Here is a 227023-nt window from a genome sequence, read left to right on the forward strand (position 1 = left end):
TCGTCGTCAACACGCGGTCGTCTTCCAGGCCGCGAATATTGATGCTGCCGCTGGTGCGGTCGAAGCCGACGCCGACCTCAGTACTGCGGCCGAGGTCCTCGATACGGGTGATCTGATTGTCGTCGATCTCCTGAGCTGTCGTCTCGGTGGTCGTCGGCGAGTCGGCGAGCACATCTTTCGACGCTTTCCCCTTGACCACGATCGGCTTCAGCTCCGTTCCGCGATCGCTCTTCGCCGCCGCTTCGCCCGAGGTCGTATCATTTTGATTTGCCGTCTGCGCATAAGAGGCCGTGCCGAGCCCAAAGGCCAGAAACGCCGTGCATGCCAAGAGAACCGAGCGGGATCGCCGGACAACCATAACCATTCCTTTCGAATTGCTTCACCGGGCTGGCTGGTTGGTGCTTCTGACGCACGCAAGGGGCTGGCTGGGTTCATTTTAGTTAACGAAGCGGAGCAATTTCCGCCTTCTTTCTGCCGCATAAAAAACATGACTATAATTGTCAATATATTCAGCCAGAATAATCATGAATAAAATTATCATGTTTTAAGGCAAACCAATAAAGTTGCTGAATTGCAACGAAATCGCTGTATCGAGCGTTTCTCCCGGCGTTGCTATTAGAAATGGGTGAAATACTTGATGCTATTCCGGATCATCTCCGTCACCACCGCCGTCGCCATGTTGACGGCCGCCTCCCTCCCCGAGACCGGCCCGATGCCGCAGCCCAAGCCGGATAGCGAACAAACCCAGGCGCCCAGCGACCTGCCGATACCGGCTCAAAAACCGGAGGCCTCCGAGACTGAACCGCCCAGCGATCTTCCGGTGCCGGCACCGAAACCAGAGGCTTCCGAGACCGAACCACCCGCCAAGGAAATGCAGGGGCCGCCAAAGCCACCGCTGACCATCGCAGCGGAATCGGACGAAGAGCATCAGGCCTGTCTTGGAGAATTGAGTGCCATGGGTGCGGTATTCAAGGACATTCCCCGCATCGATGATGGCAACGGCTGCGGCATCGACAAGCCGATTGCCCTCTCCGAACCATTGCCGGGCATCAAGATGAAACCGGAAGGCACACTGCGCTGCGAGGCCGCCCTGGCACTAGCCCACTGGATGAAGGAAAGCGTGATCCCCGCCGCCGCAATCGCGCTGAAGGACAATGGCCGGATTACAGAGATCAACCAGGCCTCGACCTATATCTGCCGCCTGCGCAACAACGCCACCACCGGCAAGATTTCGGAACATGCACGCGGCAATGCCATCGACATTGCCAGCTTCACCTTCGAAAACGGCAAGATCGTCGGCATCGAGCCTCGCCACGAAGACCCGACGCTGACAGGTGCGTTCCAGCGCAGCGCCAGCGCCTCCGCCTGCCTTTACTTCAGAACCGTCCTCGACCCGGACAGCGATGCCGCGCACGAGACGCATTTCCATCTGGACGTGCTGAAAAGGAACGGCGAGTTCAGATATTGCCACTAAATCTCAGACTTGAGCCGGCCGCGGATTCGCAGACGCAGTTGCACTGGAATCAGAACTTAAAACAATCCCTCGATATACCCCTGATCATTGAGGAAAATCCGTTCTGCTGCCGGTGATTTCGGCAGGCCCGGCATCGTCATGATCTCGCCGGTGATAACGACGACGAAGCCGGCGCCGGCGGAGAGACGCACTTCGCGGACGGGCACAATATGACCTTCCGGCGCGCCGCGGACGTTCGGGTCCGTGGAGAAGGAATATTGCGTCTTCGCCATACAGACGGGCAGATGGCCGTAGCCCTGATCCTCCCAGGAGCGCAGTTGGTCGCGCACGGCCTTGTCGGCGGTCACCTCGCCGGCGTGATAGATCTTCGAGGCGACGATCTCGATCTTTTCAAGCAGGGAGAGATTGTCGGGATAGAGGGGCTGGAATTTCGCCTGGCCGGATTCGGCAAGCTCGACCACCTTATAGGCAAGCTCTTCGATCCCCGCCGATCCCTCGGCCCAGTGGCGGCAGAGGATAGCCTCGGCGCCGAGACGCGCCACATAATTCTTCAGCGCCTCGATCTCCGCATCCGTATCCGAGATGAAGTGATTGATGGCAACAACGACCGGCACGCCGAATTTGCGGACATTGGCGACGTGCCGGCCGAGATTGGCGCAGCCCTTCACCAGGGCTGCGACATTCTCCTGCCCGAGATCGTCCCTCTTCACACCGCCATTCATCTTCAGTGCCCTTACCGTCGCGACGATAACGGCAGCATCCGGAGAAAGGCCGGCCTTACGGCACTTGATGTCGAAGAATTTTTCTGCGCCGAGATCAGCGCCAAAGCCTGCTTCGGTGACGACATAGTCGCAGAGCTTCAGCGCCGTGCGTGTGGCGATCACCGAATTGCAGCCATGGGCGATATTGGCGAAAGGGCCGCCATGCACTAAGGCCGGATTGTTCTCCAGCGTCTGCACCAGGTTCGGCTGCATCGCGTCCTTGAGCAGTACCGCCATTGCCCCATCCGCCTTGAGGTCGCGGGCATAGACCGGCGTACGGTCGCGGCGGTAACCGATGATGATGTTGCCGAGCCGCTTTTCCAGGTCCGTCAGATCGGAAGCCAGGCAGAGGATCGCCATGACTTCTGAGGCGACGGTGATATCGAAACCGCTCTCGCGCGGGAAACCATTGGCGACGCCACCAAGCGAGGTGACGACATCGCGCAGAGCCCGGTCGTTCATGTCCATGGCGCGGCGCCAGGTGATGCGTCGGACATCGATATTCTGTTCGTTGCCCCAATAGATATGATTGTCGATCAGCGCCGCCAAAAGATTGTGCGCCGCAGTGACGGCGTGGAAATCGCCGGTGAAATGCAGGTTGATGTCTTCCATGGGAATGACCTGCGCATAGCCGCCGCCCGCCGCGCCGCCCTTCACGCCGAAGCAAGGTCCGAGCGAGGCCTCACGCACGCAGACGATCGCCTTCTTGCCGATACGGTTGAGGCCGTCGCCGAGGCCAACGGTCGTCGTCGTCTTCCCCTCGCCGGCCGGCGTCGGATTGATGGCGGTGACGAGGATCAGCTTGCCGTCCTTGTTGCCCGCCTTCGAAGCGATGAACTTCGCTCCGATCTTCGCCTTGTCATGCCCGTAAGGCGCGAGATCTTCGGCGGGAATGCCGAGCTTGGCACCGATCTCGACGATCGGCAATTTCTTCGCGGCGCGCGCGATTTCTATATCGGATTTCACCGCTGTCATAACACCCGTTCCCGCCCTGAACATGGAGGCATTCACCCTGCCGGGATAGCCCAATAAATATCGACTGTGAATAGCCGCAGATTGCAGTCCTTTCCGAAACCATGCTGCCTTGCAGCAAAGCACTGGCAGACCTATTTTCGCGGGCGAGCTGTAAAGCGAATGGAAAAGGATAAGGCATGAAGTCCCTGGAATTACTGGTCGAGCGCATCATTCTCTCCAGCCGTTGGATTCTGGTGGTCTTCTATCTCGGCCTTGCGGCTGCGCTCGCCATCTATGGCGTCTCGTTCGGCTACAAATTCCTGAAGGTCGCCGCCGGCGTCTTTGAGTATGACGAGGCGGATATGATTCTCGCCATTCTCGGCCTGATCGATGCCGCACTGGTGGCCAGCCTCATCGTCATGGTGATGATTTCCGGCTACGAAAATTTCGTCAGCCGCTTCGACGAGGCCGACGACGAAGTCTCCTTTCTCGGCAAGCTCGATTCCGGCAGCCTGAAGATCAAGGTCGCCTCTTCCATCGTCGCCATTTCGTCGATCCACTTGCTGCAGATATTTCTCAATGCCACCCAATATGAGAACGGCAAACTGATGTGGCTGACGATCATGCACCTCGCCTTCGTCGTCTCGGCGCTTCTGCTCGGCTATCTCGAAAAGATCATGGCAAAGGCCAAAGGCAAGGACGCCTGAGGCCAAAAAAGCGCTGTTATTCGCCGACGGCTGCCGGGGCACTCGAGGCGGCCGGCGGGGCAGCACACTCCGCAATCGATTGGTTGCTCTTACAGTCCCTTGCGGCAACGAGTTGGTCGGCAGCGGCAAGCTCCGTCGTCAATCGCAGCTTCAGTGCATCCATCTGCGCGATGAGATGGATCGAACTCGGCCGAGTGCCGAGCATCAGGCCGACAAGCGATTTATCAACGCCCATCTCATTCAGAAAACCGACGAGCCTCGCCGTCTGTTTCCGATCGAGCTTGGTCGTATCGTGCTTGCCGACGAATTTGCGCCCCACCTCCCGTGTGGACAGGACCTTTCGCTTGCCATTCACCAATTCATATTCCGTGCGGTATTGGACGCGCACCTCGCTGTAGGTGGTGGTGATCTGATGAACGCCAAGGAGCGCGAAGGGGCTGGAGACACGCTCGGTGCCGCCGGCAAAAAACAGCGGGCACGCCGAAAAGCAGATGGCGCCGAGGGAAAAAGTCTCGCCCCTGATGGAGCCATCCTTTGCGCGGGCAGCCGAACAGATCGGCTCGGCATAGGAGCAATCGCGCGAACGCGTCCTGCCGACAGCAATCGCAAGTTTCTGCTTACGAATGACGTAGGCCATCTCCATGGCCGCCCGAACATCACCGCCCGGCGAGCTGACGATGATCGGCAATTTCCTGCCGCCGAGGCGTTTCAGCAGCCTTTGCAATTTCTTCGGCGAATCCGCCATGATCTGCCCTTCGGCGGAGATCCAGTCCGGGCAGTTATTATTGGCGCGGCACCAGGCCATGTCACCATGCACCAGAATGAAGTCCATGGATTGCCCGGCGCCAGCGCCGGCAGCCTCAGCAGGCGTGAAGGAAGGCAACAGAAGCAAAACGGTTGCCAGGAGCCACAAGGCCCTTTGGCAACGCCGAGCGACATGCTGCGGGAACAAACGGAAGATCATAAACTAGAAGCCTGGAAGCGATTGCTATGAAAGACCGATAGCAATCGCTTTTGACCTTCGCAAGGCAAGCCTTGATGGCCGTCCGTCGGCCCTCGCCCATGGCCGATCGGCCGACATTGCCGCCTGTCATTTCCGGACGTGAGCGACGCTCACACCTGTGCAGCAGTGGAGAAGTCAAGGCAGCAAGATTTTTGCTCGAAAATGTCACTTTTCGGAAAAGTAATACAAATCAGAACTTTACCATATTAAGACATATGAAAATGGAATTATTTCTGAATGGTGTCGCAAATTTGTCTCTAGCATTCGCCCGGAAATCCGGTATTTGATACCGATAACACGCTATGGGCGCCTATATCCAAATGTCCTATATCATCACCGCCGAGAGACAATTATTGCTTTCCGCCGAGTTGGCAACGGCCCGCACACAGACGGCTTTTGCACAGGCTTTGGAGCGTGCGAGTTCCGCTTTCGGTTTCAGCCACGTAGCCCTCATGAACGCTCCGGCTTCGGAAGATTCCATGCTGGCGCCGCTTGTCGTCGAAGGCTCGCTGCCGCCGCAGTTTCTGCGTGATTTCGATCGTTACCAGTTGCTCCGCCGCTGCTCCATGTTGATGCGTGCGCGGGACTCTGTCATGCCGCGCCCGTGGCACCTGCTGGAAAAGGGCGCCGTCCAGGACATGGACCTGCCGCGCGAGCTGCGCACACTCTTCACCAACCACAATTGTACGATGGGCATCGTTATTCCCATCAATTCCTCTGACGGACAGCGCCTCGTCTTCTGGTTCATGGGCAATCGCAGCAGTCTTGGGCAGAGCGAGCTCAACGAGCTCACCATGATCATGCTGCAAGGGCTCGACACCTACAATTGCATCAAGCGCAACGACGGTTCCGTGCCGCATATGCTTTCCGCCAGGGAGCTGGAAGTGGTTCGCTGGACGGCGCAGGGCAAAACTTCAGTCGAGATCGGCCAAATTCTTTCCCTCTCCGATCACACGGTCAACGCCTATATGACCAATGCGATCCGGAAGCTCGATTGCGTTAATCGCACGCAGCTGGTCGCCAAGGCCATCCGATTAAAGCTCATTAGCTAGTCGTTTTACCAAATTCCACTAACGACCGCCTTGCCCTTTAACGGCCACCGAGAACGGTGCGCATCTCCACCAGATTCGAGCGCACACGCAGGATGTAGAATCCCATGGTCGCGAGATGGCTCGGCATGATCCAGCCGTCTTCGCGCCCGTTCGAAATGATCGCCGGCTGGATCCGCAAGGCGGCTTGCAACTGCTTCATGGTGCCGGTCCAGAGCGTACCAAGATTGCGCTCGGCGATGACCTGCTGGAAATCGGCGCCAACGGCGCTCAGGATGCCGTAATAGCCATAGAGCTGACCGTAGGCGAACCAGAAACGGTCATCGGCGCGCATGTCAAACCAGCCGTAATTGTGGTTCTCCGATCGCTCCGCCAGAATGTCCGAGGTACTGCCGAGATCGTTGGCGACGCGATCGATGAATTGCAGGAGGTTGTCGGCGCGGCTGTCGAACACGGCATTACAGGTACCGAGATCGTTGTTGAACTTGCGCAGGCTGCCGATTGCCGCGCGATAATAGCTCGGTGTGGGCGTCTTCGGACCAAAGGGACGCATGCCGAAATACCAGCTCGTTTCGTCGAATTGCAGATTGCCACGCGCGCTCTGCAGATCGCTGTTGATGCCGGATGTGCCGCGCACGCGGCCGAGCGTATCGACCAGTTCTACCGAAGTGCGCCGCACCGCCTGGTTCACGCCGCGCTGAAACGCCGCCTTGTTGTCGAGGAAAGGCGTGTCATCCCAGCTCATGCCGAAGAACCCCAGCTTGTAGAGCAGCATCGAGGAGATCCAGGCATTCTGGTTGACGTTGAAATCGGTGAGGTCAGCGGTAACGTCGACGATCGCGGAGGTCTGGCAGGTCTTCGGCGTATTCGCGACGGCCTGCTGTCCATTCACGGCCGGCAGTTCCTGCCCTGCCCCGACCTTGCGGTCTGAAAACTTGTAGACGTCAGGATAATTGGCATCGAAGCCGCTCCAGGCCTGCGTCTGCCAGATAAAATAGATGTAGAGCGTCCCGATCAGCGCCAGGAAGACGGCAATCGGCAGCTTGATCAGCCAATTGCGCTGCCGGTACCAGCCGTGAGCGGCGAGGAAAGGCCAGAGTATCCAAACGACGAGAAGCCCCAGGCCGCGTGCAATGGCGCGGCCGATCCGCTTGAAGAACGCGGCGATCGAATCAAGCATGAACCTCTCCTTTGCTGCGCCGCGCGTCCCTTGGACAAGCATGGGACGCAGGACACCTTGAGCCTGCACGTGCATGAAAATCGCTCTGGATTTTCATGCATGTGGAGGCATGTCGCTATTCTCGCTCAAGCAGATATGTGTTCCCAAGGGAGACAGCAACCGGCTGTTGTCATTTTTCAATCAATGATCAGGTCTCCGGCTCGGTCTCAGCCGACGACTCGACGACAGCCGCAGGGGCGGCCAGCAGATGCGGCTCCAGCCGCCGCGTAAAGACGTCATCGGCGCGAGCCTTGCGCGCAGCGAGATCATGCCCCGCAAGCACGTTCGCCTCGAAGGCCGCGATCAGAGCGGCAACCCTGGCTGGCCTTTCGGTGGCCGGCAACGGCGGCACAGCTTCCGATATCACCGCGTTCAGCAAGGCAATCCGCTGCTCGATGTCGATGGCAAGCTTGCCCGCCATCGCATTGACGGCGGCGATTTTTACGTTGAGGACATTCGCCAGTTCCTCGTAGATATCGATCAGCCGCTGTAGCGCTGTCCGCCCCGGCTGCAATGCCCGCTCCTGCTCATGAAGAGCATCCTGCTCGGCGACCAACCTGCTATACTCCGCCTCCAATTCCGATCGTGAAGCGACATCGCGAGCGCTGGAAATGCTGCTGCGCCGGTCGAAAATTCTTGGAATAAAAGCATCCGCTTGGCGCTGCACTTCTTCTATCTCGAAATCAATATGCTGCCGCCGCTCGATGATCCGCACGAGATGCGCCTCGCAATCGCGGAAGGACCGAACCAGCGCCGGTCGGGCGGTCTTGAACTGCGTATCGAGCGACGCTGACGCTGCAAGGGCCGCATCGAGATCGGCCGCGATCGACGCCGGCTCGGCACGGCCCTGGCCCATCCGGCGCCCGAGCAGCCCCGACGTATCGATCCCGGCCTTCTCATCGAACAGCCGCCGGTGTTGCAAATCCGCGGCCGCGGTCAATAAATCGAGTTGCTTCACCAGCGACAGCGCCAGGGTTTTCCAGCGATCGAGCAACTCGATCGTCTCGCGTACCAGCGCCTCTTCCACCGGGAAATTGATGGCATCGAAACGTCCATTGCCCTTGGCATTGCGGCCGAGCCCGGCATTGGCCGCATCCATGCCCTTGATCGCGTCCTCAAGCATCGCGCGGGCCTTGTCGATTTCGCCGTCGAAGGAGTGGGCCTTGACCATGAAAGCGTCTCTCAATTGCCGTTGCCAGCGAGACTAACCGCTTATATGCGCAAAGAAAATGCCCCGAGCGTGCAAGCCAGCCTCAGTGTGCGACAGCCGGGCTCTTCAAATAGGCGATCAGATTGTCCAGATCCTTGTCACTCTTCAAACCGGGGAAAGTCATCTTCGTGCCCTTCACCAGGAATTGCGGACTGGGCAGATATTTTCTGAGCAGCGCCTCGTCCCAGACCTTGCCGTCGGCACCGAACGCCTTCATCGCCGGCGAATAGCTGTAATCGGGGATGGTGGCGACGGGACGACCGACGACGCCCATCAGCGACGGCCCGACATGGTTCTCATGTTCGGTTGCCGTGTGGCAGACGGCGCACTTCTTGAAGACTGCCGCACCGGCAACTGCATCCCCATCGGCAAGCGCGGCCGAAGCGGAAAAAAGAACGGCGGCCACGGCCGTCAGACAGCGCAACTTCATGATTCCTCCACCATCGGATGTCTGGACGTATTCCCGACAGCCGCGACCATAGAGAAATTCGCCGCCGCCTGCCGGATGACGCAATGCCGCGGGCACTTCACTCCCCGGCCATGGCCTCTTCCCAGTGACGGCGGCAGAGAGAAACATATTTGTCGCTGCCGCCGATCTCGATCTGCGCCCCCTCATGCACCACCCTGCCCTGTCCGTCGAGGCGCACCAGCATCGTCGCCTTGCGGCTGCAGTGGCAGATCGTCCGCACCTCGCGCATCTCGTCGGCAATCGTCAAAAGTTCCTGCGAGCCCGGAAACAGCTTGCCTTGGAAATCCGTGCGCAGCCCGTAAGCCATGACGGGCACGCCGAGGCGATCGACGATGTGGGCAAGCTGCCAAACCTGCTCGCGCGAGAGGAACTGCGCCTCGTCGACGAAGACGCAGGCAAGCGCTTCCTCGGCGTGCAGATTGTCCGCCATCGCAAAGAGATCGTCCGTTTGATCGAAAGGTGTGGCGGCCATCTCCAGGCCGATGCGCGAGGCGATCTTGCCGCGACCGGCGCGGTCATCCAGGGCGGCGATAAAGGCAACGGTCCGCATGCCGCGTTCTTGATAATTATAGGCCGCCTGCAGCAGCATGGTCGACTTGCCGGCGTTCATCGTTGAATAGTGGAAGTAAAGCTTGGCCATGATATTCTCCTTGAGCGTCTCATGGGTTTTCCATCGCCGGAAGGAAAGACGCCTTTGGCGAAAACCACAGGAATTGCGGGCTTAGGTGGAACAAGATCGCCTCGGCAACACACGGCTGAAAAAAACGTAAGGGAGTCGCAATCAGCCCCCGCAAACCGGCGCAAATACAATGAGGTCGCTTGAAAATGTCAGTTATTGGTGGTTGCTTGGGAACGTTAGACTGGGAGTCACACAATGATAAAAATGACTTTAACCGCATTTGCCTTCGCCTCAGCTCTTTCCGCGCTGACGCTGGGTGCAACCACCGCATCCGCCGCTGAGCCGGCAAGCTGTGGCACCGTACATTTCGCCGATGTGGGCTGGACCGACATCACCTCCACCACGGCGACGGCCTCCGTCCTCCTGAAGGCGCTCGGCTACGACACCGACGTCAAAGTGCTCGCCGTGCCGGTGACCTATCAGTCGTTGAAGAACAAGGACATCGACGTGTTCCTCGGCAACTGGATGCCCTCCATGGCCGAGAACATCAAACCGTTTGCCGCCGACAAGTCGGTCGAAACCGTTCGCCCCAATCTCGAAGGTGCGAAATACACGCTTGCGACGAACGCAAAGGGCGCGGAGCTCGGTATCAAGGATTTCAAGGATATCGCCACGCACAAGGATGATCTCGACGGCAAGATCTACGGCATCGAGCCGGGCAATGACGGCAATCGCCTGGTTATCGACATGGTCGACAAGAACACCTTCGGCCTCAAGGGCTTCGAAGTGGTCGAGTCCTCCGAACAGGGCATGCTTGCCCAGGTTTCGCGGGCCGACAAGGAAGGCAAGCCGATCGTCTTCCTCGGCTGGGCTCCCCACCCGATGAACACGACCTACAAAATGACCTACCTCACGGGCGGTGACGACATCTTCGGACCGAACTTCGGCGGCGCAACCGTCTATACCAACGTCCGCGCAGGCTATCTGCAGGAATGCCCGAATGTCGGCACCTTCGTTAAAAACCTCGTCTTCTCGCTGCCGATGGAAAACGAGATCATGGGCAAGATCCTGAATGACGGCAAGGAGCCGGAGGCGGCTGCCACGGAATGGCTGAAGGCTAATCCGACCGCGGTTACTCCCTGGCTCGCTGGCGTCACCGCCAAGGACGGCAGTGATGGGCAGGCGGCAATCAAGTCCAAGCTCGGCCTTTGACATCCGGGGACAAGGGGCGGCTCAACCGCCCCTTTCTCTTCCGTGAACGAGACTGCTTCCCTCCTATTGCGTCACACATCGGGCAGCGACCCGCATGGCGCCATAGGCCGTTATTCTCCGGCGGCCCTATCCGGAATTATTTGAGACGCCCGGAATCGCCGCCCCAATGGTGGGCAAAGACGTGAACTGGTTAAACGATTACCGCATCCCTATCGGTCCATGGGCCAAGGCCTTCGTGGATTGGCTGACGAGCAATTTCATATGGTTCTTCGACGGCCTTTCCTTCGTTGCCTCGCATGGGATCAAAGGACTTTTGTTCCTCTTGCAGGCACCGCATCCGCTGGTCGTTGTGATCATTTTCGCGGCCGTTGCCTACTGGCTGCGCCGGAGCATTCCGGTCACGATCCTGACCCTGGTCGGCCTGTTGATCACCATCAACCAGGGTTACTGGAAGGAGACGACCGAGACGCTTGCGCTGGTGCTGGCCTCCACTTTCGTCTGTATGCTCGTCGGCGTCCCCCTCGGCATCGCCGCCGCTCGCCGTCCATGGCTCTACGCCTTCATGCGACCGGTCCTCGACCTGATGCAGACTATCCCGACCTTCGTCTATCTGGTGCCGGCGATGATTCTGCTCGGCCTCGGCATGGTACCGGGCCTGATCGCCACCGTCGTCTTCGCCATTCCCGCATCGATCCGTATGACCCGCCTCGGCATCATCTCGACGCCGCCCTCTCTCGTCGAAGCAGCCGAAGCCTTCGGTGCGACACCGCGACAGGTGCTGCGCAAGGTCGAGGTGCCCTTTGCCACGCCACAGATCATGGCCGGCTTGACGCAGACGATCATGCTCTCGCTCTCGATGGTCTCCATCGCTGCCCTCGTCGGCGCGCCTGGCCTCGGCGTCCCGGTACTGCGCGCATTGAACAGCGTCAACGTCGCCAAGAGCTTTGATTCCGGCTCCTGCATCGTCATCCTGGCGATCATTCTCGACCGCATGTTCCGTGCCCCCGGCGAAGGAGAAAAATCATGACCACCGCCGTCGGCTTCAAAAATGTCAGCATCATCTTCGGCGATCGTCCCGAGACAGCGCTGAAACTTGCCGATGCCGGCAAGTCGCGCGACGAGATCGGCAAGGCGACCGGCCTGGTGCTCGGCGTCGCCAACGCCTCGCTCGAGATCGAGGAAGGCGAAATCCTCGTGCTCATGGGCCTCTCCGGCTCAGGCAAGTCGACGCTCCTGCGCGCGGTCAACGGCCTGGCGCCGGTCGTGCGCGGCGATGTCATTGTCAATAGCAAGACCGGACCGGTCAATCCGTATAGCTGTAACCCCAAGGCGCTGCGCGACCTGCGCATGCATACCGTTTCGATGGTGTTCCAGCAGTTCGCGTTGCTGCCCTGGCGTACCGTCGCCGATAATGTCGGCTTCGGACTGGAGCTGGCCGGTGTGCCCGAGGCTGAGCGCAAGAAGCGCGTCGACGAGCAGTTGCAACTCGTCAACCTGACTCAATGGGCAAACCGCAAGGTCAACGAGCTCTCTGGCGGCATGCAGCAGCGCGTCGGCCTCGCCCGTGCGTTTGCAACCGGCGCGCCGATCCTGCTCATGGACGAGCCGTTCTCTGCGCTCGATCCGCTGATCCGCACCCGCCTGCAGGACGAACTTCTGGAATTCCAGCGCCGTCTGAAGCGGACGATCCTCTTCGTCAGCCACGATCTCGACGAGGCCTTCCGCATCGGCAACCGCATCGCCATCATGGAGAGCGGACGGATCATCCAGTGCGGCACGCCGCAGGAAATCGTCAAGAACCCCGCCGATCAATATGTCGCTGACTTCGTGCAGCACATGAACCCGATCAGCATGTTGACCGCCCGCGACGTCATGCAACAGGGTCTCGGCCACTCCGCAGCAGGCGGCTCGGTCACTGCCACCGCAACGGCCACAACGCCGCTCGTCGATATCCTCGACGCGCTGACGCATCAGCCCGGCAATATCGGCGTCGTTGACAACGGCGTGATTATCGGGACGATTTCCGCCCAGGATGTCGTGGCTGGCCTCACCAGCCACCGGCGGAGAGAGTAGTCTATCCTCATGCTCTCTCCTGCCCTGCGAGAGAGCGACTATGAACGATAAACCGTCCGTATTGCGGGAAACCGATGACGAGGCGCGCAAGCAGGCACGTATCCTGCTGCGCGCCGCTCGTTATGCGGCCATGGCCGTCATCGATCCGGAAACAGGCTTCCCTTCCGTCAGCCGCGTACTGACCGGCACGGATATCGACGGCGTGCCCGTCATTCTCGTCTCCGGCCTTTCAGCCCATACCAAGGCGCTGGCGAGAGATCCCCGCGCCTCGCTTCTCTTCGGGGAACCAGGCAAAGGCGACCCGCTCGCCCATCCGCGCCTCAGCGTTCAATGCAACGCCGAACGCGTCGATCGCGAAAACCGTCTGTACGGACGCATTCGTTCGCGCTTTCTCGCCCGGTACCCCAAGGCAAAGCTTTATGCCGATTTTGCCGATTTCTGCTTTTTCCGCCTCATACCGCTTACCGCCAGTCTTAATGGCGGTTTTGGAAAAGCATATGTCCTGCCCGGGAACGATCTGATGATTCTCTCGACGGCTAGCGAGATGATTGCTGAACAGGCAGATGCGATAGTGCGAGAATTACTAGCCCACTACCCTTGTATCATTACAACTATAGTGGAGAGGTTGAGAGGATCGGGCGGTAAAAATTGGCGTATTTGTGGCTTAGATATGGCAGGAATCGACCTAATTCGGGGAGATGAGACGCTAAGATGGGAATTTGACCCACCATTGTCGGAGTTGCAGGGCACTCATACATACATATCTAAAATAGCATACTCGATACCTTAAATTTAGGTATATACAATCTTTGGCCTATATTGGTATTGTTACTTATCGGATTAATTCCCCGATTAGAAAAATACCCCCGCAATTTCTGATGTACGCTCCGCATTAGGAAGATTAAAAGATGAAGACAAGAAATTTGGCCGAACACTCCAACGTGGCGGCAGCATTATTATCTGCTATGGCGAACCCGAAGCGCCTTATGATTCTTTGCAGCCTGGTCAAAGGGGAAGTTCCGGTTGGCGTATTGGCCAATCAGGTGGGGCTCAGCCAATCTGCACTCTCCCAGCATCTTTCGAAGCTGCGCGCCCAGAAGCTGGTGAAGACCCGCCGCGATGCTCAAACGATTTACTACTCCAGTACTTCAGACTCGGTCATTCGGGTTCTGGAAACGCTGGAAGACATTTATTGTGAACCGGAAAAAAGTAGATCGGCTGCTTAATAGCCAAAACTGGCTCTAGGTATGTCGAGGCAAGATCTCTAAGGAAAAGATAATTTCCGACCCTTAAGATCAAGCCCCCTTTCATCACCACATATATAACTGATTTGGCTGGCAAATTTCCCAATTTGCCAGCCTTTTCGCGTTTAGCGGCTTATCCTCGGCGGTTCGCGACACAGTGGAGGAGACCGGGCCAAAGCGAAACCGCCCCTCGTCATCCCCTGTCCCCTACCTTTGTCTTGACGTCAGGGGGCCGACTGATAATTTGACCGGGCAGTAAATAATCACGCGGTTTCGCACCGCGATCGGGAAATGGCCCCCGAATGGCCATTGGAGAACAGCATGTCCGACCGTTTGAATGCCACCCCCAACGATTTGCGCGCCTTCTGGATGCCGTTTACGGCCAATCGTCAGTTCAAGAAGGAGCCGCGCCTCTTCGTTAGCGCCAAGGATATGTACTATACGACCCATGACGGTCGGCAGGTGCTGGACGGAACTGCGGGTCTGTGGTGCGTGAATGCCGGCCACTGCCGGCCGAAGATCACCGAAGCCATTCGCCAGCAGGCGGGCGAACTCGACTATGCGCCGGCCTTCCAGCTCGGCCATCCCAAGGCTTTCGAGCTGGCAAACCGGCTGGTGGACATTGCGCCGGAGGGCATGAACCATGTTCTCTATACCAATTCAGGTTCTGAATCCGTCGAAACCGCGCTCAAGGTGGCGCTCGCCTACCATCGCGTGAAGGGCAACGGCTCCCGTTTCCGCCTCATCGGCCGCGAGCGCGGCTATCATGGCGTCAATTTCGGTGGCATCTCCGTGGGCGGCATCGTCTCCAACCGCAAGATGTTTGGCACGCTGCTAACCGGCGTCGACCACATGCCCCACACGCATCTTCCCGGCAAGAATGCCTTCACCCGCGGCGAGCCCGAGCATGGCGGCGATATCGCCAGCGAGCTGGAGCGCATCGTCACCCTGCACGACGCCTCCACGATCGCCGCCGTCATCGTTGAGCCGGTCGCCGGCTCCACCGGCGTGCTGATCCCGCCGAAGGGTTATCTGCAGAAGCTGCGTGAAATCTGCACCAAGCACGGCATCCTGCTGATCTTCGATGAAGTCATCACCGGTTTCGGCCGCCTCGGCACCCCCTTCGCCGCGCAATATTACGACGTGAAGCCGGACATGATCACGACCGCAAAGGGCCTGACGAATGGCGTTATCCCGATGGGCGCAGTCTTCGTGACCTCGGAAATCCACGACGCCTTCATGCAGGGACCCGAGCACATGATCGAGTTCTTCCATGGCTACACCTATTCCGGCAACCCGATCGCCTCTGCCGCGGCTCTTGCGACGCTCGATACCTACAAAGAAGAGGGCCTGCTGACACGCGCTGCCGAACTTTCGGACTACTGGGCTGACGCCCTGCACTCCCTGAAGGACTGCCCTGGTGTCATCGACATCAGAAACACCGGCCTCATCGGCGCCATCGAGCTCGACCCCATCGCCGGCGAACCCACCAAGCGTGCCTTCACCGCCTTCCTGAAGGCCTACGAAAAAGGCCTGCTGATCCGCACCACCGGCGACATCATCGCACTCTCCCCACCACTGATCATCGAAAAGCACCATATCGACGAACTCTTCGGCAAGCTCAGGGATATCTTGCAGAATAATATCTGAGGCATAAGCTCGAACAAAACTGCGCCCCTCACGCCTCCTTTTGCTTCAGCAGAAGAGCCGGCATGAGGGGCGATCCATATGCGAGGGATGACCATGACCACCAAACTCGAACGCTATATCGACCAGGGCGTCGGCCGGCAGCCTGCCGACATCGTGCTAAAAAACGGCCGGTTCTTCGACTTGGTGACGGGCGAGCTGGTTGCCTCGGACATCGCCATCTGCGGCGATCGTATCGTCGGCACCTGCGGCGGCTATCAGGGCCGCGAGGAGATCGACATCTCCGGCCGGATCGTCGTTCCGGGCTTCATCGATACGCATCTGCATATCGAATCCTCGCTGGTGACGCCGCATGAGTACGATCGCTGTGTCCTGCCCTATGGCGTGACTACCGCCATCTGCGATCCGCATGAGATCGCCAATGTGCTCGGCACGGAAGGCATCCAGTATTTTCTGGAGTCCTCGCTGGAGACCATCATGGACATCCGCGTCCAGCTCTCCTCCTGCGTGCCGGCGACGCATCTGGAAACGTCAGGCGCCGACCTGCCGATCGAGAAGCTCCTGCCCTTCCGCGACCATCCGAAGGTCATCGGCCTAGCGGAATTCATGAACTTCCCCGGTGTCGTGCATAAGGACCCCGTCTGCATGGCCAAGCTCGAGGCTTTCCAGGGCGGCCATATCGACGGCCATGCGCCGCTGCTGCGCGGCAACGACCTCAATGGCTATCTCGCCGCCGGCATCCGCACCGAGCATGAATGCACCACCGCCGAGGAAGCGCTCGAAAAGATCCGCAAAGGCATGCATATCCTCGTGCGCGAGGGTTCGGTCTCCAAGGACCTGCATGCCCTGATGCCGATCCTGACCGAACGCCTGTCGCCTTACCTTGCGCTTTGCACCGATGACCGCAATCCGCTCGACATCGCCGAACAGGGCCATCTCGATTATATGATCCGCACCGCCATTGCCCACGGCGTCGAGCCGCTGGCGATTTATCGCGCAGCCTCCATCTCGGCTGCCCGCGCCTTCGGCCTGCGCGACCGCGGCCTGGTGGCGCCCGGTTGGCGCGCCGATCTGGTCGTCATCGACAGTCTGGAGAACTGCAAGGCGGAGATCGTCTTCTCCGCGGGCCGGCGCGTCACCGCGGAGCTTTTCGCCCACCGCAAGCCCATCGCCCCGGTCGGCCTCGATAGCGTCAAAGCGCCCCCGATCAATGCCGCCGATTTCGGCGTGCCGGTGACCGAGGGCGAAAGTTCCGTGATCGGCGTCACCCCAGGAAAGATCATCACGCAGCATCGCCGGTATCGCCTGCCAGTCAAAGGCAACCAGACCGACCTCGACCTCGGCAATGATGTGATCAAGGTCGCCGTCATCGAGCGGCATGGCAAGAACGGCAATCATGCCAATGGTTTCGTTCAGGGCTTCGGCCTGAAGAAGGGTGCCATCGCCTCGACGGTCGGTCACGACAGCCACAATATTTGTGTCGTCGGCGTCAATGAAGACGATATGGCCCGCGCCGCTAATCGTCTTAGCGAGATCAACGGCGGCTTCGTCGTCGTCGAAAATGGCGTCGTCACCGGCGAAATCGCCCTGCCCGTCGCCGGCCTGATGAGCCTTGAACCCTATGAAAGCGTTCGCGACACCTTGCATCACTTGCGTCAGGCAGCTTACGCCCTCGGCGCGACGCTGGAAGAGCCCTTCCTACAGCTCGCCTTTCTGCCGCTGCCGGTCATCCCGCATCTGAAGATCTCGGACCGGGGCCTTGTCGATGTCGACAAGTTTATGCTGATTGGGTGATCACCCCACCTGGCAGCAGAACACATCCAACGCCGCGAGTGTCACCACCTCGCTGGCGTTGGCGGTCGCAAAGCCCGGCATCGGCACAGCTTTCGCCACCTTGATCCCCTTTGGCAGAGCAACCTTTACGGGCTTGCGAGACAGGTTGAAGACAAAAAGCAGTGTTTCGTCGCCCTTCTTGCGCGTAAAAGCGAAGACGTCCTCCTTGGTATCGAGGAAGACCATGTCGCCATCGACCAGCGCTGCATGCCGCTTTCGGAAGGCCAGGGTCTCGCGATAGTGGTGAAGAACGGACTGCGCATCCGCCTCCTGCTTGTCGACGGCAAGTGCTGCGTGCTGATAAGGCACCGGCAGCCATGATTTGTCTGCCGTGGTAAAGCCTGTGTGCGCCCGGCCCGCCTCCCAGGGCATCGGCGTGCGGCATCCGTCGCGGCCCTTGAAGGCCGGCCAGAAGCGAATGCCGTAGGGGTCCCGAAGATCCTCGAACGCGAGTTCCGCCTCGGGCAGGCCCAATTCCTCACCCTGATAGAGGCAGATCGAGCCACGCAAGGTGGACAGCAAGGAAATCGCCAATTTGGCGACACGCGGTTGCTCGGCCTCCGTTTCGGCAAACCGGCTGACATGACGGTTTACGTCGTGGTTGGAGAAAGCCCAACAAACCCAGCCGTCGGCGACGTTTTCCTGGAAATCGCCGACGCAGCGGCGGAAATGTTCCGGTGTGAAATCCGGTCCGAGCAGATCGAAAGTATAGCACATGTGCAGCTTGTCGCCGCCGCTGGTATAGGCGGCGACCGTCTGCAGCGAGCGGGCGCCGTCGCCGACTTCACCGACGGTCGTGCGCCCTTCATACTGATCAAGCAGCTTGCGGAAGCGCTTCAGGAAGCCGATGTTTTCCGGCTGCGTCTTGTCATGGAGATGGTTCTGCATGCCATAGGGATTGCTTTCCGGCGCATCCAGTCCGCCAATGGCAACCGCGGCCGGCGGGTTGTCCCGCAGCTTCTTGTCGCAGAAATAGTAGTTCACCGTATCCAACCGGAAGCCGTCAACACCGCGATCGAGCCAGAACTTGACCGCCGCAAGCACGGCATCCTGGACTTCGCTATTGTGGAAATTCAAGTCCGGCTGCGAGGTCAGAAAATTGTGCTGGTAGTATTGCCGACGCACGCCGTCCCATTCCCAACCAGGCCCGCCGAAGATCGACAGCCAGTTGTTCGGCGCCGTGCCATCCGGCTTCGGATCGGCCCAGACATACCAGTCGGCTTTGGGATTGTTGCGGCTTGCCCGGCTCTCGACGAACCAGGGATGGCGATCCGACGTATGCGAGATGACCTGATCGATGATGACCTTGAGGCCGAGCGCATGCGCTGATGTCATCATCTCGTCGAAGTCGGCGAGCGTGCCGAAGATCGGATCGACGTCGCAATAGTCGGCGACGTCGTAACCCATATCGGCCATCGGAGAGGTGAAGAAGGGAGCCAGCCAAATGGCGTCGACGCCGAGTGAGGCAATATGCGGCAGGCGGCGAGTGATGCCCTTGATATCACCGAGCCCATTAGCGTCGGTATCCTGAAACGACCGCGGATAGACCTGATAGATCACCGCACCACGCCACCAATCGGCTCCCGCCGCTTTGTCCGTTGATTTCATGAAACAATCCGCCTCGATTTCCGCTCACCCTTCAGATTGCACACTAAGCCTTGGGCGGCAAGCGGCAAACCAGATGAAGGATGAACCGGGGATTGAACGCGCAAAAATTCGTGAAGTGATTTCGGAAAATTGCCAGTGTAGATATTCACAGCCTCAAGCCGCCGCTCGCTTTAGGACTTGAAAGCGACGTTGCATCGGATAACTTGCGACATTGACCTGCACGTACAGGTCACCTGCGGGATAAAAATAGCCTTAAAAACAAGGCCCATAGCTCCAGAAAGGTGGGGAAAGATATGACTCATTTCAGCAAGAAGTTCATCGTGTCGGCGTTCGTCGGCACGTTGTTAAGCGTCTCTGCACATGCGGCGACCCTAAATATCCACAACGGCGGCGACCCGACGTCGCTCGACCCGCAAAAAATTTCCGGCGACTGGGAAAACCGTATCGATGGCGATATTTTCGAAGGCCTGGTGACGGAAGATCCTAAGGACAACCCGATCCCCGGCCAGGCAGCAAGCTGGACCATTTCCCCCGATCAGAAGGTCTATACCTTCAAGCTGCGTGACGGCATCAAATGGTCCGATGGCCAGCCGGTAACGGCTCAGGACTTCGTCTTTGCCTTCCAGCGCCTGATGGACCCGAAAACCGCCGCCCAATATGCCTACCTGCAATATACGATCCTGAATGCGGAAAAGATCAACAAGGGTGAAATCAAGGATCTCAGCCAGCTCGGCGTCAAGGCAATCGATGACAAGACACTGGAAATCACTCTTGAAAATCCGACGCCTTACTTCCTCAACGCGTTGATGCACTACACGGCCTATCCGCTGCCGAAGCATGTCGTGGAATCCAAGGGCGACGAATGGGTCAAGATCGGCAACATCGTCACCAACGGCCCCTACAAGCCCACCGAATGGGTGCCCGGTTCGCATGTCAGCATGGTCAAGAGTGACCAGTATTACGACGCCAAGGACATCAAGATCGACAACGTCAACTATTACACGCTGGAAGATCAGGCCGCTGCCCTGAAGCGCTATCGCGCCGGCGAATTCGATATCCTCACCTCTTTCCCCGCCGACCAGTTTGATTGGATCCAGAAGAACCTTCCTGGCCAGGCGCATGTGGTTCCGTTCCTCGGCACCTACTATTACGTGCTGAACGCCACCAAGCCGCCTTTCAACGACAAGCGCGTCCGCCAGGCCCTCTCCATGGCCGTCAACCGCGAAGTCATCGGCCCGAAGATTCTCGGCACCGGCGAGCTGCCGATGTATTCCTGGGTACCGCCGGGCACGGCCAATTACGGCGAGCCGGCCTATGTGAGCTGGAAGGATGAGCCTTACAAGCAGAAGGTCGAAGAGGCCAAGAAGCTGCTCAAGGACGCCGGCTTCGGCCCTGACCATCCGCTGAAAGCGCAGCTTCGCTACAACACCAATGATAACCACAAGCGCATCGCCGTTGCGATCGCCGCCATGTGGAAGCCGCTCGGCGTCGATATCGAGCTCTACAACACCGAAACCAAGGTGCATTATGATGAAATGCAGCGCGGTCAGGTGGAAATCGGCCGCGCCGGCTGGCTCGCCGACTACAACGATCCCATCAACTTCCTGAACCTGCTCTCAACCGGTGTCGAAATGAACTATGGCCGCTGGAGCAATCCGGATTACGATGCGCTGATCAAGCGGGGCAACGAACAGACCGACCTGAAGAAGCGCGCCGAAATCTACAAGAAGGCCGAGCAGCTCGCGCTCGACGACAGCGCTGCCATCCCGATCTACTACTACGTCTCCCAAAACATCGTCGCCCCGAAGGTCCAGGGCTTCGTCGATAATATCCAGGACATCCATCGCACTCGCTGGCTGTCGATCAAAGAATAATTGGGAACAGGCCCCTTCCCAGATAAACCGGGAGGGGGCCGTCTAAGACCATGTTTGGCTACGCTCTCCGTCGTTTGCTGTCGACAATCCCCGTCCTGTGGATTGCCGTGACAGTGTGTTTTTTCATTCTGCGCCTCGCTCCCGGCGGCCCCTTCGATGGCGAAAGGCCATTGCCGCCGGAAGTCAAAGCCAACCTCGCGGCTCACTACAACCTCGACAAGCCTCTGGTTGAGCAATATCTGATCTATGTCGGCGACGTCATGAAGGGCGATCTAGGCCCCTCTTTCGCTAACCAGGACTTCACCGTCACCCAGCAGATCATGTCCGGCTTTCCCTATACGCTGACAATCGGCGGCGCCGCCTTCGTTCTTGCAACGATCATCGGCGTGGTTGTCGGCTGTCTTGGGGCGCTCTATCAGAACCGGAGCGCCGACTACTGGCTGGGCGGAGGACTGCTCATCGGCCTTGTGATGCCAAGCTTCCTCATCGCCCCGATCCTGCAGCTCGTCTTCGGCAATACGCTTGGCTGGCTGCCGGTCGGCGGTTGGGGCAATGGCTCGATCAGGTTCCTGATCCTTCCGGTCATCGTTCTGACATTGCCGCATGCGGCACGCATTTCGCGCCTAATGCGCGGCTCGATGATCGAGGTGATGAGCCAGAACTTTATCCGTACCGCCAAGGCTAAGGGCATAGGCCCACGGCTCACCGTTATTCGGCACGCCTTGAAGCCCGCCTTGATGCCCGTCGTGTCCTATCTCGGACCCGCAGCAAGCTATCTGCTTACCGGCTCGCTGGTGGTAGAAAGCATTTTCGGCCTTCCCGGCGTCGGCCGCTACTTCGTCGGCGCGGCGCTGAACCGCGACTACGGCATGGTTCTTGGCACGGTCATTTTCTACATGGTCCTGATCGTGGTCCTCAATCTGCTGGTCGATATCGCCTATGCCTGGCTCGACCCGAAAGTGAGAATGCGATGATCCTCAATTCCGCCAAGAGAGAATTGCTGGAAGCGGAATTGCTTTCGGCAGAGGGGCTTGCACCCAAGGGGCGCTCCCTCACCGGCGATGCGATGCGTCGCCTGCTCCGCAACAAGGCTGCCGCGCTGTCGCTGATCGTGCTGGCAGTGCTGGTTCTGGTTGCCATATTCGGCCCGTATTTCCTGCCCTTCAACTATGAAGATCCGGATTGGACCTCCTTCCGCGGCCCTCCGGACTTCGCCGCCGGCCACTATTTCGGCACCGACGGCAACGGCCGCGACCTGCTTGCCCGCACGCTCTACGGCACGCGCGTCTCGCTGACCGTCGCCCTGGTGGCAACCCTCGTCTCGGTTGTTATCGGTGTGCTTTATGGCGCCGTCGCCGGCTATTTCGGCGGTCGTGTCGATGCGATCATGATGCGCTTCGTCGACATCATGTACGCCCTCCCCTACGTCCTCTTCGTCATCCTGCTGATGGTGATCTTCGGCCGCAACGTCTATCTGCTGTTTGCGGCGATCGGGGCGCTCGAATGGCTCACTATGGCTCGCATCGTGCGTGGTCAGACGCTCTCCATCAAGCAGCGGGAATTCATCGAAGCGGCGCGGGCCTCCGGCCAGCGATCGTTCAAGATCATTCTCAAGCACATCGTTCCGAACCTCGTCGGGCCGGTCGTCATCTACGCGACGCTCACCATTCCCGAGATCATCGCCACGGAGAGCTTCCTGTCCTATCTGGGCTTCGGCGTGCAGGAACCGCTGACCTCGCTCGGCACGCTGATCGCCGAGGGCTCCGCCGGCATGGAGACCACGCCCTGGCTATTGTTCTTCCCCGCCGGCTTTCTTGTCGCCCTGCTGATGAGCCTGCTCTTCATCGGCGATGGCCTACGCGACGCTTTCGATCCGAAGGATCGCTGACATGACAGATACGCTTCTCGAACTCAAAGACTACTCCATCACCTTCCGTACACCGGAAGGCGAAGTGGCCGCCGTCTCGAAGATGAACCTGACGATCGGCCGTGGCGAGCGCATCGCCATCGTCGGCGAATCCGGCTCCGGCAAGAGCCAGACCTTCCTCGGCCTGATGGGCCTACTCGCCAAGAACGGCCGCACCAGCGGCCAAGCGCTTTTGGATGGCAAGGACCTCCTGACGCTGAAGCCACGCGAACTCGACCATGTGCGCGGCAAGGACATGGCCATGGTCTTCCAGGACCCGATGACCGCCCTCAACCCCTCGCTACGGATCTCACGGCAATTGACCGAGCAGCTCGAAGTCCATGGCGGGCTTTCGGCGCGCGCGGCGTCTGCCGCAGCACTGGACATGCTGAAGCGCGTCGGCATCCCTGACCCGACGCGACGCTTCAATCTCTATCCGCACGAACTCTCGGGCGGCATGCGCCAGCGCATCGTCATCGCCATGGCGCTGCTCACCAAGCCGAAGCTCCTGATCGCCGACGAGCCGACGACGGCGCTCGACGTCACCATCCAGGCGCAGATCCTCGATCTCTTCAACGAGCTGACCGCGGAAATGAACACGGCGCTGGTGATGATCACCCACGATCTCGGCGTCGTGGCTGGCCTCGCCGATCGCGTCGCCGTCATGTATGCCGGCCGTATCGTCGAGGAGGCACCGGTCGAAGAGCTCTTCGAAAATCCAGCCCATCCCTATACCGCGGCGCTGCACGCCTCCATCCCGCGGCCGGATCAGGATGTCGACGATCTCGCCGTCATACCCGGCCGGCCGCCGAACCTGATGCATCTGCCGCGCGGCTGTTCTTTCTCGCCGCGCTGCGCCCATGTGCAGGACGACTGCCTGGACGCGCCGCCGCCGCTCGACCGGCTTGCGCCGCAACGCTGCGCCGCCTGCTTCCATCCCCTCTCTGCCCAGCAGGAACGGAGCCTCATCCATGGCTGAACACACGCTTCTGAAGGTCGAGCACCTGACCACCGAATTCGAGCTGCCATCGAAATCTCTCTTCAAACCGCCGTTGGTCCTGACGGCGGTCAATGATGTCAGCTTCGAGCTGAAGACCGGGCGCACGCTTGGCATCGTCGGCGAATCCGGGTGCGGCAAGTCGACACTCGGCCGTTCCATCCTGCGGCTGATCAAGGCGCAGAAGGGCCGCATCATGTGGCAAGGCGGAAACCTGCTGGATCTTTCCGAAGAGGAAATGCGTGCCGCCCGCCGCGACATGCAAATCATCTTCCAGGATCCGATCGCCTCCCTCGACCCGCGCATGACGGTCGGCGACATCATCGCCGAGCCGCTGACCGTATTCGAGCCGAAGCTGACAAAGGCGCAGCGGCAGGAGCGCGTCCGCGAGATCATGGCGGCGGTCGGGCTCGTGCCGGAAATGATCAATCGCTACCCGCATGAGTTCTCCGGCGGCCAAGCGCAGCGCATCGGCATTGCCCGCGCAGTCGTGACGCGGCCGAAGCTGATCGTCTGCGATGAACCGGTCTCGGCCCTCGACGTATCGATCCAGGGTCAGGTGATCACGCTGTTGCGCAAGCTGCGCAAGGAGTTCGGCCTGACGCTGATCTTCATCAGCCATGACCTCTCCGTCGTGCGGCTGATCTCAGACGACGTGCTGGTGCTTTACCTTGGCAAGGTGGTGGAAGCGGGCGACGCCGCCACCGTCTTCGACCATCCAGCCCATCCCTATACACAGGCCTTGTTCTCCGCCGCACCCATCCCCGACCCGAAGCGGGCGCGCGGGCGCGAGCGTATCCGCCTGCAGGGCGACCCGCCCTCGCCGCTCAATCCACCAGCCGGCTGCGTCTTCTCGCCACGCTGCTGGAAGGCGACGGATATTTGCAGGACCAAGATGCCGCCGACTGAGCAAGTTCGCCCCGGCCAGACCGCGGCGTGCTATCATATGGACAGGCCATAAGGCTCAAAAGGTGGACGGCGCAGCCCGCCGTCCACCTTGCTCAAGCAGCCGCATCCGCGTATGCAGCAGCGAAGGAAAAGGCAGGAGGACGTCTTGGGCGGGCATTTTCTATCGATCGGCGAATGCATGGTGGAGCTGTCGCAGGCCGAGGACGGATATCTGCGCAAGGGCTTTGCCGGCGACACCTTCAACACGGCCTGGTACGCCCGCGCCTGCCTGCCGGCCGATTGGTCCGTCGATTATTTCACCGCCCTCGGCGATGATGCGATGTCGGACGAAATGCTGCATTTCATGAAAGCGCATGACATCGGCACGTCGAGCATTCGCCGCCTCCGTGGCAAGACGCCCGGCCTCTACATGATTAACCTGAAGGATGGCGAGCGCTCTTTCAGCTATTGGCGCGACAGTTCGGCCGCCCGCCAGCTTGCCGCCGATGGCGATCAGCTTCGCACCGCGATCGAGGGGGCCAACGTCCTCTATTTTTCCGGCATTACCTTGGCGATCCTCTCGCATGAAGACGCCGAGACATTGCTCGCCGAGCTCCGCCGCGCCAAGGCGGTCGGCAAGCTGGTGGTCTTCGACCCCAACCTGCGCCCGCGCCTCTGGTCGAGCTTCGATGCCATGCACACCATGATCGGTGAAGGCGCCCGTGCCTCGACGCTGGTTATGCCGAGCTTCGACGACGAGGTCTCGCATTTCGGCGACGATTCGATCGCCGGCACCATCCGCCGTTACCGGCTGCACGGCGCCAATATGGTCGTCGTCAAGAACGGTGCCGATGGCGCGACCGTCGGAACCGATGCCGGCGAAACGCTCGTTCCAGCCGTCAAGGTCGCGAAGGTCATCGACACCACCAGCGCCGGCGACAGCTTCAATGGCGCGTTCCTTGCCCATTATCTGGAACATGACGACCCCGTCGCCGCCGCCCATTTTGCCGCAGAAATCGCCGCAAGGGTCATTCAGGAACACGGTGCCTTGGTGCCGCCGGAAAAGCTGCAAGCCGCCGGCTAAGGCTGTAATATTTCCATCATGGACACCCCGCACAATAGGACAGGCGCGGGAATCATCTTTGCTGCACCGGATTGGGTTGTACCGACACCATGAGGGTGCGGTGCGGATGGAACGTTTTTGGATATGTTGCAGCGCTTGTCGGACATCGATCACAGAGCATGGGCTGAAGGGGCAACCCCGGTCGCAAACCCGGAGCGCCTGCTCATCGTCAGCGATGCCTGGCATCCGCAGGTGAATGGCGTCGTCCGCTCCATCGAAAATACCAACCGCGAACTGGCGCGCATCGGCGTCGATGTCGCCATGATCACGCCGGAAGGTTTTCGCAACGTCCCTTGCCCGACCTACCCGGAAATCCGCCTGTCGATCGCAAGTTACCGCAAGGTCGCCGCCAGGATCGAAGCAGTCCGGCCGACCTATGTGCATATCGCGACAGAAGGCCCGCTCGGGCTGACGGCGCGGCGCTGGTGCCTGAAAAACGGCATGCCGTTTTCGACGAGCTATCACACTCGCTTTCCCGAATATGTCGCGGCCAGGCTGCCGATCCCGCAAAGCTGGCTCTACGCCTTCGTCAAATGGTTTCACAATGCCGGTTCCGGCTGCATGGTGGCGACACCGAGCCTTGCCAATGAGCTCAAGCAGAAGGGCATTCACAATCTGCTGCCCTGGAGCCGCGGCATCGACTCGACGCTTTTCCGCCCGCAGCCGCTGGAAGACAACCCCTTCGGCCTGCCCCGCCCTATCTTCATGACCGTCGGCCGGGTGGCGCTCGAAAAGAACCTGCCGGCCTTCCTCGATCTGGACCTGCCTGGCTCGAAGGTCGTCGTCGGCGACGGACCGGCGCGGGCCGAGTTGCAGAAACTTTATCCAAAAGTGCTCTTCCTCGGCTCGAAGTTCGGCGAAGCGCTGGCGCATGCCTATTCGCAAGCTGACGTTTTTGTCTTCCCGTCAAAGACCGATACATTCGGCAATACCATCTTGGAGGCGCTGGCGAGCGGCGTTCCCGTCGCCGCTTATCCCGTCACCGGCCCTGCCGATATCCTTGGCGGCAATGATGCGGCCGGCGTCGTCGACGAAGATCTGGCGAAAGCCTGCTTTGCCGCATTCTCCTCTTCCCGCGAGGCGGCTCGTGCTCTGGCGCTCAACTATTCCTGGGAAGCTGCCACCACGCAATTCATCGGCAACGTCCGCCTCGCCAATCATCGCGGCCGGATGTTGACGCAAAACCACTAAAGTGCGGGCTATTCGCCGGCCGCCGACGGCCGCCGTTTCGTGCGAAGCACGCATGCGTTCAATATTCTCTTCCATCCCGTAGACGACAAAGAACGAGCGTCACATCACGACCGGCTCTCGCCGGCGCAGCGGCGATATTGTCTGCGCACTATGGCATGCGGGAACAGTTGGCCGGTCCACCGCGTTCACTGGCACGCACAGCGACGCTCTGCCTTCATGTTCTAGTCGATATGACCAGCAGCAAACGTCAAAATTGAATTCCTTGGATGTTCCGCCACATACCTGGGAGCGGCGCAGGTGCTATTGGCCATCCGCGAACGGGCCGGGCTTGGCGTATTGGCGCTAAATACCCAGCCGCGGTTCTCAGATGGGGCTTTGCATTGCAATACCAAGAAATGCATGGCTCCCATGCGCTTTTATGTATACGATTATTTATTGCACGATTTAAGTAAGGTCGCTTACGGAGTGCTGGAAATGACAGACGACCCACTGAAACTGGACACCTTCATATGCTTCGCCCTCTATTCGGCGAACCATGCGATGAACCGGCTATACAAGCCCATGCTCGATGAGTTGAACCTCACCTATCCGCAATATCTCGTCATGGTGACGTTGTGGGAGGAGGATGGCCAGACCGTCGGCGGTATCGGCGAAAAGCTTTTCCTGGAATCAAGTACGCTAACGCCGCTGCTGAAGCGCCTGGAAGCCGCCGGCTTCATTCAGCGCACCCGCAGCAAGGAAGATGAGCGTCAGGTGCTGATCAGCCTGACCAGCGAAGGCGTCGGTTTGAAGAAGAAGGCCACCGGCATCCCCGCTTGTATCCTGGATGCATCGGATACCACGGCGAACGAGCTGACACGGTTGAAAGCGGAAATCATCAAGCTGCGCGAAGCGCTCAGTAAGAACGCGGCCTGATCCCTCAGGCCGTCATCGCTTCTTTTTGGTCTCGTAAGGATTGTCCGACGAGCGGAAATGGATGCGGATCGGCACGCCCGGCATGGCGAAATCTTCCCGCAGGCCGTTGATCAGGTAGCGCACATAGGATTCCGGCAGCGCATCCGAGCGGGTGCAGGAAATCATGAAGGCCGGCGGGCGCGCCTTCACCTGGGTCATGTATTTCAGCTTGATACGCCGGCCGGAAACCGCCGGTGGCGGATGCTGAACCTGCTGTGTCTCCAGCCAGCGATTGAGCTTGGCGGTGGACACGCGCTTGTTCCAGACCTTGTCGGTATCGACGACCGCTTGCATCAACCGGTCCAATCCCTCGCCCGTCTGACCGGAAATCGGAACGGCGCGAATACCGCGCGCCTGCGGCAGCAGCCGGTCGGTCTTTTCGCGCAGGTCGGCAAGCACTGCCTGGCGATCCTCGATCATGTCCCACTTGTTGAAGGCAAGCACGGCGGCCCGGCCCTCGCGGACGACGAGATCGACGATCTGAAGATCCTGCTTCTCGAAGGGAATGGTGGCGTCGAAGACGATGACTACGGTCTCGGCGAAACGAATGGCGCGCAGTGCATCGGCGACGGAGAGCTTTTCGAGCTTTTCAATCACCTTGGCCTTGCGGCGCATGCCGGCGGTATCGAACATTTTCACGGTACGGCCGCGCCAGCTCCAATCGACCGAGATCGAGTCGCGGGTAATTCCGGCTTCCGGACCGGTCAGCAGCCTGTCCTCGCCGAGGAAACGATTGATCAGCGTCGACTTGCCGGCATTCGGGCGGCCGACGATGGCGACACGCAACGGCCGCGTGTCGTCATAGGCCGGCTCTTCGTCGATCTCTTCACCGTCCTCACCCATGGCAGGGCGCGGAATGCTGACATTCGTCTCCGCCTCATCCTCTCTCGGCGGAAAGGCACGCTCATGGCCGAGCGCCTCGACGATAGCGTCGCGCAGATCCATCATACCCTGGCCATGTTCGGCAGAGATCGGGCAAGGCTCGCCAAGGCCGAGCGTGAAAGCGTCATAGAAGCCGCTGTCAGAGCCTCGCGCTTCCGATTTGTTGGCGACGAGAACCACCGGACGTCCGCGCTTGCGCAGCATTTCTGCGAGCGTCTTGTCGACATGGGTCAAACCCATCTTGGCGTCGACGACGAACAGCGTCAGGTCTGCTTCATCGATCGCAGCCTCCGTCTGGGCACGCATGCGGCCTTCCAGCGTCTCTTCGTCGGCTTCTTCGAGACCAGCGGTATCGACAATGCGAAAACGAAGATCGACGAGGCGCGCATCGCCAGGACGGCGGTCGCGCGTTACACCCGGCGTGTCATCGACGAGCGCCAGCTTCTTGCCAACCAAACGGTTGAAAAGAGTGGACTTGCCGACATTCGGGCGACCGACGATCGCGACCGTGAAACTCATTTAGTGATTTACCCTTCAGCCTTTAGCGACCGGTGCCTTGCCGGATGCGGTGATGAGATCGAGCAGCATCTGGGCGCGGTTGCCGACATTGCGCGGGCTCTGGGGATCGTCGACGATCGCCTGGAACCATTGACGCGCCTTGGCGAAATCGCCGGCCTTGTAGGCGGCAAGACCCAACACGTCACGTGCGGAATGCCGGAAAGCGTTTGCCGGCACGGCCAACTCCTGGGCCTCGGCGGCAACCTGGTCATACGTGCCCGTATCGACAAGCAGATAGGCCGCACGCAGGCGAGCCGCATCCCGGATTACGGCCGGAACACCGGACTCCTTGCCGATCGCCGAGAAGGCAGCAATCGCACCGGCCGTATCGCCCTTCTGCGCCTGCAGTGTGGCAGCGCGCATGCGCGCCAGCAGCGGATAGGAACCGCTGCCGCTCTTCTCGATGGTCGCCAACGCGGCCAGCGCTTCGTCCGTCTTGTTCTGATCCGCCAGCGTCAGCGCGGAGATGAACTGATCACCGCTGCTGCCGGCCTGGCGTCCTGACCAGTAGCGATAGCCGCTAAAGGCGGCCGTGCCGAGAACGATAAGCACGGCGCCACCGATGATAAGCCGGCCAAAACGGCGCCATACGAACCGCAACTGGTCCGAACGCAGTTCTTCGTTCACCTCGCGGATGAAGCTATCGTCGTTGAATGCCATTCTCGTCTCCGGCCCAGGCCAAAATATTGCAAAGAGCTTATGGGTAGTGGGGCCTTCTACTCCATTTTGCGGCCGTTGTAAGGGGGAATGGCAGAAATCATCACATAACGAGCGGCGAAACCCCGATAATCCACTCGTGCAGCTTCCAAATGATCAATCCCCAGACCACGATACCGATGACAACGGCATAAAGATCGTATTTCGCCGAAACGAAGGGCCGCAGCGAGATCTCGCCCGCACGTTCGCGCCGCTTCAGCGAGATCCGCATGATGACGCCCCAAGCCAGGAAGGCGGCAAACAACAGCATGGCTGCGCCATCGCCATTGGAAAGCAGATGCGCAAAGGCCCAGATCTTCACCGACAGCACCATCGGATGCTTCGTCCTGACGGCGATATACCCGGCTGGCAGCAGCGAAGCGACGAGACAGATCAGTGCAAAAAGCATTAGCAAAATAGTGATATGGCTCATCCAGAAGGGCGGAGACCAGATCGGGGTCGAGTCGCGCGCTTGCCCGAAGCCGTAGATCAACAGAATCAGCGTGACGATGCTGGCGATCGAATAGCCGATCTTCCAGCCGCCCTCGCCGATGCTCGAAATCATCGAGCGACGGAAACCGGGTATCACGACGCGGATCAGATGAATGCCAAGGAAAAGAATGATGCCAAGGATCAGCAGTGACATGAGTGAAATCCCGTTCGTGTCTTATGAAGACACCAGTATCGACTATGGCGAAAAATTGCCAGCGGGACCGCAGCTTTGCCGCATTTGATCGGCACGGAGACGAGAAAGCCCGGCATGACCTCCGAACCGCAGGTTTGCGCAGTGAAAAGCGTGAAAAGGATTGCGGATGAACTCGTGCCCACTTCAACAATTTTCGCGGTGCCCATGTTTCGTTTTGTCTCTTTCGCCTCCCTCGCCCTTTCCCTTGCCCTGCCCGCGATCGCCGAGGCCCAGGAAAAGCCGAAGCAATTGGTGATGATCTCGTTCGACGGCGCGCATGACAATGCGCTGTGGACGAAGAGCCGCGAGATCGCGTCGCGCAACGGCGCGCATTTCACCTATTTCCTCTCCTGCACCTTCCTGATGAACCACGATCAGGCCAAGGCTTATCAGGCGCCGGGACAGAAAGCCGGCAAATCGAACGTCGGCTTCGCCAAGAGCGACGACGACGTGCGCACGCGTATCGCCAATATCTGGGGCGCGCATCTCGAAGGCCATGATATTTCCAGCCACGCCTGCGGCCACTTCGACGGCAAGAAGTGGACATCGGCGGACTGGCAGCAGGAATTCATGAACGCACGCATCGCGCTGCGCGACGCGTGGAAGAACGTCGGCGAAGCGGACAAGGAGCCGCCGGGCTGGCAGGAATTTGCGACGAAAGACGTCAAGGGCTTCCGCGCGCCCTATCTTTCGACCAGCGACGGCCTGGTGCCGGCCGAAAAAGCCATGGGGTTCCAGTACGACGCCAGCCTCGTGACCAAGGGCCCGGCTTTGCCGCAGGTAGTCGACGGCATCTACCGCTTCGGCCTGCCGCTGATCCCCGAAGGTTCCGACCACCATCTGGTGATCGGCATGGACTATAATCTCTATGTCCACCATTCCAAGGGCGTCGAAGACAAGGCGGATTCCAAGGCCTTCGAAGACCGCACTTTCGATGCTTTCGAAGCCGCCTTCGCCAAACAATATGAAGGCGACCGCATTCCGGTGCAGTTCGGCTTCCATTTTGTGGAAATGAACGACGGCGCCTATTGGCGGGCGCTGGACCGCTTCGTCAGCGACGTCTGCCATAAGGACGGAGTCGCTTGCGTCAGCTATTCCGAGGCAATCCCATTGATCGCGGCGCGCGGCAAGCTGCAGCAGGGGTGAGGAGCGATTGTGCGAAGCCCGAGCAATCGACTCTGTGAGTCGATTGCAGCGATGAACGCCCTGAGCCGAAGCGAAGGGCCGGCGGCGCGGCAAACGGAAGCTCCTCGATTATCCTTTCAGCCTGACGCCCTCACTTCCCCACCACAGTCGTCATTGAAAAGGCCCCGTTTCCGGAGCCTTTTTTTTCGTCAGCCGTCAACATGCACGATGCCGGTCTCGCGCTCCAGATAGCTCTGGTCGATCTTCGGCAGCGGCTCGTCATCGATCGCCGCTTCGAAGGCCTTGAGGCGCTTGTGGATTGACAGGAGCTCGATGATCGTCGTCCAGGAATTGACGAGATACTGGAACGAGTTGCTGACCTGACCGAAGGCGGTCGCGATCTGTTGGTATATGCCGTAGGTGATCGCCCCGGCGACAAAAGTCGGAACCAGCATGAACAACACGAACATCGAGTCGGCCTGCAGATAGAAATAGCGGGCGACGTTGAAATAGACGTAGTGGAAGTAAATGCGGTAATAGTTCCGCCTGACGTTCGCGAAGAGTTCTCCGACTGTCGCCGGCTGCGCACGCTCGCCGTTATCTTCGCCGTAGACGAGCTCCTTGCGGTAAGCTGCTTCCACACGCTGGTTCTTAAAATTCAGGCCGGGCAGCTTGATGCCGGCAACCGCCAGCAACACTGTGCCGAAAGCCGACCAGAAGAGCGCCAACCAGAAGAGCGAATGGGAAATCTTGCCGATGATCGGCAGTTCGGTGACATAGCTCGAAAGCGCAAGCAGAATCGGCAGAAAGACGATCAGCGTCATCACCGAGTTGATCAGGCTGATGCCCAATCCTTCCAGGGTGCTGGAAAAGCGCATCGTATCTTCCTGCACACGCTGCGAAGCGCCTTCGATGTGACGCAGCTTTTCCCATTTCGACATGTAGAAGCTGTTCATCGCCGTACGCCAGCGGAAGATATAATGGCTGGTGTAGAAGTCCGTCAGGATGGAAACAAACATGCTGAGGAAGGCGATCTGCGCGAAGATTATCATCAACGTGTAGAAACTCTCGACCGTCACCCCAGGCTGCTTCGTAAGCGCAGCCTGCAAGAGGTCCCCGAACGGACGGCGGAAGTTATTGACGACGACGGACACTTGGACACCGAAATAGGTGACCAGAATAATCAGCGCCGAGCCCCAGATCGACCAGAGCTTCCAGGGATGATCCCAGGCTTTGATGTGCCATGCCCCACAGAAAATCGCGGTGCATAAAAAGAAAAACCCGTAGAACCAGAGATTCCCCCACAACACGAAATAGCTGAGGTCATAGGGCTCCTGCCCTTCTGGGGGCATGACGAAACCCAGATGTGTCCCCAAATCGGAAAGAGACGCATACCAGACTGCTATGCAGAGGATCGTCCAGACCACCATCGAGGTGAAGAACAGCTTTGGCTGGGGGAAGAAAGAGTGAAACACGGGAGGCAAGCTTTCTTGATTGGGTCAGCGACCGCAATGACGTTTATTCGCGGCGAACCTAAGGCACTTCGCTAGAGGCGGCAACCGGCCTTGGCTATTCTTACATAGATGTAATCGCTTATCCCATGATCGTGATGCGATTGTTCAGCCGCGGTTTCCCATTTTAGGAAGGCCAACCTGTCGCCGTTCAGAGATCCGGCAACCCCTTCACAGCAAAAATCCCGCGCCCTCTTGCAGAATTCTATCTTACGATATATATCTTACGACATGACGAACGATATAAACCCTCATCATCGAAGGAGAAACATAATGAGAGGCTTTAGAGATCGCATGTGCGGCGATAGCTTTGACACCATCGAGGCATATATCCTACGACATGGCGAAAGCCGTGATTCACACGGGAGGCACAGGAGAGACTTCATGAGAGGCTTCAAGGGCGGCATGTTCGGCGGCGGTTTTCGCACCGGCCGGAAATTCGATGCCGCTGATCTGCAGCTCATCATTCTCGCCCTGCTTTCCGAGCAGCCGCGCCATGGCTATGAACTGATCAAGACCCTGGAAGAACGCTCCGGCGGCTTCTATGTGCCGAGCCCCGGCGTCATCTACCCCGCCCTCACCTATCTGGAAGAGACGGGCCTTGCCGAAGTCGAAGCGACCGGCACGAAGAAGCTTTACCGCATCACCGAAAGCGGTCAGAAGCGCGTCGAGGAAAACCAGGCGCTGGTCGAGGCGACGCTCGCCAAGCTCAGCGCGATCGGCGAGAAGATGGCGCATGTCCGGCGCGTCTTTGGCGGCGAGGAACCCGGCGACGATGAAGGTCGTGAAGGCCCGTTCGGTCGGGATGCCGGTGATGTTCACCTCGCACGTCAGCTTCTGCGCTCGGCACTTCGCTCGAAATATCCATGGAGCAAGGCTGAAGGCGCGCGCATCGCGGCCATTCTCGAACGCGCCGCCGCCGATATCATCCGCGGCGAGACGAAGTCGGAAGACTGAGGTCTAATCCCTCAGTTGTCCGCCAAGGTCAGGATCATCGGTCCGTTGCGGGTGGCGACGACGGTGTGCTCGAACTGAACCGTGGGCGCGCGCGGATCGGCATAGAGCGTCCAGGCATCGTCGCCGCCCTCCGCCCAACTTGCGCCGAGCGACAGGAATGGCTCGACGGTGAAGACGAGACCGTCCTGCATGATGCGGGTCTCGTCGGGATCGGCCCAGGTAGACACCTCCGCCGGCTCCTCATGCAGCGAACGGCCGATGCCGTGGCTGGCGAGATTGGCGACCAGCGTATAGCGGTTCTTCTGGGCGAAAGCGCCGACGGCGTGGCCGATCTTCGAGAACGGCGCGCCGCTGCGCACCTGGTTCAGCCCGACCCAAAGCGCCCGTTTGCCATCGCGGCAAAGGCGCTCGATCTTCGGCTTGACAGGCGGCACAGCAAAGGACGAGCCGGTATCGGAGAAGAAACCATCCTTCTCCGCGGAAACATCGAGATTGACGAGATCGCCTGCCTGAATCACCCGCGCACCGGGAATGCCATGCGCCACTTCCTCATTGACGCTGATGCAGGTGGCGCCGGGAAATTTGTAAACAAGTTCCGGCGCCGAGCGGGCGCCGGCATCGTCCAGCACCTTGCGGCCAATATTATCGAGTTCCAGCGTGGTGATGCCCGGCTCCAGCGCCGCCGCCATCGCCTGTATGGCGTTAGCGCAGATGCGGCCGATCTCTTTCAGCTTGGTCAGTTCGTCGTCGTTCGAGATGATCATTCAAAGCTTCCGGCTGGCATGCGTCCGTTGAGACAAGCACTCAAGCCGTCGCTTTCGCCTCTTCGCTTTCTGCAGTCAATGCCTTTCTGACCAGCGGTGCGACTTTCGTGCCGTAAAGTTCGATGCCGCGCATGATCTGCTCATGCGGCATCGTGCCGATCGCCATCTGCAGCAGGAAGCGGTCATTCTTGAACAGCTTGTGATGAGCGATGATCTTCTCGGCAACGACTTCGGGATCGCCGACGAAGAGCGCACCATGCGGCCCGCGCGATTGGTCGAAATGCGCCCGGCTTGTCGGTCCCCAGCCGCGCTCGCGGCCAATCCGGTTCATCACCTCGGCCTGCGGGCCGTAGAACTGATCGGCGGCGGCCTCGGTCGTATCGGCTACGAAACCGTGAACATTGATGCTGGTTTTGAGCTTGGCTGCATCCTGCCCAGCGCGGCGGGCAGCCTCGTGGTAGAGATCGATGAGCGGCGCAAACCGGCGCGGCTCGCCGCCGATGATGGCGAGCGCCATCGGCAGGCCAAGAGCCCCGGCGCGCGCGACCGACTGCGGCGTGCCGCCGACCGCCACCCAGATTGGCAACGGATCCTGCAGCGGTCGGGGATAGACCCCTCGCCCATGAATCGGCGCGCGGAGTTTGCCCGTCCAGTTCACCTGCTCGCTCTCGCGGATCGCCAACAGCAGATCGAGCTTTTCCTCGAAAAGCTGGTCGTAATCTTCGAGATTATAACCAAAGAGCGGAAATGACTCGATGAACGAGCCCCGCCCCGCCATGATCTCGGCACGACCGTTCGAAATGAGGTCGAGCGTCGAGAACTGCTGGAATACGCGCACCGGATCGTCCGAACTCAGCACCGTCACGGTGCTGGTCAACCGGATATTGTTCGTCTTTACCGCAGCCGCCGCAAGGGCGACGGCCGGAGCCGATGCTGCATAATCCGGCCGATGATGCTCGCCGAGCCCGAAGACATCGAGACCGACCTGATCGGCCAGCTCGATCTCCTCGATCAAATTCTTCAGGCGACGCGCCGCCTCCGCACCCTTGTTGAGAGCAGGATTGGTATCGACGTCCGCGAAGGTATAGAGACCAAGTTCCATGATAAAAATCCCATCTGTCGTTGACGGACGAAATAGGAAGACGAGGCTGATACCGCAAATATGAATTGTCGAACGGTTTGTTCGAGAATGTTGATACCAACCTCTAATTCGAATCTGAATTCAACAGCTTGCCTGTCGCTTCGGAATCGACCTCGAAAGCCTTTGATGTTGAACATCAAAGGCGCGGATCGTCGGCCAGCAAAGCCCAGCGTTCATGATCGCACCAGACGCCGCCGATCCTCAGATATTTGGGTGAGAATCCTTCCTTACGGAAGCCAAGCCTTTGCACCAACGCAATAGAGGCATGGTTCGCGGGCTGAATATTGGCCTCCAGCCGATGCAAGCCGATATCGTCGAAACCATGGGCGACCGCCAGCCGCAATGCCTCGGTCATGAAACCCTGGCCGGCAAAGGCCACCATGCCGTGATAGCCGAGAAAGGCGCTGCGGAAACCGCCCCATACCATCTGGCTGATATTGACCACGCCGATGATACCGCCCGAACCGGCATCGCGCGCGACGAGGCCGATATTGGATCCCGTAACGGTCTGCCCGAACCAGGCATCGAAGCCATCGCGATCCACAAAGGGATAGGCCCATGGTGCATGGTATGCGCGGCTCTCGACATTCGCCGCGATCAGTTCGCCGGCGTCGGACTGCCTGACTGGTGCGATAGTGACTTGCGGCATGGCTCGCTCCCCGAACGGATAAGGCAGCGAGGCATATCAAATCTATCCTAAATTCAACAGCTTCAACGCATAAACGGAATCATTTTCCGAACCGCTTCATAACGAAGATAAAGCCCACCCCAGGCGATGATGCCGAGATAAAGACCGAACAGCAGGTGCGTGAACACGGGGCTGCCCACTCTCAGATGCGTCACCATCGCCCCACCAAGCAGGCCGGTGAGGAGGATCGCCCCGAGGACAGATGTCGCCGGAATGGCATAGAGCACAGCGCAGAGGAGCGTGATCGCGCCAAGCAGCCGCGCCAAAGCCGGATCGGCGGAATAGCCGAGCGCCGCCATGGTCTCCGTAACCACAGGCAAAGGAATGAGCTTGATCGCGCCGTCGAAAACAAGAAAGGCGATAACCAAGCCGCTGAGGATCATGCCGGCCACACGCTGCACCCGCGAGCTGGATGGTGATTCCATTTCATAGAACATTACTCTATCCCCCGGAATTGAATCAGGAATTCAGATCTTCGCCGCCAGCGCCGTCTGTTGATCGGTGCACTAGCCCGTTTGAAACAGCCTGATCGGCCTGTGCCTCAAGGACGCTGACAGCAGCCTCCTTCCGACATGGAAGAGCGGATTTTTCTGATTATTTTGCAGTTGCCGGAGCAGGCACGGCCAGGCGGTCGAGCTGATGACGGATATGGGCGGCTTCTGCGGGCGATCGGGCAAGCGCGATTGCACGGTCGAAGGCCAAATGCGCCTCGTGCGACCGGCCCAACTGCGCAAGCAGACCGCCCCGAAGCCCGTGAAAGTAAAAATAGCAATCGAGTTTGTCCGCCAGTGCCTCGACCAGTGCCAACGCCTCCTCTGGCCCTTTAAGCTTGGCGATGGCGACTGCGCGGTTCAGCGAGACAACCGGCGACGGATTCAACCGCTCCAGCGTCTGATAGAGCAGATCGATCTCCGCCCAATCCGTATCCTCGGCCCGCTTGGCGCGCGAATGCAGCGCGGCAATGGCGGCCTGAACCTGATAGGGGCCGGGTCGGCGATGGCGGATTGCCTTGTCGAGCAAGGCAAGCGCCTCGTCGATCAATGTGCGGCTCCAGAGCGACCGGTCCTGATCCTCCAGCAGGATGATCTGGCCGTCTGCATCGAAACGGGCGGCATTCCGCGATTGTTGCAGCAGCATCAGCGCCAGCAGACCCATGATCTCGGGTTCCGCCGGAAAGATGCGCAGCAACAGCCGCCCCAACCGGATCGCCTCATCGGCAAAGGCAGACGCTTCGCGGCCCGGCCCACCGGCGGAGTAACCCTCGTTGTAGATGAGATAGATCATGGCGCTGACGAGCGCCACGCGCTCGGCCCGCTCGACCGCACCCGGCGTCTCGAAAGGTACACCGGCGGCCGCAACACGCGCTTTGGCGCGGGTAATACGCTGCTCCATCGCACTTTCGCTGACGAGAAAGGCACGGGCGATCTGGGCCACCGTAAGACCGGAGACGACGCGCAGCGCCAGCGCGATCTGTTGCGTCGCCGGCAGATCCGGATGACAGCAGATGAACAGCAACCGCAGAATATCGTCACGATAGTTGGAGCCGTCTAGCCGCTCAGCGAGATCGCTTTCGGCGTCACCGGTATCAGAGATCACCTCCTCGTCCGGCAAGCCTTGCGTCTTCGACTGTTTGCGCACCGCGTCGATGCCGCTATTGCGGCCGACGAAGATCAGCCAGGCGACGGGATCACGCGGCGGCCCCTTATCCGGCCATGTCTTCAATGCTCTGAGGCAAGCTTCCTGAAACGCCTCTTCGGCAATATCGAGATTGCGGAAGTATCGCAGCAGCGCACCGAGCACCTGCGGCCGGGCGTTGGTGAATGCGATATCGATCCAGGCGAGGTCCGTCATGTTGCGATCGTCCCCGGTTTAAAGACATAAAGCGGACGAATTTCATAAGAGCCGGCGCCCGGGTTGGCGACGGCGAGTTTCTTTGAAAATTCAATCGCCTCGTCGAGTGTCTCAAAGTCGATGACATAAAAGCCGAGCAATTGTTCCTTCGTTTCCGCGAAGGGCCCATCGATGACGAGCGGCTCGTTCTTGCCCTTGCGCAGTGTCGTTGCCGCCGTCGTCGGCATCAGACGGGCGACCGGACCGAGCTTGCCGGCTTCGCCAAGCGGCGCCTGCACCGCCCGCAACCGGTCCATCGTCGCCTGTTCTTCTTCCTTGGTCCAGGAAAACACGGCGTCTTCGTCGTTGTAGCATAGGATCGCATAGAGCATGAGGACCTCCTTCTCATGTAAGACGAGGGAGTATCGCCCGCGCCGACAAGCCGCGTCAAAAATTATCGCGGCAAAAAACTATGCATCGCCGCGCCGGATCGTCAGCGTCCCCGCTTGTGCATCGAGAATGGCCGCTGCGCCGATCGGTACGTTCAGCGGGCTATGCCCGTGCCCAAGCGGCAGGCCGCCGAGGACCGGCACGCCGAGCGTATCGAGATGCTCGCGCAGGATATCGATGACGGAGAAGCGGCGATCGAATTCGAAGCCGGTGAACTGACCGATCGCGATGCCTGCCAGGTCGTTCAAATGCCCTGCCTTGCGCAACATCGTCAGTTGTCGGTCCACCTGTCCGCGGTGCATGTTGACAGCTTCGAGCAACAGGATGGCGCCGTGCAAATCCGGCAAGGCCCAGCCGGCCGCAGTTGCGACCATATCGAGATTGCCGCCGATCAATCGTCCGGTGACCGCTCCCTCGGTCGTCAAGGCCGACGTGGGTTCGTGCGGGCGCGAGCGGATGACGATATCCTCTGAAGTCATCACCAACAGGCGAAGGGAATCGCTGGTTTCGACGCTGACATCCTGCTCGTCGCCATGAATGAAAAGCGCACCATGCACACCAACCTGCCGGCAGTGCTTCCACAGGCTGAGATGCAGTATGGTGATATCGCTGAAACCGACGAGAAACTTCGGATCACGCCGCGCTGCGTCGAAATCCAGGCGGTCGGCGATGCGGTAAGAGCCCTTGCCGCCGCGCGTGGTAAAGATCGCCCGGACCTCGGGATCACGGAGCGCCGCATTGAAATCCGTGAGCCGCTCCTCATCCGTTCCGGCAAGATAGTCGCGCTTACAAAATGCATGCTCGCCGAAATCGACTTCGAGCCCCCAGCCCCTCAGCGTCTCGGCCTGCCTCAAAACGAGATCCCTGTCGGGCGGGCTTGCGGGCGAAACAAAACGGATTTTATCGCCGGGCCGGAGTAGCGGCGGCGTCAGAACGTGATCGATTTCGGCGCGATTAGGTGATTACATGCCTGGATTTTGCCACGGAACGATGACCGGCGTCAGCCTTCGGTCCCGCGTTTACGCAGCCGCCTCGATTGCGACCGGAATTCCCCTCTTCAGCGAATTGCTGACCATGCACCGGGCCTTGGCCTCGTCGATAACCGGCTGCGGATTGGAACCGTCAAGCATCTCGCATGACACCGTCAGTGTCGCAGCTTTGGTAAATGACAGATCGCTTTCCAAGTCGACACGCACGGAGATCGCGATTTTTCTCAACTCGACACCCATATCGGCGGCGATGTACTGCAGGTCGTTGTAGAAACACCCGCCGATCGCCAATCCCAATAATTGGGCGCCGTTGAAGCCGAGCCCCTGCCCGCCGGCACGACCTGGCGGACGGTCGACGACGACGGTATGGCCGCCGGCCCAGCCCAATGCCGCCTGCGTATCCTCCACATTGCGCAATTCAACGGTCACGGACACCATGGCCGATCTCCTCATTCGTCAGTAAGACGAATGATTGCGCGATTAACGCAGCGATGGAGTCAAGAGATTAACCCCTTTGGAGGCCTGCTCCGCGGCATTCGCGGATGCCTGCGCATGCTGCCGGGCCGACGCCTTGCCTTCCCATAATGGCAATCCGAGGGACGCCGATACGGTTGGATCGGCAGTAAAGACCGGATAACCCCGCTCCATCAACCGCAGCAAAATTTCCCGATCCCTTTGAATGTGCAGCCGGGCCAGATTTGCCTGGTTGTAGATGTGCCCGCCGGAATCCGGGTTGATGCCGGTAATAATCACCGCGGTAGCGCCGTTATAGAGGGCGAAAAGTACCGCATTGATGCCGTTCGAACATTTATCGTCCGCACCCAGTTCGCTGCATTTGACCCCGCCGACGCGGTCGAGAAGCGCCATGCGCTTGTAGCGATCGACGATTTCAAGATTGTCGTAGCGATAGTCGAAGGCCTTCAGCCCTTTCTCCAGCCGCTCGAGGCCCTTTCGCCAAAGCAGAATGTAAAGCTTCTTTGTCCGCTGGCCGTTGAGGACGCGGCGGACTTCGACGGCATTCGTATTCGTTCCCTCGATCTGGTTGAATTGAACGAAGGTAACGTCTGGCACGTCGATGCCCCATGCCCTTGTGACGACCTGCGAGCCATTGATGGTGATGACCTTGAAGGTCCCGTCGAAATCCGCGGGCTTATGCGACACCGGCGCCGATCCGACCACGAGAACGGGTCCGGAAAACGGCTCGATAAGCGTCGGAGGTTTCGGCCGGCAAAGCCAGTATTTGACGCTTCGATAAAAATGTCGCTTCAATTCCGTAGGATTAACAGTCATGCCTCGCCTTGATGTTCCCAAAGGGCTTTCATCGAAAAACAGTCGAATCCAACCCCATTTCGGCAGCGGACTGCCGACCCATTCGCGCGGTGCACTATCGCTGCTTCGACTTACATTAGGAAAATAAAAATATCTTACATAATCAAACCTTAGGTGATCCATCGGCCGCTTTTACAGCGCTCACCTCGTACTCAATGTGCGCGCCACCGCGTCTTTCCATCCCTTGAGCTTTGCGCTTCGCGTTTTCTCGTCCATATCCGGCTCGAAGCGCCGGTCGCGGGCCCAGGCCTTGGCAAAGCTCTGACGGTCCGGCCAGACGCCGGCGCGGCTGCCGGCAAGCCAGGCGGCGCCAAGTGCGGTGGTTTCCAGGATGATGGGACGGTCGACCGGCGCGTCGAGCAGGTCGGCGAGCCGTTGCATCGTCCAGTTAGAAGCGACCATGCCACCGTCGACTCGCAGCACCGTCTCCCGGCCACTGCCATTGCGCCAATCCTTGTGCATGGCGTCCAGCAGGTCGCGCGACTGGTAGCAGACCGCCTCCAGCGCGGCGCGGACGATTTCCGCCGGGCCGGTATTGCGCGTCAACCCAAAGATCGCGCCGCGAGCATCCGGATCCCAATGCGGCGCGCCGAGACCGGTGAAGGCCGGCACGAGATAGACCTCCTGCATCGGATCGGCCTTTTCCGCCCAACCATCGGAATCGGCGGCGTGCTTGATCGCCTTCAGTCCGTCGCGCAGCCATTGCACGGCCGCTCCCGCGATGAAGATCGAGCCTTCCAGCGCATAGGTCGTTTCACCGTTCAAGCGATAGGCGATGGTGGTCAGCAGGCGGTTTTTCGAACGCACCATGTCCGTGCCGGTATTGAGCAGCGCGAAGCAGCCGGTGCCGTAAGTGGATTTCATCATGCCGCGCTCGAAGCAGGCCTGGCCGATGGTCGCCGCCTGCTGATCGCCGGCGACGCCGAGAATGGGGATTGCCGCTCCGAAGAGCGCTTGATCGGTGACGCCGAAATCGGCCGCGCAGTCTTTCACCTCCGGCAGCATCGCCGCGGGAACGCGCAGGATCTCAAGCAGGTCCTCGTCCCATTCATTTTTGCCGATATTGTACATCAACGTCCGCGAGGCATTCGTCGCATCGGTGACGAAACTCTTGCCGCCGGTCAGGCGCCAGATCAGGAAGGTGTCGATGGTGCCGAAGCAGAGTTCGCCCTTGGCGGCGCGCGCGCGGGCGCCCTTCACATTGGCAAGCATCCACGAAAGCTTCGTGCCGGAGAAATAGGGATCGAGCAGCAGTCCGGTATGGCGGGTGAAGAGCTTTTCCAGATCCTGCCGCTTCAGCTTCTCGCAATAGCTCGCGGTACGGCGGTCTTGCCAGACGATGGCATTGTGGATCGGCTTGCCGGTCGCACGGTCCCACACCACGACGGTTTCGCGCTGGTTGGTGATGCCGAGAGCGGCGATGTCCTTCGCGGTGATGCCGGCAGCCTCGATCGCCTTCTTGACAGTCGAAACGACGGAAGCCCAGATTTCCTCCGGATCATGCTCGACCCAACCCGGTTGCGGATAGTGCTGCGTGAACTCCTTCTGGTCGACACCGGCAATCTTCATGTCACCGTCAAAAACGATAGCCCGCGTCGACGTTGTCCCCTGGTCGATCGCCAAGACATAACCGCTCATGCATTCCTCCCGGATTGTTCCCATCTCGAAACAACAGATACGGCAGCAAAACGAATGTGAAAAGAAAGCAAAACGAAATTTTTGCCGAAAATTCTTTATTCCAGCTCGCGAATATATGAAGCGAACTGTCGCAAAAGAGTCTTGCTGCGGTGCGATTGCCATGTCCGGCGATTTGGGACTAACCTCAAAGCCGCTATTGCGCTGCAACAACAGCCGCGCCGTCCAAGGAGAAAATCATGGCAAGAACAGTCGTTGTCACCGGTTCTACAAGCGGTATCGGCCTCGCCATCGCGACCGCTTTCGCTGCGAAAGGTGAAAACATCGTCCTCAACGGCTTCGGAAAGCCCGAAGAGATCGACGCGATCAGAAACAGGCTCGAAGTCTCGGGCGGCGGCAAGGTAATCTATCATCCGGCCGACATGACCAAGCCCGCCGAAATCGCCGACCTGATCGCGACCGCCAATTCGACCTTCGGCAGCGTCGACGTCCTCGTCAACAATGCCGGCGTCCAGCATGTGGAAAAGATCGAGGACTTTCCGCTCGAGAAGTGGGACCAGATCATTGCAATCAACCTGTCGAGCTCGTTCCACACGATGCGCGCCGCCATTCCGCTGATGAAGGGAAAGAAATACGGCCGCATCATCAACATCGCCTCGGCCCACGCCCTCGTCGCCTCACCCTTCAAGTCCGCCTATGTCGCGGCAAAACATGGTATTATGGGTTTGACCAAGACTGCGGCACTGGAGCTTGCCGAATTCGGCGTCACCGTCAACGCCATCTGCCCCGGCTATGTCCTGACCCCTCTTGTCGAAAAGCAGATCCCGGATACGGCCAAGGCGCGCGGCATGACTGAAGAGCAGGTCAAGAACGAGGTCATCCTCAAGGCGCAGCCCACGCATGAATTCGTCAAGGCCGAAGAGATCGCGTCATTGTCGATCTATCTTGCCAGCGACGATGCACGTCAGGTCACCGGCACGCACGTCTCGATTGACGGTGGCTGGACTGCGGAATAACCATACAAGGTTAGGGCCGGATGCGCTGGGGCGTGTCCGGCTCTAGAAGACCAAAATAATTGGGAACGACATGAACGACAGCATCCGCTTTATCCTCAACGGCGAGGATATTTCACTTTCCAGCCTGCGCCCGACTGAGACGCTCCTCGACTTCCTGCGTCTCAACCGGCACTTGACGGGCACGAAAGAGGGATGCGCGGAAGGCGATTGCGGCGCCTGCACCGTACTGGTCGGTCGGCTGATCGACGGCGGATTGCGCTACGAGTCGGTCAATGCCTGCATCCGTTTCGTCGGATCGCTGCATGCCACCCATGTGGTCACGGTCGAACATCTGGCCGCCAAGGATGGCACGCTGCATCCGGTGCAACAGGCCATGGTCGACTGTCATGGCTCGCAATGCGGTTTCTGCACGCCGGGTTTCGTCATGTCGCTTTACGGCCTGTGGCTTTCAACCGAAAATCCGAGCCGGGCACAGATCGAAAAAGCCCTGCAGGGCAATCTCTGTCGCTGCACCGGTTACGAGCCGATCGTCAAGGCCGCCGAACAGGTGAGCCAGACGCGCCCGAGCGCCCTGTTCGATCCTCTTGAAAAGACCAGAGCCGACATCATCGCCCGTCTCTGGGCCATGCAGGGCGGCGATACCATCACCGTTACCTCGGGCGAGGATCGCCTGATCGTGCCGGGCTCAGTCGCAGCGCTTGCGCAAGTGTTGGCCGACGAGCCGAAAGCGACCGTCGTTGCCGGCTCTACCGATGTCGGCCTCTGGGTCACCAAGCTGATGCGCAAGCTCGACCCCGTCGTCTTCATCAACCATCTGACCGACTTGCAGAAGATTATCGTGGAAGACACCGGCCTGACTATCGGTGCCGGCGTCACCTACAGCCAGGCGTTTGCAGCCATGGCCGAAAAGATCCCGGCAGTCGCGAGCCTGATCGACCGCATCGGCGGCGAGCAGGTACGCAACATGGGCACGATCGGCGGTAACATCGCCAACGGCTCTCCCATCGGCGACACGCCGCCACCGCTGATCGCGCTCGGCGCGACCGTGAAACTGCGTTCCATTACCGGCGCCCGCACCTTGCCGCTGGAAGACTTTTTCATCGATTACGGTAAGCAGGACCGCAATCCCGGTGAATTCGTCGAAAGCGTCTTCGTGCCTTACCCAGCCGAAGGCACTCATTTCGCCGTCTACAAGATCTCCAAACGCCGCGATGAGGATATTTCTGCCCTCTGTGGCGCTTTCCATTTGGCGTTGGATGCGGGCGGCAACGTCGCCGATATCCGCATTGCCTTCGGCGGCATGGCCGGCACACCGAAGCGCGCCCGCACGGTCGAAGCCGAACTGATTGGCAAGCCTTGGACGGAGACGACGGTCGAATCCGCCCGCGCCGCCTTCGATGCTGACTACACTCCGCTCACCGATTGGCGCGCCACCGCCGAATACCGGCAGTTGACTGCCAAGAACCTGCTCATCCGCTTCTATCTCGAAACGGCCGGTGCGCCGCAGGAATTGAAGCGTTTCGTAACGGTGGAGGCTTAACCATGGACAAATCCACCTTTGAAGAACGCAAGGTCATCAACGGCTCGATGCATGCTTCCCTGAAGCACGACTCGGCGCACAAGCACGTGACGGGCGCCGCCGACTATATCGACGACCTGCCGGAACCTGCGGGTCTGCTGCATGGCGCACTCGGCCTTTCCGACCGCGCCCATGCGGACATCGCCGGCATTGATCTCTCCGCCGTGAAAGCCTATCCGGGCGTCGTCTGGGTATTCACCGCCAAGGATATTCCCGGCGTGAACGACACGAGCTCCAACGGCATGCATGACGAGCCGCTGCTCGCCGACACCAAGGTCGAGTTTCACGGCCAGCCGATCTTCGCTGTCATCGCCGAAACCCGCGATGCGGCCCGCCGCGCCGCGCGCCTTGCCAAGATCGACTATCGCGATCTGCCCCATTGGAGTGACATCGACGGCGCGCTCGCCAATGGCGCGCCGTTGGTCTACGAACCGATGACGCTGAAGCGCGGCGAGCCGGAAACCGAGATGGCGAACGCCAAGCACCGCATCAAGGCGCAGATGCGCATCGGCGGCCAAGAGCATTTCTATCTCGAAAGCCACATCGCCATGGCGATCCCCGGCGAAGACGACGAAGTCGCCGTCTGGTCGTCCACCCAGCATCCGAGCGAGATCCAGCACATCGTCGGCCATGTGCTCAACATTCCGTCCAATGCCGTCACCGTCAATGTGCGTCGCATGGGCGGCGGCTTCGGCGGCAAGGAGACACAGGGCAACCAATTTGCCGCGCTCGCCGCCGTCGCCGCCAAGAAGCTTGGCCGCGCCATCAAATTCCGCCCCGATCGCGACGAAGACATGGCCGCCACCGGCAAGCGCCATGACTTCCTGGTCGATTACGAAATCGGCTTCGACGATGACGGCCGCATCCACGCTGTCGACGCGACCTATGCCGCCCGCTGTGGCTTCTCCTCCGACCTCTCCGGGCCGGTCACCGACCGCGCGTTGTTCCATGCGGATTCGAGCTATTTCTACCCGCATGTGCATCTCGTATCGAAACCGCTGAAGACGCACACTGTTTCCAATACCGCCTTCCGCGGCTTCGGCGGCCCGCAGGGTATGGTCGGCGGCGAGCGCTTCATCGAAGAGATCGCCTATGCGCTGGGCAAGGACCCGCTGGAAATCCGCCGTCAGAATTTCTATGGCCAGCCGGGCTCCGGCCGGACGTTGACGCCCTATCACCAGGAGGTGGAGGACAACATCATCCACCGCATCGTCGACGAATTGGAAGAATCCTCCGACTACCAGGCGCGGCGCAATGGCATCATCGAATTTAACCGCTCCAGCCGCTTTATCCGCAAAGGCATTGCGCTGACACCGGTGAAATTCGGCATCTCCTTCACCATGACCGCCTTCAACCAGGCCGGCGCGCTGGTGCACATCTACCAGGACGGCTCGATCCACCTGAACCATGGCGGCACCGAGATGGGCCAGGGCCTCTACACCAAAGTGGCGCAGGTGCTGGCCGACAGTTTCCAGGTCGATATCGACCGGGTGAAGATCACGGCCACCACCACGGGTAAGGTACCGAATACGTCGGCGACCGCGGCCTCTTCCGGCTCCGATCTCAACGGCATGGCAGCCTTCGACGCCGCTCGCCAGATCAAGGAGCGGCTTGTTGCCTTCGCTGCCGAAAAATGGGGCGTCGCTGCCGAAGAAATACAGTTCCTGCCGAACCGGGTGCGGGTCGGCGACATGGAAATTCCTTTCCCGGATTTCATCAAACAAGCCTATTTCGCTCGGGTGCAGCTTTCCGCCGCCGGCTTCTACAAGACGCCGAAAATCCATTGGGACCGCAAGGCAGGACGCGGCACGCCATTCTATTACTTCTCCTATGGCGCCGCCTGCTCGGAAGTCTCGATCGACACGCTGACCGGCGAATATCTGATCGACCGCACCGATATCCTCCATGATGTCGGCCGGTCGCTAAACCCGGCGATCGATATCGGTCAGGTCGAAGGCGCCTTCGTGCAGGGCATGGGCTGGCTGACGACCGAAGAACTTTGGTGGGACAATAAGGGACGGCTGCGCACGCATGCGCCTTCGACCTACAAGATCCCGCTCGCCTCCGACCGGCCGAAGATCTTCAACGTCCACCTTGCCGAATGGTCCGAAAATGCCGAGGCAACCATCGGCCGCTCCAAGGCGGTCGGCGAGCCGCCCTTCATGCTCAGCATCTCGGTACTCGAGGCCCTGTCCATGGCCGTCGCAAGCGTCGCGGACTACCGCGTCTGCCCGCGGCTCGACGCGCCGGCAACGCCGGAACGGGTGCTGATGGCGGTCGAGCGGCTGAAAGGGATGTGACGATGGCTGTCCGCGAAGTGCTTTCCGGTGTCATACCCAGGAGCGACTTCCGCGCATTTCTCGCGACACGCCCCTCCTCCATACTCATCGAGATCATCGGAACGCAGGGCTCAACGCCACGCGAGGCCGGAACCTTCATGCTCGTTTCCGAAAACGCCATCTGGGGCACGATCGGTGGCGGGCAGTTCGAATTTCTGGCGATCCAGAACGCCCGGGATTTACTGGCCGGCAATGGCGCGGAGGTGATGGACATACCGCTCGGGCCGGAAATCGGCCAATGCTGCGGCGGTCGCACGCAACTGCGCTTTCAGAAGATGACGACGCGATTGCTCGAAGAGCTTGAAGCCAAGCGGGCGACCGAAGCGGAACACCGACCGGAGACCTATTTGTTTGGTGCAGGCCATGTCGGGCACGCTCTGGCCGCCGCGCTCGCCCCCCTGCCCCTTTCCGTAACGGTGATCGAGACCCGTAAGGAGGAACTGACAAACCTGCCGGCGGAGACGAAGACCGTGCTTTCACCAATGCCGGAAGCGCTGGTGCAGGAGATTCCCGCAGGCTCAGCCATCGTCATCCTGACCCATGATCACGCTCTCGATTTCCTGATCGCCAAGGAAGCGCTCGCCCGCACCGATCTCGCCTATGTCGGCATGATCGGCTCGGCGACCAAGCGCGCGACCTTCTCCCACTGGCTGACTCGCGAGGGCGGCGACAAGGCCTTGCTCGATCGGCTGACGCTGCCGATCGGCGGCGCTGCCGTGAAGGACAAGCGCCCGGAGGTTATCGCCGCCATGACGGCCGCCGAGCTGCTGACGGCCTTCGCGGCCTACGCCATCCGATCATCTTCGTAACGCGGCTCGCGCCCGTCGAGAAACCCGAGGTCGCGCTTGAGCCGATCGGGCATCTCGTCCAGATCCAGCCGGGACGAAGGCTCCATGCCCCCTGTGAAGACCTGCGCCAATGTTTCCAACATACGGGCCAAGGCTGACGGCCGGGCATTCATCTCTTCGACGGCATAGCAATCCATGACGATACCTCAAATCAATCGATGATGTGGATTGCAGTTTGCCGCCGAAAATGCTGAAATTCCAATCGAACAACCGTCTGTATGCATCAAGAGAACTTATCCATGAAACTGTCGAAACGGTTTCCGCTGAATGCACTGCGCGTCTTCGAGGCCGCCGCCCGGCACGGCAGTTTCACGCGCGCCGGCGCTGAACTCGGCATGACGCAGACGGCCGTCAGTTATCAGATCAAGCTTCTGGAAGAGAATGTCGGCGAGCCGCTGTTCCTGCGGCGGACGCGCCAGATCGAGTTGACTGAAGCCGGCGGGCGATTGGCGCCGAAGGTGACCGAAGCCTTCAGCATGCTGCAGGAGGCCATGGCTTCGGTCAGCGGCGATGCCGAAACCACTCTCCTCATTCATTCGACACCGACCTTCGCCTCGCAATGGCTTGCACGCCATATCGGCTCATTTCAACTGCAACATCCAAATGTCGCGGTACGGCTCGCCACATCGGACGCGCTCATCGATTTTTCCCGTGAGCCTTCCGACATCGCCATTCGCAACGGGCGGGGAACTTGGCCGGGGCTGCGGGCGCATTTGTTGATGAAAATGAACTTCACGCCGATGCTGAGCCCAGCGCTGGCAGCCAGCATCGGCGGCGTCCACACGCCGGCCGATCTTCTCAAACTTCGGATTATCGATGCCGGTGATCCCTGGTGGGCACAATGGTTCGAAGCGGCTGGAGTTCCAGATCCCGGCCTGCAAGGCCGACCGAGAAGCAGGCTTGGGGCGCAATCCTTCGAGGCAAGCGCCGCCATCGCGGGACAAGGCGTCGCCGTGCTGACCCCTGAATTCTATGCCGACGACCTAGCAGCCGGCCGGCTTGTCCAGCCCTTCGATATCCTTTGCAACGACGGCTCGAACTACTGGCTTGCCTATCCCGAAAACAGACGGCATACGCCAAGAATCCGGGTTTTCCGGAATTGGATACTCGGCGAGTTCGGCATGCCGTTGGAGTGAGTGCTGCTCAATAGGCCATATCTGGCGCATAGAAGCAGCGCGGCGTGTTCTCGTCTGGGAAAAGACAGAGGTGGTAGGCCCCATCCGGCGAACGCATCGTCTTGCGCTGTGGCAGCGTGAAGATATGCGCATGCGTCACATAGCGATGATCGCCGGGATAGAGCGTAATCCGATAGCCGCCCGGGATAACGGTAACCGTGCGCGAGGGGATCATCTCGCAATCACCGGTCTTGCTGTCGCCGTTGCAACAATAAGGATCGTAGGACCAGCCGGAGGGCGCATCATGCGCCATGGCGGAAGTTGCAAGAAGGAATAGTGCAAACGCCAGTATACCACGCATGGGCAAATCTCCGACGATGCGGCGAACCAGGGGCTCCGCTGCCCACCGATCGCCGACGACGCTGAAAAAAGCGTCCAATTTTGATCTATCGCGAAGTCGGCGCTCGGCAAGAGCGACGGCATGTCGGTCACGGAAGTGTGTGATCCTAGCACGAAAAGCGGTCCCTCGACCAAACTCCCCTTCCCTCTGCGCCCAACATTTTGCAAGGTGTCGAGTCGGAGGAAGAAAAGGGGACCTGAATGTATGAATACGCCATAGCGTGGGAATGGCTGGCCTTTGCTGCCCGCTGGTTCCACGTCATAACCGCCATTGCCTGGATCGGTTCGTCTTTCTACTTCATCGCGCTCGATCTCGGGCTGGTGAAGCGTCCGCATCTTCCGCCCGGCGCCTATGGCGAGGAATGGCAGGTGCATGGCGGCGGTTTCTACCATATCCAGAAGTATCTCGTGGCTCCCGCGCAGATGCCGGAGCATCTGACCTGGTTCAAATATGAGAGCTATTTCACCTGGCTCTCCGGTTTCCTGATGCTCTGCATCGTCTATTACGGCGGCGCCAATCTCTTCCTCATCGACAGGCACGTGCTCGACGTCAGCGTTCCCGTCGCGATCCTGATCTCGCTGGCTTCGCTGGCCGGCGGCTGGATCGTTTACGACCTGCTCTGCAAGTCGCCACTCGGCAATAATACCTGGGGGCTGATGGTCGTGCTCTATGCGGTCCTCGTCTTCATGGCCTGGGGCTATACGCATCTGTTCACCGGCCGCGCCGCCTTCCTCCATCTCGGCGCCTTCACGGCGACGATCATGTCGGCCAATGTCTTCATGATCATCATTCCCAACCAGAAAATCGTCGTTGCCGACCTGATCGCCGGACGCACGCCGGATCCGAAATACGGCCGCATCGCCAAGCAGCGCTCGCTGCACAACAACTACCTGACGCTGCCCGTCATCTTCTTCATGCTGTCGAACCACTATCCGCTGGCCTTCGGCACCGCTTATAATTGGATCATCGCCGCTCTGGTGTTTCTGATGGGCGTCACCATCCGCCACTGGTTCAACACGATCCATGCCCGCAAGGGCCGGCCGACCTGGACCTGGATCGTCACCGTTGTCCTCTTCATTGTCATCATATGGCTTTCGACGGTGCCGAAGATGCTCACCGGCGAGAAGGATGCCAACGTCGTCGCACCCGCATTCCAGCAATTCGCATCGGATGCGCACTTCCCGGCGGTGAAGCAGATGATCTCGACGCGCTGTTCGATGTGCCACGCCGCCGAGCCGGCTTTTGAAGGCATTGCCCGCGCACCGAAGGAAGTGATGCTGGAAAACGACGCGGAAATCGCTATGCATGCCCGCGAGATCTATATTCAGGCAGGCCGCAGCCACGCCATGCCGCCCGGCAACGTCACCGATGTGACGTCGGAGGAACGCAAGCTGCTGGTTGCCTGGTTCGAAAGCTCCGTCGGAGAAAAAGACCAATGACTACCCTTTTGCGCGGCCGCCTGCTCTCCTTCAAGCGCGCGCCACAGAGCCTCGATGACACGGACAGCTACTCGTATGAAAGCGATGGCGGCCTGCTGATCGAAAATGGCATCATTGCCGACGTCGGCCCCTATACAGAGGTCAAGGCGAAAGCGCCGGCACATGTCACCGAAGTCGACCACCGCCCGCATCTGATCCTGCCGGGCTTCATCGACATGCACCTGCATTTTCCGCAGATGCAGGTGATCGCCTCCTATGCCGCAAATCTTCTGGAATGGCTGAACACCTATACCTTCCCCGAGGAATGCCGCTTCGTCGAAAGCGCGCATGCGGAGCGTATCGCCACGCATTTCTACGACGAGCTGATCCGCCATGGGACGACGACGGCCGTTGCCTATTGCTCCGTGCACAAGACCTCTGCGGATGCCTATTTTGCCGAAGCCATGCGGCGCAACATGCGCATGGTCGGGGGCAAGGTGATGATGGACCGCAACGCCCCGCAAGGCCTGCTTGACACACCGCAGATGGGCTACGACGAGACCCGCCAGGTGATATCAGACTGGCACGGCAAAGGCCGCAATCATGTCGCCATCACCCCGCGCTTCGCCATCACGTCAACGCCTGAGCAGATGGAGGCGACGGCTGCGCTCGCACGCGAATTTCCCGATCTGCACATTCAGACGCACCTCTCCGAGAACCACGACGAGATCAAGTTCACCTGCGAGCTCTATCCCGACGCGATCGACTACACGGACATTTACGCCCACTATGGGTTACTCGGTCCCAAAAGCCTGTTCGGCCACGCGATCCACCTTTCGGAGCGCGAAGCCGACGCCATGAGCGAAGCCGGCGCGGTGGCCGTGCATTGCCCGACGTCGAACCTCTTCCTCGGCTCCGGCCTCTTCCCGCTGAAAGCACTGGCGCGACGCGAAAAGCCCGTCCGCATCGGCGTCGCCACCGATATCGGCGGCGGCTCCAGCTATTCCATGCTGCGCACCATGGACGAGGCCTACAAGATCCAGCAGCTTCTCGGCGAACGGCTGAACCCGCTGGAAAGCTATTACTACATGACGCGCGGCAACGCCGAAGCGCTCTCTCTCGTCGACAAGATCGGCACGCTCGACACCGGCACCGAAGCCGACCTCATCGTCCTCAATGCCGCCGCTACGCCGGCCATGGCGCTGAAGATGGAAGTGACGAAGAGGCTTACCGAAGAGCTGTTCCTGCTGCAGACCATGGGCGACGACCGCGCCGTCGTCGAAACCTATGTCGCCGGAAAGCCGATGAAATCGATCCTGCAATGAGGCAATCCGACCCCGCCGCACGATAACCTTTTAGAGGGCAGACAGCCATGACCGCGCCGCTTACCATCGCAGAACTGAAGAAGCTCGCTCAGCGGCGCGTCCCGAAAATGTTCTACCAATATGCCGATTCCGGTTCGTGGACGGAGTCGACCTATCAGGCGAACCAGGCAGACTTCGCCAAAATCAAACTGCGTCAGCGCGTTCTTGTCGACATGGCGAACAGGTCGCTCGCAACCACCATGGTCGGCCAGAAAGCCTCCATGCCGGTGGCACTGGCGCCGACAGGCCTCACCGGCATGCAGTACGCCGATGGCGAGATGCTGGCGGCACGCGCGGCGGAGGAATTCGGCATTCCCTTCACGCTCTCGACCATGAGCATCTGCTCGATCGAGGACATCGCTTCGGTGACGAAGCAGCCCTTCTGGTTCCAGCTCTACGTGATGAAGGACCGCGATTTCGTCCTGAACCTGATCCATCGCGCCAAGGTGGCGAAATGCTCGGCGCTGGTGCTGACCGCCGACCTGCAGATCCTCGGCCAGCGCCATAACGACATTCGTAACGGGCTTTCGGTGCCGCCGAAAATGACGGCAAAGAACATCTGGCAGATGGCGATGCGACCGGGCTGGTGCATGGGCATGCTGAAGACCAAGCGCCATTTCTTCGGCAATATCATCGGTCATGCCAAGGATATTTCCGACATGACGACGCTGTCGCACTGGACCCATTCGCAGTTCGATCCCAAGCTCTCCTGGAGCGATGTCGCCTGGATCAAGGAGCAATGGGGCGGCCCGCTGATCATCAAGGGCATTCTCGACGTCGAGGACGCGAAGGCGGCCATCGACACCGGCGCCGACGCCATCATCGTCTCCAACCATGGCGGCCGGCAGCTCGACGGCGCCCACTCCTCCATCAGCATGCTGCCGCGGATCGTCGATGCCGTCGGCGACAAGATCGAGGTGCATATGGATGGCGGCATCCGCTCCGGCCAGGACGTGCTCAAGGCCATCGCGCTCGGCGCCAAGGGCACCTACATCGGCCGTCCCTTCCTTTATGGCCTCGGCGCCATGGGCAAGGAGGGCGTGACGCTTGCGCTTGAGATCATCCGCAAAGAGCTGGATATTTCCATGGCGCTCTGCGGCAGGCGGGATATCAAAGCCGTGGATCGGTCGATCCTGGCCGATCTCTAGCGCAACCAGCCGGTCGCCAGGCCACTCGCCCATTCCGCGCGGCCATTCTGCGCCGCCAGCTTCGCCATCGCCATGTGATCATAGGCGACCTGCCGGAAGACAGGCAGCCAATGATCGCCTGTCCTTTCCAGAATGACGTAGGAGGCGAAGGGGTGGCCGGCTTCTACCTTATGAAAATAGGGCAGATCGTCGTCATAGGCGGGGCAGCCGACGCTGCCTGGATTAACGATCAGGCGGCCATCGGAAAGCCTGACGACACGCGGAATGTGGGTATGCCCGCACAGGATCAGCTGAAAATCGATGCCGGCAGCCAGTGCCTCGATTTCTTCGAGCGGCTTCAAATAGACGTTGCCGTCCGCCGAGACCGATTCCAGCCAGTAGACGTTATCGTCCGCTGGGGTCGCGTGGCAAAGATACACCGCGTCTTGATAGACGGCGCTAAAGGGCAAACCGCGCAGCCAATTGAGATGATGCTCGCTCAGTTCCGAATGCGCGGCCCGGTCAGACACATGCATCGCCTCCGGCGCCTGGTCGATCAGGTACCGATCGTGATTGCCACGCACCGTCACCGCATTCAGTTCCAGCAGCATATCGGCCGTCTTACCAGCCGTCAGTGGCCCGCTGAAGCAATCGCCCAGATTGACGATCTCAGTAATGCCCTGCTTCCAGATATCCTCAAGCACCGCTTCAAGCGCCAGATGATTGCCGTGAATGTCCGCGATGGCAGCAAAACGCAAGTCTCAACTCCCGCGATAGGTAGAATAGCCGTAGGGCGAAATCAGCAACGGCACATGGTAATGCGCTGTCGTATCGGCGATACCGAAACGGATGGGCACGAGATCGAGGAAGGCCGGCTCCGGCAGCTTGGCGCCGCTTGCGCGAAGATAATCTCCGGCCCGGAATAGCAATTCATAGGTACCGGCGACAAAACCGTCGCCGATCAGGATGGGACCGCCATCCACGCGCCCGTCGGCATTGGTCGTAACCGTCTTCAGATGCGTGCGGGCATCGCCCTCGATCCTGAAGAGATCGATCACCAGGCCTTCGGCCGGCTTGCCGAGTGCGGTATCGAGCACATGGGTAGTCAGTCCGGTCATAGCGTCGGTGCTCCGATGATGAAGGGCGTGTCGAAGAAATATTCTTCCAGATTGTTTCCCGGCCCATCACGATCCACGATGAGGAAATCGCTCTGCTCGCCGAGCGCCATCAGGGGATAATGCCAGGCATTGATCCGATAGTTCACACCCTGGTCACCTCGCGCCAGAAAGACCTGCGGTCTGCCGGGCTTGCCGCCCTCATCCTGCGCGACGACGACGAGGAATGGTCGGCCGTTGAGCGGCATGAAACTCTGGCTGCCGAAAGGATGGCGCTCCATCATCTCGATCGTAAAGGGAAAGTCTCGCGGCTGGCCGCGAAAGAGATTGAGGATAACCCGCGCCCCGTCTCCAATGGCCTCGGCGCCGGACAGTGCATGGAAGCGCTCCGTCGTGCCGCCATTGATGTATCGCATCGTTGCCGGATCGGCCTCGATCACATCGCCGAACGGCACGAATGCAGCCTTCGTCAGTGGGTGAATTTCAAGATGCTGTGTCATTCTATGATCATTCGCCTTCCGCTCGCCAATGGCGAATGGAATCCAGTTGTGAGAGCGACTCCGGAAGAGATTTTTGCGCGATGTCCCACAGGGTCGCCAGCTCGATGTCGAAATAGCCCTCAGCAATTCTGTCTCTGAAGTCGCGCATTTCATGCCAAGGCAGCTCCGGATGGTCAACGACAAACTCCGGATACTCTTCCGCAATACGTGCCGCTGCCTCGCCGATCATCATGAGGTTCATGCCGACGGCCCGCTGCTTCTCGATATCACCGAAAAAGACGTCTCTATCAGTCCCTTGAAGAAACCGCCCAATTTCAGACATAGCCCGCTGCATGCGATTAAGGTGAGAGATCAGCCGATCCAAGCTCATGTCGCGCGGCCCCTTCAGCCAGATACCAGAAGCCCTTATCAGCTCTCCGGAAGCATGGATTGCAGACGCAGCAAGGCAATCTTTTCCACCTGTGCCGTTGCAGTCGCGAACTCCGCATCCCTGTCATTGTCGATCCGCGTTTCGAAGGCGGCCAGGATATCCTCCTTGCCCAGCCCCTTGACCGCGATGATGAAGGGAAAGCCGAATTTCGTCACATAGGCGGCATTGAGTTCGGTGAACCGGGCATGCTCCCCAGGGCTTAGCCGATCCAGCCCGGCGCCGGCCTGTTCCTTCCTACTATCCTCGGTCAACTCTCCGGCAATCGCCAGCCGGCCCGCCAGATCTGGATGGGCCCGCAATACGCCAAGTCGCTCCTCTTCGCTGGCTGCACGGAAGAACCGCACCAATGCGGCGTGAACGTCGCCTGAGGTCAGCGGCTCGGCAATGGCACCCGCGTCAAAGGCCCGCTCGGCAATGAAGGGAGAGTGCTCGAAGACACCGCCGAAACGGCTCACGAAATCGTCACGCGATATCATCTCAGGGCGCGCCCGCAGGAAGGTGATGCTGGTGCCAATGGTTGGCGATCTCGATGCGCTTGGGTATCCAGACCTTGTCGTGCTTCAGCACATATTCGATGAAGCGCCTGAGCGCCGCCGCGCGACCTGGCCTGCCAACCAGGCGGCAATGCAGGCCGACCGACATCATCTTCGGGCTGCCCTGCTTGCCCTCTTCATAGAGCGTATCGAAGGCATCCTTGAGATAGGTGAAGAACTGATCGCCGGAATTGAAGCCCTGCGGCGTGGCGAAGCGCATATCATTGGTTTCGAGCGTATAAGGTATGATCAGGAACGGCTTACCCTGAATGCCATCGACCCAATAGGGCAGATCGTCGGCATAGGAATCCGACGAATAGAGGAAGCCTCCTTCTTCCATCACCAGCCGCAGCGTATTGTCGGAAGGCTTACCCTGATACATGCCGTAGGGCCGCTCACCGGTCAGTTCGGTATGCAGGCGCACGGCTTCGAGGATGTGCTTGCGCTCCAGATCCTCCGAAAAATCCTTATATTCCAGCCAGCGATAGCCGTGACTCGCAATTTCCCAACCAGCTTCCTTCATGGCGGCAACCGCTTCCGGATTGCGCGCCATGGCGAGCGTCACGCCATAGACGGTGGCCTGAACCTTGAGTTCGGTGAACATGCGCCATAGCCGCCAGAAACCGGCGCGCGAACCATATTCATAGATCGATTCCATGTTGAGACTGCGCTGGTTCGGCCATGGCGCCGCACCAACGATTTCCGACAGCAGGTTCTCCGATGCTGGATCGCCATCCAGAATGCAGCTTTCTCCACCCTCTTCGTAATTGATCACAAACTGCACCGCGACGCGGGCATCGCCCGGCCATTTTGGATCGGGCGTATGGCGGCCATAGCCGATGAGATTGCGGGGATATGTATCGGACATCAAAGCACCTTCTCGAATATGCGAAGACGGTAGCATTCACGGCCGGAATGTCGAGACGGAAAGTGCGAAACGCACTTTCCTTTTACCTGTAAGCGGTTAGGCGATCTTTCGGGCGCTAACCTTGCCCATGGGATGCAGCGAGTGCACCCGGAATGGCCCGCCTGCGCCCTCTTCCATCATCAGCGCGATGTTCGACACCGGCACTGGCTCGGCAAGCACCGGCTCGAAGAAATCGCGCAATACGCGCTCCATCCGCGGCAGATCGGCGGGACTGACCGTGCCGGTCAACATCATCTGGAAGCGGAATTCGTCCATGACATGCGGATGGCCCCAGCGATGCAGATTGGCGAATTGCGCTGCCGACAGGCTGTCCGGATCGCTACGCTCGATCTCCGCTTCCGTCAGCGGCGCGCGATAGTGGTCGAAGGCCTGGACCAGCGACGCCGCAAGGAACTGCATTTGCTGGGAGGGCTCGGACGACACCAGGCCGAACGCGCCGCCGAGGCGCGCGACTTCCATCTTCGGAATCTCGAACGGCGTCACCGTACCGGAAAAGCGCATGAGATCGCGCAGCAGCGACGCCTCCGTCATGTCCTCGGCCAGGCGAAATGGCGCTTTCAGGATGCCGTTGAAACCGTAGCGGCGCGGCACGGCGGTGTGGAAGGCGACTTCATGAATGCCGAGCCCACGAATGGCGGGCGGATCGACCATCTCGCCGGAATAGACATTGCGGCCGAGCCAATTTGCGGCCACGAGCGTCAGCGGATCGCTCGCAGACGGCGTGAAGCAAATGGCGTAACGCATAAAATCTCCTCCAGAAGGCGAAAAGCCGGCTGACCCAACCGGCGGCCGATGCGCAAGGAGATAGGTGATTTGCGTGACAGATTGACGACCTGAACGGCCTTTATATTCACGTTTTATGGGATGCTACCGTAATGTGGTTCGAAAGGGTAAAACCTTCGGGCAGCTTGAAAGAACAGGAAATTTCCAGGGCCTCGCGGACCGCCGCTTCGGCAAGACGGTGCGCCAGGCCGAAGCTGACCTTGAAACCGCCGGTCAGCGCGATGAGCCGCGGATGATCCGGATGTGCTCCCACCATAGGATCCCGATCGATCGCCTTCGGCCGCAAGCCGGCCCAGCGTTCGATCACTTCGGCACCCGCAACCGCCGGCGCCATCATCCGCGCAGCAGTTAGCAGATCGTCCAACTGACCATCCGTCGACATCGGATTGTCGAAGCGGTTCTCGCTCGTACTGCCGACCGCGACCAATCCGCCCTCATGCGGAACGATATAGAGCCCGTCGCGGAAAATCACCGGCAGGCCGGCCTCGAAATCCGCTTTCAGCAAAGCAGCCTGTCCCTTGACCGGCTGGCCAAGGGGAGAATGACGTCCGGGCGTCAATCCGTCCAGCATCGGAAAGGAGCGATGCCCGGCAGAAAGGATGCAGCGGCGGAAACGGATCGTGCCTTCTTGGGTCGCTGCGGTGCCGCGATCCGGATCGATGCTCTGGATTTCCAGACCTTCGGCAAGCCGAACATGTTTCGCCTTATCAAGAAAGCTGGCCAGAACCTTCAGGAAGGCTCGGGGCGCAACGCGGGCGGCAAGCGTGTCGAAAACAAATCCGCTTTCGCCGGCCGCCGGATCGATCCAGCCTTCCACCGGCGCGGCATGGAGCACATGCCAATGAAACCTTCGTTCGCCGTGATGCCAATGCGTTTCGGCATCCTGCGAGTGGCCCAGCGCGATCTTGCGCAGATGCGGCTTCGGCAACGGGATCAACCGGCCGGATCGACGGTATCCGGCGGAAAGCCCGGTTGCCGCTTCCAGTGCCGCAATCTCGTCCTCCAAAGATACGAGCGCATCGAACTGGAACTGCTTCTTCTCAGACCACTTGTCCGGCATATGCGGCATCAGCGCGCCGAGCAGGCCGCCGCTTGCCCCCTGCCCCAAACGGCCGGCATCGACGAGCAGCGTCTCGACGCCTTGCCGCTCCGCATGCACCGCCGCCCAAAGGCCCATGATGCCGCCGCCGACGATCAACAGTTCGGCGGATGATTGACCGGCAAGCCCCGGAGGATTATCGGCTCTTCCCATGACAGATCCAGTTTCCGATCAAACGCCCGAGGCGAAGACCAATGTGGCAAGCCAGGCGCTCGAATGGCGCGACGGCGATATGCCCTATTCGACGGCTTTTGGCGACCATTTTTATTGCCAGACCGACGGCCGGCTGGAATGCGGCCATGTCTTCCTCGCCGGCAACGGCCTGCCTGCGCGCTGGAATGAGCAAAGAAACTTCCTCATCGGCGAGCTTGGCTTCGGCACCGGCCTGAATTTCTGCGAAACCTGGCGGCAATGGCGCCAGCACCGCAAACCAGATTCGGAACTTCATTTCATGTCCTTCGAGCTCTATCCGATGCGTGCCGAGGAGATCGATCGCGCGTTATCGCACTGGCCGGAAATCGATGCTGAGCGTAAGGCGCTGGTGGCTGCCTGGCCGAAAGAACCGCGCGGCACCGTTGCGCTCGCCCTCGACACCCAAACGCGCCTTAGTGTCGTCTGCGGGTCGGCGATCGACGGCGTGCGCCGAGCGGCAACTGGCTTCGACGCTTGGTATCTCGATGGCTTTGCCCCTTCCCGAAACGCCGATATGTGGTCGCCGGAACTGATGCAGCATCTCCACGACAAGACCGTCGCCGGCGGCACCTTCGCCACCTACGCCGCCGCCGGTTTCGTGCGTCGTAATCTGCAGGCAGCAGGCTTCTCGGTCGAGCGACGCAAGGGATTTGCGGGAAAACGCGAAATGCTCTGCGGAACCAAACAGGCTTAGTTGCTGGAACGCCCGATCTGGAGCGCAGCATCGCCGAGCCAGCGGCGGGCCTTGGCTTCCAGGAGTTCGGGGCTGATCGGCTTCGACATATAGTCGTCCATGCCCGCCTCCAGGCACATATCGCGGTCGACATCGAGCGCATGCGCGGTGACGCCGACGATCGGCACATGCCAGCCCTGCCCTGCCTCCGTTTCCAGTTGCCGGATCATGCGCGTCGCCTGATGGCCGTTCATGATCGGCATGGAGACATCCATCATGATCAGCGATGGCCGAAGCTTGCGCCAGGCCTCGACCGCCTCCTGGCCGTTCTGGACCACGAGAAAGCGCAGGCCGGTGACCTGCAGAATCTGCGTGAAGACGATCTGGTTGACCTCGTTGTCCTCCGCAACGAGGACATCGATGGCGCTAACCGGTTTCGCCGCCACTTCGCGTTCGACGGTATCGATCGCGGCAACTGCTTCGGCTTCGATCGACTGCGAAGCGACAGCCGTTTCATCGCTGCTCATCCGCTGCCGGCGCGCCGTGCGCACGACATCGATGATGGTGCTGCGCAGCACATTGGCGCGCACGGGCTTCATCAGATGCGCCTGACCATTCAGCGCCGCGAATTCCTTGTCGCTGCCGGCGACATCCATGGAGGTCAGGAAGATCAGCGAAACGCCGTCGAAGCGCGAATCGGCGCGAATGGCACGCGCGACTTCATCGCCGTTCATGTCCGGCATGTGGTAGTCGAGGATCACGGCATCGACCTGCACGCCCATATCGAAAGCGGCATGGAGGATGGCTAGCCCCGTCTTGCCGTCTTCGGCAGCGTAGCCGTCAAAGCTCCATTGCTCCAACTGCTCGGTCAATATCCGCCTGTTGATCTCGTTGTCGTCGATGACCAGGATGCCGGCGCCCTTGACATTGACCGGCACCGGACGCGGTTCGCTGCGCGTGGCGGCCGGCGGCACGGGCAGATGCACGGTGAAGACCGAACCCTTGCCCCATTCGCTCTCGACTTCGAGATAGCCACCGAAGAGGTCGACGAGCCCCGCGGTAATGGCAAGGCCAAGACCCGTGCCTTCATGACGGCGCGTCGAGGAAGCGTCCACCTGCGAGAACTTCTCGAAAATGGAATCCAGCTTCTCCTCGGAAATACCGATGCCGGTGTCCTCGATGCGGAGCGTCAACATGATCTCGCCGTTGTCGATCGGCCGGCTCTCCACCTCGACCAACACGTGACCGCGCTCGGTGAATTTAACCGCATTGCCGACGAGATTGGTGACGATCTGGCGAAAGCGGCCTGCGTCTCCGAGCACCATGGCCGGCACATCAGGCGCCGTGCGCACCAGCAGCTCGATATCTTTTTCCGCCGCCGGCGACGACAGCAGCGTCGCGACATCCTCCACCGCCTCGGCGGGATCGAAGGCGGCCTTGCGCAGACGCATCTGCCCGGCATCGATCTTCGAGAAGTCCAGGATGTCGTTGATGATCGTCAACAGTGCATTGCCCGACTTGACGATGATGTCGATGAAGGTCTTCTGCCGGGCATCGAGATCGGTCTTAGCCAGGAGCTCCGCCATGCCGAGAACGCCGTTCATCGGCGTGCGGATTTCATGGCTCATATTGGCGAGGAATTCGGATTTGGCGCGATCGGCGGCTTCGCTGCGCGAAAGCAGCAGTTGCAGCTCGGCCTCGCGGTCTTTCATCTCGGTGACATCGGTCAGCACCACGGTCCAACGGCGGCTTTCGCTGATCGTGGCTTCGAGCTGCATCCAGCGATCGCCCGCAATCTGGAACACCGCGGAAACCGGCCTGTTCGCCGCCATGCTCCTGCCCCATCCACGCAGAACCGCCTTCGGATCGTCGCCGAAATCGCCCCGCGCGGCGCAATAGTTATACGCGATGGACCAATGCTTGCCGATCTCCAGATGATCGGCGGGAATGCGCAGCATGTCCGTCAATGCATCGTTTGCCAGCATGATGATGCCGTCTTCCACGATGAGCAGGCCCTGCGACATGGCATGCGTCGCGTCGGTCATCAGTTCGCCGAGACGCTCTAGGGCAAGGCGCGCCTCGGTGATCTCGCGGGCTTGCTGGCGCACGGAAGAGATATCCGCATAGGCAATCAGCGTGCGGCCGTTCGAAATGCGGCGAGCATCCATGATGACGGATTTGCCGTCGGCAAAATTCATCTCGGTCTGGAAATGCGGCCCGGCATTGCGGAAGGACTCCAGGCGCGCCTGATAGATATCGTCGATACTGCCAGCATCGGCATCATAGCGGCCGAGTTCGAAATGCTTGGCGACGAGATCGCGATAAGACAGGCCTTCGAAATGTTCGTTCTTCGGGAAATCCCAGATGTCGTAGAAGGCATCATTGGTATATTCCACGACGTAATTGCTGTCATGGATCATGACACCGATCGGCATCGAGCGCAGGATGTTCCCCAGATCCTGATGCAAGGCCTCGGCGCGCGCCTGTGCCTCGATCAGCTCAGTCTCGCGCAGCTTCAACACGGAAATATCGGTCATCGAGCCGACGGCATAGCGCCTGCCGTCGGCAGTGACGACCCGGTTGACGCGCGTCATGAGCGGGTGTGTCACACGCTCCCGATCAACCACCGTGCCTTCGAATTCGAATGCGTGGCCCTCGTTCAGCACCTGCTCGTTTTCCGCAAAGTACTCGTCGGCGCCGGTTTCGAACATCTCATGTTCGGTCTTGCCCAGTGCCTCGGCGCGGCTGAGCCCCGTGATGGCCCCATAAGCCTCGTTGGAATAAATCAGCCGATGGCTCGCATCGCGCGCGAAGACGGCGACCGGCAGGTCCTCGAGAATCGTGCGGTAAAGCCCGATCTCATCGACGTCACTCGCAATATGGCCGCTTTCGCGATCGGAAGACGAACGCGAAAGCACAGCAGGCGCATCGAGGAACATGCCGAAGACATAGAGGCGGTCTTCGGACGGCGAAAAACTTTCGATCTGCACGCGAGAACGCTCACGGCCTGTCGGGTCGAAGCATAGCGCCATCTCTTCCGAGCCAAAAACCAGCGCCCGCCGCTCCTTGTCTTCGCGATCAACTTCCTCGCCGCTGTCGAAGAGATCACGGCTGCGATTGCCGATGAAATCGGCGGTATCGCGCCGAAAAAACCGCGCATAGGCTTCATTGACGGCGACATAACGCAGATCGCTGTTCTTGACATAGGCCGGCTGATCCAGATCTGCGATCCGGCGGCAGGCCATCTCCAGCAGTTCACCGTCCGAGTTCAACAGGACCCCTCTTCCCAACGCTTACAATAGTTACTCAACAAACGCTTTATCACAAATCGCTTTAACAAGCCGTTAACCATATTTACCAATCCACTGAACGTCGCGTTCAGACCACTGACTATCCCAGAACAGTCATCGCCAGGTCGCAAACGACGGCGGCATCGGACGCCGAACTCTGCCAAGAATCCTATCAGCACAATGGTGGAGCGAGAGCATGAGCGACGATAGAAACCCGGCCTTGCACGAGACTGATACCATGCCGGTCGAGCGTCGCCGCCGGGCCGGAGGGCGCGGGGCCGAGCGCAGCCGCAAGCCAAGCGGCGCGAAATACCTCAATCTCGTCAACAATCTCGCCCGCACCGAGCTTCTGTCGCCCGAAGCGCTCGACGACATTCACGAGGCGTCGCTGACCGTTCTCGAAGAGATCGGCATGGACATCATTTTGCCGGAAGCGCGCGAGCGCATGAAAGCCGCCGGCGCCGACGTCACGCCCGGCACAGAGCGTGTCCGGTTCGACCGTGGCATGATCACGGAGCTGATCGCCTCCGTCCCCTCGACCTTCACCCTGCACGCCCGCAATCCGCTGCGAAACGTTCAGATCGGCGGGAAGAATCTCGTCTTCGCCCAGGTCGCCTCCGCACCTTTCGTCGCGGACCGCGAGGGTGGCAGACGGGCAGGCAATCAGGAGGATTTCCGTAAGCTGATCAAGCTCGCCCAATCCTACGACGTCATCCACATGACTGGCGGCTATCCGGTCGAGCCCATCGATATCCACGCTTCAGTCCGCCATCTCGACTGCCTCTCCGACATCGTCAAGCTCACCGATAAGGCGTTTCATTGCTACTCGCTCGGCAAGCAGCGCAATCTTGATGCTATCGAGATCGCCCGCATCGGCCGCGGCATCAGCATGGAGCAAATGGAGCGGGAGCCGTCGCTCTTTACCGTCATCAATTCCTCCTCTCCGCTGCGCCTCGATGGGCCGATGTTGCAGGGCATCATCGAGATGTCGTCGCGGGGTCAGGTGGTGATCGTGACGCCCTTCACGCTGGCGGGCGCCATGGCGCCGGTGACCATTGCCGGTGCCCTGGTGCAGCAGAATGCCGAGGCGCTCTGCGGCATCGCCTTCAGCCAGATGGTGCGCAAGGGCGCGCCGGTCATGTATGGCGGCTTCACCTCGAATGTCGACATGAAGACCGGGGCGCCGGCTTTCGGCACGCCCGAATATATGAAGGCCGTGATCGCCGGCGGCCAGCTCGCCCGCCGCTATGGCATCCCCTACCGCACCTCCAACACCAATGCCTCCAATACGCTGGACGCCCAGGCAGCCTATGAATCGGCGTTGTCGCTCTGGGCGCTGACCCAAGGTGGCGGCAATTTCGTGCTGCATGCGGCCGGCTGGAGCGAGGGCGGCCTCACTGCCTCCTTCGAGAAATTCATCCTCGATGTCGACATGCTGCAGATGGTCGCCGAATTCCTGACACCGCTGGATGTCAGTAGCGAAGCGCTGGCGCTTGATGCCGTGCGCGATGTCGGCCCCGGCGGCCACTATTTCGGCACGGCGCATACACTGGCGCGCTACGAAACCGCTTTCTATTCACCGATCCTCTCGGACTGGCGAAATTACGAGACCTGGACGGAGGCTGGCCGGCCGACGACCTACGATCACGCCAACCGCGCGTTCAAGGAAACGCTCGCCCACTACGAGCGCCCCCCACTCGATCCGGCCATCGAAGAGGAGCTTGACGCCTTCGTCGCCAAGCGTAAGGCGGAAGGTGGCGTACCCACCGATTTCTAGTTGAAAATCAAAGGTTTTCACCCATTCATCATGAACAAAATTTAATATCGCAGCCCTCTTTTTAGCCGCGACTTCGCCCCCTTTTCTACGCACCTTCAAATTCGGCTTCGGCACGGAGGCCTCTAGTTTTTGGGAAAGGGATGTCAATGCCTGAGCTTCGCACTTTAACGACGGCCGGTTTGATCGCGCTGACGCTTGGCAGCGCCGCCGCCGTAACCACAACGACCGCCGGCGCCTCCGAACGCGGCGCCTTTTTCGGCGGTCTTGCCGCCGGTGTCGTCGGCGGCGCCCTAGCTGCCGAGGCGGTGCGACCGGCCTACCCGGTCTATCCGGCTTATTATCCTGCCTATCGAAGCTATTATGCTCCGGCCTATGTACGCGCCTATCCCGACTGCTACTGGGCATGGCGTCACGACGGTTGGGGCAGGCCCTACCGCGTCGAGGTTTGCCGCTGACCTATGAAGATCGAGCGCGGATGCCGCCGGATTTCCGGTGGCACTTTCGCCTGCCTTCCGAAAAGCTTTTAGCCTCACCTCTTGACTTCGGCGGCGAATAAGACCAAATGCGCGTCAGCTTTCACCTTCCGGCCGCCGCGTGAGCGTGCCCTGCGGGACTAGACGTACGCAAGAGAAGGACAAAAGCGCTTTTGAAATGAGACCGCACCCAAGGCGGTCGAACGCGCTGGAAAGCTTTTTCCAACTTACAAGTTCCCACTTCACGCGGGGTTCTTGACGCCAGAGACAGACCGGACCGCATGGTGCGACCCGGCCTTTTCTGCTTTGGCGCCCCGAAAGGTATTGAATTGACCGATTTTCACTCGCTTGGTCTTTCCAAGCAGATCGTCGATACGCTGTCGCAGAACAACTTCGCGACTCCGACGCCCATTCAGGCACAGGCTATCCCGCTTGTTCTCCAGGGCCGCGATCTCATCGGCCTCGCCCAGACCGGCACCGGCAAAACGGCCGCCTTCGGCCTGCCGATCATCGAAATGCTGCTGAAGGACGCCAAGCGTCCCGACAACCGCACCGTCCGCACGCTGATCCTCGCCCCCACCCGCGAACTGGTGAACCAGATCGCCGACAATCTTAAGCTGTTCGTCCGCAAGACGCCGCTGCGGATCAATGTCGTGGTCGGTGGCGCCTCCATCAACAAGCAGCAGCTTCAACTCGAGCGCGGCACCGACATTCTCGTCGCCACCCCTGGCCGCCTGCTCGACCTCATCAACCGCCGCGCCCTGTCGCTCGGCCATGTCAGCTATCTCGTCCTCGACGAGGCCGACCAGATGCTCGACCTCGGCTTCATCCACGACCTGCGCAAGATCGCCAAGCTCGTCCCGGCCAAGCGCCAGACCCTGTTGTTCTCGGCGACCATGCCGAAGGCGATTGCCGATCTCGCTTCCGACTATCTGACCAATCCGCTGAAGGTCGAAGTCTCGCCTCCGGGCAAAGCGGCCGACAAGGTGGAACAGTATGTCCACTTCGTCGCCGGTCAGAACCACAAGACCGAAATCTTGAAGGAAACGCTGAACGCCAACCCGGATGGCCGCTCGATCGTCTTCCTGCGCACCAAGCACGGTGCCGAAAAGCTGACGAAGCATCTCGACCATGTCGGCTATGCCGCCGCCTCCATTCACGGCAACAAGAGCCAGGGTCAGCGCGAGCGCGCGCTCAAGGGCTTCCGAGATGGTGAAGTTCGCGTGCTCGTCGCAACCGACGTTGCCGCTCGCGGCATCGATATCCCTGGTGTTTCGCATGTCTACAATTACGACCTGCCGGAAGTGCCGGATGCCTATGTTCACCGCATCGGCCGCACAGCGCGCGCCGGCCGTGACGGCATCGCCATCGCTTTCTGCTCACCGGACGAGATTCGCCTGCTGCGCGACATCGAGCGCCTGATGGGCATCGAAATCGCCGTTGCCAGCGGCGAAGCCCCTGCCGACCGCGCCCGTCCGGCTCGCGGCAACAACAACCGTGGTGGTCGTGGCAACCAGGGCCGCGGCGGCGCAGGCCAGGGACGTCCGGAAGGCCGTTCGGGTCGCCCGGGCGGACGTCCGCAGCGTGACGGTGAGAGCGGCGAGGCCCGCGCCCGCACAGGCGAACGCCAGGAGCGCCGGCCGCGCGACGATCGTCCGCAGCGCGAGAACCATCGCAATGCCGACTTCCGCGGCCAGCGCCGCGATGAGCGCACGCCGCGCCCGGAAGCGGACAATGATCTTGTTTCGACGTCCGATTTCCGTCCGGCCAAGAAGCCGCATCATAACGGCCCGGCAAACGCCAACGCCGCCCACGAAGCCGGCGCCCATCGCAACCAGCGCCACGCCCATGGTCGGCCCTCAGGCCGTCACAATGAGGAGCGCGGCCAAGGCCACGCTCACGGCGAACACCGCGAAGGCGGCAACGGCGGCATGAAGCGCCGCGGGCCGCGCAACGGCAACGGCCAGCGCCGCGAACGCGCTTGATGAATGAACAGAGGGGGCTGAATGGCCAAGCCCCCTCTCGAAATCTCCAACTAAAGTAGATACTGATATCGGACCGCTTGCAGCACAGACACTGCAAGCGGTTTTTCTCGCCGGAAATATCGATCAAGCACCCTGCGTAGTCAGTTGCCGCGGAATGCTCGTTTTGCGACGTCTTAAAACTTGGTCGCCAAATCATCGCTAGCTCCGCCTGAAGCTCAGGACGTGTGTGATGTTGGCTCCGCGCTCGTGATTTGATCCAGATTTGCGATCAACCGGGTAAGTAAGGCGACAAGTTGCACCGCTTCTCCTTCTGTAAACCCATCCAATGCGTCGCAATTTCCTTTGAACAGGGTTTCAATCGCGGCCGGCATACGGGCCTGCGCAGCCTTCGTGAGAACGATGCGGCTACTTCGTCCGTCTTCCGGGTCGGGTGTTCGCTGGATCAAACCATCTCGCTCCATGCGAGCGAGCATCTGGGCCATCGGCGGCTGCTCGATCTTGGCAAAGCGGGCTAGATCGCGTTGCGTGCTTGCTTTCCCATTCTGCAACGCGACCAGCACTGGCAAATGACCGACGCCGAACCCAAGCGGCTTCAGACGTGCCTCGCTTAGACGCGCGAACCCTCGCGCAGCAAGACTGATGAGATGTCCTGGCGTAGAAAGCACGTCGTTTTCCATCTCTCGCTTATCCCCTGTCTATGGTTGACCGCAAACTACATATGTACGTATATATATCGACGAGCGAGCTGGCAAGTTCGGCTCGAACCGCCCCACTCTCCCCTTAAACCACTGTGAGGAAACGATATGTCGGACACTCATACGCAACTTATCAAGCGCATCTACGACCGCTTCAACGCGAGAGATATCGACGCTGTACTCACCGAGCTTGCCGATGATGTTGTTTGGGCAAACGGTATGGATGGAGGCCACGTCCATGGACGTGAGGCTGTGCGCGATTATTGGACACGGCAATGGGCGGTCGTCAGTCCACATGTCGAGCCGATGGCAATTCAGACAACCGATGACGGTGTGGTCGCTGTCGAGGTGATTCAGTCCGTGTTCGATCTCGACGGCCGGCCGCTGACGGGGCAGACCCATGGGCTGAAGGACAAGACAGTGATGCACATCTTTCGCATGGAGAGTGGTAAGATCGTGCGCTTTGATATTAAGGACACCCCATAGGCATCTCGTGGGACCATGCCATCAAAGCAGGCGGAATCCCGCCTGCCCTATTCCGGCACTACGTCAGCGGTGCGCCGATTGGTCAAATAAACGCCAATCACCACTATCACCGTGCCGATGATGATCGGCAAAGTCAGCGGTTCGCCGAAGGCGATCGCCGCCTCGATGGCGACGGCGGGCGGCATCAGATAGATCAGCGAAGCGGCGCGCGACACTTGCCCGCGACGGATGAGGTAGAGCAGCAGACCGACGGCACCCATCGACAGGCCGAAAACAGACCAAGCAAGAGCAAGGAACGCCTCGTGCGTGCCGTCGAAATGCAAATTTTCGAACGTCAGCGCCAAAGGCGCGGCAACGATGAGTGCACCGACATATTGCAGCGTCGCGATGGTCCTAAGGTCGCCGGTCTGCAGATGCCGCTTTTGATAAAGCGTCCCATACGTCACGGAGACCATCGCGAGCAGATTGACGCCGAGCGGGATAGCCGAATTCCAGAGATTGGCGGTATCCGATGATAGAAGCTTCGGCGAGATGGCGATCGCGATGCCCGCGAAACCAAGCAGCAAGCCAAGCCGCTGCGCCGGCTGCAGGCGCTCCCCGACCAGATAGGGCGCAGCCATCGCCGTCATGAGCGGCTGCAGGGCAGCGATAATGCCCGAAATCCCCGCAGGCACGCCACTGGCGATCGCCCACCAAAGACCGCCGAGATAAAACCCATGTAGAAAGATGCCGGAATAAATGGCGCGGAAGACGCTCGACCAATCACGCGGCCACTTCGCGCCCGTAAAAGCGCAAAACAAAACGAAGGCGAGCGCCGAGAGGCTGTACCGGATCATAAGAAAAGTGAATGGACCCGAGTGCATCGCCGCATATTTCGCAACGATCCAGCCTGTGGACCAAAGAAAGACGAAGATCGCCGGCGCGAATGTGTCGAGGGACATGGAGGCTCAGACTGAAATTGATGTTGCAGACTCGAATCGGGCCCGAACTGAAACCGGATCGTCGCTATACAAGGTAGCCGCTGATAGCCGAAGACAGTCAAGGCGTCAAAATCGAACCGCTGAAACCAATCATCAATTTTTCTTCACATCCGCTTCTCTACTCTTGCTTGAGGGATTTCACGCCGCTCTCTGCACCGACGACAAAATAAGCACGTGCTTAGATTTTGATCGCAGCGCCGCGGCCGTAAACTTTCATTTACGGGCGCGTTGACCCGAAACGCCCGGAATCCCGGCGTTTCCGCCGGTTTCGAAATTCGTACATGCAAATGCGCATACTTCTTGCATTGTCAAAACTGTTGTATTCAAATGGGAAAAAACACGGGGACCGCGCCTTTGGCATTTGATGAAATGATTACTGCGGATGAAAGTCCGCGCACGCCTTACGAAAAATATTTCGAGTGGTACTCCGGCCAGGACAGAGGCCATCTAATTGCCAAATCCCGCGATGCGGAAAACATCTTCCGAAAAACGGGTATCACCTTCGCAGTCTACGGGCACGCGGACTCCGCCGAAAAACTCATCCCCTTCGACATCATCCCCCGCATCATTTCCGGCCGAGAATGGCGCAAGCTCGCCCAGGGCATTGAACAGCGCGTCATCGCGCTCAACGCTTTCCTCGACGATATCTACCACAAGCAAGAGATCATCCGCGCCGGACGCATCCCGCGCGAATTGATCGAGAAGAACGACGCCTTCCTGCCGGAGATGATCGGCTTCCGTCCGCCGGGCGGTGTTTATACCCACATCGTCGGCACCGACATCGTGCGGACGGCCGAAGACCAGTTCTACGTGCTGGAAGACAATGCCCGCACCCCCTCCGGCGTCAGCTACATGCTGGAAAACCGGGAAACTATGATGCAGATGTTCCCGGAGCTGTTTCACCAGAACAAGGTGCAGCGCGTCGAGGACTATCCGCTGCTGCTGCGCCAGAGCCTCGCCTCACTCGCCCCTCGCGGCTGCAACGGCAAGCCGCGCGTCGCCGTTCTGACCCCCGGCATCTATAATTCCGCCTATTACGAGCATTCCTTCCTGGCCGACATGATGGGCGTGGAGCTGGTCGAAGGCTCGGATCTGCGTGTCATCGACGGCAAGGTGAAAATGCGCACCACGCGCGGCTATGAGGCGATCGACGTTCTCTATCGCCGCGTGGACGACGACTTCCTCGACCCCCTCACCTTCCGCGCGGATTCGGCCCTCGGCATTCCCGGCATCATGGATGTCTATCGCGCCGGCCATATCACCATCGCCAATGCGCCCGGCACCGGCATCTCCGACGACAAGGCGATCTATTCCTACATGCCGGAGATCGTCGAATTCTACACCGGTCGCAAGCCGATCCTCGAAAACGTGCCGACCTGGCGCTGTTCGGAGCCCGACAGCCTGAAATACGTGCTGGAGAACCTCGCCGACCTCGTCGTCAAGGAAGTGCATGGTTCGGGCGGCTACGGCATGCTCGTCGGCCCGACCGCCTCGAAGAAAGAGCGGACGGAGTTTGCCGAGAAGCTGAAGGCCAAGCCGAACAATTATATCGCCCAGCCGACCCTCTCGCTGTCGACCGTGCCGATCCTGGTCAACAAAGGCATCGCGCCGCGCCACGTCGACCTGCGCCCCTATGTCCTCGTTTCCGACAAGGTACAGATCATCCCCGGCGGGCTCACCCGCGTGGCGCTGAAAGAAGGCTCGCTGGTGGTCAATTCCAGCCAGGGCGGCGGCACCAAAGATACCTGGGTTCTGGAGGACTGAGACGGACATGCTTGGAAGAACCGCGAATGGCCTCTACTGGATGTTCCGTTACATCGAGCGTGCCGAAAACATAGCCCGTCTGGTTGATGCCGGCCAGCGCATGTCGCTGACCCGCAGCGGTGCGGCGGAAGAAGATTGGGATGGCGTCCTGCAGAGCGCAGGCGTGCGCGAAGCCTATAACGAGGTGCATGGCAAGCTGACCGGCGCCGACGCGATCGACTATCTGATACGCGACCGCTCCAATCCGTCGAGCGTGATGTCCTGCATCGATTATGGCCGCAACAATGCCCGCATGGTCCGCACGGCGCTGACCCGGGACACCTGGGAAGCGACCAATGAATGCTGGATCGAGCTGAAGACATTGCTCGGCAAGCGCCTGAAGACCGCCGAAGTGCCGGAGATGATCGAGGTCATCAAGCGCCGGGCCGGATTGATCCGTGGCGCGTTCCACGGTTCGATGCTGCGCAACGAACTGTACAACTTTGCCCGCATCGGCACTTTCATCGAGCGCGCCGACAACACAGCGCGCATTCTCGACGTGAAATATTACGTCCTGCTGCCGTCGATCTCGCATGTCGGGTCCTCGCTCGACAACGCGCAATGGGAATCGATCCTGCGTTCGGTTTCCGCCCACCGCGCCTATAAATGGGCCTACGATCCGGAATACAAGCCAGCCAATATTGCCGACTTCCTGATCCTCAATGGCCAGATGCCGCGGTCGCTCGCCTATTGCTACGAAAAGATCGTCAGCAATATCGGCTATCTCGGTGCTGAGTACGAAGAGCGGCTGCCGGCACATGAGACAGCCGATACCATCCGCAAGATGCTGCAGACGCTTAGCATCAAGAACATCATGGATCAGGGACTGCATGAATTCCTGGAGGATTTCGTTTCGCGCAACAACAAGCTCAGCGCGGAAATCTCCGACGGCTACCGGTTCTATCAGTAAGCGGATCACACTATGAGACTGACGATCAGCCATACCACCGAATACCGCTACGACGAACCGGCGCAATTTTCCTTGCAGCGCCTGAGGCTCACGCCGCTCACCGGTCCCGGCCAGACCGTCCTCGATTGGAAGTTGACGGTCGAGGGCGCCCATCCGGAAGTGGAATATGAGGACCAGTTCGCCAATCGCGTCACGCTCGTCTCGCTCGACGGCGCACAGGACACAACCCGGATCGTCGCCACCGGCGAGGTCGAAACCCGGGACCTGAATGGCGTGATCGGCCAGCATAGCGGCTTCAGCCCGCTCTGGCTCTTCCTGCGGGAAACGCCGCGCACCAAGCCCGGCAAGCTGACGAAGGAATTGTTGCGCAACCTTTCCGGCGACAACGAACTCGGCAAGATGCATGCACTGATGGGCGCAATCCATCAGACGGTGGAATACAAGCCCGGCACTAGCGACACGGAAACGACCGCGGAACAGGCTCTGGAAAAGAAGAGCGGTGTCTGTCAGGACCATGCTCACATCTTTATTGCCGGCGCTCGTGCATTGCATATCCCGGCGCGCTACGTCTCCGGCTACCTGATGATGGAAGGCAAGAACGAGCAGGCGGCCACACATGCCTGGGCGGAAGCGCATATTCCAGGCCTCGGCTGGGTCGGCTTCGACCCTGCCAACGACGTCTGCCCGGACGCCCGCTACGTCCGGATCGCGACTGGCCTCTGCTATCGCGACGCTGCTCCCGTCTCCGGCATGCGGGTCGGCACACCGGGCGAAACCCTTACGGTCAAGGTGACGGTGGCGAGCCAGGGGCAAAGCCAGAGCCAAAGCCAAAGCTAGTCGATGCGAATTTGGAGCGTTCCGTGAAAAGCTGACTCGCTCTAACTTGCGGAGATGGTCATATCTAGCAATGGATCAATGCCGGACCGAGGATTTAATTAGTGAGGATGGTCCACGGGCAAAAACTCCAGTCCGTTGCGCCGTCCGATCTCAATCACGCGCTGAATATCCAGCGGTCCTCCGCTCGGCGGCGGCAGGTCACGCATCCCGACCGGCATCGGCTCGCCTGCTTCGGTGAAGAAACCATCGTGAACGCGGCCGGGTGAATTGATGATCAGAAGCCGTCCCGGCGCCGGACCGATATTGCGGAACGCGTGAATGGCGCCCGTCGGTATCTTGACGAAACTACCAACCTGCGCCTGGACGGTCTCGCCGTCGACCATGAATTCGAACAAGCCCTCGAGAATATAAAACGCCTCGTCGTCATCGGGATGCCTGTTTGGCGGCGCCCCGGCCCCCGGGGCCGTCAATGTCTCGACAAGACAATAAGCTCCCCCCGTATCGGGGCTGTGAGCATGAAAGCGAAGAAGATTGCCAAAGAGATAATAGGTATCGGTCTGCAGGGTTGTCATAATGATCCCCCAAAGAAGCAATCAAGAGGGCACTATATCATGGACTGCTGATCAAAGCAGTGCGGTCGGGGACATGCAGCGCGCACTTACCCTACGACAGCAACGCACGAAAGGGGCGGAACTTCCATCCCGCCCCTTTCCAATTTCAAGCATCACTCTTAGTGGCTGTCGCGGTTGTTCGGGATTTCCGAGCCGCGCGGACCGACGAGGAAGTCGAGGTCGGCGCCCGTATCGGCCTGCATGACCGACTTCACATAGAGACCGCCGTAGCCGCCGGCGAGCGGCTTGACCGGGGATACCCAGGCGGCGCGGCGCTTCGCCAGTTCCTCGTCCGACACCTCAAGCTGGATGGTGCGGGCCGGAACATCGACGGCGATGATGTCGCCGTTCTGAACAAGCGCCAGCGGGCCACCATCGGCAGCTTCCGGAGCAGTGTGCAGGATGACGGTGCCGTAGGCCGTACCGGACATGCGCGCATCGGAGATGCGGATCATGTCGGTGATGCCCTTCTTCAGCACCTTCGGCGGCAAGCCCATGTTGCCGACTTCGGCCATGCCCGGATAACCCTTCGGGCCGCAGTACTTCAGCACCATGACGCAGTTCTCGTCGATGTCGAGATCGTCGCGATTGATGCGGGCGTGGTAGTCTTCGATGCTTTCGAAGACGACGGCGCGGCCCTTGTGCTGCATCAGGTGCGGCGAAGCGGCCGAAGGCTTCAGAACAGCGCCCTTCGGCGCGAGGTTGCCGCGCAGAACGGCGATGCCGCCCGACTGCGTCAGCGCCTTCTCCCGCGGAACAATGACGTCGTCATTGTAGTTGACCACATCCTTGACGCCAGCCCAGATCGTGTCGCCGGTGACCGTGATGGCGTCCTTATGCAGCAGGCCCATCTCGCCAACCGCCTTGATGACCACCGGCAGGCCGCCAGCATAGTAGAATTCTTCCATCAGGTGCTTGCCCGACGGCTGCAGGTTGACGATCGTCGGCACTTCGCGGCCGAGGCGATCCCAATCGTCCAGCGACAGGTCGACGCCGACGCGGCCGGCAAGCGCCAACAGATGCAGAACGGCATTGGTCGAACCGCCGACGGCGCCATTGACGCGGATCGCGTTTTCGAACGCTTCCTTGGTCAGAATGTCGGAAGGCTTCAGATCTTCCTTGACCATGTCGACGATGCGGCGACCGGAAAGCTGCGAGATGACGCGGCGACGCGCATCGACAGCCGGGATGGCGGCATTGCCGGGCAGCGTCATTCCGAGCGCTTCGGCCATCGACGCCATGGTCGAGGCCGTACCCATGGTCATACAGCTACCGGCCGAGCGGGCCATGCCCTGCTCCGCATCCATGAATTCGTCCAGCGACATCTCACCGGACTTCACCATTTCCGAGAACTGCCAGATCGCCGTGCCGGAACCGACATCCTTGCCACGCCACTTGCCGTTCAGCATCGGACCGCCGGAAACGAGAATAACCGGAATATCGACCGATGCAGCCCCCATCAGCAGGCTCGGCGTAGTCTTGTCGCAGCCGCCGAGCAGCACGACGCCATCGACCGGATTGCCGCGGATCGCTTCTTCCACGTCCATGGCCGCTAGGTTGCGGAACATCATCGCCGTCGGGCGCAGCGTGCTTTCGCCGACGGAAAAGACCGGGAATTCGACGGGGAAACCACCCGCCTCGTAAACACCGCGCTTCACGCGCTCTGCAAGATCGCGCAGATGCGCGTTGCAGGGCGTCAGCTCCGACCAGGTATTACAGATGCCGATGATCGGACGGCCGTCGAACGTATCGGCAGGCAGGCCCTGGTTCTTCATCCAGGAGCGATGCATGATCGCGTTCTTGCCGGTGCCGCCGAACCAATCATAGGAGCGCAGCTTGCGCGGCCATTCAGCTTTCTTTTTCATTGTCTCAGTACCCTTTGCGTCGCCCAGGCCGCCTCGTTCGCGCCCGGGCTTTGGATTCGATCGTCAGGCGAGCGTGTAAGCGGTTTTGACGGTTGTGAAGAATTCGGCGGCATATTTGCCCTGTTCGCGCGGACCGAAGGACGAGCCCTTGCGGCCGCCGAACGGCACGTGGAAATCGACGCCAGCGGTCGGCAGGTTCACCATCACCATGCCGGCTTCCGCATTGCGCTTGAAATGCGTCGCATACTTCAGGCTGGTCGTGGCAATGCCGGAGGACAGGCCGAACGGCGTATCGTTGGCTGTTGCCAGCGCCTCGTCGTAGTCCTTCACCCGGATGACCGAGGCGACCGGCCCGAAGATCTCTTCGCGGCTGATGCGCATCTGGTTCGTCGCTTCGGTAAACAGCGTCGGCTGCAGGTAGAAGCCGGGTGTGTCGCGGCTGACGAGTTCGCCGCCAAAGGCGAGCTCGGCGCCTTCCTGCTTGCCGATCTCGATATAATCCGTGTCGGTCTTCAACTGCTTGGCATCGACCACAGGACCGATATGCGTGCCGGCCTTGATGGCATTGTCGACATTCAGCGTCTTCAGCTTCTCCGTCAGCGCCGCCACGAACCGGTCGTGAATGCCTTCGGTGACGATCAGGCGCGAAGAAGCCGTGCAGCGCTGGCCGGTCGAGAAGAAGGCGGAATTTGCCGCCGCTTCGACGGCAACCGTCAGATCGGCATCGTCAAGCACGATCATCGGGTTCTTGCCGCCCATTTCGAGCTGATACTTGCGGCCATGCTCGACGGAGGAAAGCGCCACGCGCTTGCCCGTGCCGACCGAACCGGTGAAGGTGATGCCGGAAAGAACCGGGCTGTCGAGCATCGCCTGACCGACGACCGAGCCCTTGCCCATAACGAGGTTCAAGACACCCTTCGGCAGGCCGGCGCGGTGGAGAATATCGACGATCGCCCAGGAACAGCCAGGCACGAGATCAGCCGGCTTGAAGACGACGGTATTGCCGTAGCAGAGCGCCGGGGCAATCTTCCAGGCTGGAATGGCGATCGGGAAGTTCCAAGGCGTGATGATGCCGATAACGCCGAGCGGCTCGCGGGTGATTTCGACACCGATGTTCGGGCGCACCGAAGGAACCACTTCCCCTGCAAGGCGCAGGGCCTCGCCGGCGAAGAATTCGAAGATCTGCGCGGCACGGATCGTTTCGCCGATCGCCTCTGGAAGCGTCTTGCCTTCCTCGCGGGCGAGCAGTGCGCCGAGCTCATCCTTGCGCGCCAGGATCTCTTCGCCGGCCTTCTTCAGGATGGTATGGCGCTCGAGAATGCCCGAACGCGACCAGGCCGGAAAAGCGGCTTTGGCCGCAGCAATGGCGTCGGCAACGTCCTGCACGCTGGCGCTGGCATAGAGGCCGACGACTTCGTTGGTATCAGACGGATTGATATTCTCGGCGCCGGTCGTACCGGTCCATTCGCCGGCGATCAGATTCTGATGAATGGTCATGGCTTCATGCCTCTCTGGATCTTCTCGGAAACGGCCGGCCACACGGAGGCAGCCGGCTTCGACGTGTTAGAGCTGGCGGATCGCCACCTTGTCCTCGGCGGCAATGGCAAGTCGATTGCGCAGCGGCAGGCCGAATTCGGCCACTTCGATTTCGAAGACATCGCCCACTTCCGTTTTGATGCCTTCCGCGAAGGAGAGCGTCGCCGTGCCGAACATATGGACATGGACGTCGCCGGGAATGCGGAACAGGCCATACTTGAAATGATGGTATTCGAGATTGGCGAAAGTATGCGACATGTTCGCCTCGCCCGAGAGGAAGGGCTTTTCGAAGATCACCTTGTCGCCGCGCTTTATGCGCGAAGTGCCCCGGATATCTTCCGGTGCGGCGCCGATGCGGATTTCCGGGCCGAAGCTTGCCGGGCGCAGCTTGGAATGGGCGAGATAGAGATAGTTGATCCGCTCGGTGACGTGATCGGAAAATTCGTTCGAGAGCGCAAACCCGATGCGGAACGGCGTGCCGTCCTTGGCGATGACATAGATGCCGGCCATTTCCGGCTCTTCGCCGCCGTCGAGCGCGAAAGACGGAGAGATGAGTGCTGAGCCCGGTGCCGCCGCGCCATAGCCGTTACCCTTGTAGAACCATTCCGGCTGCACGCCCTTTTCGCCATCCTTCGGCTTGCCGCCTTCGATGCCCATCTTGAACATCTTCATGGAATCGGTCAGCGTTTCCTCAGCAGCTTCCGCGGTCTTCTTGTGCATGGAATCGCGGGTCGCAGCGGAGCCGAGATGCGTCAGGCCGGTACCGGTCAGATGCAAGTGAGCGGCATCGGGATGGGTGATCGGCGGCAGGAAACGGCCTTCGGCATATGCTTTTTCCAGATCGATCGCTTCGCCAAGCCCATGCGCCTCGATGACGGAGACGAGAGATTTGTCGTTATCAGCGGCTTCCATGGCGAGCGCATAGACGCTTTCGGCATTCACAACAGCCTTGGCGGGAGTGCCCGGCCCATTGCGCACGGCGACGACGATCCCGCCGTTCGAACCCTTGATCTGGGAAATGAGCATGTTTTTCATCCTTTCCTAATAGACAGAGGCCGGATGCAGTCTACCGCTCCGGCTCTCAGCGAGAGCCGGACTCTGTCGTGGATTTGATTTTAGATCGTTGGCTGGTCGCGTGAGCCGCGATCAGCCCCGGTTCTTATTGTAGACGTCGAGGAAGACGGCAGCGAGGAGCACCGCACCCTTGACCATCTGCTGGTAGTCCGTACCCAGACCGTGCAGCGACATGCCGTTGTTCATGACGCCCATGATGAAGGCGCCGATGACGGCACCGGTGATCTTGCCAACGCCGCCAGAGGCGGAGGCGCCGCCGATGAAGCAGGCCGCGATGACGTCGAGTTCGAGACCCGTGCCGCCCTTGGCAGTTGCCGAGTTCAGACGCGTGGCAACGATAATGCCGGCCAGACCGGCAAGCACGCCGATGTTGACGAAAGTGTAGAAGCTCAGGCGCTGGGTATTGATACCCGACAGCTTGGTCGCTTTTTCATTGCCGCCCATGGCGTAGATGCGGCGGCCGATGGTCGTGCGGCGCGTGACGAAGGCGTAGCCCGCAATCAGCACCAGCATGAGGATCAAGACGTTCGGCAGGCCCTTATAAGACGAGAGGAGGTAGCCGAGGACCAGGATCGCGACGCTGACGAGCAGGTTCTGCACGATGAAGAAGCTGAAAGGCTCGACATCGATGCCGTGGCTTTCATTGACCTGACGGCGACGCCAGGCGAGAACGAAGAGAACGACCGGGATGATGACCGACAGCAGCAGCGAGGTGGAGTGAACCGTCCCCATGTCGATGAAGTCGGGAATGAAGCCGGTGCTGATCAACTGATAATCCGGCGGGAACGGACCGATGCTGGTACCGCTACCCGCGGCCGTCATGACCGAAAGGGTCAAGCCGCGAAAGATCAGCATGCCCGCTAGCGTCACGATGAAGGACGGGATGCGGTGATAGGCGATGAAATAGCCCTGGGCAGCACCGACCGCGCCGCCGAGCGCAAGGCAGATCACCGTCGCCAGCACATAATTCATGTGCCACTCGGCAATGAGAATGGCCGCAACGGCGCCGATGAAGCCGACTATCGAGCCGACCGACAGGTCGATATGGCCTGCGACGATCACCAGCAGCATGCCGAGCGCCACGATGACGATAAACGAATTCTGCAGGATAAGGTTGGTCAGGTTCAGGGGTCTGAAGAGAACGCCGCCGGTCGAAATCTGGAAAAACAGCATGATCGCGATCAGTGCGATCAACATGCCGTATTCCCGGATGTTGTTGCGGATGTATTCGCCAATGGAAACCACGTGGCTGGTATCTTCTGTGGCTGGGCTGGCCGTAGTCATTAGTGCTTCTCCCCTGAGCGCATGATAGCGCGCATGATAGTTTCCTGGCTCGCCTCTCCCTTCGGCAGTTCGGCGACGATCCGTCCTTCGTTCATGACGTAGATGCGGTCGCAAGTGCCGAGAAGTTCAGGCATTTCCGATGAGATCATCAGAACGCCCTTCCCGTCGGCGGCAAGCTGGTTGATGATGGAATAGATTTCGTATTTGGCGCCGACGTCGATGCCTCGCGTCGGCTCGTCGAGGATGAGCACCTCGGGATCGGAGAACAGCCACTTCGACAGCACCACCTTCTGCTGGTTGCCGCCGGAAAGATTGACCGCTTCCTGGAACACACCGGAGCTGCGGATACGCAGCTTGGAACGGTAGTTTGTCGCGACCTGCAGTTCGCGGATGTCGTCGATTACGGTCGCCTTGGAGATGCCGAAGAGGTTGGCGAGCGTCGTGTTGTGCAGGATGCTTTCGTTGAGGACGAGGCCGAGCTGCTTGCGGTCCTCGGTGACATAGGCAAGACCCGCGTCGATCGCCCTGCGCACCGTGCTGACATCCACCGGCTTGCCTTCGACCAACACCTCGCCGCTGACCTTATGGCCATAGGACTTGCCGAAGACGCTCATGGCGAATTCGGTGCGGCCGGCGCCCATCAGGCCGGCAATGCCGACCACTTCGCCCTTGCGCACATTGATGTTGATATTGTGCAGAACCTGGCGGTCGCGATGCTGCTGGTGGAAGGCATTCCAGTTCTTGACTTCGAAGATGGTCTCGCCGATCGGCACCGAGCGCGGCGGATAGCGGTCGGCGAGCTCGCGTCCGACCATGTTGCGAATGATGATGTCTTCGCTGATCTCTTCCTCGTGACAGTTCAGTGCCTTTACCGTCATGCCGTCGCGCAATACCGTGATCTGATCGGCCACCTTGCGCACTTCGTTGAGCTTGTGCGTGATGATGATCGAGGTGATTCCCTGGTTGCGGAATTCCATGAGGAGATTGAGGAGCGCATCCGAATCGTTTTCGTTGAGCGATGCGGTCGGCTCGTCGAGAATAAGAAGCTTCACGCTCTTCGACAGGGCCTTGGCGATCTCGACGAGCTGCTGCTTGCCGACACCGATGTCGGTCACGAGCGTGTTCGGAGATTCCTTCAGGCCAACCTTGGCGAGGAGCTGCTTGGTGCGGTTGAACGTTTCCTGCCAGTTGATCACGCCCTTGGCGCCGACTTCGTTGCCCAGGAAGATGTTTTCCGCAATCGACAGAAGCGGCACAAGCGCCAGCTCCTGATGGATGATGATGATGCCGACTTCTTCGGAGTCCTTGATGGTCTTGAACTGGCGGACCGCGCCATCATAGAAGATGTCGCCGTCATAGCTGCCGGCCGGATAAACACCCGAGAGTACCTTCATCAGGGTGGACTTGCCGGCCCCGTTTTCGCCCACCAAAGCGTGGATTTCGCCCTGCCGGACTTTCAGATTGACATTTTCCAAAGCGTTCACACCGGGGAACGACTTGGTGATGCTCCGCATTTCGAGGATGGTATTGTCCATTGTCCGTATCCAACGCCACGCCCGAACATAGCAGACCGGGCGATCGTCATAAATATCAGAGCCAGGGCCCACCTTTCGGCGAGCCCTGGCCGGTATGTCGGAAGATTACTTCAGCTGATCAGCCTTGTAATAGCCGCTCTCGACGAGAACCTTCTCGTAGTTGGTCTTGTCAACAGCAACCGGGGTCAGCAGGTAGGACGGAACGACCTTGACACCGTTGTCGTAGGTCTTCGTGTCGTTGACTTCCGGCGTCTTGCCTTCCATCAGAGCGTTGACCATGTTGACGGTGACCTTTGCGAGGTCACGGGTGTCCTTGAAGATCGTGGAGTGCTGCTGGCCAGCGATGATGGACTTAACCGACGGAATTTCGGAGTCCTGACCGGTAACGATCGGCAGCGGCAGGTCGGCAGTGCCATAGCCTACGCCCTTGAGCGAGGAGATGATGCCGATGGACAGACCGTCGTACGGAGACAGAACGGCGTTGACGTGAGCGTCGGTGTAGTTGGCCGACAGCAGGTTGTCCATGCGAGCCTGAGCCGTTGCCGGATCCCAACGCAGCGTGCCAACCTTGTCCATGCCCATCTGACCGGACTTAACGACCAGCTTGCCGCTGTCGATGTACGGCTTCAGGACGGACATTGCGCCGTCATAGAAGAAGAAGGCGTTGTTGTCGTCCGGCGAACCGCCGAAGAGCTCGATGTTGAACGGGCCCTTGCCGTCCTTGAGGCCGAGGCCGTCGACGATCGAGTTAGCCTGGAGAACACCGACCTTGAAGTTGTCGAAGGTGGCGTAGTAGTCGACGTTGCCGCTGTCGCGGATCAGGCGGTCATAGGCGATGACCTTGATGCCGGCGTCATGAGCCTTCTGCAGAACGTCGGACAGGGTCGTGCCGTCGATTGCGGCGATGACCAGAACCTTGACGCCCTTGGTGACCATGTTCTCGATCTGCGAGAGCTGGTTCGGAATGTCGTCGTCGCCGTACTGCAGGTCGGTGCCGTAGCCGGCAGCCTGGAGCTGCTTGACGATGTTGTTGCCATCATCGATCCAGCGAGCCGAAGCCTTGGTCGGCATGGAAATACCGACGGTGCCCTTGTCCGCCGCGAAGGCAGGCGCCACCAGAGTAGCGACGCTGAACGCAGCGGCCGCCATCAATGAGATAATGGATTTCATTACTCTCTCCCTTGTTAATAATGCGGCGGACGAAAAAACGCCCGCCCGAAACTGCGGCAGGTTCCGTAGAAGGAATGGTTACTTCCAATTGTGAGAAACGAAGTAGGTCTCCTCCACGCTCTCACGTGCATGAGCTGCACCCAGCGCACGACCGGCAAACTCGTACGATTTCGTATAACTGTCAAATAGAATAACTGGCACAACATATACCTAATTTGGTATAATGTTAAAAAATAGTACTTTTTTGCCGACGAATGGGAAATTTGGCCATGATGGAGAAAATATATAGCGATTATCCGAGCGAAAGCATCGAGATTCATTCCGACAGTTTTCGCGACGATACGCTGCTCAAAGCGGGTTTGAAGCTCAATCACCTGCGCATGATCGTCACAATCGAGGACCATGGGCAGATTTCGGCCGCCGCTGAGTCGATGAACATCTCGCAACCTGCGGCTTCGCGCATGCTGTCAGAAATGGAGTCGATCGTCAAAAGTCCGCTCTACGAACGTGTTGCACGCGGCGTCGTGCTGACCCCCTTCGGCTTGGCGCTGGCGAAGCGGGCACGCAAGATCCTGCTCGAACTGCGCGAGGTGAACCGCGAGATCGGCGAGCTTAGAACCGGCAAAGGCGGCTCGGTCTTTCTCGGCGCCGTCACCGCACCTGCGATCAGCCTCGTCGTGCCGGCGATCCAGCGTGTGACGCGCGCCTATCCCGGCATCGAGATCAATATCGAAGTGGAGACCAGCAACGTGCTGGCGCGTGAACTGCTCGCCGCCCGGCATGACTTCATCATCAGCCGCATTCCCGACGAGCTCGATCCGCGCCTGTTTGCCGCCCATGAAATCGGCGTGGAGAAAGCCTGTCTCGTGGTCCGCAACGGCCATCCGCTGCTGGAGAAGGGCGTTGCCAGCCTCGAGGACCTGCCGGCCTATGACTGGGTCTTCCAGCCGCCGGGTACATTGTTGCGGCGCAAGGTGGAAGACATCTTCATCCGGGCTGGCGTGCCCTTGCCGGAAAACATCATCAACACCTCTTCGCTGCTGCTGACGCTTGCCATCGTCTGCAAGACGGACGCGATAACACCCGTCGCGCTCGATATGGCGCAGTTCATGTGCGGGCAGTCATCGCAAGCCGGCGAATCCTGCATCCTGCCGATCGATTTCGAGATCGACGTGAAACCCTACAGCCTGATTACCGCCCGAGAGCGCGCCATGCCGCCGAGCGCCCGGCTGCTGCACGACATGATCCTGGAGGAAAGCAGGACCCTCGATCCGGCCTGAAAACCGCGTAACGGTTTCCGTCCGGTGGCCCTCCGGCTCGCGATCAGCTCACTGTCATAAGCTCCACACCAACTTGCGCGGCTATCCCGGACCTCGTTGGAGGCAGACATGTTGTTCGGGCAATCGCTGTTTCAATCCGTCCTCGATCGTCTCGATGCGGAAGAAGAAAACACTGAGAAGGATGAGGCGGCGCATCGCATCCGCGGCCTCAACGTGAGCTTTGCCGCAACCGTTTTCGGTGGCGAGCCAGCGGCGTCCTCCCGTCCGGACGATGCCTATGTCGATAATCTCGGCAACGACATCCCTTCGCAGGAGCCAATGCCACCGGAGCCCGAAGCGAAGGAGCCAGAGCCGCCGGCAATGCCGGACTATCTCGCACGAACTTCGCGGGAGGAGGTAGCGGCCGAACTGGCGATCTCTTCGCAGACCACCCTTCAGTCTCTCCACGAAAAACGCCGCGCTTTCGCCAAGTCCAATCATCCGGACAGCGTCGCTCCAGCCTTTCGAGAGCAGGCAACGACACGCATGATGATTGCCAATCAATTGATCGACGAGGCCATCCGGCGTCTCGCGCGCTAGCTACTTCTTCTCGTCCGTCGGCTCGTCATCATCCGCCTCATCACTCGCAGCAGCGCTTTCAGCCTCGGCCTTGGGCGGCTGCGGATTGAAGCTGAAAAGCAGCATCCAGGCGGCGTAGACACCAAGGCCGCCCGCGAGGACGGCCCAAAAGGGCTGCGGCCCCAAAGCCTCGACGATCGCCCAGCCGAAGCAGACGGCAACGATCAGAACCCGCACCCAAAGCGGCTTATAGGCGGGATGGTTGGGATCGATCAGTTTCATGAGTCACGTTCGCCTGTTGGAGAGATCCTGTCTTTAGCGCATGATCCCGAAAAGTGCGAAGTGGTTTTGCGAGAGATCCTGTTGATCAAATTGGCACGAGGCGGCGATTTGAGGAAAAGCCATTTTCGCGACATGAATTTCGGAATTGTGAAATGACGGCGGCTTGACGCCGCCATTGGAAAATGGAATGAAAATTCCATACGGATCATTATTCGGTTTATTTGTTCCGAATTAGGGAGGTGAAGATGACTGTCAGATTTGGTCTGCTCGGCGCCGGGCGCATCGGTAAAGTGCACGCAAAGGCCGTGAGTGGCGATGCAAACGCCAAGCTCGTTGCAGTGGCGGATGCGTTTCCAGCCGCTGCCGAAGCAATTTCCTCCGCCTATGGCTGCGAAGTCCGCACCATCGAAGCGATCGAAGCCGCCAAGGACATAGACGCCGTCGTGATCTGCACGCCGACCGACACGCACGCCGATCTTATCGAGCGCTTCGCCCGTGCCGGCAAGGCAATTTTCTGCGAAAAGCCTATCGATCTCGATGTTGCCCGCGTAAAGGCCTGTATCAAGGTGGTTGAAGAGGCGAAGGGCAAGCTGATGGTCGGCTTCAATCGTCGCTTCGACCCGCATTTCATGGCGGTCAAGAAGGCCATCGATGACGGCCGCATCGGCGCGGTCGAGATGGTGACGATCACCTCGCGCGATCCCGGCGCCCCGCCGGTCGACTATATCAAGCGCTCCGGCGGCATTTTCCGCGACATGACCATCCATGATTTCGACATGGCCCGCTTCCTGCTCGGCGAAGAGCCGGTCGCCGTCACCGCAACCGCTGCAGTCCTCGTCGACAAGGCGATCGGCGAAGCCGGCGATTACGACAGCGTCTCCGTCATCCTGCAGACGGCTTCGGGCAAGCAGGCGATCATCTCCAATTCCCGCCGCGCCACCTATGGCTACGATCAGCGCATCGAGATCCATGGCTCGAAGGGCATGGTCGCGGCCGAAAACCAGCGCCCCTTCTCCATCGAAGTCGCCAACGGCGACGGCTATACCCGCCCGCCCCTGCACGACTTCTTCATGACCCGCTATACCGAAGCCTATGCCAACGAGATCGCGAGCTTCATCGCCGCCGTAGAAAAGGGCGCCGCGATCACGCCATCCGGCGCTGACGGCCTTGCGGCGCTGAAGCTTGCTGACGCCGCGGTTCAATCCGTGAAGGACGGGAAGTTGGTTAAGGTCGACTGAGCAGCCGCCCGATTCCCCAAGGGCTAAGGCTCTTCCAATAAGTCCGCCGCGAAGCACTTCGCGGCGGATTTTTCTTTGGCCCGCCCCGCCGCAGCGCATGATCATGATTTGTCGCAAGCGCTCGACAGTCTGTCGCCGGCAATCGGCAACGGAAACTCATCAGCCATGAGCCGCCACCGAAAGCCCTTGCGAATCACATAAGTCCATGCTTATCTGTTGCCATGATAGAGAACGAGATATTCCGGGCTTTGGCCGATCCGACCCGTCGCGCCATTTTTGAAAAGCTTGCTGTCGGCAGCATGAACGCCAGCGGTCTGCGCGAAGGCATGGAAATCAGCCAGCCGGCGATGTCCCAGCACCTTGCGGTCCTGCGGAGCGCCGGGTTGGTCAGAGAAGAGCGCCAGGGGCGTTTCGTGAACTACGAAGTCGATCCGGAAGGGCTGGCCCTCATCGCCCAATGGCTGGCGAAATACCGCGCCTACTGGCCTGCCCGGATCGAAGCTCTCAAGGTCTTGCTGAAGGATATGGACCAATGAACGACCTGAAGCCCCTCGTGCGGGAAAACGGCATCGAACTCGAATACGACCTCAACGAGCCACCGCAAAAGGTCTGGCGCGCGGTCAGCACCCCTGAACTTCGTGAAAACTGGCTGCCGAGGGAAGCTTTGGCCAATCCCGACGCGATTTCCGTCACACCGGGCGAAGAAGTCCGCTACAGGCTGCGCGATGACGCGCCACCATTCCTCGAAAGCACCGTGACGTTCAGGATAACCCCGAACGCAAGCGGCGGTACGAGTCTGCGGATCATCCACGAACTTGATGATGTGAGGCTTCGAAGGACTGCAAAAGCTGCGGCAAACAACAACGGCTTCTCCGTTATGCGCGCCGCCTGACACGCCAAATCCACCAACAATTTCAGTGATATTGGAGATTGCCGATGCGCGAAGCGATGCAACTCGTCCCTATGGTCGTTGAACAATCCAGCATGGGAGAGCGGTCTTTCGACATCTATTCCCGCCTGCTGCGCGAGAGGATCATCTTCCTGAATGGTGAGGTGAACGATGCCGTTTCGGCCCTGGTCTGCGCGCAACTACTGTTTCTCGAGGCGGAAAATCCGAAGAAGCCGATCAGCCTCTACATCAATTCGCCGGGTGGCGTCGTGACCAGCGGCCTCGCCATGTACGACACGATGCGCTACATCCGCGCGCCAGTGCAGACCCTTTGCATGGGGACGGCTCGTTCGATGGGATCGTTCCTGCTGATGGCGGGAGAGCCCGGCCAGCGCACCGCCCTGCCCAATGCTAGCATCCATATCCACCAACCTTTGGGCGGCTTCCAGGGTCAGGCCTCCGACATGCTCATCCACGCCGAGGAAATCAAACGTACCAAGCATCGCATGACGCGGCTCTACGCCGAGCATTGCGGCCGTTCCTATGACGAATTTGAACGCGGCATGGACCGCGACCACTTCATGACGGCGGAAGAAGCTTTGGAATGGGGATTGATCGACCGCATTCTCCATGTTCGCAAAGAGGATCAGCATATGGGTTTGGCGGATTGATTTAAAAACGGCGCTACGACCCCTAATGAATGAGGTTGCACATTTGATTGAAGGCCGGTTGCCCGGCCTTCTCTTCTGATTATCTACTTCGTCACCGGTTGATCGCCTACCTGCTGCCCAGCAGGTATCGGCGCTGCAATAGCTGGCTCAGCCGCGGCAGTCTCATTCCCGTTTCCCGGCGGCGCAAACCAGTATTTGGCCGATGTGGCGCCCCGCTTGATAACGACATGCTGGTTGGCGAAGATGCGATAAGGCTGGCTCCACTCCCCGTCCGGCCACTGCACACGCACCACGGCGCGTTCATTGGTGCCAAGACCGAAATGCGTGAAGCCGACATGGCCCGACGCATGACCGCCGCCAATCTGCACGCGCTGCACCTGCGTTTGTGTGCCCGCCCGGACATTGATGGTGGCGCCGATGCCCACATGGTTGATCGGGCCGTTGTCTAATTCGATTTCGGTCCAATTGCCGAGCGGGCGATAGCCCCACTCTGTCTTTGCACCGAGATTGCGGAACAGGAAGGCCCGCTGCATGCGGTTGACGACGAGGATGTCGAGCATGCCGTCATTATTGAAATCCTCGACCACCGCCCCGCGCCCCTTGCCGGGAAGCGCAATGCCGGCCTCGTCCCCCTTTTCGGTGAACTTGCCATCGAAGCCGCCGAGCAGGAGATTGTCCGGATCGCTGCTGGCAAAATCCGGCATGGCCTCGACATTGCCCTTGGTCAGGAATAGATCCATGTTGGTATCGTTGTTGATATCGGCAAACTGCGCGTGCCAGGCCGTCGAAGGCCTGTGGTCCTTGCCGGTATAGGGCCGATAGGCGGCTACCCCCTTTTCATAGGCGGTGTCGCGATAGGTCGGGCTGTCGTTATCCGCCTCGTCATCAAGCTCCTGCAGCTTGTTATCGCCCATCGAGGTGATGAAATATTCCGGCCTGCCGTCTGCCTTCGGATCGGCTTCCGCAAGGCCCATGCCCCAGATCTTCAATGAGGCCCAGCCTTCTGCGGTCGTATATTGCCGCGGCGGCCGTCCGGGCGCGATGTCCCAGAGCTGCTCCTGTCCGCCGCGATAATATTGCCGGTCATTGGCAACGCGCAGCGAATCCTGGCCCGAATGATTCCAATCGGTAAACAGCATCGACAACGTGCAATAGCTCGGCTTCAGCGGCAACGGATTGGAATAGTCGACCTTGTCGTTGCTGGTAGGACGATCGAAAACATTGTCGCTGCAGGTGCCGAAGGGCGTCCCTGGCGCGTAGCGATCGACATAATTGCCGAAAGCAAGAGTAGGATATTTATTGCCGGCTTCCCACGTGGCCGCAAACGCGACCGTCCAGTCCTTGCCGCCGTCAAAGGCGAAGGTGCGATTGGCCTTTTCGAAGGTACAGTCCGGACCGCCCTTGAGGATGATATTTTCACCGAGCCGCAACAGAACGACATCCGTATAGCCGTCATTGTCGATATCGATCGGATAGACGCCGAGAACGGACCGGATATCCTTGTCGGAAAGATTGATCGGCTTCGCTTTGAATTTCAGTGCGCCGCCCGTCTCGCTTTCATTGACATAAAGCGCCAGCGGACTGGTGCCGCCGGCCATCATCAGGTCGGGCTTGCGATCGCCGTTGCAATCGAAGCTGGCGACGCCGCCGCCGACGAAATACTCCCAGCCGCCGGTATATTGATGGTCAATGCCGGCGGCGACCGCTTCCTCCTGGAAATGCGGGACATCCATCAGGAAGGGTGCCGGCGCGGCCGTGTCCTCGGCAAAGCTGCCGGGCGCGAACGAGAAGGAAATCAAGCTGGCTATGGCCAGCAAGGTTGCAATCTTCTTCATTGGTTCACCCCTGCCTGCTCGATGACCAGCGTCTTGAGGAAAGCGATGATGCGGGCGCGATCCTCGTCGGACGCGCCGACATAGGTGTCGCGGGCGGTGCGACCGTCGCCGCCATGGGCGCGGATCACGCCGTCGAGCGTGGTGATGTCGTTGCGATGGCCATAGGGCGGCGTCGAGGCCACGCCCCAAAGCTCCGCCGTCATGAAGATATTGCGATCGACAAAGCGCTGCGCCAAAAGCTCGTTGCCGAGCTGGTCGACGCTGCTGTCGGTCATGGTGTGGCGCTTGAGATCGCCAAACAGCGGCACCAGCACCTGCCCCTTGTCATTGCGCTTCAGCTTCTTCGTCCAGTCGAGCTGCGACAGGTCGTAGATTGCCGGGTCTTTCACCTGCGAGACGCTCAGCGTGCCGGCAACATCGTTCGGCCCGGGATCGGAGAAGGAGAGACTGTCGAGCGGCAGGCTTGTTCTGTGGCAGGCCGTGCAGCCCATGCCGTCGAACAGCTTTTCGCCCGCCGCCGCCATATCGGGCCATTGGGCATTATCCGGCACCTTCCGCACCGGCGCCGGCAAGGTCGCCTGCCAGGCAACCATCGCCGAAACATCGCCGTTGCTGATCTCATCGGCATGTCCGTCGCCATCGAAATCCCGGGTCCCCGTCCATCGGCCGCCGAAGCGCTCCACCGGCTCCATGCCGTGATGCTGGTTCAACGCGTTGACGGTGAACTGCCGCAGCGAGGTCATCACGCCTTTCTGGCTGAAGGGGCGGATGACAAGATCCATGTCGATACCCTCCAGCTCCTGCATATCGACCAAGCCATTGGGTTGCGCGGTCAACCAGCCGAACTTCACGCCCTTGGTCTCGAGTGCGATGCGCTGCGGCTGGCCAGTTTTCGCCGCAAGCGTAATGGCGTTGGCGCGCTGGCGCTGCAGATCAACGGTCATCTCCCGCGCCAGAAGCTCGATCAGACCATCGCCGAACAGGCTGTTGGTGCCGCGCTCATTGGAGAATTGCGGATCGGTCGTGTCGAAATCCGCGCTCTCGAAACCTTCGGACACGAAAACATTGGTGGTGAAATCGCCGGCGCCACCGGGAAACGGCATGTTATGGCAGGAGGAACAGGCATTGGCGTCGACACCGGCCGTGCGGCTGAATTCGTTCATCACCGGATGCTTGCGCTTGGTCGGCACGATCGCCTGCGTAGCGCCGGGACGCCCTGCCCCGTCCTCGACTGTGAAGCGTGCCGTAAACAGCGCTTCGCCGATCTTGATGAGATTTTTGAGTTGCTCGACCGTCTGGTGGCCGGAAACCTCGGCGCCGGCCTGGCCCAGCGCCTCCGTTTTTTCCTCCCAAGGCTGCGACGCGATCGCCGGCAATCCCGTCGCGGCAAGACAGAGGCACACGAGTGCCATTCGTTTCATAGTCCCCTCCTCAACCAGTTTGGCCATGCAATTCCGTAACGGCAACCCCAGATCTGACGATGTCGTCGTCCATCATCGCCAGCGCGCGGTTGAGATGCCCTTCGAACACCAGCGTCGGCTCGTCCGCCACCACCCGCAGCTCCGGCATGCCCTCCATTCGCACGACATGCGATTCCGCCAGCCCCTCGGAAATGCCCTCCAACAATAGGTCATAATAGCGCGTCCCCGGCCCGGTGATCGCGATCGGCATGCTTTCATGCAGGCTGAGCACGCGCGACAAGCCGTTGCCGAGCGCCAATCCCGCCTGCCGGAAGGCGTGGATGTTGCGGCGGCTGCCTTGCCGGGCGCTGGCTGCGATCTTGTCGAGTTCGGCGATCGGCACGAATTTCGCCGGGATGGTATCCAGCGGCACATCGAAAGCCGCGCGCAGAATGGCATAGAAGCCGGCATAGGCTTCGATGCAGCCGCGCGAGCCGCAGCGACAGAGACCGCCGCCCGACATATGCAGCATATGGCCGAAATTCGGCGCCGATATTTCGTGCTTTCCTTCCTCGCCGCGGCGCACGATGCCGAGACCGATGCTGTGGCCGAGCGAGAGCGCGGCAAGCGCCCGGAAGTCGCGCCCTTTTTTATTCTCCTCCTGGCGGCCGACGGCAGCGGCGACGAGCTGAGTCTCGTTGCCGAGGATGATTTTCGCTGACCATTCGTCGCGCAGCACTGCGGCAAAATCGATCTGCTCGCGCCCGAAGATCGGCGACCAGCGCAGCACCGGCTCCGAGCTCTCGACGAGACCCTTGCTGCTGATCGAAATCATCAGGACCTTGTCGCGCGGCAATCGCGAGCGGGCGACGATCCGGTTCAAGGCATCGCGCAGACCGATGACGAAAGAGCCGGCACCCGAGACGTTCTGCTGTCTCGCCTCCGTGAAGCGGTCGATCAGCCGGCCGGCATAATCCACAAGCGAATATTGCACCGCATCCGATGAAATGATGACGACGATCAGATAGCCGCAATCGCGCCGCTGCGAAAAAAGCACGCGCGGCCGGCCGCGTCCTCCGGCGGCCTGTTGCTCCGCCTTCTCGATGATCTGCGCCCGCTCCAGATCGGTGGTGATGACCGATATCGTCGCCGAGGAAAGCTTGGTGAAATCAGAAAGTTCCGTATGGGCGAGCGGACCGTGACGGCGCAGCGCCGTCAGCACCAGAACACTGTTTTTCTGGCGGACCAATTCGGTGCTCGATTTGGCCAGCATTATCAAGCCTCCCGCTCATTCCACCCTCCTCTCCCCATCTCCACCCGGCCCCTTTCAACGGTCGATTAAACCTGGGGATGCGGGTGTTGACAGGTGAAAAAATCTCTGACACTAAATTTCTCGACTGTCGAGAAAAAAATCCGAACCTTTCTCGTCAGCGTTATCGCGGCGGCCGGCGGGAGCTCAGGGCACGTGCGGTCGCATTCACTCGGGAGGATAATATGAGAGCTTTTATTAAGCTGGCTGCCGGTGCGGCCATCGTTTTGACCATGCAGACGGCGGCCTTCGCGAAGGATCTCGTCGTCGGCGTTTCCTGGTCGAACTTTCAGGAAGAGCGTTGGAAGACCGACGAAGCGGCCATCAAGAAGGCCCTTGCTGCGGTTGGCGCCAAGTACATTTCCGCTGACGCCCAGTCGTCCGCTTCCAAGCAGTTGACCGACGTTGAATCCCTGATTTCCCAGGGCGCCAACGCTCTCATCATTCTCGCTCAAGATTCCGACGCCATCGGCCCGGCCGTTGAAAAGGCCGCCGACGAAGGCATTCCGGTTGTCGGCTACGACCGCCTGATCGAAAATCCGGCCGCCTTCTACATCACCTTCGACAACAAGGAAGTGGGCCGCATGCAGGCTCGCGAAATCCTCAAGGCCAAGCCGGAAGGCAACTACGTCTTCATCAAGGGCTCGTCGTCCGACCCGAACGCCGACTTCCTGTTCTCCGGCCAGATGGAAGTGCTGAAGCCCGCCATCGACGCCGGCAAGATCAAGAACGTCGGTGAAGCCTACACGGACGGCTGGCTGCCGCAGAACGCGCAGCGCAACATGGAGCAGTTCCTGACCGCCAACAACAACAAGGTTGATGCAGTCGTCGCCTCCAACGACGGCACCGCCGGCGGCGCCGTTGCTGCTCTCGACGCACAGGGCCTCGCAGGTTCCGTTCCGGTTTCCGGCCAGGACGCCGACAAGGCAGCTCTGAACCGCATCGCGCTCGGCACGCAGACCGTCTCCATCTGGAAGGACTCCCGTGAGCTCGGCAAGCGCGCTGCCGAAATCGCCATCGATCTCGCCAACGGCAAGTCCATGGACCAGATCAACGGCGTCCAGACCTTCAGCGGCGGCTCGAAGCACGTTGCCATGAAGTCGGTATTCCTGACCCCGCAGCCAATCACCAAGGACAATCTGAACGTCGTCATCGACGCCGGCTGGATCAGCAAGGCTGAAGCTTGCCAGGGCGTCAAGGCCGGCACCGTTGCAGCCTGCAAATAAGCTGCCCGTGAACGGTTGACCCGATCATAATAGCGACGCCGCAGCGGCACACTCCGTTGCGGCGTCGAATGCGGATCAGGAGCGGACAACTCTCCCTTGCAGTCGGAGACCAGGCTTCCCGCATCGTGCTGCGCCATCGCATATCCCATTGACCTGCCGGATGGCGGTCATCGGGACCGGGTGAAGACCGGCCACAGAGGCGATGACGCATTTTTGAGATTGGCGCAGTCCTGCCGGCGATAGCCTAGAATGCATCGCTGGCCGCGCCCAACAGTGGGAGAACGGCAAAGCGATGGCCGACATGACACAGTCCACAACATCGAGCGGTCCCCGCAATGCAGAAGCCGGAGCAATCACCCGGTTCCTGCGTGCCACCGAAATCGATACCCGCCTGCTCGGCATGATCGGAGCGCTGCTGATCATCTGGATCGGCTTCGATCTTTATCTTCGGATATTCGACGGCCGGGAATTCCTCACCGCCAGAAACCTTTGGAACCTTTCGGTGCAGACCTGCGAAATCGCGGTCCTCGCAACCGGCATGGTGCTGGTCATCGTCACGCGCAACATCGATCTTTCGGTCGGCTCGCTGCTTGGCTTCGTCGCCATGATCATGGGCGTCATCCAGGCCAAGTGGCTGCCGCAATATCTCGGCTTCGACAGTTCCTGGACCTGGATCATCACGCTGATCTGCGGCCTGGCGATCGGCACGGCCATCGGCGCCTTCCAGGGCGCGATCACCGCCTTCATGAATGTCCCCTCCTTCATCGTCACGCTCGGCGGGCTTCTCGTCTGGCGCGGCCTTGCCTGGTATGTCACCAGCGGCCAGACCGTGGCACCGATGGACTCCACCTTCGTCGTCATGGGCGGCGGCGGCGCCACCGGTTCGATCGGCGCGACCTGGAGCTGGGTGGTGGGTGTGATCTCCTGCCTGCTGATCATCGTCGGCATCATCAGCTCGCGCCAGCAAAGAAAGCGCTTTCACTTTCCGCGCCGTCCGCTTTGGGCGGAATATTTCCTTGCTGCCCTCGGCTCCCTGCTCGTCCTCGGCACGGTCTATCTCTTCAACAGCTATTATTGGCCGATCGGCATCGCCAAGCGCTACGCCACGGACCATAATATTGCCTGGCCGGAAACGGGATTGAACATTCCCTACGGCATCGCCGTCCCCGTCCTCATCGCCGTCTCCATCGGCATCGTGATGACCTTCATCGCCACGCGCCTGCGCTTCGGCCGCTATGTCTTCGCGATCGGCGGCAATCCGGAAGCCGCCGAACTCGCCGGCATCAAGACCCGCTGGGTCATCGTGAAGATCTTCGCGCTGATGGGCTTCCTCGCCGCCGTCTCGGCCGCGATTTCCACGGCGCGCCTCAACTCGGCCGTCAACTCGCAGGGCACGACCTACGAGCTCTTCACCATCGCCGCGGCCGTTATCGGCGGCACCTCGCTTGCCGGCGGCAGCGGCACCGTCGCCGGCGCCATGATCGGCGCCCTGGTCATGCAATCGCTGCAATCGGGCATGGGTCTCGCCAATGTCGATACGCCAATTCAGAACGTCGTCGTGGGCATTGTCCTGGTGGTCGCCGTTTGGCTTGACATCGTCTACCGCTCGCGCGCCAAGTAAAAGGAATTCTGAACCATGACGGATCAAACCACTCCGCTTGTGGAAATGAGGAACATTTCCATCTCCTTCGGCGGTATTCACGCCGTCGACAATGCCTCGGTGGATCTCTACCCCGGCGAAGTCGTGGCGCTGCTCGGCCATAATGGCGCCGGCAAGTCGACGCTGATCAAGATTCTGTCCGGCGCCTACAAGCGCGACAGCGGCGATATTCTGATCAACGGCGAACCGGCCGATATCCGCACGCCCCGCGACGCCAAGAAATACGGCATCGAGACGATCTACCAGACGCTCGCCGTCGCCGACAATGTCGACGCCGCCGCCAATCTTTATCTTGGCCGCGAGCTGCAGACGCGCTGGGGCACGCTCGACGACGTCGCCATGGAGGCTTCGGCCCGCAAGGTGATGGGTCGCCTGAATCCCAACTTCAAGCGCTTCAAGGAGCCGGTGAAGGCGCTCTCCGGCGGCCAGCGCCAGTCGGTGGCGATCGCCCGCGCCATCCTCTTCAACGCCCGCATCCTGATCATGGACGAGCCGACGGCTGCGCTCGGCCCTCAGGAAACCGCGCAGGTGGGCGACCTGATCAAGCAACTGAAGAAGGACGGCATCGGCATCTTCCTCATCAGCCACGACATCCACGATGTCTTCGACCTAGCCGACCGCGTCTCGGTGATGAAGAACGGCCAGGTCGTCGGCCACGCCCGCACAGAGGATGTCACCAAGGACGAAGTCCTCGGCATGATCATCCTCGGCAAGGTCCCCCCCAAAGCCATCCCCGGCCCCGGCGCGATGAAGAGCTGAGCCCGATATCCTAAGCAAACAACAAGGCCGCGAGCCCTAACAATCGCGGCCTTGTTTCATTCACACAAACCGATATGTGGTTTCCCGCATTTTCCGCATTGAAGCCAAACGCTTCCTGGGCTAAGAACCACCTCATCGGACAGGCGAGTCAAACCGCCTAAGGCATGCACCCGTAGCTCAGCTGGATAGAGTGTTGGATTCCGATTCCAAAGGTCACAGGTTCGAATCCTGTCGGGTGCGCCATTTCTAACGTATTGATTCATCTGCAATATTTTCGGTAGTAGTCAGCTTACGGTTCTTCGCCCGTGCTGCTCGAAATCTATCCGCCACGGTACCAGTAGCCGCTCATTGTTGAATGAAAATCCGTTCAATCGGGTTCGGACATGAACAGAGCAATTTGAAAATCCATCACTCACCAACTGAGACGAGGACCGAAAGAGCCATAGGAACCGGGTGTTGACCCGCTTGGATCTAGCTGATTATCTCTTTGGACTCTCTCTTCCCATCGCCGACGTTCGGCCGCTTTGTCTTTGGCGTTGGCGGGATCTGCCGATTTGCTCGCGGTTACCGGACGAGATGAGCCGCCGGTTCCGCCGACCGTCGAGCAGGAAACAAAGAAAACAGCGGGAAAAATAATCAGAATGCCCAGGGCAACTGCCCTCGTGAGCCCGTTGTGGATCGGCTGCATAGACATCCCTTATGCTCTTTGACCATCTGTAATAGACGGAGATGTTATTCGATTTCGTATCGAGTGAAAACTAGAGGCTATTCGGATTTCCGTGTGATGGACATGGGTCCTGGCAGGTCGATCTGCAGCAGAAAGCGAGGCGGACGGCGGTGGCTCGCAACGCTCGGGTGCCTGCATAATCTCGCGGATATGTCGGTTAGCCCCCACGGACATCTGCCGCGAAATCTGGTAGGGTAGCGTTTGTCGCCTGGATCGGTCACCTTACGATGGAGAGGCAGATGGTTCGCATCCTTGCATTATCGTTCGTCTTCGTCACGCTCGCGCTGTCGCCCCTTCGCGCGGCTACTGTCGACCCAGCCACTGTGACCTGCAAAGAGTATAATTCGAGCAGCCACCAGGGCATGCTCGATATAATCTCGGCTTTGTACGATGCCACGAGAAGCGACCCAAAGCTTGGCGCGCTCAAAGAAAGCAAGTTCGGGGATACTCTCGACAAAGCCTGCACTGCCAAACCAGAAGCGAAGGTGATCGACGCGTTGCGATGATCGGCGCTAACTTTGGCACAGCGAAATGGTGGATAGGTTTCTCACGCCCCACCTAAACACTCCGATATGGAATAGCCGAACGCGTGAATTTCTCGACGCGGATATTTTTGGTTGCGGCAGCGATACGAAGGGCATTCTCCGCCAATTCCTGTTCGCGATGAGGCCCGATCACAATTGAGTCCAAACCCAGGTCGATTTGCCGATCGACAGTCGCTTGCTGCAGCGGGAGATCGAAATAGGGGATGGGAAGGCCAGGTCCCGGCCGGACGGCGACCTGAGAATGGTCTATCGGGATGGGATCTGAGATCAGCCGCCATTCATTCTCCTCCGCGAAGCTCTGATCTTTGAAGCTTGAGGCATAGACATGGAAAGCCGCGACCCAGCCCTCGGCAAGGTTCCAAATGTCTTTACTCTCTGCGTTTTCGAGGGTCTCGATGTTCTGCAGGAACATGTTCAGGTAGTCAGTGATGAGATCGACTTTGTCACGATCGCCGTAAATGCATTTCAGGAGCTTGAAGCCGTGCAGTTCCGCCGCTGCTTCCAGTGCGGACTTTTGAAAGCCCAGGGAAACGCCACCCGGCACGGCATATCCCCTCCATTGGCTAAGCAAGTCGCCATCCTCGGCAAAGGAGGCAACGCAGACGAAGTTTCGCGCAAGTGCTGGAAGGATTTGAATAATCTTCTCCAGCAATCGCTTTCCATTTGGTCCTTGCGTCTCGATCAGGCTTTCCGCAATCCCTGAAGCAAGGATAATTCCGTGCCGGAACTCTTCCTTGTCGTTCAGAAAATGAATGCAGGACGCCCACATCGACCTCGACCCGAGTATCCCAAGAGCACCAGGAAACGTCGTGTAGTGATACAGCTTCATCTCTTGTCCTCGTCCTCGAAATGCCGGCGGTTGGCTGGCTTCTTCACAGTGGTATATCCAGAGTTGAGAATAGCACTGGCGGCGACGTTTCTCTTGAACGTGGCGCATTCCGATATCACGTTCAGGCCGCTTGGTGGGCCGGCCAGCGTGGCAAGCGTAATCCCCCAACATCCATGAACAAACCGTAACTTGCCTCTCCGCCCGTTGAGGATGACACTTCTGTCGCGCCGGATAACGGAGATGATAGATATGTCGAATTTGGAAATGCTCGTCAGACGCCGGATCGAAGAAGAACGCGCCAAGGGGACACCCCCGGAGCGGATAACGCAGCTCGTTCAGGAACTCTTCAACAGCATGGACGCCGCGCAGGCGATCGCTCCTCATCCAGCTTCAGCCAATCGGAAGTCGTAACTGGACCCCGCATCCATCAGCTTCGCCGGTTCGAACTTCGACATCTTCGTGCCGGCGCCTCCCCCGATGAGGAGACGATAAAGCAGTCCCAATGGAACTGCCGCCGTAGACATGCGATAACGAGCCGGGAAACGAGGGGCGCTATCCATGTCCATTGGGAATTACCTTCGCACGATGCTGTCCGCGCTCGCCTTGCTTTGTAGCCCCTTGTCGGCCGATGCGGCCGGGCGGGTTGTCTATCTGACCTTCGATGACGGGCCATTGTCGGGGACGGCGAATGTTCTGGATGTCCTCGCCGAAGAGCAGGTTCCGGCGGCGATGTTCATGGTCGGGCTTCATGTCGAATCCAGCGCCGAACAAAGGGCGCTGCTGATGCGCGCCAAGACCCTGCCTTTGGTCACAGTTGGAAACCACAGCTACAGCCACGCCAACAATCACTATAGAGACTATTATTCCAACACCGACGCCGTCGTCGCGGATATGCTCAAGGCCAATACCGTGCTTGGCCTGACGCCCTGGGTCTATGCCCGCCTGCCCGGACGCGATGTCTTTCGCCTGATCGACTATTCCAAGGACGATCTTTCAATGGATCCCGCCCGCTACGAGCGCGAGGTGGTCGATTATGACTATGTGGCCGCAATGAAATTCCTGATCTATGGCTGGGACTTCGAATGGGCGCATTCGGGAGACGGAAAACCTGTGCAATCCGTCGATCTCCTGCTCAGCGAAATCGATCACCTCTTCGCCTATGGCCGGTTCATGAAACGCAATGAGATGATCCTCTTGATGCATGATGAGATGTTTCAGGATCGGTTCGACGGCAAGGAAAAGCTTAGAGCCCTCATCCGGCAATTGAAGCAAAGGGGCTACACGTTTGGCGACATAAAGCAATATGACCCGAACCCCTATACCGGAACCTTCATCCGTTCATCGTCAAAGTAATTTTGGTTACGCAACGCCAACCGGGCATCATGAGATGTTCGGATCACGCGATCCAACCGCCAACGCAAAAACATTTCCCGCAGCGTGTCGGAAACACGGCCTGTCTTCCGTCCTGGGATGAGATCGGCGATACCGTAATATGGATCGCCGAAGAGTCGAACAACGGAGGATATAGACATGGGCAAGACAATCGCAATCTGCCTAGCCAGATTGATCTTCGGAGCCGTCTTCGTGATGGCGGCCGCCTTCAAATTCGCGGGCATGCAATCGACGGCGGATTATATCGCATCGGCCGGTTTTCCGCTGCCGCTGTTCCTCGCCTGGATCGCCGCCTTCTTCGAAAGTGCGCTGGCGATCTGCCTGCTGACGGGAGCCTTCTTCTCCGAAGCCGCGCTGCTTGCCGGCATCTACGTCATCTTCCTTGCCTTCAGCTTCCACGGGCCAAACCGCTGGACCGGCGCTCAAGCGGAATTTGGCTTCTTCATCGATCATTTCACCTTTCTCGCCGGCCTGCTCTTTGCGGCAGTTCACGGTCCCGGAGAAAAATTGGCCGTTCGCGTCGGCATATTGCGGTCTGAGACCGGCATCTGATCGCAACCGTTTTCTTCAAGAGTGACGCATCTCTCGCCTTATAGTGTATAGTTGCCGCGATGCTTCCGAAGGTTGGCGCGCTTCCTGAATGAGGGGCGCCGCCTACCATCGGGAAATCCGCATATCGGCTGCTGTGACTATCATCTGCTTTACTCGGGACCTGGGGGGAGAAAGCGCAATGAGCAATGATCACGTCTATAATGTTCTATTTCTTTGCACGGGCAATTCGGCCCGTTCAATCCTTGCTGAATCGATCTTGAACACTGAAGGCAAGGGTCGCTTTCGAGCCTTTTCGGCCGGCAGCTTTCCCAAAGGCCAGATAAATCCTTGGGCCGTAAAAACACTCGAAGCCTTGGGCTATCCCTCTTCCGGCTTCAGTTCGAAGAGCTGGGATGTCTTTGCCGGGCCGGGCGCGCCACACATGGATTTCATCATCACCGTCTGCGATGACGCAGCAGGCGAAGTCTGCCCGATATGGCCCGGCCATCCCGCTTCCGCGCATTGGGGCATCGAGGATCCCTCCAAGGTGGAAGGCTCCGAATTGGACAAAGGCCGCGCCTTTGCGCAGGCCGCTCGCTACCTTAAAAATCGGATCATGCTTCTGGTCAACCTGCCGATTGCAACGATCGACCGGCTGGCGGTGGCAGCGCATCTACAGGAGATCGGCCAGATGGAAGGCTCGACATCGTTGCGGGCCTAAACGGCACGATATTTTGCTGCGCATGATCACGTTGCGCAGACGGGGTAGTTGACGAGCGAAGGCTTTGACTTCGGTCAAAGCTGTCGCGTTCCAAACCTGCATAACCGAGGCATGAAAAATCCGGTGAGCTTGGCTCTGCACCAGGAGGTTACATGTATCGCAGACTTATGTGTGCCCTTGACATAGATCAATTGCAGACCGGCGAGCCGCGGCTCCGGAAGCGGGCAGCGGCATGGGTCAGCGACGAGCAAAGAATTCGTCTGGAAGCAATGAAACCGGCAATCGGTTTGCTCGCGCAGATTGACGCATGGGTGACATACTGATTGAAAAGCAGGCCGGCTTATAGTTACAGTGATTTCAGAAATTTCTGAAATCACTGACAACGAGGTATCACCATGAATCTTCCGCCTCTCGTACAATCCTTTGTGCTTCATTTTGGGGAAATGGGTTCGCGCTGGGGCATCAACCGCACGGTCGGACAGATCTATGCCCTGCTCTTCGTCTCCCCGGCACCGCTTTGCGCGGAGGAAATCGTCGAAGCCCTCGGCATTTCCCGTTCGAACGTCTCCATGAGCTTGCGCGAATTGCAGACTTGGAACCTCGTGCTCCTCAAGCACAAGCCCGACGACCGCCGCGACTTCTTCACGACGCCGGATGATGTCTGGCAGATCCTGCGCACGCTCGCTGAAGAGCGCAAGAAGCGCGAGGTCGATCCGACGCTCTCGATGCTGCGCGAAATCCTGATGCAGCAGCCGGCAAGCGACACCGAACGCTATGCGCAGGGGCGGATGAGCGAGATGTACGGCCTGATCGAGCGCCTGACCAACTGGTACGAGGACGTCAAGCAGTTGGAGACCGAGCGGCTCGCGACCCTCCTGCTGCTCGGCTCGAAGGTAACGAAGCTGCTGGAGGCCAAGGACCGCGTCGTCTCGCTCGGCCGCCGCCGTTCCAAAACGACAAAAGAGGATTGAATGATGACTGCGGCTTTCTTCGATCCTGATCTCACTCCGGAAGAAACCCAGAAGGCGGTGCCCGAAGCCGCGCCGGCTGCGAGACGAAGTCAGGCCGCCCGGAGCCGAAAGCCCGCGGGGCTTTTGCTAGCTGCAGGCCTGCAAACCGCGGCGGCGCTGATCTGGATTCCGCAGGCAACCCTCCTCGCCTTCAGCATCGGCGTCATAAGCGACGGCGGCAGCACGATGGACGTGGTGTGGGCAGCGCTGGCGGTACTGGCGTTTGGCTTTGTTCGCGCCGCTCTTGATGCCGCCGGCGCACGTGTCGCCTTCCGCACAGCGAGAGACGAGCTGACATCGCGGCGTAATCGCGCCGTTGCGGCACTCGCTGCCCGCTCGCCCCTTGATATCGGCAAGCCGGCCTCCGGTCTCGCCGCGAGCGTCGTCGGCGAACAGGCCGAGGCGATCGTTCCCTATCTCGCCCGTTTCCGGCCGGTGCGCATGAAGGCGAGCGCGGTACCCCTCGTCATCCTCGCTTGCGTCTTTCCCGTTTCCTGGATCGCGGGGCTCATTCTGCTTGTCACAGCACCGCTCATTCCGATTTTCATGGCTTTGATCGGCTGGCGCGCCAAGGCTGCCAGTGAAAAGCAACTGGCCGAAACCGGTGGCCTCAACGCCTTTCTGCTCGATCGCCTGCGTGGGCTTGCGACGATCCGGGCGCTCGGTGCCGTCGATATTACGGCCACACGGTTGCGCGCCGATGCGGACTCTCTGCGAAAGCGCACGATGGCGGTATTGAAGATCGCCTTTCTGTCCTCCGCCGTTCTCGAGCTTTTCGCCGCCCTAGGCGTCGCAGCAACAGCCGTTTACATCGGCTTCAGCCTGCTGGGCTCGATCGATGTCGGTACGTGGCATGGCCGGCTGAGCCTGGCGCAAGGGCTTTTCATCCTTCTGCTCGCACCGGCCTTTTTCGAACCCTTACGCGAACTTTCGGCCGTTTGGCATGATCGCGCCAATGGCGAAGCGGCGCTCGCAGCACTCGACGCTCTGTCCTCGCAAGGAACTGCTATTCTCGATGCCGATGAACAAGACGCCAGCGACGACCGGATGGTGCTTGCTGCTCCCTCCGTGCAGATCGACAGGCTCATCTTCCGCTATGCGCCGGATCTTCCGGCCGTGATCGACAAACTCGGTCTCAACGTTGCGGCCGGAGAACATGTTGCCCTTTGGGGTGCGAGTGGCTCCGGCAAGACCACTATCCTCTCCTTGATCGCGGGACTTGCGCCACAGGAAGCCGGTGTGATCAGGATCGGCGGCGTCCCGCTGACGAAGAACAGTGCCGCTCCCCTTCGCCAGCGCATGGCCTGGATCGGACAACGGCCGCATATTTTCTCCGGTAGCCTGAAGAGAAATATCGGCCTTGGACGTCCCGATATCGACGACGGCGCCATAGACGATGCGCTGCGTGCCGTGCGCCTGGACACCGTGATTGCTGCAAACGAGATCGCCGCGGTCGGCGAAAGCGGCCTTGGCCTTTCCGGCGGCGAAGCGCTCCGGCTGGCACTGGCCCGCGTGGCCGCCAACCGTGCGGCCGGCATCATTCTCGCGGACGAACCGACCGCCCATCTCGACGCCGCCACCGCCGCCGAGGTGACCGAAGCTTTATTGGCCCTGGCGAAGGGACGGACACTGATCGTCGCGACACACGATCCGCTGCTTGCATCACGCCTCGACCGCACCATTGGGCTTGAACCCCATCACAAGGAGATTGCGGCATGAGACGGAGCCTCTCAATGCTTCTCCCGGTTATCCGCCTGTTCCATGCCGAACGCGGACGCGGTCTCTGTCTCGGCGCGGCGCTGTCGGCATTCGCCGTATTGGCTGGCGTCGGTTTGCTTGGCCTCTCCGGCTGGTTCATCACCGCGACCGCGCTTGCGGGTGGTTCGGCTGCAACTGCCATCGTCTTCGACGTCTTCGCGCCATCGGCCGGCATCCGCCTGCTCGCGATCGGCCGCACGGCGGCACGCTATGGCGAGCGGCTGGTGACCCATGACGTAACCCTGCGCGTTCTCGCGGCATTGCGCGAAAGGCTCTTTCGCGGCTGGGCAACGCCCGGCAGCGCCGCGGCCATGATGCGCCGACCGGCCAAGCTGCTGTTCCGGCTCACGGCCGACATCGATGCGCTGGATTCGCTTTACCTGCGGGTGCTGCTGCCGGCAGGCGTCGCTCTGCTGTCGGCGCTCGCCGTTGGCATTGCGCTGGGTCTAATGCAGCCGCTCTTCGGGACCTTGGTCGGCCTTTGGCTCGTCACCACCGGCCTCGGCATCCCCTTGATCGCCGGTCGGATGGCAATGAAGCCCGGACGCCGCCGTGCCCACGCGATGGAAGCGCTCCGCGCGCGTATCATCGATCTGATCGCCGGCCAGACGGATCTCGCCATGACTGGCCGCCTGCAGGCGCAACGCATCGCCGTCGGCAATGCCGACCGGCGGCTCGCGGAAGCAGACCATGCGTTGAACAGGATCGAAAACGCCGTGGGCGTCGGCTTCTCGCTTGCCTCGACGCTTCTGCTGACAGCCACACTTCTGACTGTCGCCATTCTGGCAAAACAGGGAGTCATCGGCGCTCCGGCCGCCGCCTTCGGTTTGCTTGTCGCCTTTGCCGCCACGGAACCTTTCGCGGCATTGCGTCGTGGCGCGTTGGAGCTCGGCCGCACGCTGCTTGCCGTCAAGCGTATTGCCCCGCGCCTCGCCCCGGAAAAGGCAGCCTCTCAGACCGCACTACCGCACGAAGGTTATGCATTCCAGTTAGAGGCCGTTAGCGCCAGGTACGAAAGCGCCCGGCATCGGGCAATCGAGGCCCTTTCCCTGTCGCTGGCCACCGGCGAGCGGATTGCGCTTGTGGGCGCCAGCGGCGCCGGAAAATCCACGATATTGGCGCTGCTTGCCGGCGAAATCGCTCCAGCGTCCGGCACGATCACCAGCGTTGAGGCGACGACACTGACGCAACGCACCGAGCTCTTCGACGATACGATCCGCGGCAACCTGTTGCTCGCCGACCCGCATGCAAGCGACGAACGGCTTCTTCAGGTGCTGGAGGCCGCAGGCCTGCTTGCCGACATCAAGGCTTTGCCAAAAGGGCTTTCGGCCCGCCTCGGCGAAGGCGGCATCGGCCTCTCGGGCGGTCAATCGCGCCGGCTGGCACTTGCCCGGCTTTTCCTGCGCGACACGCCGCTCTGGCTGTTCGACGAACCGACGGAAGGGCTCGATGGCGACACCGCGCGCGCCGTTTTGCGTGAGATCGCCGGCAATGCCACTGGCCGCAGCCTCGTCATTGCCACGCACATACGCCGCGAAGCCGCGATCGCCGACCGCATCGTCATGCTCGAACGCGGCCGGGTCACGGCAACGGCGCGGCGCGGCGAACCAGAATTCGACGCCATCCTGAACCGGCTGCGGCCGGACTGAGGCGCAAACTGAACGTATAAATACGGCGTGTCGAATAACGCCGTATCGACCAAACCCCGTGGGACCGTGGGAGAAAAATTATGGAACTCGACATCGTGGCGCTATCGCGCCTGCAGTTCGCCATGACGGCGCTCTATCACTTCCTGTTTGTGCCGCTGACGCTCGGCCTCTCCGTGTTGCTTGCCATCATGGAGACGACCTATGTCATGACCGGGCGGCAGATCTGGCGCCAGATGACCAAATTCTGGGGCACGCTATTCGGTATCAACTTCGTGCTCGGCGTCGCCACCGGCATCGTCATGGAATTCCAGTTCGGCATGAACTGGAGTTATTACAGCTACTATGTGGGCGATATCTTCGGCGCGCCGCTGGCGATCGAAGGGCTGATGGCCTTTTTCCTAGAGGCAACTTTCGTCGGCCTGTTCTTCTTCGGTTGGGAGAAGCTCTCCAAGGTCGGGCATCTCGTAGCAACCTGGGCGGTTGCGCTCGGCTCCAACTTCTCCGCCCTCTGGATCCTCATCGCCAATGGCTGGATGCAGAACCCGGTCGGTTCGGCACTCAATCCGCAGACGATGCGTATGGAGATCACCAGCTTCTTCGATGTCGTCTTCAACCCGGTCGCCCAGGCGAAGTTCGTTCACACCGTATCGGCCGGCTATGTCTGCGCCTCGATCTTCGTGCTCGGCGTTTCGGCCTGGTACATGCTGAAGGGACGCCACATCGAGATTGCCAAGCGCTCGATGACGGTTGCCGCTTCCTTCGGCCTGGCTTCGGCTCTTTCGGTCGTCGTCCTCGGCGACGAAAGCGGCTATTTGTCCACCGAGCATCAGAAGATGAAGCTCGCTGCGATCGAAGCCATGTGGGAAACCGAGCCGGCGCCCGCCGCCTTTACGGCTTTCGGCTTTCCGGACCAGCAGGCGCGCGAGACCCATTATGCCGTGCACATTCCGTGGGTCATGGGCCTGATCGGCACCCGTTCGCTGACCACCGAAATCCCCGGCATCACCCAGCTTGAGGAGCAGGCGAAGATCCGCATCCGCGACGGCATCAAGGCCTATGACGCGCTGATGAAGATCCGCGCCGCCCAACCGGCCGCCGCCGGTACGACGGCGCAGGACACCTCCACTGAGCAGGCGCGCGCCTCCTTCGAGGATATCGGTCATGAGCTCGGCTACGCCCTGCTTCTGAAGCGCTATGTCGACGATCCCCGTCAGGCGACCGACGCCCAGATCGATCAGGCCGCCCGCGATACCATTCCGAACGTGCCGACCCTTTTCTGGTCCTTCCGCATCATGGTCGGCCTCGGCATGTTCTTCATCCTGCTGACGGTAACCTTCTTCTGGCTCTCGGCCCGCCGCCAGCTCGACCGTTACCCCCTGTTGCTGAGGATCGCCGTTCTTGCCATTCCGCTGCCTTGGGTTGCCATCGAATTTGGCTGGGTCGTCGCCGAGTTCGGCCGCCAGCCCTGGGTTATCGAAGGCGTGCTGCCAACCGCCGCCGCCGTCTCCAATCTCGGAGCCGGTAGCGTGCTTCTCACCCTGCTCGGCTTCGCTGCGCTCTACACCGTGCTGATCGTCATCGAGATGACGCTGATGGTGAAGGCCATTCGCAAGGGCCCGGAACCGGATGACGAGCCGGAAGCCGACCTCATTTCCGAAACCCTCGTTCCCGCTGCGGAGTAACCACCATGATCCTTCATGAATTGATCGACTACGAAACCCTGCGTGTCATCTGGTGGCTGCTGCTCGGCGTTCTGCTGATCGCCTTTGCGGTGACCGACGGCTTCGACCTCGGCGTCGGCACGCTCCTGCCCTTCGTTGCCAGGACAGATACCGAACGGCGCATCGCCATCAATTCGATCGGCGCGACCTGGGAAGGCAATCAGGTCTGGCTGATCCTCGGCGGCGGCGCCATCTTCGCCGCCTGGCCGCCGCTTTATGCGGTCTCCTTCTCCGGCTTTTATCTGGCGATGTTCGCGATCCTCTTCGCACTAATCCTCAGGCCGGTGGCTTTCAAATATCGCGCCAAGCGGGACAGCGCTCGCTGGAAGGCCGGTTGGGACTGGGCGCTGTTCATCGGCGGTTTCGTCCCCTCGCTGATCTTCGGTGTCGCTGTCGGCAATGTGCTGCAGGGTGTGCCGTTCCGCTTCGCCGACGATATGAGGATCTATTACGAAGGCTCCTTCTTCGGCCTGCTCAATCCTTACGCCCTGCTTTGCGGTCTGCTCTCCGTCGCCATGCTTGTCATGCACGGCGCGGCATGGCTGCAGTTGAAGACGAATGGCATCGTAGCGGAGCGGGCCCGCAGCTATGGCAGCCTGGCGGCGCTCGCAACGATCGTGCTCTTTGCCCTCGGCGGCCTCGCCCTGTGGTACGGCGTCGATGGCTACCGCATCACCAGCGAGATCAGCCCGATCGGGCCGTCCAATCCGCTTTTGAAAACCGTCGATCACGCGGCCGGTGCCTGGCTCGGCAATTATGCCAGCCATTCCTGGATGCTGGTCGCTCCAATCATCGGCTTCCTCGGCGCGATCGCAGCCCTTCTGTCGATGCTTGCCCGCCGTGAAGTGACACCGCTGCTCTTCAGCAAACTCGCCATCTTCGGCATCATTTCGACGGTCGGCGTCTCGATGTTTCCCTTCATCCTGCCTTCCTCGCTCGACCCGCGCTCCAGCCTCACGGTCTGGGATGCGTCGTCCAGCCATATGACACTGTTCATCATGCTGGTCGTGTCGCTGATCTTCCTGCCGATCATCTTTCTCTATACGGCCTGGGTCTACCGGGTTCTCTGGGGCAAGATCGACGCCGAGACGGTCAACGACAAGGGCGGCCACGCCTACTGATCTCAAAGAAGGAGAAAGAACATGTGGTATTTCGCCTGGCTCCTCGGCTTCCCCCTAGCCGCCGCCTTCGCCGTCCTCAATGCAATGTGGTATGAACTCGTCGACGACAATGCAAAGACACAAGGGGGGCCGAAGAAGGCTCCCTGAAGATTTTGCCGATTTGCCAGGCGCGGGTTCGTCGCGCCTGGCCCGACATTTCGGTTCCAATGGAACAAACAGCAGCCGAAATTATCTTTTGCCGCTATGAATCCTGCGGTTTGGTGGCGTTCCAGTCTTCGCTTTGCATATGGCGGCAAATTTAAGTCTCTCACTCTCACGACGAGACCGGCCCATGACGAGCGGAAACCTGCTTCTGACTTTCAATGCCGGCTCCTCGACCGTCAAAATCGGCGTGTTCGAGGTCCGGGAAGACAAAGCCTGCCGCGTCGGCAAGGGCCAGATCGACTTTCGCCTTCAACCCCTCGCCTTCCATTTGACGGCAGGCCGGGCCACCTTCGATCGCTCTCTGCAAACGGATGCGGTCGAGCACTTACACGAAGTCGTGGAGGAAACTTTCGGCATCCTCGGCGAGCATTTCGACATGTCCGCGATAAACGCCATCGGCCATCGCGTGGTCCATGGGGGCGATATGTTCACCGGCCCGGTGCGCCTCGACGAAGACCGCATCCGCGACATCGAGGATCTGACCGTGCTCGCGCCCCTGCACCAGCCACAGGCGCTGCGCCTGATCCGCGCCGTCAAGCATTTGCGACCGGCGCTCGCACAGACTGCCTCCTTCGACACTGCCTTCCACGCTACGCAGAACGATCTCGTTCGCCGTTTCGCCCTTCCGCGCACGCTGCACGATCAAGGGATCAAACGTTACGGCTTTCACGGCCTTTCCTATGCCTTCATCGCCGCCGAACTGCGGCGGCGGGCACCCCAGGCCGCGGCCGGCAGGGTCATCGTCGCCCATCTTGGCAGCGGAGCCAGCCTGTGCGCCCTCGACAAGGGCGAAAGCCGGGACTGCAGCATGGGGTTCTCGACGCTGGACGGCATTCCCATGGCGACGCGCTGCGGCAATCTCGATCCCGGCGTGCTGCTGCATCTTCTTGGGCCGGAAGGCAGGACGCCGAAAGATGTGGAAGACATGCTCTATCACAAATCCGGTCTGCTCGGTGTCTCCGGCATCAGCGCCGACACGCGCGACCTATTGAAAAGCTCGAAGCTGGAAGCGCGAGAGGCGATCGATCTGTTTTGTCTGCGCATTGCCGGCGAGGTCGCGCGAATGGCGGCGACGCTCGGCGGCCTGGACAGTCTTGTCTTCACCGCCGGCATCGGCGAGCACCAGCCGGAAATTCGCACTGATATCTGCGACCGCCTGCGATGGCTGGGCCTTGAGATCGACGAGGACGCGAACGCCGCCAACGCGCCTATCGTCAGCACATCATCAAGTTCTATTACAGCTTTCGTCATTCCGACGGACGAAGAGCAGATCATTGCCGATGAGGCCCTGTCGATTTTTGCGGGCGAGCGATCCAGATCATAAGTATCGCGCTCGATCGGCGATAGTTTCGTATTCGAAAGACCTTCGAAGCCTCGACCCACAAATTTATCGGATACCGATCAAAGTCTAGCAAGTTTGTTGATAGGATATGTGCGGAATCTTACATTGCGTTGCACACCCCGAACCGTCCGCAGAAGACGGCCGGTAACAGGAGCAAGATAGCGAACTCTGATAACCTTCCATCCAACGTTGAATCGCAGCCTCCGCAAGCATCGACATTCGGGCCGAACGCAGATACGGGATTGGGTGATCCCGCCTTGCCCGTTCGCTGGGATAGCGCCGAACGACCCTAACGTTCCTTATTTTTCAATAGCTCTCGCCTCTCTATCAACTGATGGTGACTATTGTCGCGCTACTGTAGTCAAGCTTTTCGGGCGGCGGATATTCAAAAAACAGCACCTGAAAACGGCCTTGCGAGAGCGTCCCCCAGGATCATAGAAATACGTCCAAAGGTTGTGATTAGAAGATGCTTATATTGCGTCACGCTGGGTTGCAGGCGGATTAATCCCCATTTTATCATGACATGACACAACAAGCGGTATAATATTCGCGGGCCTAGATGGAACGCATTTATCCTTGGGGGGCAACACGTGTCCATCAGTTCAGGAATGAAACGCCGGATCGGGCGCAATGCTCCGACGGTCATCATCATAGACCACCATACACTTGCCCGTACGACTATCGTGAAGCTTCTCGAGCACGAACTCGTCGGCTGGGAGTTTGTTGATATGGTCTCTACTGAGAGTCTTGATAGGGCTCTCGGAATGGACGTCCGTCTGATTGCTTTGGGCTTGGAGGGCAGGAGCGTAGAAAGCGCGGGACTGCTGGACGATCTCACGGCTATCGCAGAACGCTTTTCCGAAGCGCCGGTCGCACTGTTGTCGAGTACGGATGACGCCTCTATCGCGTCCCAGGCGCTGAAAATGGGCATTCGTGGCTTTTTCACCACCTCCATTCCCATAGAGATCGCGCTTGCCGGGCTGCGGCTGGTTCTCGCGGGCGGCATATTCTACCCGCAGCCGTTGGATGCGCTGACGAACGGTTTAGCCAGGCACGCCGACTCTCATGATGATAGTCAAAGGATGATAGAGGCGCGGGCGCATAGTCCCGATCTTGCCGACTTCACGCCGCGCGAAGCGGATGTGCTCGCCGAACTGCAACGTGGCTGTTCGAATAAGGTGATTGCAGGAAAGCTCAACCTTTCGGGCCACACGGTAAAAATGCACGTGCAGCACATCATGCGCAAGCTGCAGGTCCAGAACCGGACCGAAGTCGTCGCCCGTTTGGGTTACAGGCTAACCAACGGACATGATGCGGCGGCATCGTAAACTAAGCGCTTTCCTTGGATGTCTTTTCAAGCATTTCGCTTAACGTTGCCGCTGCGAGCATGGTTTCAGCCAAGAGCTTCTTGAGCTTCCGGTTTTCCTCCTCCAAAGCCTTCAGCCTTTTGACGTCGAAGCCGACATTCTTGAGCTGCAGGGATTGCCACCGATAGAAGGTCGGTTCGCTGATCCCGTATTTGCTGCACACGTCCGTCACCGTCATGCCACCCTGATGCTCCTTCAGAATGTCCATGATCCTGTCATCATTGAATTTTCGTTTACCCATCACTGCGTCCCTTCGACGGCGACATGCTAGAAATTCAGAGGCGCCAGGAAGGAATGGTGGGAGTACCAATCCATATTCGCGTCGCATTTCCGAGCCCTGCTCCGGGTTTCGCTTCAGTCCTCACGAAACGCTCTGTTGAAGCTATCCAGAAGCGGTCTGATTGCATAAAACGCGACACTGCTCTTGCCCGTTTCAATCAATGTCTGGGCGGGCATGCCCGGAACCATCGCGACATCGTGCATCTTCGCCAATCGTTCGTCTGTTACGCGGATCGTCGCCGCATAGTAGGCCTGACCGGTCTGCTTATCGACAAGGCGATCTGCCGAGACATAATCCACTATACCTTTCAGCAGCGGAACACGCCTCTGATTATAAGGTAGAAGATGAACTTGTGCTTCCAACCCCGGATGCACCAAATTAATATCCTCCGGCCGTACATGTGCCGATATCACGAGATGGGCTTCGCGCGGCACCAGATCGACGAGCGGTTCGCCCGCGCCGACCACGCCGCCTGCCGTATGGAAACGCAGGTCCATGACTACCCCGTCCTCAGGCGCCCGGACTTCGGTTCTGGCAAGCTGATCGTCGATCGCCCGCAAACGTTCGCTCAACTGCAGGATCTGGCTTTCGCTATCTCGCAGACCCTGGGCGACTTCATTCAGCCGATCGCTCTGCAGTTTCACCAAATTGGCCTGTGCCTCGCTGATCACCTGATAGGCGCGCGATATCTGGGCGTCCACCTCGCCGGTTTGACCGTCGATATCCGCCTTCTCGCGTCCGAGGTTGAAAATCCTGCTCTTTCTCTCAGCTCCTTTGGAAACGAGGCTGGTAGCCGACTCCATCTCCTGCCGCGAGATTTCGGCCCTGTCGGCGAGCGATGCCTTCTGCGCGCCGAGCCCGATGATCTCCTGCTGGACCTGCCTCATCTTCTCCTGCGTGATCCCTATCTCGGACAGCATCACCTGGCGGCGCGTCTCGAATATCCTTTGCTGCCCAACCATGATGGCTCTGACCGACGGAGTGTCGTTCATCAACGCGACAAGGTCCGGTGGAAAGGTGATCTGGTCGGTACCGCTCTCTTCGGCAACCAGGCGCGCATGCATGCCCTCGGCGTCCCAGAGTTGCCCCTGAACACTGTCGCGCTCCGACCGCGACTTCGTATCGTCGAGTTGGATGAGCACCTGCCCCGAGGTGACGGCATCGCCGTTCTTGACGAGAATCTGCCTGATGATTCCGCCCTCCAGATGTTGGATGGTCTTGCGGCTGAACTCCGGCTCCACGACACCGGACGCGACCGCTGCGCTCTTCAGCGGAGCGAGAAGCGACCATATCCCGAACCCCAGGATGAAGATGCAGATCAGCAGGTTGCCAGTCCGCTTCACCGACCGCAGTACCGGCATCGGTGACGGCGGCGCCAGCCTCATGAAATCCGCATCGAGGACCGGGGCATAGCTCAGGAACTTCTTGGCGGCTTCCAATCTCTGGGCAGACCGGCTGCTTGGGTTTGACGCGTTTATGAATTTAGCTGGGGCGCTGGAAGGAAGGATGGTGGTCATGACGCGGCCTTTCCTTCCAGTGTCTGCGTCGGCGATGGCGGGCGAAGATAGGTGTCGTAGATATGCTCGCTTTCTCCAAACGCATTGACCATGCCATTGCGCATGATCGCGATCTTGTTGGTGACGGGAAGAACTCCCATTCGGTGGGTAATGATGACCACGATCATTCGCCTGGATCTCATGCGTTCGATCGCGTTGAAGAGGATGCGTTCGCCTTCATAGTCCAGACTGGAATTCGGATCGTCGAGCACTACCAGCGAGGGATTGCCGTAGGCGGCGCGCGCCAATCCGAGCTGCTGCCGCTGAGCGCGCAGCAACAGGTTTCCCCCTTCGCCTATGTCGGTCTCGTAGCCCTGCGGCAGCCGCATGATGGTCTCATGCAGCCCGACCAGCTTTGCCGCTTCGATGGCCCTGGTGGGATCTGCGCCATCCAGGCGTCCGATGACATCCTTGATGGCTCCACCGAAAAGTTCGATATCCTGCGGCAGATAGCCGACATGACGCGTGTTGGCGCAGAGGCGCAGCGCAGAAATGTCGACGCCGCCCAGGAGCGTGCATCCGCTTGTCGGATGCAGGACGCCGGCCATGATCCGGCCGAGTGTCGACTTCCCGGACCCGGACGGGCCGATGAGCGCAACACAGTCACCTGGCATCAGGTGCAGCGTGACGCCTTTCAATATGGGTCGGGCGGCAAACGGCAGGGCGTAGCCGACATTGTCGAGGATGAGACCGCTGGGATCGGGGACAGGTATCGTGCGGAGATCATCCTGCGAAGAAACCACGATCAGCATCTTGTTGAGACGATTGAAGGAGTTACGTGCAAACGCGAACGAGCGCCACGCGCCGATCGCGCCCTCGACCGGCGCAAGACCGCGGCCGAGCAACAGGCTTGCGACAAAGATGATGCCGGGGCTGCTGTTATCCTCGAGCACCAGCCATGTGGCTGCCCCCATGACCAGAATCTGCGTTAATGTCCTGATGGACTTCGAGAATCCCAGAATGATCTCAGTGCGGTGCATGGCGGTGTCTTGCGCTTTTCTGGCCGCCTCGGCATCGCGATAGACGATTTGCGCCGCACCGTCCTGCATCCCCATGGCGCGGATCACCTGAATATATCGGAGAGCGGTCGCAAGCCGCCCATAGCTTCGGGACAGCGCGAGATTGGCCTGCGCGATCGGCTGCTGTGTCGCCAGTTCCGTCAGGAGGGCAAGCGACAGGAGAGCGACTGCACTTAGAAGACCGATCGCACCCAGCAGGGGATGAACGAGAAAGAGCAGCAGCAGGAAAATCGGCGCCCAGGGAATATCGAAGAGAAGCGCACTTGCCGGCGAATCGAGGAACTGGCGCAGCGAGGCAAGGTCGCGGTAACAATCGGCCGCAACGCTGCTATCTGCACGGGACGCATATTCGAATGAAGCGTTCAGGACATCCGGACGCAATCGATGGTCCAGCCAACTGCCGATGCGCGAAAGTGCTGCTCTGCGCACAATATCAAGAGTGGAGCCGACCACTACCGCAACCGAGATGATGAGCGTCAGCATTATCAGCGTATCGATGCTGCGGCTCGACATCACCCGATCGTATATCTGCAAGAGATAGATGGAAGGGGCGAGAAGAAAGAGATTGTAGCCGCAGCTATAAAGAAAAACCAAGCCGAAGGCTCCGGCGCAGGCCCGAAGGGCTATGACCAGTTGTGTCTGCTGGCGCTGGGCTTGTGCAAGATTTGTTGGCGTCATCAGATCTCGCAGCTCCGGATTATGACAAGGCGAATGCTTGGTCGAACTGTCATAAATACGAGGATCGCTGGCCGGAACCTGCGATCCTCAGGACCCGAATTCACGGGCCGGTTGGCATAATCGATCACGTACCGAGGTGGTGCACGTCGATGCTGCCGCCAAAAGAATTGTCGAAATGATCGAAGGCATTCGATACGGCCGTGCTGATGGTGTCCGTATGAACCAACGCAGTCGATACACTACCGCCTAGTGCCGTGTTGCCGTTACCGCCATTGCCACCCATGCCGGATATGATGGTGGCATGCTGGTCGATCAACGATGTAGTGTCTTGCGTGGCTGTCGTGGCTGCAGAAACCGCTGCTACGTCGCCGCCGCTCACAGAGCCTTGGCTACCGTTCGAAGTGGCGCTCCCGCCAGCTCCACCGGTTGCGGTGAGTGCGGAAAGCGCGGCGTTATAAGCTTGGGCCAATCCGCCAGCTCCGCCGCCGCCGGCATCCCAGTCAGCCATCTGGTGAACGTGATCGCCATTATGGAGATCAGTTGAGGCCCCGTAGACGTCCTGGTAGTTATTGACATAGGCAGTGGGATCGTAGTGAATATTCCCGTTGCCGTATCCGTCGCCGCCATTGCCGGCATTGGCGTTGCCTGCAGTGGGATCGGTGAGATTGATCGTATCAGTTATCTGTGGAATAGGCATAGTTTAACTCCTCTCCTATTCGGTCCGAAAGTCTCCCACGGCCCGATGCCGGTACGTCATTACCAGGCAAGAAAACCGCTTGCAGACAGTGCTCGCAATTCAACCGGTGAACCAGCCGGATATTCGGAGATGTCCCTTTGGGTGGGGTATGGCCGGGAAAGAGGATGTATCCCAAATGGTTATGCCGAAATAACAGCAGGCACGGGGCTCGCAAAAGGGGGCGATGCTCTCCACGAACACTTCCGTTGAGAGTTGGAACGCGGAACTGAAATGATCTGCGCGTGTTCCAGCGAACACGCGCTTCTGACGCAATTTCGACAAAAATGCTGAGCGGCTTTTCCATCCGCAACTGCGAAAAAACAAAAGATAAAGCAGTCTCTGAACGGCTCAGCCGACCTAGCTATGCATGAAATTGAGGATGTCATCGACGAGAGCCGAATGGGCATCCGTCAGGTTACCCTCACCGCCATGACCGCCAATGCCCGCCAGTTGCAGCGTATGCTGATCGGTGAGGATATGGTCGATCTGCTGGGCGTCGGCCGTGCCGCCGGCGGGAACGGCAATGTTGATGGGATGGAAGTACCCGATGCTGACATCGACGAAACTTCCGTTCGCAGAACCCGCTCCGCCACCGCCGCCCATACTGTTTCCGGTGAAGATCGTGTCCGACGACAGGTTGAAACCGCCGCCGTTGCCGCCGATACCCGCCATCTGGATACCGCCCTGGTCAAAAATCACATCGTTCGTCTGATGAGCTTCCGCCGAGCCGCCAGCAGCGCCGACCGCGATGTTGATTGGCGAAAAGATGGCGACGTTCACATCGATCATGCTGCCGATGAAGTGGCCGTCGCCACCATGGCCAGCATAGTTGTCACCATTGAAAATGAGGGTGTTTGCGGCACTTGAGGCGGCACTCTCCGTCCCTCCGCCACCAGCGGCCAGATTATGGTCGCCGCCCGAGCCGCCGACGCCGCCGATCTGGGTTGCGCCTTGCAGAAACGCTGCGTTGTTCGTCTGTTCCGAATGCGCCACGGATCCCTCACCGCCAGCAACGGCGGTATTCACCGGCGCGAAGACGGCAACATCAGAGCTCACGATACCGCCGAAAAACAGGCCGTTGCCGCCGGTTCCGGCATGGTTGACGGAGGTGCTGCCGATACCGCCGAGCGCGATATTGCCGCTGCCGCCATCGCCGCCAAGGCCGGCCATTTCGGTGGAGTGTTGATTGATAAGCGCACCATTGCCCTGAAAGGCGTCCGCTGTCGAATGAGGGCCGGCTATCGCCATGTTGGATGGGGTGAAGATAGCGAGGGGATTGCTGCTGATAATGCCGGTCGCGATTCCGTCGCCGCCGCTTCCTGCGGAATTGACGTTCTGGTTCGATGCAAGATCCAACGGCATCCATGTGGGAACCAGCGCCAGATGTCCTGCACCGGAACCGGAGAGCACGTTTTGACTCATGCTCGCGTTGGACGCGTCTTCCCCTGTCAGACGAGTTTCCGTCATCGCGGTCTCCCCCTTGCACTCTCGCGCATGGCGCGGATTGTCGAACCCCATTGTGGAATGGGACGGACAAAAAGAAGAGCCTGCAATTCGTCTACGCCCATATGGGCAGGATAACAGCCATTTGGCGGTCATACTTTTTGGCCGTAGGCGGTGAGCACGAAGAGATTGGTCGGCGCATTGTGCAGCATGACTTCACGCTCGAAGGCGAAGCCGCATTTTTCCAGAACATGTCTGGAAGCGACATTGACCGAGCGGACCAGGCCGATGACTCTCTCGGCATGCAAGTCATTGAATGAAAACGCTAAAGCCTCCCTCACCAGCTCGGTCGCATAGCCGTGTCCCCAGCTATCCGGATGCAGATGATAGGACAGATTGAGGCCATCGAATTCCTTCGACACGGTCACGCCGCCGAAGCCGATCAGCCTGCCGTCCGCCTCGACAGCCCAGCGACCGAACCCGTGGTGAGGCCAGTGATCCATGTCACGAGAGAGCCGTCGCGCACTTGCGTCCGGCGTATCCGGCCTCGGATCGGGCCGGTGCGCGACGAGTTCCGGCCGGGCAAAGAGGGCCGTCACGAAGTCGAGGTCGGCCTCAACCGGCATGCGCAACAGCAAGCGCTTCGTGCGTCGAACCAAAGGTAATGGCATTGGACCACTCTCTCGAAATTCACACTGCCTCGTCCAAAGGAACCTTGTCGAAGCAGCAGGCAGCCGTGGAAACGCCCATGCTGCAGCCACTCGCCTTCAGCGCTTCCGCCACGACTTCCACGAACAAGCGACGCAGCCAGACCGACCGGCTGTCGGCCTGATCGACGCGGCGATAGAGCATCGTCACCGGGTCCGCCGGCAATTCGAACGGCGGCGCTGAAATCGTCAGATCGTGAAGCTGCGCCATGCAGCGGGCAATGGACTCCGGAACGGTCGCAATGGCCGGAATGGCGCGCAATGTCGGCGGCAAAGCGGAAAAACGCGGCACTGTCGCCACCACCTGGCGGCGATGGCCGAGGCGTGCAAGAGCGACATCGACATTGGTCGATATGGCGCCCTCGAGTGACACCGTCACATGCGGCGCATTCGCGAACTGCTTCAGGCTCAGCGGCATCGTGCATTTCAAATGCCGGGCATCGTAGATGCACAACGAGGCCTGTTCGAACAAAGGCGCGCGAATATGCCAGGAGGCGGGTTCGTCATGCACGGAGATGCTGAACTCATAGGCTCCCTCGTCCAGCAGACGCGCGGCATCGCGCCTGTCGAACGCCACGCTGACCAATCGAACGCCGGGCGCCAGCTTCCGCAACCGCGCCGCCAGTGGCCCGAAGAAAGCCGATTCCAAATTGTCGCATAGCCCGACGCGGAACTCACCCTCCCAGCTTCCGGGATCGAAGGCCGCCGGAGGGCGGATGGCGCGCTCGATGCCCGAAAGCGCATCCTCGATGGCCGGAGCAATGGAAAGAGCGCGAGGCGTCGGCTGCAAGCCGCGTCCGACGCGCACGAACAATTCGTCATCGAGCGTCTCGCGCAGCCGGCGCAGAGCAGCGGACAGGCCGGGCTGGCCAAGCAGCAGGCGCTCGGCGGCACGGCTCACATTCCGTTCCTGCATGAGCACGGAAAAGGCGAGCAGCAGATTGAGGTCGATCTTTCGAAGCGTGGCGTCATTCATCATCACCAGTAATACCTGACATGGTTACTATCAATTTGCAATAGGGTTGGAAGCTGTACATTTTCTCGTTCCCTGCCGCCCGCCAACCTCCCGAGAGGCGGCAGCATACGAAGGAACGATCCCGATGATTTATTCCAAACCACGAAGCGGAGCCGGGCTGGCATTGCTGCTGCTTTGCGCCGCCAACTTCCTGGACGCCATGGATGTCTCCACCATCGGCGTAGCCCTGCCCGCAATCCAGACAGAGCTCGGCATTCCGGCGACATCGCTGCAATGGGCCGTCAGTGCCTATGTGCTCGGCTATGGCGGCTTTCTGCTGCTCGGCGGCCGCGTTGCCGATCTTTTCGGCCATCGCCGCGTCTTCCTCTGGTCGCTCGGCGTCTTCGCCGCCGCCAGCATCGCCGGCGGTTTCGTCGACAGCGCGCCGACCTTGATCGCCGCACGTCTGGTCAAGGGCATAGCCGCAGCCTTCACCGCGCCGGCGGCACTCGCTCTGCTGCTGTCCGTATTTGGGGAAGGAAGCGCCCGCGCCAAGGCGCTCGGCGTATTCTCCTCCACCGGCGCTGCCGGATTTGTGCTCGGCATGGTGCTGGGCGGCGCCGCAACCATCATTAGCTGGCGGGCGACGCTGGTCATGGGCGCGCCCGTTGCCATCCTCGCACTGATGCTTGCGCCCTTCGTCCTGCCTACCGATCATCGGCGCACTGGGCCGCGGCCGCACTTCGACTGGGCCGGTGCGCTGACGATCACGCCCGGATTGCTGCTCTTCGTCTTCGGCATTACCAACGCCGCAGCCGCGGGCTGGCAGGCATTTCCGACCTGGGGAGCATTGGTCGCGGCGGTGGTCCTCATCCTGCTCTTCCTGCTGGTCGAGGCCCGGCATAGGGATCCGATGGTGCCGCTTGCCATCTTCCGGCGGGCAAAGCTCAGCCATGCCAACGCCATTGCCGCTCTTTTCCAGGGCTCCTATGTCGGCTTCCAGTTCATCGCGACGCTCTACTACCAGGACGTCGTCGGCTGGTCGGCCTTCGCTACTGGCTTTTCCTTCGCCTTCGGCGGCGTCTGTGTCATGTTCCTAGCACCACGATTTGCGGCGATCGGGCAAAATCGCGGCACGACCGGCCTGATGACGCTTGGCGTCGGGCTGCAAGCCATCAGCTATGTCTTCTGGGTCCTCTCGGTCGGAAACATCAATCCGATCCTGCTCGTCGCCGTCTCTCAGCTATTGCTCGGCGTCGGCTATGCCATGACCTATCCGTCGGTGCAGGTGGCCGCCCTCTCCGATGTCGAAGACGATAAGTCGGGCCTGGCCTCCGGGCTGCTGTTCGCCTCCTTCCAGATCGGCGGCGGCATCGTATTGGCAGCCGCATCCGCCACCTTCGGCGCGGCACCAAGCTTCGGCTGGAATCCCTATATCGCCGGCACCGCCTTCGTCGCGATATTGGCCGCTACGGTGACATTGCTGGCGGCGGTCGGCCCGAGGACATCGACGTCGCGTTCGAATGTCTATCAGGCGGCGGAATAGTTGGTGTCGCAAATACCCGCACCGTCTTGAGTGCGGGTATTTGCAATCAGCCAGCGTCGACTATCCCGAAGCTGATTGTCGAAGGAAATGGCCATTGCCCCGGCAAATATTATGATGACGACAGTGCCGCCGCCTCGGCGGCACGCCGCATCAGCAGGTCGCGTTCCCGCTGGTTTCCGGCCAGGGCTGCCGCCGCTTCAAAAGCGGCTTTCGCCTCCTCATGGCGAGCAAGCTTCTGCAGCAGATCGCCGCGAACGCTCGGTAACAGGTGATATCCCCTGAGCGCCGGCTCGTCTGCAAGCTGATCCACGATCGCCAGCCCAGCCTCCGGCCCTTCCGCCATGCCAACCGCGACGGCGCGATTGAGTTCGATGATCGGCGAAGGCACAACCGCCGCCAGTTTCGCATAGAGCCCGGCTATGCGCGCCCAATCGGTCGCCTCGGCTGTCCTGGCCTCCGCGTGGCAGGCGACAATGGCCGCCTGCAGAGCGTAAGCACCGCTTGCACCGCCGAGATCCCGTGCCCGCGCAAGTGCTCGCAGCCCTCGCCGGATCTGGAGCTGATCCCAAAGGGCACGGTTCTGTTCCAGCAGAAGGATCGGCTCGCCCGCTGCGTCGGTGCGCGCCGCAGCGCGCGAGGCGTTCAGCTCCATCAGCGCCAGCAGCCCATGTGCCTCGGGTTCGTTTGGAGAGACCGAGGTGAGCACGCGGCCCATGCGCAGTGCTTCGTTGCAGAGCTGAGGCCGCAGCCAGTCCTCGCCGCGCGCCGCCGTATAGCCTTCGTTAAAAATGAGATAGACGACCTCCAGCACGGAGGCGAGCCGCTGCGCGAGCTCCTCGCCGCGGGGCGTCTCATAGGCGAGACCTGATTCCGAAAGGGTTCGTTTGGCGCGGACGATACGCTGTGCGATCGTCGCCTCCGGCAACAGAAAAGCCCGCGCGATCTCCTCTGTCGTCAAGCCGCAGATCATCCGCAACGCCAAGGCGACCCGGGCCTCCCGCGATATCAATGGATGGCAGGCGGTGAAAACGAGACGGAGCAGTTCGTCGCCTATGTCGTCGTCGAGGGCAGCGTCTAAATCGGGCATGGCCTGCTGCTCCTCGTCCATATCCCGGGCGATCATGTCGTGCTTGCGCCCAAGCATCTCGCGGCGGCGCATATGATCCAGCGCGCGGCGCTTGGCGGTCGCCATCAGCCATGCACCGGGTCTTTCCGGAACACCCGTCTCCGGCCACCGTTCCAGAGCCGCCAACAGCGCTTCCTGCGTCAGGTCTTCGGCCAAAGGCACGTCGCGCAACATCCTTGCCAGGCTGGTGATCAGCCGGGGCTGCTCGATCCGCCAGACGGCGAGGATCGTGCGATGGGCGTTGGCGGCCGTCATGGCCGCCTATTCCCTCTTTCGGCCGCTCGCCTCACGCGACCTCGGCCGCGACCGAGTGCGCGCTGCATGGGTACATATCCGGCGTGAAGAACGGACGAACCTCGCACGTGCCCTCCCAGCCCGGCATGTGATCTATGTGGAGCTGCATGAATTCGACCGTCAGCGCCAACGCTTCCTCCTTGTTCTGAAATTCGAAGATCGCATAGCCGCCAACCACTTCCTTTGCCTCAACGAACGGGCCATCGACGATGACGAGTTTGCCGTCCTTGATGCTGACGCGAGCCCCGGTTTCCATCGGCATAAGCCCGGCGGTGTCGATCATGCGGCCGGCCTTGGTCTCGCGATCGGCGAGCTTGCTGATGGCTTCCATGAGCTCCGGCGTCGGCATGCCGATTTGAGCGGAGGTGATGATAGACATGAAACGCATTTGACCATTCCTTTCGAGGCGAGCCGCTGGCGCCAGTGCCGCTGAATTGTCTCGCTCAATACAACGACGAAGCAGTCCTTCGAAAATCGACAGACGATTTGAAAAAATGCATCGAAGGCGCCTCTGGCTCAAGATCCCAAACAGGCGCCGCGCTCTTCCCCGCACTCTTCATTGACTTCGAACGGTCGTTGAAAGATGGTTGGAGCCAACGCCGAAGCCATTGGATTTGAAGGGATGATAATACCTTCAGCCCTGGCAAGCATGAAGCCGCGAAAGCCGACAACAGGAGCCTGTTTTATGTTCGATCACATCTCGATTGGTGTCAAAAGCCTGGACAGAGCGCGGCAATTCTACGACGCGGCACTGGCACCGCTCGGCTACGAGCGGCTGTCGAATTTCGAAGGCACGATCGGATATGGCGCGGAGCGGGCGCAATTTTGGGTCATGGAAGTGGAGCGGCCGGTTCCGGCCGATCGCGGCTCCGGGCTGCATTTCTGCTTCGTCGCGCCGAGCCAGGCGGCGGTCGACGCCTTCTACGCCGCCGCGCTTGCCAACGGCGGCGAGGACAACGGCAAGCCTGGCATCCGGCCTGACTACAGCCAATTCTATTACGCAGCCTTCATCATCGATCCCGACGGTTATCGCCTCGAAGCTTACTTCCAGACCGGCGAATAATCTGCGGATAGAAATACAATAGAAGCGCCGGTCAGGCGGGCCTCGGCTAGGATTTTCCGCCGGATACAAAACAAGCCCGCCTTCAATCCTGAGCTGTCCCGTGCTAATCTCCTCGCCTTCGTCCGAGAATATCAGTGCTATCCTATTGTAACCTTCACCTTGGAGGCAGACATGACGATATTCAGCAAGGCAGTTATCTCTCGGCCGGGCGCTGAACGGATCGCCCGCACGCCCTTCGGCGCCCCCGTCGTCATTCACGCAACCGCCGCGGATACAAATGGCGCCATGGGCATGTGGGAAACATTCACCGCGCCCGGCCAAGGACCCGCGCCGCACACCCATACGCGCGAGATGGAGGTATTTCGCATCATTCGTGGCACATACCGCTTCCAGTGCGGCGAAGAGGGGTTCGATGCCGCTCCCGGCACCGTCGTCGCGCTGCCCCCACATGTGCGCCATAGCTGGCGCAACATCAGCGACGAAACCGGCCAGATGTTCGTCACTGTTACGCCCGGCGGATGTGAACAACTTTTCATAGACATCGAAGCGACAGGCGCGGATACGCCCGAAGAGATTGCTGTCATCGAGGCAAGGCTGGGAATCGTCAACGACGAAACCGAGGCCCTCTCCGCTCGCTCCGCAAATGATCGCGCTCGGTAATCGCCGCAATCGCGGAAATCTACTGTTCATTCACCAAAAGGAGAAACCGTGGGTCGTAAGCATTTGATGTTTCAGGCTACTGTCAGGCTTCTGCCGTAGGGAATGATGGGCGAAGATCATCAGTGCGTTTCGAGGCCGACGGACCCTCGTCCCATTCCTGTATGCGATGACGGAAGACGGCGTTTCCTGATGTATGAAGATTATGTTGCCTACCCCAAACGTGCGGCGTCGTTCGGAAGGCCGCTCGCCTCGTTCCTAGCACTATCCGCACTTTGGTGTTTGCTGCTTCTTCTCTTCAACAGATTTCCCCAGATCGATCTTTCCGTCGCCGGTAGCGTCTTTACGAATGGGCCTTGCGCTTCGGCAGACCCGGTCGGCGATGTCTGCGGCATGTTTGGCTATGACAGGGATCGGCTCTTCGTCAATCTGCGCTCCATCACGCTCGTTTTACCCTATATCGCAGTGGTCGTGCTGCTCGCCGTCATTTACTTGTCCTGGAGGAAACTCGGACCCCATTGGCGCACACCAAAAGTCAACCAGTGCGTAGCGGCACTCCTGTCACTTGCCCTCGGCTGCGGCGTCATCGTCAATCTGATCCTGAAAGCGTTCTCCGGCCGGCCGCGCCCCCGCGATACCGATCTCTTCGGTGGAGTGTTCAATTTCGTTGAGGCGGGCTCGTTTGCCGGCCAATGCCTGAAGAATTGTTCTTTCATTTCCGGAGAGTCATCATCGGCCGGATGGCTTCTCTGTCTCGTCCTGCTGCTGCCGCCGCGCTGGCGTCTTCCTCTCGGAGTGCCGCTCGCCGTCGCGTCGATCATAATGCCGACGATGCGTGTTCTGACCGGTGCCCACTATCTCTCCGATGCAGTCCTCGGTTGGCTTTTGTCGCTGGTCATCTTCGCAGCCATGTTGACCGTTTTCGAGATTTTCGGCCCCAGATCGCAGCGGCCTTGAGCGCAATGTTGCCGCGTTCAGCCGGCTTTCGGAAGAACGCTCGACCGGTGATGTCCCGATTTTCCGGCGCTTGAAGATGCTGTAGCTCTGCGGATGCGAGCGGTGAGCTCGCCAAGCCCGAACGGCTTTATAAGATAGTCCACCGCACCAATGCTCATTCCAGTCATTTGGTCCGAGAGCTGATCATAAGCGGACATGATGATCACCGGCGTCGAATCGACCTTCGTCCCCATATATCTCAGCAGTTCCAGGCCGCTTCCGTCCGGCAGGCGAAGGTCGAGGAGAACGACGCTATAAGCTCCGGCGGCGGCCGCCGTCATCGCGGACTTAAGGTCCGTCGACCAATCGACTGTCCAGCCCTCTGCAAGCAAATGATCCTGCACCGCATTGCCGATAATGGCATTGTCTTCGACCAGCAAAATCCGCACGACTTCTCCCTTGTTCGAGACATGAAGCTATGATCGGGATTGCTGACGGCGACCTGAAATTCGCGTGCCCAAGCGCCGAAAAGAGCGGGAAAACGGCAACGATCGTCAATCAGTTGTGCACAAACGAATGCCGTTCAGGTAAATGTCAGGAACGGCGGGCACGGTCGCGCGCTTTAAAATAGTCAAAGTTGCGCCCTATGCGCTGCGGTCTGCGGTTTCCGACTCGCTTCGCAGGAAACGCCTTGGAGAAAAACATTGGACGATAAAAACATCCAGCCTGGCCGACGAAGCATCCGGCCAGCAATCGGCAGCGTTACACTTTGCCTTTTAACCACGATTTATATCCTTCTTGTGACGAACCAGGCATTTTGGACCAAGGCTTATGGTTATTTTATTGCGGAGCCTGTTGCCTTTGCCGCCTTCGCCATTGGCATCTCCGCGGCCATCATGGCGCTCTTCACGTCTTTCTCCGCCAAATACCTCACGAAGCCGATCCTGATTTTCTTCGTTCTCGTGGCGGCGGTGTCCTCCTGGTTCAACGATCAATTCGGGGTCATCATCGACAAGGAGATGATCCGTAATGCCGCGGTATCGACTGGCGCCGAGGCTGGCCATCTGATCACGCTGCGCTTTGCGATGCATGTGCTGCTGACGGGTGTTTTGCCATCTCTGGTGATTGCATGGGTACGCATCGCGCATCGCCCCCTTCTCAAGAAGCTTGCCTATAATACCGCTGTCATCCTCTCCTGCCTCACCGTCTTCGTGATCGTAGGCACCAGCTTCTACAAGACGTTCGCAGGTGTCGGCCGTGCGCACCCCGATCTCGTGGATATGCTCAATCCAGTAATGCCGATCACCAGCGCCGTGCGCTACGCCATCAACTCGCGCAAGGATTCAAGCATTGTCGCACAGCCTCTGGGGACGGATGCCCACAGGGTTGGCACGACAGATAACGGCAAGCCGCGCGTGACGATCATCGTCGCCGGCGAAACCGCGCGTGCCAAAAACTTTTCACTCGGCGGCTATGGCAAGATGACCAATCCGGAACTGGCGAAACAGAATGTGGTCTACTTCCCCAAGACCAGCAGTTGCGGGACGGCGACAGCAACCTCGATCCCTTGTCTGTTCTCCGTTTATACGCGGGAGCAATATACCCACCTGAAGGGCCTAGAGACGCAGAATCTTCTTGACGTGCTGACCCATGCGAAGGTCGACGTGAGCTGGCTGGACAACGATACGGGCAGCTATCACGTCACCGACCGCGTTCCCTACACCTATCTGCCGACATCGGCCGATCCCCGCTTCTGCAAGGATGGCGAATGCCTGGATGCTATCCTGGTGGACAAGGTCGATAACTGGCTGGACCATGTCAAAGGAGACAGCGTCCTCGTGCTGCATCAACTCGGCAGCCACGGCCCTGCCTACTACCAGCGCTATCCCGAAGAGTTCCGCCGCTTCCAGCCCGACTGCCGCGCCAATGATTTCGGCAGTTGCACGCCGGAAGAGATCACCAACGCCTACGACAATACGATCCTCTATACGGACCATATCGTTTCGACGGTGATCGATAAATTGAAGCAGCGCTCAAATTCGCTGTCCGGCGCAGTCGTGTATTTCTCCGATCACGGCGAGTCGCTTGGCGAAAACGGGATCTACCTGCACGGTACGCCCTATATCATCGCCCCTTCGGAACAGACCCATGTGCCGTTCCTGGTCTGGGTGGCCGACGATCTGGCAAAGACGGGCGGCTATGACATGGCCTGCCTCGGAAAACGCGCCGCTGACGGCACCTATTCTCACGACAATATCTTCCACAGCGTCCTCGGCCTGATGGATGTCGCGACGAAGGTCTACGACCGCAGCCTGGATGTCTTCGCCGAATGCCGCCGTTCGCCGAACAAGCTGGCGCAATTGAATTGACGGCGAGCAGCCTCGAACCCGACTTGCGGTCCCGCTAAGCCGCGATCGCAAGTCCTCCCGCACCGTTCAAAGCCGCGCCGGCTGACGCACCGTGCGCTCATTCTCCACATTGCCGGTATTGAGCGTCGTGTTCCGCTCCAGCAGCAGAACCTCGCATGTCGGCTCCGCCGTGGGGCAATGTTCGACGCCGTGCGGCACGATGATGTATTCGCCAGGGCCGAGGATGATATCGCCGCCATTCTCCTCGCGCAGCTTCATGCGAAGCGTGCCTCTGATAACGAGGAACAACTCGTCCTCCTCCTCGTGATGATGCCAATGAAAGGCGCCTTCGAGTTTGACGAGTTTGATCTGAAAGTCGTTGATGTCGCCGCCGATCCGCGGGATCCAAGGCTCGTTGAACGCCGCAAAGGCTTTCGTGAGATTGATTTTCTTCAGCTCTGACATGCGCCTCCTCCTTTTCCCTCCAACGATCGAATGCCGGGACGCTATTGATGGCGGCCGCGTCAAACGCAACGCCACCACATTACCACACCGGGACCATATCGAATTCTTCGAACGGAATCGCCGAAACTTTGCGGATGGTTCGCGCGGGGGAACGGGGGTAAAGGCCTCCCCCTAATGGAATTGCTATAGGCGACGGAAAAATCATGACGGCAAACACTGTCGAATTCGGGCTCGATACCTTCGGCGACGTGACCCAAGACGAAGGTGGAACACTGGAATCCCACGCACAGGTCATCCGTAATGTGATCGAGGAAGGCGTGTTCGCGGACCAGCTCGGGGTCGATTTCTTCGGCATCGGCGAGCATCATCGTCAGGATTTCGCCGTCTCCTCGCCGGAAACGGTGCTTGCCGCGATTGCCGGCCGTACATCGCGTATCCGCCTTGGCTCCGCAGTCACGGTTTTGAGCTCAGACGATCCTATCCGCGTCTTCCAGCGTTTTTCCAGCCTGGATGCGGCCTCGAGCGGGCGCGCCGAGGTGATCCTCGGCCGCGGTTCGTTCACCGAATCCTTCCCGCTCTTCGGTTTCGAGCTGTCGCAATATGAAAAACTGTTCGAGGAAAAGCTCGATCTTTTCGCCGCCCTGCTTTCCAACGAACCGGTCAACTGGAAGGGAACGACACGCCCGCCGCTCAGCAATCAGCGCGTCTTCCCGACGATCGAGAAGGGTAGCCTAAAGACATGGATTGGCGTTGGCGGCAGCCCGGCTTCGGTCGTCCGCGCCGCACAATATAACCTGCCGCTGATGCTGGCGATCATCGGTGGCAGCCCTTACCGCTTCCAGCCCTATATTGATCTCTATCACAGGGCGTTCGCGCAATTGGGCGGTACGGTTCAGCCGATCGGCATCCATTCGCCGGGCTATATTGCCGATACGGACGATCTGGCCCGCGAAGAACTGTGGCCGAGCTACAAGGCGATGCGCGATCGCATCGGCCGCGAGCGCGGCTGGCCGCCGATGACGCGCAACGAATTCGATAGCGAGATCGAAAGCGGTTCGCTCTATGTCGGCTCGCCCGAAACCGTCGCCGCCAAGCTCGCACCGGTCATCAAGACGCTCGGCATCAGCCGCTTCCAGTTGAAATACAGCGCCGGCATGCTCAGCCACAGCAAACTGATGCATTGCATCGAACTTTATGGCCAGAAAGTTATCCCCGCGGTGCGAGCGGCGATAAGCAACGAGAGCTGAGATCCAGCTTTTTCAGCGGAAGGCTCGCCCTTCGGCGATCAGGCCGAAATCTCGTGGAATGTCATGGCAACGCCGTTCATGCAGTAGCGCAAGCCTGTCGGCTTTGGCCCGTCCGGAAAGACATGGCCGAGATGGCCGCCGCAGCGGCTGCAATGCACAGCCGTACGCGCCATGCCGAAGGAATGGTCCTCAGTCGTTCCGACTGCACCGTCGATCGGCGCCCAAAAGCTCGGCCAGCCGGTGCCGCTGTCAAACTTCGTGCTTGAAGAGAAAACATCCTGCTGGCAGCCGGCACAGGCGAAATTGCCCTTGCGCTCCTCATGCAGCAGCGGGCTGGAAAAAGGATATTCCGTCCCCTCCTCGCGCAGCACGGCATATTGGTCCGGCGTCAGCAGCTTGTGCCATTCTTCGTCGGTGTGGGTAACGGGAAATTTCTCGGCCGCAACGACCGGGCCTGAAGCCAAACCAAGTCGGGCCGCAACCGCCCCGAGGCCAGCGGCGATGAGGAGAAGTCGTCTGTTCAACATGTCTGGAACTCCCATCGAAGGGACGATCACCTGTCCCGCAAAATATACGGCGCTGGCGCGGATTTTGTTACATATCTGCGCGTGAAGCACCGAAACGTGATCATGAATGTGACTTTCGGCATGGTCTTACCCGAAAAATTCGAGCGGCTTTCGGATAAGATCATGCAAAATCGACAGCTATCCGTTGCCCAGGATTCACTGCATGAACAGTCTCACACCGATCCTTTCCACCATAACGGCGTCCTTCCTTGGCTCTTTCGTCGAGGTCGTGGAAGCTTTCACTATCGTCCTTGCCGTCGGCGTCACACGGAGCTGGCGTCCGGCGCTGACCGGTGCCGCTCTCGCGCTTGCGGTGCTTGCAGCCCTCGTCCTCATCTTCGGGCCGCTGTTGGCGCTGGTGCCGATTACCACACTGCAATTCGTTGTCGGCGTTCTCCTGATCCTGTTCGGCATGCGCTGGCTGCGCAAAGCCATTCTGCGCTCACTCGGCGTAATAGCCCTGCATGATGAGGAAGCAGCCTTCTCCAAGGAAACAGCGGCGCTCCGGCAACAATCCGAGGACCTGCGCGCTGATTATCTCGCCGGCCTTGCTTCGTTCAAGGCGGTGCTGTTGGAAGGCGTCGAGGTGGTCTTCATCGTCATCGCCGTCGGCGGTGCCCATGGCCTGACGCTCTTTGCCGGCCTCGGCGCTCTGGCTGCGTTCATCCTGGTGATGCTGATCGGTCTGCTGGTCCATCGCCCGCTCGCGACAGTGCCGGAAAACACGCTCAAATTCATCGTCGGGCTGATGCTGACCAGCTTCGGCATTTTCTGGACCGGCGAAGGCATCGGCGCGGATTGGCCAGGCGAAGACCTTGCGCTTATCGCCATCTTCGCAATCGTTGCCCTGGCGTCCTTCGCCATCATCCGCAGCCTGCGCGGCTCTATCGGCAAATCCACAGCAAAGGCAGTCCAATGAACATTATCCGCATCGCCCTATCCGAACTTATCGGCATGTTCATCGACGACGGCAGCCTAGCGGCCTTTTCCCTGATCCTGGTGATCGCGGTCGCTGTCGCGGTCAAGCTTCTCGCATTGCCGCCGCTCATCGGCGGCCTGCTTCTGCTACTGGGCTGCCTCGCCATCCTCCTATACAGCGTTCGCCGCGCCGTGAAACGATGACATGACTATTCCTCTGCGGGCACCGGCATGCTCCCTCGACAGAGGGTCTCGCAGATGCGAAGAATTACGGGAATTTCAGCGCGATCGAGAGGCGTTCAGATGAGCAGCGCGTATCCGGAAATCTATCTGGTTCGGCATGGACAGACGGAATGGAGCCTGTCCGGCCGGCACACTGGGCGAGCCGATATCCCCCTTACCCCCGCCGGTGAAGAAGCCGCCCGCAAGGTGGCTGGCCGCCTGCCCGCCATCGATTTCGCTACTGTTTGGTCGAGCCCGTCTGAGCGCGCCAAAAGCACCAGCACGCTCGCCGGCTTCGGCGATGCCCGTGCCGTCAAGGACGATCTGGCGGAGTGGAATTATGGCGCCTATGAGGGCGTCACCACCAAGGAAATCCTTGCTCAGCGCCCCGGCTGGCAACTCTTTCGCGACGGATGCCCTGATGGCGAAACCGCAGCCGATGTCGGCGCAAGAGCCGACAGGATTATCAGCGAGCTACGGCAGGTGAACGGCAACGTCCTGATCTTCTCCAGCGCGCATTTCCTGAGGGTCTTCGCCGCCCGCTGGCTCGGCCTTCAGCCGCAAGGCGGCGCACATTTCGTGCTCGACACCACCAGCATCAGCATTCTCGGCTATGAACACGATCTGAGCGAACCGGTCATCCGCCGCTGGAACCAGGTTTAACGGGACGTCGATCGATAGACATCGAGCGGCAATAGGGCCGCTCGATCAAAGCTCCGCGACCACCTTTACCAGGCAGTCAGCCCCAGCAGTTTTTCGCCCAGCGGTGTCAACACCGCCGTCTCGGCATTGTGTTTTTCCCACTTCCGGGGATCACCGGGAAACGCGTCACGCATCGGATGATCGCGCTCGCGCCACAAGCGGATGCGTTCTTCACGCTCGGCAACATTGCCGAACTCGGCCGGATGCATCGAAATATACTGCGCCATGCGGACGCGGTTTTCCGCGTGGTTTGGGCGGACTCCGTGAGCAAGCAATGAATTGAAGATCATCAGATCGCCCGGCTCCATGTCGATGTTGACGACCGAGAGGCCGGCCATGTCGGGGTGCATGGGGTCCCGATCCGCGGGCTGGGTTTTTTCCCATTCCTCAAAGTGCTCGAACAGCTCCGGCACGCACTGAAAACCCCCGACATCCCCGTCCTGCTTCTTCAGGCTCAAGACGCCCTGCACGCCTATCGGCAGGGGGCGAAGGGACGTGTCGACGTCCCAGTGAATGAAGCCGTTCGGATTGCCCTTGATCTTCTTCGGGGGATTGAGATTGGCGCGATCGATCGTCACCCACAGGTCTTCGCGGTCCCAAATATCAACGAAGGCGCCATAGATGCGCGGCTCCATGCGATTGTCCCAAAGGTACTGGTGATTGTAGATCTCCAGCATGCCGGTGTTGTTGAGCTCCTTCATCTTGTGCTCGCGGCGCTGTGGCGCATACCAAGTCGATGGATCATTCGGGTCCTTCTCGTCGAAGGTCCAAAGCACCTCTGCAAGCCGCTCGACATTTGCCGGGGGGACAGCCTGCCGCACGATCACATAACCCTTGGTGATCCAATGCTGCCAGTCTTGTTGCGAGAGAACCCGCAGCGGCAATGTCTTCCTTATGTCCTTCAACTGCGTCACGGCCGAAGAAGCGGTTGGATGCGCGTCCCGTTTCAAACTTTGCTGCATATGAGTCTCCCATCTGGTTATCCCTGTCACGTCAGGCGATGCTCGAGCAATAATGGGATGTCGGCAGTCCGTGTTGCTTGGTCCTGGCTTTTTCTGATACTATTCTGGCTTCTGTACTCTAGTTGACGCCCGATGAGACCCTATCTTGAGATATTGCCGCAGTCGCCGGAAACGTCGTGGAGCATGCTCAACCGGCGGCTCGACGATGTCATCCCCTTTCAATGGCATCATCATCCCGAATTCGAACTCACGCTCACGCTGAACTCGATCGGTCAGCGTTTCATCGGTGACCATAGCGGCGATTACGGCGACGGCGATCTCGTGCTCGTCGGACCCAACCTGCCGCATACATGGGCCTCACGCGCAAAGATCGATGAGCATAAGCCGCATGTCGCCCTTGTCTTTTGGTTCCATCGCGAATGGCTGTTGCAGATATCAGGCGGTGCTGTCGAATTTCGGCCGATCGAGGCGATGGTGATGCGAGCCGATAACGGCTTGCAATTTTCGAAAGAGATCGCCGCGGCGGTACGGCTGGAATTCGAAGCAGTCTTTGAAAAACCGCCCGTCGAACGGCTGCTGTCGCTGTTGAGCATCCTTGTCACCATTGCCGGCGACAGGCAGGCGATGCCGCTTGCGAGCGCACCAGGCCAATCGCAGGAACTGAGGGAGAGCCGGGAACGCATCGACCGTGTTCTGACACACATGCATCTCAACTATGCGCGCGCCGTCAGCCTGGACGAATTGGCCGATATCGCCGCGCTCAGCGTTTCCGGTCTGCATCGGATGTTTCGCCGCCACACCGGCACCGCCATTTCCGACTACCTCATGCGTATGCGCATTGGCGACGCCTGTGCTCGCCTCTCCTCCACCAATCAAGCGGTCCATCATATCAGCGATGCCGTCGGCTATAATTCAATCGCCAATTTCAACAGGCAGTTCAAAACCCTGAAAGGCATGACGCCACGGGAGTACAGAAGATTGTTCGTCAGACGGTGACTCAGGGAACTCGAAGCAGCGCGGCAATCCTTGCCGCCGCGGCGTCCGCAGCCTCGGGCGCCATGCGTGCTATGCCGAACAGCAGTCCCGACCGCGGAGGGCCAAGATGCAGCGCGGACATGGAGCGAAGCGCAAAGCCCTGAGCGTTGATCCTTTGTAAGGCCGCCCGGTCATCCGTGCTGGCGTTGCGGAACCATGTCGCCAGTTGCAGCCCGCCGGTGCCCTCGCCGATATCGAGCCAATCTCCGCAATGACGGCGCAACGCGGAAACAGCCGCTGCCATACGCGCGGCATAGATCGCGTTCATGTGCCTCAGATGCGCGCGAAAACGGCCTTCGCGGATAAAATCGGCAAGCGCCGCCTGGATGTGGATCGGCACGACAGCCCCTCTCAGCCGCTGCGCGGCCGCGGCCTCGGACACGAGCCAGGACGGCACGACTGCGTAGGCGACGCGCAGGCCGGGGGCGAGCGTCTTCGAGAAAGTTCCGAGATAGGCAACCACTTCGCCGCGATCGATGCCCTGCAGCGCGGCGATCGGGCGGGAGGCATACTGGAATTCGCTGTCATAATCGTCTTCCAACACCACCGAGCCGTTGGCGCGGGCAAATTCCAGCAGTGCCAGACGGCGCGGCAGGCTCATCGTCACGCCGGTCGGATATTGATGCGAGGGCGTGACATAGATCAGCCGTGGCGGCGGACCGGCGGCTCTTGCGACATCGATGCCCGCCTGGTCGCATGGCACCGGCGCGAGGTCCGCGCCTGCCATCCGCAGCAACGCCTGCGCCGTGGCATAACCCGGTTCCTCCATCCAGGCGATCCTCCCATCTGGGCGATCAGGCTGCAACAGGACGCGCGCCAGCAGATCGATGGCGGCTCCGGTGGAGGGAACGATGAGGAGTTGTTCGGGGCGGGCAGTCACGCCGCGCGTGGCGGAGATATGATCGAGGATAGCCTCGCGCAACTCGCGAATGCCGCTATGCGCGCCGTAGCCGAGATCATGCACCCGCAGCGAACGGCCGCGAGCGCCGAGGCATCGCGCCCAGGCGGCGTGCGGAAAAGCTGAAACATCCGGCACGCCCGGCTCGAACAGGCCGCCTGCGGCACTCTCGGTCATCGGCATCGGACTGAGCGGCGTCGACGCAGCTTGCCCTTGCAGAGGCGGTGTCGTGAATGCGGCGACGCGGGTCGCGGCACCCGTCGCCGATTGCAGATAGCCCTCCGCTTTCAGCCGCTCATAGGCGTTGACCACGGTGGAGCGCGCAACACCAAGCGAAATCGCGAGCATTCGTGTCGACGGCAGCCGCTGTCCCGGCGGCATCTGCCCCTGGAGTATGCGATCGCGCATCACGCGATACACTTGGCCTTCTAGGTCGCCCGCCACGCGATCGAGCGCCGGCCATTGTGCAATCGCTGCCATGACATCTCCAACTGGTCTGCTAGAAATACAAAAACTGGCTATTTATAACCTACCTCTTTGGCGGCATAGATCAAAATGATACCAGTGAGGAAACGATGGCTGACCTTTACCCGCCCCAAGCTGACGACTATCCGACCACCGAACGCTCGCGCGTGCGGCGCGAACATCATCGCGGCAGCCATGCTCGCACGAATGTCCATGCCATTCTGGATGCATCACCCCTCTGTCACGTCGGCTATGTCATCAATGGTGCGCCCTATGTGACGCCGACGCTGCATTGGCGCGAGGGCGACCATGTCTATTGGCACGGTTCGGCGGCAAGCCGCTTTCTGCGCGCGGCTGAGGATATGCCTGTCTGCCTCACCTGCAGCCTCATGGATGGTTATGTGCTTGCCCGTTCCGCCTTCAACCACTCGGTCAACTACCGTTCCGCCATGGTTTTCGGCACGGCCCGCCTTCTCGAGGATGTCGAGGAGAAGGCCGATGCGCTCCGCCGCTTCATCGAAAATCTGTTCCCCGGCCGCTGGGACGGCCTGCGACCGATGACCCGCCAGGAGGTGAAAGCGACATCGGTCCTGAGGATGGAAATAGACGAGGCGACGGCCAAGGTCCGTAACGGCCCGCCAGGCGATATTGACGAGGCGGATTTCCCCGTCTGGGCGGGCGTCCTGCCGGTGCGAAGCCATCTGGCTCCGGCGGAAGCGGCACCGGGATTGCCGCATGGGATAGAGCTACCCGAACCGCTGGCGGCACTGATACAATCGGGCCGGATTAGATAGATTATTTTTTGATTTGATACCAAAGGACTTCGATATGGACCTTGCGAATTGGAATGGCGTGCCGCGCCCGGAACGGATCACTTTGGAAGGCCGCTATGTCCGGCTGGAGCCGCTCGACCCGGCGCGCCATGGCGCTGATCTCTACGCCTCGGCGCAAGCGCCCGGTGCCGAAGATCGCTTCCGCTATCTGTTCGAGAATGCACCGGCCGATCTCGCCGCCTTCACGCCATGGCTCGAAAAGGCCGCTTCCGGCACCGACCCGCTGTTTTTCGCTACGATCGACAAGCGGACCGGCAAGGCCGAAGGCCGCCAGGCGCTGATGCGCATCGATCCCGTGCATGGCGTCATCGAGATTGGCAGCATCCTCTGGGGGCCGGCGATCGCGCGCAGCCGCGTCACCACCGAAACGCTCTATCTCTTCGCTTCCTATGTCTTCGATACGCTCGGCTATCGCCGTTTCGAGTGGAAATGCAACAATCTCAACGAGCCATCGAAGCGCGCTGCGGAGCGTTTCGGCTTCACCTTCGAAGGCATCTTCCGCCAGCACATGGTCGCCAAGGGCAAGAACCGCGACACCGCCTGGTACGCGATGATCGACGCCGATTGGCCGCGCCTGAAGGCCGGTTACGAGAGATGGCTGTCTCCTGAGAATTTCGACGAGGCCGGGCAGCAGAAGATCAGGCTGACGTTCGACCGCTGATCGCGCACCCGGCGGTCGCTCCGATTCGAGAGATGACCGCCGGCCACATCGGCCTTGTCAGACCGCCCGGAACGCGTTCTGCAACATGAGAGAAACGCAAACGCTTCCGACGAACTCAAGATTTCGCTTCCTCGCCCACAATCATCGCGGTACATATCGCGCATATTTTAAGCGCCACCCCACCCCGATCGATTAGAATCCGAGGATAATGGCATGACATTTCAAAACAGTTCGCGTCTCTACGCTGCTGTTTCATCCTTGTTGTGGCCGGTGATCTTTTGCGCCGGACTGACAGGCTCCTATTTCGCGTTTCAGTCGCCGATGCGGCTCCTTTGGTTCAATGTCGTCTACCTCTCCATCGTCGCGACGATTGCGCTTTTCGAGCGGCTTATGCCCTATGAGGAGACCTGGCTGGAACGCGACGGCGAGACGATCAGCAATATCGCGCACACGCTTTTGAGCAAAGGCAGCGTGCAGATCGCAGCAGCCATTGGCACGTCATTTCCGATGGCGGTGGCGACCGTGGCGCAGCCTCTCCTGAGCCACCAGGCCCATATATGGCCGGAGCAATGGCCGCTGGCCTTGCAGGTCGTGCTGGGGTTGATCATCGCCGAATTCGGCCTCTATGCCGCCCATCGCCTTGCGCATGAGTACCTGACGCTTTGGCGTTTCCATGCCCTGCATCACAGCGTCGAGCGCTTGTGGGTCATCAATACCGGGCGTTTCCACATCATTGATTCGCTGTTCAAGATCGCGCTTGGCCAGATCCCGCTCTATCTCCTTGGTGCGCCGCTGCCGGTTTTCCTGTGGATTGGCGCGGTGACGGCGTTTATCGGCCTCCTCACCCATTGCAACATCGACGTGCGCACCGGCCCGCTCGACTGGTTCCTCTCGACGCCGCGCCTGCACCGCTGGCATCACTCGAAACTGCTTTCCGAGGGCAACACCAATTACGGCGAAAACCTCGTGATCTGGGACCAGATTCTCGGAACCTACTACAATCCGCCGCGCCCCTCCTCCACCGACATCGGCATCAGCGGCAAGGTTGCCAAGGGCTTCCTTGCCCAGCTCGTGCAGCCCTTCTCCACCAAGGGACGCAGGCAGATCATCGGGAAAAAGCCGAAGGAGCTGGTGGCCAAGGAAAAGCTGGCAGCAAGGAAGGCCTCCGTTCGTAAGCAAGCCGACGAGCCGATCCGAAAACGGGCTGAAGGAAGATGATGAACGGCATCCATCGGTTGGTGTCGAAGCGCGCTGGCAATGGCCGGAAGGCATAGACTTTTTTCATCGAAACCGGCGCCGCCAAATGCGAGGATGCAACCAGTGCTCGGAAACCTATTTCAAACCGAGAAGATATTGTCATCTAACGTGTATTGAAAAAGATACCCCACGGCGTTACCTATCCGACGCAAATTGATGGTCATGACAGATTAGGAAAATCATTGAAATGGAAGGGAGATTTACCCCAGATCATCTCAAGCAACTTCATAGAATATTTTTCACATCGCGTGAAATAGACCGGCTTGAACGAGAATTCATCAAGCAAGGCATAGCACATTTTCACGTTTCCGGTGCCGGACATGAGTCGACGGCGCTGCTCAACGAATTCCTCCATGATGACGATTGGTTGCATCTGCATTATCGCGACAAAGCCTTGATGCTGGCGCGCGGCATGCCCATTCGTGAGTTTTTCTCCAGCCTTCTCGCCACGGCCAATTCCCATTCCGCCGGCCGGCAGATGAGCGCGCATCTTTCCTCCCGCGCTCTCAACATCACCTCCATCGTCGGCCCCGTTGGCAATAATGCACTGCATGCCGTCGGCGTTGGCGCCGCGCTGAAGCACAAGTCCGGCATGCCGATTGCCGTTTGCTGCGTCGGTGACGGCACCACGCAGCAGGGCGAATTCGTCGAAGCCGTGGCCGAAGCCGTACGCAGCCAATATCCCGTCGTCTTCATCATCGAAGACAATAGTTTCTCCATCTCGACGCGCACCACCAAGCAGACCTTCTTCGACCTACCGACCGGGCCCGCCTCTTCTTTCTACGGCCTCGATATCATCCGTGCCGATGGCGACGATCTGCAGGCATCGCGCGAAGCTTTCCGCAAAGCCGTCCGCCACAGCCGCAACAACCGCACGCCGAGCCTGGTGATCCTCAACGTCGAGCGCCTATCCGACCATACCAACGCCGACGACCAGAAAACCTATCGCACCCAGGATGAGATCGAGACCGGCTCCGTCCGCGATCCGCTGGTCAATCTGCGTGCCGCCCTGCTGAAGGCAGGTGTCGATGCCGATGCGCTGGAAAAGATCGAGAGGGACCTGACTGCCGAGGTGCAGGCCGAAGCAGCCCTTGCCCGCAAGGAAGATGCGCCGCATGTCGAGCCGGAGGCGAAAGCGCCGTACCCGGCTTCGTTCGACAAAACCCCCGAATACCGCGGCGGCAAGAGCGCGGTCACCCTGACCATGCGCGAAGCGCTGAACGGCGTGCTCGACAAGCAGCTTGCCGACAATCCCGATGTCGTCCTCTTCGGCCAGGATATCGAAGATCCCAAGGGCGACGTCTTCGGCGTCACCCGCGGCCTTAGCACGAAATATCCCGAGCGGGTACGCAACGCCGCGCTCAGCGAATCTACCATTGTCGGCACCGCGGTCGGCCGGGCGCTTGCCGGCCAGCGCCCGGTAGCTTTCCTCCAGTTCGCCGATTTCCTGCCGCTCGCCTATAACCAGATTGTCTCGGAGATGGGCAGCATGTTCTGGCGCACCCAAGGCGCCTGGGAATCGCCCGTCATCCTGATGGTGAGCTGCGGCGGCTATAAGCCGGGCCTCGGACCGTTCCATGCGCAGAGCTTCGAAAGCATGCTGGCGCATACGCCCGGCATCGACGTCGTCATGCCCTCCAGCGCCGGCGATGCCGCTGGCCTGCTCAACGCCGCCTTCGAGTCACGCCGCCCGACCGTCTTCCTTTACCCCAAGGCGGTGCTCAACAACTCCGACGGCCGCACATCCACCGATCTCGACACGCATTTCGTCCGCCCCGGCCTGTCGCGCTATGTCGCCCGCGGCCGCGACCTGACGCTGGTCACCTACGGCAATACGGTTTCGCTCTGTGCCAAGGCGGCGAGCGCCTTCGAAGCCCAGGGTTTTTCGGTGGAAGTCATCGACCTTCGTTCGATCTCGCCCTGGGACGAGAAGGAAGTGCTCGCTAGCGCCAAGCGCACCCGTCGCCTGATCGTGGTGCACGAAGACAATCGCACGGTCGGCATGGGCGCCGAAATCGTCGCGACCGTCACCGAGAAAACCGACGTGCCCGTCATCGTCCGTCGGCTTGCCCGCTCGGATGCGCATGTACCCTTCAATTTCCGCAATCAGTTGGAAACGCTGCCGTCCTACAGCAAGCTGGTCGATCTGATGGCCGAGGTTCTCGAATGCGAGGTCACCTGGCATGAAGAGGACAAGTCCGGCCCGACCGCAGCCATCAAGGCTATCGGCTCCGGCCCGGCCGATGAAAGCGTGCTGGTGACCGATATGCTGGTCAAGCCCGGCGATACGATCGAGGTTGGCCAGCTCGTCGCCGTGGTCGAGGCGACCAAGGCTTCGGTTGAAATCTGCGCTAATATCGGCGGCGTTGTTCAGGAGGTTTTCGCCAAGATCGGCGATCAGATCGCCACCGACAGCGCGCTTTTGACTGTCGATGCCAACCGTGACCTGAGCGAACGCAACTTCGCGCTGGCCTCTGAGACCCACAATAAATTCGTGCTGCGTCGGTTGAAGTCGCATTCGATCCCGGCGCTACGCCGCCATTCCGGCAATTTCACCGAAATTGCCGTCAGCGGCATGGGCTTTGCGACCGGCGCCCGCCGCGTCAGCAATGAAGATATCATCCACAATTGGCCGAACCGGCGCGCCGAGGAAATCTTTGCCCTGACCGGCATCAAGAGCCGCTTCTGGGTCGGCCCCGACGAAGGCACGTTGAGCCTCGCGACCAAGGCTGTCCGCGATCTCCTGCGCCAGACCAATATGACGATCCACGATATGGATCTCGTCATTGCCGCCACCGGCACACCCGATATCGCCACGCCGTCGCTCGCAAGCCGCGTTGCGGTTGCCGTTGCCGAAGACGGCGTGCGGCCGTCGCTTGCCGCTTATGACATGGGAGCCGCCTGCTCCGGCTATCTCTACGCTTTGCAGCAGGCCTACGATTTCATCGCCCAGCAGAACGATGCCAAGGTGCTGATCGTCACCTCGGAAGTGCTGTCGCCGCTGCTCGACATGAACGATTTTTCCACCGCCATCCTGTTCGGCGACGCCGCTACGGCTTGTCTGGTCACCAGCCGCGACATGGCCCGCAATCCGCTGTTTGCCGCGAGCCGTCCGGTCATCAGCGGCCGTCCGGAGCCGGGTGACCTTCTCTACGTGCCGTTGCCGGACGAAGGCGTCATTTCGATGAACGGCCGCTCGGTCTTCACCGAGGCCGTGCATTCCATGTCGCGCTCGATCGAGGACGCTTGCGTCGATGCCGGGCTTGAGCTCGCCAATCTCGATCTTCTGGTGCCGCATCAGGCGAACCAACGCATCATCGACACCATTGCCAAGCGCAGTGGCCGGCCGGCACTCAGCGTCATCGAGACCTACGGCAACACCAGCTCGTCGAGCATCCCGCTCGCCATGATGCATGTGGCCAATGAACGCTCTGAGCCGCTCAACCTCGGCCTCGTCGCCTTCGGCGGCGGCATGACGTCGGGCGCAGCCATCGTGCGCACGATAAAATAACTGTAACCGGCTTCAGACCGACCAAAACAAAACTCCGGAATCCTCTTAGGATCCGGGGTTTTCTGTAAGATCTATACGCGCTGTACCCTATGCCTTCGGGCGATTTCTCAGCGCCTCGGCTTCGGCATAGAACTTCTTTTCCCATTCTTTGTGATTGTCGAGGCCTTCGCGGATGAAGGGCGTGAAGATCGCCAGGTTCATCAGCGCCCAGTTGACAATGCGGGCCGGGAATTTCAGCGGCTTGACGAAATCGACGAAGAGCACCACGCGGGTCTTGTCGGTGTGGTTCCAGGCCTCGTGCTCATAGGCATCGTCGAAGATCAGCGCCTTGCCTTCCTGCCAGTGGCAAACCTGCTTGTCGACACGGATGGCAAGTTTGTCGTTCGGCTCCGGCACGATGAGGCCGACATGCAGGCGCAGCACACCATTGTAAGGGCCGCGATGAGCTGGAAGATGCTTGCCTGGCTCGAAGATCGAGAACATCGCCGTTTTCAGGCCCGGAATTTTCTGCACGGCCGCCCAGGTATTTGGGCAGGCCTTGATGTTCTGCTCGGATTTCACGCCGAAACCAAGAAGGAAGAAAGTCTTCCAGCGGCTATCCGTCGAAATGGTCTTCACATCGGTGGAGATGTCCTGAAAGGTCGGCAGTTCGCTCTGTCGCTGCAGCACTTTTTCCAGCTCGGCGCGGATCGCGGGATAATCCTTCTCGATCTCGGCCGCCCAGGGAAAGGTCGCATTGTCATAGACCGGCGGATTGCCGAGTTTGGCGTATTTTAGATTGAGGCTTTCGGCCCAGGCGACGATGCTCATGAAAAAGCGCGTCATTGCGCTGGGGCGATCCATCGGCGCGATGCCGGCCGTGCCGAAGGTTTGCTCCGGAGCACGCGGCTCAGTGGTTGTGGGAGCTGGTACGCTCAAAGTGCTCTCCGTCATGTCTGTCTAATAGGGGCTATATTGGGAGGGAGGAAATCTTGTCTCAGAGGAAGTTGCGTGGAAATCTTGGGAGGGCGATAGGTCCGACAATTGCAGCCTTTGTCTGGCCCATCCTTGATCGGCGCGCGACTCCTTTGTTATGCAACGATCATAATAGGCGATTATATGAGTTCGTTAGTCGAATTCCGCAAGGGAAACCGTTCGTGAGAGCGGCGTCTTGTCGTGCGATGAAATCCCAACGAATTCTCCGAAATGCTGCGCTGCGGAATCGGCAAAAATACGGCCGGCAGCGACGCCTTTTGCCGCAGGCAACTTCACATTTTCGATAGCCGCGCCTTATCGAGCGTTCACCCCTAAGCGAATAGTTTATGCCGTCTGGCTTTGCGCGAGCAGCCGAATAATCATGAGCCCGGCCACCAATGCGCCCAATGACAAGGCGACCGAAAGCGTGACATAGATCAATGACGTCGCCCATTGGCCCCGGTCCCAGAGCGCGACCGCATCCAATGAAAAGGTCGAGAATGTCGTGAAGCCGCCAAGGATACCTGTGGTCAGAAAGAGCCGAAACTCCTGCGACAGGCCGCTGCGGAGAACGAAATATTCGGTCAGCAGGCCCATGATCAACGAGCCGACAACATTGACCGCGAGAGTTCCGAATGGAAAGCCAAGGCCAAACAAACGGATGGTCGCCTGATTGACACCGAGACGAAAGGCGCCGCCCAATCCAGCGCCAAGGAAGACGATCAGATAGTTCATGAAACTCCCCTGGTAAAAATTAGAACGGCAAGCTTGTCGCTGATCATGGCTCCGAACCTTTCCCTTGGGATTGCAATGACGTCTGGCGAACTTTGCCGATCATGTCGCCGAGTGAATTGACGCCGAGATCGCGAAGATGGCGAAGGCTGACGTCGGGGGGAATGGGATTGGCGGCGGCACTCTTCGCGATACCGATACGCTGCGACAGGTAGATACTGGTGTGACCGCTGCAGATATAGGCAAGAAAGCAGGCGACGGCGAAATAGACCGTATGCGTCGCGCCGAAGAGCTCAATGCCCATGATCATGCAGGCGAGCGGCGTATTCGTAGCGCCTGCGAAAACCGCAATAAAGCCGAGAGCCGCGAAGAGATCGACCGGCGCACCGAGAACGGCGGCAACGGCGTTGCCGAGCGCAGCACCGATGAAGAACAGCGGCGTCACCTCTCCGCCTTTGAAACCGGAGCTGAGCGTCACAATCGTAAAGACCGCCTTCCAAAACCAGCTCCAATAGTCGATGCGCGCCGGATCGAAGAAGCCGAGAATGGTTGCATCGTTGGCATTGGGCGACCAGACACCGAGGCCCAAATATTCGCGGGTGCCGAGCACATAGACGAGGCCGATCAGGATTGCGCTGGCGATGACGGGCCTGAGCGGCGCGTAGGCGCAGATGCTCTTGAAGGCAGCCGACATCCCGTGGGAAAGTTCGCTGAAGCAGCGCGCCATCAGCCCGAAGAGCACGCCGGCGATGCCGACTTTCGCCAGTAACAGCGTGTCGAGATGAAACGTGCTCGCCGGAGTGCCGGCAAGATAGACGATATGATACTGAACATGTTCGATACCCCAGGCATGGCATGTCCAGTCGGCCGCAATCGCCGCCATAAGAGAAGGGATCAAAGCTTCATACTGCATGCGCCCGATCGTCAGCACTTCCAACGCAAAGACCGCGCCGGCAATCGGCGTACCGAACACCGCACCGAAACCGGCGGCAATGCCGGCCATCAGCAGGATACGAACCTCGGCGTGGCTTAATCGGAAAAGCTTGGCAAAGGCGCTGGCAATACTGCCGCCGAGCTGTACTGCCGTTCCCTCGCGCCCCGCCGAACCGCCGACCAGATGCGTCAATACGGTCGAGACGAGGATAAACGGCGCCATACGCAGCGGCACGCCGCCGCCGGGCTCATGGATCTGCTCGACGATCAGATTATTGCCGCCCTCCGAGCCCCGGCCAAAGCGCTGGTAGACCAGCACCATCAGAAAGCCCGCGACAGGCATCAGAAAGATCAACCAGGGATGATCGAAGCGCGCCGCCGTCGCCCGGTCGAGGCTCCACAGAAACAATGCACAGAGCGACCCGACCACGGCAGCCATCGGCACTACCAGGATGATCCATTTGAATATGCTGCGCAGTTGCTGAAAGCGATAATGAAAAAATGAGAATGCGGACATCAGTTCGCCTCTCCCGGAAGACCGGCGGTGGGCCTGTCGGGGACAATGATCATTGAACAAGAAAGCGGTGACAACAGGATTGCGGACATGACTCTACTCCATCGCCCGTCAGGCGTATTGAGTAGGAGTCATTAGCGACCCTGAAAATTCAGAGCAGCGGTTCGGCCACCATGGCCCGGCAGAATCCATTACCGTTCGATTTTCCATACAGATAGGCGAATGCCCCTGTCAATCCGGCGTCGCAAGCACGGTCTTCATCAATCGGCTTTGGCAACCATTTCGATAGGAGCGAGCAAGCCGCCTCCGACCGATGTGCTGACATTGCCCATCCGCTCCGCCGCCCTCGGCCCCATCAGCGCGCCGAGGCTCAGCCCCTGCCCGCCGTTTGCGGCGCTGGCGCGCATCTCCTGCGCCATCCGGATTGCCAATGCGCTGCGATCCTGTTCGAACTCCACCGTGAAGCCGGCCCCTTTGAGCAATTGACGATAGGTCATGGGACTGCACACGAAACTTGTTTCCGGCGTCATTGCCCAGGGCATAGGATAAGGCACCGCGCCGTCGCGAACCTGCATGATCTCGTAAAGGCCGAACCGGCCGCCACGCTTCAGCACCCGCCGTATTTCAGCAAACAACGACGCCTTGTCTTCGATGTTCATGCCGACGTGGATCAGCGTTGCGCGCTCGAAGCTTTCATCGGCAAAAGGCAACGCCAGCGCGCTCGCCTGGTGGAACGACACCTGCATGGTCATGCCGCATCGCGCGGTCAGGGCATTGGCGACGTTGACGAATTCCTCGGTCAGATCGACACCGGTGACGATACAACCATACTCGCTGGCTATATAGCGCGCCGAACCGCCAATCCCTGATCCGATGTCGATAAGCCGCATGCCATCGAGCAAATCGAGATCTTTGGCGAATTCCACCGTAGCCTCGCGCCGCCCGAGATGGAATTCATCGACACCGGCGAGATCGTCGATGCTGAGATGCTCGATATCCTTGCCGCTGGCCGTGAGCCCGCCGAGAATCGTCGCCTCCAGTGATCCACGCGTATAGTGGCTTGCAACCTGTTCTTCGGTGGACATGACCCCTTCTCCCATGACCCGCATTCACACGATCATGGAAGAATGCTGCGCCCCCGCCCCCGCTCCGTCAAGCGGTTGCAGCGACACGACGTATCTGGTGGCCCGGCAAATGGTGCATAGGGCAAGATCGGGATCGAGCAAGGGTTTGCGCAGTTCGATGTAACTGGGCAGAAATCCCATCGCCTTCAGACACGACATTGACCGCGCCACCCGGCCCTTCGTTAAGGCTCAGGGCGTTCGTCGGCTATGCCGACTGCTCCTCACGCCATCCTGATCCCTGCAAGCAGTAGGGAGAGTTCCGGTTGCCGGTTGGTGTCCGTCTTGCGATAGATCGATTTCAAATGGGCGCGGGCAGTCTGATAGCTGACGGTACGCTGGGCGGCGATGTCGTGCAGTGTCATACCCTGGGCAAGCAGCAGGGCAATTTCCGCCTCGGCGCGGGTCAATCCAAAAAGCTTGGTCAGGGTTGCCGGGCGCTGGTGGACTTTCTCCTCAGGGTCCTCAATGGTCGCAAAGGCACAGGAATGACAGAAAATATCCTGCATGCCGCCATCGAGACGCTGCATGCGCACGATAAGCGGCCGCCTGCCTTTGCGGCTGAGCAGCAGGATATCGGGCTCCCCCGTTGTCAGCAGGTTGTCTTCGCCCAATACGACCTTGAGCTGCCGGTCGAATGCGTTTGCGTCATCCTTGCGGGTCGGACGCATTTGCCCCTGGGTGATCTGCAGATCGGGGCCGAGCAATCGGCGCATCTTCTCGTTGACGGTGGTCACAAGGCCCATCCGATCGAAAAACACGCAGGCGACGTTGGCCATTTCGAAGGCGGCCGCCATGCCCTTCACTTCACTTGCGGATATGTCGCGCATAATTCTCGCCGTGATCATAAGTTTCTGACGAATGCGATATAAATTTCTTGCTTCTTCTCGGCTGTAGGGACCGTCCTTGATCCGCCGCTGCAAGGCAAAAGCCAGGAGATCGTCACCTGACGAAAAACCTATTATTGCCGACCAACGCAGGCCGAAACGTTCTTGGGAATGGTAGAAGTCGAGTGTTTTGAACTCGTCCTCCCCCGCAAAATCCTGCTCGACCATCACTCCCGCACGTCTCATGATCGGCACGTTCTGTCTGCGAAAGTCCTGCTTGTACCACTCTTCCGCGAAATAATTCTCCATCGCGGGAATAAGACTTTCGGTGACGATGAAGGTATTCAGCAACCGACCTTCGATCGGCGCGATGTTGACGCCGTAGGATCCGGTCGCGGCCGAGACCTTCTCCAGCACGACCGGCCACAGCGTCGGATCCAGCGCAGCGCCGAAAAATCCGTCCGTTGCCCGGTCTAGCGCATGGAGATCAAACCGCATTGTCCCCTCACCTCGGCCTGATCGGCCGATCCAAGCACTTCACCCACCATACCCATAAGTATTATGTGCGAATCAGTTTATTGATATAAATTCTAAATAATTCAAGAAACATTTTTGGTATTAGCGATATTTTATAGAATATTCTCAATATATGATATGTCTAATATATAGAAAATAATCAACGATATCATCGTTTTAATAATAAAAACAAAATATACCTTGGAATTGTACTGTCTTCAAAAGAAACGGCCGCCCGAAGGCGACCGCGTGAACGTCGAAGGTAAAAAAGAGGTGCCGTCAAACCTTTAGTTCGCGTCTCTCCACTTCCGTGACCATCGCAAGATCCAGCACCCGCTGCAGGTTGGCGGCATGGCGGAAGGTCGGGTCCTGATGGCTGCCGGTCATGACGGCATCGGCGAAACGCTGATAATTGGTCGGCACCGGCGGAACCTCGATAACCTTCCACGTCGCCGTTTCGGTATCATCGCCGAGGCAGGCACGCAGTTCGGAGCCAACCGGACTATGGGAAATTTCCAGCCCGCCCCTCTCGCCATAGATACGCAGCTTCAGCTCGTTGAGATGCCCCGTTGCCCAGCGGCTGGCATGCACGACACCGAGCGCACCATTGGCGAAATCGACTGTCATCGAAAAGCTGTCGTTCGCGTCGAGCGTGTATTCGCCGATGCGCTCATCCGGCGCCTTGTTGAAGGTCTTCAGCCGGGCAAAGACATGGTCGATATCCGTCGCCGCGCCATAGGCGGCGAAATCGAGGATATGGATGCCGATATCGCCAAGCACGCCGTTCGAACCATGACCGGTCGACAGCCGCCACAACCACTTGGATTCGCTGCGCCAATCGCCCCAGGCCCTCGAGACGAGCCAGCTTTGCAGGTAGGAGGCCTCCACGTGCTTCACCGTGCCGATCTCGCCCGATATCACCATCTCGCGTGCCCTCTGCAGCGGCGCGACATTGCGATAGGTAAGGTTCACCATATTGACGACGCCGGCGCGTTCGGCCGCCTCCGTCATTTCCAGCGCCTTGTCGTAATTCTCCGCAAGCGGTTTCTCGCAGAGCACATGCTTGCCGGCGGCAAGCAGCGGCAAGGTGGTCGGATTATGCGCCCGATCCGGCGTGACGTTGGTCGCCGCGTCGAACTCGCCCCAGGCGAGCGCTTCGTCCAGCGACGAAAAGCGCTTCTTGATATCGAACATATCGGTGAAGGCCGTGAGCCTCGTCGCATCCGTATCCACGGCACCAACGACCTCGACACCTGGAATACGGGCGAAATGCTCCACATGGTTCTTCGCCATGCCGCCCGTGCCAACAACTATGAGACGCATATTGTACCTCAGCGATAACCGGCTTCGCCGGCCTGGTGGAGTTTCGGGCCACGTTCGACGATCGGCTCCAGCGCCTTTTCGACCGGGACATTCGGCGCATCATGGATGCTCGCCTGCGTGCCGAGCGGATTGTGCGCCCACTTGACGCCGTTGATCAGCACCTTCTGCACGGTCTCATTGTGATAGGTCGGATAGGTCTCGTGGCCGGGGCGGAAATAGAAGATATTGCCCGCGCCGCGACGCCAGGTCATGCCGGAGCGGAAAACTTCGCCGCCCTGGAACCAGGAAATGAACACCGTTTCCAGCGGCTCCGGAACGGAGAACTGTTCGCCATACATTTCCTCGTTTTCCAGCTCGAAATGCTCGCCAAGGCCGGCGGCGATCGGATGGCGCGGATTAATGACCCAAAGACGCTCGCGCTCGCCGGCCTCGCGCCACTTCAATGCGCAGGGCGTGCCCATTAGCCGCTTGAAGATTTTCGAGAAATGGCCGGAATGCAGCACGAGAAGGCCCATGCCTTCCCAGACGCGCTTGGCGACACGCTCGACGATTTCGTCCTTTACGGCGCCGTGGTCCTTATGCCCCCACCAGACGAGGACATCCGTGTCCTTCAGCCGTGCCTCGCTCAGACCATGCTCGGGCTCCTGCAGCGTCGCAGTCGTCGCCTCTATGCCGGCATCCCTATTCAGCGCCTTGGCAATCGTCGTATGCATGCCTTCCGGATAGATCTCAGCGACGACCTTGTTGGTTTGCTCATGGATATTCTCCCCCCAAACGACGGTGCGAATGGTCATTTCGGTGCTCCTCTAAAAACACACTTAATGGAATAGGTTAGCCGATCCAAAGCGCTTTGAGAAATAGCCGCTCAACTCTCCTCTCGGCCTCCTGAGCCAAAGACATAGCCGCTCATTAGCGATTTGACAAAGGCAAAATCGCCGCAACCGAAAACGTTTTCGGTCATATGATATAAACCGTGAATGTAAGGTGTGTAACGCGCTCTAATGCGACACGGATTTCGAAAAAAGATTGACCACGAGCACACCGGCGATGATCAGCCCCAAGCCGATAATGGCAGCCAGATCGAGTTTCTGGCGGAAAAATACCAGGCCGACAACAGAGATCAGCACGATGCCGAGCGCGCTCCAGATGGCATAGGCAATGCCGACCGGAATGACACGCAGGGTCAGCGACAGGAAATAGAAGGCGGCAACGTAACACAGCACAAGCACGATCGAGGGACCGAGGCGGGTGAACTGCTGCGACATCTGCAGAGCCGTCGTACCGATCACTTCCAGTACAATCGCCACCAGCAGCATCGCATAGACAGATGCATTCGCCATTACGGTCTTCCCTTGATTTCTAAAGCTGCGTGAGTTCGATCAGCCGGTCGATCAGTTTTTCACGGGCGCTCTCATCCATCTCATGGCTGCCGAGAAGGTCGGCGAGCCAGAGCCCATCGGTCGCAAGCCGCACGATCGCGGCATCCGCCGAGGAGTCCGTGCCGACATATTCCTCGCTGCGCTCGCGCACCCAGTTCCGCCAGCGTTGCCGCAACTGCGGTTCGCTGAGCAGCACCATCGTCACCTGCGCCCAGTCCTTTGTTTCCTGTGGCTGGTCGCGAAGCGCGAGGCAGGCGCGGAGGTAGCCGCGGGTAAAACGCCCATGCGGCAACGGATCGGCCCGCATCGCCTCTTCGATGGCCCGGTCTAGGCGCTCGAGCAGGCTGTCGAATAACGCCTCCAAGAGGGTATTCTTGTTGGGAAAATGATGCAGCAGCCCGCCCTTGCTCACACCGGAGGCACCGGAAACGGCATCCAGCGTCACCGCCGTCATCCCCTTCTCCGATGCAAGCCGCGCCGCCACCTCCAGCAACTGCTGGCGGACGAGCAAAGGCTGCTTCTTTCTGTGGTGCGCGTCAGACATGCCAACATAACATACCAAATAGACGGTTTCGTCAATGGCAGGTTTGACACTCTGCGCCGGCGGCAGCAATTATTCTCGGCTGCTAGTGCGTACTCTCGATCGCGGAATGATGGGCGACGTCGTTCTGGTCGAAGATTGTCAACTTCGCACTGTTGACCGTAAAGGCGATCGGCGCCCCCGTGGCGATGGTCGTCATGCCCGGGTCGGTCCCGATGATCTTCGAGCCGTCCTTCAGCCTGACATGGACGAGTGAGCGGTCGCCCAATCGCTCCACCGTCTCGACAGTGCCGGCAATGTCGCCCTTCTCCGCCGTCGCGACCACCAGATATTCGGGCCGGATGCCGAGCGTCAGTTCGGACCGCGTTATACCGTTCAGCGGAACCGACGTCTTGATAACAGATCCATCGGGCAAGGTCGCCGTCGCAAAGCCGCCGGCTTCGCCGACATTGGCTACATTGACGAAGTTCATGCCCGGAGAGCCGACGAATTGAGCGACATAGCGCGTCGCGGGCCGCGTATAGATCTCCACCGGCGTCGCCACCTGTTCGATCTTCTTGTTGTTCAGCAACACGATCCGGTCGGCAAGCGTCATCGCCTCCACCTGGTCGTGGGTGACGAAGACCATCGTTGCGCCCAGTCGTTCATGCAATTGAGCGAGCTCGACACGGGTGCGGGTGCGCAGGCCGGCATCGAGGTTGGACAGCGGCTCGTCGAACAGGAAAACCTCGGGCTCGCGCACGATGGCACGACCGATGGCGACACGTTGGCGCTGGCCGCCGGAGAGTTCGGACGGCTTGCGATCCAGCAGATGCGGCATCTCCAATATCTTGGCGGCGGCATCGATGCGCTTTGCGATCTCCGCCTTCGGCGTCTTGATGTTCCTGAGGCCGAACGACATGTTGTCGCGAACCGTCATATGCGGATAAAGCGCATAAGACTGGAACACCATCGACACGCCGCGCTCGCCAGGCGGGAGCTGGTCGACGCGCTTGCCCCCGATCCAGATCTCGCCGCTCGTGATCGATTCAAGCCCCGCAATCATCCGCAGCAAAGTCGACTTGCCGCAGCCGGACCCACCCAGGAACACGACAAACTCTCCGCGCTGAATGGTCAGGTCTATGTCGTTGAGAACCTGCACCGCACCGAAATGCTTGGTGAGGGATTTGATGTTGATACCAGCCACTTTTTCCTCCTCCAGGAGAATTGAACTTCGTCAGACCTGCCTTGTCCCTCGGCCTACTTGACAGCGCCGACCGCTACGCCACGCGTCAGCGTGCGTTGGAAAATCAGGAAGAAGATCACCGTCGGTGTGACGCCGAGCAAGGATGCCGCCGCAATCGCGGTCGGATCCTGGGTATTGGCGCCGGACAACACGCCCATGGCGACGGAGACCGTTTGGTTATTGTTGGAGACCAGGAAAACCAGGGGGATCAGGAACTCGTTCCAGGTCCAGATGAAGAAGAAGGTTGCCAGCACGGCAAGCGTCGGCCGCAGCACCGGTACGATCACCATCCAAAGGATCTGCCAGCGGCTGGCATTGTCGATCTGCGCCGCCTCGATGATCTCCCGTGGGAACGTCGTCAGGACCGATGACAGAAGATAAGTGCCGAATGCGGTGTGCAAGACGCCGATGATCAGGATCACGGAAAGCATCGAGTCGAACAGACCGACCTGCTTGGCCATGTAGTAAAGCGGATAAACCAGTGCTTCCTGCGGGGCCATGATGGAAATCAGCAGGACCACCAGCAATGCCTTTCCGCCCCGCACGCGCCCGATGCCGATGGCATAGGCATTGAGCAGGCTGAGGACGACAGCCAGTATGGCCGTGCACCCGCTGATCAGAATGCTGTTGAAGAGCTTGCGGGTGAAATCGACCGTCGTCCAGAAGTTCTTGAGCGCCGTCAGGTCGAAACTATGCGGCAAGGCAAGCGGACCATTGGCTGCATAGTCCGTCGGCGTCTTGATCGCGTTCAAAGCCGCCAGCAGGAACGGAAAGAGCGTAGCAGCTAGGAAGACGAGCAGGATAGCGAGGACGATCCAGCGGGCAAGGCCCTTCTTCTGGCCGTGATGCACATGCATTTCCGATGCAACCTCGGTCGAAAGCGAAGCCGTGGTCGTCATGTCAGCGTCCTCCCTCTTGTTTCGACTGCATGCGCAGGAAGACGATGCCGAGGACGATCGTCATTGCAGTCTGCAAGGTCGCGATCGCCGCTGCATAGCCGACGCGGTTTGTCGTGAAGAAATGATAGTAAGACAGGTAGGAAGGCACCGTCGTCGCATTGTCCGGGCCGCCGGACGTCAGAACGTAGATCGGCGCGAAGACCTTCAGTGCCGCAATCAGCGTCGTAAGCGCGACGACAAAAATCTCCGGCATGAGCATAGGGATCGTGATGTAACGGAAACGCCCGAACCAGCTCGCATTGTCGAGTTCGGCAGCTTCATAAAGCGAAGGATCCACGCGCGCCAATCCTGACATGAACACCACCAGGCAATAGCCGACCTGGACCCACACGATGACGGCGGAAACGGCCCAGAGGGCATAGCTTGCATCCCCCAGCCAGTTCTGCGCCATGAAATCGAGGCCAATCCCTTTCAGCACCGCATTGATGATGCCGATCGGATTGAGAATCCACGCCCAGAGAACGCCCGCTGCCGTCAGCGGCAAAATCTGCGGCAGATAGAAGCCGGCCCGGAAGAAACTCGACCAAGCCTCGCTGAATTGGGCGCTGATATAGTCGAACAGGACCGCCGCCAGAACCAACCCAAGAAGAATGGGCACGATCGTCATCGAAATGATGAACAGGAGCGTGTGCTGAATCGAACCCCAGAACGCCGCATCAGCGAGCAGCCTTTGGTAGTTCTCGAACCCGACATAGCGCGGTGCGATGTTTCCGCCTTTCCAGGTGGTAAAGCTGATCGCGAAGTTGGCGATCAGCGGCACGAGCACCACCAGGATAAATCCCAGCATGCCCGGGATCATATAAAGGTAGTATCCTGCTCTCCCCGCGTTCTGCGACTTCTCCATCGAATTCCTCCAGTTCGATACGGCGAGGCGGCATTGAAGCCGTCCCGCCGCCATGAATTGCCGCCGATGGTTTTATTGAGCCGCCTGCACGTCGTCGTAGGCCTTCTTCAGGCGCGCGACGAACTGATCGGGCGTCGCCGAGCCATTCACCAGACCGGTGGTTGCCTGGATGAGAAGCTCGTAATAGCCAGGCACCGGCCAGTCCGGATAGAAGCCGAGGCCACCCTTGCTGGAAATCTGGTTGAAAAGCTCCACGTTGCGCTTGCCGACTTCATCGGTGATGGCGGCCGGATCGGCGGCAATGGCGACACCGCCAAGATTTGCCTGCGCGTTCTGGTTTGTCTTGCTCAACACCAGATCGATGAACTCATAGGAAAGATCCTTGTTCTTGGCGCTCTTCGGCACCATGAACATGCTGCCCGTGGAGCCGGTGCTGTATTTCGGCGTCGGGAAGATGAACTGGCTCCACTTGAAGTTCTTGATATTGGTCGCGAAATTGCCGTTGTTCCAGGTGCCGCTGACAAACATCGGCGATTTACCGGACGAGAACAGGTTATCGGCACCGCCGGTGCCCTTGAGACCGGTCGAATCCTTGGAGATGTAACCCTTGCTGACCCAGTCGACGATCTTCTGAGCAGCAAACAGGAAGGGCTTGGTGTCGAGCGGCGCCTTGAGGCCCTGGTAGTTCTTGACCCAGGTGTCATCCGCCTGCGTCAGCGCCAGCGTGTAAAGCAGATGCTGCGCGTTGGAATCGACCGTGCCATAGGCGAGCGGCGTAATGCCCTTCTTCTTGAAAGTATCGAGAGCGGCCTCGAACTCGTCCAGGGTGGTGGGCACCTTCACGCCATTGGCCTGGAACATGTCGATATTATAGAATACCGAGACGAATTCGGCGTAGGCAGGAATGCCGATCATCGGGCCGGAGCCATAGATGCCGTTCTCATCATATTTGCTGAGCTGCGTATTGGTTTCGTTGAGGATCTTGTCCCAACCGCGCGACTTGAATTCATCGTCGAGCGGCGTCAGCAGCCCCTGCGAAGCGACGAGGCCGGCCGTGGCGTTACCCTTGTTATATTCGAGCACGTCCGGCGCCTGATCCGAATTAAGGATGAGGCTGCCAGCCTTCTGTAGCTGCTCGAAGGTCTTCTGTTCGAAATTGATAGTGATGTCGGGATGCTTGGCTTTCAGTTCGCCCAGCGCCTGCGTCCATGCCTTGGCCTGGGCAGTATCCGGCAGCTCGTACCACCAGACGTTAAATGTCTTGCCCTGGGCTTGCGCCACACCGGCAGCCAACAGGAGCGACATGCCGGCGGTGAGCGCCAGCTTCGAAAACATGTTCATATATTCTCCTCCACTTCGCGAACCTGACGGTACCCGTCCGACGGCATGGCTCGCGATGCCTGTCGGCGCGTTCCTCTCGACTTTACGTCTGTCCGCCAACCTAGCCCGGCAAACAGTCTTCAGACCTCTCAACGCTCCTCCGTTTCGATGTCCGGGCCGGTCTGGAGCGTTACAAAGCGCCGCTCCAGCCCCTCGATTAACGCACAACTCTTTTCTTAAATCGATCCCGATCCAAACGGTCGCGTCCTATTCGACGAATTCGCCACCGCGACTCTTCTTCAGATAGTTCAGACCGTGGATCTGGCCAGTCATTTCCAGCGCATCGCGATAAACCGGATCATGCCAGCCTTCGATGTCGATCGAACCGGACCAGCCGGCCAGGCGCAGCTCGGAGATGATGTCCGTCCAATTGCTGTCGCCAAAGCCCGGCGTGCGCATGAAGACGAACTTCTCCTTGCCGAAAATGCCGTGTTCGCGGATGACGTCCCAGCGGATCGTCGCATCCTTGCCATGGACGTGGAAGATCTTCTTTGCCCATTTACGGATCTGCGGCAGCGGCTCGATCAGATAGACCATCTGATGGCACGGCTCCCACTCCAGGCCGAGATTGTCGTCGGGCGTCTCGTTGAACATCAATTCCCAGGCATCGGGGTTATGCGCGATGTTCCAGTCGCCGGTGGCCCAGTTGCCATCCATGGCGCAATTTTCAAAGGCGATCTTGATGCCTTTGTCAGCGGCGCGCTTGGCAAGTTCGCTCCACACCTGCTTGTAGCGCGGCAGGCTGTCGGTGAGCGGCTTGTTGCGGATGCGGCCGGTAAAACCTGCAACGCAGGTGGCGCCGAAATGATGGGCGTTGTCGATGCAATCCTTCCAGCCCTGCAGCGTCTGCTGGTCGAGCTCGGTGCTTTCGAGCGGATTGCCGAACATGCCGATCGTCGAAATGGTGATGTCGCGGTCGCCGATGGCGGCGATGCAGCGTTTGCCGAGTTCCGCAAGGTTCTGGCCGTTGGTCGTCTGCCAGAAGAAGGGTTCAAAGCTTTCGAAGCCCAGATCGGCGATCTTGGCGATGCCCTTGGCGGCATCCTCGTTCGTCGCCCTGATCATCGTGCCGATGCGGATGGCCTTTGCCGGATTTGTCATGATGTCACTGTCCTTGTGCTGAAATATCGACGCGCCGGCCCGTCTGGGCGCTCTCGATCGCGCCGAGAACCATGGCGAGGCTGCGAATGTTGTCACTGCTTACGGTCTCGGGCGGCTTGCCGGTTTTGATCGCTTCGATGAAGGAGGCGATAACGCTGGCATGGCCATGCGTCTCTTCTTCATGCTTCGGGCCGAGAACCTCGATCGGGGTGAAGCCATGCAACAGCCCCGGTTCGTTGCCGGCGACACTGGCTTCGAAATGCTCCTCGCCGTCCCAGGTCAGCATGCCCTTGCTGCCGGTGAGGCGCCATTGGCTCTCCCAGCTCGTACGCTTACCTTCGGCACACCAGGAGCCGCGATAGCTGAAGACGACATCGTCGGAAAAATCGAAGAGAGCATGGGCCGATGCGCCATGCTTGTACCAGGACCCCACCGGGTTCTTTTCTACGCAGTAGACCGAGACAGGCACCTTGCCGGAAACGAAGCGGGCGGCATCGAAAGTATGGATCGCCATGTCGAGCAGCAGCACATTGTCCATCTCCTCACGAAACCCGCCGAAATGGGGGCCGAGGAAGAAATCGCAATGGACGCCCGTAAGTTCGCCGATCGCCCCCTCCTCCACAAAGCGTCGCATGCGGCGCACGCCGGAGATGAAGCGGCGGTTCTGGATGATGGCATGCACCCTGCCGGTCTCGGCGGCGAGATCGATAAGGGCGGCGCCCTCGGCGAGCGAGGTTGCCATCGGTTTTTCACTCAGGACATGGCAACCGGCCTTCAGGGCCGTCGATACGACACCGAAACGGGCGGCGGGGATGACGACGTCGAACACCAGATCGGCCTTGGTCGCGGCGATAACCTCGGCAAGGTCCGAGCCGATGACGGCATGTTCAAGACCAAATTCCTTCGCAAGACCTTCCGCCGTCGCCCGATTGAGGTCGACCAGGCCGACGATCTGAATGGATTCGGCAAGCGCCGGCGTCAAGGTGATGGCCCTGAGCCAGCCCTTGGACATAGCTCCGCACCCGCACAAAATGGCATTAAATTTCACGATGTCCTCCAGCGGGCGGTGCGTAACCCCTCATGACACGCGCTCCGTAAACGTTTACGATACTATGCGAAAAGATTTTCCTGTGTCAATAGAGGAGGACTATGGAAAATGGCGCATGGAGGAAGACCGCAGCCGATGAAGGGAATTCGTCAGCTTGCCGAGCATCTCGATATCTCGATCGGCACAGTATCACGCGCGTTGAACGGCAAGCCTGATGTCAACGAGGAGACCCGCAAGCGCGTACTCGCCGCCGCAGAACAGCTTGGCTATGTGGCGAACCAATCAGGGCGCAGCCTGCGGCAAGGCACGACGAACGTCATTGGGCTGATGATCCAATCCAGCAGGGAGACTGTTGAAAACAGCGATAATTTCTTTTTGACCGTAACAGGCGGGCTGCAGAGCGTATTGTCGCGCCACAAGCTCGATCTGATCATGTTGCCCTGTCCGCATGACGAAGACCCCTATGAATATCTGAAGCGCATGGTGGCGAGACGCATCGCCGATGCGCTCATCATTTCGGAGACGCATCGCGTCGACAAGCGTTTCGACTTGCTCGCCAAGGCGAAGATCCCTTTCGTAGCACTCGGGCGCAGCCTTTCGGGCACGCAGCATCCATGGGCAGACCTCGATTTCGACGGCGTCGTCAACTGCGCAGTCGACCGGCTCGTGGCGCATGGACATCGCCGCATCGCCATCAGCGCCCCCGCTAGCGACATCAATCTCGGCTTCGTTTTCGTGGAAGGCTATCGCCGCGCGCTGGAGCGGCATCGCATCGCCTACGACCCGGCCTTGGTCATTCGCGCCAAATCGAGCGAACAGGGTGGGTATCAAGTCGCCGACGAGCTGTTGCGGCTCGAACAAAGGCCAACGGCCGTGATCCTGATCTACGAACTGATGGCTATCGGCCTCTATCGGCGCATGATGGAAGCCGGCATCATTCCGGGACGCGATATTGCCGTCGTCAGCTTCCGCGAGGCGCCGCGCGCCAAATTCCTGCAGCCGGCGCTGACCTGCTTTCGCACCTCACTGCACGACCTTGGCGTCGAACTGGCCGAAATCCTGCTTTCCGGCATGCCCGCCTACAGCCAGGAATATCCCAGGAAGACGCGCCAGACGATCTGGCCGCTCGAACTCATCCCCGGGGAAAGCGACAGTTTCCATCTGATGGCGGCCGAATAACGCACGATCTCGGAAGATGCGGAGCAGCTTTTAAACAAGATCATGCCACCGCAGCGCCGAAACGCCGCATGCAGGCTATCGACAGTTGCAGCCAGCCTCACGAGTTGCCATGTAGAGCGCAGCGAATGGGGGCCGGCATTTGAGCGAAGAGACCATCACACTTTACCAGGCAATCGGCGGCGACCGGACCGTGCGGGCGCTGACGGCGCGCTTCTACGAACTAATGGATACGTTGCCGGAAGCAGCAAACTGCCGCGCCGTGCATCCGCCAAGCCTCGAAGGCTCCGAAGAAAAGCTCTACGAATATCTGACCGGCTATCTTGGCGGACCGCAGCTCTATATCGAAAAGCGCGGTCATCCGCGCCTGCGCAGCCGCCATTTCGTTGCCGCGATTGGGCCTAGCGAACGCGACGAATGGCTCCTCTGCTTCCGCCGCGCCATGGACGAAACCATCGAGAACGAGAAGCTTCGGGCCATCATCTGGGAGCCGATCGAGCGCCTCGCCTTTCATATGCAGAACCGGGAATGAGAAAAGACATGAGCTTCAGCGCCACAATCCGTCCGCTCACCCTGTTTGTCGCCGGCATTCTCGGCGGCGCCGGTGTCGCGCTTGCGGCGGCAGCATCCCATGGCGGCGATGCGCATTTTCTCGGCTCTGCCGCAACCATGTGCCTGGCCCATGCCCCTGCCCTGCTTGCCCTCTATGCCGGATACGATCGCATCCGCACCGCGCCGGTGGCGGCGGTGCTGCTTGGGTTGGGAACACTGATCTTTGCCGGCGATCTCATCAGCCGCCATTTCGGCGGTGACTCGCTTTTCCCATTGGCCGCACCAACAGGAGGGCTCGGCATGATAGCGGGTTGGGCTGTGGTGGCTCTGGGAGCGTTCTTTAAAAGAGCCGTGACGGAAGCTTGAAGAACCGCCGATTATCTCGCCTGACTGATATGTAGCGACGCCGTCAAACCCCGGCGACCACATTGAATCCCTCGAAGCGAGGCGGTCCCCAATAGAGCGCCTTGTTATCTCCGGCGTTGCGGTGCGCCATGCGGAAATTCTCGGATTTGGTCCAGTTGAGGAAATCCTCTTCGGTGCGCCAGATCGTATGCGAGGAAAACAGCGTAAAGCCCTCTTCCACATTTGTGCCGCCGCGCAGCAGGCGGAATTCTACGAAACCCGGGACCTCTTCCAACCGTGAATCGCGACCTTTCCAGACGGCTTCAAAAGCGCTCTCGGAACCGATGACGACCTTGAAGCGGTTCATCGCAATATACATGGCTGGATCTCCCGACAGTCAGACCTTCTTGCGGCGCTCGGCAGTTTTGCCCGGCTGCTGTGTAAAGGCAATGACATTCGTGCCGTCGCGCGCAGAAATGCCGAGCGGCGTCTCCGGTTCTTCGCCTGGAAGCCGCGTTTGCCAAAAGGGAAAAGCCGTCACGTTCGGAGCCTGCCGTCGCTCTTCGGCGCGGCGCATCAGCAGCTCGTAGAGTTCCGGCACCAAGCCGTCGCCCTTCTGCGAGGCCAGCCTGTGCAGGCCGATCATCATGAACCCGTCAGGGCCTTTGTCAGTCATCGGGAATTGTCTCGTTCGTTCATCGTCTGTAGCGCCCGCTCGAGGCTCGACTTGCTGCCGTTGCGCAAGGGTATGAAAGCCTTGCCGAATTTCTTGCAGCCGGTCTTCACCCGCAGGCAGGCATCGTGACTGATACAGTCGATCGGGCAGAAGACGCAGTCGACGGAGGGCAGCACGGTGTCGATGCGCGACACGGCCTCGCGCAAGCCGCCGTCGTGGTGGATCAGCTCAGCGCCAAAACTGCTGGCGATCTGACGAAGATGCGCCACCTGGCAATCCCGGCCGCCGACATAAAGGAAACTGCGCCCGTCGAGACTGGATCTTGCCGATACCTGCGCCGGCGTTTGCGCCTCGCTGCTATCGCGGCCAAAATCCTTTTTCCCCTTACGCGCCATGCATCACCCGTTTGCTGGTTGCTCTTGCGCGCTCGATTCCGGCGAGCGCAAGCGGACCATATTAAAGTTGATTTTTGCAGTAAAGTATAAAGTTGATAATTTATGTCATATTTTATTGCTGGCTATCGCCCTGTCACCTGAACCTCTTGCGTGAAGGACCAGCTAGGCTTGCCCCATTCCGGTGGCAGCGGCGGAAACGGCGCGGCGCGGCGAACACCATCGGTAACGGCTTCATCCAGTTCAGGAATGCCGGAACTCCGCGCTACGGAGAGGGAACTGAGCTCACCGCCCGAACCGATCGTCAGACGCACACGAACCGTTATGCCCTTTTCGTATTTCGACGACAGGCGGACAGCGCGGCGAATGCGGGACTGCACTTTGCCTGGATAATTGGCAACGGCCGCACTGCCTGAGCCGCTGCGCTGGCCATCGGTTAGCGAATTGGTATTCGACTGCGCGGTTTCGGTGCCTTCTGCAGAACCCTTCTTCGAATCCTGCTCGCTCTCACCGCCCGAGCCGGCCTTCTTTACGGCCTTCGGCACCGGCTTCTTGACGACGTCTTTCGGCTTCTCGACAGGCTTGGCTTGTTGAGCCGGTTTTTCGACCGGGGTCACCACTTCAGTGGGCGGTATGGCCGCTTGTGCAGTTTCCGTCGGCTGCACTTCAACCGGTTCCGCGGGTCGGACTTCGGTAGACTCAGCATCTGTCGGCTGGACAGATGCCGTCATCGGCTGAACCACTGTCGTCTCGGCCGGCGCCTGCGTCGCCAGCACCTCCGGCTCCGGGCTGACGACCGTTTCCGGGGACACCTGTTGCGACGGCTGTGCGGCCTCCATGGTTTGAGGCATCGGCTGAACAGCTTCCGTTTCTGCGGGCGTTACATCGGCTGGCTGCACCGTCTCCGGCTGCACGGCATCTGCCGTTATCTCTTCGGGCTGCGGGTCCTTGCTTTCCTCGCCTGCCGACATCTGGTCCATATCGGAGCTGCCGAGCATGATGACGCTGACGGTATCGCCTGCCTCTTCCACAGCATCTTCGGGCGTTGCAACCATCGTCACCAACAAAGCGGCGACAATGGCAGCGTGAAAGAGGAAGGAGCCTACGCAGGCGAAGGTGACTGTTCTCTTACCCAGCGCGAGGACGCGATCCGGTCTCTCCGCCGACAGATCCATGCTGGGCGGCCCCGACGCATCCGCCACGGGCTCACTCGGATGGGCAGGAAACGAACCAATCTGGGCAAAGCGGCTGTAATGAACAACCGCCTCGGCGGCCGGCGGGCTCGGCAGGCCGTCAAGGCCGGCTAGCTCGTGGCCGGGAAGCACACTCGGATTGTTGTCATTCATGTCACCGCCGGCGCGGCGACGCTCGATGGAAACCTTGACCGAGCGCGAGGCCATAGTCTCAGCCTTCGAAAGGAACGGAAAGCTGTGAACGCGTCGTGAGCGCGGCCTTACACTGCCCCGCCGCCGGACCATCGCACACCGGCGTATCGTTGATGATGATGCGGCTGACACTCTCGCACTTCACACCGGGCATATCAAATTGCCGCACCCGCTTCTTGCCGACCGGCAGGTCGCGAAAATCAAGAACGGTCACGCGGTCGACCGCATTCTTGTCGTTGAAGAAGGCAAGCTCGAAGGAGATCTTGCCGATCGGTGTTGCCAGATCGTTTTCCGCGACGAAGGTCATCATGCAGCCCTTCTGAGACGGCACGAGCGCATTAAGTTCGACACTGAGCTTCGGCGCATTCGCCGAAGCCGCGGTCGCATCTTGCGCGAAGGCCGGGAGGCAGGAGGCAATGGTGAACAGCCCGCCGGCAGCCAGCGCCAAAATCGTTTTCGTCGGCATCGGCAATCTCTCCTGAATATCTGCTGGCGGACGCGAATCGAACATCGATGCTCCTGCGCGCATCGCCCAAAATTTAAACTTGACTCTTACAGTCTTCTATTGCGTCTTTAGAAAACATTGAGTATGTGAGTCAAGATAAATCTGGCCGGACCAGAACCCGGCTTCCTATGAATTTTCAGGCCAAACCAAGCAGGATGATTGCTGAGAAAACACCAATACAGCCGGTGCCGCCAACAGCCGCACCGCACATTAGAATTGTCGAGAGCACGGATATTTTTCGTGGCCAGACTGAAATCATGATCAGGCACGAGGGCATCATCTACCGGATGAAAATCACGCGCCAAGGCAAACTCATTCTCAACAAATAGGCATTGCAGATGACTGAGACGACTAGAGAAACGATCCGATTGGCCCCAGCCGATATCCGCGCCTTCCGCGCCGAAAATTCGAAAATGCGCGAGCGCGATATCGCCGCTCGATTGGGCGTTTCCGAAGCGGCGCTAGTTGCCGCGGAAGTCGGCATTTCCGCTATTCGTATCGATGCCGATGCCCACCGGTTCCTTGCCCACGTCGCTTCCCTCGGCGAAGTCCTGGCGCTGTCGCGCAACGAAAGCGCCGTGCATGAAAAGATCGGGGCTTACGAAAACATCAAATCAGGCGTGCAGGCGGCCATCGTGCTCGGCGAAAACATCGATCTGCGCATCTTCCCGAAGCGCTGGGCGCATGCCTTCGCCGTCACCAAGACGGATGGCGACCAGCAGCGGCTCAGCCTGCAATTCTTCGATAAGGCCGGCGACGCCGTTCATAAGGTGCATTTGCGCCCCGCCTCGAATGTCGAGGCCTATCACGCCATCGTCGCCGAACTGCGGCTCGAAGATCAGTCGCAGGATTTTTTAGAGGATCGCTCGGGCTACGATAACGGCGAGATCGACGGCGATGTCAGCCGGGACGAACTGCGCGACCACTGGAGCCGCATGACGGACACGCATGAATTCTTCGGCATGCTGAAAAAGCTGAAGATCGGCCGCCAGGCGGCGATCCGCACGGTCGGCGACGATTATGCCTGGAAGTTGGAGACGAACGCGGTCGCTGAGATGATGCATGCTTCCGTTCGCGAAGGTCTGCCTATCATGTGCTTCGTCGCCAATGACGGCATCGTGCAGATCCATTCCGGGCCGATTTTCAACGTCCAGGCCATGGGGCCCTGGATCAACATCATGGACCCTACCTTCCATCTGCATCTGCGCCAGGATCACATTGCCGAGGCCTGGGCCGTGCGCAAGCCGACGAAGGACGGTCACGTCACCTCGCTCGAAGCCTACAACGCCAAAGGCGAGATGATCATCCAGTTCTTCGGCAAGCGGAAGGAAGGCTTCGACGAGCGTCCCGACTGGCGCGCCATCATCGAGAACCTGCCGAAGGCCGACGCCAGCGTCGCCGCGTAAGGATCGGGCCATGACGATGTTGAAGAACCTCAAGCGCATCAAGCCGTGGGAAATCGCGCTGACGGCGCTGGTGATGACTCTACCACTGGTCCCCGCAAGCCCGGTCAAGGGCGGCTATAGCCTGGTCGAGCGTGCCCATGCCGCGGAAGCGCCGAAGATCGACACGTCTCGCCTGGTCTCGATTGGCGGCGATGTCACCGAGATCGTCTACGCACTCGGCGAGGAAGGCAGGCTGATCGCCCGCGACTCCACCAGCATGTATCCGGAATCGGCAGCCAAGCTGCCTGATGTCGGCTATATGCGCGCGCTATCGCCGGAGGGCATCCTAGCCGTCAATCCGACTGCCATCATCGCGGTGGACGGCTCCGGCCCGCCGGAGGCTCTTACGGTGCTGCGCAATGCCAGCGTGCCTTTCGAAACCGTACCGCAAACTTATGACCGCGACGGCATCTTGAAGAAGATCGACGTCGTCGGCTCGCTGCTCGGCGTGCCGGATAAGGCGAAGGCGCGCGAAGACAAGGTTGCCGCCGATCTCGACGCTGCGATTACAGACTCCGGGAAACGCCCTGAAGCCGAACGCAAACGCGTGCTATTCATCCTGAGCAACCAGAACGGCAAGATCCTCGCTTCCGGCGGCGCCACCGCCGCCGACGGCATCATCAAGCTTGCCGGCGCCATCAATGCCGTCGACAGTTTTTCGGGCTACAAGCCACTGACCGACGAAGCGATCATCGAGGCCAAGCCGGACGTCATCCTGATCATGGATCGCGAAGGTCCGCTGTCGATAAAAGAGGACGACCTCTTGAAGCAGCCGGCGATTTCGCTGACGCCCGCGGCGAGCCACAAGGCGATCATCCGCATGGACGGCCTGCACCTGCTCGGCTTCGGGCCGCGTACCGCCAGCGCCGTGCGCGAGCTGAACGCCGCGATCTACGGAGGCTGAGGTGGCGCTCAACGAGGTCATGCCGGGGCTGAAGCGCATGTCGCACAGAAGGGACCGCCGTCATCACGAGGGCGACCGTACTGCGCTCTCCCTCTTCGTTTTGGCTGGCCTCGTGATCTCCGCCTTCCTTGCGTTCTCGTTTTCGATCACGACCGGCGCCTCCGATGCCTCGATCGTCGACGTCATCGGCAGCATGATAAGCGGCGGTGCGGACAGCGCATTGAGCAGCCGCGACCGTATCATCATCTTCGACATCCGCCTCCCCCGCGCCATTCTCGGATTCCTGATCGGTGGCGGTCTCGCAGTCTCCGGCGCGGTCATGCAGGGCCTGTTCCGCAATCCGCTGGCCGATCCCGGCCTGATCGGCATTTCGGCCGGTTCCAGTCTCGGCGCGGTCGGGATGATCGTCCTCGGCGGCGGCATCCTTGCCCCCGTCGCGCATCTCTTCGGCATCTTTTCCCTGCCGATCGCCGCTTTCATCGGCGGCCTCGTCACGACCGTGCTTCTCTACAGAGTGGCGACGCGGCACGGACAGACATCCATAGCGACCATGCTCCTGGCCGGTATTGCGCTCGGCGCGCTGGCGCTGGCGGCGACCGGCCTGCTGATCTACATGGCAGATGATCGGCAATTGCGTGATCTCACCTTCTGGAGCATGGGGTCGCTCGCCGGTGCGACCTGGACCAAGATCGCCGCCGCCGGACCGATCATCGTCCTCTCCATGCTGCCACTGCCCTTCATGGCACGCGGTCTCAATGCACTGACGCTCGGCGAAGCGGCAGCCTTCCACATGGGAGTCGCCGTGCAGCGGCTAAAGAATATTGCTATCGTCAGCGTTGCGGCCGCAACCGGCGCCTCCGTCGCGGTCAGCGGCGGCATTGGCTTCGTCGGCATCATCGTGCCGCACATCCTGCGCATGGCGATCGGCCCGGATCATCGCTTTCTGCTGCCGGCCTCCGCCCTGCTCGGCGGCTCGCTGCTCATGATCGCCGACGTGGTGGCCCGCACCGTCGTCTCGCCTGCCGAACTGCCGATCGGCATTATCACCGCTGGTGTCGGCGGGCCTTTCTTCCTGTGGATGCTGCTTCGGCAGCGTTCGCGCCTCAGCCTGTGAGTTTTCGATGATCGACGTCTCTGACCTTTCCGTCCGGTTCTCCGGCAAGACAGTCGTGCACGACGTTTGCTTTACCGCCGAAGCCGGCGCGCTGACGGCGATCTGCGGGCCGAACGGTTCGGGCAAGACGACGACCATGAAGGCCATTTCGGGGGAGCTCGCCTATCAAGGTTCGGTGCGCCTCAACGCATCGGAGATCGGCAGCCTTCAAGCCTGGCAACTGGCGGAAATGCGTGGCGTGCTGCCGCAGGCGAGCACCATCTCTTTTCCCTTCACCGTTCGCGAAATCGTCCGCATGGGGCTGACGAGCGGCCGCAACAGCCGTCCCGAGCAGGCCGATCGCATCGCCGCGGAGGCGCTCTCCTCCGTCGATCTCGCCGGCTTCGAAGGGCGCTTTTATCAGGAGCTTTCCGGCGGCGAGCAACAGCGCGTCCAGCTCGCCCGGGTGCTATGCCAGATCTCCGAACCCATCGTCGACGGCAAGCCCTGCTGGCTGCTTCTCGATGAACCCGTCTCCAGCCTCGATATCAGCCATCAACTGACCATCATGACGCTCGCCCGGCAATTCTGTCGGCGCGGCGGCGGCGTCATCGCCGTCATGCATGATCTGAACCTCACGGCTCTCTTCGCCGACCAGATAGTCCTGCTCAAGAACGGACGGCTGCGAGCAGCAGGCCCCGTGGGGGACGTTCTGACCGACCAGCATTTGCAGGATGTCTTCGGCTGTGCGCTCAGGGTCAATCGCGTACCCATCGACGGCGTCCCATTCGTTCTCGCCCACAGTGCACTGACGCACTGACCTTCCTTTCGTCAAATCCGGAACTTTTCGTTGCATCGCCGCGTTGATGATCGGTGATCCAGATCAATGTTCTGCGCAATCAGCAGCAACATGTCTGGCAGCATTCGCTCATCGCAAAAGTCGGCGCAGCTTTGCGGCGCCAGGCCACAGACGCTAACGACGTAAGGGAGCAAGACCATGGCAACCATCCTCCATTCGGCGCGAGCTAAGCGTAATGGCGGCAGCCTACATGACCTCGAAGCCAGCATTGAGGAGCAGATCGAACATCTGCGCAACGAAATTGCCGCTTTCGCCAAGATCGTCGGTGAAAACAGCGCGATCCAGAGCAAGACGATGCGCGCGCGCGCCGAAACCGGGCTTGAGGATTTGACAGCTCGCGGCGAAGACCTGCTGCGTGAATTGCAGCACGGCTATGCGAAGGGCACGCGCGAAATGCGAAGGACCGTGCGCCAACACCCCATTGCCACCATCGGGGCTGCTGCAGCTTTCGGATTGGCGTTTGCCCTGCTTCTGTCGCGCCGTTAAGGAGCCGCAATGCTAGCTCCGTTACTCGGCCTGCTTCTCTCGGGCACATTGCATCGCACCGTTGCGCGCACGAAACGCAGCGGTGTTTTCATTGGCATCGCCGCTATCCTCTTTCTGACGGCCTATGCCTTTGCCCTCATAGCGGCCGCCATCTGGCTGGCAACCATTTACGGCGCAGCCGTTTCGGCGCTGCTGATTGCCGCCGGCGCCCTGGTGCTCGCCGTGATCGTTCTCGTCATCATGATGATCATCAACAAGCAGGAAGAACGCCGTGCCCGCGAACGCCGCGCCGCCTTGGAAACCATGGCCGTCGCAGCAATCGGCCTTGCAAAGTCGCAACCGCTGCTGACCGCCGCCATTGCGACCGCCCTGGTGTTCGGCAACTTGATGAGCACAAAGAGGCGGGATGATTAGGGCGACTTGATCGGCTCATGCTGCATCACAAGTCCGCACATCACGGCAAACAGGCGCGCTAAAGCCTCATGGGCGCAACAGAATCCGTCCGCGCCAGCAGGCGAGGACAGATCGCATGATTTAGAAGGCAAACGCCTTGGACGTCAAAGGCGCTGAGGTGGCGTCCGGGCCAAAGTCGGCTTCTCCGGAAATCTGCAGCAATTCCTGCAGGCGCTGCCGGGCGCGGTTGACCCGGCTCTTGATGGTGCCCACGGCGCAGCCGCAGATTTCGGCGGCTTCCTCATAGGAAAAACCGGACGCGCCGACCAAGATGATGGCTTCGCGCTGATCGGGCGGCAATTGATCCAGCGCCTTGCGGAAATCCTGCAGGTCGAGCGCACCGTACTGCGAGGGATGCGTTGCCATCGATTCCGTGAACAGGCCATCACTGTCCTGCACCTCGCGGCCGCTCTTGCGCATCTGGCTATAGAGTTCGTTGCGCAGGATGGTGAAGAGCCAGGCCTTCATATTCGTGCCCATCTCGAAATGGTCCTGCTTGGCCCAAGCCTTCATGATCGTGTCCTGCACGAGATCATCGGCACGGTCGTGGCGGCCGGTCAACGAGATGGCGAAGGCGCGTAAGCTCGGCAGAGCAGCCAGGAGTTCGCGCTTGAAGCTCGGTTGCGGTTCCATGACGCTTCCTCCTTAATCGGAGACTTTTGCGGAAGCCAAACGTTCGGCCTGATCCAGCTTCTCGAGCAGGTCGAGCAAGCGATCCGGGATAGCCTCATCCTGCACCGCGGCATAGAATGAGCGCAGCCGATTGCCGATTTGATTGTTAGGATCGAGGATATCGGCGGCACGCACGTCAGGCCGTTTACGGTCCGCGTCCTCTTGATTTTGGGTGGTCATTTAGCCTGCTCGCTTCCGCATTTCTTGCGTTCATGGATGCGGGGTGTACCTCTATGCACCCCAGTTTGGAAGGTCCTCACGTCCGCTTCGGCCCGAATCGGAGAAGTTGAACCTAGTGTTCGTCGGCAGGGGTAATGTACTTCTCCAAAAAAAGTTCCGGTGCCGAGGAACTTTTTTACTGAATTTGCGTTTGTTTGTCATTGCAGTCTTGGAGGCTGTGTTTCAATTAGGAATTAATAAAGGGCGGGAGCCATTGATGACACTTTCCACACGCATTGCGCCGCATCTTCCTTATTTGCGCCGCTACTCCCGTGCTCTGACCGGGACACAGACATCGGGTGACGCCTATGTCGCGGCGGTTTTGGAAGCGATCATTGCTGATCTTTCCATATTCCCGGACACGTCCAACGACCGCGTTGCACTCTATAAACTCTTCACTCAACTCTTCGGTTCCACGGCGATCCAGATTCCCGAGCCAACCTCTCCCTATGCTTGGGAACAGCGCGCCTCGGTCAATCTTGCCAAGGTTTCTCCGGTCGCCCGCCAGGCCTTCCTCCTCGCCTCCGTCGAAAACTTCCGTCTCGGCGAGATCGCCGACATTCTCGAGGTGACCGAGACCGAGGCCATGAATCTGCTGGACAAGGCATCCCAAGAGATTTCACGCCAAGTCGCCACCGACATCATGATCATCGAGGACGAACCGCTGATTGCGATGGATATCGAGCAGATGGTGGAAAGCCTCGGACATCGCGTCACCGGCATCGCCCGCACCCATGCGGAAGCGGTTGCCCTGCATAATGCCACCAATCCCAGCATGGTGCTCGCCGACATCCAACTTGCCGACGGCAGCTCAGGCATCGACGCCGTCAATGACATCCTCAAGACGTCGAGCATTCCGGTCATTTTCATTACCGCTTTCCCCGAGCGCTTGTTGACCGGCGAGCGGCCGGAGCCGACCTTCCTCGTAACCAAACCATTCAATCCCGATATGGTGAAAGCTCTGATCAGTCAGGCCCTTTTCTTTAATGAAACCACAAAGGTGGCCGCCTGACCCGAATCGACACTTTGTCGCGGAACAAAGAAAGCAACCGGACGTTCCGGGAGCTTAGGGACGCTTTACCGACTGTTATAGCGAGTGATTGTATAAACCGGATTGAGTTCTTCCGGCTGAGAATACCCTGTCGGCGGGGTTCTCGAAATTGGAGTGAAAGGCAAGCCGGTGAATACGACTGAACCATTACCCGGCATGCCTCTAAGTTTTGAAGGCAAGGCCGCTATGATGGAGCGGGCGCTGGGCAGCGCCGGCGTCTCGATCCTCTTTCAGGATACAAGCCTCGCGATCCGCTATGCCGAAAACCTGCCTGACCACCTGAAACCGTCCCTCATCATCGGCGGCACGGACCGCCATCTTTTCGGCGAGAAGGATGGTGAGCACCTCACTCAATTGAAACGCGGAGTGCTCGAAAGCGGCAAGCCCGTCAGCGCGGAAGTGGAGTTCGTGACCGGCGACGGCGTGCGCATCTACGAGCTGAAGATCGAACGCATCGGTGGCCGCAAGCCGCAGGGCCTGCTTTCCGTCATTACCGAGGTCACGGAGACCCGTCACCGCGAAAAGGTGCTGAAATCGCTGCTGCGCGAGCTGTCGCATCGCTCCAAGAACCTCCTGGCGATCATCCAGGGCATAGCGACGCAGACGGCGCGTCATACGCTGTCGCTCGACAATTTTCTGATCAAGTTCCGCGGCCGCCTGCAATCCCTGTCGAATTCGCAGGACCTGATCACCGATTCAAGCTGGCGCGGCGCCTATCTGTTCGAACTTGCCGAAAAGCAATTCGCCCCCTATTGGCCCGATGCCGGCGTGCCGATGCCGATCTACGGGATCAATGCGCATCTCACGCCGAATGCGGCCGTCCATCTCGGCCTTGCCCTGCACGAGCTGATCGTCAATTCCGCCTCACACGGCGCCATTTCCGCCGGCGCCACCAGCATCACGCTGAACTGCAAGGAGTCCGAACTCGATGGCAAGAAGGCGATCGAAGTGGCCTGGTCAGAGCGCTTCTATTTCCCCGCCGACCATGAGTTCGAGGACAACAGCTTCAGCCGCACCGTGCTGGAGCGGGTCGTGCCCACATCGATGAACGGGCGCGCCCAGTTCGCGATCGACGATGACAGCATCGGCTATCGCCTGACGATACCCGAAACCGAATACGAAATCCTGAAGCGCCGCTGACAATCCGAAACGCAGACTGCAAAAGAAAACAGCCAGCGCGAGGGCGGCGCACTGGCTGCTTTTCACTCATCGGGAGGGGACCGTGAGTAGATGCCCGGTGATGAGTTTTGGGGGCGTGCATCGGTTGATGCGATCATCACCAAGACACCTTCTTAACGACCGCGCCCAACCTTGGTTCCATCTTTCTAAAAAAAATTTTGATTTTTTCCCGAGCGTCCATCGCGAACTTCAAAAATGGGCGCCAACGAATGTTTATAGCCACGCTGGACTTGGAAGCGTCCGGCTTACCCTCCAGTCAGCCAGCAATCGATCCTCGAAAATAAACTAAAACATATGTTTAGCGGAGGCCCCTCCGCCGCCCTCCGGGCTAGGCGGCCATGACAGCTATCCCTGTGCTTGCAATGCCGGAACTCTCCAAAATTTTACCGTTTGATAAATTTTTTAACCTGAGTTACCGTTCATTCCACTGGCCGTTTACTATAATGAGGGAACTTCAATGGGACGACTGGAAACTGGGATTCATAAAGGCAGGCTGACGCCGGCCGAATATGATCAGAACTTTTCCGATCTGCATCCGCGCCTTGACCGTCACGAGGCTTTGGTCGCTGCCGACCGCTGTTATTTCTGCTATGACGCGCCGTGCATGACGGCCTGTCCGACCTCCATCGACATTCCGCTATTCATCCGGCAGATCTCGACCGGCAACCCCATCGGCTCGGCCAAGACTATCTTCGACCAGAACATTCTGGGCGGTATGTGCGCCCGAGTCTGTCCCACCGAACAGCTCTGCGAGCAGGCCTGCGTGCGCAATACTGCCGAAGAGCGCCCCGTCGAAATCGGCCGCCTGCAGCGCTATGCTACCGACACGGCAATGGCCGAGAACAAGCAGTTCTATGCCCGTGCCGCTTCGACCGGCAAGAAGATCGCCGTCGTCGGCGCCGGTCCGGCCGGCCTTGCCTGCGCCCACCGCCTGGCGGTGAATGGCCATGACGTCACCATCTTCGACGCCCGCGAAAAGGCCGGCGGCCTCAACGAATACGGCATCGCCACCTACAAGACGGTCGACGATTTCGCCCAGAAGGAAGTTGACTATGTTCTGTCGATCGGCGGCATCGAAGTAAAGCACGGCCAAGCGCTCGGCCGGGATTTCAGCCTTGCCGATCTTTCGTCGCAGTATGACGCCGTCTTCCTCGGCCTCGGCCTCGCCGGCGTCAACGCGCTGCGTGCCGAAGGCGAAGATCTCGACGGCGTCGCCGATGCCGTCGCCTATATCGCCGATCTGCGCCAGGCCAAGGACAAGGCCGATATCGCCATCGGTCGCCGTGTCGTCGTCCTCGGCGGCGGCATGACCGCGATCGACGCTGCCGTGCAGGCAAAGCTGCTCGGCGCCGAAGAGGTGACGATCTGTTATCGCCGCGGCAAGGAGCATATGAACGCCTCGGAATACGAGCAGGACCTTGCCGCTTCAAAGGGTGTCATCATTCGCCACTGGCTGGCGCCGAAGCGTATCCTCGACAAGGACGGCAAAGTCGCCGGCATCGAAGTCGAATATACGGAACTACGCGACGGCAAGTTGACCGGCACCGGCGATACTGGCGTCATCGCCGCCGATCAGATCTTCAAGGCGATCGGCCAGACCTTCGAGGCCTCCGGGCTCGGCGCATTGCGCATGGAATCCGGCCGCATTTCCATCGACGGCGAAGGCCGGACCTCGCTTGACGGCGTCTGGGCCGGCGGCGACTGCGTGCTCGGCGGCGACGACCTGACGGTCTCCGCCGTTGCACAGGGTCGCGACGCGGCCGAATCCATCAATCGTGCGCTCGCTGCCGCCAAGCCGGCCGCTGCAGTCGCCTGAAAGGAGAACCAAAATGGCTGATCTCCGCAATAATTTCATCGGCATCAAATCCCCGAACCCGTTCTGGCTCGCCTCGGCGCCGCCGACCGATAAGGCCTACAACGTCGAACGCGCCTTCAAGGCGGGCTGGGGCGGCGTGGTCTGGAAGACGCTGGGCGAGGAAGGCCCGCCGGTCGTCAACGTCAACGGCCCGCGCTATGGTGCGATCTGGGGCGCCGATCGCCGCCTGCTCGGCCTCAACAATATCGAGCTGATCACCGACCGCGACCTCTATACCAACCTGCGCGAGATGAAGCAGGTGAAGATGAACTGGCCGGACCGCGCCCTGATCGCCTCGATCATGGTGCCCTGCGAGGAGCAGGCCTGGAAGGCCATCCTGCCACTGGTGGAAGAAACCGGTGCCGATGGCATCGAGCTCAATTTCGGCTGTCCGCACGGCATGTCCGAGCGCGGCATGGGCTCCGCGGTCGGACAGGTGCCGGAATATATCGAAATGGTCGTGCGCTGGTGCAAGCAATATACCCGCATGCCCGTCATCACCAAGCTGACGCCGAATATCACCGACATCCGCAAGCCCGCCCGCGCCGCCAAGGCCGGCGGTACGGACGCCGTGTCGCTGATCAATACGATCAACTCGATCGTCTCCGTCGATCTCGACAATTTCGCGCCGAACCCCACTGTCGGCGGCAAGGGCAGCCACGGCGGCTATTGCGGCCCGGCCGTCAAGCCGATCGCGCTCAACATGGTGGCCGAGATCGCCCGCGATCCCGAAACCTACGGCCTGCCGATCTCCGGCATCGGCGGCATCACCACCTGGCGTGACGCAGCCGAATTCCTGGCGCTCGGCGCCGGCAACGTACAGGTCTGCACCGCAGCGATGACCTACGGCTTCAAGATCGTCCAGGAAATGATATCGGGCCTCTCCGACTGGATGGACGAAAAGGGTCACCGCAATCTGGACGACATCATCGGCCGCGCCGTGCCGAATGTTTCCGACTGGCAGTATCTCAACCTCAACTACATCGCCAAGGCAAAGATCGACCAGGACGCCTGCATCAAATGCGGTCGCTGCTACATCGCCTGCGAAGACACTTCGCACCAGGCGATCACCAACATGGTCGACGGCGTCAGGCATTTTGAGGTGATGGACGAGGAATGCGTCGGCTGCAATCTCTGCGTCAGCGTCTGTCCGGTCGAAAACTGCATCACCATGGAAGCCTTGCCGGCAGGCGCGCTCGACAAGCGCACCGGTAAGGCCGTCGACCCGAACTACGCCAACTGGACGACCCATCCGAACAATCCGATGGCTCGGCAGGCGGCGGAGTAACAGCGCCCAAATATCGGCGGGAAGTAAAATGAGGCGGTCGCAGCTTGCTGCGGCCGTCTTTTTCATAGCCGTATTAGCCTTGCTCAGAAAATGTGTCTTGCGGCTCGCGGAAGCACGAAAATCGAGCTATAGGACGCGCGCTGCAGACAATCGCAGCAGCAGCAACACAGAGGAGGCGGCTATGTCACGCAAATCCAGAACCCTCCATGACGTGAGCTTTTGAGGTCACGTCCAAACGACGCAAGTCATTCCCATCGGAAACTCGGGTAAAGACCGGCTCGCAATTCATCCATGGTGATGTCGAGCTGATCGAAAAACTCGGCCGTAACGATCCCTGCCCCTGCGGTTCCCGGAGGAGGTTTCAAGAGCTGCTGCCTGAAATCAGGCCGCTATGACGGCATCGAACGGGATTACTATTTTTAGAGAGCGGAGCTGAGCTCCATCAGCCCCCAAGTGCGGCGCAATCTTTTCGCGGAATTGCGCCGCCGCTCACGACCGCCGTATACCGAGACCATCGACGAAGAGCTTCTCCAGATAGCGGGCCGCGTCCTCGAAACGCCCCTCGCCGGAATGTTCCTGCCCGAGCACGGCACGCACCTGCACATCGAAATCCGCATAATGCTGCGTCGTGGACCAGATGGAGAAGATCAGGTGATAGGGATCGCATTTGGCGATCTTTCCGGCCTTCGCCCAGGCGCGGATGACCTCGGCCTTTTCATCGACAAGGCTCTTCAGCGGACCTCGGAGTTCGTCCTCGACATGCGGCGCCCCCTGCAGCATCTCGTTCGCGAACAGGCGGCTTTCCCGCGGAAAATCGCGGGCCATCTCCAATTTGCGGCGGATATAGGAGCGGATCTCGCTTTCGGGATTGCCATTGGCGTTGAAGGCGCGCAGGGGCTCCAGCCAGGTAAACAGCACGCGGTCGATCAGCGCCCTATGCATGGCTTCCTTCGTGCGGAAATAATAAAGCAGATTGGGTTTCGACATGCCGGCGACTTCGGCGATTTGGTCGATGGTAGAGCCGCGAAAGCCGTGTACTGAAAATACGTCCAGCGCGGCTTCGAGTATCACTTCCTCTTTTTCTTCTTGGATGCGAGTGCGGCGTTGCGTCTTGGCGGCTCTGGGGATGGCCATGTCTGCTTTGTTTCTCCTTGAAATCCAAGCCCTTCGGCCAAGCCCTCATTCCCCTGCCCATGCTCTGATTTTGGGCAATTGCCTTTAATTTTGTCGGGAATTTTCGTGCTTTTCGTCTTGAGCGCCGCCACGGAAGTTGTAATGTTTACCAATCGGTCAAATTATCTGCCAGATGTCTTTTAAAGGCAACCGGCGATTTTCCGGGGCGAGAAAAACAAGCAAGCGCACCGGAAGCGACCATCGGGAACAATTGGGCATGCGCCTTGCATGACCCGGGACAAACAGGTGAGGATTGCATCATGGTGGCAGCGCCAGGGGAAAACATGCGTATCAATGGCGATCGCCTTTGGGACGCACTGATGGACATGGCGAAGATCGGCCCCGGCATCGCCGGCGGCAACAATCGCCAGACGCTGACCGACGCCGACGCTGAAGGCCGCAGCCTTTTCAAGACGTGGTGCGACGAAGCCGGCTTGACGGTGGGCGTCGACAAGATGGGCACGATGTTCGCGACCCGCCCCGGCACGGATCCGGATGCGCTACCGGTCTATGTCGGTTCGCATCTCGACACCCAGCCGACCGGCGGCAAATATGACGGCGTGCTCGGCGTGCTCGGCGCGCTGGAAGTTGTTCGCACGATGAACGATCTCGGCATCAAGACCAAGCATCCGATCGTGGTCACCAACTGGGCCAATGAAGAAGGTGCGCGCTTCGCCCCCGCCATGCTCGCCTCCGGCGTCTTCGCTGGAGTGCATTCGCTGGACTACGCCTACGGCCGCAAGGACCCGGAGGGCAAAACCTACGGCGAGGAGCTGAAGCGCATCGGCTGGCTCGGCGAGGAAGAAGTCGGAAGCCGCAAGATGCATGCCTATTTCGAATACCACATCGAGCAGGGACCGATCCTTGAGGCCGAGGACAAGACCATCGGTGTCGTCACGCACTGTCAGGGACTGTGGTGGCTGGAATTCACGCTCACCGGCAAGGAAGCGCATACCGGCTCGACGCCGATGAACATGCGCGTCAATGCCGGGCTTGCCATGTCGCGGATCATCGAAATGGTGCAGGGCGTCGCGATGGACAGCCAGCCGGGTGCCGTCGGCGGCGTCGGCCAGGTTTTCTTCTCGCCGAATTCGCGCAACGTGCTGCCGGGCAAGGTCGTCTTCACCGTCGACATCCGCTCGCCCGACAAGGTGAAGCTCGACCGCATGCGCGCCAGGATCGAGGCTGAGGCGCCGGTTATCTGCGACGCCCTTGGCGTCGGCTGCTCGGTCGAAGCCATCGGTCATTTCGAGCCCGTGACCTTCGATCCGAAGCTCGTCACCGCCGTGCGCGATGCCGCGGAGAAGCTGGGCTACAGCCACATGAACCTCATCTCCGGCGCCGGTCACGACGCCTGCTGGGCCGCCAAGGTAGCGCCCGCCACCATGGTCATGTGCCCCTGCGTCGGTGGCCTGTCGCACAACGAGGCAGAGGAGATTTCCAAGGAATGGGCGACCGCGGGCGCGGATGTGCTGTTCCACGCGGTCTTGGAGACTGCGGAGATTGTGGCGTGACAGCCCTACTCGCGCAGCACCAGAATTTCACATATCGGGAGCAGACACCATGAGCACAGTCATCAAGGGTGGAACCATCGTCACGGCCGATTTGACCTATAAGGCCGACGTCAAGGTCGAAGGCGGCAAGATTGTCGAGATCGGGCAGAACCTGTCCGGCAATGAAGTGCTCGATGCTTCGGGCTGTTATGTCCTGCCGGGCGGCATCGATCCGCATACGCATCTCGAAATGCCATTCATGGGTACCTATTCCTCTGACGATTTCGAGAGCGGTACGCGGGCTGCCCTTGCCGGCGGCACGACTATGGTGGTGGATTTCGCCCTGCCCTCGCCCGGCCAGTCGCTGCTCGAGGCGCTGACCATGTGGGACAACAAGTCGACGCGGGCAAACTGCGATTACTCCTTCCACATGGCGATTACCTGGTGGAGCGAGCAGGTCTTCAACGAGATGGAAGCCGTCGTCCGCGAGAAGGGCATCAACACGTTCAAGCACTTCATGGCCTATAAGGGCGCGCTGATGGTGGATGACGACGAGATGTTCTCCTCCTTCCAACGCTGCGCCGAGCTCGGCGCCCTGCCACTCGTTCATGCCGAGAACGGCGACGTGGTCGCGCAGATGCAGGCGAAACTGCTTGCCGAGGGTAATAACGGCCCGGAAGCGCATGCCTATTCCCGCCCCGCCGAGGTCGAAGGCGAAGCGACGAACCGCGCCATCATGATCGCCGACATGGCCGGCAGCCCGGTCTATATCGTTCATACCTCCTGCGAACAGGCGCACGAAGCCATCCGCCGCGCCCGCCAGAAGGGCATGCGCGTCTATGGCGAGCCGCTGATCCAGCACTTGACGCTTGATGAGAGCGAATATGCCAATGCCGATTGGGACCATGCCGCCCGCCGCGTCATGTCGCCGCCCTTCCGCAACAAGCAGCATCAGGACAGCCTCTGGGCCGGCCTCGCCTCCGGCTCGCTGCAGGTGGTCGCCACCGACCATTGCGCGTTTACGACCGAACAGAAGCGTTTCGGCCTCGGCGATTTCACCAAGATCCCGAACGGCACCGGCGGTCTCGAGGATCGCATGCCCATGCTCTGGACCAATGGCGTCAACACCGGTCGCCTGACCATGAACGAGTTCGTGGCGGTGACATCGACCAACATCGCCAAGATCCTCAACATCTATCCGAAGAAGGGCGCAATCCTCGTCGGTGCCGATGCCGACATCGTCGTCTGGGATCCGAAGCGTTCGAAGACTATCACCGCCAAGACGCAGCAATCGGCGATCGACTACAATGTCTTCGAAGGCAAGCAAGTGACGGGCCTGCCGCGCTATACGCTGACCCGCGGCGTGGTTGCCATCGAGGAAAGCACGGTCAAAACGCAGCAGGGCCATGGCGAGTTCGTCAAGCGCGAGCCTTTCACCGCCGTCAACCGCGCACTCTCGACCTGGAAAGACGTCACGGCGCCGCGCAAGGTTCAGCGCAGCGGCATTCCGGCAAGCGGAGTGTGACGCTTGGCGACGGCGTTCCGCTCCATCAGCTCACAACGGCACATACCGCTCCAGATCCGGCAGCAGGACGACACTTTCCTGCTCGTTCGGATCGGTGCGGGCGATGATGGCTGTCGCCGGCCGGTCGCTGAGATTGGCGGGCAGATGCGGAACACCGGCCGGAATATAGAACATCTCGCCGGCGTGAACGACAACATGCTCTTCCAGCTCATCGCCGAACCAGCAATGCGTCTCGCCGGACAGCGCGTAGATCGCTGTCTCATGCGCGGCATGCAGATGCGCCTTGGCGCGTCCGCCCGGCGGGATCGTCAGGAGATGCATGCAGATGCCGGTCGAGCCCACTGTCTCGGCGGCGATCCCTTCGAAGTAGTTGAAGCCCTGTTTCCCGGCATAGGTACTGCCGGGCTGCACGATGCGGCAGGTGGGCTTCGATGAAACGCTCATGCCATTCCTCCATAAAATTCGATAGATCTTCGGCGTCCTTAGGTTCTAAAACCACCGCGATGCCACGTAGAATAACACGCAATCCGCCCCGACTGCGCGGCGAAAACATGACTGGTAGGTGTTAATGACGTCATCCGCTCCCTCCGTCGTCTCCGCGCGGAACCTCTGCCTCACCTACGAGACAAATGACGGGCCGGTGCATGCGCTGAGCAATGTCGATCTCGACGTGCGCAAGGGCGATTTCGTCTCCTTCATCGGCCCGTCCGGCTGTGGCAAGACCACGTTTCTGCGGGTCATCGCGGATCTCGAGCGCAAGACCTCCGGCGACATCACCGTCAATGGCATGACGCCGGAAGAGGCGCGCACCAACCGCGCCTACGGGTATGTCTTTCAGGCGCCCGCCCTTTATCCCTGGCGCACGATCGAAAAGAATATCGCTCTGCCGCTGGAAATTATGGGCTATCCCAGAAGTGATCATGCCAAGCGCATCGCGCAGACGCTGGATCTGGTCAATCTCACCGGTTTCGCGCACAAATACCCCTGGCAGCTCTCCGGCGGCATGCAGCAGCGCGCCTCGATCGCCCGTGCGCTCGCCTTCGACGCCGACCTGCTGCTGATGGACGAGCCCTTCGGCGCCCTCGACGAAATCGTCCGTGACCACCTCAACGAGGAGCTGCTGAAGCTCTGGAAGCGAACGAACAAGACCATCTGTTTCGTGACGCACTCGATCCCGGAGGCGGTTTATCTCTCCACGAAGATCGTCGTCATGTCGCCCCGTCCCGGCCGCGTCACCGATGTCATCGACTCCACCCTTCCGCTCGAACGCCCGCTGGACATTCGTGAAACCCCTGAATTCCTGGAGATCGCCCATCGTGTCCGCGAAGGGCTGAGGGCAGGACACAGCTATGGGGAATAGGATCACACAATGAACCCGCAATTCCTCCTCTGGCTCACCGGCGCCATGGCGATTTTCATCGGTGGCGCGACCGCTTCGCGGGCTTATATCGCCAACAACAACATATTGATCCTCATCCTGGCCCTCATTCTCTATTGTGTGGGCAATCTGATGATGGTCCGGCTAATGCGCGAGGGCGGACTGGGCCTGGCGATTTCCGCCTCCGCCATCGCCCAGCTCGTGGTCGTCAATATCGTTGCCTTCGTCGTCTTTGGCGAGCGGCTCAGCATGCCGCAGCTTGCCGGCGTTGGGCTCGGCATCGTCGCGATGGCGCTGATGCTGTTTCCGACGGAAAGAGGGGCGTGACCATGGAGAAGGAGCAATTCTTCAAGCACAAATTCGTGCCGGTTACGACCATCATACTGGCAATCATCCTGTTGTGGTACGCTTTTGCCGTTATTCTCAACACGCCCTTCCAGCGCGATCTCGACCGGCGCGCCAACGTCACCCCGACGACGATGGAATTCATCGGCAAAACGCTGTCACAACCGAAGCCGATCCTGCCGGCGCCGCATCAGGTGGCGCAAAATGTCTTTGAAAACACCTTCCTTCGCGCGCCGACAAGCAACCGCAGTCTCGTCTACAATGCCTGGGTGACATTGTCCTCCACTGCGGTCGGTTTCGCCTTCGGTACGTTTCTCGGTATTCTGATCGCCGTCGGTATCGTGCATGTCGTCGCGCTCGACCGCAGCCTGATGCCCTGGATCATCGCCTCGCAAACCGTGCCGATCCTCGCCATCGCGCCAATGGTCGTTGTTGTATTGGGTTCGATCGGCATTACCGGCCTTATTCCCAAGGCGCTGGTGTCGACCTACCTCTCCTTCTTCCCCGTCGCCGTCGGCATGGTGAAGGGATTGCGGTCGCCGGAGGTCATGCACCTCGATCTCATGCGCACCTACAATGCCAGTGCCGCGCAGACATTTTGGAAGCTGCGCGTGCCCGCCTCGGTCCCCTTCCTCTTCACCTCGATGAAAGTTGCAATCGCTGCGAGCCTCACCGGTACCATCGTTGGTGAACTGCCAACGGGCGCCGTCGCCGGCATCGGTGCCAAGCTGCTCGCAGGCTCCTACCAAAGCCTGACGATCGATATATGGGCGACGCTTGTCGCCGGCTCGATACTAGCGGCCGCGTTGATTGCCGTCGTCAGTATCGCAGCGCGTATCGTCGATCACGCCATGGGAGGTCGCGCGGCATGAAAAATCTTCATTTGTCGTGGCAAAGCACGCTCTCCCTTCTTCTTTGCCTTGCGGCACTCCCAGCTCTGCCGCTGCTTACCACCGATACCGCCACGCCCTTCAGTAGCGGGACCACTTTTGTCATTTTCATTCTCATTGGTGCCGCGGCCATTAGTTCCTTCATGAACCTGTCAGCAACGCTCTGCGCGGCGATCCTCTTCTTTGCCGCGCACGCAGCCGCCTGGCTGTTGCTGGCTGGAATATCGGGCAACGAAGGCAACGCTCTTGCATCGTTTTTCTTCCTGCTGGCCGCGGCCTGGCTGCTCGCCTGGCGTTGCGTTTCCATCCTTTCTATCATCCAGTCTCCCTCGACTGCCGACGGCTATACGTTACGGTTGCTGATTCCCGTGATCTTCGGCGTGTGGATCATCGTCATCTGGGAAGCGGTGACACGCGGGGCCGGTATTCCTTTCATCCTCCTGCCGCCGCCAAGCGCCATCGGCGCGCGGATTGCCGGCTCCATGTCGATTCTCTGGACGGATGTTCAACAGACGATCTTCCGATCGGTTCTGATCGGCTACATCATCGGTTGCTCCAGCGGCTTTATCGTCGCCATCCTTGCCGATCGCTTCGCCTTCCTGCGTCGCGGCCTGCTGCCGATCGGCAATCTGGTCTCCGCTCTGCCAATCATCGGCGTCGCGCCGATCATGGTCATGTGGTTCGGCTTCGATTGGCAGTCGAAAGCGGCCGTCGTCGTCATCATGACCTTCTTCCCGATGCTGGTGAACACGGTTGCCGGCCTCGCCGCCGCCGGTCATATGGAGCGCGATCTCATGCGCACCTATGCATCGAACTATTGGCAGACGCTGTTCAAGCTTCGCCTGCCCGCCGCGGCTCCCTTTATTTTCAATGCGCTAAAGATCAACTCGACGTTGGCCCTTATCGGTGCCATCGTGGCAGAGTTCTTTGGTACACCCATGTCGGGCATGGGCTTTCGCATCTCGACCGAAAACGGTCGGTTGAACCTCGACATGGTCTGGGCCGAGATCGCGGTTGCCGCGGTTGCGGGTTCCGTCTTCTACGGTATCGTCGCCGTTCTCGAACGGATGACGACGTTCTGGCATCCGTCTATCCGTGGTGGAAAGACGTAGTTCAGGATCCTGCCAAGGGATCAGGGCATAACTTCAGAGGGAAAAGGACAAAAAATATGAAAAAACTGATGGTCGCATTGATGGCAAGCGCGATGGCGTTGGCCGCAGCGCAGGCGGCGATGGCTGCCGACAAGGTGACGCTCCAGTTGAAATGGGTGGCGCAGGGTCAGTTCGGCGGCTACTTCGTCGCCAAGGACAAGGGCTTCTACAAGGAGGAAGGCCTCGACGTTGACATCAAGCCGGGCGGCCCGGATATCGCGCCGGAGCAGGTGATCGCCGGCGGCGGCGCCGATGTCATCGTCGACTGGATGGGCGGCGCTCTGGTTGCCCGCGAAAAGGGCGTGCCGCTGATCAACATCGCCCAGCCCTACGACAAGTCCGGCCTTGAGCTGATCTGCCCGAAGGACGGTCCGGTGAAGACCGAAGCCGATTTCAAGGGCCATACGCTCGGCGTCTGGTTCTTCGGCAACGAATATCCCTTCTTCGCCTGGATGCACAAGATCGGCCTGAAAACCGACGGCGGCAAGGATGGCGTCACTGTCCTGAAGCAGAGCTTCGACGTTCAGCCGCTCGTCCAGAAGCAGGCCGACTGCATCTCGGTCATGACCTATAACGAATACTGGCAGGCGGTCGATGCCGGCTTCAAGCCGGAAGATCTGATCGTCTTCAACTATAGCAAGCTCGGCAACGACCTTCTGGAAGACGGCCTCTATGTCAACGAGACCAAGCTGAAGGACGCTAAGTTCAAGGCCAACATGGTCAAGTTCGTTCGTGCTTCGATGAAGGGCTGGAAATACGCCGTCGAACATCCGGATGAAGCCGCCGAAATCGTCATGGACAATGGCGGTCAGGACGAAAACCATCAGAAGCGCATGATGGGCGAAGTCGCCAAGCTGATCGGCAACGGCAAGCTCGACGAGAAACTCTACGACCGCACGGTCGCCGCCCTTCTCGACCAGAAGATCATCAGCAAGAAGCCGACCGGTGCTTATACGCATGAGATCACCGACGCCGCGCTGAAATAGGGCTGGCTTCAAAAAACGGGAGAAACGCGCGGGGCCTATGCCACGCGCGTTTTTTTCATTTTGTAACAGGGATGATAAAAGGCTGGCTTTGTCGCCGCATTTGCCTGAAAAGCCATGCGTCGATCAAGCATCTGAATGCAAATATCACGAGCGCGTGATTGATTCGCGATGCAACGCCCATTAGAATTACGCGCGCGCCAGAAATCATTTTCTCGTGATCTTGCAAGATTTGGAAATCGTTCCCACCTAATGGGGCAAATTGAGGATGAGGGACTTGCAGGCATGACAGACGGATATTGATCCGCCGGAAAGAGCCGGCCCGCACGCATTAATCCCCCGTGCTCGCGACGGAAAACAGCGAGATCCCTTTTACACGAAGTACCGAACTGGAATTGGACGCATGGCCTTTAAGCCGCATAGATTTCTGAGCACGACTGCGATGTTGCTTGTTCTCCTGACGGCGCCGGCGGCCTTTGCCGAAGAGCCCACCGTCACCACGCCGAAGCAGAACCTGCCTGCAATCGTCGTTACACAGGCTGTGACGCGCAAATTGACCGACAAGGTCGTCGCAACCGGCACGGTGAAAGCCGTGGACGAGGTCTATATCCAGCCGCAGGTGGACGGCCTGTCGATCCGTTCGCTCAATGCCGATGTCGGCGACAAGGTCGAGGCGAACAGCACGCTCGCCACGCTGAACGACGATGCGCTGGTCCTGCAGAAGAGCCAGATGGAAGCAACGAAGGCCAAGGGCGAAGCAACGCTCGCCCAGCTTCGCGCGCAGCTCACCGAGGCCCATGCCAATGCCGAGGAGGCGGAATTACAGCGCGTCCGCGCGGTCGCCATGGGTGCCAAGGGCACCGTCTCGACGTCCTCGGTCGAGCAGGCGAATGCGACGGCCGCCGCCAACAAGGCGCGCGTGGCCTCCGCCGAACAGGCGATCGCAGTTGCCGAAGCCGATCTCAAGGTCATCGACAGCCAGATCGCCGATACCGATCTGAAGCTCGCCCGCACGGGCGTCAAAACCCCGGTCGCCGGCACGGTCGCCTCGCGTAACGCCCGCATGGGAGCCATCGCCAACGGCAGTGGGGACCCGCTGTTTACCATCATCCGCGACAGCGATCTGGAGCTGGTGGTCGATGTCTCCGAAAGCGACATCACCAAAATTACCCTTGGCCAGAAGGCGTTGATTTCGCTTTCCGGCAGCCGCGAAAAACTCACCGGCTCCGTCCGCCTGGTGGCGCCGATCGTCGATGCCGTTACCCGCCTCGGCGCCGTCCACATCTCCATCGATGACGACGAAAAGGCGCGCGCGGGCATGTATGGCAGCGCCGAGATCATCATCCGCGAGACACAGGGCGTCTCCCTGCCGCTGACGGCGGTCAACAGCGACGAAAATGGCTCTTCCGCCCGCAAGGTAGAGAGTGGCGTCGTCAAATTCGTCAATGTCCAGACCGGCATTCAGGATGGCGCTTACGTCGAGATCGTCAAGGGCCTGAAGGATGGTGACGAAGTCGTCGCCAAAGCCGGCGCCTATGTCCGCGACGGTGATCACATCACGCCTGTCAAAGAAGCTCCGCAAGCGTCCAACTGAACGAGAACGGCAAGATGAACTTTTCCGCCTGGTCCATCCGAAATCCGATCGCGTCGCTTCTGGCCTTTTTCCTGCTGATGGTGGTGGGCGCGCACGCCTTCTTCAATCTGCCGATCACCCGTTTTCCGAATATCGACGTGCCAGTCGTCAACGTGACCGTGACGCAGAGCGGTGCCTCGCCTGCCGAACTCGAAATGCAGGTGACGAAGGAAGTCGAAGACGCCGTCGCCAGCATTAACGGTATCGACGAGATCCAATCGACGGTGACCGACGGACAGTCGCAGACCGTGGTCATCTTCCGCCTGGAAGTGCCGACGCAGCAGGCCGTTCAGGATACCAAGGACGCGATCGACCGCATTCGCGGTAATCTGCCGTCGACCATCGACGAGCCGATTGTCTCCAAGGTGGATGTCGAAGGCCAGGCGATCCAGAGCTTTGCCGTTTCCTCGCCGAATATGTCGCTCGAAGAACTGTCCTGGTTTGTTGACGATACGGTCAAGCGCGCGCTGCAAGGTCAGACCGGTATCGGCCGCGTCGACCGCTATGGCGGCGCCGACCGCGAAGTGCGCATCGAACTCGATCCGAACAAGCTGAATGCCTATGGCATCACCGCGCTTTCGGTGAGCCAGCAGTTGCGCGGCACCAACATCGATCTCGGCTCCGGTCGCGGCCAGGTGGCCGGCAGCGAGCAGGCAATCCGCGTCCTTGGCGATGCCCGCGATGTCGCCCAGCTCGCCGACACCACCATAGCCTTGACCAACGGCCGTTTCGTCAAGCTCTCCGATCTCGGCGTCATCAAGGATACCTATCAGGAGCCGAAGTCCTTCTCGCGCTTCAACAGCGCGCCCGTCGTGACCTTCGGCGTGTTCCGCGCCAAGGGTGCCAGCGAAGTATCCGTCGCCAAGACCGTGGACGACACCCTGACCAAGGTGCGGGCCGAAAATCCGAATGTCTCGATCGAGATGATCGACGACGCGGTCTATTACACCTACGGCAACTACGAAGCGGCAATGCACACGCTGCTGGAAGGCGCGTTGCTGGCGGTCATCGTCGTCTTCCTGTTCCTCAAGAATTGGCGAGCGACGTTGATTTCGGCCGTTGCCCTGCCGCTTTCGGCGATCCCCACCTTCTGGGTCATGAACCAGATCGGCTTCTCGCTGAACCTGGTCAGCTTCCTGGCGCTGACGCTGGCGACCGGTATTCTCGTCGACGACGCCATCGTCGAGATCGAGAACATTGCCCGCCATATCAAGATGGGCAAGACGCCCTATCGCGCTGCGATCGACGCCGCTGATGAAATCGGCCTCGCGGTCATTGCGACGACCTTTACCATCATCGCCGTCTTCGTGCCCGTCTCCTTCATGCCGGGCATTCCCGGCCAATATTTCATCCAGTTCGGCCTGACGGTCGCCTTCTCGGTATTCTTCTCGCTGCTGGTCGCGCGCCTCATCACGCCGATGATGGCCGCCTATTTCATGCGCGCCGAAGATGCCGTCGAGGACCATCACGACAATGACGGCCGGTTCATGCGCGGCTATAGCTGGCTGGTTCGGATAACGACCAAGAGATGGTATACGCGCTATCCGACATTGCTTGCGGCCTTTGCATTCTCCGTTGCCTCCGTCTTCGCTCTGATCATGTTCGTGCCCGGCAGCTTCATCCCGCCGGATGATTCCTCCCGCATCGTGCTGTCGGCCGAACTGCCGCCGAATGCCCGGCTCGACGACACAGAGCAGGCAACCAACGAGATTTACAGGCGCGTCAAGGATATCGATGGCGTCGAGAATGTGTTCGTCCTTGGCGGCGCCTCGCCGAAGGGCGATCTGGAGCTGCGCCGCGCCACGGTAACGCTGACGCTCGGCAAGCTCGACCAATCGCTCGTCAAGAAGCTGGTCAACGATGTGGCGGGTTCGCTGCCCGTGATCGGCCCCTACCTGCCGAAGGTTGCCGTCCATGGGCGCGTGAAGCCGCAGTGGGAGGTCGAGAAGGAAGTCTTCGCCAAGCTGCGCTCGATCCCCGACGTCCGCATCACCAAGCTTAATGACCGCGGCGACCGTGACCTGACCTACAACTTCCTCTCCCGCAACGAGAAGGATCTGAACGAAGCAGTCGGCATCCTCGAAGCCAAGTTGCGCACCGATCCGGCGCTTGCCAATGTCAGCGCCGACGGCGCCCTGCCCCGGCCGGAGCTGCAAGTCTATCCGCGCAAGGACGAGGCTGCCCGTCTTGGCATTACGCCGCAGATGATTTCCGACACGGTGCGCGTTGCGACCATCGGCGATATCGACGCGTCGCTTGCCAAGATTTCGCTCGATGACCGCCAGATCCCCATCCGCGTGCAGGCTGCAATCGGCATGCGCCGCGATCTTGCCGCGATCCGGGCATTGCGCATCAAGACCGCCACCGGCGCGTCTGTGCCGATGTCGAGCGTGGCCGATATCGACTATTCGGAAGGCCTCTCTTCGATCAAGCGCAACAACCGCTATCGCGTCGTCGCGATCGGCGCCGACCTGCCGCAGGGCGTGGCGCTAGACACGGCTTCAAGCCATTTCCTCGCCACCGTCAACAGCGCCAAGATCCCGGCCAGCGTCCATCTGGCGGAAAGCGGTGACACCAAGGTCCAGAAGGAAATGCAGCAGAGCTTCGGCAACGCCATGCTGCTCGGCCTTCTGCTCGTTCTGACCGTGCTGGTGCTGCTGTTCAAGGACGTGATCCAGCCTTTCACCATCCTGCTGTCGCTGCCTCTGGCGATCGGTGGCGTGGCGCTGGCGCTGATCGTGACCGGCAATGCTCTCTCCATGCCCGTCATGATCGGCATCCTGATGCTGATGGGTATCGTCACCAAGAACGCCATTCTGCTCGTCGATTTCGCCATCGAAATGATGCACCATGGCATGCCGCGACTGGAGGCCGTGGTCGAGGCCGGCCGCAAGCGCGCACGGCCGATCATCATGACCTCGATCGCCATGTCCGCCGGCATGTTGCCGTCGGCGCTCGGCGTCGGCGAAGGCGGCACGTTCCGCGCGCCGATGGCGATCGCGGTGATCGGCGGCATCATCGTCTCGACCGTCCTCAGCCTGGTGGTCGTGCCGTCCTTCTTCCTGATCATGGACGACCTGTCGCGCCTGCTTGCCTGGCTTTTCGGCCGCCTCGTCGGCAAGAAGGATGTGAACGACGAGGTTCTGACCAAGGAAAAACTGGCAGCAGCCGTCGACGAAAACCGCAAGTCGCTCACAGCGTTGGAAGAACGTTTCGACGCCATGGAAAACAAGGACGTCCCGCAGCGCGGTGCGTCCGCCAAGACGAATATCCTGAAGCTGCCACCGTTCGCCGCCGAATAGAGCGGCAAATCGGGAAACGGAAGACAATGGCGGGGCGGCTTACAGGCCGCCCTGTTCCTTTAGGAAGTCGACGATCGTTCCGACGCCATCGCCGCGTTTCATATCGGAGAACACGAAGGGACGGGCCTGGCGCATGCGAGTCGCATCGCGGTCCATGACGTCGAGATTGACGTCGACGAAGGGCGCGAGGTCCTTCTTGTTGATGACGAGAAGGTCGGATTTGGTAATGCCGGGACCGCCCTTGCGCGGAATTTCCTCGCCCTGGCAGACCGAGATCACATAAATGGTGATATCGGCGAGATCCGGCGAAAAGGTCGCCGCCAGATTATCGCCGCCGGATTCGATGAAGACGACGTCGAGATCGGGAAGCCGCTCGTTGAGGCCGGCGATGGCCTGCAGGTTGATCGTCGCGTCTTCGCGAATGGCGGTGTGCGGGCAACCGCCGGTTTCGACGCCGACGATCCGATCCGAGGTCAGCGCCTGCATGCGCACCAGGGCCTCGGCATCCTCGGTCGTGTAGATATCGTTGGTCACCACCGCGACGGAATAATCGTCGCGCATTGCCTTACAAAGCTTTTCGGTCAACGCCGTCTTGCCCGAGCCGACAGGCCCGCCGATGCCGACGCGTAAGGGTCCATTTCTCGATTTCATGCTCGAAACTCCGATAAAAACATAGAATAGCGAGGCAAACGCGTCTCGCACAGCGGCGAATGACGTAGGCTCTGCTTCGATCGTAATATTTGCCTGCGCCCTTCCCTCAGGATCGAAAGAGCCGGGTGCCCTGCGTCTCATGACGAAGGCTGGCAATGTCAGCCTGCACGGTCGCGGCACCGAGATCGTCTAGGCTCGATTGCGCCGCCCGCTTTGCGACCTCGGCGATGACGTCTCCCAGCGCCGCCAGGATCGCGACACCGTCCTTCTGTCCAGTCACCCCGAGGCGAATACCGGCCGACAGCATCTGCGACGCCAGCGCATGCAGGAAAGCCGCGAGTGCCTTTTCCCTTGCGATGTCATGCGCGCCAGCCACAGCACCGACCGCCACCGGATAAGCCGTTTTCGCCGGCAGCATGGAAAAGACCGGATGCGGCCAGGCGCTGGCGGCGGAAAGAAAAGCTTCGCCGAGCAGCATGGTCTCCTGATGGCGCTCCTTCGAGCCGGCCAGTGCTTCGGCAAGCTCGGCCGCCGCGGCCAGCCGCGCCGCATCCTCGGCCGCGCCATGCGCCTCAGCAAGCAAGACAGCATCGTTCCAGACCGAGCCATGGCGGATCAATGCGACGATCCAATCCCGAAGGCTCGCCGTGTCCCGCACCAGACCATCATGGACAGCGCGTTCCAGCCCGCCCGAATAGGCGAAGGAACCGACGGGGAAAGCCGGCGACAGCCAAGCCATCAGCCGCAAAAGCGCCTGCAGATCGCCATCCTCCGCCGCTGAAATCCCGCCCATCATGTTCAGTCGCGCGAATGATCGTGATGGTCATGCCCGTGATCATGATTATGGGCATGATCATGATGCCCGTGATCGTGACCGTGCGAATGGCCGCCATGAGCATGATAGGCGCCACGCGCCGGCTGGAAGGCTTCGCTGACCTCGGTTACCGTTGCGCCGAGGCCTTCGAGCATGGAGCGAATGACATGATCGCGCAGGATGAGGATACGGTCTTCCTCGATCTGTGCCGAAAGATGCCGATTGCCGAGATGCCAGGCGAGCTCGATCAGATGCCGGCGATCGCGCGGCTTGATCTCGAACAGCTTTTCCGCCGCGGCGACGATTTCGATCAATTCGCCGTCTTCGCGCACCAAAAGATCACCGTTGGCAAACAGAACCGGCTCCTTCAGATCGAGCATGACCATCTCGCCATTTTCGAGATGCAGCAGTTTGCGGCGCAGATGCCGGAGATCATGCGGCAGCACGACACGATCGATCGGATTGGAGGATGGGGTGCCGGCCGGCAGATAGGAAGTGACGCGTAGCATGACCTGTCCAGTTCAAAACTTTATCAGACCATGCAAAATAGCCGCTTTCCGCGCAAGGACCAGTGCCGGTTTCGCAGATCTATATTCCATGGCCGTATCGATGCGGCTCCACATGGTCGGGCGCCGTTTCTTGTCCCTCCTCGACCGACCGGCGTTGCCAGACATGGTTCAGCCATTCGCTTTCATGAACGACACGATTGCGGCCAAGCGCCTTGGCGAGATACAGCGCCTTGTCCGCGGCGGCATAGACGAGTTCCTTCTTGCGCTCGCCCCACATATCCGCAATCCCTGCGGAAATAGTGATCTTCACTGCGCCGCCTTCGACGGCGATGGCGTGATCGGCAATCCGCGTTTTCACGCCCTCGATGCGGGCGATGCGTTCGGCCATGTCGCGGCCATGGACGATGGCGCCAAACTCCTCGCCGCCGAGGCGGGCAATCACATCCCTGCCCTTGAAGATGCCAGAAAAGATTTGCGACACGGCGATGATGACGGCATCGCCCGAAGCATGCCCGTAGCGGTCATTGATCGTCTTGAATCGATCGACATCGAAGATCACCAGCGAGGCATCGTCTTTCGCCTCCTCCAGCGCATCGGTAAAAGCGCGACGGTTCAGCAATCCCGACAACATGTCGGTTCGGCTCAGCCGTTCGAATTCGGCGCGTGAGACCGCGAGCTTGTGAATGGCATAGCCGGCCAGCAGCGCCAATACGCCGGAGACCGTTCCGCCGATGAGCCAGGCGAGCAGCAGGCAGAGGCGGATCGCCTCCAGTATCGGCAACGGCAACAGGCCAAGCCATTCGACGACTGGCAGCATCACGAGAATGATGGCGACGGACAGGATGACCGCTAGAAAACTCATCTTTAGCGCGAAAATATATATCGTGCGACGCTGCTGGAAATTACCGAGTTCGGCCTGCAGCGAAATCCACCGTTTCATGCGAATCACCTTCCTCAGCCCATCAATTCGATGATTTGAGATAGGGGCGAACGCTCTTCCAGGTCTTTAACGCGATCGTTAAAATGCTGGACATTTCTCAACTTATGAACTGCTGAGATTTGGCATCAAACTCACGCGTGCCCTTACGTGAGGTTGCGACGCGAACGAGCGCCGATACAAGTCTCTGATTATGCTGCAATAGTTTGGGGTCTTCACGAAAAACCCCTGAAATCCAGGGGCTCTCGTAATCCACAGGCGATGAAACGTCGCAGTTCCCGTTAAAACAGGAAATAACGTTGCGCCATCGGCAGCACCGTCGCCGGCTCGCAGGTCAGAAGCTCGCCATCGGCGCGCACTTCATAGGTCTCCGGATCCACTTCGATATGCGGCGTCAGGCTGTTGTGAACCATCGACGCCTTGGAAATCCCCCCGCGGGTATTCTTGACGGCAACAAGGCTCTTGGCGACGCCGAGCCTTCCGGCAAGTCCGGCGTCGAGCGAAGCCTGCGACACGAAAATAACCGAGGAGTTTGTCAGGCTCTTGCCAAAAGAGGCAAACATCGGGCGGTAATGCACCGGCTGCGGCGTCGGGATGGAGGCGTTCGGATCGCCCATGGGAGCGGCTGCGATCGAGCCGCCGAGCAGGACCATATCCGGCTTCACTCCGAAGAAGGCCGGGTTCCAGATCACCAGATCGGCGCGCTTGCCGGCTTCGATCGAGCCGATCTCATGGCTGAGGCCATGGGCGATCGCCGGATTGATCGTGTATTTGGCGATATAGCGTTTGACGCGGAAATTGTCGTTGTCGCCGGTTTCCTGGGCAAGGCGGCCGCGCTGGCGCTTCATCTTGTCGGCGGTCTGCCAGGTTCGGATCGCCACTTCGCCGACGCGGCCCATGGCCTGGCTGTCGGACGAAATGATCGAGAAGGCACCGATATCGTGAAGAATGTCTTCCGCCGCAATCGTCTCCTTGCGGATGCGGCTTTCGGCGAAAGCAATGTCTTCCGGGATCGACGGCGACAGGTGATGGCAGACCATCAACATGTCGAGATGCTCGGCAATCGTGTTAACCGTATAGGGACGCGTCGGATTGGTCGACGACGGTATGACATTCGACTGGCCGCAGATCTTGATGATGTCGGGCGCATGGCCGCCGCCTGCCCCTTCGGTATGAAACGCATGGATGGTACGGCCCTTGATGGCGCCGATCGTGTCTTCGACGAAGCCACTTTCGTTCAACGTATCCGTGTGGATCATCACCTGCACATCATATGCATCGGCGACCGTGAGGCAGCAGTCGATCGCGCCGGGCGTCGTCCCCCAATCCTCGTGCAGCTTCAACGAGGTGGCGCCGGCAAGCACCATCTCCTCGAGCGCGCCGGGCAGCGAGGCATTGCCCTTGCCGGCAAAGGCGAGGTTCATCGGAAAGGCGTCGGCAGCCTCGATCATGCGGGCAATATGCCATGGGCCGGGCGTGCAGGTGGTGGCGAGCGTTCCGTGCGCCGGTCCCGTGCCGCCGCCCAGCATGGTCGTCAGCCCGCTCATCAGCGCCTCTTCGATCTGCTGCGGGCAGATGAAGTGGATATGGCTGTCCATACCGCCAGCCGTGACGATCTTGCCCTCACCTGCGATCGCCTCCGTGCCCGGACCCACGATGATGTTGACGCCCGGCTGCATGTCCGGATTGCCGGCCTTGCCGATCGCGACGATCCTGCCGTCCTTGAGGCCGATATCAGCCTTAACGATCCCCCAGGTATCGACGATCAGCGCGTTGGTGATGACGGTGTCGACAGCACCGTTCGCCCGCGTCACCTGGCTCTGCCCCATGCCGTCACGAATGACCTTGCCGCCGCCGAACTTCACCTCCTCGCCATAGGTGGTGAAATCCTTCTCCACCTCGATGAAAAGTTCCGTATCGGCAAGCCGCACCTTATCGCCGGTGGTCGGCCCGAACATGTTGGCATAGGCCGCGCGGGAAATCTTATAGGGCATAAATCAGGCTCCTTGGGAGGAAAGAATGGGAGTCTTGTTGGCGATGCGCCTCAGGCGACCGAGGGAAATATAAAAGTCGACCAGCCGTTTCTCCGCCGCAAACGGATGGCCATCCCATCCGGTATGGCTGAAGCCGGTGATGGCGATGTCATCATCTGGATAGCGCAAAAGCAGATCGGCAATGACAACCATGCCGCTGCTCGGCACGATATAGGCACCCGGTTCGTGCGCCGCGAGCGCTTCATCGACGCTCTCATGAACCGATTGGTCGATAACCACATGACGTTTGCGTGTGGCATTACAGAAAGCGGTGAATTGATCCGTGTAGTCATCGCAGAAATCGTTGAGTTCCGGATGCGACAACGCCAGTGGCGCGCGTAGCGCAGCAAACTTGCGAGGGTCACGGACGCTCCAGATTTCCGACGCGGCGGCGATCGGCGGACTGTTGCGCCATTCGGCAGAACCGAGCATCGCTCGCGCCGGTCGGCCGGTGTTGCAGACCGCGACGATATCGGTGCGGCTGCCGCTCAACGCAACGGAACGGCAATCGTTGAAACGCACGACCAGATCGGCGGCGGCGATCTCTTTCGCCGCCGCTTCTGCGATCTCGCCGTTGCCGACGATCATGATCCTGCGTTTTGCGCTCACTGCGCACCCTCCGGCCCATCGGCCAGTGCCTTTAGCTCTTTGGTCCGCTGCTTCGTCAAGGTCGCCTTGCATCCGGAAACGAGCATGGGCTCCATAGAACCGCCTCTCGCCTCGAAGCCCTCCGCTTCGCATTGGCCATCGCGATAGTCGACCCAGGCGCGTTGCGCCTTGACCAATGCCTTTTCGGCGCCTTTTTGGTCGGCATCGAGATCGGCATCGGTGGCAACCATGGCCGCACGCGTCTTTTTGTATTGCTCGTTCAAAGCCTTGTCGGCCTTGTCGTAGTCGCGCTGCGAGCAGATGTTCATGTCCATCTGCGTCTCTGCATTATTGCAATCGACCTCCGGCTGGTCCGTATCGTTTTGCGCATGGGCCGAGCCGCACATCAAAACCATCGCAACACATGCACCGGACGCAAGCATTCTCAAAGACATACCGCCTCTCCCCGTTAGCCTCAGAGTTTGCCCATGATCTGCTGGCGGAAGCCGTAGACCTCGCGCTTGCCGGAGAGCGGGATCAGCGTCACCGAGCGCGTCTGGCCCGGCTCGAAACGCACTGCGGTCCCTGCGGGGATATCGAGACGCATGCCCTTGGCTTTGTCGCGGTCAAAGGCAAGACCACCGTTCGTTTCGGCAAAATGATAGTGGCTGCCCACCTGCACCGGCCGGTCGCCGGTATTGGAGACCTCCAGCGTTATCGTCGGCGCGCCGGCGTTCAGTTCGATATCGCCGCTTGCGGCAAGAATTTCGCCTGGAATCATGGTTTTTCCTCTGCCGTCGTTCAGCGGATCGGCTCGTGCACGGTCACGAGCTTCGTTCCATCCGGAAACGTCGCCTCGACCTGTACGTCATGGATCATCTCGGCAATTCCCTCCATCACCTGCTCGCGGGTGATGACATGGGCGCCCGCTTCCATCAGTTCGGCGACCGGGCGGCCGTCGCGGGCACCTTCGACGACGAAGTCGGTGATCAGCGCGATGGCTTCCGGATGGTTGAGCTTGACGCCGCGCTCCAGCCGCCGCCGTGCCACCATTGCCGCCATGGAAATCAACAGCTTATCTTTTTCTCTCGGAGTGAGGTTCATCGCCTACCTATGTAATTGCTATTTGCTCGAACTACAGATTCCAGACTTTCGGCACTGGCGTTCCGTTACGCAAGGCGGAAATGACCGGGATCAGGATTTTTCTAAGTGCGAAGCCGTCGGACGCCGCCAGCCGTACCACCAGCTTGTCGCGCCATTGGCTGGCACCGCCCATATGCTCCCCAACGAGCGGCCGCACCTTGGCGAGATAGGTCTCCGCCAGCGGCCCGGCATAGAGCAGAGTCGCAAAGGCAACCTGGCCGCTCAGAACGGCATGTTCGGCCGTCAACGCTGCGACATCGCCATCGAGCCTCAGCTCCTCGGCATGGATCAACCGGTCGGCGCGGCGGATGCGCCAGCGGTCGCGAAACAGCCCCCGCACCATCGCCTCGCCCATCGCCTTGCGGCCCAGCAAAATTGCCTCGACGGCCAGAAATTCGGCGGTCTCGTCAAGATCGACATCGAGCCTGCGCGACAGCGAGGCGCGATCGAACAGAATGGTTTCCTGCGGCAACCAATCGACACGCGCGTCAGTATCGACCTTGATCGAAGTCACGACTTCAGCGGTGCCTGCGGATGCTTTATAGATTTTCTCGCAGGCCTGGGTGGTCACATCGATGCGTGTGCCGGGTCCCGCGACGATGCTCCAATCCATCCGGTCGCCGCCGGTCAACCCGCCGGCGGTGTTGATGATGACGGCTTCCATGGAATTGTCGAACGTGTCAGGCAGGCGAATCTTCGCCGCACCTTCTTGGAAAAGTTCGGCAAGGCGCGTGCGCCCATCAAGCGCCTTGGCCGCCAGATGGCCGCGCCCGCGCGCCCTCTGCGGTCTTGTGCTCGCCGCTGCCATCGCCATCCTGCCTCTGCGCTCCTCACATCATGCCATCGCCGGTCTTTGAAACCCGTCAAGGAGTAAAGGCAAGCAATTTCTGTGCCTTATGCAACGCCCTAGAACACCGGTCTGCTGCGGCTGGCATCCGCTGCATTTTTCGCCAGACGATGAAAAGAGTGGCAATGGCTGCGCTTCTACGGCGGTAAAGGCAGCGCCGACGGAATCAAGCCACCCGATCCGGCGGCTCGCGCCCTTCGAAAAAAGCGGTGATATTGTCCACCACCTTCATTCCCATGGCCGTGCGCGTCTCTTCGGTCGCGCTGCCAAGATGCGGCAGCAGCACGACATTCTCCATCGCCTTCAATTTCTCCGGCACATTCGGCTCCGCTTCATAGACGTCGAGGCCGGCGCCACGGATGGTGCCTTGCTCCAGGGCTGAAATCAGCGCTGCCTCGTCGACGACATCGCCGCGGGCGGTGTTGATCAGGAAGGCGCCAGGCTTCATGGCGGCGAAACGGGCAGCATTCATCAGGTGACGGTTCTCGGCGCCGCCAGGGCAATGCAACGACACGAAATCGGAGGCTGCAAGCACATCCTCGATCGTCGGCAATTGCACCGCGCCGTACCGCGTTGCTTCCATCGGATCGACCGCAGAGCGATTATAGAAGACGACCTCCATGCCGAAACCGAAATGACAGCGCTGCGCGAAAGCCTTGCCGATGCGGCCGAAACCGATGATGCCGACGGTTTTGCCGGTGACCTTCGTGCCGATCAAGTGCGTCGGCCGCCAGCCGCTCCATTCGCCGGCACGCAGCTCGCGTTCCCCTTCCCCGGCGCGGCGCGCCACGGACAGCAGCAGCAGAATGGCGATATCGGCGGTACAATCGGTCAGCACCCCCGGCGTGTTGGTGACGACGATGCCCTTGGCCTTGGCGGAAGCGACGTCGATATGATTGAAGCCCACGCCGAAATTGCCGACGATTTTTGTCCTGATGGCATCGCCTTCGAAAAGCGCGGCCGGCAGTCTATCGGAAACGGTCGGCAGCACCGCATCATAAGATAGCAGGGCCTCGCGCAACTGCCGGGCATCGAGCGCTATATCATCCGAATTGAACGTCGCTTCGAAGCGCTCGGAAAGTACGGCCTCCACCGCGGCCGGCCAGCGCCGGGTGACGAGAATACGGGGTCTGGTCATGCTGCATCTTCCTCCTGCCGAGATAGGCTCAGACTTAGAGCACGATCGCCGCAAAGGAAATGCTGTCATCACAGCTTGAATGCAAAGAAGCCCGGCCAATGACCGGGCTTCCAGATCGAACGCATCACCGGAAAGCCGGCGATGCAGATGCTTATTTTTCCATTTCGGCGTAGTTGTACTTGCCGTCGGAACCCTTCGACCACTTGTACATCACGTAGTCCGGACGGGTGATGTCGCCCTTTTCGTTGAAGCCGAGTTCGCCGATGGCGGTCTTGTACGGACCCTTTGCCTTCAGCGCGTCGGCAACGGCCATCGGGTCGTTGGAGCCGGCAGCCTTTGCGGCGTCGGCGATGACCTGCATGGCAGCATACGCATAGAGCGTGTAGCCTTCCGGCTCATAGCCCGCAGCGCGGAACTTGGCGACCAGATCCTTGGAAGCCGGGTTCTTGCGCGGATCCGGCGCGAAGGTCATCAGCGTGCCGTCAACGGCGTCGCCGGCGATCGAAGCCAGCTCGTTCGAGACGATACCGTCACCGGACATGAAGTGAGCCTTGACGCCCTGGTCGGCCATCTGGCGCATGATCAGGCCGGCTTCGGTGTGCAGACCGCCGTAGTAGACGAAGTCGACACCAGCTTGCTTCATCTTGGCGATGAGGGCCGAATAGTCCTTGTCGCCGGGGGTGATGCCTTCGTAGAGAACTTCCTTCACGCCGGCAGCGTTGAGGTTCTTCTTGGTTTCGTCGGCAAGGCCCTGGCCATAGGGGGTCTTGTCGTGAACGACGGCAACCTTGGCACCCTTGAAGTTGTCGGCGATGTACTTGCCGGCAACGGCACCCTGCTGGTCATCACGACCGCAGGTACGGAAGGTGTTCCACAGGCCACGTTCGGTGAATACCGGGTTGGTGGAAGCCGGGGTGATCTGAAGGATGCCGTTTTCGGCATAAACTTCCGAAGCCGGGATGGAAACGCCCGAGTTGAAGTGGCCGACAACGAACTTGACGCCGTCAGCGACGAACTTGTTGGCGACCGAAACGCCCTGCTTGGCGTCGGAAACGTCGTCGCCGAGTTCGAGCTTGATCTTTTCACCGTTGATGCCACCGGCAGCGTTGATGTCCGCTACGGCCTGCTCGGCACCCTTTTGGAGCTGAGAGCCGAACGCAGCATTTGCACCCGTCAGCGGGCCTGCAACGCCAACGATGATGTCAGCCTTCGCAACGCCGCTGAGCGCGATCATCGCCGACAGAGCCACGGCCGACAGAAGATACTTCTTCATATTGTTACTCCCAATTTTTTGAGCGGGTTCCGTTTGAGTTGCCCTGCGCAATACCCACCAATCATCGCGCCGGTAAGCTTGTATTTCGAAGTAGGGAGGACAGGATCCCGAAAAATGTCGAGCGGTTTTCGGATAGGATCAAGCCCACCTTGTATTCAGACTGAGCCTAGTTTCGGCGCACTGTCAATTCTTCTTCTTCCACGAAAAGGCCGAGGTCTTTTCGTAGAGCCAGTAGTAGTTGTTCACCATCTGGTAGGTGCGGCGGTAGCGATAGCTGGCCGTCGAGAAGATGAGGAGAAGGACCACGTCGAGAATATAGTTGCCGAGGTCGAATACCGGGCCGTTGAACAGCGCGTGATGCAGGAATTGCAGCCCGAGGCCGATCAGGAAAGTATAGATGACCGCCAGCGGGTAGGAGTTCCAGTTGCTCGCCACGGCGCGGCCGGCGCGCCACGCCGTCCAGAAACCCAAAAGAACGATAACCACACGAATGACGAGGCGCCCGCCGGTATCGCTTTCGAAGAAAAGTCCCTGCATATCAAATTCTCCGCAAAACGAGGCTCAATGGTGGCCGCCTTCGAGATAGGCGGAGCGCACTTCCGGATTGGCAAGCAGTTCCTTGCCGGAGCCGCTCATCGTCACCCGGCCGTTGACCATGACATAGGCGCGGTCGGAGAGCTTCAGGGCCGCAAACGCGTTCTGCTCGACCAGGAAGACGGTGAGCCCCTGGCTCTTGTTCAGAACCTTGATGGCTTCGAAAATCCCCTTGACGATCAGCGGCGCAAGGCCAAGCGAGGGCTCGTCGAGCAGAAGCAGCTTCGGGCGGGCCATCAACGCGCGGCCGATCGACAGCATCTGCTGTTCGCCGCCCGACAGCGTACCGCCGCGCTGCGACTGACGTTCCTTCAGGCGCGGAAACAGGGTGAAGATCTTCTCGACGTCCTCATTGAAATATTTGAGTTTGTCGAGGCTTGCGCCCATTTGTAGGTTCTCGTAGACCGTCATGCGCGGGAAGATGCGCCGCCCTTCGGGCGACTGCGCAATACGCAGCCGGGCGATCTCGTGGGTCGGCATATGGGTAATGTCGCGGCCATCGAAGGTCACCGAACCATTGCGGGCCTGCGGGCTGCCGCAGATCGTCATCATTAATGTCGACTTGCCGGCACCGTTGGCGCCGATCAGACTGACGATTTCGCCGCTGTTGACTTCGACATTGACGCCGGCAAGGGCGCGGATATTGCCGTAATAGGTTTCGACGCCTTCAACTTTCAGAAGCGGTTGCCCCGTCATCGCTGTTCGCCCTCTTGGAGGTGCTCGACTTCGGCAATCACCTCTTCCACTTCTTCATCTTCCACACCCAGATAGGCCGCGATCACCCTCGGATCGTTCTTGACCTCGTCCGGCGTACCATCGGCAATCTTCTGCCCGTATTCGAGCACGACGACGTGGTCGGAGATTTCCATGACCACCGACATGTCGTGTTCGATCAGAAGGATCGACGTGTCGGCATCCTTGCGGATGCTGCGCAGGAATTCGTTGAGCACCAGCGACTCGCGCGGGTTGAGACCGGCGGCCGGCTCGTCCAGGCACAGAAGCTCAGGCCCGGTGCACATGGCGCGGGCGATTTCGAGACGGCGTTGCGCGCCGTAAGGAAGATCGCCGGCCGGGTCGTCGGCGCGATCGACGAGATCCGCCTTCTCCAGCCAGAAGCGCGCCAGTTCGATGGCATTCTTGGCCTCGGCGCGATATTTGCCGATGCCGAGCAGACCAAGCACGGTAAAGCCAGACGCGCGCATGAGCTTATTGTGTTGAGCAACCAGCAGGTTTTCAAGCACGGTCAGGCCCGAGAACAGGCGGATGTTCTGGAACGTGCGCGCCACCTTGGCTTCACGCGTGATCCGGAAATCCGGCAGCCGCTCCAGGAGGAATTGCTTGCCGCTTTTCTGGTTGAGCGTGATCATGCCCATCGTCGGCTTGTAGAAACCGGTGATGCAATTGAAGACGGTGGTCTTGCCGGCGCCGTTCGGGCCGATCAGCGCAGTGATATCGCCGCGCTTGGCCTCGAAGGAGAAGTCGTTGATCGCCATCAGGCCGCCGAACTTCATCGAAAGATGATCGACTTTCAGCAGGACGTCGTCGGGGGTTGTGGTCACAGCGTTCATCAGCCGTGGCCCTCCTTTGTAAAGCTGCCGGAGACCGCTTTCCGCTCCTTGAGGAAGGCGGTCGGCTCACGAGTGCCGACGAAGCCGCGCGGTTTCACGATCATGACGACGACCATCGCCAGGCCGAAAATCAGCATGCGGTAGAGTTCCGGAGTGAAATCGGCACCGAAAATTATCTTCAGGAAGCCCATGTCGCGCAGCAATTCCGTGCCGCCGACCATGGCGATTGCGGCGATGGCGATGCCCTTCAACGAGCCCATGCCGCCGAGAACGACGATGGCGAGGATGACCGCGGACTCGAGGAAGACGAAGGATTCCGGCGAGACGAAACCCTGACGGGCTGCAAAGAACGAGCCGGCGAAGCCGCCGAACATCGCGCCGGTCGCGAATGCAGTCAGCTTGGTCGTCACCGTGTTGATGCCGAGCGAGCGGCAGGCGATTTCATCTTCGCGCAAGGCTTCCCACGCACGGCCGATCGGCATCCGGCGCAGCCGGATCGTCACATAGGCGGTCAGCATGCAGAGCGCCAGGATGACGTAGAACAGGAAGATCTTGTACCAAGCCGACGAGATCGACAGGCCGAAGGTCCGAACGAAATTGTGCGGATCCTTCATATCGAACGTATAAAGGCCGAACAGCGAGGCCTTCGTTATGTTGGAAATGCCGAAACTACCGCGGGTGACATCCGTCCAGTTGGTGATGACGATGCGGATGATTTCGCCGAAAGCCAGCGTCACGATGGCCAGATAGTCGCCGCGCAGACGCAGCACCGGGAAGCCAAGGATCATGCCCCACAACCCGGCGAAGATGCCGGACAAGGGCAGCAGGATCCAGAAGGATAGGCCGAAATGCGTCGACAGCAGCGCGTAGGAATAAGCTCCGACGGCATAGAAGGCGACATAGCCGAGGTCGAGTAGGCCGGCGAGTCCGACGACGATGTTCAGACCCCAGGCAAGCATCACGTAGATCAGGATCTGGATGCCGAAATTATCGACATAGGTCAGCGATCCCTGAGCACCGAAAATCGCCAGCGCCAATAGCGGATAGATCAGCAGGAAACCCAGCGCTATCGCGTTGAAGTTCTTCGAAATGAAGCCGGGTTCGGCTTCGACGGGCGGAGCCTTCGCCTTGGCCGCCTTCATGGCCGCCAGCCTGGGCTGCACGAACACCGTCATGACGAACCGCCCTGCGGCGGCAATCGCGACGATGGATGCCAAGAGGCCCCAGCGTTGAACGATGATGAGCTGGTTGTCGATGTTCTGATCGGTCTTAAGGCCGATATAGAGCACGAACATGCCGAATGCGATGACCGCTGTCCAAAGGGCGTCGGTAATGCCTTTCTGGACAAGGCCGGGCGCGGTCTTGCCTGGAACGAAATTTGAACTTGCCATGGCGTTATACCTTCTCGACTTCCGGCCGTCCGAGAATACCCGTCGGCTTGAAGATCAACACGTAGGCCAAGATGCCGTAGGTCGCGACATCCTTGTACGCGATAGCGAAATTGCCCGACCAGAACGACTCGATGAAACCAATCATCAGTCCGCCGAGAACGGCACCCGGCAACGAGCCGATGCCTCCGAGAACGGCAGCGGTGAACGCCTTGACACCGGGGACGAAGCCATCGGTAAAGTTGGCGACGCCATAATACATCAGGTACATCGTGCCGGCGACAGCGGCGAGCGCCGCGCCCATGATGAAGGTGACGGAAATGGTGCGGTCGACATTGATACCGAGCAGCGCCGCCATCTTGCGATCCTGCTCGGTGGCGCGCTGGGCGCGGCCAAGCGCGGTCTTGTTGACCAGATACCAGAATGCCGCGAGGAGAACGACCGTGCAGATGAAGATGATGATCTGCTTCAGCGACAGCGATACGCCACCGATATTGTAGACATCACCCACCAGCGTCGGGATCGGCTTGTTGCGCGGGCCCTGTGCGACCTGGATGAAGTTCGACAGCACGATCGACATGCCGATTGCGGTGATCAGCGGCGCCAGACGGAACGAACCGCGCAGAGGCCGGTAAGCGATACGCTCGATCACCCAATTCCACAGGCTCGTCATCAGCATGGCGACGATGAGCATCACCAGGAGCATGATCGCCACCGGCAGGCCGGCGACGAGCGATACGAGAACCAGGTAGGTGATAAGAGCGGCGAAGCCACCAAGCATAAACACGTCGCCATGGGCAAAGTTGATCATGCCGATGATGCCGTAAACCATGGTATAGCCAATGGCGATCAGGCCGTAGATAGACCCGAGAGTCAGCCCGTTAAGGAGCTGCTGGATAAAATAATCCATATGTCATTTCCCCTGGATGCGCAGTTCGTCGACCGCATCTCTTATTGGTTAGGGTTTTCCTTTGAGAGGGCCCGTAGGGGCGATTCCATACTGTTTTCGAAGGAAATGTGAAGCCAAAAAGGCAGGAAATTGACAAAATCTTTTCAAATCTTCGCGCAATGACGCAATTCGAGCCACAAAAAATAGAAAAACGGCATTCTCTGGCTCAAAAATAGCCAGACAATCCGCATACTTGGTTCGCTGAAAAAAATCTCTTCAGAAACGGGCTCCCGAAAAGCCCGTTCCCTTCCTTCCGAGCCCGACGCTTACGAGCGCATGCGCGCACCATCGGCATCAAACAAAGGTTGCGGCTGCAATGTCGCTGGCAATATGTCGCCGAGCAGTTCGATCGACCATCCCTGCGTTTCGTCGGCAATCTCTTTCGGCACATAACCGACGGCAACCGAGACACCGGAGGCATGCGCATAACCGCCCGAGGTCACCCAGCCACAGACGGCGCCGTTGTGATAGATCGGCTCATCACCAATGACATCGGCATCGTCAGCCGCGAGAATAAAGGAGCGTAGCCGCAAGGCTCCACCCTCCACCTTCTCCTTGGCCGCCGCTGATTTGCCGATGAAATCAGCCTCCTTGAAGAGCGCAACGAACCGGCCGAGCCCGGCTTCCAGCGGCCCATAGAGCGGACGGTATTCGCGCGCCCAACTGCCGTAGGACTTGTCGAGGCGCAGGGCGTTCAATGCCCTGAGGCCGAAAAGCGTAATGCCGAATTCGGCGCCGGCCTCCATCAGGAGATCGAAGAGGTAGCGCTGATATTCCGGCTTCATCCAGATCTCATAACCGAGATCGCCGGTGTAGGAGACGCGGCCGACGATGGCAGGCGCCATGCCGAGATCCATTCGGCGAATGGACATGAAGGGGAACGCGGCAGCGGAAACATCCTGATGCGTCAGCTTTTCCAGGAGCTTGCGCGCATTCGGTCCGGCGATCGAAAGTCCAAGCAGCGACAGGCCGAGCGCTTTCAGCTCCACCGATCCATCCTTCGGCAGATGGCTTTCGAACCAGCGCATATGATAGGCTTCGGCAACGCCGGAGCCGATGACGAGGAAATCCCCCTCGCCCAGTTTGGCGAGTGTGAAGTCCCCGATCAGCTTGCCGTCATGCTTCAGCATCGGCGCCAGCGTCATGCGGCCGACGGCTGGAATACGGCAGGCGAGCAGCCCGTCGAGAAAGGCTTCCGCGCCCGGTCCCCTAACCGAATATTTGGCAAAGCCGGAGGTTTCCATCAGGCCGACGCTGTCGCGCACCGCCTTCGTCTCCTTCGCCACCACATCGAAATCGTTGGAGCGCCGCCAGGAGAACTCGTCCATTTCGCCCGCGGGTGCGAACCACAGCGCCTGCTCCAGCCCGTAGGACGCGCCGAAGACGCCGCCCGCAGCCTTAAGCTTATCGTAGATCGGCGTCGTCAGCAGCGGCCGCGCCGCCGGCAATTCCTCGTTGGGATAGCGGATGGAGAAGCGCCGCGCATAGTTCTCGCGCACCTTGGCGTTGGTATACGCAAGCGTCGCGTAGTCGCCGTAACGTGAGACGTCCATGGCGAAGACGTCGAAGCCGGGGTCGCCATGGATCATCCAGTTGGCGAGCGCCAGCCCCACGCCGCCGCCCTGGCTGAAACCGGCCATGACCGCGCAAGCCGACCAGTAGTTCATCAGCCCCCGCACCGGTCCGACCAGCGGATTTCCGTCGGGCGAGAAGGTGAACGGGCCGTTGATGATCTTCTTGATGCCGGCATTGTTGAAGGCGGGGAAATGGCGGAAGCCGACTTCCAGCTCCGGCGTGATGCGCTCGATATCCTCGGCCAGCAACTCATGGCCGAAATCCCAGGGCGTCGTCACCGGCGACCAGGGGCGGCAGGCCTTTTCGTATGTGCCCATCAGCATGCCCTGCCGCTCCTGGCGCAGATAGATCTCGCCGTCGAAATCGACGCAGTGCATCAGCTCCTTGCCAGTCGCCTTGTTGAAGTCCGCGACTTCCGGCATGTCTTCGGTGATCAAGTACATGTGCTCCATGGCGAGCACCGGCAGCTCCAGCCCAACCATGCGTCCGACCTCGCGTGCCCAGAGACCGGCGGCATTGACGACATGCTCGGCAACGATCTCGCCCTGATTGGTAATCACCCGCCACGAGCCGTCCTCGCGCTGCACCAGCTCCTCGACCTTGGTGTGCAGGTAAATCTCAGCACCGTTCTTCTTTGCCGAGCGGGCATAGGCATGGGTGGTGCCATAGGGGTCGAGGTGACCTTCGACAGGATCGTAGAGTGCGCCGACGAATTGGTCGGGATCGAGGAGCGGCATCATTGCATGCGCTTCTTTCTGCGTCAGCAACGTCGCCTCCAGGCCGTTATACCGGCCCTTGGCGAGGATCGATTTCAGCCAGTCGAAGCGCTGCGGCGTTGCCGCCAGCATCAGGCCTGATGTCATGTGCAGGCCGATATCCTGGCCGGAATAGTCTTGGATCTCCTTATAGAGCTCGACCGTGTATTTCTGCAGCTTGGCAACGTTAGGGTCGCCATTGATCGTGTGCATGCCGCCGGCCGCATGCCAGGTCGAACCCGATGTCAGCTCCGAGCGCTCGAGCAGCACGACGTCCGTCCAGCCGAATTTCGTCAGGTGATAAAGCACCGAACATCCGACGACACCGCCGCCGATGACGACGACCCTGGCATGGCTTTTCATCTAAAAATCCCCTGTGTTCGGCGCGAAGTCGGCGGGAATTTTCCCAGCCGACCGGCCGTATTTGCAGGGCAGCCTAGAGACTATCCAGAAGGCCAAATAGCCCGAACTGCGAAACCGATCTGTCTGTTTGCGCCATCGCAATTGTTCGGATCGCGCCATTTCTTCCTAGCACAAACCGGAAATCGCTTTGCGCTTTTCCGGCTCATGTGCTCAATCGCCAAATCCCGCCGTCAGCGCGAATTCCCGTCCCATCTCCATCAACTCCTCGAACACGCTCCCGGCATAGGAGCGGGGAACGATGATCTCGAAATGGTCAGGACCGGTGCGGGCGAGGTTGGCGCTGACGTGGCAGATGAGCATGTTGGCCGATTGCCCTTCGGCAAATACCTGCGAATGCAAGTCGACGGCGACGCATTTTGCCAGAATGCGCCGGACACTCGGCCCCGAAAGGCGCAGCACTACACGGCCGTCGCTCTGTTCGAAGAAGGAGATGCGGCCGGCATCCAACATGGCGAGGTCACGCGCCAGGCTCTCGGCCCCCAACACTTCCGATACCAACAGCCACTCGCCCGGCCCCGCATGGCGCACGGAAATATCCGACATCGCCTTCAACGCCGCCAACGTCCAGGCTTCCTGGCTGGCATGGGCGAGCACGGAGAATATGGCGGGGCGGCCGATGACGACGAGATGGTTCGGATTGGGCTCCGCCTCGAAGCCGGAGATGTGATCTTCCAGCACGTGCCGGTTTAGATATGCGACGCTCATCGATCCCTCACCCCAGAAGTTTCTTGTTGGCGGGATCGACGAAGACCGGATTGCAGACCTCGGCAACCACTTCCTCGCCACGCAACCCATCCCAGACGATCACATGTTCACCGATCCGCTCGCGCCCGGATTTCAGGAAGGCCAATGCGATAAAATGGCCGAGAACCGGGGAGAAGCAGGCGGAAGAAACATGGCCCTGATCATTCGCCGTCGAAGGCTTGGCACCTTCCCTCAGCAGGTGCGCACCTGCCCGGATTTCCTTGGTGGCATCGACCGGCTTCAGCCCGACAAGCTGAACACGATCGGCAGCGGTCAGGCCGAAGCGGGTCGAAAGCCGCTTGCCGATGAAATCCGGCTTCTGCGTCGCCATCATCCGGCCGAGCCCGACATCATCCGGCGTAGTGCGGCCATCCAGTTCGTTATGGGTGACATGTCCTTTCTCGATGCGGAGCACATTCAGCGCCTCGACCCCGTAAGCGCAGATACCGTGCGCCTTGCCCGCCTCCATGATCGCATCCGCCACCGCCTCGCCATAGCCGGCGGGAACGGCGAGCTCATAGGCCAGTTCGCCGGAAAAGGAGATGCGGAACAGTCTGGCCTTCAGACCGCCTTTCAACATCACCTCTGCGGCGGCGAGGAATGGGAAGAACGCGTCGGAAATATCGTCCTCGACAATCTGTTCCAGAACCTCACGCGCCCTCGGACCGGCAATTGCCATCTGCGCCCATTGATCCGACGAGGAGACGAAACGGACGTCGAGCTGTGGCCATAGGGTCTGGGCGCAGAATTCCATATGCGCCATCACCTCGCCGGCCATCGCGGTCGTCGTGGTGAGGAAGAAATGATTCGGTGACAGTCGGCTCGTCGTCCCGTCGTCGAACACCATACTGTCCTCGCGCAGCATCAGCCCATAGCGTGCCTTGCCGATCGGCAGTTTCAAGAAGGCGTTCGAATAGATCCGGTTGAGAAACTCCGCCGCATCCTTGCCGAACACTTCGATCTTGCCGAGCGTCGAGACGTCGCAAAGACCGACATTGTTGCGGACGTTCAGCACCTCGCGGTCGACGCTGTCGCGCCAGGTTTTCTCGCCCGCGCGTGCAAACCAGGCCGAGCGAAACCAAAGGCCGGCTTCGACGAATGTAGCGCCATTCTTCTTCGCCCAGCCATGAAGCGGCGATTCCCGCACCGGCTGCGCATGCTTGTCGCGCGCCGTACCCGCCAGGGCGCCGAAGGAGACGGGCGTATAGAAAGGCCGGAAGGTCGTCGTGCCGACAGCAGCGGGGCTGACGCCGCGCATGCCGGCGATGAGGCCGGCGGCATTGACATTGCCAAGCTTGCCCTGATCCGTCGCCATGCCGCTCGTCGTATAGCGCTTGGCGTGCTCCGCGTGACCATAGCCTTCGCGCAGGGCCAGGCCCAGGTCTTTCGCATGGACGTCGTTCTGGAAGTCGACGAAGGCCTTGTCCTTGGCGCCCGGCACATGCCAGATGGCTGCAAAGGACGGATCGTAATCGCCTTCGACCTCCGGTATCTCCGCCTCATGTGCGGTGCGCCCCAGGCTTTCAATAATCAACCGCGCCTTTTCCGCGCCATCGGCAAGACAGCCCGAAACACTGTCGATGCCTGCAGCCGATCCGGCAATCTCCATTTCGCCGCCGACCGTCGGCGCTATGAAGCCCTGTTTTTCCTCCGACCACACAGGCTTTGCGCCGCGCTGACAGGCAAGATGAATGATCGGCGACCAACCGCCGGACATGGCAAGCGCGTCACACGCAATAACCTCGTCCAGGCCGCCACGATCGGCAATCACGCCGCTGATACGATGCCGGCCCTTCGTGGCCTGCACGGTGCCGGCGTGAATGATGCGAACGCCCGGAGGCGCAGGATCGGAAGAGGCACTGCGCGTATCGATGATGGCCGCTATCTCGACGCCTTCAGCCGCGAGATCCAGCGCCGTGCGATAGCCGGACCCGCCATTGGTGAACACCGCCACCTTCTGCCCCGCCACGACGCCATATCGATTGAGATAGCTGCGCATCGCGCCAGCCATCATGACGCCTGGCCTGTCATTGCCGCCGCATACCAGCGGTCGCTCTTCCGCACCGGTGGCGAGGATGGCGCGTTTGGCGGCGATACGCCAAAGACGCTCGACCGGCAGATCGGGCGAAGGCATCGCCACATGCTTCTGCACTTTTTCGACCGCGCCAAAGACATTGTCGTCATACCAGCCGAACACCGTGGTGCGCGGCATCAAAGTGACATTCTCGAAATTCTGGAGTTCGTCGAGCGCCGCATGCACGAAGGCATCCGCGGTGGCGCCGCCGATCGACAATCTCTCCGACAGCAGCGATCCGCCCAGGCGAAATCCTTCGTCTGCAAGAATGATGCGGAGCCCCGCGCGCGCCGCCGTTAGCGCCGCCATCAGCCCGGCCGGGCCGGAGCCGATCACCAGCAGATCACAATGCGCCCAGGCCTTCTCATAACGATCGGGATCGGCCCGCATCGCCGCTTTGCCGAGACCGGCGGCGCGGCGGATCAGCGGCTCATAGAGCTTCTCCCAAAAAGCCGCCGGCCACATGAAGGTCTTGTAGTAGAAGCCCGCGCTGAGGAAGGGCGAGAACAGACCGTTGATCGAGGCAATGTCAAATTTCAGCGACGGCCAACGGTTCTGGCTGACAGCGGTCATGCCCTGATAGAGCTCAGCGACGGTGGCGCGCGTATTCGGCTCCGTGCGTCCGTCCCTGCCGATCGTCACCAGCGCGTTTGGCTCGGCGGAGCCAGCCGTCAGGATGCCGCGCGGACGGTGATATTTGAAGCTGCGGCCGACAAGCAATTGGTCATTGGCAAGCAGGGCGGCGGCGAGCGTATCACCCTCCATCCCTTTCATATCTCTGCCATCGAACTTGAACGAAAGCGGTCGGCTGCGATTGACGAGCCCGCCGGAGGAAAGACGATAGGCCGTCATTGCGCCGCCTCCCGCGCCTTGTCCGCAGCATCGGTGACGGAGAAGACCTCATGGGTGACATTGCTGCGGTCGACGACTAGCCAGCGGCGGCAACCGGCCGCATGGTGCCAATATTCGAGAATGCGCCCGCGCTCGTTGTCGCGGATATAGACATAGCGATTCCAATCTTCATCCGGCGCGGATGGAGCCGGACGGGTGGCGGATGCAGACCCCCGAATGGTGAACTCTTCTTTCGGGCGCGTGCCGCAATGCGGGCAGGTGATCAAGCTTGCCATTGGTTTCGTGCCCTCAATGCAGATTCGGCTGCGGACCCTTGCCGCCTTCGTCGATCGCAAAACCGCGCTCGAAGCGATCGAGGCGCAGGAGGCGGCTGACCTCATGGCTTTCGCCCTTGGCGATCAGGTGCGCGAAGCAGAAGCCGGAGGCCGGCGTCGCTTTGAAGCCGCCATAGTTCCAGCCGCAGTTCAGATAGAGATTGTCGATCGGCGTGCGGTCGATGATCGGTGAGCCGTCCATGCTCATATCCATCACCCCACCCCAGCTCCGCAGCACACGGACACGCGACAGGCCTGGGATCAGCGACACCCCCTCCTCCATCGTATGTTCGACGGTGGCGAGATTGCCGCGCTGGGCATAGGAGCTGTAATAATCGAGATCGGCTCCGAAGACCAAACCGCCTTTGTCCGACTGCGATATATAGAAATGGCCGGCGCCGTAGGTGATGACGTGATCGATCACCGGCTTCAGCCCCTCCGTGACGAACGCCTGCAGCACATGGGTTTCGATCGGCAGTTCCAGATCCGCCATGCGCCCAAGGATCGAGGTATGGCCGGCCGCCGCCAGCGCCAGCTTGTTGCAGCCGATGAAGCCGCGCGTCGTTTCGACACCGGTCACGGCACCACCTTCGCGGCGAATGCCGATCACCTCGCATTGCTGGATGAGATCGACGCCGCGACTGTCGGCACCGCGCGCATAACCCCAGGCGACGGCATCGTGCCTTGCCGTGCCGCCGCGCGCCTGCAGCAGCCCGCCAAGGATCGGAAAGCGCGCATGGTCAAAATTGAGATAGGGCATCATCTTGCGGACCTGATCGCGGTTCAGCAGCTCCGCATCGACCCCGTGCATGCGCATGGCATTTCCGCGCCGGGCATAGGCGTCGCGTTGCCCATCGGAATGGAAGAGATTGATGATGCCGCGTTGGGAGACCATGGCATTGTAATTGAAATCCTGCTCCAGCCCTTCCCAAAGCCGCATCGAGAATTCGTAGAACGGCTCGTTGCCGGGGAGGAGATAATTGGAGCGGATGATAGTGGTGTTGCGGCCCACATTGCCGGAGCCGAGATAGTTCTTTTCCAGCACCGCGATATTGGTGATGCCGAACTCCTTGGCGAGATAGTAGGCCGTCGCCAGCCCATGCCCGCCACCGCCGACGATGATGACGTCATAATGCGGTTTCGGCTCCGGAGTTCGCCAGACAGGCTGCCAATGACGGTTTCCTAAAAGCGCCTGCTTCAGAACCTGATATGCCGAATAACGCATGTATAAATCCCGGTCTCTATGCGGTCACACATTCGCATAAGCAATAAAAACGACAAGTCCGGAAAGGACGGAAAACCTTCGCAAACAGAACATGTTCTTTCCCGAATGCGTAGCAAAGCGAGGCACTGTATCTCAAAGAACACGGGGGTAGCGGAGATGTTGCTGACAACGGCGCATGGATGCGAAGTCCCGTTGCGGAATAACGATCCAAGCGCTAGGCGGTGAAAACGTGATTGGCGCGGGGTCTAAACTTTACAGTGAAGGCTTCTTAATTATTGTATCTCTAAGCTCGACCACGGACGAGCTGCGGAAAGACGGCAGGCGAATGCTCGCGACATTTGAAAAAGCGGCCCTTGAGGCGGGTAAGGCCATATTGGAGGTCTACCGTGCCGGTTATGCCGTCGCTTTGAAGCAGGATATGAGTCCCGTCACGATTGCCGATGAACGCGCCGAGCACATTATTCTCGAACATCTGACGCGCGACTTTCCGGACATTCCCGCAATTGCCGAGGAATCGGTCGCTGCCGGCAAGATTCCCGACGTCCGCGGCCGCCCCTTCTTCCTGGTCGATCCGCTGGACGGCACGCGCGAATTCATCGAGCATCGCGACGAGTTCACCGTCAATATCGCCTATATTCAGAACGGCGTCCCGGTCACCGGCATCGTCTTTGCGCCGGCGCTCGGCATAGCCTTCACCGGCGAGGCCGGCAAGGCGCGCAAGCTCGCCATCACCGACCAGTTCACCGTTGCCGACCGTTCCGCAATCGCGGTGCGCGCACGCCCCGAGCATTTGCTGGCGCTTGCCAGCCGCTGCAACAGCAGCCCGAAGACGGATAGTTTCCTGGCGGAAAATGCCGTCACCGCCTGCACGTCGATCGGCTCTTCACTGAAATTCTGCCTCCTCGCCGAAGGCAAGGCCGACGTCTATCCGCGCTTCACGCGCACGATGGAATGGGACACCGCGGCCGGTGATGCAGTATTGCGCGCCGCAGGCGGCTCAACCCTTACGCTCGATGGCCGCCCGCTTTCTTACGGCAAGACCGATCAGAGCGATGACAGCGATTTCGCCAACCCCAATTTCATCTGCTGGGGCGGCGGGAAAAGCCTCGCCCACGCCTAACATCATATCAAAAGCGTAAGTTTTCACTGACGAAAACTCATACAACAACCGGCTTTTCCGCTGCGATAACAGCGGATTGCCGGATTTTCTGCGTCGCCATCATCGCGCAAATCAGCTCGCTCCGGCTTTCCCTAAAATTATTATCAAAGTGTTACCAAGCGCTTAGGCAATTTTTAAATGTGGCAAGTTAGAGTGGCTCCCGTGGTCTTGAGTATGTGTAGAGAGTCCAATGACCGAAATGATACGTCCCCGAGTGAAGTATGTCATCGGCCCCGATGGCAGCCCGCTTACGATTGCCGACCTGCCGCCGCCGAACACGCGCCGCTGGGTTATCCGTCGTAAGGCCGAGGTTGTCGCCGCGGTACGCGGTGGTTTGCTGAGCTTGGAAGAAGCTTGCGAGCGTTATACGCTCACTGTGGAAGAATTCCTCTCCTGGCAGTCGTCCATCAATACCCATGGCCTCGCCGGCCTCCGGACGACCCGCATACAGCAGTATCGTCACTGACGGCTGCCATACAGACGCGACATTCGTTTGATCTTCAGTTCGGGCCTTTTTCCTTCCTCAACAGGATATGAAGAAGGCCCGAAATCATGGTAGAACCCGCATAGAACCAGAGGCCCGGCTGCGTAAATGCAGTCGCAAGCCCGCTGGTTTTGGCGGCGGCGATGACGATCGCCACCAGCAGCACGTCCGCCATCGACCAGCGCGCCAGTTGCGGCACGATATGCTCGAAGAAAAACCCGCGTTCGCTTTTTCTCCGCGTCCCCATCGCTTCAATTGCCAGGCTCACGGTCTTCAAGATTGGCAGCGCCACCGAGACGAGCGCCACGATAGTGGCGAGAAGATAGTTTTCCGCTCCCCAAAGAGAAGCGATGATGCCGAGCAGGGACGGCGTGTCGCTGAAGAAATAAAGCTTTTCGAAACGAACCAGCGGCAATACGAGGCCAAAGGCCAGCAGGAACGGGACAGTGACCAGAAGCACGGCTTGCAGATTGCGCATCGGTGCCGGAAACCTCCCAAATGGCTGCATCACCCTTATCACAGCCGCATAGCGCAGAAGATCGGAAATCCAAACCGTTTTTCGAACGGTGGACGCTGTCCGCGAGCGCTGCTTGCCACCGGCGACAGGTTTGTTAGCATCGATCTGAGACAAGAGACGTTAACCGACGTCGATCCAAAAATATTTGAAATCCGAGGACAATCATGGACATCCGCAACGAAGACAACGCATCGGGTGGACGCTACGCTGCAACGATCGAAGGCCATGAGGCCGAGATGACCTTTTCCCGCGCCTCTCCCAAGCTGATCATCATCGATCATACCGCCGTCCCGGATGCACTTCGCGGCAAGGGCGTCGGCCAGGCGCTCGCCCTTCATGCCGTCGAAGAGGCCCGCAATGGCGGCTGGAAGATCATTCCACTTTGCCCATTTTTCAAAGCGCAAGCCCAGCGTCATGAGGAATGGCGCGATGTGGTGAATATGTAGCCCCACCGCGCTGGAGATAATCGAGCATCTTCATTTGAAAACACCAAAAGCCGTGCATGGCCGGCCACCCACCATGGCCAGTCATGCACGGCTTTCGAGCCGCTTCCGCCGCTTCTCGCATAATCCCGAACATCGGTCCGATGCGAAGATCAAGAAATGGCGACGGAATAGTTAATTAGGCGCGTGCCCTCACCGGCCCCGAACCGTCGCGCTCTTCCAGCGCTGCGGCCTTGGCATATTCGGCCTGCATTTCTTCCAGCGATGTTTCCAGCGCCTCTTCCTGCACCTGCAATTCCCGGATCGACACCTGCAAGTTGTCCGCGCGCTGCCGTGCGGCTTTGGCAAAGGTCGGGTAGGCAAAGTGGTTCGGATCGGAAATGCCGGACTTTTTCTCTTCCAGCACGATCTGGCTCTCCAGATCCTTTGTCATACGGTCGAATTCCGCCATCATCATCTGCAGTTGCTGCAGTTGACGGCGTTTTTCGTTCACCTGAAACTCCTTCAGGCGCGTTAGGCTCTCACGTGACTTCATACGCATTACTCCCGTGATGCGAGACCCCGGCTCTCGATATTTTGACCCGCCGCACCGCTTTGAAACGGCTTGGTTAAAAAAATTTCCAGCGATCTTAATAAAAACCTACCGCTGGTAACCTTTCGTTTACGGGCATCGTTAATGATAGGGACGATCATTTAAGGGTCAGTAAATGTCGCGCTCAGAATTCGAGATGTTGACATTGGCGAGTCGAATGAATCACTTGGCGTGTCTTCTTAATGCAACACTTTAGGAAAGATATTTGCTGATTGTCATTGGAAAACAGTGCAATGGAAAAATTATTTAATAAATTCGATACGTCTTGCCAGAGTGAATCAGAATTTGTTAACCATTCCGTGGCAGCTTCCAAATCAGGCAGTGATTTGATCGGTATCGCGTAAGGGGGCTGACGACCTTTCGGCGGCGGTAAAGGGGATAATTATGCGGGTTCTACTTATTGAAGACGATAGCGCGACAGCGCAGAGCATCGAACTGATGCTCAAATCCGAAAGTTTCAACGTTTACACCACCGATCTCGGTGAAGAAGGCGTCGATCTCGGCAAGCTCTACGACTACGACATCATTCTTCTCGATCTTAACCTTCCCGACATGTCCGGCTACGAAGTGCTTCGCACGCTGCGACTGTCCAAGGTCAAGACACCGATCCTCATCCTCTCCGGCATGGCCGGCATTGAAGACAAGGTTCGCGGTCTCGGCTTCGGTGCCGACGACTACATGACCAAGCCTTTCCACAAGGACGAGCTGGTCGCCCGCATCCACGCCATCGTCCGCCGTTCCAAGGGCCACGCCCAGTCGGTGATCATGACTGGCGAACTGATCGTCAATCTCGACGCCAAGACCGTCGAAGTCGGCGGCCAGCGCGTGCACCTGACCGGCAAGGAATACCAGATGCTGGAGCTGCTTTCGCTCCGCAAGGGCACCACGCTCACCAAGGAAATGTTCCTTAACCACCTCTATGGCGGCATGGACGAGCCGGAACTGAAGATCATTGACGTCTTCATCTGCAAGCTGCGCAAGAAGCTCGCCAACGCCGCCGGCGGCGCCAACTATATCGAAACCGTCTGGGGCCGTGGCTATGTGCTGCGCGAGCCCGACAGCAGCGATTTCGCCGAAAGCGCCTAAGACGCCCTCCCCGATCACCGCCGATACATAAAATCCCGCCTCTTCAGGCGGGATTTTTTGTGTTGCATTTTCAAACATCAAAAACAAAGGCCGCCCAAACAGGCGGCCCAGACGCATTCAACAGTCTATGGGATAAAGATCAGGCTGCGATGGCTCGATTACCGAAAACCGCCGTCAGTATCTTGCGATCGAAAGGCTTCAGCAGGAAATCGGTGGCGCCGGCGCGTTTACCGGCCATCAGCTTGCGCAAATCCGCCTCGACGACGCAGTAATAGATCTTGACCTCTTTGCCGTTCGGCATGGCGCGGATACTGGCGATGAGATCGAGAGCGCCTTCCATGCCGGCGTCGACGATCAGGTAGTCCGGGAGTTCAGCCTGGCACCGCGTCAGCGCTTCACGGGCATCGGCGGCTTCACTGACGAGAAAATCGAGTTCGGAGAGAATCCGCTTGCCGACCTTACGCACGACATCCGACGCGTCCGTAATCATGAATCGCTGCATCACCAACTCCTTCGCGCCCGGTCGCCATCTGTCTGGCGCCATCATCAAATTGGGACGATAGGCGCACGAGGCTAAGGAATCGTTACCGTTGTGTTCATAATTGTGCCGACAACCAAAAGAATGCGCAGGAACGACGATACACCTAAAGATAATCCCGCCGCCGGACGTCCGGTGGCGGGATTATCGGTATAAATCGTGCGACCGGCGTTTATTCGCTGCGCATGGAAGCGCTGAAAGTAAGCTCCTCCGGCGTGGCGTTGTAGGAGAGTTCCATGCCGCTCTCGTCCGCCAGAAGCACGGTGTAGTAGGGCTGGATGGAATGGGCATCGACCGCTTCTTCCAATGCACCCGAGCAAATCTCCGCGAATTTCGGCGGCACGCGCATCATCCGGCCCTTGGCAATAATCGTGAACTTGGCGTCGAGATCTGGATTTTCCAGCGTCACCTCGATATTGCCGCCGCGCGGAATCGAGCCGTAAGCGACCAGGAAGAGATTGAGCAGCAGCTTCACGCGGTTCTTGGCAACAATGGCGCGCGGGCCGATCCAACTGACCTCTGTCTTCTTTTCGGCAGCGGCGAAATCCTTGGCGGCACGCTCGGCTTCGCCCGTATCGATCGAGGCGCCGACCGAGCCGGACGCACCGAAGGCGAGGCGTGCGAATTTGAGGCGAACAGACGCGTTGAGAGCGCTGGTGCGGATCAACTCCATCGCATCGGCATCGGCACCGCCCTCATCGAGCAGCTCCAGACCGTTATTGATCGCACCGACCGGAGAGATCACATCATGGCAAACGCGGCTGCATAGCAGCGCGGCCAGATCCGGTCCGGTCAAGGTGAGGTTCGGATTCTTCGACATTCATTGTCTCCTGAATGCTGACAAGGCGGAACGCAGTATGATTCTACGTTGCCACGGCAAGATTGCCCGAGGATTGCCGCAGGCGGGCGTACCGCACGCCATAAAGACACCATATTTGGTAAACCGATTGTTAAGATGATCGCCGCAAAATGCATTCATCACCACCAGACCCTTTCGCGCACGATTCGCGATGCCGAACATGGGCGGAACGGTCTGGACTGAGGGGCGAGGTGTACTTGGCGCGTTCGTGCGAATGCGCGGCGCATCCGTTCCCGATTGCACCGACCATGATGAACGGATGAATGTCATGCGCTATCAACTCCTGAAGAGAATGCCCAGCCTCGGCTCGAGAACGGTCGGCCTCGGCTTGATCTTAGCCATCGTTGCGTTCGTAAGCTTCGCGCTGCCGGTTCGTCAGGCGGCGGCTGCGGCCAACAACCAATATTCGATGCAGGAAATCGTCGACGCCGGCCATTCCTTCTTCGGCTCGACCAGCGGCGGCCTCGCAAAGGTAGTCGAGCGGGCCTTTCAGCAATACGGCCTGCCGAACGGCTATATCCTCGGGCAGGAAGGCTCCGGCGCCTTCATCGCAGGGCTGACCTATGGCGAAGGCCAGCTCAACACCAAGAACGCCGGCGAGCACCCGCTCTATTGGCAGGGCCCGTCGCTTGGCCTCGACTACGGCGGCCAGGGCACCCGCGTCATGATGCTGGTCTATGACCTGCCGAACATCAACAGCGTCTACACCCGCTTTGGCGGCGTCAGCGGGCAGGCCTTCGTTGTCGCCGGCGTCGGAATGACCGTGCTGAAGAACAACGACATCGTGCTGGTGCCGATCCGCACCGGCCTCGGCGCTCGTCTCGGCGTCAACCTCGGCTACCTCAAGGTCACGCCGAACCCGACCTGGAATCCCTTCTGATCTTTTGGCGATATTCCCCCATATTTCGCCGCCTGGCCCGCGCAGTTCGCGGGCCTTTTCTTGTCGCGAACTCCCGATACGCCGGTAAACCATATCCGATTTAAATGCTTGCCCGCGCGCCGGCCTCATGCTTAATCATTTGCTTAATCACTTTATTGAGATTGAAAACACCTCTTAGATGCTGGCTGCGCCGTGATTGAATTCGCTCTACTGTTTGGATTGGGCTTTCTGACCGCCGCCTTTCTGGTCTTCCTTATCGCGCCCGCAGTGCACCGCCGCATCGTCTGGTTCACGGAAAAGCGGCTGAAAGCGACCATGCCGCTGAGCCCGCAAGAAGTACGCGCGCAGAAGGACATGGCGCGCGCCCTTTTCGCGGCCGAAAACGCCAGGACCGAGCAGGCGCTGACGCAGGAGCGCGATAAGAGCGTCGCCCTGCAGATTCACAACGGCAAGCTCCAGCAGGAGGCCGGCCGCTTCGCCTCTGAAAACAGCGAATTGCGAACCCGGATCGACGATCTCGAAGTCGAAGCCGGTGAACTGCGCTCTCGCCTGCGCCGCGAGGAAAGCTATATCAGCCAGCTCAAATCCGGTATTCATACGGCTGAACAAGTCGGCGCGGAGAAGGATGCCGATATCGACGGCTTGCGCAAGCGGATGACGAAAATGGCCGCCGACGCGGACAATCTGAAGATCGATCTGGCAACTCGCGAGACCGAGATCGAGAGCCTGAAGTTTCGCATCAAAACGCTGCGGGACGAGCGCGACACGCTGCGCCAGGATCTGAACCTTGCAAGTCTCCGCGCTAAGGATGCAGAATTACGCCTGGGTCAGGAAAGCGACAAAGCCCAGCACCTCGAGGAGCGGCTGGATCGCGAGATCGCGGGCAATGCCGACAAGGAAACCGCTATCGAACGCCACGTTCAGGACGTGGCCCGCTTGAAGGAAAAACTGGAAACGGCCCATGCCGAGGCGGAGGAAGCCGGCCGCGCGCTGCAGGCCGCGGGTCTTGCCCCTCAAGCCAAGCCGATGAACGGCTCGAAGCCCTCGACCAAACCGAGGATCGTGGATATTGCCGATCATGATACCAACGCAGCAGAACCGGAGCGCAACGTGGAAGACGATATCGCTCAAATGACGGAGGAAGTGCGCAACCGTGCTGCGGCCCTTTCCGACCGCCTGCTCAAATCGCGCTCGCCCTCGCATGATCAGGCCATGCGGGAAGAGATCGCCAACATCGCCGCCAACATGGTGGCAATGACCGCCCTCAAAGAGGGCGAAAAATCGCCGATCTTCGATCTCCTGCCGAAGGAGACGAGCGCCGCCGAGCAAGGCGCGCGTATCAGCCTTGCCGACCGCGCCGCGGCCCTGCTGCCCAAGCAGCAATAAGTGCTCTCTACAAAGACGGAAATTTCAGACGCGTTTAGTCAACGACGCCATGGCGAAGAGTGCGATGCCGCTCGCCGTTGCCACGTTCAGGCTGTCGAGGCTCGGCGCCTGCGGTATCCGCAGGCTGCCAAAGGTCGACAGAATTTTCTGCGGCAACCCCGCCCCTTCGGTGCCGACCACCAGCGCCATCCTATCGGCCGGCGGAACGGCGCGGATATCGGTGTTGCCGCGCGGAGAAAGGCTCCAGATGGCAAAGCCGCGCTCCGCCAGCGCGGTCAGCAGATCGACATCGCTCAATTGACGGCAATAGGGCACCGTCAGCGCCGAGCCGACCGAGACGCGCAGCGCCTTGCGATACAACGGATCGCAGCAAGTTTCGTCGAGCAGCACCGCATCTGCCCCGAAGGCGGCAGCATTGCGGAACATTGAACCGACATTATCGTGATTGGAAATGCCGCAGCCCACAAGGACGAGCGCCCGCTCCGGCAAGCGGTCTAAAAAGGCGCCGATATCCGGCTCCGCCCTGCGCCGGCCGAGCGCCAGCACGCCGCGATGCAGATGGAAACCGACAATGCCGTCCAGCACCGAAGCCTCCGCAACATAGACTGGCACGTCAGGCGGAAAGGCGGCGATGATTTCTTCCAATCCCGCGGCGCGGTTGCGCAACAGCAGCACTTTTTCGCCGACGAAGTCTCCTTGAGCCGCATGCGCCTCGGCAAGAAGCCGCAGCACCACCGTGCCCTCGGCAATGAAGCGGTTCTCGCGGCCCACGAGATCACGCTCGCGGATATTACGGAATTCGGCGATGCGCGGATCGTCGGGATGGGTGATCTCGATCAACCGGTCGCCCGTCATCGCGAAACCGTCAGTTGGAAAGCGATATGGTCGCGACGATGCGGCCGATACCGTAGTCGAAAACAACGGCCTGGCGCTGGCCGCTGGCGAGCGTGCCATAAAACAGCACCTGGTTTCCGGAGAGTGCCGTGGACAGCACGGTAAAGCCCTGCGGCAGCGCTGCGCTCACCGCAACGGGTGCGTCGGCGGGAATATTCGAGGCGGCTTGACCCGCTGCCTTCGGTGCAGGCCGCATCGTCTTGTAGACAACGGCGCCGAACACCGCCATAAGGCTCACCACCATGATGGCGACCGAGACGATCTGCAGGCGAACCATCTTGCGTCGGACATTTTCCAGGGCCGGATCGAGGGGCTTTTCCTCTTGATCGTCTGGCTCGAGATTCGTCATCGATGCGTCCTATTTCCTAGAGAGCGCCCAGTGCGCCGGAGAATGCGTTTGAGCGACCCCTTTAAAGAAGCCGCGGGCATTAGAAAAGTCCTAACCGCCGATGAAACAGCCGAAGGCCGCCTCGATGCATGGCTGACTGCGCAGGTCGGCGAGGAATTTTCCCGCAGCCGCATCCAGGCCTTGATCAAGGATAGCGCCGTCCTGCTCAACGGGACCCCGGTTACCGATGCCAAACGCAAGGTGCGCCCTGGCGATACCTACGAGATCACCCTGCCCGAGCCCGAAGACCCGACGCCACTCGGCGAAGACATTCCGCTTGATGTGCTTTACGAGGATGACGACGTCATTGTCATCTCCAAGCCCGCCGGCCTCGTCGTTCACCCCGCCGCCGGCAACTGGACGGGCACGCTGGTCAACGCGCTGATCCATCATTGCGGCGAAAGTCTCTCTGGTATTGGCGGTGTGCGCCGGCCGGGCATCGTCCATCGGCTGGACAAGGACACCACCGGCGTCATGGTCGTCGCCAAGAACGATATCGCCCACCGCCACCTGTCCCTGCAATTCGCCGACCACGGCCGCACGCGGTCGCTGGAACGCGCCTATCAGGCGATCGTCTGGGGCCGCCCCCGGCAACTGATCGGCACCATCGACGCGCCGCTTGGCCGCTCCACCGGCGACCGTACCCGCCGCGCTGTCAAGCGCCCGAACAATCAGGATGCCGACGAGGCGATCACGCATTATGAAGTGATTGAACGTTTTCACGAGGCTCCGGACGCCACCGCCCTCGCCTCCTTGGTCGACTGCCACCTCGAAACCGGCCGCACCCACCAGATCCGCGTTCACATGGCCCATATCGGCCATCCCCTGCTCGGCGACGCCGTCTATGGCGGCGGCTTCAAGACCAAGGCCAACCTGCTGCCGGATGCCGCCAAGCAGGTCGTCAATCGCTTCCCCCGTCAGGCGCTCCACGCCTATCTCCTGCAATTCGAACACCCTCGCACCGGCGAAGTCATGCACTTCGAAGCGCCGCTGCCGGATGATATGGAAGAACTGGTGGCAGTGTTGCGTGCTTGAGAAGCGCCTCCGAATTGCTTGAAGGGGCCAACAGCAGATTGGTGATTGGCCCCTGCCCAGTAATCAGTCCGAAGCTTTAGTCTTCGGGTGAGACCTTCGCAGAATCGCCGACGGCGATTTCTCTCAGTCCCCGGCGCAGAGTTGCGACGTTTGCGGCCCCGTTCAATTGCTCGAATTCTTGCTGAGCCCTCTCCCAGAGAGGCTCGGCCCTCTTGTGCAGGAGGCGACCCTCCTTGGTGAGTTCAACGACACGAACCCTTCCGTCTGCGGGAGACGGCTTGATGGTAACAAACCCATCTCGCTCCAGGAATCCGACCATCTTTCCCATCGCCGTCCGCTCGATATCGAGCCGTTCGGCGAGAACGTTGACCGTGGCGCCGCCAGCCTCCCCGAGAGCCGCCAGAATCAGAAACTGCGTGATGCGCAGCCCGACCGGCTCAAGATGATCATCATAAAACCGCGTGATCTGTCGGCTCGCCTTTCTCATGGCGGAGCAGTTGCACTGATCGATTCCGAGTGGTTGGTTGGCCGACAGCATTCTATGTTCCTTTCGAATCCCATTCCTAACCAAAGCGCCGCAGGCGCGAAGCCGAAGAATCTCCGCGCTCCACAGCAACTTCTGCCACCGCCGAAGTTAGAATACCCCTTCCGGCGGAGTGATATAGCCGGGCACGTCGGCCGCAAGCGTGCTCTTCAGTAACGCAGTGCCCTGATCGGCCATGATCTCGCTCTTGCCAGCGGCGAGCGCGTCATAGGTTTGGCGCACCACGTCCCCTGGGCTCGCCTTCGGCACATCGATGCCGTTGGTCAGATCGGTATCCACGAATCCGACATGCAAGCCAAGGACCTCGATGCCGCTATCGCGAAGATGGAAGCGAAGCTGGTTCGTATAGCTCCATGCCGCCGCCTTGGAAGCGGCATAAGATGTCAGATAGGGCCGTGGAAGCCAGACGATGTCGGACAGCACGTTGATGATGGCGGCATGGGGCTTGGCTGAAAGGATCTGCTCGAAGGCCTGCGAGACGCGCACCACACCATAATAGTTGGTATCGAAAAGACGTTGCGACTGCGCTTCGACATCGTCTGCCAGAGGCCCGTCGATCAGGGCGGCGATCCCCGCATTGTTGATCAATAGCGTGGTATCCGCTGCCAGTTCTGCCGCTGCAGCAATCGATGCCTTATCCGTGACATCGATCCTGACCGGAACGATGCCCGGCTCATCGAAGCCGCTCGTGTTGCGCATGCCTGCATAGACCTTCGATGCTCCGCGGCGGAGCGCCTCGCGTGCAAATGCCAGGCCCAGACCGCGATTGGCACCGGTGATGAAGACTGTGTTGTTGGCGACGTCCATAACGAATTTCCTTTCTGGGGCAGCACCTCGGGGCAAACGATCTCTGTCGCTGGCCCGGCGGTCGGTTGGGTTCAAAGAAAAAGCTCTTCGGGCAACTGCCCGGAGAGCGCCCCGCGCAAATGGGCGCCGAGCGACAGAACAGCGCCGAGCGGACTCATCCGCACGCTGACCCGCGGTACCGAACCGTCGGAGGCGCGATCGACGACCACGACGGCGGTCAGCTTCTCTCCGTTCGTCAGAACGGCCTCATATTCAAGGAAGAGCCGGGAGCCGACGGTCTGAAGGAACGTCGGCGTCTGTGATGCATAGAAAGTTCCGACGGCGTTCACGGCGAGCCTGATTTCGTCGCGTCCGATGACGGAACCTCGCAACACGGAGCTGGTAAGCTCCGCGTCGGCGGTCAGATCGTCCAGAAAGGGATGACGTTCTTCTTGAGCATGTGACATTGTAAAATCCCCGATTTGTCTTCGCGGCATTCACGCGAAGGCGGCGCGATTGTTGGAGACGAACTGCTGGACCGAGAGCGCCGGCGTTCCGGTAATCGCCTCGACCAAATCGTTAGTGCCCGAGAAGATGCCGTCACGATAGTTCTGGGCGACTTCGACGAGGTGCTGCACAAGGAACGGCGGGAACTTGTAGAAATTTTCTATCCTATCCTTGAACGCCTCTATCGAGGACGGCGCATATTCGATCTTCGCGCCAAGCACGTCGCTCACGACGGCAGCGATTTCTGTGTAGTCCATCTCGACTGGACCGTGGAGCGGATAGATCTTGCCTTCGTGGCCCTTCGGATTAGCCAGGACATGGGCGATCACCCGGCCCTGATCATCGGAGGCGATAGGCGCATGCCGCCCGTTCTCGAAGGGGAACGAGATCTTCTTCGTCGCCCAGATTTCCTTTGCGAAATGGGGATAAGCGAGCCAGTCCGCAAAAAACGTAGGGCGAAGATGCGTCGTCGAAACGCCTGACCAGTCGAAGACCCGCTCCGAGATCCAATGGTCCTGCGCCGCATGGCTTACCGCCTCTCGGCGCGCCGAAATCTGCGACATGTTGACGATCGCGCTAACACCCGCTTCCTTTGCAGCCTGTGCGAAATAGGTCGCAGCGCCAAGGATGCCTGGTGCGATCGGGTGAAGAAAATACGCCGACCGGATGCCTTCCATGGCCGCCCGAATGTGATCGATGTCGGTGAAATCTCCAACGGCTATATCGACACCGCGCTGCCTCAGCGCCGCTGCCCGCTCGTCGTACGAGCGCATATAGGCACGCACGCTCTTGCCTATCTTCAAGAGTTCGCCGATGGCGGCGCCTCCAGTCCGTCCCGTCGCACCGGTTACAAGTATCTCAGCTTCGCTCATGATCGCTTCTCTGTCGTTAAATGAGAGCATATGCTCTTAATTAGGTCGATATAGGAGCATATGCTCTTATATTCAAGTATTTTTATTCGTATGCATGGCTCGCCCTGATGGATCGAAAGAAAAGACTGCTACCGAGCTCCACAAATGCGCGACTGGACGCGGGCCCCTTCGCCGCCTATAATTGGGGGGAGCCGATCTCCGGCGTGCGTCACGCAGTTATCCAAAACGCGAAGCGTTTTGATGCTGAAGTCGCCAAATCTCACAGGACCGGAGTATTCGGGAAGATAGTCTCAGAGACAAACGTTACGGCGGGCATAGCTGTCGCGCCGGGGTAACTCTTGCGTGACTACGTTCTTGAATCACTGTTTTGCCGTACTTATCTACACATTGGTTTAGTGCGGGGTCTTCACGACCTGCACGCCTTGGTCTGCTTCGCAAAGGGCGCGCAATACGTCTCCAGAAGGGGCCAGATCTCGAATAGGAGGGTGCATTCATGACCCGTAATACCTTGCCGTCCATTACCGCCGGTGAAGCCGGCCTCAACCGCTATCTCGACGAGATTCGCAAGTTCCCGATGTTGGAGCCGCAGGAAGAGTACATGCTCGCCAAGCGCTACGCGGAACATGCCGACCGTCAGGCTGCCCATAAGCTCGTCACCAGCCATCTGCGCCTCGTGGCGAAGATTGCCATGGGCTATCGCGGTTATGGCCTGCCGATCGGCGAAGTGGTGTCGGAAGGCAATGTCGGCCTGATGCAGGCCGTCAAGAAGTTTGACCCGGAACGTGGCTTCCGCCTGGCAACCTATGCCATGTGGTGGATCAAGGCCTCGATCCAGGAATATATTCTGCGCTCGTGGTCGCTGGTGAAGATGGGCACGACCGCCAATCAGAAGCGTCTGTTCTTCAATCTGCGTCGCCTGAAGGGCCGCATCCAGGCCATCGATGACGGCGACCTGAAGCCGGAGCATGTCGCCGAGATCGCCACCAAGCTGAACGTCTCCGAGGAAGAGGTCGTTTCGATGAACCGCCGCCTCTCGGGCGACGCCTCGCTGAACGCGCCGATCAAGGCCGCCGAGGGCGATTCGGGTCAGTGGCAGGACTGGCTGGTGGACGATCATGACAGCCAGGAAGACGTGCTGATCGAGCAGGACGAACTTGATACGCGCCGCCGCATGTTGGCTCGCGCCATGAGCGTCTTGAACGATCGCGAGCGCCGCATCTTCGAGGCTCGCCGCCTTGCGGAAGAGCCGGTGACGCTGGAGGACCTCTCGGCCGAGTTCGATATCAGCCGCGAACGCGTCCGCCAGATCGAAGTCCGCGCCTTCGAGAAGGTGCAGGAAGCCGTGCAGAAGGATGCGCTGGAACGCGCCAAGGCTCTGCGGGTGGTCGAAGCCACCGCTTAACGCTTCCGATTTCAGACATTACAGTACGAATTCAAACAAAAGGCGGACCGTAAGGCCCGCCTTTTTTGATTCCAATGATTTGAGACCGCTTATTGGCCGCTCGAAGCGACACCGCCAAGCGCCTGCCACTCGGTAATCGCCTTGTTGAAGGCGTCGGTGCCGGCCGGCCCCTTCTCCATGGTCAGCAATGCACGACGGCCATTGCGGTAGACCACGGGAATGTCCATCCAGTTGCGGGTTTTCAGGAGATCGAGATTGGTCTTACGCGCATCCGGAAAATCGTTGAGCGCGACCATGTAGACGTCGTCGGTAACCTTGGCCGGTACGGCGATCAGGGCGTCGCCGCGATCCTGTTCGGTCGACTTGAGCGCGATCCGCTGCACGTTGTCGATGGCGCCGCCTTCGAAATTCGGCGGAACCTGGAAGGCAAGCTCTACGAGATGGCTTGCCGGCAACGAGGCATCGGTATTGCGCGACACGGTGATCGTCGCCGTCAGGCCGCGCTCGGGCACGTTGATGAGGCCCTGGACGGAAGGCTCCGGCCGGCCATCTTCACCTTTGCCCTCCTGCAGAGACCACGTGACGGTGCCTTCGAAAGCCGTGGGCGATGTCTGGCCGAGACGCTCCTCATAGAGGAACACCTTCTGCCCATCCGTGGCCGGCGCCGTCTGCTGTTGATTAGCTTGTGGCTGCTGCTGAGCGGCAGGCGATTGCTGGGTGGGAGCGGAGGATTGCTGATCGGCTGAAGGCTGCGTCGTGGTCGGCGCGGTCGCGGCGGGCGCCTGCGCGCCATTCGCATTGTTGGCGGGCGGCGTTGCCGCTCTTGCCGGGGCAGCGGAGGCTACATTCTGCTCGGCCACGGACTTGCCTTCAGCGACACCCGGCTGAGCGCCCGCTGCCGGACCTTGATCCTCTTCCGTGCCATTCGCCAACAAGCGCTGCGTGAACTTGCTGTTGACCGTGTTGGCGTCGTTGTCGAGCGAGGCGACATTGGTGTTGCCCGCTGCCGGCGGCTGCGTGGCGGCATTATTGTTTTGCGCCGGAGCGGTCGCGCCCGGTGTCGAAGCGGCAGGCGCATTTGTGGCTGGAGCGGCCGTATTGTTGTTCTTGGCCGTCTCGGTAGCCGGAGTGGTCGCAGTCTTCGGTGCCGAGCTGATGAGGTCGGCGACCATCTTGTTGAGCGCTTCACGGTTCAGCCAGGCGGCATAGCCACCGCCGGCGACGATCGCGAGGCCAACGAGGGCCACGATAATACTGGTCACGCTGAAGCGGCGGCGCTTCGGCTCCATACGGAAGCTCTTGCCCTGCAGCTTCGCCGCCATGGCCCGGTTGAGATCCGGCGGAATGGAAGAGCCGCCGCCGCGGTCCCCCTCGGCGATTTTGTCAAAGCCGGCAAGCTCCTTGAGCTCGCGCCAGCCATCCTCGCCAGCATCGTTCTTCGGCGCTGACTTGGACGGAGAATGCACATCGGCGAAGAGATCGACATCGTCAAAGGCATTATCCGGCATTTGCTGCCGGGCGGGCTGTGCCGGCTTGGCGGCTGGCGCCGGCACCGACTGCAGCTCTTCGAAAACATCCGCATCCCAGGCAAAAGCCTTGTCGCTCGCCGGCGCTTTCGTCGGGGCGGGCGGCTCCACGGGATGGCCGAAGACGGCAGGCGCAAAGGCGGCGGCGGGCATGACGGGTACCGCCACCGGCTCGGATTCGGCCCGCTTCGCAGGCGCATCCACCTCGGCCCAAATTTCCTCGACTTGGCTCATAACATCATCGGCAGGCGCCTGATGAGCAGTATGCGTCTGCGGAGCGGCATGCGCGGGCTCGGCGGCAACGGCCGGCACCTCCTCCGCATAGTGCTCCGGCGCTTCCTCATGCACCTGCTCTTGGACCGGCTCCGCATAGGCCTCGACGTGGTGAACAGCCGCGGGCGCCTGCTCCTGCGGCGCCTCGGCCCATTCCTCTACCGGCTCATGGTGCTCAGCGGACTGATGCTGAGCATGCGCGGGCTCCTCATAGACAGGCTCTTCATAAGCCGGCTCTTCATGGGTCGGCTCTTCATGGGTCGGCTCTTCGTGCACCGGCTCGTGAGCGGCGGGCTCCTCGTGCGCAGCGACCTCCGGATGGGCCGGCTCCGGTTCCTCGACATGGTGTTCTTGCGCAACATGATGCTCTTCAGCAGGCTCCTGCTGCGGCTCCTCCTGCACCAAAGGCGTTTCCGCGACTGGCTCTTCAGCCAGCGGCAGCGCCTCGGCATGCTCGGCTTCCACCTCGACGATCGCGGCTTCCAGCTTGTCGAGCTGACGGCGCAGCATCTCCTCCGGCGGGCGCGGCTTCATGCTCTCAAGCTGCCGCTGAACGGCACCACGAGCCCGCTCGTAAACCTTGACCCGCATCTCGGGAGTATTATCGGCCAAGCCGTCCACGGCCCGTCGAATGACTGCTACAAAATCCGCCATCAGTACTTTCTCATGATGCCCGGCACGTGGCCGAACCGGGATTCGTCATTGATCCGCGACATTAGCCCTCAAACGGATCGGTCACAAGTATAGTGTCTTCGCGCTCCGGGCTGGTCGAAAGCAGCGCCACCGGAGCGCCGATTAGCTCCTCCACCTGCCGGACATATTTGATCGCCTGTGCCGGCAAATCGGCCCATTTGCGGGCGCCGACGGTCGATTCCTTCCAGCCTTCGAGCGTGATGTAGATCGGCTCGACGCGGGCTTGCGCCGCCTGGCTGGCCGGCAGATAGTCGATCTCCTTGCCATCCAGTTTGTAGCCGACGCAGATCTTCAGTTCGTCGAGACCGTCGAGCACGTCAAGCTTGGTCAAGGCAATGCCGGTAATGCCGGAAGTCTTCACCGTCTGGCGAACCAGCACGGCATCGAACCAGCCGCAGCGGCGCGGACGGCCGGTGTTGACGCCAACCTCTCGGCCAACCGTCGACAGGTGTTTGCCGATCTCGTCATGCAGTTCACACGGGAACGGCCCTTCGCCGACGCGCGTCGTATAGGCCTTGGTGATGCCGAGCACATAGCCGAGCGCCGTCGGGCCGAGGCCGGAACCGGCTGCTGCCTGGCCCGCGACCGTGTTGGACGACGTCACGAACGGATAGGTGCCGTGGTCATTATCCAACAAAGCGCCCTGCGCACCCTCGAAAAGGATACGGGCGCCAGCCTTGCGCTGCTCGTCGAGCAACCGCCAGACCTGATCAATATAGGGAAGAATATGCTCTGCAACAGAGGTGAGTTCGTTGTGCAAAGCATCGAACGAGATTTCATCGAGGCCCATGCCGCGGCGGAGCGCATTGTGATGCGTCAGCAGCCGATCGATCTTGCCCGGCAGCGTATCCGGTTCGGCAAGATCGATGACGCGGATCGCACGGCGGCCGACCTTGTCTTCATAGGCCGGGCCGATGCCGCGACGGGTCGTGCCGATCTTCGTGCCGCTGTTGGAAGCGGCATCTTCGCGCAGAGCGTCGAGATCGCGGTGCAGCGACAGAATCAGCGGGGCGTTCTCGGCAATACGCAGAACGTCGGGCGTAACCGCGATGCCCTGGGCGCGCAGCTTTTCGACTTCAGCGACGAAATGATGGGGATCAACGACGACGCCGTTGCCGATGACGCTGAGCTTGCCGCGCACGAGGCCCGAAGGCAGCAGCGCAAGCTTGTAGCTGACACCGTCGACAACAAGCGTATGACCGGCATTATGACCGCCCTGAAAGCGTACAATCACATCTGCGCGTTCCGAAAGCCAGTCGACAATCTTGCCCTTGCCTTCGTCACCCCATTGCGAGCCGATCACTACAACGTTCGTCATTTATCCATTCCCGCTTCCTGCGCACAGCGGTGCGCCTTGCTCAAACCCGCGCATCTATAAAACTTTGTTTTTGGGAAAGCGACCCTGTTGTCTCAGGAGATTCGGCTTTTTACGTGACGAATCAGCGCGCCTAACAGGATTTTTCCCGTCGGCGCATATCCACATGCGAAATATTGGAGCTGGGTAAGCGAAGAAAATCGCTCGCCCACCCTACGCGAGAGGACATGGAACTAGCCAAGCTCAAGCGTGGTGACGGCAAAGACGCGGTCGAGTGGCATTTTGGGCGGTTCGCCACGATACATTCGCGCCGTTTCGAACACCGGCGACAGTCCGGCCGCTTCGGCAAGCCTGATCGCGTCGATGTTGTCCGTAGGCACGTCCATATATACAGGCCGGCCCTTGGCCTCCGGCAGCAACTTGGCCAGCAAGGCCGATGCCACATCGGAACTGTTTGCAAACAGCGGACCGACCTTGTACCCCTCGAAACAGCGCCGGATCGTGCCGTAG

Annotated in this window: 224 protein-coding genes and 1 tRNA gene (2 of these 225 cut by a window edge); 105 read left to right on the forward strand and 120 right to left on the reverse strand. The window is 59.9% G+C overall.

Annotated elements, in window-relative coordinates; genetic code table 11:
- Positions 1-358, reverse strand: partial view of a TonB-dependent hemoglobin/transferrin/lactoferrin family receptor gene (locus tag N2601_RS10780; protein WP_260303084.1) — the start only. It extends 1865 nt beyond the left edge of the window; 358 of the gene's 2223 nt are visible here — the first part of the coding sequence; it begins with the start codon at positions 356-358; its stop codon lies beyond the left edge, outside the window.
- 279 nt (positions 359-637) lie between these two features.
- Here N2601_RS10780 and N2601_RS10785 point away from each other — a divergent pair, with 279 nt between their 5' ends.
- Positions 638-1474: an extensin family protein gene (locus N2601_RS10785; protein WP_104823792.1), complete on the forward strand. Its 837-nt coding sequence runs from the start codon at positions 638-640 to the stop codon at positions 1472-1474.
- A gap of 56 nt (positions 1475-1530) precedes the next feature.
- Here the strand turns inward: N2601_RS10785 and N2601_RS10790 are convergent, their stop codons facing one another.
- Positions 1531-3210, reverse strand: a complete 1680-nt coding sequence (locus N2601_RS10790) for a formate--tetrahydrofolate ligase (protein WP_260303085.1) — start codon at positions 3208-3210, stop codon at positions 1531-1533.
- A 176-nt stretch (positions 3211-3386) separates the two neighbouring features.
- Here N2601_RS10790 and N2601_RS10795 point away from each other — a divergent pair, with 176 nt between their 5' ends.
- Positions 3387-3896 carry a TIGR00645 family protein gene (locus N2601_RS10795; protein WP_104823794.1) on the forward strand — a complete coding sequence of 170 codons (510 nt, stop codon included), beginning with the start codon at positions 3387-3389 and terminating at the stop codon, positions 3894-3896.
- Between the two features lie 16 nt (positions 3897-3912).
- On the opposite strand, the gene N2601_RS10800 is transcribed toward N2601_RS10795, so the two are convergent.
- Positions 3913-4788, reverse strand: a complete 876-nt coding sequence (locus N2601_RS10800) for a COG3904 family protein (protein ID WP_260303086.1) — start codon at positions 4786-4788, stop codon at positions 3913-3915.
- 431 nt (positions 4789-5219) lie between these two features.
- Between N2601_RS10800 and N2601_RS10805 the strand changes: the two genes are divergently transcribed.
- A complete protein-coding gene (locus tag N2601_RS10805) occupies positions 5220-5951 on the forward strand; it encodes a helix-turn-helix transcriptional regulator (RefSeq protein WP_104825163.1) in 732 nt (243 codons plus the stop codon).
- 37 nt (positions 5952-5988) lie between these two features.
- Here the strand turns inward: N2601_RS10805 and N2601_RS10810 are convergent, their stop codons facing one another.
- From N2601_RS10810 to N2601_RS10825, 4 genes are all read right to left on the reverse strand, one after another.
- Positions 5989-7128, reverse strand: coding sequence for a DUF2333 family protein (locus tag N2601_RS10810; RefSeq protein WP_104823796.1), 1140 nt, complete (start codon positions 7126-7128; stop codon positions 5989-5991).
- 187 nt (positions 7129-7315) lie between these two features.
- Positions 7316-8338 carry a hypothetical protein gene (locus N2601_RS10815; RefSeq protein ID WP_104823797.1) on the reverse strand — a complete coding sequence of 341 codons (1023 nt, stop codon included), beginning with the start codon at positions 8336-8338 and terminating at the stop codon, positions 7316-7318.
- Positions 8339-8420: 82 nt separating this feature from the next.
- Entirely contained in the window at positions 8421-8807 is a 387-nt protein-coding gene (locus N2601_RS10820) for a c-type cytochrome (RefSeq protein WP_104825164.1), read from the reverse strand.
- 97 nt (positions 8808-8904) lie between these two features.
- Positions 8905-9486 carry a thymidine kinase gene (locus tag N2601_RS10825; protein ID WP_104823798.1) on the reverse strand — a complete coding sequence of 194 codons (582 nt, stop codon included), beginning with the start codon at positions 9484-9486 and terminating at the stop codon, positions 8905-8907.
- 234 nt (positions 9487-9720) lie between these two features.
- Between N2601_RS10825 and N2601_RS10830 the strand changes: the two genes are divergently transcribed.
- The 7 genes from N2601_RS10830 to ade all read left to right on the forward strand — a co-directional run bounded on the left by N2601_RS10830 (position 9721) and on the right by ade (position 17435).
- Complete coding sequence (locus tag N2601_RS10830; RefSeq protein WP_104823799.1) at positions 9721-10677, forward strand: choline ABC transporter substrate-binding protein; 957 nt, start codon at positions 9721-9723, stop codon at positions 10675-10677.
- Positions 10678-10843: 166 nt separating this feature from the next.
- Entirely contained in the window at positions 10844-11704 is an 861-nt protein-coding gene (gene choW, locus N2601_RS10835) for a choline ABC transporter permease subunit (protein WP_245463873.1), read from the forward strand.
- Positions 11701-12750 (forward strand): choline ABC transporter ATP-binding protein, encoded by a 1050-nt coding sequence (gene choV / locus N2601_RS10840; protein ID WP_104823800.1) that lies wholly within the window; start codon positions 11701-11703, stop codon positions 12748-12750. The genes choW and choV overlap by 4 nt, the downstream gene beginning before the upstream one ends.
- A gap of 40 nt (positions 12751-12790) precedes the next feature.
- Positions 12791-13540, forward strand: coding sequence for a HugZ family pyridoxamine 5'-phosphate oxidase (locus N2601_RS10845; RefSeq protein ID WP_104823801.1), 750 nt, complete (start codon positions 12791-12793; stop codon positions 13538-13540).
- A 118-nt stretch (positions 13541-13658) separates the two neighbouring features.
- Positions 13659-13976: an ArsR/SmtB family transcription factor gene (locus N2601_RS10850; protein WP_028751732.1), complete on the forward strand. Its 318-nt coding sequence runs from the start codon at positions 13659-13661 to the stop codon at positions 13974-13976.
- A gap of 339 nt (positions 13977-14315) precedes the next feature.
- Positions 14316-15644, forward strand: a complete 1329-nt coding sequence (locus tag N2601_RS10855) for an aspartate aminotransferase family protein (RefSeq protein WP_104823802.1) — start codon at positions 14316-14318, stop codon at positions 15642-15644.
- Between the two features lie 93 nt (positions 15645-15737).
- A complete protein-coding gene (gene ade / locus N2601_RS10860) occupies positions 15738-17435 on the forward strand; it encodes an adenine deaminase (RefSeq protein ID WP_104825166.1) in 1698 nt (565 codons plus the stop codon).
- On the opposite strand, the gene bglA is transcribed toward ade, so the two are convergent.
- Complete coding sequence (gene bglA / locus N2601_RS10865) at positions 17436-19082, reverse strand: beta-galactosidase BglA (protein ID WP_104823803.1); 1647 nt, start codon at positions 19080-19082, stop codon at positions 17436-17438.
- A 293-nt stretch (positions 19083-19375) separates the two neighbouring features.
- On the opposite strand from bglA, the gene N2601_RS10870 reads away from it, so the two are divergent.
- The 8 genes from N2601_RS10870 (at position 19376) to N2601_RS10905 (ending at position 27976) form a co-directional block, all read left to right on the forward strand.
- Positions 19376-20956 (forward strand): peptide ABC transporter substrate-binding protein, encoded by a 1581-nt coding sequence (locus N2601_RS10870; protein ID WP_104823804.1) that lies wholly within the window; start codon positions 19376-19378, stop codon positions 20954-20956.
- A 50-nt stretch (positions 20957-21006) separates the two neighbouring features.
- The gene (locus tag N2601_RS10875) at positions 21007-21930 is read left to right on the forward strand and encodes an ABC transporter permease subunit (RefSeq protein WP_260303087.1); all 924 of its coding nucleotides are present in this window, start codon (positions 21007-21009) and stop codon (positions 21928-21930) included.
- A complete protein-coding gene (locus N2601_RS10880; protein WP_104823806.1) occupies positions 21927-22844 on the forward strand; it encodes an ABC transporter permease in 918 nt (305 codons plus the stop codon). Before N2601_RS10875 ends, N2601_RS10880 begins: the two co-directional genes overlap by 4 nt.
- A 1-nt stretch (position 22845) precedes the next feature.
- On the forward strand, positions 22846-23841 hold the full coding sequence (locus N2601_RS10885; protein WP_104823807.1) for an ABC transporter ATP-binding protein: 996 nt from the start codon (positions 22846-22848) through the stop codon (positions 23839-23841).
- The gene (locus N2601_RS10890) at positions 23834-24820 is read left to right on the forward strand and encodes an ABC transporter ATP-binding protein (protein ID WP_104823808.1); all 987 of its coding nucleotides are present in this window, start codon (positions 23834-23836) and stop codon (positions 24818-24820) included. The genes N2601_RS10885 and N2601_RS10890 overlap by 8 nt, the downstream gene beginning before the upstream one ends.
- 93 nt (positions 24821-24913) lie before the next feature.
- Positions 24914-25831, forward strand: coding sequence for a sugar kinase (locus N2601_RS10895; protein ID WP_104823809.1), 918 nt, complete (start codon positions 24914-24916; stop codon positions 25829-25831).
- 123 nt (positions 25832-25954) lie between these two features.
- Positions 25955-27061, forward strand: coding sequence for a glycosyltransferase family 4 protein (locus tag N2601_RS10900; RefSeq protein ID WP_104823810.1), 1107 nt, complete (start codon positions 25955-25957; stop codon positions 27059-27061).
- Positions 27062-27535: 474 nt separating this feature from the next.
- Positions 27536-27976 (forward strand): MarR family winged helix-turn-helix transcriptional regulator, encoded by a 441-nt coding sequence (locus N2601_RS10905; protein ID WP_104823811.1) that lies wholly within the window; start codon positions 27536-27538, stop codon positions 27974-27976.
- A 12-nt stretch (positions 27977-27988) separates the two neighbouring features.
- Here the strand turns inward: N2601_RS10905 and der are convergent, their stop codons facing one another.
- From der to N2601_RS10920, 3 genes are all read right to left on the reverse strand, one after another.
- Positions 27989-29416: a ribosome biogenesis GTPase Der gene (der, locus tag N2601_RS10910; RefSeq protein WP_104823812.1), complete on the reverse strand. Its 1428-nt coding sequence runs from the start codon at positions 29414-29416 to the stop codon at positions 27989-27991.
- Between the two features lie 15 nt (positions 29417-29431).
- Positions 29432-30115 (reverse strand): tetratricopeptide repeat protein, encoded by a 684-nt coding sequence (locus N2601_RS10915; RefSeq protein WP_104823813.1) that lies wholly within the window; start codon positions 30113-30115, stop codon positions 29432-29434.
- 100 nt (positions 30116-30215) lie between these two features.
- The gene (locus tag N2601_RS10920; RefSeq protein ID WP_104823814.1) at positions 30216-30797 is read right to left on the reverse strand and encodes an NnrU family protein; all 582 of its coding nucleotides are present in this window, start codon (positions 30795-30797) and stop codon (positions 30216-30218) included.
- A gap of 204 nt (positions 30798-31001) precedes the next feature.
- On the opposite strand from N2601_RS10920, the gene N2601_RS10925 reads away from it, so the two are divergent.
- The gene (locus N2601_RS10925) at positions 31002-31982 is read left to right on the forward strand and encodes a polysaccharide deacetylase (protein WP_104825167.1); all 981 of its coding nucleotides are present in this window, start codon (positions 31002-31004) and stop codon (positions 31980-31982) included.
- A 188-nt stretch (positions 31983-32170) separates the two neighbouring features.
- On the opposite strand, the gene sbmA is transcribed toward N2601_RS10925, so the two are convergent.
- Positions 32171-33436, reverse strand: a complete 1266-nt coding sequence (gene sbmA, locus N2601_RS10930) for a peptide antibiotic transporter SbmA (protein ID WP_104823815.1) — start codon at positions 33434-33436, stop codon at positions 32171-32173.
- A 420-nt stretch (positions 33437-33856) separates the two neighbouring features.
- On the opposite strand from sbmA, the gene N2601_RS10935 reads away from it, so the two are divergent.
- Positions 33857-34429, forward strand: a complete 573-nt coding sequence (locus tag N2601_RS10935) for a PadR family transcriptional regulator (protein WP_104823816.1) — start codon at positions 33857-33859, stop codon at positions 34427-34429.
- An 11-nt stretch (positions 34430-34440) separates the two neighbouring features.
- Here the strand turns inward: N2601_RS10935 and map are convergent, their stop codons facing one another.
- The 10 genes from map to glpK form a co-directional block, all read right to left on the reverse strand.
- Complete coding sequence (gene map / locus N2601_RS10940; RefSeq protein WP_104823817.1) at positions 34441-35193, reverse strand: type I methionyl aminopeptidase; 753 nt, start codon at positions 35191-35193, stop codon at positions 34441-34443.
- Between the two features lie 40 nt (positions 35194-35233).
- Positions 35234-36295 (reverse strand): LLM class flavin-dependent oxidoreductase, encoded by a 1062-nt coding sequence (locus N2601_RS10945; protein WP_104823818.1) that lies wholly within the window; start codon positions 36293-36295, stop codon positions 35234-35236.
- Between the two features lie 175 nt (positions 36296-36470).
- Entirely contained in the window at positions 36471-36983 is a 513-nt protein-coding gene (locus N2601_RS10950; RefSeq protein ID WP_104823819.1) for a GNAT family N-acetyltransferase, read from the reverse strand.
- A 62-nt stretch (positions 36984-37045) separates the two neighbouring features.
- Positions 37046-37459 carry a DoxX family protein gene (locus tag N2601_RS10955; RefSeq protein WP_104823820.1) on the reverse strand — a complete coding sequence of 138 codons (414 nt, stop codon included), beginning with the start codon at positions 37457-37459 and terminating at the stop codon, positions 37046-37048.
- 157 nt (positions 37460-37616) lie between these two features.
- The gene (locus tag N2601_RS10960; RefSeq protein WP_104823821.1) at positions 37617-38873 is read right to left on the reverse strand and encodes an RNA polymerase sigma factor; all 1257 of its coding nucleotides are present in this window, start codon (positions 38871-38873) and stop codon (positions 37617-37619) included.
- On the reverse strand, positions 38870-39244 hold the full coding sequence (locus N2601_RS10965; protein ID WP_104823822.1) for a YciI family protein: 375 nt from the start codon (positions 39242-39244) through the stop codon (positions 38870-38872). Before N2601_RS10965 ends, N2601_RS10960 begins: the two co-directional genes overlap by 4 nt.
- Before the next feature lie 78 nt (positions 39245-39322).
- Positions 39323-40156 (reverse strand): S66 peptidase family protein, encoded by an 834-nt coding sequence (locus tag N2601_RS10970; protein ID WP_260303088.1) that lies wholly within the window; start codon positions 40154-40156, stop codon positions 39323-39325.
- 165 nt (positions 40157-40321) lie between these two features.
- The gene (locus N2601_RS10975; RefSeq protein ID WP_104823824.1) at positions 40322-40729 is read right to left on the reverse strand and encodes an OsmC family protein; all 408 of its coding nucleotides are present in this window, start codon (positions 40727-40729) and stop codon (positions 40322-40324) included.
- A 42-nt stretch (positions 40730-40771) separates the two neighbouring features.
- Positions 40772-41581, reverse strand: coding sequence for a membrane-anchored protein (locus N2601_RS10980; protein WP_104823825.1), 810 nt, complete (start codon positions 41579-41581; stop codon positions 40772-40774).
- Between the two features lie 180 nt (positions 41582-41761).
- Entirely contained in the window at positions 41762-43258 is a 1497-nt protein-coding gene (glpK, locus tag N2601_RS10985) for a glycerol kinase GlpK (RefSeq protein WP_104823826.1), read from the reverse strand.
- 236 nt (positions 43259-43494) lie between these two features.
- Here glpK and N2601_RS10990 point away from each other — a divergent pair, with 236 nt between their 5' ends.
- The 4 genes from N2601_RS10990 (at position 43495) to xdhC (ending at position 48998) form a co-directional block, all read left to right on the forward strand.
- Positions 43495-44271, forward strand: coding sequence for a 3-hydroxybutyrate dehydrogenase (locus N2601_RS10990; RefSeq protein ID WP_104823827.1), 777 nt, complete (start codon positions 43495-43497; stop codon positions 44269-44271).
- A gap of 70 nt (positions 44272-44341) precedes the next feature.
- Positions 44342-45811, forward strand: coding sequence for a xanthine dehydrogenase small subunit (gene xdhA, locus N2601_RS10995; protein ID WP_104823828.1), 1470 nt, complete (start codon positions 44342-44344; stop codon positions 45809-45811).
- 2 nt (positions 45812-45813) lie between these two features.
- The gene (gene xdhB / locus N2601_RS11000; RefSeq protein WP_104823829.1) at positions 45814-48150 is read left to right on the forward strand and encodes a xanthine dehydrogenase molybdopterin binding subunit; all 2337 of its coding nucleotides are present in this window, start codon (positions 45814-45816) and stop codon (positions 48148-48150) included.
- Positions 48151-48152: 2 nt separating this feature from the next.
- Positions 48153-48998, forward strand: a complete 846-nt coding sequence (gene xdhC / locus N2601_RS11005; RefSeq protein ID WP_104823830.1) for a xanthine dehydrogenase accessory protein XdhC — start codon at positions 48153-48155, stop codon at positions 48996-48998.
- Here xdhC and N2601_RS11010 read toward each other — a convergent pair.
- On the reverse strand, positions 48974-49174 hold the full coding sequence (locus tag N2601_RS11010) for a hypothetical protein (RefSeq protein WP_104823831.1): 201 nt from the start codon (positions 49172-49174) through the stop codon (positions 48974-48976). The genes xdhC and N2601_RS11010 overlap by 25 nt on opposite strands.
- An 81-nt stretch (positions 49175-49255) precedes the next feature.
- Between N2601_RS11010 and N2601_RS11015 the strand changes: the two genes are divergently transcribed.
- Entirely contained in the window at positions 49256-50173 is a 918-nt protein-coding gene (locus tag N2601_RS11015; RefSeq protein ID WP_104823832.1) for a LysR substrate-binding domain-containing protein, read from the forward strand.
- Positions 50174-50180: 7 nt separating this feature from the next.
- Here N2601_RS11015 and N2601_RS11020 read toward each other — a convergent pair whose 3' ends face one another.
- A complete protein-coding gene (locus N2601_RS11020; RefSeq protein ID WP_104825168.1) occupies positions 50181-50513 on the reverse strand; it encodes a hypothetical protein in 333 nt (110 codons plus the stop codon).
- A 239-nt stretch (positions 50514-50752) separates the two neighbouring features.
- On the opposite strand from N2601_RS11020, the gene N2601_RS11025 reads away from it, so the two are divergent.
- The 3 genes from N2601_RS11025 to N2601_RS11035 are packed head-to-tail and all read left to right on the forward strand — an operon-like array spanning position 50753 to position 54482.
- Positions 50753-51991 (forward strand): urate hydroxylase PuuD, encoded by a 1239-nt coding sequence (locus N2601_RS11025; protein WP_104823833.1) that lies wholly within the window; start codon positions 50753-50755, stop codon positions 51989-51991.
- Complete coding sequence (guaD, locus tag N2601_RS11030; RefSeq protein WP_104823834.1) at positions 51988-53295, forward strand: guanine deaminase; 1308 nt, start codon at positions 51988-51990, stop codon at positions 53293-53295. Before N2601_RS11025 ends, guaD begins: the two co-directional genes overlap by 4 nt.
- A gap of 47 nt (positions 53296-53342) precedes the next feature.
- On the forward strand, positions 53343-54482 hold the full coding sequence (locus N2601_RS11035; protein ID WP_104823835.1) for an alpha-hydroxy acid oxidase: 1140 nt from the start codon (positions 53343-53345) through the stop codon (positions 54480-54482).
- Here the strand turns inward: N2601_RS11035 and N2601_RS11040 are convergent.
- The 8 genes from N2601_RS11040 to N2601_RS11075 form a co-directional block, all read right to left on the reverse strand.
- Positions 54479-55219: a metallophosphoesterase family protein gene (locus N2601_RS11040; protein ID WP_104823836.1), complete on the reverse strand. Its 741-nt coding sequence runs from the start codon at positions 55217-55219 to the stop codon at positions 54479-54481. The genes N2601_RS11035 and N2601_RS11040 overlap by 4 nt on opposite strands.
- Before the next feature lie 3 nt (positions 55220-55222).
- Positions 55223-55579 carry a hydroxyisourate hydrolase gene (gene uraH / locus N2601_RS11045; RefSeq protein WP_104823837.1) on the reverse strand — a complete coding sequence of 119 codons (357 nt, stop codon included), beginning with the start codon at positions 55577-55579 and terminating at the stop codon, positions 55223-55225.
- Positions 55576-56076, reverse strand: a complete 501-nt coding sequence (locus N2601_RS11050; RefSeq protein ID WP_104823838.1) for an ureidoglycolate lyase — start codon at positions 56074-56076, stop codon at positions 55576-55578. The genes uraH and N2601_RS11050 overlap by 4 nt, the downstream gene beginning before the upstream one ends.
- Positions 56077-56083: 7 nt before the next feature.
- Complete coding sequence (locus tag N2601_RS11055; protein ID WP_104823839.1) at positions 56084-56446, reverse strand: HepT-like ribonuclease domain-containing protein; 363 nt, start codon at positions 56444-56446, stop codon at positions 56084-56086.
- A 38-nt stretch (positions 56447-56484) separates the two neighbouring features.
- Entirely contained in the window at positions 56485-56982 is a 498-nt protein-coding gene (gene uraD / locus N2601_RS11060; RefSeq protein WP_104823840.1) for a 2-oxo-4-hydroxy-4-carboxy-5-ureidoimidazoline decarboxylase, read from the reverse strand.
- A gap of 1 nt (position 56983) precedes the next feature.
- Positions 56984-57910: an allantoinase PuuE gene (puuE, locus tag N2601_RS11065; protein WP_104823841.1), complete on the reverse strand. Its 927-nt coding sequence runs from the start codon at positions 57908-57910 to the stop codon at positions 56984-56986.
- Positions 57911-58003: 93 nt separating this feature from the next.
- Complete coding sequence (locus N2601_RS11070) at positions 58004-58711, reverse strand: DUF1045 domain-containing protein (protein WP_104823842.1); 708 nt, start codon at positions 58709-58711, stop codon at positions 58004-58006.
- Positions 58712-58817: 106 nt separating this feature from the next.
- On the reverse strand, positions 58818-60002 hold the full coding sequence (locus tag N2601_RS11075; RefSeq protein WP_104823843.1) for an NAD(P)/FAD-dependent oxidoreductase: 1185 nt from the start codon (positions 60000-60002) through the stop codon (positions 58818-58820).
- Between N2601_RS11075 and mnmD the strand changes: the two genes are divergently transcribed.
- Positions 60001-60735, forward strand: a complete 735-nt coding sequence (gene mnmD / locus N2601_RS11080) for a tRNA (5-methylaminomethyl-2-thiouridine)(34)-methyltransferase MnmD (RefSeq protein ID WP_104823844.1) — start codon at positions 60001-60003, stop codon at positions 60733-60735. The two genes, N2601_RS11075 and mnmD, sit on opposite strands and share 2 nt — an antisense overlap.
- On the opposite strand, the gene N2601_RS11085 is transcribed toward mnmD, so the two are convergent.
- On the reverse strand, positions 60732-63986 hold the full coding sequence (locus tag N2601_RS11085; protein ID WP_104823845.1) for a response regulator: 3255 nt from the start codon (positions 63984-63986) through the stop codon (positions 60732-60734). The genes mnmD and N2601_RS11085 overlap by 4 nt on opposite strands.
- Positions 63987-64200: 214 nt before the next feature.
- Between N2601_RS11085 and N2601_RS11090 the strand changes: the two genes are divergently transcribed.
- From N2601_RS11090 to N2601_RS11100, 3 genes are all read left to right on the forward strand, one after another.
- The gene (locus N2601_RS11090) at positions 64201-65781 is read left to right on the forward strand and encodes a trimethylamine methyltransferase family protein (protein WP_104823846.1); all 1581 of its coding nucleotides are present in this window, start codon (positions 64201-64203) and stop codon (positions 65779-65781) included.
- Positions 65782-65927: 146 nt separating this feature from the next.
- The gene (locus tag N2601_RS11095) at positions 65928-66236 is read left to right on the forward strand and encodes a hypothetical protein (RefSeq protein WP_104823847.1); all 309 of its coding nucleotides are present in this window, start codon (positions 65928-65930) and stop codon (positions 66234-66236) included.
- Between the two features lie 299 nt (positions 66237-66535).
- Positions 66536-68239: a DEAD/DEAH box helicase gene (locus N2601_RS11100; RefSeq protein WP_199773479.1), complete on the forward strand. Its 1704-nt coding sequence runs from the start codon at positions 66536-66538 to the stop codon at positions 68237-68239.
- 215 nt (positions 68240-68454) lie between these two features.
- Here the strand turns inward: N2601_RS11100 and N2601_RS11105 are convergent, their stop codons facing one another.
- Positions 68455-68916 carry a MarR family winged helix-turn-helix transcriptional regulator gene (locus N2601_RS11105; RefSeq protein ID WP_104823848.1) on the reverse strand — a complete coding sequence of 154 codons (462 nt, stop codon included), beginning with the start codon at positions 68914-68916 and terminating at the stop codon, positions 68455-68457.
- A 126-nt stretch (positions 68917-69042) separates the two neighbouring features.
- On the opposite strand from N2601_RS11105, the gene N2601_RS11110 reads away from it, so the two are divergent.
- On the forward strand, positions 69043-69420 hold the full coding sequence (locus N2601_RS11110; protein ID WP_104823849.1) for a nuclear transport factor 2 family protein: 378 nt from the start codon (positions 69043-69045) through the stop codon (positions 69418-69420).
- 47 nt (positions 69421-69467) lie between these two features.
- On the opposite strand, the gene N2601_RS11115 is transcribed toward N2601_RS11110, so the two are convergent.
- Positions 69468-70361 carry a DMT family transporter gene (locus N2601_RS11115; RefSeq protein WP_104823850.1) on the reverse strand — a complete coding sequence of 298 codons (894 nt, stop codon included), beginning with the start codon at positions 70359-70361 and terminating at the stop codon, positions 69468-69470.
- Positions 70362-70754: 393 nt separating this feature from the next.
- Between N2601_RS11115 and N2601_RS11120 the strand changes: the two genes are divergently transcribed.
- From N2601_RS11120 to N2601_RS11130, 3 genes are read left to right on the forward strand one after another with little or no spacing between them, the layout of a single operon-like run.
- On the forward strand, positions 70755-72164 hold the full coding sequence (locus N2601_RS11120; RefSeq protein ID WP_104823851.1) for a circularly permuted type 2 ATP-grasp protein: 1410 nt from the start codon (positions 70755-70757) through the stop codon (positions 72162-72164).
- Positions 72165-72171: 7 nt separating this feature from the next.
- Complete coding sequence (locus N2601_RS11125; RefSeq protein WP_104823852.1) at positions 72172-73113, forward strand: alpha-E domain-containing protein; 942 nt, start codon at positions 72172-72174, stop codon at positions 73111-73113.
- A 12-nt stretch (positions 73114-73125) separates the two neighbouring features.
- A complete protein-coding gene (locus N2601_RS11130) occupies positions 73126-73950 on the forward strand; it encodes a transglutaminase family protein (protein ID WP_104823853.1) in 825 nt (274 codons plus the stop codon).
- Positions 73951-74048: 98 nt separating this feature from the next.
- Here N2601_RS11130 and N2601_RS11135 read toward each other — a convergent pair whose 3' ends face one another.
- The 7 genes from N2601_RS11135 to chvE form a co-directional block, all read right to left on the reverse strand.
- On the reverse strand, positions 74049-74522 hold the full coding sequence (locus N2601_RS11135) for a cupin domain-containing protein (protein WP_104823854.1): 474 nt from the start codon (positions 74520-74522) through the stop codon (positions 74049-74051).
- A 158-nt stretch (positions 74523-74680) separates the two neighbouring features.
- Positions 74681-76426, reverse strand: coding sequence for an L-arabinonate dehydratase (gene araD, locus N2601_RS11140; protein ID WP_104823855.1), 1746 nt, complete (start codon positions 76424-76426; stop codon positions 74681-74683).
- A gap of 63 nt (positions 76427-76489) precedes the next feature.
- Positions 76490-77923 carry an aldehyde dehydrogenase family protein gene (locus tag N2601_RS11145; RefSeq protein WP_104823856.1) on the reverse strand — a complete coding sequence of 478 codons (1434 nt, stop codon included), beginning with the start codon at positions 77921-77923 and terminating at the stop codon, positions 76490-76492.
- A 66-nt stretch (positions 77924-77989) separates the two neighbouring features.
- On the reverse strand, positions 77990-78988 hold the full coding sequence (gene araD1 / locus N2601_RS11150) for an AraD1 family protein (RefSeq protein ID WP_104825170.1): 999 nt from the start codon (positions 78986-78988) through the stop codon (positions 77990-77992).
- Positions 78989-79108: 120 nt separating this feature from the next.
- Positions 79109-80320, reverse strand: coding sequence for a multiple monosaccharide ABC transporter permease (gene mmsB / locus N2601_RS11155; protein WP_104823857.1), 1212 nt, complete (start codon positions 80318-80320; stop codon positions 79109-79111).
- Positions 80320-81855 carry a multiple monosaccharide ABC transporter ATP-binding protein gene (gene mmsA, locus N2601_RS11160; protein WP_104823858.1) on the reverse strand — a complete coding sequence of 512 codons (1536 nt, stop codon included), beginning with the start codon at positions 81853-81855 and terminating at the stop codon, positions 80320-80322. Before mmsA ends, mmsB begins: the two co-directional genes overlap by 1 nt.
- A 105-nt stretch (positions 81856-81960) precedes the next feature.
- On the reverse strand, positions 81961-83025 hold the full coding sequence (chvE, locus tag N2601_RS11165; protein WP_028751801.1) for a multiple monosaccharide ABC transporter substrate-binding protein: 1065 nt from the start codon (positions 83023-83025) through the stop codon (positions 81961-81963).
- A 272-nt stretch (positions 83026-83297) separates the two neighbouring features.
- Here chvE and N2601_RS11170 point away from each other — a divergent pair, with 272 nt between their 5' ends.
- Together N2601_RS11170 and N2601_RS11175 are read left to right on the forward strand one after the other, a co-directional pair.
- The gene (locus N2601_RS11170; protein WP_104825171.1) at positions 83298-84305 is read left to right on the forward strand and encodes a LysR family transcriptional regulator; all 1008 of its coding nucleotides are present in this window, start codon (positions 83298-83300) and stop codon (positions 84303-84305) included.
- A 108-nt stretch (positions 84306-84413) separates the two neighbouring features.
- Positions 84414-84884 carry a hypothetical protein gene (locus tag N2601_RS11175; protein ID WP_104823859.1) on the forward strand — a complete coding sequence of 157 codons (471 nt, stop codon included), beginning with the start codon at positions 84414-84416 and terminating at the stop codon, positions 84882-84884.
- Here N2601_RS11175 and N2601_RS11180 read toward each other — a convergent pair whose 3' ends face one another.
- Positions 84885-85145, reverse strand: a complete 261-nt coding sequence (locus N2601_RS11180; RefSeq protein ID WP_104823860.1) for a hypothetical protein — start codon at positions 85143-85145, stop codon at positions 84885-84887.
- 245 nt (positions 85146-85390) lie between these two features.
- Here N2601_RS11180 and iolG point away from each other — a divergent pair, with 245 nt between their 5' ends.
- The 4 genes from iolG to N2601_RS11200 all read left to right on the forward strand — a co-directional run bounded on the left by iolG (position 85391) and on the right by N2601_RS11200 (position 87943).
- Positions 85391-86383 carry an inositol 2-dehydrogenase gene (gene iolG / locus N2601_RS11185; RefSeq protein ID WP_104823861.1) on the forward strand — a complete coding sequence of 331 codons (993 nt, stop codon included), beginning with the start codon at positions 85391-85393 and terminating at the stop codon, positions 86381-86383.
- A 221-nt stretch (positions 86384-86604) separates the two neighbouring features.
- On the forward strand, positions 86605-86919 hold the full coding sequence (locus tag N2601_RS11190; RefSeq protein ID WP_104823862.1) for an ArsR/SmtB family transcription factor: 315 nt from the start codon (positions 86605-86607) through the stop codon (positions 86917-86919).
- Positions 86916-87275 carry an SRPBCC family protein gene (locus N2601_RS11195; RefSeq protein WP_104823863.1) on the forward strand — a complete coding sequence of 120 codons (360 nt, stop codon included), beginning with the start codon at positions 86916-86918 and terminating at the stop codon, positions 87273-87275. The genes N2601_RS11190 and N2601_RS11195 overlap by 4 nt, the downstream gene beginning before the upstream one ends.
- A 44-nt stretch (positions 87276-87319) precedes the next feature.
- The gene (locus tag N2601_RS11200) at positions 87320-87943 is read left to right on the forward strand and encodes an ATP-dependent Clp protease proteolytic subunit (RefSeq protein WP_104823864.1); all 624 of its coding nucleotides are present in this window, start codon (positions 87320-87322) and stop codon (positions 87941-87943) included.
- Positions 87944-88026: 83 nt separating this feature from the next.
- On the opposite strand, the gene N2601_RS11205 is transcribed toward N2601_RS11200, so the two are convergent.
- The 3 genes from N2601_RS11205 to N2601_RS11215 are packed head-to-tail and all read right to left on the reverse strand — an operon-like array spanning position 88027 to position 92451.
- Complete coding sequence (locus N2601_RS11205; protein WP_104823865.1) at positions 88027-89778, reverse strand: CRTAC1 family protein; 1752 nt, start codon at positions 89776-89778, stop codon at positions 88027-88029.
- Positions 89775-91199, reverse strand: a complete 1425-nt coding sequence (locus tag N2601_RS11210) for a di-heme oxidoredictase family protein (protein ID WP_104823866.1) — start codon at positions 91197-91199, stop codon at positions 89775-89777. The genes N2601_RS11205 and N2601_RS11210 overlap by 4 nt, the downstream gene beginning before the upstream one ends.
- A gap of 10 nt (positions 91200-91209) precedes the next feature.
- A complete protein-coding gene (locus N2601_RS11215) occupies positions 91210-92451 on the reverse strand; it encodes an ROK family transcriptional regulator (protein WP_104823867.1) in 1242 nt (413 codons plus the stop codon).
- Positions 92452-92672: 221 nt separating this feature from the next.
- Between N2601_RS11215 and xylF the strand changes: the two genes are divergently transcribed.
- The 5 genes from xylF (at position 92673) to N2601_RS11240 (ending at position 97365) form a co-directional block, all read left to right on the forward strand.
- Entirely contained in the window at positions 92673-93713 is a 1041-nt protein-coding gene (gene xylF, locus N2601_RS11220) for a D-xylose ABC transporter substrate-binding protein (RefSeq protein WP_104823868.1), read from the forward strand.
- A gap of 292 nt (positions 93714-94005) precedes the next feature.
- Complete coding sequence (locus tag N2601_RS11225) at positions 94006-95334, forward strand: sugar ABC transporter permease (protein WP_104823869.1); 1329 nt, start codon at positions 94006-94008, stop codon at positions 95332-95334.
- A 15-nt stretch (positions 95335-95349) separates the two neighbouring features.
- Entirely contained in the window at positions 95350-96132 is a 783-nt protein-coding gene (locus tag N2601_RS11230; protein ID WP_104823870.1) for an ATP-binding cassette domain-containing protein, read from the forward strand.
- Between the two features lie 166 nt (positions 96133-96298).
- Positions 96299-96375, forward strand: a tRNA-Arg gene (locus N2601_RS11235).
- A gap of 723 nt (positions 96376-97098) precedes the next feature.
- A complete protein-coding gene (locus tag N2601_RS11240; RefSeq protein ID WP_260303089.1) occupies positions 97099-97365 on the forward strand; it encodes a hypothetical protein in 267 nt (88 codons plus the stop codon).
- Between the two features lie 52 nt (positions 97366-97417).
- On the opposite strand, the gene N2601_RS11245 is transcribed toward N2601_RS11240, so the two are convergent.
- Positions 97418-98233 carry a DUF2971 domain-containing protein gene (locus N2601_RS11245; RefSeq protein WP_158704487.1) on the reverse strand — a complete coding sequence of 272 codons (816 nt, stop codon included), beginning with the start codon at positions 98231-98233 and terminating at the stop codon, positions 97418-97420.
- Between the two features lie 249 nt (positions 98234-98482).
- On the opposite strand from N2601_RS11245, the gene N2601_RS11250 reads away from it, so the two are divergent.
- The 12 genes from N2601_RS11250 to N2601_RS11305 all read left to right on the forward strand — a co-directional run bounded on the left by N2601_RS11250 (position 98483) and on the right by N2601_RS11305 (position 111010).
- Positions 98483-98644 (forward strand): hypothetical protein, encoded by a 162-nt coding sequence (locus N2601_RS11250; protein ID WP_199773482.1) that lies wholly within the window; start codon positions 98483-98485, stop codon positions 98642-98644.
- Between the two features lie 147 nt (positions 98645-98791).
- Positions 98792-99586, forward strand: a complete 795-nt coding sequence (locus N2601_RS11255) for a polysaccharide deacetylase family protein (RefSeq protein ID WP_245463882.1) — start codon at positions 98792-98794, stop codon at positions 99584-99586.
- A gap of 177 nt (positions 99587-99763) precedes the next feature.
- A complete protein-coding gene (locus N2601_RS11260) occupies positions 99764-100177 on the forward strand; it encodes a DoxX family protein (RefSeq protein ID WP_104823913.1) in 414 nt (137 codons plus the stop codon).
- A gap of 178 nt (positions 100178-100355) precedes the next feature.
- Positions 100356-100877, forward strand: a complete 522-nt coding sequence (locus N2601_RS11265) for an arsenate reductase ArsC (RefSeq protein ID WP_104823914.1) — start codon at positions 100356-100358, stop codon at positions 100875-100877.
- A gap of 395 nt (positions 100878-101272) precedes the next feature.
- Positions 101273-101848 (forward strand): GbsR/MarR family transcriptional regulator, encoded by a 576-nt coding sequence (locus tag N2601_RS11270; RefSeq protein WP_104823915.1) that lies wholly within the window; start codon positions 101273-101275, stop codon positions 101846-101848.
- A gap of 3 nt (positions 101849-101851) precedes the next feature.
- On the forward strand, positions 101852-103606 hold the full coding sequence (gene cydD / locus N2601_RS11275) for a thiol reductant ABC exporter subunit CydD (protein WP_104825175.1): 1755 nt from the start codon (positions 101852-101854) through the stop codon (positions 103604-103606).
- Positions 103603-105294 carry a thiol reductant ABC exporter subunit CydC gene (gene cydC, locus N2601_RS11280; RefSeq protein ID WP_104823916.1) on the forward strand — a complete coding sequence of 564 codons (1692 nt, stop codon included), beginning with the start codon at positions 103603-103605 and terminating at the stop codon, positions 105292-105294. Before cydD ends, cydC begins: the two co-directional genes overlap by 4 nt.
- An 80-nt stretch (positions 105295-105374) precedes the next feature.
- Positions 105375-106976, forward strand: coding sequence for a cytochrome ubiquinol oxidase subunit I (locus tag N2601_RS11285; RefSeq protein ID WP_104823917.1), 1602 nt, complete (start codon positions 105375-105377; stop codon positions 106974-106976).
- Between the two features lie 5 nt (positions 106977-106981).
- Positions 106982-108136 carry a cytochrome d ubiquinol oxidase subunit II gene (gene cydB / locus N2601_RS11290; protein WP_104823918.1) on the forward strand — a complete coding sequence of 385 codons (1155 nt, stop codon included), beginning with the start codon at positions 106982-106984 and terminating at the stop codon, positions 108134-108136.
- Between the two features lie 21 nt (positions 108137-108157).
- The gene (gene cydX, locus N2601_RS11295) at positions 108158-108283 is read left to right on the forward strand and encodes a cytochrome bd-I oxidase subunit CydX (RefSeq protein WP_104823919.1); all 126 of its coding nucleotides are present in this window, start codon (positions 108158-108160) and stop codon (positions 108281-108283) included.
- Between the two features lie 184 nt (positions 108284-108467).
- A complete protein-coding gene (locus tag N2601_RS11300; RefSeq protein ID WP_104823920.1) occupies positions 108468-109664 on the forward strand; it encodes an acetate/propionate family kinase in 1197 nt (398 codons plus the stop codon).
- A 626-nt stretch (positions 109665-110290) separates the two neighbouring features.
- Complete coding sequence (locus tag N2601_RS11305; protein WP_104823921.1) at positions 110291-111010, forward strand: LuxR C-terminal-related transcriptional regulator; 720 nt, start codon at positions 110291-110293, stop codon at positions 111008-111010.
- 1 nt (position 111011) lies between these two features.
- On the opposite strand, the gene N2601_RS11310 is transcribed toward N2601_RS11305, so the two are convergent.
- From N2601_RS11310 to N2601_RS11340, 7 genes are all read right to left on the reverse strand, one after another.
- A complete protein-coding gene (locus N2601_RS11310) occupies positions 111012-111290 on the reverse strand; it encodes a transposase (RefSeq protein ID WP_028751823.1) in 279 nt (92 codons plus the stop codon).
- Positions 111291-111403: 113 nt separating this feature from the next.
- Positions 111404-112846: an HlyD family type I secretion periplasmic adaptor subunit gene (locus tag N2601_RS11315; RefSeq protein ID WP_104823923.1), complete on the reverse strand. Its 1443-nt coding sequence runs from the start codon at positions 112844-112846 to the stop codon at positions 111404-111406.
- On the reverse strand, positions 112843-114582 hold the full coding sequence (locus N2601_RS11320; protein ID WP_104823924.1) for a type I secretion system permease/ATPase: 1740 nt from the start codon (positions 114580-114582) through the stop codon (positions 112843-112845). Before N2601_RS11320 ends, N2601_RS11315 begins: the two co-directional genes overlap by 4 nt.
- A 124-nt stretch (positions 114583-114706) precedes the next feature.
- A complete protein-coding gene (locus N2601_RS11325) occupies positions 114707-115279 on the reverse strand; it encodes a PE-PGRS family protein (protein ID WP_104823925.1) in 573 nt (190 codons plus the stop codon).
- 396 nt (positions 115280-115675) lie between these two features.
- A complete protein-coding gene (locus N2601_RS11330; RefSeq protein WP_104823926.1) occupies positions 115676-116785 on the reverse strand; it encodes a hypothetical protein in 1110 nt (369 codons plus the stop codon).
- 128 nt (positions 116786-116913) lie between these two features.
- Positions 116914-117432: a GNAT family N-acetyltransferase gene (locus tag N2601_RS11335; protein ID WP_104823927.1), complete on the reverse strand. Its 519-nt coding sequence runs from the start codon at positions 117430-117432 to the stop codon at positions 116914-116916.
- A 19-nt stretch (positions 117433-117451) separates the two neighbouring features.
- On the reverse strand, positions 117452-118447 hold the full coding sequence (locus N2601_RS11340) for a LysR family transcriptional regulator (protein WP_104823928.1): 996 nt from the start codon (positions 118445-118447) through the stop codon (positions 117452-117454).
- Positions 118448-118568: 121 nt separating this feature from the next.
- Between N2601_RS11340 and N2601_RS11345 the strand changes: the two genes are divergently transcribed.
- Positions 118569-119969: an MFS transporter gene (locus N2601_RS11345; RefSeq protein WP_104823929.1), complete on the forward strand. Its 1401-nt coding sequence runs from the start codon at positions 118569-118571 to the stop codon at positions 119967-119969.
- Positions 119970-120078: 109 nt separating this feature from the next.
- Here N2601_RS11345 and N2601_RS11350 read toward each other — a convergent pair whose 3' ends face one another.
- Both N2601_RS11350 and N2601_RS11355 read right to left on the reverse strand, forming a co-directional pair.
- Positions 120079-121350: an RNA polymerase sigma factor gene (locus tag N2601_RS11350; protein WP_104823930.1), complete on the reverse strand. Its 1272-nt coding sequence runs from the start codon at positions 121348-121350 to the stop codon at positions 120079-120081.
- 31 nt (positions 121351-121381) lie between these two features.
- Positions 121382-121777, reverse strand: coding sequence for a YciI family protein (locus N2601_RS11355; protein ID WP_104823931.1), 396 nt, complete (start codon positions 121775-121777; stop codon positions 121382-121384).
- A 297-nt stretch (positions 121778-122074) separates the two neighbouring features.
- Between N2601_RS11355 and N2601_RS11360 the strand changes: the two genes are divergently transcribed.
- The 3 genes from N2601_RS11360 (at position 122075) to N2601_RS11370 (ending at position 124066) form a co-directional block, all read left to right on the forward strand.
- Positions 122075-122452, forward strand: a complete 378-nt coding sequence (locus N2601_RS11360) for a VOC family protein (RefSeq protein WP_104823932.1) — start codon at positions 122075-122077, stop codon at positions 122450-122452.
- Between the two features lie 171 nt (positions 122453-122623).
- On the forward strand, positions 122624-123112 hold the full coding sequence (locus N2601_RS11365) for a cupin domain-containing protein (RefSeq protein WP_104823933.1): 489 nt from the start codon (positions 122624-122626) through the stop codon (positions 123110-123112).
- A gap of 189 nt (positions 123113-123301) precedes the next feature.
- The gene (locus N2601_RS11370) at positions 123302-124066 is read left to right on the forward strand and encodes a phosphatase PAP2 family protein (RefSeq protein ID WP_104823934.1); all 765 of its coding nucleotides are present in this window, start codon (positions 123302-123304) and stop codon (positions 124064-124066) included.
- A gap of 17 nt (positions 124067-124083) precedes the next feature.
- Here N2601_RS11370 and N2601_RS11375 read toward each other — a convergent pair whose 3' ends face one another.
- On the reverse strand, positions 124084-124494 hold the full coding sequence (locus N2601_RS11375; RefSeq protein WP_104823935.1) for a response regulator: 411 nt from the start codon (positions 124492-124494) through the stop codon (positions 124084-124086).
- A gap of 255 nt (positions 124495-124749) precedes the next feature.
- On the opposite strand from N2601_RS11375, the gene N2601_RS11380 reads away from it, so the two are divergent.
- Entirely contained in the window at positions 124750-126414 is a 1665-nt protein-coding gene (locus N2601_RS11380) for a phosphoethanolamine transferase (protein WP_104823936.1), read from the forward strand.
- A 66-nt stretch (positions 126415-126480) separates the two neighbouring features.
- On the opposite strand, the gene N2601_RS11385 is transcribed toward N2601_RS11380, so the two are convergent.
- Positions 126481-126858 (reverse strand): cupin domain-containing protein, encoded by a 378-nt coding sequence (locus tag N2601_RS11385; RefSeq protein ID WP_104823937.1) that lies wholly within the window; start codon positions 126856-126858, stop codon positions 126481-126483.
- 203 nt (positions 126859-127061) lie between these two features.
- On the opposite strand from N2601_RS11385, the gene N2601_RS11390 reads away from it, so the two are divergent.
- The gene (locus N2601_RS11390; protein WP_104823938.1) at positions 127062-128105 is read left to right on the forward strand and encodes an LLM class flavin-dependent oxidoreductase; all 1044 of its coding nucleotides are present in this window, start codon (positions 127062-127064) and stop codon (positions 128103-128105) included.
- 38 nt (positions 128106-128143) lie between these two features.
- Here N2601_RS11390 and msrB read toward each other — a convergent pair whose 3' ends face one another.
- Positions 128144-128632 (reverse strand): peptide-methionine (R)-S-oxide reductase MsrB, encoded by a 489-nt coding sequence (msrB, locus tag N2601_RS11395; RefSeq protein ID WP_104823939.1) that lies wholly within the window; start codon positions 128630-128632, stop codon positions 128144-128146.
- Positions 128633-128834: 202 nt separating this feature from the next.
- Here msrB and N2601_RS11400 point away from each other — a divergent pair, with 202 nt between their 5' ends.
- From N2601_RS11400 to N2601_RS11410, 3 genes are all read left to right on the forward strand, one after another.
- Positions 128835-129590 (forward strand): COG4280 domain-containing protein, encoded by a 756-nt coding sequence (locus tag N2601_RS11400; RefSeq protein ID WP_104823940.1) that lies wholly within the window; start codon positions 128835-128837, stop codon positions 129588-129590.
- Entirely contained in the window at positions 129587-129793 is a 207-nt protein-coding gene (locus tag N2601_RS11405; protein ID WP_104823941.1) for a hypothetical protein, read from the forward strand. The genes N2601_RS11400 and N2601_RS11405 overlap by 4 nt, the downstream gene beginning before the upstream one ends.
- Before the next feature lie 99 nt (positions 129794-129892).
- On the forward strand, positions 129893-130474 hold the full coding sequence (locus N2601_RS11410) for a histidine phosphatase family protein (RefSeq protein ID WP_260303090.1): 582 nt from the start codon (positions 129893-129895) through the stop codon (positions 130472-130474).
- A 65-nt stretch (positions 130475-130539) separates the two neighbouring features.
- Here the strand turns inward: N2601_RS11410 and N2601_RS11415 are convergent, their stop codons facing one another.
- Entirely contained in the window at positions 130540-131475 is a 936-nt protein-coding gene (locus N2601_RS11415; protein WP_104823943.1) for a phytanoyl-CoA dioxygenase family protein, read from the reverse strand.
- A 132-nt stretch (positions 131476-131607) separates the two neighbouring features.
- Here N2601_RS11415 and N2601_RS11420 point away from each other — a divergent pair, with 132 nt between their 5' ends.
- Entirely contained in the window at positions 131608-132471 is an 864-nt protein-coding gene (locus tag N2601_RS11420) for a helix-turn-helix domain-containing protein (RefSeq protein ID WP_104823944.1), read from the forward strand.
- 1 nt (position 132472) lies between these two features.
- Here N2601_RS11420 and pdxR read toward each other — a convergent pair whose 3' ends face one another.
- The gene (gene pdxR / locus N2601_RS11425; RefSeq protein WP_104823945.1) at positions 132473-133888 is read right to left on the reverse strand and encodes a MocR-like pyridoxine biosynthesis transcription factor PdxR; all 1416 of its coding nucleotides are present in this window, start codon (positions 133886-133888) and stop codon (positions 132473-132475) included.
- A 95-nt stretch (positions 133889-133983) separates the two neighbouring features.
- On the opposite strand from pdxR, the gene N2601_RS11430 reads away from it, so the two are divergent.
- The 4 genes from N2601_RS11430 (at position 133984) to N2601_RS11445 (ending at position 140135) form a co-directional block, all read left to right on the forward strand.
- Positions 133984-134667 carry a pyridoxamine 5'-phosphate oxidase family protein gene (locus N2601_RS11430; protein ID WP_104823946.1) on the forward strand — a complete coding sequence of 228 codons (684 nt, stop codon included), beginning with the start codon at positions 133984-133986 and terminating at the stop codon, positions 134665-134667.
- A gap of 34 nt (positions 134668-134701) precedes the next feature.
- Positions 134702-135367: a GNAT family N-acetyltransferase gene (locus N2601_RS11435; RefSeq protein ID WP_104823947.1), complete on the forward strand. Its 666-nt coding sequence runs from the start codon at positions 134702-134704 to the stop codon at positions 135365-135367.
- Positions 135368-135580: 213 nt separating this feature from the next.
- A complete protein-coding gene (locus tag N2601_RS11440; RefSeq protein WP_104823948.1) occupies positions 135581-136585 on the forward strand; it encodes a sterol desaturase family protein in 1005 nt (334 codons plus the stop codon).
- 226 nt (positions 136586-136811) lie between these two features.
- The gene (locus tag N2601_RS11445; RefSeq protein WP_104823949.1) at positions 136812-140135 is read left to right on the forward strand and encodes a thiamine pyrophosphate-dependent enzyme; all 3324 of its coding nucleotides are present in this window, start codon (positions 136812-136814) and stop codon (positions 140133-140135) included.
- 87 nt (positions 140136-140222) lie between these two features.
- On the opposite strand, the gene N2601_RS11450 is transcribed toward N2601_RS11445, so the two are convergent.
- The 15 genes from N2601_RS11450 to N2601_RS11520 form a co-directional block, all read right to left on the reverse strand.
- Positions 140223-141068, reverse strand: a complete 846-nt coding sequence (locus N2601_RS11450; protein WP_104823950.1) for an aspartyl/asparaginyl beta-hydroxylase domain-containing protein — start codon at positions 141066-141068, stop codon at positions 140223-140225.
- Positions 141069-141434: 366 nt separating this feature from the next.
- A complete protein-coding gene (crcB, locus tag N2601_RS11455; protein ID WP_104823951.1) occupies positions 141435-141824 on the reverse strand; it encodes a fluoride efflux transporter CrcB in 390 nt (129 codons plus the stop codon).
- Between the two features lie 43 nt (positions 141825-141867).
- Positions 141868-143271, reverse strand: coding sequence for a voltage-gated chloride channel family protein (locus tag N2601_RS11460; RefSeq protein ID WP_245463883.1), 1404 nt, complete (start codon positions 143269-143271; stop codon positions 141868-141870).
- A gap of 257 nt (positions 143272-143528) precedes the next feature.
- Positions 143529-144353, reverse strand: coding sequence for a class I SAM-dependent methyltransferase (locus N2601_RS11465; RefSeq protein ID WP_104823952.1), 825 nt, complete (start codon positions 144351-144353; stop codon positions 143529-143531).
- Positions 144354-144613: 260 nt separating this feature from the next.
- Entirely contained in the window at positions 144614-145714 is a 1101-nt protein-coding gene (locus N2601_RS11470; RefSeq protein ID WP_104823953.1) for a helix-turn-helix transcriptional regulator, read from the reverse strand.
- Between the two features lie 297 nt (positions 145715-146011).
- Positions 146012-147055 carry a Gfo/Idh/MocA family protein gene (locus tag N2601_RS11475; protein WP_104823954.1) on the reverse strand — a complete coding sequence of 348 codons (1044 nt, stop codon included), beginning with the start codon at positions 147053-147055 and terminating at the stop codon, positions 146012-146014.
- Positions 147056-147063: 8 nt separating this feature from the next.
- A complete protein-coding gene (locus N2601_RS11480; RefSeq protein ID WP_104823955.1) occupies positions 147064-147849 on the reverse strand; it encodes a ThuA domain-containing protein in 786 nt (261 codons plus the stop codon).
- 204 nt (positions 147850-148053) lie between these two features.
- Positions 148054-148395 carry an SMR family transporter gene (locus N2601_RS11485; protein WP_104823956.1) on the reverse strand — a complete coding sequence of 114 codons (342 nt, stop codon included), beginning with the start codon at positions 148393-148395 and terminating at the stop codon, positions 148054-148056.
- A gap of 19 nt (positions 148396-148414) precedes the next feature.
- Positions 148415-148978, reverse strand: coding sequence for a TetR/AcrR family transcriptional regulator (locus N2601_RS11490; protein WP_104825176.1), 564 nt, complete (start codon positions 148976-148978; stop codon positions 148415-148417).
- Between the two features lie 82 nt (positions 148979-149060).
- Positions 149061-150161, reverse strand: coding sequence for an ABC transporter ATP-binding protein (locus tag N2601_RS11495; protein WP_104823957.1), 1101 nt, complete (start codon positions 150159-150161; stop codon positions 149061-149063).
- Positions 150162-150214: 53 nt separating this feature from the next.
- On the reverse strand, positions 150215-151099 hold the full coding sequence (locus N2601_RS11500) for a carbohydrate ABC transporter permease (RefSeq protein ID WP_104823958.1): 885 nt from the start codon (positions 151097-151099) through the stop codon (positions 150215-150217).
- Position 151100: 1 nt separating this feature from the next.
- Positions 151101-152003 carry a carbohydrate ABC transporter permease gene (locus N2601_RS11505; protein WP_104823959.1) on the reverse strand — a complete coding sequence of 301 codons (903 nt, stop codon included), beginning with the start codon at positions 152001-152003 and terminating at the stop codon, positions 151101-151103.
- A 72-nt stretch (positions 152004-152075) separates the two neighbouring features.
- A complete protein-coding gene (locus N2601_RS11510; RefSeq protein ID WP_104823960.1) occupies positions 152076-153344 on the reverse strand; it encodes an ABC transporter substrate-binding protein in 1269 nt (422 codons plus the stop codon).
- Positions 153345-153590: 246 nt separating this feature from the next.
- Positions 153591-154484: a sugar phosphate isomerase/epimerase family protein gene (locus tag N2601_RS11515; RefSeq protein ID WP_104823961.1), complete on the reverse strand. Its 894-nt coding sequence runs from the start codon at positions 154482-154484 to the stop codon at positions 153591-153593.
- Positions 154485-154488: 4 nt separating this feature from the next.
- Positions 154489-155532, reverse strand: coding sequence for a Gfo/Idh/MocA family protein (locus N2601_RS11520; RefSeq protein ID WP_104823962.1), 1044 nt, complete (start codon positions 155530-155532; stop codon positions 154489-154491).
- 135 nt (positions 155533-155667) lie between these two features.
- Between N2601_RS11520 and N2601_RS11525 the strand changes: the two genes are divergently transcribed.
- From N2601_RS11525 to N2601_RS11535, 3 genes are all read left to right on the forward strand, one after another.
- Positions 155668-156711, forward strand: a complete 1044-nt coding sequence (locus N2601_RS11525) for a substrate-binding domain-containing protein (RefSeq protein WP_104823963.1) — start codon at positions 155668-155670, stop codon at positions 156709-156711.
- Between the two features lie 139 nt (positions 156712-156850).
- On the forward strand, positions 156851-157240 hold the full coding sequence (locus tag N2601_RS11530; RefSeq protein ID WP_104823964.1) for a group II truncated hemoglobin: 390 nt from the start codon (positions 156851-156853) through the stop codon (positions 157238-157240).
- A gap of 8 nt (positions 157241-157248) precedes the next feature.
- The gene (locus tag N2601_RS11535) at positions 157249-157626 is read left to right on the forward strand and encodes a DUF423 domain-containing protein (protein ID WP_104823965.1); all 378 of its coding nucleotides are present in this window, start codon (positions 157249-157251) and stop codon (positions 157624-157626) included.
- A gap of 43 nt (positions 157627-157669) precedes the next feature.
- Here the strand turns inward: N2601_RS11535 and N2601_RS11540 are convergent, their stop codons facing one another.
- The 5 genes from N2601_RS11540 to N2601_RS11560 all read right to left on the reverse strand — a co-directional run bounded on the left by N2601_RS11540 (position 157670) and on the right by N2601_RS11560 (position 160524).
- Positions 157670-157984 carry an antibiotic biosynthesis monooxygenase family protein gene (locus tag N2601_RS11540; protein WP_104823966.1) on the reverse strand — a complete coding sequence of 105 codons (315 nt, stop codon included), beginning with the start codon at positions 157982-157984 and terminating at the stop codon, positions 157670-157672.
- Positions 157985-158002: 18 nt separating this feature from the next.
- The gene (locus tag N2601_RS11545) at positions 158003-158281 is read right to left on the reverse strand and encodes a hypothetical protein (RefSeq protein WP_104823967.1); all 279 of its coding nucleotides are present in this window, start codon (positions 158279-158281) and stop codon (positions 158003-158005) included.
- Entirely contained in the window at positions 158278-158676 is a 399-nt protein-coding gene (locus N2601_RS11550) for a DUF2325 domain-containing protein (protein WP_104823968.1), read from the reverse strand. The genes N2601_RS11545 and N2601_RS11550 overlap by 4 nt, the downstream gene beginning before the upstream one ends.
- Before the next feature lie 122 nt (positions 158677-158798).
- The gene (locus N2601_RS11555; RefSeq protein ID WP_104823969.1) at positions 158799-160073 is read right to left on the reverse strand and encodes an energy transducer TonB family protein; all 1275 of its coding nucleotides are present in this window, start codon (positions 160071-160073) and stop codon (positions 158799-158801) included.
- A 4-nt stretch (positions 160074-160077) separates the two neighbouring features.
- On the reverse strand, positions 160078-160524 hold the full coding sequence (locus N2601_RS11560; protein ID WP_104825177.1) for a hypothetical protein: 447 nt from the start codon (positions 160522-160524) through the stop codon (positions 160078-160080).
- A 194-nt stretch (positions 160525-160718) separates the two neighbouring features.
- Here N2601_RS11560 and hemP point away from each other — a divergent pair, with 194 nt between their 5' ends.
- The 7 genes from hemP to N2601_RS11595 all read left to right on the forward strand — a co-directional run bounded on the left by hemP (position 160719) and on the right by N2601_RS11595 (position 165764).
- Positions 160719-160892 carry a hemin uptake protein HemP gene (gene hemP, locus N2601_RS11565; protein ID WP_104823970.1) on the forward strand — a complete coding sequence of 58 codons (174 nt, stop codon included), beginning with the start codon at positions 160719-160721 and terminating at the stop codon, positions 160890-160892.
- A 9-nt stretch (positions 160893-160901) separates the two neighbouring features.
- Entirely contained in the window at positions 160902-161969 is a 1068-nt protein-coding gene (locus N2601_RS11570; RefSeq protein WP_104823971.1) for a hemin-degrading factor, read from the forward strand.
- A gap of 10 nt (positions 161970-161979) precedes the next feature.
- Positions 161980-162912 (forward strand): heme/hemin ABC transporter substrate-binding protein, encoded by a 933-nt coding sequence (locus tag N2601_RS11575; RefSeq protein ID WP_260303091.1) that lies wholly within the window; start codon positions 161980-161982, stop codon positions 162910-162912.
- 19 nt (positions 162913-162931) lie between these two features.
- Positions 162932-164026, forward strand: coding sequence for a FecCD family ABC transporter permease (locus tag N2601_RS11580; protein WP_104825178.1), 1095 nt, complete (start codon positions 162932-162934; stop codon positions 164024-164026).
- Positions 164027-164033: 7 nt separating this feature from the next.
- Positions 164034-164825: a heme ABC transporter ATP-binding protein gene (locus N2601_RS11585; RefSeq protein ID WP_104823973.1), complete on the forward strand. Its 792-nt coding sequence runs from the start codon at positions 164034-164036 to the stop codon at positions 164823-164825.
- Between the two features lie 177 nt (positions 164826-165002).
- Positions 165003-165350, forward strand: a complete 348-nt coding sequence (locus N2601_RS11590) for a DUF883 family protein (RefSeq protein ID WP_104823974.1) — start codon at positions 165003-165005, stop codon at positions 165348-165350.
- 9 nt (positions 165351-165359) lie between these two features.
- Positions 165360-165764: a hypothetical protein gene (locus N2601_RS11595; protein ID WP_104823975.1), complete on the forward strand. Its 405-nt coding sequence runs from the start codon at positions 165360-165362 to the stop codon at positions 165762-165764.
- Positions 165765-165884: 120 nt separating this feature from the next.
- Here the strand turns inward: N2601_RS11595 and N2601_RS11600 are convergent, their stop codons facing one another.
- Both N2601_RS11600 and N2601_RS11605 read right to left on the reverse strand, forming a co-directional pair.
- Positions 165885-166436: an RNA polymerase sigma factor gene (locus tag N2601_RS11600; RefSeq protein ID WP_104823976.1), complete on the reverse strand. Its 552-nt coding sequence runs from the start codon at positions 166434-166436 to the stop codon at positions 165885-165887.
- A 12-nt stretch (positions 166437-166448) separates the two neighbouring features.
- Complete coding sequence (locus N2601_RS11605; RefSeq protein ID WP_028751877.1) at positions 166449-166655, reverse strand: NepR family anti-sigma factor; 207 nt, start codon at positions 166653-166655, stop codon at positions 166449-166451.
- Positions 166656-166911: 256 nt separating this feature from the next.
- Here N2601_RS11605 and N2601_RS11610 point away from each other — a divergent pair, with 256 nt between their 5' ends.
- The 5 genes from N2601_RS11610 to N2601_RS11630 all read left to right on the forward strand — a co-directional run bounded on the left by N2601_RS11610 (position 166912) and on the right by N2601_RS11630 (position 172462).
- Positions 166912-167706: a response regulator gene (locus tag N2601_RS11610; protein WP_104823977.1), complete on the forward strand. Its 795-nt coding sequence runs from the start codon at positions 166912-166914 to the stop codon at positions 167704-167706.
- Between the two features lie 195 nt (positions 167707-167901).
- A complete protein-coding gene (locus N2601_RS11615; RefSeq protein ID WP_199773581.1) occupies positions 167902-168885 on the forward strand; it encodes a sensor histidine kinase in 984 nt (327 codons plus the stop codon).
- Between the two features lie 496 nt (positions 168886-169381).
- Positions 169382-170740 (forward strand): NAD(P)-dependent oxidoreductase, encoded by a 1359-nt coding sequence (locus N2601_RS11620; RefSeq protein WP_104823979.1) that lies wholly within the window; start codon positions 169382-169384, stop codon positions 170738-170740.
- A gap of 13 nt (positions 170741-170753) precedes the next feature.
- Positions 170754-172067 carry an NAD-dependent dihydropyrimidine dehydrogenase subunit PreA gene (gene preA / locus N2601_RS11625; RefSeq protein ID WP_104823980.1) on the forward strand — a complete coding sequence of 438 codons (1314 nt, stop codon included), beginning with the start codon at positions 170754-170756 and terminating at the stop codon, positions 172065-172067.
- A gap of 308 nt (positions 172068-172375) precedes the next feature.
- Positions 172376-172462 carry an SEC-C metal-binding domain-containing protein gene (locus tag N2601_RS11630; RefSeq protein ID WP_245276515.1) on the forward strand — a complete coding sequence of 29 codons (87 nt, stop codon included), beginning with the start codon at positions 172376-172378 and terminating at the stop codon, positions 172460-172462.
- Positions 172463-172556: 94 nt separating this feature from the next.
- On the opposite strand, the gene N2601_RS11635 is transcribed toward N2601_RS11630, so the two are convergent.
- Positions 172557-173201, reverse strand: coding sequence for a TetR family transcriptional regulator C-terminal domain-containing protein (locus N2601_RS11635; protein ID WP_104823981.1), 645 nt, complete (start codon positions 173199-173201; stop codon positions 172557-172559).
- A 299-nt stretch (positions 173202-173500) separates the two neighbouring features.
- Between N2601_RS11635 and N2601_RS11640 the strand changes: the two genes are divergently transcribed.
- Positions 173501-174754: a Zn-dependent hydrolase gene (locus N2601_RS11640; RefSeq protein WP_104823982.1), complete on the forward strand. Its 1254-nt coding sequence runs from the start codon at positions 173501-173503 to the stop codon at positions 174752-174754.
- 49 nt (positions 174755-174803) lie between these two features.
- Complete coding sequence (gene hydA, locus N2601_RS11645; protein ID WP_104823983.1) at positions 174804-176258, forward strand: dihydropyrimidinase; 1455 nt, start codon at positions 174804-174806, stop codon at positions 176256-176258.
- Between the two features lie 30 nt (positions 176259-176288).
- Here hydA and N2601_RS11650 read toward each other — a convergent pair whose 3' ends face one another.
- Positions 176289-176702: a cupin domain-containing protein gene (locus N2601_RS11650; protein ID WP_104823984.1), complete on the reverse strand. Its 414-nt coding sequence runs from the start codon at positions 176700-176702 to the stop codon at positions 176289-176291.
- Positions 176703-176826: 124 nt separating this feature from the next.
- On the opposite strand from N2601_RS11650, the gene N2601_RS11655 reads away from it, so the two are divergent.
- The 7 genes from N2601_RS11655 (at position 176827) to N2601_RS11685 (ending at position 185940) form a co-directional block, all read left to right on the forward strand.
- A complete protein-coding gene (locus N2601_RS11655; RefSeq protein ID WP_104823985.1) occupies positions 176827-177618 on the forward strand; it encodes an ABC transporter ATP-binding protein in 792 nt (263 codons plus the stop codon).
- Between the two features lie 9 nt (positions 177619-177627).
- On the forward strand, positions 177628-177963 hold the full coding sequence (locus N2601_RS11660) for a hypothetical protein (protein WP_104823986.1): 336 nt from the start codon (positions 177628-177630) through the stop codon (positions 177961-177963).
- A 2-nt stretch (positions 177964-177965) separates the two neighbouring features.
- Positions 177966-178853, forward strand: coding sequence for an ABC transporter permease (locus N2601_RS11665; protein WP_104823987.1), 888 nt, complete (start codon positions 177966-177968; stop codon positions 178851-178853).
- A complete protein-coding gene (locus N2601_RS11670) occupies positions 178850-179983 on the forward strand; it encodes an ABC transporter permease (protein ID WP_104823988.1) in 1134 nt (377 codons plus the stop codon). The genes N2601_RS11665 and N2601_RS11670 overlap by 4 nt, the downstream gene beginning before the upstream one ends.
- Before the next feature lie 56 nt (positions 179984-180039).
- Positions 180040-181008 (forward strand): ABC transporter substrate-binding protein, encoded by a 969-nt coding sequence (locus N2601_RS11675; protein WP_104823989.1) that lies wholly within the window; start codon positions 180040-180042, stop codon positions 181006-181008.
- Between the two features lie 400 nt (positions 181009-181408).
- The gene (locus tag N2601_RS11680; RefSeq protein WP_104823990.1) at positions 181409-182599 is read left to right on the forward strand and encodes an efflux RND transporter periplasmic adaptor subunit; all 1191 of its coding nucleotides are present in this window, start codon (positions 181409-181411) and stop codon (positions 182597-182599) included.
- Positions 182600-182613: 14 nt separating this feature from the next.
- On the forward strand, positions 182614-185940 hold the full coding sequence (locus N2601_RS11685; protein ID WP_260303092.1) for an efflux RND transporter permease subunit: 3327 nt from the start codon (positions 182614-182616) through the stop codon (positions 185938-185940).
- A gap of 39 nt (positions 185941-185979) precedes the next feature.
- Here the strand turns inward: N2601_RS11685 and ureG are convergent, their stop codons facing one another.
- The 22 genes from ureG to N2601_RS11795 all read right to left on the reverse strand — a co-directional run bounded on the left by ureG (position 185980) and on the right by N2601_RS11795 (position 208334).
- The gene (gene ureG / locus N2601_RS11690; RefSeq protein ID WP_104823992.1) at positions 185980-186591 is read right to left on the reverse strand and encodes an urease accessory protein UreG; all 612 of its coding nucleotides are present in this window, start codon (positions 186589-186591) and stop codon (positions 185980-185982) included.
- Between the two features lie 106 nt (positions 186592-186697).
- Positions 186698-187384: an urease accessory protein UreF gene (locus N2601_RS11695; RefSeq protein ID WP_104825179.1), complete on the reverse strand. Its 687-nt coding sequence runs from the start codon at positions 187382-187384 to the stop codon at positions 186698-186700.
- 5 nt (positions 187385-187389) lie between these two features.
- Positions 187390-187914, reverse strand: coding sequence for an urease accessory protein UreE (gene ureE, locus N2601_RS11700; protein ID WP_104823993.1), 525 nt, complete (start codon positions 187912-187914; stop codon positions 187390-187392).
- 79 nt (positions 187915-187993) lie between these two features.
- On the reverse strand, positions 187994-188854 hold the full coding sequence (locus tag N2601_RS11705; protein WP_104823994.1) for a GGDEF domain-containing protein: 861 nt from the start codon (positions 188852-188854) through the stop codon (positions 187994-187996).
- 278 nt (positions 188855-189132) lie between these two features.
- The gene (gene ureC, locus N2601_RS11710) at positions 189133-190845 is read right to left on the reverse strand and encodes an urease subunit alpha (RefSeq protein ID WP_260303094.1); all 1713 of its coding nucleotides are present in this window, start codon (positions 190843-190845) and stop codon (positions 189133-189135) included.
- 3 nt (positions 190846-190848) lie between these two features.
- A complete protein-coding gene (locus tag N2601_RS11715; RefSeq protein ID WP_104825180.1) occupies positions 190849-191472 on the reverse strand; it encodes a Urease operon accessory protein in 624 nt (207 codons plus the stop codon).
- 17 nt (positions 191473-191489) lie between these two features.
- Positions 191490-191927: a lysozyme inhibitor LprI family protein gene (locus N2601_RS11720; protein ID WP_104823996.1), complete on the reverse strand. Its 438-nt coding sequence runs from the start codon at positions 191925-191927 to the stop codon at positions 191490-191492.
- Between the two features lie 20 nt (positions 191928-191947).
- Positions 191948-192253: an urease subunit beta gene (locus tag N2601_RS11725; protein WP_104823997.1), complete on the reverse strand. Its 306-nt coding sequence runs from the start codon at positions 192251-192253 to the stop codon at positions 191948-191950.
- 20 nt (positions 192254-192273) lie between these two features.
- Complete coding sequence (locus tag N2601_RS11730; RefSeq protein ID WP_104823998.1) at positions 192274-192576, reverse strand: urease subunit gamma; 303 nt, start codon at positions 192574-192576, stop codon at positions 192274-192276.
- Between the two features lie 31 nt (positions 192577-192607).
- Positions 192608-193429, reverse strand: a complete 822-nt coding sequence (locus N2601_RS11735) for an urease accessory protein UreD (protein ID WP_104823999.1) — start codon at positions 193427-193429, stop codon at positions 192608-192610.
- Between the two features lie 199 nt (positions 193430-193628).
- Entirely contained in the window at positions 193629-194600 is a 972-nt protein-coding gene (locus tag N2601_RS11740; RefSeq protein WP_104824000.1) for a 2-hydroxyacid dehydrogenase, read from the reverse strand.
- A gap of 151 nt (positions 194601-194751) precedes the next feature.
- Positions 194752-195873 carry a branched-chain amino acid ABC transporter substrate-binding protein gene (locus N2601_RS11745; RefSeq protein ID WP_104824001.1) on the reverse strand — a complete coding sequence of 374 codons (1122 nt, stop codon included), beginning with the start codon at positions 195871-195873 and terminating at the stop codon, positions 194752-194754.
- 183 nt (positions 195874-196056) lie between these two features.
- Positions 196057-196410 (reverse strand): DUF6867 family protein, encoded by a 354-nt coding sequence (locus N2601_RS11750; protein ID WP_104824002.1) that lies wholly within the window; start codon positions 196408-196410, stop codon positions 196057-196059.
- A gap of 24 nt (positions 196411-196434) precedes the next feature.
- Positions 196435-197163, reverse strand: a complete 729-nt coding sequence (locus N2601_RS11755) for an ABC transporter ATP-binding protein (RefSeq protein WP_028751911.1) — start codon at positions 197161-197163, stop codon at positions 196435-196437.
- Positions 197160-198035: an ABC transporter ATP-binding protein gene (locus N2601_RS11760; protein WP_104824003.1), complete on the reverse strand. Its 876-nt coding sequence runs from the start codon at positions 198033-198035 to the stop codon at positions 197160-197162. The genes N2601_RS11755 and N2601_RS11760 overlap by 4 nt, the downstream gene beginning before the upstream one ends.
- The gene (livM, locus tag N2601_RS11765; protein ID WP_104824004.1) at positions 198035-199426 is read right to left on the reverse strand and encodes a high-affinity branched-chain amino acid ABC transporter permease LivM; all 1392 of its coding nucleotides are present in this window, start codon (positions 199424-199426) and stop codon (positions 198035-198037) included. Before livM ends, N2601_RS11760 begins: the two co-directional genes overlap by 1 nt.
- Positions 199427-199430: 4 nt before the next feature.
- Positions 199431-200333, reverse strand: a complete 903-nt coding sequence (locus tag N2601_RS11770; protein ID WP_104824005.1) for a branched-chain amino acid ABC transporter permease — start codon at positions 200331-200333, stop codon at positions 199431-199433.
- A 305-nt stretch (positions 200334-200638) separates the two neighbouring features.
- Complete coding sequence (locus N2601_RS11775) at positions 200639-203065, reverse strand: GcvT family protein (protein ID WP_104824006.1); 2427 nt, start codon at positions 203063-203065, stop codon at positions 200639-200641.
- A gap of 210 nt (positions 203066-203275) precedes the next feature.
- Positions 203276-203830 carry a sarcosine oxidase subunit gamma gene (locus tag N2601_RS11780; protein ID WP_104824007.1) on the reverse strand — a complete coding sequence of 185 codons (555 nt, stop codon included), beginning with the start codon at positions 203828-203830 and terminating at the stop codon, positions 203276-203278.
- A gap of 7 nt (positions 203831-203837) precedes the next feature.
- Positions 203838-206795: a sarcosine oxidase subunit alpha family protein gene (locus N2601_RS11785; RefSeq protein ID WP_104824008.1), complete on the reverse strand. Its 2958-nt coding sequence runs from the start codon at positions 206793-206795 to the stop codon at positions 203838-203840.
- Positions 206792-207070, reverse strand: a complete 279-nt coding sequence (locus tag N2601_RS11790) for a sarcosine oxidase subunit delta (protein WP_104824009.1) — start codon at positions 207068-207070, stop codon at positions 206792-206794. Before N2601_RS11790 ends, N2601_RS11785 begins: the two co-directional genes overlap by 4 nt.
- Positions 207071-207083: 13 nt before the next feature.
- Positions 207084-208334, reverse strand: a complete 1251-nt coding sequence (locus N2601_RS11795) for a sarcosine oxidase subunit beta family protein (RefSeq protein WP_104824010.1) — start codon at positions 208332-208334, stop codon at positions 207084-207086.
- 325 nt (positions 208335-208659) lie between these two features.
- Here N2601_RS11795 and cysQ point away from each other — a divergent pair, with 325 nt between their 5' ends.
- Positions 208660-209454 carry a 3'(2'),5'-bisphosphate nucleotidase CysQ gene (gene cysQ, locus N2601_RS11800; protein ID WP_104824011.1) on the forward strand — a complete coding sequence of 265 codons (795 nt, stop codon included), beginning with the start codon at positions 208660-208662 and terminating at the stop codon, positions 209452-209454.
- Positions 209455-209683: 229 nt separating this feature from the next.
- Positions 209684-209959: a CtrA inhibitor SciP gene (gene sciP / locus N2601_RS11805; protein WP_004107124.1), complete on the forward strand. Its 276-nt coding sequence runs from the start codon at positions 209684-209686 to the stop codon at positions 209957-209959.
- Positions 209960-209993: 34 nt separating this feature from the next.
- On the opposite strand, the gene N2601_RS11810 is transcribed toward sciP, so the two are convergent.
- Positions 209994-210455, reverse strand: a complete 462-nt coding sequence (locus tag N2601_RS11810) for a paraquat-inducible protein A (protein ID WP_104824012.1) — start codon at positions 210453-210455, stop codon at positions 209994-209996.
- Between the two features lie 203 nt (positions 210456-210658).
- On the opposite strand from N2601_RS11810, the gene N2601_RS11815 reads away from it, so the two are divergent.
- Entirely contained in the window at positions 210659-210940 is a 282-nt protein-coding gene (locus N2601_RS11815; RefSeq protein ID WP_104824013.1) for a GNAT family N-acetyltransferase, read from the forward strand.
- Positions 210941-211115: 175 nt separating this feature from the next.
- Here N2601_RS11815 and N2601_RS11820 read toward each other — a convergent pair whose 3' ends face one another.
- Positions 211116-211472 carry a flagellar export protein FliJ gene (locus N2601_RS11820; RefSeq protein ID WP_104824014.1) on the reverse strand — a complete coding sequence of 119 codons (357 nt, stop codon included), beginning with the start codon at positions 211470-211472 and terminating at the stop codon, positions 211116-211118.
- Between the two features lie 441 nt (positions 211473-211913).
- On the opposite strand from N2601_RS11820, the gene ctrA reads away from it, so the two are divergent.
- The gene (gene ctrA / locus N2601_RS11825; protein WP_069611718.1) at positions 211914-212615 is read left to right on the forward strand and encodes a response regulator transcription factor CtrA; all 702 of its coding nucleotides are present in this window, start codon (positions 211914-211916) and stop codon (positions 212613-212615) included.
- A gap of 139 nt (positions 212616-212754) precedes the next feature.
- Here the strand turns inward: ctrA and N2601_RS11830 are convergent, their stop codons facing one another.
- Together N2601_RS11830 and chpT are read right to left on the reverse strand one after the other, a co-directional pair.
- On the reverse strand, positions 212755-213117 hold the full coding sequence (locus tag N2601_RS11830; protein WP_104824015.1) for a response regulator: 363 nt from the start codon (positions 213115-213117) through the stop codon (positions 212755-212757).
- Between the two features lie 208 nt (positions 213118-213325).
- Entirely contained in the window at positions 213326-213973 is a 648-nt protein-coding gene (chpT, locus tag N2601_RS11835) for a histidine phosphotransferase ChpT (RefSeq protein ID WP_104824016.1), read from the reverse strand.
- A gap of 307 nt (positions 213974-214280) precedes the next feature.
- Here chpT and N2601_RS11840 point away from each other — a divergent pair, with 307 nt between their 5' ends.
- Both N2601_RS11840 and N2601_RS11845 read left to right on the forward strand, forming a co-directional pair.
- Positions 214281-214892, forward strand: a complete 612-nt coding sequence (locus tag N2601_RS11840) for a DUF1134 domain-containing protein (protein ID WP_245463885.1) — start codon at positions 214281-214283, stop codon at positions 214890-214892.
- 192 nt (positions 214893-215084) lie between these two features.
- Entirely contained in the window at positions 215085-216278 is a 1194-nt protein-coding gene (locus N2601_RS11845; protein ID WP_104824018.1) for a hypothetical protein, read from the forward strand.
- Between the two features lie 24 nt (positions 216279-216302).
- On the opposite strand, the gene N2601_RS11850 is transcribed toward N2601_RS11845, so the two are convergent.
- Positions 216303-217133 carry a TrmH family RNA methyltransferase gene (locus tag N2601_RS11850; protein ID WP_104824019.1) on the reverse strand — a complete coding sequence of 277 codons (831 nt, stop codon included), beginning with the start codon at positions 217131-217133 and terminating at the stop codon, positions 216303-216305.
- Between the two features lie 10 nt (positions 217134-217143).
- A complete protein-coding gene (locus N2601_RS11855) occupies positions 217144-217521 on the reverse strand; it encodes a hypothetical protein (protein WP_104824020.1) in 378 nt (125 codons plus the stop codon).
- A gap of 48 nt (positions 217522-217569) precedes the next feature.
- On the opposite strand from N2601_RS11855, the gene N2601_RS11860 reads away from it, so the two are divergent.
- Positions 217570-218595, forward strand: a complete 1026-nt coding sequence (locus N2601_RS11860) for an RluA family pseudouridine synthase (protein WP_104824021.1) — start codon at positions 217570-217572, stop codon at positions 218593-218595.
- A 76-nt stretch (positions 218596-218671) separates the two neighbouring features.
- Here the strand turns inward: N2601_RS11860 and N2601_RS11865 are convergent, their stop codons facing one another.
- The 4 genes from N2601_RS11865 to N2601_RS11880 all read right to left on the reverse strand — a co-directional run bounded on the left by N2601_RS11865 (position 218672) and on the right by N2601_RS11880 (position 221304).
- A complete protein-coding gene (locus N2601_RS11865) occupies positions 218672-219133 on the reverse strand; it encodes a MarR family winged helix-turn-helix transcriptional regulator (RefSeq protein ID WP_104824022.1) in 462 nt (153 codons plus the stop codon).
- Between the two features lie 96 nt (positions 219134-219229).
- Positions 219230-219946: an SDR family oxidoreductase gene (locus N2601_RS11870; protein ID WP_104824023.1), complete on the reverse strand. Its 717-nt coding sequence runs from the start codon at positions 219944-219946 to the stop codon at positions 219230-219232.
- Positions 219947-220017: 71 nt separating this feature from the next.
- The gene (locus tag N2601_RS11875) at positions 220018-220392 is read right to left on the reverse strand and encodes a hypothetical protein (RefSeq protein ID WP_104824024.1); all 375 of its coding nucleotides are present in this window, start codon (positions 220390-220392) and stop codon (positions 220018-220020) included.
- A 30-nt stretch (positions 220393-220422) separates the two neighbouring features.
- Positions 220423-221304, reverse strand: coding sequence for an NmrA family NAD(P)-binding protein (locus N2601_RS11880; protein WP_104824025.1), 882 nt, complete (start codon positions 221302-221304; stop codon positions 220423-220425).
- 493 nt (positions 221305-221797) lie between these two features.
- Between N2601_RS11880 and rpoH the strand changes: the two genes are divergently transcribed.
- The gene (rpoH, locus tag N2601_RS11885) at positions 221798-222706 is read left to right on the forward strand and encodes an RNA polymerase sigma factor RpoH (RefSeq protein ID WP_104824026.1); all 909 of its coding nucleotides are present in this window, start codon (positions 221798-221800) and stop codon (positions 222704-222706) included.
- 89 nt (positions 222707-222795) lie between these two features.
- Here rpoH and N2601_RS11890 read toward each other — a convergent pair whose 3' ends face one another.
- The 3 genes from N2601_RS11890 to N2601_RS11900 form a co-directional block, all read right to left on the reverse strand.
- Complete coding sequence (locus tag N2601_RS11890) at positions 222796-225159, reverse strand: hypothetical protein (RefSeq protein WP_104824027.1); 2364 nt, start codon at positions 225157-225159, stop codon at positions 222796-222798.
- 61 nt (positions 225160-225220) lie between these two features.
- Complete coding sequence (locus N2601_RS11895) at positions 225221-226516, reverse strand: adenylosuccinate synthase (protein WP_104824028.1); 1296 nt, start codon at positions 226514-226516, stop codon at positions 225221-225223.
- 230 nt (positions 226517-226746) lie between these two features.
- Positions 226747-227023 carry the 3' end of a GNAT family N-acetyltransferase gene (locus N2601_RS11900; protein WP_260303096.1) on the reverse strand. The gene runs 578 nt beyond the window's last position, so 277 of the gene's 855 nt are visible here — the last part of the coding sequence; its start codon lies off the right edge, out of view; its stop codon occupies positions 226747-226749.

It is taken from the genome of Rhizobium sp. CB3060 (assembly GCF_025200735.1).
Classification (GTDB): Bacteria; Pseudomonadota; Alphaproteobacteria; order Rhizobiales; family Rhizobiaceae; genus Rhizobium.

Coding starts and splice junctions, on each gene's coding strand:
- iolG (WP_104823861.1), top strand. CDS start 85,391: ATGACTGTCAGATTTGGTCTGCTCGGCGCCGGGCGCATCGGTAAAGTG.
- N2601_RS11505 (WP_104823959.1), bottom strand. CDS start 152,003: ATGGAGAAGTCGCAGAACGCGGGGAGAGCAGGATACTACCTTTATATG.
- N2601_RS11415 (WP_104823943.1), bottom strand. CDS start 131,475: ATGCAGCAAAGTTTGAAACGGGACGCGCATCCAACCGCTTCTTCGGCC.
- N2601_RS10955 (WP_104823820.1), bottom strand. CDS start 37,459: ATGTTCTATGAAATGGAATCACCATCCAGCTCGCGGGTGCAGCGTGTG.
- N2601_RS11075 (WP_104823843.1), bottom strand. CDS start 60,002: ATGGGAAGAGCCGATAATCCTCCGGGGCTTGCCGGTCAATCATCCGCC.
- N2601_RS11895 (WP_104824028.1), bottom strand. CDS start 226,516: ATGACGAACGTTGTAGTGATCGGCTCGCAATGGGGTGACGAAGGCAAG.
- mmsA (WP_104823858.1), bottom strand. CDS start 81,855: ATGGACAATACCATCCTCGAAATGCGGAGCATCACCAAGTCGTTCCCC.
- N2601_RS11795 (WP_104824010.1), bottom strand. CDS start 208,334: ATGCGTTATTCGGCATATCAGGTTCTGAAGCAGGCGCTTTTAGGAAAC.
- N2601_RS10920 (WP_104823814.1), bottom strand. CDS start 30,797: ATGTCACTGCTGATCCTTGGCATCATTCTTTTCCTTGGCATTCATCTG.
- N2601_RS10870 (WP_104823804.1), top strand. CDS start 19,376: ATGACTCATTTCAGCAAGAAGTTCATCGTGTCGGCGTTCGTCGGCACG.
- N2601_RS11480 (WP_104823955.1), bottom strand. CDS start 147,849: ATGACCATTCGCACCGTCGTTTGGGGGGAGAATATCCATGAGCAAACC.
- N2601_RS11325 (WP_104823925.1), bottom strand. CDS start 115,279: ATGCCTATTCCACAGATAACTGATACGATCAATCTCACCGATCCCACT.
- guaD (WP_104823834.1), top strand. CDS start 51,988: ATGACTACCCTTTTGCGCGGCCGCCTGCTCTCCTTCAAGCGCGCGCCA.
- N2601_RS11780 (WP_104824007.1), bottom strand. CDS start 203,830: ATGAGCGTCGCATATCTAAACCGGCACGTGCTGGAAGATCACATCTCC.
- N2601_RS11170 (WP_104825171.1), top strand. CDS start 83,298: ATGGAGAAAATATATAGCGATTATCCGAGCGAAAGCATCGAGATTCAT.
- N2601_RS11485 (WP_104823956.1), bottom strand. CDS start 148,395: ATGGCGAATGCATCTGTCTATGCGATGCTGCTGGTGGCGATTGTACTG.
- N2601_RS11320 (WP_104823924.1), bottom strand. CDS start 114,582: ATGACGCCAACAAATCTTGCACAAGCCCAGCGCCAGCAGACACAACTG.
- araD (WP_104823855.1), bottom strand. CDS start 76,426: ATGAAAAAGAAAGCTGAATGGCCGCGCAAGCTGCGCTCCTATGATTGG.
- N2601_RS11215 (WP_104823867.1), bottom strand. CDS start 92,451: ATGCTGGCCAAATCGAGCACCGAATTGGTCCGCCAGAAAAACAGTGTT.
- N2601_RS10905 (WP_104823811.1), top strand. CDS start 27,536: ATGACAGACGACCCACTGAAACTGGACACCTTCATATGCTTCGCCCTC.
- N2601_RS10815 (WP_104823797.1), bottom strand. CDS start 8,338: ATGGTCAAGGCCCACTCCTTCGACGGCGAAATCGACAAGGCCCGCGCG.
- map (WP_104823817.1), bottom strand. CDS start 35,193: ATGATCATCTCGAACGACGACGAACTGACCAAGCTGAAAGAGATCGGC.
- N2601_RS11135 (WP_104823854.1), bottom strand. CDS start 74,522: ATGACAACCCTGCAGACCGATACCTATTATCTCTTTGGCAATCTTCTT.
- N2601_RS11470 (WP_104823953.1), bottom strand. CDS start 145,714: ATGCGGTTTGATCTCCATGCGCTAGACCGGGCAACGGACGGATTTTTC.
- N2601_RS10965 (WP_104823822.1), bottom strand. CDS start 39,244: ATGCTCTATGCGATCCTATGCTACAACGACGAAGACGCCGTGTTTTCC.
- N2601_RS11820 (WP_104824014.1), bottom strand. CDS start 211,472: ATGAAGTCACGTGAGAGCCTAACGCGCCTGAAGGAGTTTCAGGTGAAC.
- N2601_RS11095 (WP_104823847.1), top strand. CDS start 65,928: ATGCCTGAGCTTCGCACTTTAACGACGGCCGGTTTGATCGCGCTGACG.
- N2601_RS11810 (WP_104824012.1), bottom strand. CDS start 210,455: ATGCGCAATCTGCAAGCCGTGCTTCTGGTCACTGTCCCGTTCCTGCTG.
- N2601_RS11725 (WP_104823997.1), bottom strand. CDS start 192,253: ATGATTCCAGGCGAAATTCTTGCCGCAAGCGGCGATATCGAACTGAAC.
- N2601_RS11785 (WP_104824008.1), bottom strand. CDS start 206,795: ATGACGGCCTATCGTCTTTCCTCCGGCGGGCTCGTCAATCGCAGCCGA.
- choW (WP_245463873.1), top strand. CDS start 10,844: ATGGTGGGCAAAGACGTGAACTGGTTAAACGATTACCGCATCCCTATC.
- cydC (WP_104823916.1), top strand. CDS start 103,603: ATGAGACGGAGCCTCTCAATGCTTCTCCCGGTTATCCGCCTGTTCCAT.
- N2601_RS11245 (WP_158704487.1), bottom strand. CDS start 98,233: ATGAAGCTGTATCACTACACGACGTTTCCTGGTGCTCTTGGGATACTC.
- N2601_RS11815 (WP_104824013.1), top strand. CDS start 210,659: ATGGACATCCGCAACGAAGACAACGCATCGGGTGGACGCTACGCTGCA.
- N2601_RS11355 (WP_104823931.1), bottom strand. CDS start 121,777: ATGCGTTTCATGTCTATCATCACCTCCGCTCAAATCGGCATGCCGACG.
- N2601_RS11260 (WP_104823913.1), top strand. CDS start 99,764: ATGGGCAAGACAATCGCAATCTGCCTAGCCAGATTGATCTTCGGAGCC.
- N2601_RS10890 (WP_104823808.1), top strand. CDS start 23,834: ATGGCTGAACACACGCTTCTGAAGGTCGAGCACCTGACCACCGAATTC.
- N2601_RS11335 (WP_104823927.1), bottom strand. CDS start 117,432: ATGCCATTACCTTTGGTTCGACGCACGAAGCGCTTGCTGTTGCGCATG.
- N2601_RS11385 (WP_104823937.1), bottom strand. CDS start 126,858: ATGTCAGAGCTGAAGAAAATCAATCTCACGAAAGCCTTTGCGGCGTTC.
- ctrA (WP_069611718.1), top strand. CDS start 211,914: ATGCGGGTTCTACTTATTGAAGACGATAGCGCGACAGCGCAGAGCATC.
- N2601_RS11550 (WP_104823968.1), bottom strand. CDS start 158,676: ATGGCGCGTAAGGGGAAAAAGGATTTTGGCCGCGATAGCAGCGAGGCG.
- N2601_RS11515 (WP_104823961.1), bottom strand. CDS start 154,484: ATGACAAATCCGGCAAAGGCCATCCGCATCGGCACGATGATCAGGGCG.
- glpK (WP_104823826.1), bottom strand. CDS start 43,258: ATGAGCGGTTATGTCTTGGCGATCGACCAGGGGACAACGTCGACGCGG.
- N2601_RS11720 (WP_104823996.1), bottom strand. CDS start 191,927: ATGTCTTTGAGAATGCTTGCGTCCGGTGCATGTGTTGCGATGGTTTTG.
- N2601_RS11225 (WP_104823869.1), top strand. CDS start 94,006: ATGGCCGACATGACACAGTCCACAACATCGAGCGGTCCCCGCAATGCA.
- xdhA (WP_104823828.1), top strand. CDS start 44,342: ATGAACGACAGCATCCGCTTTATCCTCAACGGCGAGGATATTTCACTT.
- N2601_RS11770 (WP_104824005.1), bottom strand. CDS start 200,333: ATGGATTATTTTATCCAGCAGCTCCTTAACGGGCTGACTCTCGGGTCT.
- N2601_RS10785 (WP_104823792.1), top strand. CDS start 638: ATGCTATTCCGGATCATCTCCGTCACCACCGCCGTCGCCATGTTGACG.
- N2601_RS11350 (WP_104823930.1), bottom strand. CDS start 121,350: ATGACGGCCGCCAACGCCCATCGCACGATCCTCGCCGTCTGGCGGATC.
- N2601_RS10820 (WP_104825164.1), bottom strand. CDS start 8,807: ATGAAGTTGCGCTGTCTGACGGCCGTGGCCGCCGTTCTTTTTTCCGCT.
- cydD (WP_104825175.1), top strand. CDS start 101,852: ATGACTGCGGCTTTCTTCGATCCTGATCTCACTCCGGAAGAAACCCAG.
- N2601_RS11705 (WP_104823994.1), bottom strand. CDS start 188,854: ATGAAACGGTGGATTTCGCTGCAGGCCGAACTCGGTAATTTCCAGCAG.
- N2601_RS11605 (WP_028751877.1), bottom strand. CDS start 166,655: ATGACCACCCAAAATCAAGAGGACGCGGACCGTAAACGGCCTGACGTG.
- N2601_RS10880 (WP_104823806.1), top strand. CDS start 21,927: ATGATCCTCAATTCCGCCAAGAGAGAATTGCTGGAAGCGGAATTGCTT.
- N2601_RS11610 (WP_104823977.1), top strand. CDS start 166,912: ATGACACTTTCCACACGCATTGCGCCGCATCTTCCTTATTTGCGCCGC.
- N2601_RS10975 (WP_104823824.1), bottom strand. CDS start 40,729: ATGGTGTCCGTGACCGTTGAATTGCGCAATGTGGAGGATACGCAGGCG.
- N2601_RS11755 (WP_028751911.1), bottom strand. CDS start 197,163: ATGACGGGGCAACCGCTTCTGAAAGTTGAAGGCGTCGAAACCTATTAC.
- N2601_RS10845 (WP_104823801.1), top strand. CDS start 12,791: ATGAACGATAAACCGTCCGTATTGCGGGAAACCGATGACGAGGCGCGC.
- N2601_RS11855 (WP_104824020.1), bottom strand. CDS start 217,521: ATGACGAATCTCGAGCCAGACGATCAAGAGGAAAAGCCCCTCGATCCG.
- N2601_RS11330 (WP_104823926.1), bottom strand. CDS start 116,785: ATGACGGAAACTCGTCTGACAGGGGAAGACGCGTCCAACGCGAGCATG.
- N2601_RS11775 (WP_104824006.1), bottom strand. CDS start 203,065: ATGAAAAGCCATGCCAGGGTCGTCGTCATCGGCGGCGGTGTCGTCGGA.
- N2601_RS10790 (WP_260303085.1), bottom strand. CDS start 3,210: ATGACAGCGGTGAAATCCGATATAGAAATCGCGCGCGCCGCGAAGAAA.
- N2601_RS11090 (WP_104823846.1), top strand. CDS start 64,201: ATGAGCGACGATAGAAACCCGGCCTTGCACGAGACTGATACCATGCCG.
- N2601_RS10925 (WP_104825167.1), top strand. CDS start 31,002: ATGTTTCGTTTTGTCTCTTTCGCCTCCCTCGCCCTTTCCCTTGCCCTG.
- choV (WP_104823800.1), top strand. CDS start 11,701: ATGACCACCGCCGTCGGCTTCAAAAATGTCAGCATCATCTTCGGCGAT.
- N2601_RS11145 (WP_104823856.1), bottom strand. CDS start 77,923: ATGACCATTCATCAGAATCTGATCGCCGGCGAATGGACCGGTACGACC.
- hemP (WP_104823970.1), top strand. CDS start 160,719: ATGATTGCTGAGAAAACACCAATACAGCCGGTGCCGCCAACAGCCGCA.
- xylF (WP_104823868.1), top strand. CDS start 92,673: ATGAGAGCTTTTATTAAGCTGGCTGCCGGTGCGGCCATCGTTTTGACC.
- crcB (WP_104823951.1), bottom strand. CDS start 141,824: ATGAACTATCTGATCGTCTTCCTTGGCGCTGGATTGGGCGGCGCCTTT.
- N2601_RS11405 (WP_104823941.1), top strand. CDS start 129,587: ATGAACATTATCCGCATCGCCCTATCCGAACTTATCGGCATGTTCATC.
- N2601_RS11735 (WP_104823999.1), bottom strand. CDS start 193,429: ATGGCGATGGCAGCGGCGAGCACAAGACCGCAGAGGGCGCGCGGGCGC.
- N2601_RS11195 (WP_104823863.1), top strand. CDS start 86,916: ATGAACGACCTGAAGCCCCTCGTGCGGGAAAACGGCATCGAACTCGAA.
- N2601_RS10810 (WP_104823796.1), bottom strand. CDS start 7,128: ATGCTTGATTCGATCGCCGCGTTCTTCAAGCGGATCGGCCGCGCCATT.
- chpT (WP_104824016.1), bottom strand. CDS start 213,973: ATGTCGAAGAATCCGAACCTCACCTTGACCGGACCGGATCTGGCCGCG.
- N2601_RS11370 (WP_104823934.1), top strand. CDS start 123,302: ATGTATGAAGATTATGTTGCCTACCCCAAACGTGCGGCGTCGTTCGGA.
- ade (WP_104825166.1), top strand. CDS start 15,738: ATGACCACCAAACTCGAACGCTATATCGACCAGGGCGTCGGCCGGCAG.
- N2601_RS11475 (WP_104823954.1), bottom strand. CDS start 147,055: ATGCGTCTCATAGTTGTTGGCACGGGCGGCATGGCGAAGAACCATGTG.
- N2601_RS11540 (WP_104823966.1), bottom strand. CDS start 157,984: ATGTATATTGCGATGAACCGCTTCAAGGTCGTCATCGGTTCCGAGAGC.
- N2601_RS11035 (WP_104823835.1), top strand. CDS start 53,343: ATGACCGCGCCGCTTACCATCGCAGAACTGAAGAAGCTCGCTCAGCGG.
- N2601_RS11435 (WP_104823947.1), top strand. CDS start 134,702: ATGGACCTTGCGAATTGGAATGGCGTGCCGCGCCCGGAACGGATCACT.
- N2601_RS11715 (WP_104825180.1), bottom strand. CDS start 191,472: ATGATCGTCGGCAACGGCGAGATCGCAGAAGCGGCGGCGAAAGAGATC.
- N2601_RS11875 (WP_104824024.1), bottom strand. CDS start 220,392: ATGTCACATGCTCAAGAAGAACGTCATCCCTTTCTGGACGATCTGACC.
- N2601_RS11745 (WP_104824001.1), bottom strand. CDS start 195,873: ATGAAGAAGTATCTTCTGTCGGCCGTGGCTCTGTCGGCGATGATCGCG.
- N2601_RS11880 (WP_104824025.1), bottom strand. CDS start 221,304: ATGAGCGAAGCTGAGATACTTGTAACCGGTGCGACGGGACGGACTGGA.
- N2601_RS11125 (WP_104823852.1), top strand. CDS start 72,172: ATGCTTGGAAGAACCGCGAATGGCCTCTACTGGATGTTCCGTTACATC.
- N2601_RS11590 (WP_104823974.1), top strand. CDS start 165,003: ATGGCAACCATCCTCCATTCGGCGCGAGCTAAGCGTAATGGCGGCAGC.
- N2601_RS11420 (WP_104823944.1), top strand. CDS start 131,608: ATGAGACCCTATCTTGAGATATTGCCGCAGTCGCCGGAAACGTCGTGG.
- N2601_RS11575 (WP_260303091.1), top strand. CDS start 161,980: ATGACGATGTTGAAGAACCTCAAGCGCATCAAGCCGTGGGAAATCGCG.
- N2601_RS11445 (WP_104823949.1), top strand. CDS start 136,812: ATGGAAGGGAGATTTACCCCAGATCATCTCAAGCAACTTCATAGAATA.
- livM (WP_104824004.1), bottom strand. CDS start 199,426: ATGGCAAGTTCAAATTTCGTTCCAGGCAAGACCGCGCCCGGCCTTGTC.
- N2601_RS11240 (WP_260303089.1), top strand. CDS start 97,099: ATGGTTCGCATCCTTGCATTATCGTTCGTCTTCGTCACGCTCGCGCTG.
- N2601_RS11110 (WP_104823849.1), top strand. CDS start 69,043: ATGTCGGACACTCATACGCAACTTATCAAGCGCATCTACGACCGCTTC.
- N2601_RS11175 (WP_104823859.1), top strand. CDS start 84,414: ATGTTGTTCGGGCAATCGCTGTTTCAATCCGTCCTCGATCGTCTCGAT.
- N2601_RS11640 (WP_104823982.1), top strand. CDS start 173,501: ATGGTGGCAGCGCCAGGGGAAAACATGCGTATCAATGGCGATCGCCTT.
- N2601_RS11840 (WP_245463885.1), top strand. CDS start 214,281: ATGCGCTATCAACTCCTGAAGAGAATGCCCAGCCTCGGCTCGAGAACG.
- N2601_RS11270 (WP_104823915.1), top strand. CDS start 101,273: ATGAATCTTCCGCCTCTCGTACAATCCTTTGTGCTTCATTTTGGGGAA.
- N2601_RS11750 (WP_104824002.1), bottom strand. CDS start 196,410: ATGCAGGGACTTTTCTTCGAAAGCGATACCGGCGGGCGCCTCGTCATT.
- rpoH (WP_104824026.1), top strand. CDS start 221,798: ATGACCCGTAATACCTTGCCGTCCATTACCGCCGGTGAAGCCGGCCTC.
- N2601_RS11730 (WP_104823998.1), bottom strand. CDS start 192,576: ATGAACCTCACTCCGAGAGAAAAAGATAAGCTGTTGATTTCCATGGCG.
- N2601_RS11670 (WP_104823988.1), top strand. CDS start 178,850: ATGAAAAATCTTCATTTGTCGTGGCAAAGCACGCTCTCCCTTCTTCTT.
- N2601_RS11300 (WP_104823920.1), top strand. CDS start 108,468: ATGACGAGCGGAAACCTGCTTCTGACTTTCAATGCCGGCTCCTCGACC.
- N2601_RS11580 (WP_104825178.1), top strand. CDS start 162,932: ATGCCGGGGCTGAAGCGCATGTCGCACAGAAGGGACCGCCGTCATCAC.
- xdhB (WP_104823829.1), top strand. CDS start 45,814: ATGGACAAATCCACCTTTGAAGAACGCAAGGTCATCAACGGCTCGATG.
- preA (WP_104823980.1), top strand. CDS start 170,754: ATGGCTGATCTCCGCAATAATTTCATCGGCATCAAATCCCCGAACCCG.
- N2601_RS11665 (WP_104823987.1), top strand. CDS start 177,966: ATGGAGAAGGAGCAATTCTTCAAGCACAAATTCGTGCCGGTTACGACC.
- N2601_RS11255 (WP_245463882.1), top strand. CDS start 98,792: ATGTCCATTGGGAATTACCTTCGCACGATGCTGTCCGCGCTCGCCTTG.
- hydA (WP_104823983.1), top strand. CDS start 174,804: ATGAGCACAGTCATCAAGGGTGGAACCATCGTCACGGCCGATTTGACC.
- N2601_RS11180 (WP_104823860.1), bottom strand. CDS start 85,145: ATGAAACTGATCGATCCCAACCATCCCGCCTATAAGCCGCTTTGGGTG.
- N2601_RS10935 (WP_104823816.1), top strand. CDS start 33,857: ATGAGAGGCTTCAAGGGCGGCATGTTCGGCGGCGGTTTTCGCACCGGC.
- N2601_RS10945 (WP_104823818.1), bottom strand. CDS start 36,295: ATGGAACTTGGTCTCTATACCTTCGCGGACGTCGATACCAATCCTGCT.
- N2601_RS10805 (WP_104825163.1), top strand. CDS start 5,220: ATGTCCTATATCATCACCGCCGAGAGACAATTATTGCTTTCCGCCGAG.
- N2601_RS11500 (WP_104823958.1), bottom strand. CDS start 151,099: ATGACGACCACGGCTTCGCTTTCGACCGAGGTTGCATCGGAAATGCAT.
- N2601_RS11465 (WP_104823952.1), bottom strand. CDS start 144,353: ATGTCCACCGAAGAACAGGTTGCAAGCCACTATACGCGTGGATCACTG.
- N2601_RS11865 (WP_104824022.1), bottom strand. CDS start 219,133: ATGCTGTCGGCCAACCAACCACTCGGAATCGATCAGTGCAACTGCTCC.
- N2601_RS11010 (WP_104823831.1), bottom strand. CDS start 49,174: ATGGATTGCTATGCCGTCGAAGAGATGAATGCCCGGCCGTCAGCCTTG.
- N2601_RS11410 (WP_260303090.1), top strand. CDS start 129,893: ATGAGCAGCGCGTATCCGGAAATCTATCTGGTTCGGCATGGACAGACG.
- N2601_RS11685 (WP_260303092.1), top strand. CDS start 182,614: ATGAACTTTTCCGCCTGGTCCATCCGAAATCCGATCGCGTCGCTTCTG.
- N2601_RS10855 (WP_104823802.1), top strand. CDS start 14,316: ATGTCCGACCGTTTGAATGCCACCCCCAACGATTTGCGCGCCTTCTGG.
- N2601_RS11230 (WP_104823870.1), top strand. CDS start 95,350: ATGACGGATCAAACCACTCCGCTTGTGGAAATGAGGAACATTTCCATC.
- N2601_RS11830 (WP_104824015.1), bottom strand. CDS start 213,117: ATGCAGCGATTCATGATTACGGACGCGTCGGATGTCGTGCGTAAGGTC.
- N2601_RS10825 (WP_104823798.1), bottom strand. CDS start 9,486: ATGGCCAAGCTTTACTTCCACTATTCAACGATGAACGCCGGCAAGTCG.
- N2601_RS11675 (WP_104823989.1), top strand. CDS start 180,040: ATGAAAAAACTGATGGTCGCATTGATGGCAAGCGCGATGGCGTTGGCC.
- N2601_RS11190 (WP_104823862.1), top strand. CDS start 86,605: ATGATAGAGAACGAGATATTCCGGGCTTTGGCCGATCCGACCCGTCGC.
- chvE (WP_028751801.1), bottom strand. CDS start 83,025: ATGAAATCCATTATCTCATTGATGGCGGCCGCTGCGTTCAGCGTCGCT.
- N2601_RS11210 (WP_104823866.1), bottom strand. CDS start 91,199: ATGAAACGAATGGCACTCGTGTGCCTCTGTCTTGCCGCGACGGGATTG.
- N2601_RS11600 (WP_104823976.1), bottom strand. CDS start 166,436: ATGGAACCGCAACCGAGCTTCAAGCGCGAACTCCTGGCTGCTCTGCCG.
- N2601_RS11560 (WP_104825177.1), bottom strand. CDS start 160,524: ATGCCGACGAAAACGATTTTGGCGCTGGCTGCCGGCGGGCTGTTCACC.
- N2601_RS11100 (WP_199773479.1), top strand. CDS start 66,536: ATGGTGCGACCCGGCCTTTTCTGCTTTGGCGCCCCGAAAGGTATTGAA.
- N2601_RS11595 (WP_104823975.1), top strand. CDS start 165,360: ATGCTAGCTCCGTTACTCGGCCTGCTTCTCTCGGGCACATTGCATCGC.
- N2601_RS10990 (WP_104823827.1), top strand. CDS start 43,495: ATGGCAAGAACAGTCGTTGTCACCGGTTCTACAAGCGGTATCGGCCTC.
- pdxR (WP_104823945.1), bottom strand. CDS start 133,888: ATGGCAGCGATTGCACAATGGCCGGCGCTCGATCGCGTGGCGGGCGAC.
- N2601_RS11490 (WP_104825176.1), bottom strand. CDS start 148,978: ATGTCTGACGCGCACCACAGAAAGAAGCAGCCTTTGCTCGTCCGCCAG.
- cysQ (WP_104824011.1), top strand. CDS start 208,660: ATGCTCGCGACATTTGAAAAAGCGGCCCTTGAGGCGGGTAAGGCCATA.
- N2601_RS11555 (WP_104823969.1), bottom strand. CDS start 160,073: ATGGCCTCGCGCTCGGTCAAGGTTTCCATCGAGCGTCGCCGCGCCGGC.
- cydX (WP_104823919.1), top strand. CDS start 108,158: ATGTGGTATTTCGCCTGGCTCCTCGGCTTCCCCCTAGCCGCCGCCTTC.
- N2601_RS11430 (WP_104823946.1), top strand. CDS start 133,984: ATGGCTGACCTTTACCCGCCCCAAGCTGACGACTATCCGACCACCGAA.
- N2601_RS11200 (WP_104823864.1), top strand. CDS start 87,320: ATGCGCGAAGCGATGCAACTCGTCCCTATGGTCGTTGAACAATCCAGC.
- ureE (WP_104823993.1), bottom strand. CDS start 187,914: ATGCTACGCGTCACTTCCTATCTGCCGGCCGGCACCCCATCCTCCAAT.
- N2601_RS11760 (WP_104824003.1), bottom strand. CDS start 198,035: ATGAACGCTGTGACCACAACCCCCGACGACGTCCTGCTGAAAGTCGAT.
- sciP (WP_004107124.1), top strand. CDS start 209,684: ATGACCGAAATGATACGTCCCCGAGTGAAGTATGTCATCGGCCCCGAT.
- N2601_RS10850 (WP_028751732.1), top strand. CDS start 13,659: ATGAAGACAAGAAATTTGGCCGAACACTCCAACGTGGCGGCAGCATTA.
- N2601_RS11070 (WP_104823842.1), bottom strand. CDS start 58,711: ATGCGTTACGCCATTTGCTTCACGCCGTCTGCGAGCGATCCGCTGACG.
- N2601_RS11205 (WP_104823865.1), bottom strand. CDS start 89,778: ATGAAGAAGATTGCAACCTTGCTGGCCATAGCCAGCTTGATTTCCTTC.
- N2601_RS11390 (WP_104823938.1), top strand. CDS start 127,062: ATGACGGCAAACACTGTCGAATTCGGGCTCGATACCTTCGGCGACGTG.
- N2601_RS11460 (WP_245463883.1), bottom strand. CDS start 143,271: ATGTCCGCATTCTCATTTTTTCATTATCGCTTTCAGCAACTGCGCAGC.
- N2601_RS10915 (WP_104823813.1), bottom strand. CDS start 30,115: ATGGCATTCAACGACGATAGCTTCATCCGCGAGGTGAACGAAGAACTG.
- N2601_RS11025 (WP_104823833.1), top strand. CDS start 50,753: ATGTATGAATACGCCATAGCGTGGGAATGGCTGGCCTTTGCTGCCCGC.
- N2601_RS11365 (WP_104823933.1), top strand. CDS start 122,624: ATGACGATATTCAGCAAGGCAGTTATCTCTCGGCCGGGCGCTGAACGG.
- bglA (WP_104823803.1), bottom strand. CDS start 19,082: ATGAAATCAACGGACAAAGCGGCGGGAGCCGATTGGTGGCGTGGTGCG.
- N2601_RS11105 (WP_104823848.1), bottom strand. CDS start 68,916: ATGGAAAACGACGTGCTTTCTACGCCAGGACATCTCATCAGTCTTGCT.
- N2601_RS11015 (WP_104823832.1), top strand. CDS start 49,256: ATGCATCAAGAGAACTTATCCATGAAACTGTCGAAACGGTTTCCGCTG.
- mnmD (WP_104823844.1), top strand. CDS start 60,001: ATGACAGATCCAGTTTCCGATCAAACGCCCGAGGCGAAGACCAATGTG.
- N2601_RS11890 (WP_104824027.1), bottom strand. CDS start 225,159: ATGGCGGATTTTGTAGCAGTCATTCGACGGGCCGTGGACGGCTTGGCC.
- N2601_RS11315 (WP_104823923.1), bottom strand. CDS start 112,846: ATGACCACCATCCTTCCTTCCAGCGCCCCAGCTAAATTCATAAACGCG.
- N2601_RS10960 (WP_104823821.1), bottom strand. CDS start 38,873: ATGACGGACCTCGCCTGGATCGATATCGCATTCACCAACGCCCGGCCG.
- N2601_RS11020 (WP_104825168.1), bottom strand. CDS start 50,513: ATGCGTGGTATACTGGCGTTTGCACTATTCCTTCTTGCAACTTCCGCC.
- N2601_RS10980 (WP_104823825.1), bottom strand. CDS start 41,581: ATGACTGTTAATCCTACGGAATTGAAGCGACATTTTTATCGAAGCGTC.
- N2601_RS11635 (WP_104823981.1), bottom strand. CDS start 173,201: ATGGCCATCCCCAGAGCCGCCAAGACGCAACGCCGCACTCGCATCCAA.
- N2601_RS11680 (WP_104823990.1), top strand. CDS start 181,409: ATGGCCTTTAAGCCGCATAGATTTCTGAGCACGACTGCGATGTTGCTT.
- N2601_RS11850 (WP_104824019.1), bottom strand. CDS start 217,133: ATGACGGGCGACCGGTTGATCGAGATCACCCATCCCGACGATCCGCGC.
- der (WP_104823812.1), bottom strand. CDS start 29,416: ATGAGTTTCACGGTCGCGATCGTCGGTCGCCCGAATGTCGGCAAGTCC.
- N2601_RS11305 (WP_104823921.1), top strand. CDS start 110,291: ATGAAACGCCGGATCGGGCGCAATGCTCCGACGGTCATCATCATAGAC.
- uraD (WP_104823840.1), bottom strand. CDS start 56,982: ATGATATCGCGTGACGATTTCGTGAGCCGTTTCGGCGGTGTCTTCGAG.
- uraH (WP_104823837.1), bottom strand. CDS start 55,579: ATGACCGGACTGACTACCCATGTGCTCGATACCGCACTCGGCAAGCCG.
- N2601_RS11055 (WP_104823839.1), bottom strand. CDS start 56,446: ATGAGCTTGGATCGGCTGATCTCTCACCTTAATCGCATGCAGCGGGCT.
- mmsB (WP_104823857.1), bottom strand. CDS start 80,320: ATGACTACGGCCAGCCCAGCCACAGAAGATACCAGCCACGTGGTTTCC.
- N2601_RS10900 (WP_104823810.1), top strand. CDS start 25,955: ATGTTGCAGCGCTTGTCGGACATCGATCACAGAGCATGGGCTGAAGGG.
- N2601_RS11790 (WP_104824009.1), bottom strand. CDS start 207,070: ATGGCAAGCTTGATCACCTGCCCGCATTGCGGCACGCGCCCGAAAGAA.
- N2601_RS11545 (WP_104823967.1), bottom strand. CDS start 158,281: ATGACTGACAAAGGCCCTGACGGGTTCATGATGATCGGCCTGCACAGG.
- N2601_RS11440 (WP_104823948.1), top strand. CDS start 135,581: ATGACATTTCAAAACAGTTCGCGTCTCTACGCTGCTGTTTCATCCTTG.
- N2601_RS11510 (WP_104823960.1), bottom strand. CDS start 153,344: ATGAACATGTTTTCGAAGCTGGCGCTCACCGCCGGCATGTCGCTCCTG.
- N2601_RS11535 (WP_104823965.1), top strand. CDS start 157,249: ATGAGCTTCAGCGCCACAATCCGTCCGCTCACCCTGTTTGTCGCCGGC.
- N2601_RS11310 (WP_028751823.1), bottom strand. CDS start 111,290: ATGGGTAAACGAAAATTCAATGATGACAGGATCATGGACATTCTGAAG.
- N2601_RS11115 (WP_104823850.1), bottom strand. CDS start 70,361: ATGTCCCTCGACACATTCGCGCCGGCGATCTTCGTCTTTCTTTGGTCC.
- msrB (WP_104823939.1), bottom strand. CDS start 128,632: ATGTTGAACAGACGACTTCTCCTCATCGCCGCTGGCCTCGGGGCGGTT.
- ureG (WP_104823992.1), bottom strand. CDS start 186,591: ATGAAATCGAGAAATGGACCCTTACGCGTCGGCATCGGCGGGCCTGTC.
- N2601_RS11345 (WP_104823929.1), top strand. CDS start 118,569: ATGATTTATTCCAAACCACGAAGCGGAGCCGGGCTGGCATTGCTGCTG.
- N2601_RS11130 (WP_104823853.1), top strand. CDS start 73,126: ATGAGACTGACGATCAGCCATACCACCGAATACCGCTACGACGAACCG.
- N2601_RS11450 (WP_104823950.1), bottom strand. CDS start 141,068: ATGACGGAGAGCACTTTGAGCGTACCAGCTCCCACAACCACTGAGCCG.
- N2601_RS11870 (WP_104824023.1), bottom strand. CDS start 219,946: ATGGACGTCGCCAACAACACAGTCTTCATCACCGGTGCCAATCGCGGT.
- N2601_RS11360 (WP_104823932.1), top strand. CDS start 122,075: ATGTTCGATCACATCTCGATTGGTGTCAAAAGCCTGGACAGAGCGCGG.
- N2601_RS11740 (WP_104824000.1), bottom strand. CDS start 194,600: ATGACCAGACCCCGTATTCTCGTCACCCGGCGCTGGCCGGCCGCGGTG.
- N2601_RS11570 (WP_104823971.1), top strand. CDS start 160,902: ATGACTGAGACGACTAGAGAAACGATCCGATTGGCCCCAGCCGATATC.
- N2601_RS11285 (WP_104823917.1), top strand. CDS start 105,375: ATGGAACTCGACATCGTGGCGCTATCGCGCCTGCAGTTCGCCATGACG.
- ureC (WP_260303094.1), bottom strand. CDS start 190,845: ATGCCCTATAAGATTTCCCGCGCGGCCTATGCCAACATGTTCGGGCCG.
- N2601_RS10950 (WP_104823819.1), bottom strand. CDS start 36,983: ATGCCGCAAGTCACTATCGCACCAGTCAGGCAGTCCGACGCCGGCGAA.
- araD1 (WP_104825170.1), bottom strand. CDS start 78,988: ATGCTCATTTCCCAGATCAAGGGTTCGAACGGCGGGATCGTCGTCGCC.
- N2601_RS11400 (WP_104823940.1), top strand. CDS start 128,835: ATGAACAGTCTCACACCGATCCTTTCCACCATAACGGCGTCCTTCCTT.
- N2601_RS11660 (WP_104823986.1), top strand. CDS start 177,628: ATGAACCCGCAATTCCTCCTCTGGCTCACCGGCGCCATGGCGATTTTC.
- N2601_RS10875 (WP_260303087.1), top strand. CDS start 21,007: ATGTTTGGCTACGCTCTCCGTCGTTTGCTGTCGACAATCCCCGTCCTG.
- N2601_RS11695 (WP_104825179.1), bottom strand. CDS start 187,384: ATGGGCGGGATTTCAGCGGCGGAGGATGGCGATCTGCAGGCGCTTTTG.
- N2601_RS11615 (WP_199773581.1), top strand. CDS start 167,902: ATGCCTCTAAGTTTTGAAGGCAAGGCCGCTATGATGGAGCGGGCGCTG.
- xdhC (WP_104823830.1), top strand. CDS start 48,153: ATGGCTGTCCGCGAAGTGCTTTCCGGTGTCATACCCAGGAGCGACTTC.
- N2601_RS11050 (WP_104823838.1), bottom strand. CDS start 56,076: ATGACACAGCATCTTGAAATTCACCCACTGACGAAGGCTGCATTCGTG.
- N2601_RS11525 (WP_104823963.1), top strand. CDS start 155,668: ATGAAGGGAATTCGTCAGCTTGCCGAGCATCTCGATATCTCGATCGGC.
- N2601_RS11585 (WP_104823973.1), top strand. CDS start 164,034: ATGATCGACGTCTCTGACCTTTCCGTCCGGTTCTCCGGCAAGACAGTC.
- N2601_RS10830 (WP_104823799.1), top strand. CDS start 9,721: ATGATAAAAATGACTTTAACCGCATTTGCCTTCGCCTCAGCTCTTTCC.
- N2601_RS10885 (WP_104823807.1), top strand. CDS start 22,846: ATGACAGATACGCTTCTCGAACTCAAAGACTACTCCATCACCTTCCGT.
- N2601_RS11265 (WP_104823914.1), top strand. CDS start 100,356: ATGAGCAATGATCACGTCTATAATGTTCTATTTCTTTGCACGGGCAAT.
- N2601_RS11655 (WP_104823985.1), top strand. CDS start 176,827: ATGACGTCATCCGCTCCCTCCGTCGTCTCCGCGCGGAACCTCTGCCTC.
- N2601_RS11340 (WP_104823928.1), bottom strand. CDS start 118,447: ATGATGAATGACGCCACGCTTCGAAAGATCGACCTCAATCTGCTGCTC.
- N2601_RS11250 (WP_199773482.1), top strand. CDS start 98,483: ATGTCGAATTTGGAAATGCTCGTCAGACGCCGGATCGAAGAAGAACGC.
- N2601_RS10795 (WP_104823794.1), top strand. CDS start 3,387: ATGAAGTCCCTGGAATTACTGGTCGAGCGCATCATTCTCTCCAGCCGT.
- N2601_RS11650 (WP_104823984.1), bottom strand. CDS start 176,702: ATGAGCGTTTCATCGAAGCCCACCTGCCGCATCGTGCAGCCCGGCAGT.
- N2601_RS11620 (WP_104823979.1), top strand. CDS start 169,382: ATGGGACGACTGGAAACTGGGATTCATAAAGGCAGGCTGACGCCGGCC.
- cydB (WP_104823918.1), top strand. CDS start 106,982: ATGATCCTTCATGAATTGATCGACTACGAAACCCTGCGTGTCATCTGG.